The sequence below is a fragment of the Rhizobium fabae genome (assembly GCF_003985135.1).
Lineage (GTDB): Bacteria > Pseudomonadota > Alphaproteobacteria > Rhizobiales > Rhizobiaceae > Rhizobium > Rhizobium pisi.
In genome coordinates, this window is sequence record NZ_ML133652.1 from 57,672 (window position 1) to 281,754 (window position 224,083).

The 224,083-nt window shown below is 61.7% G+C and carries 218 protein-coding genes, 2 tRNA genes and 2 riboswitches (2 of these 222 only partly in view); of the genes, 133 read left to right on the top strand and 87 right to left on the bottom strand.

Annotated features, from left to right (window positions below; genetic code table 11):
• The 3 genes from EFB14_RS17550 to EFB14_RS17560 form a co-directional block, all read left to right on the top strand.
• Positions 1-25, top strand: partial view of a thiamine diphosphokinase gene (locus EFB14_RS17550; RefSeq protein ID WP_183604878.1) — the end only. It extends 632 nt beyond the left edge of the window; the window shows 25 of its 657 coding nt (coding positions 633-657); the start codon falls outside the window, past its left edge; its stop codon occupies positions 23-25.
• A gap of 3 nt (positions 26-28) precedes the next feature.
• On the top strand, positions 29-1,849 hold the full coding sequence (locus EFB14_RS17555) for an ABC-F family ATP-binding cassette domain-containing protein (RefSeq protein WP_126827510.1): 1,821 nt from the start codon (positions 29-31) through the stop codon (positions 1,847-1,849).
• A 114-nt stretch (positions 1,850-1,963) separates the two neighbouring features.
• On the top strand, positions 1,964-2,590 hold the full coding sequence (locus EFB14_RS17560; RefSeq protein ID WP_126827512.1) for a hypothetical protein: 627 nt from the start codon (positions 1,964-1,966) through the stop codon (positions 2,588-2,590).
• Positions 2,591-2,629: 39 nt separating this feature from the next.
• On the opposite strand, the gene EFB14_RS17565 is transcribed toward EFB14_RS17560, so the two are convergent.
• The 3 genes from EFB14_RS17565 to EFB14_RS17575 all read right to left on the bottom strand — a co-directional run bounded on the left by EFB14_RS17565 (position 2,630) and on the right by EFB14_RS17575 (position 5,159).
• Positions 2,630-2,920 (bottom strand): type II toxin-antitoxin system RelE/ParE family toxin, encoded by a 291-nt coding sequence (locus EFB14_RS17565; protein WP_126827514.1) that lies wholly within the window; start codon positions 2,918-2,920, stop codon positions 2,630-2,632.
• A complete protein-coding gene (locus tag EFB14_RS17570) occupies positions 2,917-3,165 on the bottom strand; it encodes a type II toxin-antitoxin system ParD family antitoxin (protein WP_125845971.1) in 249 nt (82 codons plus the stop codon). Before EFB14_RS17570 ends, EFB14_RS17565 begins: the two co-directional genes overlap by 4 nt.
• 101 nt (positions 3,166-3,266) lie before the next feature.
• On the bottom strand, positions 3,267-5,159 hold the full coding sequence (locus EFB14_RS17575; protein ID WP_183604877.1) for an ABC transporter ATP-binding protein/permease: 1,893 nt from the start codon (positions 5,157-5,159) through the stop codon (positions 3,267-3,269).
• A 115-nt stretch (positions 5,160-5,274) separates the two neighbouring features.
• Positions 5,275-5,352, top strand: a riboswitch (SAM riboswitch).
• A 48-nt stretch (positions 5,353-5,400) separates the two neighbouring features.
• On the opposite strand from EFB14_RS17575, the gene metA reads away from it, so the two are divergent.
• From metA to EFB14_RS17605, 6 genes are all read left to right on the top strand, one after another.
• Positions 5,401-6,324, top strand: coding sequence for a homoserine O-acetyltransferase MetA (gene metA / locus EFB14_RS17580; protein ID WP_126827516.1), 924 nt, complete (start codon positions 5,401-5,403; stop codon positions 6,322-6,324).
• Positions 6,325-6,441: 117 nt separating this feature from the next.
• Entirely contained in the window at positions 6,442-7,464 is a 1,023-nt protein-coding gene (locus tag EFB14_RS17585) for an aldose epimerase family protein (protein WP_126827518.1), read from the top strand.
• Positions 7,465-7,613: 149 nt separating this feature from the next.
• Complete coding sequence (locus EFB14_RS17590; protein WP_126827520.1) at positions 7,614-8,387, top strand: GntR family transcriptional regulator; 774 nt, start codon at positions 7,614-7,616, stop codon at positions 8,385-8,387.
• On the top strand, positions 8,384-9,415 hold the full coding sequence (locus EFB14_RS17595) for an SIS domain-containing protein (RefSeq protein ID WP_126827522.1): 1,032 nt from the start codon (positions 8,384-8,386) through the stop codon (positions 9,413-9,415). Before EFB14_RS17590 ends, EFB14_RS17595 begins: the two co-directional genes overlap by 4 nt.
• Positions 9,415-10,566, top strand: coding sequence for an N-acetylglucosamine-6-phosphate deacetylase (gene nagA / locus EFB14_RS17600; RefSeq protein WP_126827524.1), 1,152 nt, complete (start codon positions 9,415-9,417; stop codon positions 10,564-10,566). The genes EFB14_RS17595 and nagA overlap by 1 nt, the downstream gene beginning before the upstream one ends.
• 17 nt (positions 10,567-10,583) lie before the next feature.
• Positions 10,584-11,312, top strand: a complete 729-nt coding sequence (locus EFB14_RS17605) for an SIS domain-containing protein (RefSeq protein ID WP_126827526.1) — start codon at positions 10,584-10,586, stop codon at positions 11,310-11,312.
• A 60-nt stretch (positions 11,313-11,372) separates the two neighbouring features.
• Here the strand turns inward: EFB14_RS17605 and efp are convergent, their stop codons facing one another.
• Entirely contained in the window at positions 11,373-11,942 is a 570-nt protein-coding gene (gene efp, locus EFB14_RS17610; protein WP_008528334.1) for an elongation factor P, read from the bottom strand.
• A 148-nt stretch (positions 11,943-12,090) separates the two neighbouring features.
• On the opposite strand from efp, the gene epmA reads away from it, so the two are divergent.
• The 9 genes from epmA to EFB14_RS17655 all read left to right on the top strand — a co-directional run bounded on the left by epmA (position 12,091) and on the right by EFB14_RS17655 (position 24,902).
• On the top strand, positions 12,091-13,152 hold the full coding sequence (epmA, locus tag EFB14_RS17615; protein WP_126827528.1) for an EF-P lysine aminoacylase EpmA: 1,062 nt from the start codon (positions 12,091-12,093) through the stop codon (positions 13,150-13,152).
• Positions 13,149-14,201, top strand: a complete 1,053-nt coding sequence (locus tag EFB14_RS17620) for a lysine-2,3-aminomutase-like protein (RefSeq protein WP_126827531.1) — start codon at positions 13,149-13,151, stop codon at positions 14,199-14,201. Before epmA ends, EFB14_RS17620 begins: the two co-directional genes overlap by 4 nt.
• A gap of 262 nt (positions 14,202-14,463) precedes the next feature.
• Complete coding sequence (locus tag EFB14_RS17625; protein ID WP_125845986.1) at positions 14,464-14,715, top strand: acyl carrier protein; 252 nt, start codon at positions 14,464-14,466, stop codon at positions 14,713-14,715.
• Positions 14,715-15,896, top strand: a complete 1,182-nt coding sequence (locus tag EFB14_RS17630) for an acyl-CoA dehydrogenase family protein (RefSeq protein ID WP_126827533.1) — start codon at positions 14,715-14,717, stop codon at positions 15,894-15,896. Before EFB14_RS17625 ends, EFB14_RS17630 begins: the two co-directional genes overlap by 1 nt.
• A gap of 5 nt (positions 15,897-15,901) precedes the next feature.
• Positions 15,902-16,810, top strand: coding sequence for an amino acid--[acyl-carrier-protein] ligase (locus EFB14_RS17635; RefSeq protein WP_126827535.1), 909 nt, complete (start codon positions 15,902-15,904; stop codon positions 16,808-16,810).
• Positions 16,801-17,781 (top strand): DUF1839 family protein, encoded by a 981-nt coding sequence (locus tag EFB14_RS17640; protein WP_183604876.1) that lies wholly within the window; start codon positions 16,801-16,803, stop codon positions 17,779-17,781. Before EFB14_RS17635 ends, EFB14_RS17640 begins: the two co-directional genes overlap by 10 nt.
• 16 nt (positions 17,782-17,797) lie before the next feature.
• The gene (locus EFB14_RS17645; protein WP_126827539.1) at positions 17,798-20,278 is read left to right on the top strand and encodes a glycoside hydrolase family 2 protein; all 2,481 of its coding nucleotides are present in this window, start codon (positions 17,798-17,800) and stop codon (positions 20,276-20,278) included.
• Positions 20,279-20,324: 46 nt separating this feature from the next.
• Positions 20,325-21,503 (top strand): glycosyltransferase family 4 protein, encoded by a 1,179-nt coding sequence (locus tag EFB14_RS17650; protein WP_126827541.1) that lies wholly within the window; start codon positions 20,325-20,327, stop codon positions 21,501-21,503.
• 87 nt (positions 21,504-21,590) lie between these two features.
• Positions 21,591-24,902: an oligosaccharide flippase family protein gene (locus EFB14_RS17655; RefSeq protein WP_126827543.1), complete on the top strand. Its 3,312-nt coding sequence runs from the start codon at positions 21,591-21,593 to the stop codon at positions 24,900-24,902.
• A gap of 22 nt (positions 24,903-24,924) precedes the next feature.
• On the opposite strand, the gene EFB14_RS17660 is transcribed toward EFB14_RS17655, so the two are convergent.
• The 3 genes from EFB14_RS17660 to EFB14_RS17670 all read right to left on the bottom strand — a co-directional run bounded on the left by EFB14_RS17660 (position 24,925) and on the right by EFB14_RS17670 (position 27,451).
• Entirely contained in the window at positions 24,925-26,103 is a 1,179-nt protein-coding gene (locus tag EFB14_RS17660) for a glycosyltransferase family 4 protein (protein WP_126827546.1), read from the bottom strand.
• A 145-nt stretch (positions 26,104-26,248) separates the two neighbouring features.
• A complete protein-coding gene (locus EFB14_RS17665; RefSeq protein WP_008528286.1) occupies positions 26,249-26,485 on the bottom strand; it encodes an Lrp/AsnC ligand binding domain-containing protein in 237 nt (78 codons plus the stop codon).
• 69 nt (positions 26,486-26,554) lie between these two features.
• A complete protein-coding gene (locus tag EFB14_RS17670; RefSeq protein WP_183604875.1) occupies positions 26,555-27,451 on the bottom strand; it encodes a LysR family transcriptional regulator in 897 nt (298 codons plus the stop codon).
• 101 nt (positions 27,452-27,552) lie between these two features.
• On the opposite strand from EFB14_RS17670, the gene hglS reads away from it, so the two are divergent.
• The 6 genes from hglS (at position 27,553) to EFB14_RS17700 (ending at position 35,889) form a co-directional block, all read left to right on the top strand.
• Positions 27,553-28,965: a 2-oxoadipate dioxygenase/decarboxylase HglS gene (gene hglS / locus EFB14_RS17675; RefSeq protein ID WP_126827550.1), complete on the top strand. Its 1,413-nt coding sequence runs from the start codon at positions 27,553-27,555 to the stop codon at positions 28,963-28,965.
• Positions 28,966-29,030: 65 nt separating this feature from the next.
• Positions 29,031-30,314: an NAD(P)/FAD-dependent oxidoreductase gene (locus EFB14_RS17680; RefSeq protein ID WP_126827552.1), complete on the top strand. Its 1,284-nt coding sequence runs from the start codon at positions 29,031-29,033 to the stop codon at positions 30,312-30,314.
• A 45-nt stretch (positions 30,315-30,359) separates the two neighbouring features.
• A complete protein-coding gene (gene amaB, locus EFB14_RS17685) occupies positions 30,360-31,898 on the top strand; it encodes an L-piperidine-6-carboxylate dehydrogenase (protein WP_126827554.1) in 1,539 nt (512 codons plus the stop codon).
• Between the two features lie 202 nt (positions 31,899-32,100).
• Entirely contained in the window at positions 32,101-33,126 is a 1,026-nt protein-coding gene (locus tag EFB14_RS17690; protein WP_126827556.1) for an iron ABC transporter substrate-binding protein, read from the top strand.
• 196 nt (positions 33,127-33,322) lie between these two features.
• Positions 33,323-34,855: an ABC transporter permease gene (locus EFB14_RS17695; protein WP_312894101.1), complete on the top strand. Its 1,533-nt coding sequence runs from the start codon at positions 33,323-33,325 to the stop codon at positions 34,853-34,855.
• A complete protein-coding gene (locus tag EFB14_RS17700; protein WP_126827560.1) occupies positions 34,852-35,889 on the top strand; it encodes an ABC transporter ATP-binding protein in 1,038 nt (345 codons plus the stop codon). The genes EFB14_RS17695 and EFB14_RS17700 overlap by 4 nt, the downstream gene beginning before the upstream one ends.
• A gap of 145 nt (positions 35,890-36,034) precedes the next feature.
• Here EFB14_RS17700 and EFB14_RS17705 read toward each other — a convergent pair whose 3' ends face one another.
• On the bottom strand, positions 36,035-37,369 hold the full coding sequence (locus EFB14_RS17705; RefSeq protein ID WP_126827562.1) for a glucoamylase family protein: 1,335 nt from the start codon (positions 37,367-37,369) through the stop codon (positions 36,035-36,037).
• Between the two features lie 269 nt (positions 37,370-37,638).
• Entirely contained in the window at positions 37,639-39,081 is a 1,443-nt protein-coding gene (locus tag EFB14_RS17710) for a M81 family metallopeptidase (RefSeq protein WP_126827566.1), read from the bottom strand.
• A gap of 321 nt (positions 39,082-39,402) precedes the next feature.
• Between EFB14_RS17710 and EFB14_RS17715 the strand changes: the two genes are divergently transcribed.
• A complete protein-coding gene (locus tag EFB14_RS17715; RefSeq protein WP_126827569.1) occupies positions 39,403-41,112 on the top strand; it encodes an ABC transporter ATP-binding protein/permease in 1,710 nt (569 codons plus the stop codon).
• An 81-nt stretch (positions 41,113-41,193) separates the two neighbouring features.
• On the opposite strand, the gene EFB14_RS17720 is transcribed toward EFB14_RS17715, so the two are convergent.
• The 4 genes from EFB14_RS17720 to EFB14_RS17735 form a co-directional block, all read right to left on the bottom strand.
• Entirely contained in the window at positions 41,194-42,513 is a 1,320-nt protein-coding gene (locus tag EFB14_RS17720) for a glucoamylase family protein (RefSeq protein WP_126827572.1), read from the bottom strand.
• Between the two features lie 184 nt (positions 42,514-42,697).
• Complete coding sequence (locus EFB14_RS17725; protein ID WP_126827575.1) at positions 42,698-45,160, bottom strand: phosphoketolase family protein; 2,463 nt, start codon at positions 45,158-45,160, stop codon at positions 42,698-42,700.
• Positions 45,161-45,244: 84 nt separating this feature from the next.
• Positions 45,245-45,916 carry a CBS domain-containing protein gene (locus EFB14_RS17730; RefSeq protein ID WP_126827577.1) on the bottom strand — a complete coding sequence of 224 codons (672 nt, stop codon included), beginning with the start codon at positions 45,914-45,916 and terminating at the stop codon, positions 45,245-45,247.
• A 316-nt stretch (positions 45,917-46,232) separates the two neighbouring features.
• Positions 46,233-46,307: transfer RNA gene (locus tag EFB14_RS17735), tRNA-Gly, on the bottom strand.
• Positions 46,308-46,565: 258 nt separating this feature from the next.
• Between EFB14_RS17735 and EFB14_RS17740 the strand changes: the two genes are divergently transcribed.
• The 4 genes from EFB14_RS17740 (at position 46,566) to EFB14_RS17755 (ending at position 49,272) form a co-directional block, all read left to right on the top strand.
• The gene (locus EFB14_RS17740) at positions 46,566-47,075 is read left to right on the top strand and encodes a prolyl-tRNA synthetase associated domain-containing protein (RefSeq protein WP_126827579.1); all 510 of its coding nucleotides are present in this window, start codon (positions 46,566-46,568) and stop codon (positions 47,073-47,075) included.
• A gap of 161 nt (positions 47,076-47,236) precedes the next feature.
• Positions 47,237-48,211 (top strand): thioredoxin, encoded by a 975-nt coding sequence (gene trxA / locus EFB14_RS17745; RefSeq protein ID WP_126827581.1) that lies wholly within the window; start codon positions 47,237-47,239, stop codon positions 48,209-48,211.
• A gap of 176 nt (positions 48,212-48,387) precedes the next feature.
• On the top strand, positions 48,388-49,074 hold the full coding sequence (locus EFB14_RS17750; protein WP_183604881.1) for an LON peptidase substrate-binding domain-containing protein: 687 nt from the start codon (positions 48,388-48,390) through the stop codon (positions 49,072-49,074).
• A gap of 9 nt (positions 49,075-49,083) precedes the next feature.
• Positions 49,084-49,272 (top strand): Trm112 family protein, encoded by a 189-nt coding sequence (locus tag EFB14_RS17755; RefSeq protein WP_003567459.1) that lies wholly within the window; start codon positions 49,084-49,086, stop codon positions 49,270-49,272.
• Positions 49,273-49,562: 290 nt separating this feature from the next.
• Here EFB14_RS17755 and EFB14_RS17770 read toward each other — a convergent pair whose 3' ends face one another.
• Positions 49,563-50,777 carry a ubiquinone biosynthesis hydroxylase gene (locus tag EFB14_RS17770; protein ID WP_126827585.1) on the bottom strand — a complete coding sequence of 405 codons (1,215 nt, stop codon included), beginning with the start codon at positions 50,775-50,777 and terminating at the stop codon, positions 49,563-49,565.
• A gap of 84 nt (positions 50,778-50,861) precedes the next feature.
• On the opposite strand from EFB14_RS17770, the gene tesB reads away from it, so the two are divergent.
• The 7 genes from tesB to EFB14_RS17805 all read left to right on the top strand — a co-directional run bounded on the left by tesB (position 50,862) and on the right by EFB14_RS17805 (position 59,221).
• The gene (tesB, locus tag EFB14_RS17775) at positions 50,862-51,746 is read left to right on the top strand and encodes an acyl-CoA thioesterase II (RefSeq protein ID WP_126827587.1); all 885 of its coding nucleotides are present in this window, start codon (positions 50,862-50,864) and stop codon (positions 51,744-51,746) included.
• Positions 51,747-51,956: 210 nt separating this feature from the next.
• Positions 51,957-52,307 carry a P-II family nitrogen regulator gene (locus tag EFB14_RS17780; protein ID WP_003543684.1) on the top strand — a complete coding sequence of 117 codons (351 nt, stop codon included), beginning with the start codon at positions 51,957-51,959 and terminating at the stop codon, positions 52,305-52,307.
• Positions 52,308-52,335: 28 nt separating this feature from the next.
• Positions 52,336-53,763: an ammonium transporter gene (locus tag EFB14_RS17785; RefSeq protein WP_126827589.1), complete on the top strand. Its 1,428-nt coding sequence runs from the start codon at positions 52,336-52,338 to the stop codon at positions 53,761-53,763.
• A gap of 250 nt (positions 53,764-54,013) precedes the next feature.
• Complete coding sequence (locus EFB14_RS17790) at positions 54,014-56,683, top strand: FtsK/SpoIIIE family DNA translocase (RefSeq protein ID WP_126827591.1); 2,670 nt, start codon at positions 54,014-54,016, stop codon at positions 56,681-56,683.
• 137 nt (positions 56,684-56,820) lie between these two features.
• Positions 56,821-57,489, top strand: a complete 669-nt coding sequence (locus EFB14_RS17795) for an outer membrane lipoprotein carrier protein LolA (RefSeq protein WP_125846013.1) — start codon at positions 56,821-56,823, stop codon at positions 57,487-57,489.
• Between the two features lie 143 nt (positions 57,490-57,632).
• Entirely contained in the window at positions 57,633-58,436 is an 804-nt protein-coding gene (locus tag EFB14_RS17800; RefSeq protein ID WP_126827593.1) for an exodeoxyribonuclease III, read from the top strand.
• Positions 58,436-59,221: an ATP-grasp domain-containing protein gene (locus EFB14_RS17805; protein WP_126827595.1), complete on the top strand. Its 786-nt coding sequence runs from the start codon at positions 58,436-58,438 to the stop codon at positions 59,219-59,221. Before EFB14_RS17800 ends, EFB14_RS17805 begins: the two co-directional genes overlap by 1 nt.
• An 18-nt stretch (positions 59,222-59,239) precedes the next feature.
• Here EFB14_RS17805 and EFB14_RS17810 read toward each other — a convergent pair whose 3' ends face one another.
• Both EFB14_RS17810 and EFB14_RS17815 read right to left on the bottom strand, forming a co-directional pair.
• Positions 59,240-59,695, bottom strand: coding sequence for a cyclic nucleotide-binding domain-containing protein (locus tag EFB14_RS17810; RefSeq protein WP_126827597.1), 456 nt, complete (start codon positions 59,693-59,695; stop codon positions 59,240-59,242).
• A 136-nt stretch (positions 59,696-59,831) separates the two neighbouring features.
• Positions 59,832-60,515 carry a response regulator transcription factor gene (locus EFB14_RS17815; protein ID WP_126827599.1) on the bottom strand — a complete coding sequence of 228 codons (684 nt, stop codon included), beginning with the start codon at positions 60,513-60,515 and terminating at the stop codon, positions 59,832-59,834.
• A gap of 166 nt (positions 60,516-60,681) precedes the next feature.
• On the opposite strand from EFB14_RS17815, the gene EFB14_RS17820 reads away from it, so the two are divergent.
• Together EFB14_RS17820 and EFB14_RS17825 are read left to right on the top strand one after the other, a co-directional pair.
• Complete coding sequence (locus tag EFB14_RS17820) at positions 60,682-61,203, top strand: L,D-transpeptidase family protein (RefSeq protein WP_126827601.1); 522 nt, start codon at positions 60,682-60,684, stop codon at positions 61,201-61,203.
• 130 nt (positions 61,204-61,333) lie between these two features.
• A complete protein-coding gene (locus EFB14_RS17825) occupies positions 61,334-62,164 on the top strand; it encodes an aldo/keto reductase (protein ID WP_126827603.1) in 831 nt (276 codons plus the stop codon).
• Between the two features lie 83 nt (positions 62,165-62,247).
• Here EFB14_RS17825 and EFB14_RS17830 read toward each other — a convergent pair whose 3' ends face one another.
• The 11 genes from EFB14_RS17830 to ffh all read right to left on the bottom strand — a co-directional run bounded on the left by EFB14_RS17830 (position 62,248) and on the right by ffh (position 70,901).
• On the bottom strand, positions 62,248-62,592 hold the full coding sequence (locus EFB14_RS17830) for a cell surface protein (RefSeq protein WP_126827605.1): 345 nt from the start codon (positions 62,590-62,592) through the stop codon (positions 62,248-62,250).
• A 348-nt stretch (positions 62,593-62,940) separates the two neighbouring features.
• Positions 62,941-64,350: a 3-isopropylmalate dehydratase large subunit gene (gene leuC, locus EFB14_RS17835; RefSeq protein WP_125846019.1), complete on the bottom strand. Its 1,410-nt coding sequence runs from the start codon at positions 64,348-64,350 to the stop codon at positions 62,941-62,943.
• 73 nt (positions 64,351-64,423) lie between these two features.
• The gene (locus EFB14_RS17840; RefSeq protein ID WP_164737542.1) at positions 64,424-64,585 is read right to left on the bottom strand and encodes a hypothetical protein; all 162 of its coding nucleotides are present in this window, start codon (positions 64,583-64,585) and stop codon (positions 64,424-64,426) included.
• Between the two features lie 21 nt (positions 64,586-64,606).
• The gene (locus EFB14_RS17845; protein ID WP_126827607.1) at positions 64,607-65,419 is read right to left on the bottom strand and encodes an amino acid ABC transporter permease; all 813 of its coding nucleotides are present in this window, start codon (positions 65,417-65,419) and stop codon (positions 64,607-64,609) included.
• 16 nt (positions 65,420-65,435) lie between these two features.
• Positions 65,436-66,233 (bottom strand): basic amino acid ABC transporter substrate-binding protein, encoded by a 798-nt coding sequence (locus EFB14_RS17850; protein ID WP_126827609.1) that lies wholly within the window; start codon positions 66,231-66,233, stop codon positions 65,436-65,438.
• Positions 66,234-66,397: 164 nt separating this feature from the next.
• Positions 66,398-66,952, bottom strand: a complete 555-nt coding sequence (gene rplS / locus EFB14_RS17855) for a 50S ribosomal protein L19 (RefSeq protein ID WP_028758031.1) — start codon at positions 66,950-66,952, stop codon at positions 66,398-66,400.
• A gap of 211 nt (positions 66,953-67,163) precedes the next feature.
• Positions 67,164-67,865: a tRNA (guanosine(37)-N1)-methyltransferase TrmD gene (gene trmD, locus EFB14_RS17860; protein WP_126827611.1), complete on the bottom strand. Its 702-nt coding sequence runs from the start codon at positions 67,863-67,865 to the stop codon at positions 67,164-67,166.
• A gap of 4 nt (positions 67,866-67,869) precedes the next feature.
• On the bottom strand, positions 67,870-68,439 hold the full coding sequence (gene rimM / locus EFB14_RS17865) for a ribosome maturation factor RimM (protein ID WP_125846023.1): 570 nt from the start codon (positions 68,437-68,439) through the stop codon (positions 67,870-67,872).
• A 117-nt stretch (positions 68,440-68,556) separates the two neighbouring features.
• Positions 68,557-68,925: a 30S ribosomal protein S16 gene (gene rpsP / locus EFB14_RS17870; RefSeq protein ID WP_125846024.1), complete on the bottom strand. Its 369-nt coding sequence runs from the start codon at positions 68,923-68,925 to the stop codon at positions 68,557-68,559.
• A 49-nt stretch (positions 68,926-68,974) separates the two neighbouring features.
• Positions 68,975-69,295, bottom strand: coding sequence for a chorismate mutase (locus tag EFB14_RS17875; protein ID WP_037101839.1), 321 nt, complete (start codon positions 69,293-69,295; stop codon positions 68,975-68,977).
• A 16-nt stretch (positions 69,296-69,311) separates the two neighbouring features.
• Entirely contained in the window at positions 69,312-70,901 is a 1,590-nt protein-coding gene (gene ffh / locus EFB14_RS17880; RefSeq protein ID WP_125846025.1) for a signal recognition particle protein, read from the bottom strand.
• Positions 70,902-71,303: 402 nt separating this feature from the next.
• Here ffh and EFB14_RS17890 point away from each other — a divergent pair, with 402 nt between their 5' ends.
• The 6 genes from EFB14_RS17890 (at position 71,304) to EFB14_RS17915 (ending at position 76,704) form a co-directional block, all read left to right on the top strand.
• A complete protein-coding gene (locus tag EFB14_RS17890; RefSeq protein WP_183604874.1) occupies positions 71,304-71,528 on the top strand; it encodes a hypothetical protein in 225 nt (74 codons plus the stop codon).
• A gap of 110 nt (positions 71,529-71,638) precedes the next feature.
• A complete protein-coding gene (dapF, locus tag EFB14_RS17895; protein WP_126827613.1) occupies positions 71,639-72,544 on the top strand; it encodes a diaminopimelate epimerase in 906 nt (301 codons plus the stop codon).
• Positions 72,541-73,812: a tRNA (N(6)-L-threonylcarbamoyladenosine(37)-C(2))-methylthiotransferase MtaB gene (gene mtaB, locus EFB14_RS17900; RefSeq protein WP_126827615.1), complete on the top strand. Its 1,272-nt coding sequence runs from the start codon at positions 72,541-72,543 to the stop codon at positions 73,810-73,812. The genes dapF and mtaB overlap by 4 nt, the downstream gene beginning before the upstream one ends.
• Positions 73,813-73,828: 16 nt before the next feature.
• Positions 73,829-75,400 carry a signal recognition particle-docking protein FtsY gene (gene ftsY / locus EFB14_RS17905; protein WP_126827617.1) on the top strand — a complete coding sequence of 524 codons (1,572 nt, stop codon included), beginning with the start codon at positions 73,829-73,831 and terminating at the stop codon, positions 75,398-75,400.
• Positions 75,401-75,475: 75 nt separating this feature from the next.
• Positions 75,476-76,120, top strand: a complete 645-nt coding sequence (locus EFB14_RS17910) for a septation protein A (RefSeq protein ID WP_125846030.1) — start codon at positions 75,476-75,478, stop codon at positions 76,118-76,120.
• The gene (locus EFB14_RS17915) at positions 76,117-76,704 is read left to right on the top strand and encodes a DUF2585 domain-containing protein (RefSeq protein ID WP_126827619.1); all 588 of its coding nucleotides are present in this window, start codon (positions 76,117-76,119) and stop codon (positions 76,702-76,704) included. Before EFB14_RS17910 ends, EFB14_RS17915 begins: the two co-directional genes overlap by 4 nt.
• A gap of 11 nt (positions 76,705-76,715) precedes the next feature.
• On the opposite strand, the gene EFB14_RS17920 is transcribed toward EFB14_RS17915, so the two are convergent.
• The 5 genes from EFB14_RS17920 to ccmA all read right to left on the bottom strand — a co-directional run bounded on the left by EFB14_RS17920 (position 76,716) and on the right by ccmA (position 79,844).
• Complete coding sequence (locus EFB14_RS17920; RefSeq protein ID WP_126827621.1) at positions 76,716-77,324, bottom strand: DsbE family thiol:disulfide interchange protein; 609 nt, start codon at positions 77,322-77,324, stop codon at positions 76,716-76,718.
• The gene (gene ccmD, locus EFB14_RS17925) at positions 77,321-77,488 is read right to left on the bottom strand and encodes a heme exporter protein CcmD (protein WP_126827623.1); all 168 of its coding nucleotides are present in this window, start codon (positions 77,486-77,488) and stop codon (positions 77,321-77,323) included. Before ccmD ends, EFB14_RS17920 begins: the two co-directional genes overlap by 4 nt.
• Before the next feature lie 3 nt (positions 77,489-77,491).
• Positions 77,492-78,253 (bottom strand): heme ABC transporter permease, encoded by a 762-nt coding sequence (locus EFB14_RS17930; protein ID WP_126827625.1) that lies wholly within the window; start codon positions 78,251-78,253, stop codon positions 77,492-77,494.
• A gap of 48 nt (positions 78,254-78,301) precedes the next feature.
• Positions 78,302-78,961: a heme exporter protein CcmB gene (gene ccmB, locus EFB14_RS17935; protein ID WP_126827627.1), complete on the bottom strand. Its 660-nt coding sequence runs from the start codon at positions 78,959-78,961 to the stop codon at positions 78,302-78,304.
• Between the two features lie 238 nt (positions 78,962-79,199).
• Positions 79,200-79,844, bottom strand: a complete 645-nt coding sequence (ccmA, locus tag EFB14_RS17945; protein WP_126827956.1) for a heme ABC exporter ATP-binding protein CcmA — start codon at positions 79,842-79,844, stop codon at positions 79,200-79,202.
• 262 nt (positions 79,845-80,106) lie between these two features.
• On the opposite strand from ccmA, the gene acnA reads away from it, so the two are divergent.
• The 3 genes from acnA (at position 80,107) to EFB14_RS17960 (ending at position 84,556) form a co-directional block, all read left to right on the top strand.
• Positions 80,107-82,797 carry an aconitate hydratase AcnA gene (gene acnA / locus EFB14_RS17950; RefSeq protein WP_126827631.1) on the top strand — a complete coding sequence of 897 codons (2,691 nt, stop codon included), beginning with the start codon at positions 80,107-80,109 and terminating at the stop codon, positions 82,795-82,797.
• 232 nt (positions 82,798-83,029) lie between these two features.
• Entirely contained in the window at positions 83,030-83,770 is a 741-nt protein-coding gene (locus EFB14_RS17955) for a DUF1223 domain-containing protein (protein WP_126827633.1), read from the top strand.
• A gap of 384 nt (positions 83,771-84,154) precedes the next feature.
• Positions 84,155-84,556: a DUF2794 domain-containing protein gene (locus EFB14_RS17960; RefSeq protein WP_126827635.1), complete on the top strand. Its 402-nt coding sequence runs from the start codon at positions 84,155-84,157 to the stop codon at positions 84,554-84,556.
• Positions 84,557-84,562: 6 nt separating this feature from the next.
• Here the strand turns inward: EFB14_RS17960 and EFB14_RS17965 are convergent, their stop codons facing one another.
• The 4 genes from EFB14_RS17965 to EFB14_RS17980 form a co-directional block, all read right to left on the bottom strand.
• Complete coding sequence (locus tag EFB14_RS17965) at positions 84,563-85,120, bottom strand: GNAT family N-acetyltransferase (protein WP_126827958.1); 558 nt, start codon at positions 85,118-85,120, stop codon at positions 84,563-84,565.
• A gap of 111 nt (positions 85,121-85,231) precedes the next feature.
• Positions 85,232-85,960 (bottom strand): Bax inhibitor-1/YccA family protein, encoded by a 729-nt coding sequence (locus tag EFB14_RS17970; protein WP_126827637.1) that lies wholly within the window; start codon positions 85,958-85,960, stop codon positions 85,232-85,234.
• A gap of 181 nt (positions 85,961-86,141) precedes the next feature.
• A complete protein-coding gene (locus EFB14_RS17975) occupies positions 86,142-88,685 on the bottom strand; it encodes an ABC transporter permease (RefSeq protein ID WP_126827640.1) in 2,544 nt (847 codons plus the stop codon).
• Positions 88,682-89,389 carry an ABC transporter ATP-binding protein gene (locus EFB14_RS17980; RefSeq protein WP_125846043.1) on the bottom strand — a complete coding sequence of 236 codons (708 nt, stop codon included), beginning with the start codon at positions 89,387-89,389 and terminating at the stop codon, positions 88,682-88,684. The genes EFB14_RS17975 and EFB14_RS17980 overlap by 4 nt, the downstream gene beginning before the upstream one ends.
• A 72-nt stretch (positions 89,390-89,461) precedes the next feature.
• Between EFB14_RS17980 and EFB14_RS17985 the strand changes: the two genes are divergently transcribed.
• Together EFB14_RS17985 and thpR are read left to right on the top strand one after the other, a co-directional pair.
• Positions 89,462-90,106 carry an arylesterase gene (locus EFB14_RS17985; protein WP_126827642.1) on the top strand — a complete coding sequence of 215 codons (645 nt, stop codon included), beginning with the start codon at positions 89,462-89,464 and terminating at the stop codon, positions 90,104-90,106.
• Positions 90,107-90,174: 68 nt separating this feature from the next.
• Positions 90,175-90,765, top strand: coding sequence for an RNA 2',3'-cyclic phosphodiesterase (gene thpR / locus EFB14_RS17990; protein ID WP_126827644.1), 591 nt, complete (start codon positions 90,175-90,177; stop codon positions 90,763-90,765).
• Here the strand turns inward: thpR and EFB14_RS17995 are convergent.
• Complete coding sequence (locus EFB14_RS17995) at positions 90,675-91,172, bottom strand: low molecular weight protein-tyrosine-phosphatase (protein ID WP_126827646.1); 498 nt, start codon at positions 91,170-91,172, stop codon at positions 90,675-90,677. The two genes, thpR and EFB14_RS17995, sit on opposite strands and share 91 nt — an antisense overlap.
• Positions 91,173-91,207: 35 nt before the next feature.
• On the opposite strand from EFB14_RS17995, the gene EFB14_RS18000 reads away from it, so the two are divergent.
• Both EFB14_RS18000 and EFB14_RS18005 read left to right on the top strand, forming a co-directional pair.
• Positions 91,208-91,513 (top strand): 4a-hydroxytetrahydrobiopterin dehydratase, encoded by a 306-nt coding sequence (locus EFB14_RS18000; RefSeq protein WP_126827648.1) that lies wholly within the window; start codon positions 91,208-91,210, stop codon positions 91,511-91,513.
• A 65-nt stretch (positions 91,514-91,578) separates the two neighbouring features.
• On the top strand, positions 91,579-91,971 hold the full coding sequence (locus tag EFB14_RS18005) for a YkvA family protein (protein WP_126827650.1): 393 nt from the start codon (positions 91,579-91,581) through the stop codon (positions 91,969-91,971).
• A gap of 59 nt (positions 91,972-92,030) precedes the next feature.
• Here the strand turns inward: EFB14_RS18005 and EFB14_RS18010 are convergent, their stop codons facing one another.
• Positions 92,031-92,591 carry a sigma-70 family RNA polymerase sigma factor gene (locus tag EFB14_RS18010; protein ID WP_126827652.1) on the bottom strand — a complete coding sequence of 187 codons (561 nt, stop codon included), beginning with the start codon at positions 92,589-92,591 and terminating at the stop codon, positions 92,031-92,033.
• A gap of 337 nt (positions 92,592-92,928) precedes the next feature.
• Between EFB14_RS18010 and EFB14_RS18015 the strand changes: the two genes are divergently transcribed.
• The 6 genes from EFB14_RS18015 (at position 92,929) to EFB14_RS18040 (ending at position 98,340) form a co-directional block, all read left to right on the top strand.
• Positions 92,929-93,444, top strand: coding sequence for an invasion associated locus B family protein (locus tag EFB14_RS18015; RefSeq protein ID WP_125846052.1), 516 nt, complete (start codon positions 92,929-92,931; stop codon positions 93,442-93,444).
• A 302-nt stretch (positions 93,445-93,746) separates the two neighbouring features.
• Positions 93,747-94,976 carry a dual-specificity RNA methyltransferase RlmN gene (gene rlmN / locus EFB14_RS18020; RefSeq protein ID WP_126827654.1) on the top strand — a complete coding sequence of 410 codons (1,230 nt, stop codon included), beginning with the start codon at positions 93,747-93,749 and terminating at the stop codon, positions 94,974-94,976.
• Positions 94,977-95,069: 93 nt separating this feature from the next.
• A complete protein-coding gene (locus EFB14_RS18025) occupies positions 95,070-96,023 on the top strand; it encodes an ABC transporter substrate-binding protein (RefSeq protein ID WP_126827656.1) in 954 nt (317 codons plus the stop codon).
• A 129-nt stretch (positions 96,024-96,152) separates the two neighbouring features.
• On the top strand, positions 96,153-97,031 hold the full coding sequence (locus EFB14_RS18030) for an ABC transporter permease (protein ID WP_126827659.1): 879 nt from the start codon (positions 96,153-96,155) through the stop codon (positions 97,029-97,031).
• Positions 97,028-97,822, top strand: coding sequence for an ABC transporter ATP-binding protein (locus EFB14_RS18035; protein WP_126827661.1), 795 nt, complete (start codon positions 97,028-97,030; stop codon positions 97,820-97,822). Before EFB14_RS18030 ends, EFB14_RS18035 begins: the two co-directional genes overlap by 4 nt.
• Positions 97,823-98,043: 221 nt before the next feature.
• Positions 98,044-98,340 (top strand): hypothetical protein, encoded by a 297-nt coding sequence (locus tag EFB14_RS18040; protein WP_126827663.1) that lies wholly within the window; start codon positions 98,044-98,046, stop codon positions 98,338-98,340.
• Between the two features lie 38 nt (positions 98,341-98,378).
• Here the strand turns inward: EFB14_RS18040 and EFB14_RS18045 are convergent, their stop codons facing one another.
• Positions 98,379-99,020, bottom strand: coding sequence for a LysE family translocator (locus tag EFB14_RS18045; RefSeq protein WP_126827665.1), 642 nt, complete (start codon positions 99,018-99,020; stop codon positions 98,379-98,381).
• Between the two features lie 84 nt (positions 99,021-99,104).
• Positions 99,105-99,956 carry an SDR family NAD(P)-dependent oxidoreductase gene (locus EFB14_RS18050; protein ID WP_126827667.1) on the bottom strand — a complete coding sequence of 284 codons (852 nt, stop codon included), beginning with the start codon at positions 99,954-99,956 and terminating at the stop codon, positions 99,105-99,107.
• Positions 99,957-100,134: 178 nt separating this feature from the next.
• On the opposite strand from EFB14_RS18050, the gene EFB14_RS18055 reads away from it, so the two are divergent.
• Complete coding sequence (locus EFB14_RS18055) at positions 100,135-101,358, top strand: argininosuccinate synthase (RefSeq protein ID WP_126827669.1); 1,224 nt, start codon at positions 100,135-100,137, stop codon at positions 101,356-101,358.
• 140 nt (positions 101,359-101,498) lie between these two features.
• Here EFB14_RS18055 and EFB14_RS18060 read toward each other — a convergent pair whose 3' ends face one another.
• Positions 101,499-102,905, bottom strand: a complete 1,407-nt coding sequence (locus tag EFB14_RS18060) for an adenylate/guanylate cyclase domain-containing protein (protein ID WP_126827671.1) — start codon at positions 102,903-102,905, stop codon at positions 101,499-101,501.
• A gap of 197 nt (positions 102,906-103,102) precedes the next feature.
• Between EFB14_RS18060 and EFB14_RS18065 the strand changes: the two genes are divergently transcribed.
• Positions 103,103-103,744: a LysE family translocator gene (locus tag EFB14_RS18065; protein WP_126827673.1), complete on the top strand. Its 642-nt coding sequence runs from the start codon at positions 103,103-103,105 to the stop codon at positions 103,742-103,744.
• A gap of 6 nt (positions 103,745-103,750) precedes the next feature.
• On the opposite strand, the gene EFB14_RS18070 is transcribed toward EFB14_RS18065, so the two are convergent.
• Complete coding sequence (locus EFB14_RS18070; protein ID WP_126827675.1) at positions 103,751-104,182, bottom strand: hypothetical protein; 432 nt, start codon at positions 104,180-104,182, stop codon at positions 103,751-103,753.
• Positions 104,183-104,409: 227 nt separating this feature from the next.
• Here EFB14_RS18070 and EFB14_RS18075 point away from each other — a divergent pair, with 227 nt between their 5' ends.
• The 4 genes from EFB14_RS18075 (at position 104,410) to ppa (ending at position 109,870) form a co-directional block, all read left to right on the top strand.
• The gene (locus tag EFB14_RS18075; protein ID WP_126827677.1) at positions 104,410-106,497 is read left to right on the top strand and encodes a M3 family metallopeptidase; all 2,088 of its coding nucleotides are present in this window, start codon (positions 104,410-104,412) and stop codon (positions 106,495-106,497) included.
• A gap of 160 nt (positions 106,498-106,657) precedes the next feature.
• A complete protein-coding gene (typA, locus tag EFB14_RS18080) occupies positions 106,658-108,478 on the top strand; it encodes a translational GTPase TypA (RefSeq protein WP_097617978.1) in 1,821 nt (606 codons plus the stop codon).
• 198 nt (positions 108,479-108,676) lie between these two features.
• Positions 108,677-109,183 carry a GNAT family N-acetyltransferase gene (locus tag EFB14_RS18085; protein ID WP_125846073.1) on the top strand — a complete coding sequence of 169 codons (507 nt, stop codon included), beginning with the start codon at positions 108,677-108,679 and terminating at the stop codon, positions 109,181-109,183.
• A 150-nt stretch (positions 109,184-109,333) separates the two neighbouring features.
• Complete coding sequence (gene ppa, locus EFB14_RS18090) at positions 109,334-109,870, top strand: inorganic diphosphatase (protein WP_125846075.1); 537 nt, start codon at positions 109,334-109,336, stop codon at positions 109,868-109,870.
• Positions 109,871-109,874: 4 nt separating this feature from the next.
• Here ppa and EFB14_RS18095 read toward each other — a convergent pair whose 3' ends face one another.
• Entirely contained in the window at positions 109,875-110,186 is a 312-nt protein-coding gene (locus EFB14_RS18095) for a DUF167 domain-containing protein (protein WP_126827679.1), read from the bottom strand.
• Positions 110,183-110,572 (bottom strand): YggT family protein, encoded by a 390-nt coding sequence (locus EFB14_RS18100; RefSeq protein ID WP_126827681.1) that lies wholly within the window; start codon positions 110,570-110,572, stop codon positions 110,183-110,185. The genes EFB14_RS18095 and EFB14_RS18100 overlap by 4 nt, the downstream gene beginning before the upstream one ends.
• A 64-nt stretch (positions 110,573-110,636) precedes the next feature.
• Here EFB14_RS18100 and EFB14_RS18105 point away from each other — a divergent pair, with 64 nt between their 5' ends.
• Entirely contained in the window at positions 110,637-111,878 is a 1,242-nt protein-coding gene (locus tag EFB14_RS18105) for an MFS transporter (protein ID WP_126827683.1), read from the top strand.
• A 48-nt stretch (positions 111,879-111,926) separates the two neighbouring features.
• Here EFB14_RS18105 and EFB14_RS18110 read toward each other — a convergent pair whose 3' ends face one another.
• The 6 genes from EFB14_RS18110 to hemC form a co-directional block, all read right to left on the bottom strand.
• On the bottom strand, positions 111,927-112,700 hold the full coding sequence (locus EFB14_RS18110) for a glutamine amidotransferase (protein ID WP_126827685.1): 774 nt from the start codon (positions 112,698-112,700) through the stop codon (positions 111,927-111,929).
• Positions 112,669-113,154, bottom strand: a complete 486-nt coding sequence (locus tag EFB14_RS18115; protein ID WP_126827687.1) for a tellurite resistance TerB family protein — start codon at positions 113,152-113,154, stop codon at positions 112,669-112,671. The genes EFB14_RS18110 and EFB14_RS18115 overlap by 32 nt, the downstream gene beginning before the upstream one ends.
• Before the next feature lie 17 nt (positions 113,155-113,171).
• Entirely contained in the window at positions 113,172-114,788 is a 1,617-nt protein-coding gene (locus EFB14_RS18120) for a heme biosynthesis protein HemY (protein WP_126827960.1), read from the bottom strand.
• A 1-nt stretch (position 114,789) separates the two neighbouring features.
• On the bottom strand, positions 114,790-116,073 hold the full coding sequence (locus EFB14_RS18125; RefSeq protein WP_183604873.1) for a COG4223 family protein: 1,284 nt from the start codon (positions 116,071-116,073) through the stop codon (positions 114,790-114,792).
• 68 nt (positions 116,074-116,141) lie between these two features.
• The gene (locus tag EFB14_RS18130; RefSeq protein ID WP_126827691.1) at positions 116,142-116,849 is read right to left on the bottom strand and encodes a uroporphyrinogen-III synthase; all 708 of its coding nucleotides are present in this window, start codon (positions 116,847-116,849) and stop codon (positions 116,142-116,144) included.
• A gap of 7 nt (positions 116,850-116,856) precedes the next feature.
• A complete protein-coding gene (gene hemC, locus EFB14_RS18135; protein ID WP_126827693.1) occupies positions 116,857-117,786 on the bottom strand; it encodes a hydroxymethylbilane synthase in 930 nt (309 codons plus the stop codon).
• A gap of 72 nt (positions 117,787-117,858) precedes the next feature.
• Here hemC and tsaD point away from each other — a divergent pair, with 72 nt between their 5' ends.
• The 5 genes from tsaD to EFB14_RS18160 are packed head-to-tail and all read left to right on the top strand — an operon-like array spanning position 117,859 to position 121,318.
• The gene (gene tsaD, locus EFB14_RS18140) at positions 117,859-118,956 is read left to right on the top strand and encodes a tRNA (adenosine(37)-N6)-threonylcarbamoyltransferase complex transferase subunit TsaD (RefSeq protein ID WP_126827695.1); all 1,098 of its coding nucleotides are present in this window, start codon (positions 117,859-117,861) and stop codon (positions 118,954-118,956) included.
• Positions 118,953-119,936, top strand: a complete 984-nt coding sequence (locus tag EFB14_RS18145) for an NAD(P)H-dependent glycerol-3-phosphate dehydrogenase (protein WP_126827697.1) — start codon at positions 118,953-118,955, stop codon at positions 119,934-119,936. Before tsaD ends, EFB14_RS18145 begins: the two co-directional genes overlap by 4 nt.
• 10 nt (positions 119,937-119,946) lie before the next feature.
• Entirely contained in the window at positions 119,947-120,240 is a 294-nt protein-coding gene (locus tag EFB14_RS18150; RefSeq protein ID WP_125846095.1) for a YciI-like protein, read from the top strand.
• Between the two features lie 2 nt (positions 120,241-120,242).
• Complete coding sequence (locus EFB14_RS18155) at positions 120,243-120,674, top strand: EVE domain-containing protein (RefSeq protein WP_047615609.1); 432 nt, start codon at positions 120,243-120,245, stop codon at positions 120,672-120,674.
• Complete coding sequence (locus tag EFB14_RS18160) at positions 120,671-121,318, top strand: class I SAM-dependent methyltransferase (protein WP_126827699.1); 648 nt, start codon at positions 120,671-120,673, stop codon at positions 121,316-121,318. The genes EFB14_RS18155 and EFB14_RS18160 overlap by 4 nt, the downstream gene beginning before the upstream one ends.
• On the opposite strand, the gene EFB14_RS18165 is transcribed toward EFB14_RS18160, so the two are convergent.
• Positions 121,315-121,803, bottom strand: coding sequence for a hypothetical protein (locus EFB14_RS18165; protein WP_126827701.1), 489 nt, complete (start codon positions 121,801-121,803; stop codon positions 121,315-121,317). The two genes, EFB14_RS18160 and EFB14_RS18165, sit on opposite strands and share 4 nt — an antisense overlap.
• Before the next feature lie 314 nt (positions 121,804-122,117).
• On the opposite strand from EFB14_RS18165, the gene sdhC reads away from it, so the two are divergent.
• The 19 genes from sdhC (at position 122,118) to EFB14_RS18265 (ending at position 140,439) form a co-directional block, all read left to right on the top strand.
• The gene (gene sdhC / locus EFB14_RS18170) at positions 122,118-122,513 is read left to right on the top strand and encodes a succinate dehydrogenase, cytochrome b556 subunit (RefSeq protein WP_126827703.1); all 396 of its coding nucleotides are present in this window, start codon (positions 122,118-122,120) and stop codon (positions 122,511-122,513) included.
• Between the two features lie 10 nt (positions 122,514-122,523).
• The gene (sdhD, locus tag EFB14_RS18175) at positions 122,524-122,904 is read left to right on the top strand and encodes a succinate dehydrogenase, hydrophobic membrane anchor protein (protein WP_126827705.1); all 381 of its coding nucleotides are present in this window, start codon (positions 122,524-122,526) and stop codon (positions 122,902-122,904) included.
• A gap of 7 nt (positions 122,905-122,911) precedes the next feature.
• Positions 122,912-124,753 (top strand): succinate dehydrogenase flavoprotein subunit, encoded by a 1,842-nt coding sequence (gene sdhA, locus EFB14_RS18180; RefSeq protein ID WP_126827707.1) that lies wholly within the window; start codon positions 122,912-122,914, stop codon positions 124,751-124,753.
• A gap of 18 nt (positions 124,754-124,771) precedes the next feature.
• Positions 124,772-125,551 carry a succinate dehydrogenase iron-sulfur subunit gene (locus tag EFB14_RS18185; RefSeq protein WP_125846104.1) on the top strand — a complete coding sequence of 260 codons (780 nt, stop codon included), beginning with the start codon at positions 124,772-124,774 and terminating at the stop codon, positions 125,549-125,551.
• A 360-nt stretch (positions 125,552-125,911) separates the two neighbouring features.
• Entirely contained in the window at positions 125,912-126,427 is a 516-nt protein-coding gene (locus EFB14_RS18195) for a protease inhibitor Inh/omp19 family protein (protein WP_126827709.1), read from the top strand.
• A gap of 63 nt (positions 126,428-126,490) precedes the next feature.
• Entirely contained in the window at positions 126,491-127,654 is a 1,164-nt protein-coding gene (gene zapE / locus EFB14_RS18200; protein ID WP_126827711.1) for a cell division protein ZapE, read from the top strand.
• A gap of 174 nt (positions 127,655-127,828) precedes the next feature.
• Positions 127,829-128,791: a malate dehydrogenase gene (gene mdh / locus EFB14_RS18205; protein WP_125846107.1), complete on the top strand. Its 963-nt coding sequence runs from the start codon at positions 127,829-127,831 to the stop codon at positions 128,789-128,791.
• A gap of 36 nt (positions 128,792-128,827) precedes the next feature.
• Positions 128,828-130,021: an ADP-forming succinate--CoA ligase subunit beta gene (sucC, locus tag EFB14_RS18210; RefSeq protein WP_126827713.1), complete on the top strand. Its 1,194-nt coding sequence runs from the start codon at positions 128,828-128,830 to the stop codon at positions 130,019-130,021.
• Positions 130,022-130,029: 8 nt separating this feature from the next.
• On the top strand, positions 130,030-130,521 hold the full coding sequence (locus tag EFB14_RS18215) for a DUF1579 family protein (RefSeq protein ID WP_126827715.1): 492 nt from the start codon (positions 130,030-130,032) through the stop codon (positions 130,519-130,521).
• Between the two features lie 13 nt (positions 130,522-130,534).
• Entirely contained in the window at positions 130,535-131,437 is a 903-nt protein-coding gene (gene sucD / locus EFB14_RS18220; protein WP_126827717.1) for a succinate--CoA ligase subunit alpha, read from the top strand.
• A 168-nt stretch (positions 131,438-131,605) separates the two neighbouring features.
• Positions 131,606-134,590, top strand: a complete 2,985-nt coding sequence (locus EFB14_RS18225; RefSeq protein WP_126827719.1) for a 2-oxoglutarate dehydrogenase E1 component — start codon at positions 131,606-131,608, stop codon at positions 134,588-134,590.
• An 18-nt stretch (positions 134,591-134,608) separates the two neighbouring features.
• Complete coding sequence (locus tag EFB14_RS18230; protein WP_126827721.1) at positions 134,609-134,917, top strand: YciI family protein; 309 nt, start codon at positions 134,609-134,611, stop codon at positions 134,915-134,917.
• Between the two features lie 39 nt (positions 134,918-134,956).
• Complete coding sequence (odhB, locus tag EFB14_RS18235) at positions 134,957-136,204, top strand: 2-oxoglutarate dehydrogenase complex dihydrolipoyllysine-residue succinyltransferase (RefSeq protein WP_126827723.1); 1,248 nt, start codon at positions 134,957-134,959, stop codon at positions 136,202-136,204.
• Between the two features lie 12 nt (positions 136,205-136,216).
• Complete coding sequence (locus EFB14_RS18240) at positions 136,217-136,966, top strand: DUF4241 domain-containing protein (protein ID WP_126827725.1); 750 nt, start codon at positions 136,217-136,219, stop codon at positions 136,964-136,966.
• Positions 136,963-137,493, top strand: coding sequence for a hypothetical protein (locus EFB14_RS18245; RefSeq protein ID WP_126827727.1), 531 nt, complete (start codon positions 136,963-136,965; stop codon positions 137,491-137,493). The genes EFB14_RS18240 and EFB14_RS18245 overlap by 4 nt, the downstream gene beginning before the upstream one ends.
• On the top strand, positions 137,490-138,242 hold the full coding sequence (locus EFB14_RS18250) for an SDR family oxidoreductase (protein ID WP_126827729.1): 753 nt from the start codon (positions 137,490-137,492) through the stop codon (positions 138,240-138,242). The genes EFB14_RS18245 and EFB14_RS18250 overlap by 4 nt, the downstream gene beginning before the upstream one ends.
• 21 nt (positions 138,243-138,263) lie before the next feature.
• Positions 138,264-138,446 carry a hypothetical protein gene (locus tag EFB14_RS18255; protein ID WP_126827731.1) on the top strand — a complete coding sequence of 61 codons (183 nt, stop codon included), beginning with the start codon at positions 138,264-138,266 and terminating at the stop codon, positions 138,444-138,446.
• Positions 138,431-139,837: a dihydrolipoyl dehydrogenase gene (gene lpdA / locus EFB14_RS18260; RefSeq protein ID WP_126827733.1), complete on the top strand. Its 1,407-nt coding sequence runs from the start codon at positions 138,431-138,433 to the stop codon at positions 139,835-139,837. Before EFB14_RS18255 ends, lpdA begins: the two co-directional genes overlap by 16 nt.
• A gap of 101 nt (positions 139,838-139,938) precedes the next feature.
• Positions 139,939-140,439: a cytochrome b gene (locus EFB14_RS18265; RefSeq protein WP_126827735.1), complete on the top strand. Its 501-nt coding sequence runs from the start codon at positions 139,939-139,941 to the stop codon at positions 140,437-140,439.
• 12 nt (positions 140,440-140,451) lie between these two features.
• Here EFB14_RS18265 and EFB14_RS18270 read toward each other — a convergent pair whose 3' ends face one another.
• Positions 140,452-141,528, bottom strand: coding sequence for a TraB/GumN family protein (locus EFB14_RS18270; protein WP_126827737.1), 1,077 nt, complete (start codon positions 141,526-141,528; stop codon positions 140,452-140,454).
• A gap of 84 nt (positions 141,529-141,612) precedes the next feature.
• On the bottom strand, positions 141,613-142,548 hold the full coding sequence (locus tag EFB14_RS18275) for a tyrosine recombinase XerC (RefSeq protein WP_126827739.1): 936 nt from the start codon (positions 142,546-142,548) through the stop codon (positions 141,613-141,615).
• Positions 142,549-142,686: 138 nt separating this feature from the next.
• On the opposite strand from EFB14_RS18275, the gene EFB14_RS18280 reads away from it, so the two are divergent.
• Together EFB14_RS18280 and EFB14_RS18285 are read left to right on the top strand one after the other, a co-directional pair.
• Positions 142,687-143,640 (top strand): GNAT family N-acetyltransferase, encoded by a 954-nt coding sequence (locus EFB14_RS18280; RefSeq protein WP_126827741.1) that lies wholly within the window; start codon positions 142,687-142,689, stop codon positions 143,638-143,640.
• A 16-nt stretch (positions 143,641-143,656) separates the two neighbouring features.
• On the top strand, positions 143,657-144,091 hold the full coding sequence (locus EFB14_RS18285) for a GNAT family N-acetyltransferase (protein WP_126827743.1): 435 nt from the start codon (positions 143,657-143,659) through the stop codon (positions 144,089-144,091).
• A gap of 35 nt (positions 144,092-144,126) precedes the next feature.
• On the opposite strand, the gene EFB14_RS18290 is transcribed toward EFB14_RS18285, so the two are convergent.
• Positions 144,127-145,752: a GMC family oxidoreductase gene (locus EFB14_RS18290; RefSeq protein ID WP_126827745.1), complete on the bottom strand. Its 1,626-nt coding sequence runs from the start codon at positions 145,750-145,752 to the stop codon at positions 144,127-144,129.
• Positions 145,749-146,681: a dihydrodipicolinate synthase family protein gene (locus EFB14_RS18295; RefSeq protein WP_126827747.1), complete on the bottom strand. Its 933-nt coding sequence runs from the start codon at positions 146,679-146,681 to the stop codon at positions 145,749-145,751. The genes EFB14_RS18290 and EFB14_RS18295 overlap by 4 nt, the downstream gene beginning before the upstream one ends.
• Before the next feature lie 188 nt (positions 146,682-146,869).
• On the opposite strand from EFB14_RS18295, the gene EFB14_RS18300 reads away from it, so the two are divergent.
• From EFB14_RS18300 to EFB14_RS18335, 8 genes are all read left to right on the top strand, one after another.
• Complete coding sequence (locus EFB14_RS18300) at positions 146,870-149,086, top strand: primosomal protein N' (RefSeq protein WP_126827749.1); 2,217 nt, start codon at positions 146,870-146,872, stop codon at positions 149,084-149,086.
• Positions 149,087-149,229: 143 nt separating this feature from the next.
• Positions 149,230-149,619 (top strand): AGROH133_08824 family phage infection protein, encoded by a 390-nt coding sequence (locus EFB14_RS18305; protein WP_126827751.1) that lies wholly within the window; start codon positions 149,230-149,232, stop codon positions 149,617-149,619.
• 255 nt (positions 149,620-149,874) lie between these two features.
• Positions 149,875-150,441 (top strand): F0F1 ATP synthase subunit delta, encoded by a 567-nt coding sequence (locus EFB14_RS18310; RefSeq protein ID WP_183604880.1) that lies wholly within the window; start codon positions 149,875-149,877, stop codon positions 150,439-150,441.
• On the top strand, positions 150,441-151,970 hold the full coding sequence (gene atpA, locus EFB14_RS18315) for a F0F1 ATP synthase subunit alpha (protein WP_126827753.1): 1,530 nt from the start codon (positions 150,441-150,443) through the stop codon (positions 151,968-151,970). Before EFB14_RS18310 ends, atpA begins: the two co-directional genes overlap by 1 nt.
• Positions 151,971-151,998: 28 nt before the next feature.
• Positions 151,999-152,883: a F0F1 ATP synthase subunit gamma gene (locus EFB14_RS18320; RefSeq protein ID WP_126827755.1), complete on the top strand. Its 885-nt coding sequence runs from the start codon at positions 151,999-152,001 to the stop codon at positions 152,881-152,883.
• 22 nt (positions 152,884-152,905) lie between these two features.
• Complete coding sequence (gene atpD, locus EFB14_RS18325) at positions 152,906-154,333, top strand: F0F1 ATP synthase subunit beta (RefSeq protein WP_125846128.1); 1,428 nt, start codon at positions 152,906-152,908, stop codon at positions 154,331-154,333.
• Positions 154,333-154,572, top strand: a complete 240-nt coding sequence (locus tag EFB14_RS18330) for a hypothetical protein (protein ID WP_126827757.1) — start codon at positions 154,333-154,335, stop codon at positions 154,570-154,572. Before atpD ends, EFB14_RS18330 begins: the two co-directional genes overlap by 1 nt.
• Entirely contained in the window at positions 154,572-154,979 is a 408-nt protein-coding gene (locus tag EFB14_RS18335) for a F0F1 ATP synthase subunit epsilon (protein WP_126827759.1), read from the top strand. Before EFB14_RS18330 ends, EFB14_RS18335 begins: the two co-directional genes overlap by 1 nt.
• 151 nt (positions 154,980-155,130) lie before the next feature.
• Here the strand turns inward: EFB14_RS18335 and EFB14_RS18340 are convergent, their stop codons facing one another.
• The 7 genes from EFB14_RS18340 to EFB14_RS18370 form a co-directional block, all read right to left on the bottom strand.
• Entirely contained in the window at positions 155,131-155,868 is a 738-nt protein-coding gene (locus EFB14_RS18340) for a sugar transferase (protein WP_125849585.1), read from the bottom strand.
• 167 nt (positions 155,869-156,035) lie between these two features.
• Positions 156,036-157,259, bottom strand: a complete 1,224-nt coding sequence (locus EFB14_RS18345; RefSeq protein ID WP_126827761.1) for an acyltransferase family protein — start codon at positions 157,257-157,259, stop codon at positions 156,036-156,038.
• Positions 157,260-157,429: 170 nt separating this feature from the next.
• Entirely contained in the window at positions 157,430-158,440 is a 1,011-nt protein-coding gene (locus tag EFB14_RS18350) for an ABC transporter substrate-binding protein (protein WP_126827763.1), read from the bottom strand.
• 10 nt (positions 158,441-158,450) lie between these two features.
• The gene (locus EFB14_RS18355) at positions 158,451-159,209 is read right to left on the bottom strand and encodes an ABC transporter ATP-binding protein (RefSeq protein WP_126827765.1); all 759 of its coding nucleotides are present in this window, start codon (positions 159,207-159,209) and stop codon (positions 158,451-158,453) included.
• Complete coding sequence (locus EFB14_RS18360) at positions 159,206-160,012, bottom strand: ABC transporter permease (protein ID WP_126827767.1); 807 nt, start codon at positions 160,010-160,012, stop codon at positions 159,206-159,208. The genes EFB14_RS18355 and EFB14_RS18360 overlap by 4 nt, the downstream gene beginning before the upstream one ends.
• Positions 160,012-160,632 (bottom strand): YkoF family thiamine/hydroxymethylpyrimidine-binding protein, encoded by a 621-nt coding sequence (locus tag EFB14_RS18365; protein ID WP_126827769.1) that lies wholly within the window; start codon positions 160,630-160,632, stop codon positions 160,012-160,014. Before EFB14_RS18365 ends, EFB14_RS18360 begins: the two co-directional genes overlap by 1 nt.
• A riboswitch (TPP riboswitch) is annotated at positions 160,623-160,736 on the bottom strand. Its footprint overlaps the gene before it by 10 nt.
• A gap of 160 nt (positions 160,737-160,896) precedes the next feature.
• Positions 160,897-161,475 (bottom strand): NADPH-dependent FMN reductase, encoded by a 579-nt coding sequence (locus tag EFB14_RS18370; RefSeq protein ID WP_126827771.1) that lies wholly within the window; start codon positions 161,473-161,475, stop codon positions 160,897-160,899.
• An 83-nt stretch (positions 161,476-161,558) separates the two neighbouring features.
• Here EFB14_RS18370 and soxR point away from each other — a divergent pair, with 83 nt between their 5' ends.
• From soxR to EFB14_RS18415, 9 genes are all read left to right on the top strand, one after another.
• On the top strand, positions 161,559-162,023 hold the full coding sequence (gene soxR / locus EFB14_RS18375) for a redox-sensitive transcriptional activator SoxR (protein ID WP_126827773.1): 465 nt from the start codon (positions 161,559-161,561) through the stop codon (positions 162,021-162,023).
• A gap of 130 nt (positions 162,024-162,153) precedes the next feature.
• A complete protein-coding gene (locus EFB14_RS18380; protein ID WP_126827775.1) occupies positions 162,154-162,924 on the top strand; it encodes an SDR family NAD(P)-dependent oxidoreductase in 771 nt (256 codons plus the stop codon).
• Positions 162,925-163,027: 103 nt separating this feature from the next.
• Positions 163,028-163,369, top strand: coding sequence for an ArsR/SmtB family transcription factor (locus tag EFB14_RS18385; protein WP_126827777.1), 342 nt, complete (start codon positions 163,028-163,030; stop codon positions 163,367-163,369).
• A 70-nt stretch (positions 163,370-163,439) separates the two neighbouring features.
• The gene (locus EFB14_RS18390; RefSeq protein ID WP_125849563.1) at positions 163,440-164,333 is read left to right on the top strand and encodes a LysR family transcriptional regulator; all 894 of its coding nucleotides are present in this window, start codon (positions 163,440-163,442) and stop codon (positions 164,331-164,333) included.
• Between the two features lie 135 nt (positions 164,334-164,468).
• Complete coding sequence (locus EFB14_RS18395; RefSeq protein WP_126827779.1) at positions 164,469-164,948, top strand: formate dehydrogenase subunit gamma; 480 nt, start codon at positions 164,469-164,471, stop codon at positions 164,946-164,948.
• On the top strand, positions 164,945-166,501 hold the full coding sequence (locus EFB14_RS18400; protein ID WP_126827781.1) for a formate dehydrogenase beta subunit: 1,557 nt from the start codon (positions 164,945-164,947) through the stop codon (positions 166,499-166,501). Before EFB14_RS18395 ends, EFB14_RS18400 begins: the two co-directional genes overlap by 4 nt.
• Before the next feature lie 54 nt (positions 166,502-166,555).
• The gene (gene fdhF, locus EFB14_RS18405) at positions 166,556-169,435 is read left to right on the top strand and encodes a formate dehydrogenase subunit alpha (protein ID WP_126827783.1); all 2,880 of its coding nucleotides are present in this window, start codon (positions 166,556-166,558) and stop codon (positions 169,433-169,435) included.
• A gap of 34 nt (positions 169,436-169,469) precedes the next feature.
• Positions 169,470-170,294: a formate dehydrogenase accessory sulfurtransferase FdhD gene (gene fdhD, locus EFB14_RS18410; protein ID WP_126827785.1), complete on the top strand. Its 825-nt coding sequence runs from the start codon at positions 169,470-169,472 to the stop codon at positions 170,292-170,294.
• Positions 170,284-170,529, top strand: coding sequence for a formate dehydrogenase subunit delta (locus EFB14_RS18415; RefSeq protein WP_126827787.1), 246 nt, complete (start codon positions 170,284-170,286; stop codon positions 170,527-170,529). Before fdhD ends, EFB14_RS18415 begins: the two co-directional genes overlap by 11 nt.
• Positions 170,530-170,639: 110 nt before the next feature.
• Here the strand turns inward: EFB14_RS18415 and EFB14_RS18420 are convergent, their stop codons facing one another.
• The 4 genes from EFB14_RS18420 to rocF all read right to left on the bottom strand — a co-directional run bounded on the left by EFB14_RS18420 (position 170,640) and on the right by rocF (position 175,577).
• Positions 170,640-172,391, bottom strand: a complete 1,752-nt coding sequence (locus tag EFB14_RS18420; protein WP_126827790.1) for a methyl-accepting chemotaxis protein — start codon at positions 172,389-172,391, stop codon at positions 170,640-170,642.
• A gap of 303 nt (positions 172,392-172,694) precedes the next feature.
• Positions 172,695-173,171 carry a chemotaxis protein CheW gene (locus EFB14_RS18425; protein WP_125849548.1) on the bottom strand — a complete coding sequence of 159 codons (477 nt, stop codon included), beginning with the start codon at positions 173,169-173,171 and terminating at the stop codon, positions 172,695-172,697.
• Between the two features lie 196 nt (positions 173,172-173,367).
• Positions 173,368-174,567: an ornithine--oxo-acid transaminase gene (rocD, locus tag EFB14_RS18430; RefSeq protein WP_126827792.1), complete on the bottom strand. Its 1,200-nt coding sequence runs from the start codon at positions 174,565-174,567 to the stop codon at positions 173,368-173,370.
• A 74-nt stretch (positions 174,568-174,641) separates the two neighbouring features.
• The gene (gene rocF, locus EFB14_RS18435) at positions 174,642-175,577 is read right to left on the bottom strand and encodes an arginase (protein WP_126827794.1); all 936 of its coding nucleotides are present in this window, start codon (positions 175,575-175,577) and stop codon (positions 174,642-174,644) included.
• Between the two features lie 124 nt (positions 175,578-175,701).
• Here rocF and EFB14_RS18440 point away from each other — a divergent pair, with 124 nt between their 5' ends.
• Positions 175,702-176,139: an Lrp/AsnC family transcriptional regulator gene (locus EFB14_RS18440; RefSeq protein WP_170960055.1), complete on the top strand. Its 438-nt coding sequence runs from the start codon at positions 175,702-175,704 to the stop codon at positions 176,137-176,139.
• 91 nt (positions 176,140-176,230) lie between these two features.
• Here EFB14_RS18440 and EFB14_RS18445 read toward each other — a convergent pair whose 3' ends face one another.
• The 3 genes from EFB14_RS18445 to EFB14_RS18455 all read right to left on the bottom strand — a co-directional run bounded on the left by EFB14_RS18445 (position 176,231) and on the right by EFB14_RS18455 (position 184,752).
• Positions 176,231-182,329 (bottom strand): translocation/assembly module TamB domain-containing protein, encoded by a 6,099-nt coding sequence (locus EFB14_RS18445; RefSeq protein ID WP_126827797.1) that lies wholly within the window; start codon positions 182,327-182,329, stop codon positions 176,231-176,233.
• A 66-nt stretch (positions 182,330-182,395) separates the two neighbouring features.
• On the bottom strand, positions 182,396-184,324 hold the full coding sequence (locus EFB14_RS18450) for an autotransporter assembly complex protein TamA (RefSeq protein WP_183604872.1): 1,929 nt from the start codon (positions 184,322-184,324) through the stop codon (positions 182,396-182,398).
• Positions 184,325-184,494: 170 nt separating this feature from the next.
• Positions 184,495-184,752 carry a YMGG-like glycine zipper-containing protein gene (locus tag EFB14_RS18455; RefSeq protein ID WP_126827799.1) on the bottom strand — a complete coding sequence of 86 codons (258 nt, stop codon included), beginning with the start codon at positions 184,750-184,752 and terminating at the stop codon, positions 184,495-184,497.
• A gap of 324 nt (positions 184,753-185,076) precedes the next feature.
• Here EFB14_RS18455 and hemA point away from each other — a divergent pair, with 324 nt between their 5' ends.
• Positions 185,077-186,291: a 5-aminolevulinate synthase gene (hemA, locus tag EFB14_RS18460; RefSeq protein WP_126827964.1), complete on the top strand. Its 1,215-nt coding sequence runs from the start codon at positions 185,077-185,079 to the stop codon at positions 186,289-186,291.
• Positions 186,292-186,539: 248 nt separating this feature from the next.
• Here hemA and EFB14_RS33440 read toward each other — a convergent pair whose 3' ends face one another.
• Entirely contained in the window at positions 186,540-187,199 is a 660-nt protein-coding gene (locus EFB14_RS33440) for a DUF4145 domain-containing protein (RefSeq protein ID WP_126827801.1), read from the bottom strand.
• A 546-nt stretch (positions 187,200-187,745) separates the two neighbouring features.
• Between EFB14_RS33440 and EFB14_RS18470 the strand changes: the two genes are divergently transcribed.
• From EFB14_RS18470 to EFB14_RS18495, 6 genes are all read left to right on the top strand, one after another.
• Complete coding sequence (locus EFB14_RS18470) at positions 187,746-188,723, top strand: LacI family DNA-binding transcriptional regulator (RefSeq protein ID WP_126827966.1); 978 nt, start codon at positions 187,746-187,748, stop codon at positions 188,721-188,723.
• A gap of 54 nt (positions 188,724-188,777) precedes the next feature.
• Positions 188,778-190,016, top strand: coding sequence for an ABC transporter substrate-binding protein (locus EFB14_RS18475; protein ID WP_126827803.1), 1,239 nt, complete (start codon positions 188,778-188,780; stop codon positions 190,014-190,016).
• 74 nt (positions 190,017-190,090) lie between these two features.
• Positions 190,091-191,008 (top strand): carbohydrate ABC transporter permease, encoded by a 918-nt coding sequence (locus tag EFB14_RS18480; RefSeq protein ID WP_126827804.1) that lies wholly within the window; start codon positions 190,091-190,093, stop codon positions 191,006-191,008.
• Positions 191,005-191,868, top strand: coding sequence for a carbohydrate ABC transporter permease (locus tag EFB14_RS18485; protein WP_126827806.1), 864 nt, complete (start codon positions 191,005-191,007; stop codon positions 191,866-191,868). The genes EFB14_RS18480 and EFB14_RS18485 overlap by 4 nt, the downstream gene beginning before the upstream one ends.
• Before the next feature lie 21 nt (positions 191,869-191,889).
• A complete protein-coding gene (locus tag EFB14_RS18490) occupies positions 191,890-193,812 on the top strand; it encodes a glycoside hydrolase family 127 protein (RefSeq protein WP_126827808.1) in 1,923 nt (640 codons plus the stop codon).
• A 23-nt stretch (positions 193,813-193,835) separates the two neighbouring features.
• Positions 193,836-194,909 (top strand): ABC transporter ATP-binding protein, encoded by a 1,074-nt coding sequence (locus EFB14_RS18495; RefSeq protein WP_183604879.1) that lies wholly within the window; start codon positions 193,836-193,838, stop codon positions 194,907-194,909.
• 20 nt (positions 194,910-194,929) lie between these two features.
• On the opposite strand, the gene dxr is transcribed toward EFB14_RS18495, so the two are convergent.
• Positions 194,930-196,120: a 1-deoxy-D-xylulose-5-phosphate reductoisomerase gene (dxr, locus tag EFB14_RS18500; RefSeq protein ID WP_126827812.1), complete on the bottom strand. Its 1,191-nt coding sequence runs from the start codon at positions 196,118-196,120 to the stop codon at positions 194,930-194,932.
• A 380-nt stretch (positions 196,121-196,500) separates the two neighbouring features.
• Here dxr and EFB14_RS18505 point away from each other — a divergent pair, with 380 nt between their 5' ends.
• A complete protein-coding gene (locus tag EFB14_RS18505; RefSeq protein ID WP_126827814.1) occupies positions 196,501-197,151 on the top strand; it encodes a hypothetical protein in 651 nt (216 codons plus the stop codon).
• 111 nt (positions 197,152-197,262) lie between these two features.
• On the top strand, positions 197,263-197,553 hold the full coding sequence (locus EFB14_RS18510; protein WP_126827816.1) for a BON domain-containing protein: 291 nt from the start codon (positions 197,263-197,265) through the stop codon (positions 197,551-197,553).
• A 45-nt stretch (positions 197,554-197,598) separates the two neighbouring features.
• Here the strand turns inward: EFB14_RS18510 and EFB14_RS32950 are convergent, their stop codons facing one another.
• Complete coding sequence (locus EFB14_RS32950) at positions 197,599-197,751, bottom strand: hypothetical protein (RefSeq protein ID WP_164737547.1); 153 nt, start codon at positions 197,749-197,751, stop codon at positions 197,599-197,601.
• 116 nt (positions 197,752-197,867) lie between these two features.
• Complete coding sequence (locus EFB14_RS18515; protein WP_125849525.1) at positions 197,868-198,137, bottom strand: hypothetical protein; 270 nt, start codon at positions 198,135-198,137, stop codon at positions 197,868-197,870.
• Between the two features lie 146 nt (positions 198,138-198,283).
• Here EFB14_RS18515 and EFB14_RS18520 point away from each other — a divergent pair, with 146 nt between their 5' ends.
• Entirely contained in the window at positions 198,284-198,799 is a 516-nt protein-coding gene (locus EFB14_RS18520) for a DUF2937 family protein (protein ID WP_126827818.1), read from the top strand.
• A 169-nt stretch (positions 198,800-198,968) separates the two neighbouring features.
• Here the strand turns inward: EFB14_RS18520 and EFB14_RS18525 are convergent, their stop codons facing one another.
• From EFB14_RS18525 to EFB14_RS18535, 3 genes are all read right to left on the bottom strand, one after another.
• A complete protein-coding gene (locus EFB14_RS18525) occupies positions 198,969-199,232 on the bottom strand; it encodes a DUF982 domain-containing protein (RefSeq protein WP_126827820.1) in 264 nt (87 codons plus the stop codon).
• A gap of 254 nt (positions 199,233-199,486) precedes the next feature.
• Positions 199,487-199,563: transfer RNA gene (locus EFB14_RS18530), tRNA-Arg, on the bottom strand.
• Between the two features lie 54 nt (positions 199,564-199,617).
• On the bottom strand, positions 199,618-200,781 hold the full coding sequence (locus EFB14_RS18535) for a M20 aminoacylase family protein (protein WP_126827822.1): 1,164 nt from the start codon (positions 200,779-200,781) through the stop codon (positions 199,618-199,620).
• A 156-nt stretch (positions 200,782-200,937) separates the two neighbouring features.
• Between EFB14_RS18535 and EFB14_RS18540 the strand changes: the two genes are divergently transcribed.
• Positions 200,938-202,074: a D-alanyl-D-alanine carboxypeptidase family protein gene (locus tag EFB14_RS18540; RefSeq protein WP_126827825.1), complete on the top strand. Its 1,137-nt coding sequence runs from the start codon at positions 200,938-200,940 to the stop codon at positions 202,072-202,074.
• A gap of 11 nt (positions 202,075-202,085) precedes the next feature.
• Positions 202,086-203,231 carry a CobW family GTP-binding protein gene (locus tag EFB14_RS18545; RefSeq protein ID WP_126827827.1) on the top strand — a complete coding sequence of 382 codons (1,146 nt, stop codon included), beginning with the start codon at positions 202,086-202,088 and terminating at the stop codon, positions 203,229-203,231.
• Here the strand turns inward: EFB14_RS18545 and EFB14_RS18550 are convergent.
• The 5 genes from EFB14_RS18550 to EFB14_RS18570 form a co-directional block, all read right to left on the bottom strand.
• Positions 203,228-203,452, bottom strand: coding sequence for a sulfurtransferase TusA family protein (locus tag EFB14_RS18550; RefSeq protein ID WP_126827829.1), 225 nt, complete (start codon positions 203,450-203,452; stop codon positions 203,228-203,230). The two genes, EFB14_RS18545 and EFB14_RS18550, sit on opposite strands and share 4 nt — an antisense overlap.
• Positions 203,453-203,457: 5 nt before the next feature.
• On the bottom strand, positions 203,458-204,684 hold the full coding sequence (locus EFB14_RS18555; protein ID WP_126827831.1) for a L,D-transpeptidase family protein: 1,227 nt from the start codon (positions 204,682-204,684) through the stop codon (positions 203,458-203,460).
• A 199-nt stretch (positions 204,685-204,883) separates the two neighbouring features.
• Positions 204,884-205,837 carry an acetyl-CoA carboxylase carboxyltransferase subunit alpha gene (locus tag EFB14_RS18560; protein WP_125849509.1) on the bottom strand — a complete coding sequence of 318 codons (954 nt, stop codon included), beginning with the start codon at positions 205,835-205,837 and terminating at the stop codon, positions 204,884-204,886.
• A 63-nt stretch (positions 205,838-205,900) separates the two neighbouring features.
• Positions 205,901-206,854: a site-specific tyrosine recombinase XerD gene (xerD, locus tag EFB14_RS18565; RefSeq protein ID WP_126827833.1), complete on the bottom strand. Its 954-nt coding sequence runs from the start codon at positions 206,852-206,854 to the stop codon at positions 205,901-205,903.
• A gap of 4 nt (positions 206,855-206,858) precedes the next feature.
• On the bottom strand, positions 206,859-207,053 hold the full coding sequence (locus tag EFB14_RS18570) for a hypothetical protein (protein ID WP_125849505.1): 195 nt from the start codon (positions 207,051-207,053) through the stop codon (positions 206,859-206,861).
• A gap of 132 nt (positions 207,054-207,185) precedes the next feature.
• Here EFB14_RS18570 and EFB14_RS18575 point away from each other — a divergent pair, with 132 nt between their 5' ends.
• The 3 genes from EFB14_RS18575 to EFB14_RS18585 are packed head-to-tail and all read left to right on the top strand — an operon-like array spanning position 207,186 to position 210,213.
• Positions 207,186-207,776, top strand: coding sequence for a shikimate kinase (locus EFB14_RS18575; RefSeq protein WP_126827835.1), 591 nt, complete (start codon positions 207,186-207,188; stop codon positions 207,774-207,776).
• Positions 207,773-208,903: a 3-dehydroquinate synthase gene (aroB, locus tag EFB14_RS18580; protein ID WP_126827837.1), complete on the top strand. Its 1,131-nt coding sequence runs from the start codon at positions 207,773-207,775 to the stop codon at positions 208,901-208,903. The genes EFB14_RS18575 and aroB overlap by 4 nt, the downstream gene beginning before the upstream one ends.
• Positions 208,900-210,213: an HlyC/CorC family transporter gene (locus tag EFB14_RS18585; protein ID WP_126827839.1), complete on the top strand. Its 1,314-nt coding sequence runs from the start codon at positions 208,900-208,902 to the stop codon at positions 210,211-210,213. The genes aroB and EFB14_RS18585 overlap by 4 nt, the downstream gene beginning before the upstream one ends.
• A 45-nt stretch (positions 210,214-210,258) precedes the next feature.
• On the opposite strand, the gene EFB14_RS18590 is transcribed toward EFB14_RS18585, so the two are convergent.
• Positions 210,259-210,543, bottom strand: a complete 285-nt coding sequence (locus tag EFB14_RS18590) for a BolA family protein (RefSeq protein ID WP_183604871.1) — start codon at positions 210,541-210,543, stop codon at positions 210,259-210,261.
• Positions 210,544-210,645: 102 nt separating this feature from the next.
• Here EFB14_RS18590 and EFB14_RS18595 point away from each other — a divergent pair, with 102 nt between their 5' ends.
• From EFB14_RS18595 to EFB14_RS18615, 5 genes are all read left to right on the top strand, one after another.
• On the top strand, positions 210,646-211,266 hold the full coding sequence (locus EFB14_RS18595; protein WP_125849497.1) for a J domain-containing protein: 621 nt from the start codon (positions 210,646-210,648) through the stop codon (positions 211,264-211,266).
• Positions 211,267-211,574: 308 nt separating this feature from the next.
• A complete protein-coding gene (cobS, locus tag EFB14_RS18600; RefSeq protein WP_126827841.1) occupies positions 211,575-212,567 on the top strand; it encodes a cobaltochelatase subunit CobS in 993 nt (330 codons plus the stop codon).
• A gap of 12 nt (positions 212,568-212,579) precedes the next feature.
• Entirely contained in the window at positions 212,580-214,481 is a 1,902-nt protein-coding gene (gene cobT, locus EFB14_RS18605) for a cobaltochelatase subunit CobT (protein ID WP_126827843.1), read from the top strand.
• A 24-nt stretch (positions 214,482-214,505) separates the two neighbouring features.
• A complete protein-coding gene (locus EFB14_RS18610) occupies positions 214,506-215,504 on the top strand; it encodes an esterase-like activity of phytase family protein (protein ID WP_126827845.1) in 999 nt (332 codons plus the stop codon).
• A gap of 90 nt (positions 215,505-215,594) precedes the next feature.
• On the top strand, positions 215,595-216,161 hold the full coding sequence (locus EFB14_RS18615) for an ATP-binding protein (RefSeq protein WP_126827847.1): 567 nt from the start codon (positions 215,595-215,597) through the stop codon (positions 216,159-216,161).
• A 17-nt stretch (positions 216,162-216,178) separates the two neighbouring features.
• On the opposite strand, the gene EFB14_RS18620 is transcribed toward EFB14_RS18615, so the two are convergent.
• Positions 216,179-216,814: a VUT family protein gene (locus EFB14_RS18620; RefSeq protein ID WP_125849486.1), complete on the bottom strand. Its 636-nt coding sequence runs from the start codon at positions 216,812-216,814 to the stop codon at positions 216,179-216,181.
• A gap of 112 nt (positions 216,815-216,926) precedes the next feature.
• The gene (gene rpmB, locus EFB14_RS18625; RefSeq protein WP_004679586.1) at positions 216,927-217,226 is read right to left on the bottom strand and encodes a 50S ribosomal protein L28; all 300 of its coding nucleotides are present in this window, start codon (positions 217,224-217,226) and stop codon (positions 216,927-216,929) included.
• A gap of 241 nt (positions 217,227-217,467) precedes the next feature.
• Here rpmB and EFB14_RS18630 point away from each other — a divergent pair, with 241 nt between their 5' ends.
• Positions 217,468-218,247 carry a DUF3108 domain-containing protein gene (locus tag EFB14_RS18630; RefSeq protein WP_126827849.1) on the top strand — a complete coding sequence of 260 codons (780 nt, stop codon included), beginning with the start codon at positions 217,468-217,470 and terminating at the stop codon, positions 218,245-218,247.
• A gap of 33 nt (positions 218,248-218,280) precedes the next feature.
• On the top strand, positions 218,281-219,171 hold the full coding sequence (gene yddG, locus EFB14_RS18635) for an aromatic amino acid exporter YddG (protein ID WP_126827851.1): 891 nt from the start codon (positions 218,281-218,283) through the stop codon (positions 219,169-219,171).
• 4 nt (positions 219,172-219,175) lie between these two features.
• Here the strand turns inward: yddG and EFB14_RS18640 are convergent, their stop codons facing one another.
• Together EFB14_RS18640 and gloB are read right to left on the bottom strand one after the other, a co-directional pair.
• Entirely contained in the window at positions 219,176-219,598 is a 423-nt protein-coding gene (locus EFB14_RS18640; protein WP_126827853.1) for a cupin domain-containing protein, read from the bottom strand.
• Positions 219,598-220,368, bottom strand: coding sequence for a hydroxyacylglutathione hydrolase (gene gloB / locus EFB14_RS18645; RefSeq protein ID WP_126827855.1), 771 nt, complete (start codon positions 220,366-220,368; stop codon positions 219,598-219,600). The genes EFB14_RS18640 and gloB overlap by 1 nt, the downstream gene beginning before the upstream one ends.
• Positions 220,369-220,421: 53 nt before the next feature.
• On the opposite strand from gloB, the gene EFB14_RS18650 reads away from it, so the two are divergent.
• From EFB14_RS18650 to EFB14_RS18660, 3 genes are all read left to right on the top strand, one after another.
• Complete coding sequence (locus EFB14_RS18650; protein ID WP_126827857.1) at positions 220,422-221,198, top strand: class I SAM-dependent methyltransferase; 777 nt, start codon at positions 220,422-220,424, stop codon at positions 221,196-221,198.
• Between the two features lie 92 nt (positions 221,199-221,290).
• Complete coding sequence (gene hisC / locus EFB14_RS18655) at positions 221,291-222,388, top strand: histidinol-phosphate transaminase (RefSeq protein WP_183604870.1); 1,098 nt, start codon at positions 221,291-221,293, stop codon at positions 222,386-222,388.
• Positions 222,385-223,311, top strand: coding sequence for a prephenate/arogenate dehydrogenase family protein (locus EFB14_RS18660; RefSeq protein ID WP_126827861.1), 927 nt, complete (start codon positions 222,385-222,387; stop codon positions 223,309-223,311). Before hisC ends, EFB14_RS18660 begins: the two co-directional genes overlap by 4 nt.
• Before the next feature lie 27 nt (positions 223,312-223,338).
• Here EFB14_RS18660 and EFB14_RS18665 read toward each other — a convergent pair whose 3' ends face one another.
• Positions 223,339-224,083: the 3' portion of a DUF2125 domain-containing protein gene (locus EFB14_RS18665; protein WP_126827863.1), read on the bottom strand. It continues 272 nt past the right edge of the window; only the last 745 of its 1,017 coding nucleotides appear in the window; its start codon lies beyond the right edge, outside the window — the gene reads right to left on this strand; its stop codon occupies positions 223,339-223,341.

A 224,083-nucleotide genomic window follows, 5' to 3' on the forward strand; every position in this document is an offset into this window, starting at 1 on the left:
GCCCTATGATCTTTCCGGAGTCTGATTTTTGGCCCCTCCTATCCTGAAACTGGACGACATCTTCCTGAGCTTCGGCGGTGCGCCGCTGCTGGCGGGCGCTGCGCTGCAGATCGAACCGGGCGACAAGATCTGTCTCGTCGGGCGCAACGGCTCGGGAAAATCGACGCTTCTGAAGATCGCCGCCGGCCTGGTCGAGGCGCAATCCGGTGAGGTCTTCCGCCATCCGTCGTCGACAGTGCGCTATCTCGAGCAGGCGCCGGATTTTGCCGGCTTCAGCACGGTGCAGGCCTATGCCGAGGCTGGGCTCGGGCCGGGCGACGACCCCTACCGCGTCACCTATCTCCTGTCGCATCTCGGACTGACCGGCGAGGAGGATCCGAAGACCCTTTCCGGCGGCGAATCGCGCCGGGCAGCCCTTGCCCGGGTGCTCGCGCCGGAGCCCGACATTCTCCTGCTCGACGAGCCGACGAACCATCTCGACCTGCCGACGATCGAATGGCTGGAAGGCGAGCTGCAGAAGACACGCAGCGCTTTGGTGCTGATCTCGCACGATAGACGTTTTCTCGAAAAGGTCTCGACGGCAACCGTCTGGCTCGACCGTGGCACTTCGCGCCGGCTCGACAGAGGGTTTGCGCACTTCGAGGCATGGCGCGATCAGGTGCTGGAGGCCGAGGAGCTGGAACAGCACAAGCTCGGAAAGGCGATCGAGCGCGAGGAACATTGGCTGCGCTACGGGGTCACGGCGCGGCGCAAGCGCAACATGCGCCGCCTCGGCGAGCTGCAGACGATGCGTTCGCAATATCGTGGCCACAAGGGGCCGCAGGGCACGGTGCAGGCCACGGTTTCTGACGCGCAGGAATCCGGCAAGCTGGTGATCGAAGCCGAGAAGATCACCAAGAGCTTCGGTGATCGTGCGATCGTCACGCCGTTCTCGATCCGTGTGCATCGCGGTGACTGCATTGGTCTGGTCGGGCCGAACGGCGCCGGCAAAACGACGCTGCTGAAGATGCTGACGGGGCAACTTTCTCCCGACAGCGGTACGGTGAAGCTCGGCACCAATCTGGAGATCGCCACCCTCGACCAGAAGCGCGAGGATCTCGATCCCGAGGATACGCTTGCCAACTATCTGACGGATGGGCGCGGTGAAAACCTGCTCGTCAATGGCGAGCAGCGCCACGTCACCGGCTATATGAAGGAATTCCTGTTCCAGCCGGAACAGGCCCGCACGCCGATCAGAAGCCTTTCCGGCGGCGAGCGCGCCCGGCTGATGCTGGCGCGTATCCTCTCGCGCCCAGCGAACCTTCTGATCCTCGATGAGCCCACAAACGATCTCGATATCGAGACGCTGGACCTGCTTCAGGAAATCGTTGCCGGTTTTCCCGGAACCGTCATTCTCGTCAGCCACGACCGCGACTTCCTCGATCGCACCGTGACCTCGACGATCGCGCCCGCCACGCCGGACGCGCCCGATGGCCGCTGGATCGAATATGCCGGCGGCTACTCGGACATGCTGGCGCAACGCAAGGGCGCGCTCGAAGAGCGCAGAAAGGCCGAGAAGGCGGCGGAGAAGCCGAAGACTGGGGAAGCAGCACCTTCCGCGGCAAGCTCGAAAGGCAAGCTGTCCTTCAAGCAGAAATTCGCGCTGGAAAACCTGCCGAAGGAGATGACAAAGGCCGAGGCCGAAATCGCCAAGCGCGAGCAGGCAATGGCCGATCCCAATCTCTTCACGCGTGATCCCGCAGCCTTCAACCGGCTTGCCGCCGAGATGGAGAAACTGCGCGCCGGCCTCACGAAAATGGAAGAGGAGTGGCTGGAGCTCGAAATGCTGCGGGAAGAGCTGGAAGGCTGAGCCTTTCCTTACGGCTCACTTTTCCTTGATTCGTCAGCCTGTCGCCAGGCGGCATAAGGTGCCGCCTGGCAGCCGGGGATACTGCCGATCGCAATGGCGACAAGGAAAAGTCAGATGTCTCGCAAGCCTCATTCCCGTTTTTTCACAGCAGTTGCCGGCGGCCTCGTTGCCCTTGCGATATCGCAGGCCGCACAGGCGGAGGATGCCCAGCGCGTGCGTGTCCGTGGAGCAATCGAAAGCTTGAGCGGCGACAAACTGGTCGTCAAGACACGCGAAAGCAGCGATGCGACGATCACACTGAAAGCGGGCTGGAAGGTCGGTGGCATCCGGAAAGCCTCGGTCGAGGATATCAAGCCCGGCGATTTCGTCGGCGTCGCTTCGCTTCCGAAGGGTGACGGCCCGGACGGGGCGATCGAGGTGCTGATCTTCCCGGCGGCGATGAAAGGGACAGGCGAGGGCAACCGCCCCTGGGATGCGCAGCCGAACAGCCAGATGACCAACGCGACCGTCAGCAACGCCGTCAAATCCGTCGACGGCCACACGATCACGCTGACCTATCAGGGCAAGGAAAAGATCATCACGATATCCGACGGCACGCCAATCGTGACCTTGGCACCTGCGACCAAGGACGATCTGAAGGCCGGCGCGGGCGTTATCGTCACCGGCGCGAAGGCGGCGGACGGCAGCATCTCGGCCACCCAGGTCGCCGTCGGTCTCGAGGGTATCACCCCACCGATGTGATGCGGTCGGCTTTAGAGGAAAATGGCCATAGCCTTGGTTTTACACAAAGAGGCGCTGCCAATCCTCGCGCCCATGCAGCACGCGAACAATCAGGATACCCTCTTCGTGGATGGTGTAGGCAATCATATGAGCACGATGAGGATGAAGCCGCATTGGCGGGTTCAGCTCAAGGCGCTCACGCGCCATGCGTGGATTATGGGCCAGCAATTCAAAGGTGTCGAATAAATCATCGACGTATCGCTCCGACTGCGATGCACCGAACTGATTGGCGCCGAGAACATAGAGCTCGATTATGTCCCGATCCGCTGCGACGGTTATGCGGTATTTCATATACGCTGCGCAGCTAGCCGTTCACGCGCCTCTCGAAGAATATCGTCCTTCGAACGATTGCTGACGCCGCTTTCCAGGCCGTCTGTGATCAAACGCTGTAATTCCGCCAGCTTGCCAGATCGCTCTTGATCACGCCGTATCAAGTCGCGGACATAATCACTCGCATTGCTGTAACGTCCTGTTTTTGTCTGATCTTCCACCCATTCCTTCATCGGATCGGGCAGGGAAACATTCATCGTTGCCATATACGTCACCTCACCCGATGATCATGGCATACTTTGGCAAAGATTGCATCATTTCCGCCACGCAAAGGGAGCGAGACTTCCTCAACTGGACGCGGGCCATTTTACAGCGCCGGAGCGGGCACGGCGGCAGCGCCGGCACTAGCGCTGGCGCCGGTCTGGACGACAGGCGGTTGTTCTTCCGCTTTTGACGGAAGCGCCTGCAGATGCAATACGCGCGGCTGCAACACCTCAAGATAGGCCTCGGAACGGCCGATGTAGATCATGCCGGCTTCGGGGATGGAGGTCAGCAGTTTCGCCATGGTTTCCTGCCATTCCGGCTCCATGCCTTCCAGCACTTCGTCGAAAATGATCCAGCGCGGGCGCGCCAGAAGCAGGCGGGCGAAGCCGATTGCCTTTTGTTGGTCGCTGTCGAGCAGCTTGTCCCAGCGGGCGCGGGTATCGAGCCTTGAGATCAGCGAATGCAAGCCGGCCTTTTCAAGGGCTGCCTCGACGGCGGCCTTCTCGTAGGCATCGGGACTTTCGGGAAAGGCCAGCGCATCGCGCAGCGTGCCGCCGGGAACATAGGCGATTTGTGGAACGAACAGCATGTCGTCGACCGGAGGCAGGCCAATCGTGCCGCTGCCGCACGGCCAGAGACCGGCCATCGCCTGGAAGAGAAGCTTGCGGTTGACGCTGTGGTCGCCGTTGATCATGACCTTTTCGCCGGCCTTGATCACCACATTGGTTTCGTGCAGGCGGAAACCGCCGCATTCCTCGATTTCTTCGCCGATCTTGGCGTTGATCACCAAATCCTTCAGCGTCAGCGTGTCGGGCGCGGTATTTTCGTAGGTGATGCTGTCCTTGAGGTCGAAATCCTCGTCCATGTCGAGCAGCGCCTGGCGGAAATCGGTGACGCGCATCAGCGTGGCGCGCCATTCGGCGATCGGGCCGAAATTGGCGACATACCAGCGCAACGCCGTATTGACCTGGTTGAAGGCGCCAACGGACATCATCAGCTGGCCGAGGGTGAGGCCGCCGGAGAAATAGGCGGGGGCGGCGACGATGATCGGGATGACGATCACCAGCCAGCCGTAGCCGGCCGAGACCCAGGTAAGGTTGGTATTGGCCATGGCGAGGCGCTTGACGACCCTCAGCACCGAGCTGATGTCGGTGTTGATGCGCCTGCGCTCGTTCTCCTCGCCGCGGGCAACCGTGATCGCCGGCATGTTCTCGTTGGCATGCATCAGCGTGAAGCGAAGCTCGGCTTCCTTGGAGAATCGATCGGCATTGAGCTTGACCAGCTTGCGGCCGACAACCTGGCTCAGCACCGAGGCGGAAGCGGCGTAAAAAATCGCCGCCCAGACCATATAGCCAGGAATGGAGAAGCTGTGGCCGCTGATGTGGAAGATGAAGCCGCTCGACAGTTCCCAGAGCACGCCGATGAAGCTCACCAGAAGGATGGTCGACTGCAGCAGGCCGAGAACGAGCCCCGTCGTGCTTTCGGCGAGGTTGCGGGAATCCTCGTGCAGGCGTTGGTCCGGATTGACGCCGATCAGGCCGCTGGAGGCGAGCCGCAGCGCCCGCTTGCGCTTCAGCCACTGGTCGACGAGATCGCGCGACAGGCCTTCGCGCATGTAGAGCGCGGTCATCTGGTTCAGCCAGGCCTGCAACACGTTGAGCAGCAGCAGCGTGCCGGCGATCATCGCGAAGATTTCGAGCTGGTGGAAGAATTCGCCGAGATCGCGACGCTCGAGTGAATCGTAGAAGGGGGCGTTCCACTCGTTGAGGATGACCTGGCCATAGGCCGTCACCAGGATAACGAGGATCAGCACGGTTGCCAGGAACAGCACCTTGCCACGCACTGCCGAATTCCAGAATGCCGAGAACATCACCCCGAGGCGATATGTCAGGCTGAAATCATACCCTACCCTATCCTGCCTCCGGATTCCGGGCCTCCCCTCGATCTTATCTGCCATCATGCTTTTCCAATACGCCCATACTGTTATTATTAACATGGTGGCGTTACCCGTCTATCAACAGATTCTATCAGTCATTAAAGTGTGATGATGCTTGCATGGGTTGCCCCTGCATGCATTCCGCAGTTGATTCGCAGTCCGACAGGGGCTAATTAATGCACTCCGTGGTGATTTGGCCGGCCGGCTTGCAGCCACGTTAAAGAAGTCGCTAAAGGGCCGCGTGCGGACCGGTAGCGATTTTTTTCGCCGCCGGTTTTTTGTTTTTGATCGAGTGACCGCAATGCCTATCAAGATCCCCGATACGCTGCCCGCCTTCGAGACCCTGGTTCAGGAAGGCGTGCGGGTGATGACCGAGACGATGGCGATCCGTCAGGATATTCGCCCGTTGCAGATCGGGCTGCTCAACCTGATGCCGAACAAGATCAAGACCGAAGTGCAGATGGCGCGTCTCGTCGGCGCCTCGCCGCTGCAGGTCGAGCTGTCGCTCATCCGCATCGGCGGCCACAAGGCGAAGAATACGTCCGAAGACCATCTGCTCGCCTTCTACCAGACCTGGGAAGAGGTGAAGCAGCGCAAATTCGACGGCTTCATCATAACCGGGGCACCGATTGAGCTCCTGCCTTATGAGGACGTTACCTATTGGGCGGAGATGCGGGAAATTCTCGAATGGACGGAAACCAACGTCCATTCGACGATGAACGTCTGCTGGGGCGCGATGGCGGCGATCTACCACTTCCACGGCGTTCCGAAATACGAGCTGAAGGAGAAGGCTTTCGGCGTTTATCGCCACCGGAACCTCAAGCCTTCATCGATCTATCTCAACGGCTTTTCCGACAATTTCGAGGTGCCGGTGTCGCGCTGGACCGAGGTGCGCCGCGCCGATATCGAGAAATCCGAAAGCCTGGAGATCCTGATGGAATCCAGCGAGATGGGCGTCTGCCTCGTGCATGAGAAGAAAGGTCGGCGGCTCTACATGTTCAACCATGTGGAATATGACTCGACCTCGCTTTCCGACGAGTATTTCCGCGACGTCAATGCCGGCGTGCCGATCAAGATGCCGCACAATTACTTCCCGCATAACGATCCGGCGCTTGCGCCGCAGAACCGCTGGCGCAGCCATGCGCATCTGCTGTTCGGCAACTGGATCAACGAAATCTACCAGACGACACCTTATGACGTCGAAGAGATCGGCGCGGACCTCTGAGCGGCATTTCTTTCTGATCCGACCGGTTGCGGTTTGGAGCAAATGCGGGCAGGTTCCGGTCGAACCCTATAGCGCCGCGCGTCTTGAACCGGATGCGCCAAGAATGGACGGTCGATCATGTCGGACAAGTTGAAGCGGGAAGTTTTCGGGCAGACGAAGGCGGGCGAGACCGTCTATCGCGTCGAGATCAAGGGCGGTGGGCTGACGGCCAAGATCATCAGCTGGGGCGCTGTTATCCAGGATCTGCGCCTCGAGGGATATGACGCGCCGCTGCAACTCGGCTTCGAGGATTTAGACAGCTATCCCCTTTATTCGGCCTATTTCGGCGCGACGCCTGGCCGCTGCGCCAACCGTGTCGGCGGCGGCAGGTTCACGCTCGACGGCAAGCATTATCAGCTCGAGCCGAACGAGAACGGCGTCACGCACCTGCATGGCGGCAGCGACAATATCGCCAAGCGCAACTGGACGATCGTCGAGCATGATGTCGACCGGCTGGTGATGAAGATCGTCGATCCCGACGGCCGAGCCGGCTATCCCGGCAATTGCACCATTCAGGCGACGTTCTGGGTGCACGGCAACGGCGAATTGTCGATCACCTACGAATCGACCAGCGACCAGCCGACGCTCGCCAATGTCTGCCAGCACGCCTATTTCAATCTCGACGGCCGCGAAGACGCGCTCGGCCACGACATCATGATTGCAGCGGATCATTATCTGCCGACCGACGAGAGGCAGGTGCCGACCGGCGAGATCCGCCCTGTCGGCGGCACGGAATTCGATTTCCGCGAGATGGCGCCGATGAAGCGTTTCGCCGGCAGCGAGCAGGTACTGTACGACCATAATTTCTGCCTGTCCCCGGAACGCACCGCCAAACGGAGCGTCGCGCTCGCCCGCAGCCTCTATTCCGGCGTATCGCTGGAGGTGCGCAGCACGGAGCCGGGCGTGCAGTTCTATGCCGGTTTCAAGCTCAATACAGGGGCTCCCGGTCTCGGTGGGCGCAAATACGGTCCGTTCGCCGGCTTCTGCCTGGAGACGCAGGTCTGGCCGGATGCCATCAATCACGAAGGCTTTCCGAATGCGGTCCTACGTCCCGGCGAGGTGCTGCGCCAGGAGACGGACTATATCTTCACCAAGAGCTGAGCCGCACATTCTTGCGCGACATGCTCCAGGACGCACGGCTGTCAAATTTGGTCGCTATGAATCCTCCCCGGCCCGCCGGGGAGGTTTTTTCTTGTCTGCATTCGATTCCGGCTTGCTGATTGGTTCTAAATAGGTTCTATTGTATATCTATGGATAGAACCAGTCTGATAGCGGAACTGAACAGGCGCGGCCTGCGTGGCGAGGCGCTGGCCGGACCGCTCTACAAGCGGTTGGCGCAGGCGCTGACCAGCCTCATTCAGGAAGGCCTGCTGAAGCCCGGCGCGGCGCTGCCGGGTGAGCGCGACCTTGCGGAGGCTTTGGAGCTCGGCCGCGTCACCGTGCGCACCGCCTATCGCGAACTGATGGCATCGGGCGCACTGGAATCACGACACGGAAGCGGTACTTTCGTATCGAGCAAGGTGGAACGCATGGAGCAGTCGCTCTGGCGGCTTTCCTCCTTCTCCGCCGACATGCGCTCGCGGGGACGCCTGCCGGCCGCGCGGATATTGTCGCGGGAGGTCAACACGCCGTCGCCGGAGGAGTCCTTCCTGCTCGGCCTCGGTGGCGACGAGCCGGTACTGAGGCTCGACCGTCTGCGTCTCGCCGACGGCTTGCCGCTGGCGATCGAGCGTGCCGTGGTGCCGGTCAAGTTCTTGGGCGACGATGCCGGCGGCGAGGGATCGCTCTACGACGCGCTGACGGCCAACGGCCACAGGCCCGTGCGCGCACTGCAACGGCTGACGGCGGTGACGCTCGATGCGTCTTACGCCGCGATGCTGAACGTCAAATCAGGCGCGCCGGCGCTTTTGATCGAACGTGTCTCGCGCCTGGAAGACCAGCGCGTCGTCGAATACACCCGCTCGCATTATCGCGGCGATGCCTATGATTTCGTTGCCGAATTGAGAATCGGAGATGACCTATGAGTGAGAACCAGTCGCTGATGCTGCAGGAAGCCGGCCAATCGCCGGAGGTGGTGGCCACGCTTCTTGAAAAGGAAAAACCGGTCTTTGCCGAGATCGCACGATTGTTTTCGTCCGCCCGCCCGAGCGTGGTGACGACGGCGGCGCGCGGCTCTTCGGATCATGCCGCCACCTTCTTCAAATATCTCTTCGAGATCACCTGCGGCGTTCCGGTCGCATCGGTCGGTCCGTCGATCGCTTCCGTCTACGGTGCCGCGCTTCATCTGAAGGGCGGCGTCCATTTCACCGTCTCGCAGTCGGGTGCGAGCCCGGATATCGTGGCGCTGCAGGAAGCCGCCAAGAAGGGCGGCGCGACGACAATCGCCGTCGTCAACGTCACCGACAGCCCGCTTGCGAAGCAGGCCGATATCGTTCTCGGCCTCAATGCCGGCGCGGAAAAGAGCGTCGCGGCGACGAAATCCTTCATCGCCTCCGTCGCCGCCCTTTCTGGCGTGACGGCTGCGGTCGGCGCCGCGTCCGACCTGCAGGCCGCGCTCGGCAAGCTGCCGGAGGCGCTTTCGGCGACCGCCGGGATCGACACGGCTGCGGCCGAGGAGGTGCTCTTCCATGCAACCTCGCTCTATACGGCCGGTCGCGGCCCGGCGTTTGCAATCGCGCTCGAAGCGGCGCTGAAAGCCAAGGAAACCTCCGGCCTGCATGCCGAGGCCTTCTCGCTGGCCGAACTGATGCATGGTCCGATGCGCCTGGTGCAGCCGGGCTTTCCGATCGTCGCCTTCGCGCCCGACGATGCGGCCTTCGCCAACAATAGCCAGGCGCTGGAGCGCCTGCAGAAACTCGGCGCCACCACCGTCGGCTTCTCGGCGCAGCCTCTGTCGGGTATCAATCTGCGCGTGCCGGCGACGGGCAGCGGCCTCGTCGATCCGCTGGTGTCGCTGCTTGTCTATTACCGGCTGATCGAGTCGGTGACGCGCCGCAAGGGCTTCGATCCCGACAGGCCTGCGAACCTGCTCAAGGTGACGGAGACGGTCTGATGGAGCGCAAGATCTTCGTCGGCGCCCGCATCTTCGACGGCGAGCGCTTCCATGACGACAAGGCACTCATTGTTGCCGACGGCCGTGTCGAAGCGATCGTCGCGAGAAACGGTCTGCCGGATGGCGAGACGGTGACGCTTGAGGGGGGTGTCCTGTCGGCGGGCTTCATCGATGCGCAGGTCAACGGCGGCGGTGGTCGGATGCTGAACGACGAGCCTTCCGTTGCGTCGATGGATATCATCGCCGGCGGACATCGGCCCTATGGCACGACGTCGCTGCTGCCGACGCTGATTACCGATACGTCGGAAGCGTCTGCCGCCGCCATCAAGGCGGCGAAAGAGGCTGTCAAGGCAAACCGCGGCGTCGCCGGCCTGCATCTCGAAGGCCCGCATCTGGCGCCTGCCCGCAAGGGCGCGCATCTGGCCGAACTGATGCGGCCGGTGGAGGATCGCGACGTTAAGGCCTTCATTCGCGCGCGCGAAGCGATCGGAACGCTGCTCGTCACCATCGCTGCCGAGCAGGTAACGGTCGCCCAGGTGCGCGAGCTTGCGGAAGCCGGCGTTACCGTCAGTATCGGCCATTCCGATTGCTCGAGCGAAGCGGCGGAAGAACGTTTCGATGCCGGTGCGCGCGGCGTCACGCATCTCTTCAATGCCATGAGCCAGATGGGGCATCGCGCGCCCGGCCTCGTCGGCGCGGCGATCGATCATCCCGCGACCTGGTGCGGCATCATCGCCGACGGCCATCACGTCGACCCGAAAGCCTTGCGCACGGCGTTGCGTGCCAAACGCGGTGAGGGCAAACTGTTTTTCGTCACCGATGCGATGTCGCTCGTCGGCTCGCGAGAGGATTCGTTCACGCTGAACGGGCGCACCGTCCGGCGCGAAAGAGGCGGTTTCTGCTCGAAGCTCGTGCTTTCCGACGGGACGCTCGCCGGCTCCGACGTCGACATGATTTCGACGATACGTTACGGCGTCACCTATCTGGACCTGACGCTCGCCGAGGCTTTGCGCATGGCGACCCTCTATCCCGCGCGTTTCCTCAGGTTTGCCGATCGCGGCCAGCTCTCGCCGGGAGCGCGCGCCGATCTCGTCCATCTCACCGATGCCCTCACCGTTACCACCACCTGGCTTGCCGGCGAGGCCGCCTGAAATCGAGGAGACGCGGGATGACTGATATCACCGATGCCTATTTCTCCAATCTGATCGGCCGGCTGGAGACACTGAAGCAGGCGCTTGCCGAGCCGATGGCTCAGGCGGCCGCCGTCATCCTCGATGCTGCCCGCGGCGACAAGCGCGTCTATGTTTTCGGCACCGGCCATTCGCATATGCTGGCGGAAGAGGTGCATTATCGTGCCGGCGGGCTCGCCTTCACCGTGCCGGTGCTCGTCGGCTCGGCCATGCTGCATGAGGGGGCGGTCATCAGCTCGGTCTATGAGCGCACGCAGGGCCTAGTGCGGCCGATGCTGGAGCGCTACGGCATGCAGCCGGGCGATGTCATCATCATCGCCTCCAATTCTGGCGTGAATGCCGCGCCGATCGAGGCTGCCGATTATGCGCGCGAAATCGGCGCAAAAGTGATTGCCATCACGTCGATCGCCTATTCCTCAGCGATCGCCAATGGTCGCCGGCGGCTTGCCGACGTGGCCGATGTGGTGCTCGACAACGGGCTGCCGCCGGGCGACGCCGTTCTCGATCTCGAAGGCACGGGGCTTCGGGTCGGACCCGTCTCGACGGCGGTCGGGGTGACGGTCATCAACGCGATCTTCGCCGAAGTCGCTTCGGAACTTTCGAAATCCGGCGATGCGCCTGTTTATCTCAGCGCCAACATGCCGGGGGCTGCCGAGATCAACCAGAAGCTCGTCAAGAGGTACCGGCCGCGCAATCCGCATCTCTGATATCGGCGGATACAAAAAAGGCCGGTCGAAACCGGCCTTCTGCAGAGATGGCAACCAGGATCAGTCCTTGGCGCGTTCGACGTAGGAGTTGTCTTCCGTCGCGATGACGACGCGGGTGCCGGCGTCGATATGCGGCGGAACAGAGGTGCGGATGCCGTTGGAGAGCATGGCCGGCTTGTAGGAAGAGGAAGCCGTCTGGCCCTTGACGACCGGTTCGGTCTCGACGATCTCGAGAGTCACGTGGCGCGGCAGTTCGAGCGCCAGCGGAATGCCTTCATGGATCGACAGAATGCAGGTCATGCCTTCCTGGAGATAGGCCTTCTGATCGCCCATGGTTTCCTGGCTCACGACCACCTGGTCGTAGTTCGCAGGATTCATGAAGTGGAAGCCTTCGCCGTCTTCATAGAGATACTGGAAGTTGACGTCTTCGACGAAGGCGCGCTCGACCTGTTCAGTCGTGCGCCAGCGTTCGGAAACCTTCACGCCGTCGACGATGCGGCGCATGTCGACCTGGGTGACCGGCGTGCCCTTGCCCGGATGAAAGTTCTGGGCGGTGAGAACGACATAAAGCTTGCCGTCCACGTCGAGCACGTTGCCCTTGCGGACCGAAGAGGCGATGACCTTGACCATAAGACTTCCTTGTAACTCGGCTTTCGGCGTCGTAGATGACTGTCGAGACGCCCCGAAGACGCAAATGTTTTTCTTTGGGGGCGCAACTAACCTAAAAACCGGGAAATAGCCACCCCCATACCGGCTTCTCCGGCGAAGAAAGCTTGGAATGAACTCTTCGGCGAAAGCGTCCCCCTGGTGGACACCGTCCGTGCATGCCGATCGCCGCCCCTTCCTGATCGGGCGCAATGCGATCCAGGCGGCGTTGCGCGGGTTTTTCGCGCGGGAGGATTTCATTGAGGTTGATACGGCGGTGCTGCAGGTCTCCCCAGGCAACGAGGCGCATCTGCACGCCTTCGCGACGGAAGCGGTGACGACGGATGGGCAGAAGGCGCCGTTCTATCTGCACACCTCGCCGGAATTCGCCTGCAAGAAGCTGCTTGCGGCGGGCGAGGAACGCATCTCGTGTTTTGCCCATGTCTATCGCAACCGCGAGCGCGGGCCGCTGCACCATCCCGAATTCACCATGCTCGAATGGTATCGGGCAGGTGAAAGCTATGAGAGCCTGATGATGGATTGCGTGCGGATCCTGGCGCTTGCGGCCGAAACGGTGAAGACCGGCAAGCTTGCCTATCGTGGCGCCGAGAGCGATCCCTTTGCCGGGCCGGAGCGGATCGGCGTTGCCGAAGCGTTTCAACGTCATGCCGGCATTGATCTTCTCGCCTCCGTCGCAGCCGACGGTTCGACGGATCGCGATCATCTGGCGGCCGAACTCAGGCGCGTCGGCATGCGCGTTGCCGATGACGACGGCTGGGCCGATCTCTTCAGCCGGGTGCTGGTCGAAAAGGTCGAGCCGCATCTCGGCTTCGGCCGCATCACCATTCTCGACGAATATCCGGTCTCGGAGGCAGCACTGGCGCGGCCCTCGGCACGCGATCCCAGGGTTGCCGAGCGTTTCGAGCTCTATGCCTGCGGCGTCGAGCTTGCGAACGGTTTTGGCGAGCTCACCAATGCTGCCGAGCAGCGTCGCCGGTTCGAGATCGAGATGGCCGAGAAGGCGCGGGTCTACGGCGAGACCTATCCGATCGACGAGGATTTCCTCGCGGCGCTGTCGCTGATGCCCGAGGCAAGCGGCATCGCGCTCGGCTTCGACCGGCTGGTGATGCTGGCGACGGGAGCGTCGCGCATCGACCAGGTGCTCTGGGCGCCGGTTGCGGAGTACGGAAGATGAATGTCGTCAAACCGATCAAGAGCGTCGACGATCTCGTGATGGCGGGGCTTGCCGCGCCTGCCGATCGCGCTGCGCTTGAAGAGGTTGCCGCGCGTTACGCGATCGCGCTGACGCCCGTCGTTACCCGGCTGATCGATCGGGCCGATCCTGACGATCCGATCGCACGGCAGTTTGTGCCTGATGCAGCCGAACTCACGGTCGCCCCCGAAGAACGCGCCGACCCGATCGGCGATCATGCCCACAGCCCCGTCGAAGGCATCGTTCATCGCTATCCCGACCGCGTGCTGCTCAAGGCCGTGCATGTCTGCCCGGTCTATTGCCGCTTCTGCTTCCGCCGCGAAATGGTGGGGCCACAGGGCCTCGGCACGCTCGATGCGGCGGCGATGGAGGCTGCTTTCGACTATATCAGAAGCCACCAGGAAATCTGGGAGGTCATCCTCACCGGCGGCGATCCGCTGGTGCTTTCGCCGCGCCGGCTCCGCGAGATCATGGAGGCGCTCGCAGGAATCGCGCATGTGAAGATCGTGCGGTTCCACACGCGTGTTCCCGTCGTCGATCCCGAGAAGATCGATGCGGCGCTGATGTCAGCTCTCAAGGCGAGCGGCAAGACCGTCTATATCGCGCTGCATGCCAACCATGCCAGGGAATTGACGGCGGAAGCGCGCGCGGCCTGCGCCCGTTTCGTCGATGCCGGCATCGCCATGGTTAGCCAGTCGGTGCTGCTCAAGGGCGTCAACGACGATCCCGAGGTGCTTGCCGAGCTGATGAAGGCTTTCGTCGAGATCCGGGTCAAACCCTATTACCTCCATCATCCCGATCTCGCGCCAGGCACCAGCCATTTCCGGTTAACGATCGAGGAGGGGCAGAGGATCGTCGCGGCGCTGCGCGGGCGGATTTCGGGCCTCTGCCAGCCGACTTATATTCTCGATATCCCGGGCGGCCACGGCAAGGCCGTCGTCAGCGGAAGCACCGTTCGGGCAACAGGCGACGGGTGTTATTCCGTCTCGGATTACCGCGGCGGCGAGCATTCCTATCCGCCCGCCGATTGACCAAAAGCGCTGCTTTCCGTGTCATTTCTGTACTCGTCACGCCGGAAATTGTTTTCGGCGTCGGCGATGAAAATTCATTAAAGAATTGATATAGAATATCTATTTCCGTTTTCGCCGGATGGATCACTAAAATCCTAACTGTGAGCAATAATCATATTTAACCCAATTAATTAGCGGAATGTTCTGTTTTCCGCACTAAAAGAACGCTCATGACAAGGCGATGAACGCCGGTTTGGGATCATGAGAATCTTGGAGTGATGGGATGAATACGACAATCCGCGACCTCGTAGCCAAATTCGGCAAGCTTCCTGTCGCGATCGACCAGGTCGCCGACGATGCCGATCTTTATGCTGCAGGTCTGACGTCCTTTGCCTCGGTGCAATTGATGCTCGGCATCGAAGAGGCCTTCGACATCGAATTTCCCGACAATCTCCTGAACCGCAAATCCTTTGCGAGCATTTCGGCTATCGCCAAGACGGTTGATCTCATCCAGGACGGCCGGAAGGTCGCCTGATGAATTTCCCCGTCAAGATCATGCAGGACGGTCTTGTCGCAAGGGCCGCCCGCGTCGCCCAAGTTGCGGCCAAACATGCCGATGCCGTCGATCTCGAAGGCCGTTTTCCCAGGGAAGCCGTGGATGCGATGAAGGCCGAAAGGCTGCTCGGCATCCAGGTGCCGTGCCATCTCGGCGGTGAATCGGCCTCGATCACCGAAATCGCCGAATTGTGCTCGATGCTCGGCCAGGCATGTGCGGCAAGCGCCATGGTCTTCGCCATGCACCACATCAAGCTGTCGAGCCTCGTTGAACACGGCGCCGACAGCGAATGGCATCGCAGTTTCATGCACGCCATCGCTGCCGACCAGCTGCTGATCGCCTCCGCGACCACCGAGGGCGGCATTGGCGGAAACCTGCGCAACAGCATTTGCGCGGTCGAAGTTGACGGCGATACCTGCCGCCTCGAAAAGGATGCGACCGTCATTTCCTACGGCTCGCATGCCGATGCCATCCTCATCACCTCGCGTGCCCACCCGCAGGCAGCCTCCTCCGATCAGGTGCTGACGGCCTTCCTCAAGGACCAGTACACGCTCGAGAAAACGCATGCCTGGAACACGCTCGGCATGCGCGGCACCTGCTCCGACGGCTTCCTTTTCAAGGGGAAAGCGCCGGCGCGCCAGATCCTGCCGAAACCTTTCGCCGAAATCGCGGCGCAATCTATGCTCGCTTCCTCGCACTTGCTGTGGAGCGGCGTCTGGTATGGCATCGCGGTCGACGCGGTCGTCCGCGCCCAGGCTTTCGTGCGCGCCGCTGCCCGCAAGGCGCCGGATGCCCAGCCTCCGGGCGCACTTCGCCTCGCGGAGGTTTCTAACCTCCTGCAGATGGTGAAGTCGAACGTCGTTGCCGGCCTCAAGGCCTATGAGGGTGCCAAGACGGATGGCGACAAGCTGTCCTCGATGGGCTTTGCGGTGGCGATGAATAACGTCAAGATCGCCTCCTCGGAAACGATCCTGGAGATCGTCAATCACGCCATGCTGATCTGCGGCATCATGGGCTACAAGAACGGTACGCCCTTCAGCCTTGGACGCCATTTGCGCGACGCCCACTCCGCGCAGCTCATGATCTCGAATGACCGCATCCTCGGCAACACGTCGAGCATGCTCCTTGTCCATAAGCAGGACACTAGCCTACTGGGGTGACAGTCATGGATATGCAGACCTCGTTTCTGGACCGGCTTTTCGATGCCGGACTGCTGATCGATACCGGCATCGACGGGCTCTATGGCCGCAGCGGCCAGTTCGAAGATGTGATCGCCGCCTTCGAACGCCTGATCGATAAGTTCGGCGGCGCCGACGGCGCCGAGGCCATGCGTTTTCCTCCCGGCATGAACCGCGCTTTCTTCGAAAAGAGCGGTTACATGAAGAGCTTCCCACAGCTTGCCGGCACGGTGCACAGCTTCTGCGGCAGCGAACTCGATCATGTCAGCCTGCTTGAATGCATGGAAGTCGGCGAGGACTGGACCAAGGGACAGGAAGCGACCGACATCGTGCTGACGCCGGCTGCCTGCTATCCCCTCTATCCGACGGTCGCCAAGCGCGGCAATCTGCCGAAGACGGGCGGTCTCTTCGATCTGCAATCCTACTGCTTCCGCCACGAGCCGTCGAAGGACCCGGCCCGCCAGCAGCTGTTTCGCATGCGCGAATATGTCTGCATGGGCACCGAGCAGCACGTCACCGATTTCCGCCAGCGCTGGATGGATCGTGGCGTCGAGATGATGAAGGCCGTCGGCCTCGAGGTGACGATCGATATCGCCAACGATCCGTTCTTCGGCCGCGCCGGCAAGATGCTTGCCAACAATCAGCGCGACCAGAACCTGAAGTTCGAACTGCTGATCCCGATCACCTCGGTCGCCAATCCGACCGCCTGCATGAGCTTCAACTACCATCAGGATGCCTTCGGCACGAAATGGGGCCTCAATCTCGAAGACGGCAGCGTTGCGCACACCGCCTGCGTCGGCTTCGGCCTGGAGCGCATCGCGCTCGCCCTCTTTCACCATCACGGGCTCGACGTGAAGCAATGGCCAGCCAGCGTACGGAAAACGCTGTGGGGCTGATGAGATCGATGACATCGGTATTCCCGGGGATCAGCCCGGAAACCTACCGACAGCACGCGCTGCATTCCGGCGAACGCGCATGGCCGGAAACCAACTGCTATGTCGATCTCTGGATCGAAGTGCTGGCAACATCGGGTGTCGCACCCGAGGCGATGCTCGGTTTCACCCTGGCGCAGGATTTCGAGGGTGACCAGTTCACCTTTTTCAAGGTGCCGCTCGAAGATCTCGAAGCGCTCTACGGCATCCGCGCGACCGAGCTTGCGATCTACGACCGCGTCGAACGACATGTCGGAGTGCAGATCGCGCGGGGTCGCCTCTGCCTGATCGAGATGGATTCTTTCTACATGCCGGATACGCGGGGCACTGCCTACCGGCAGGAGCACGGCAAGACGACGGTTGCGATCAACCGGCTGGACATTGCGGCAAAGCGCGTCGAATATTTTCACAATGCCGGCTATTTTCATCTCGAAGGCGAGGATTTCGACGGGCTGTTCCAGCTGCATCTGACGAAGAACGACCCACCGTTCCTGCCCTATTCGGAATTTGCGCGGTTCCCTGAAACGTCCGCTGACGAAACGCATCTGCGCGCAACAGCGCGGCGGCTTGCCGGGTTTCATTTCAACAGGCGTCCCCGCGAAAACCCGATCCGCGCCTTCGCCGCCGTCTTTCCGCAACAGGTCGAAGCCGTGGCCGATCGGCCATTCGGCTTCTTCCACAAATATGCGTTCAATACGCTCCGCCAGGTGGGCGCCAATTTCGAGCTGGCGGCCGATCACCTGGCCTGGCTCTCGCCCGGTGAATTCATGGCCGCCGCCGAGCATGCCAGGCGCATATCCGATGCGGCGAAATCCGTGCAGTTCCAGCTTGCCCGCGCCGTCGCGCGCAGGAGGTTCGAGCCGCTGCAGGCAGCACTTGATCCGGCCGCCGATGCATGGGATTCCATGATGGCATCGCTTGCGGAGCGAATCTGAGGCCGGAGACCTGACCATGCGGGCGCGTTTGGCAAGCATCGGAGCCGAGGAAAGCGTGCTTTCCGAAGGCTGGAACCTGATCCTGACGGAGCCGGGCGCTTGCGCGGTGCCGCACGACATTCACCTTTCCGCGCAGTTCATACCCGCGCCCGTTCCCGGCACCGTTGCCGCGGCACTCGAAAAAGCCGGGCTCTTCGACCGGGAAAATCCCGAGCCGCTGAACACGCGCGACGCCTGGTATCTCTGCCGGCTGTTCGATGCCGAGCCAGGTGAAGCCATCCTCCGTTTCGGAGGACTTGCCACACTGTGCCATGTCTTCCTCAACGGTCAGGAAATCCTGTTTTCCGAAAGCATGTTCACGGCCCATGAAATACCGGTGACGCTTTTGGGCGGCGACGAACTCGCGCTCTGTTTCCGGGCGCTCGGTCCCCGCTTGTCCGAGCCTGGTCCGCGCGCACGCTGGCGGCCGCAGATGATCACACCGGCGGGCCTGAAGAATTTCCGCACGACGCTGCTCGGCCACATGCCGGGCTGGTGCCCCGAGATCCATGCCGTCGGACCGTGGCGGCCGATTTCGCTGGTGCGGCGCAATCCCGTCTCGATCGACAATGTCTCCATCCGCACGGTGCTGGATGAGAGCGGCGTTGGTCGCCTCAGCGTCTCCCTGCATAACAATGCCGCGGACCCGGCAATGCTGCTGCACTGCGGCGGCATGGAGCAGCCCTTCGAGAAGATCGGCGACAACCATTACTCGGCTATCCTCAAGCTTTCCGACATCGAGCCCTGGTGGCCGCACACCCACGGCACTCCGCGTCTTTACGATCTGACGCTGGTTTCCGATGGCGTGGAATATCCGCTGGGCAGGACCGGCTTCCGGCGCATCGACGTCGACCGCGGCGCCGATGGCGATGATTTCGCGCTCCTCCTCAACGGTGAGCGCATCTTCTGCCGCGGGGCGGTGTGGACGACGGCCGATATCGCGCGATTGCCGGGCGGGCAGGCGGACTACGAGCCATTCCTGCGGCTTGCCGCTGGCGCCGGTATGAACATGATCCGCATCGGCGGCACGATGGCCTACGAGACGCCCGATTTCTTCGCGCTCTGCGACGAACTCGGCCTGCTCGTTTGGCAGGATTTTATGTTCGCCAATTTCGACTATCCGCGCAACGACAAGGCCTTTCTCGGCCATGTGCATGCCGAGGTCGAGGAATTCCTGCACGGCGTCCAGGCGTCGCCTTCTCTTGCCGTGCTCTGCGGCGGCAGCGAGATCCATCAGCAGGCGGCGATGCTCGGCCTACCCATGGAATTCTGGAGCGGGCCGGTCACCGACGAAATCATCCCGGCGATCGTCGCGCGCATGCGTCCTGACGTGCCCTATGTTCCGAACTCGCCATATGGCGGGGCGATGCCGTTTTCGCCGAATTCCGGCGTTTCCCATTATTACGGCGTCGGCGCCTATATGCGACCGATTGCGGATGCGCGCCGCGCCGATGTACGTTTCGCCTCCGAAAGCCTTGCTTTTGCGCATGTGCCGCAGCAAAGGACGCTGCATCGTCATCTCGACGTGCCCGCCGTCCACAGCCCGCTCTGGAAGGCCCGCGTGCCCCGTGACCGTGGCGCATCGTGGGACTTCGAGGACGTTCGCGATTTCTATCTCAAGCTTCTTTACGATTTCGATCCTGCCCAGATGCGCCGCGAGGATCCGGAACGTTATCTCGATCTTTCCCGCGCCGTCACCGGCGAGGTGATCGAGGAGACCTTCGCCGAATGGCGGCGCAAGGGTTCCCTTTGCAACGGCGCGCTCGTCTGGACCTTGCAGGACCTCATGCCCGGCCCCGGCTGGGGCGTGATCGATTCCACCGGTGAGCCGAAGCCCGTCTGGTATGCGATGCGCCGCGCCTTCCGGCCGGTGCAGGCAGTGTTTACCGACGAGGGAACCAACGGCCTCGACGTGCATGTCGTCAACGAGACGGACGCAGCGCTCGATGTCGAGCTCGAGGTTGCCTGCCTGCGCGATGGAAAGCAGCAGGTCGTCAGCGGCAGCATGGCTTTCAAGCTGGCGGCAAGGAGCGTGGAGCGTTTTGCCTCCACCGCGCTGTTCGGCGCCTTCTTCGATACGACCTATGCCTTTCGTTTCGGTCCGCCGTCGCATGATGCAAGTGTCGCGCGCCTGCGCTCGCTCGGCGACGGCGCCGTTCTCGCCGAAAGCTTCCACTTCCCCTGCGGACGAGGCAAGGCGCTCCATGACGCAAGCATCGAGGCGTCGCTCGGCAGGGACGGCGACGACTGGGTCGTCGATCTCAGGACCGACCGGCTGGCGCAATCGGTGCATATCGACGTCGAAGGTTACCGGGCCGGCGACGACTGGTTCCATCTTGCCCCCGGCGCTTTGCGGCGCGTGAAACTCTCCGCGCTGTCGGGCACGCAGAGCGATGTTCCGCCCGCAGGCGAAATCAGAAGTCTGGGCAGTTCGCATCGCGCCGCGCTCCGAGGTTGACGCCTGGCGCTGGGGATGATGCCGATCCATTGAGAAAGATCGTGATTTGAGAACGACCTACCGCTTTCTGCGTGCCCATTTCCTGCAGCGGCTGATTCCGCGGTCGCGAATTGCCTTCAATCCGCGCAAGCCGGTGGAAATCGTCGGTTATCTCTCAATGGCTGTCGGTATCGGCGAATCGGCGCGGCTCTGCGCCGATTCGCTCTCCGAAGCGGGGCGGGCCATCTCGCTCTCCGATGTCAGCACGAATCCTGACGAGAATTCCTTTGCCGGATGGATGCCGTCGCATCTCTCCGTCGAGCTCCCCGGAAGCCGTATCTGGCATCTCAATCCGCCGATGCTGCCGCGCGCCATCCTGAAAAAGGGCGTTTCGAATTTCACCAGCGCCTTCAACATCGGCTATTTCGCCTGGGAGCTTGAAGTCGTGCCGGCGGAGTGGCGCAATGGATTGCGTTACATGAATGCCGTCTTCGTTCCGTCGGAATTCACCCGGCGGGCGATTGCGCCGCTGACCAAAGCGCCCGTCATCGTGGTTCCGCACCCGGTCACCGAAAAGCCGGCGACGGAAGGCATGCGGGAGAAGTTCGGCATCGCGAAGGATGCCTTTCTCGTCAGCTTCATCTTCAGCGCCGGCTCGTCGATCAACCGGAAGAACCCGCAGGCCGTCATCGAAGCCTTCAGGATCTTCAGCGCCGAATGCCCGAGCGCCTTCCTGCTGATGAAGGCCAGCGGCGATATCAGCAACGATGAAGGCCTGCGCGAACTGGTCGGTTCGGTCGCCGGCGATAGCCGGATCAGTATCGTCACCGACAAGCTGTCTAATTCCGAGATCAATGGCCTCATCCGCTCTTCCGACGCCTATCTCTCGCTGCATCGCTCGGAAGGTTTCGGCTTGACGGTCGCCGAGGCGATCATGCAGCACACGCCTGTCGTTTCCACCGCCTGGTCGGGTACGGCAGATTTCTGCGATCCTGATAACACCTGGCTGGTCGGCTCTTCCCTCATTCCTGTCGTCGATACACATCCCGAATTTGCCGCGCTTGAGGGCGCAGTCTGGGCCGATCCCTCCCCGGAGGAGGCGGCTGCCTATCTCAGGGAGATTTTTCGTGCGCCGGAACTCGCGCGAGAGAAAGCCGAGAAGGCGCGGGAATTCCTGCTGCGCTATCTCGCCGAGAATAGCTACGAGAAGGCGCTTCAGAAGCTGGCGGCGATGCAAGCCAGCTAAGATGAGGTCGTCACTCCGCTTTATTTTAACATTTTCACGTTAGAGATGACGGGTATCCGGCGGTAGCCGGCGCTAGCGGATGGATAGATGTCGAAGGGTATTATCGCAAATTCGGTGATGAATGCGGCGGCGGGCATGCTGCTGCTGCTAACGGGCTTCGTCTCTTCGATCATAACCGCACGGCTGCTCGGGCCCGAGGCCAACGGCATCGTCGCCTTTTCGCTCTGGCTGGTGGTCACGGGCGCCTCGATTGCCGAACTCGGCTCCAGCATAACGCTGTTGAAGACCCTGCCGCAGCTTTCGGCGGAAGGCTACGATGCGCGACGCCGGCGGGGTTTTGCCGCCATTCTCGTCAGCTTCATGATGTTTTCGACCGTCGCGCTGCTGGCGCTCTACGCGCTGTTCTTCCTGACCTCGGAGGAGATGCACTGGGCGGAAACAGCGCCTTCCGTCGCGCTGGTCACGGGCGCTCTGTTCTTCATCCAGGCGATCGGATCCTTCGTCAAATTCTATTTGATCGGTGAAAAGAAGCTCGGCGCCTTCTTCAAGCTGACGGTCGCCGTCTCGGTCATCCAGCTTGCCGGCGTCGCCACCGGCGCCGTCTTTTACGGCGTTGAGGGTGTTCTCGTCGGGTATGCGCTCGGCCAGCTCGTGCTGTTTTTCGCCACGCTGCCGATCCTGCTGGCGCGGCGCGACTGGTGCGGGGTCTCACTGAAATATCTCGCCTCCTCCTCCGTCATCCTGTCGATCCAGTTCATCATCGATTCCATTTTCCTCAACCGCCTCGAGCTGCTTTTCCTACAGCAGTTCTGGTCGGTGGAAATGGTCGGTTACTATGCCGTCGGCCTGTCGATCGCCAATATCGCCCTTCAACTGCCGATCCAGATGACCGGCAGCCTGCTGCCCTATTATTCCGAGCGGCGGCACAGCAGCGACGATTCGACATTGCCGGTCGAGGTCTTCGCCGCCGTCACCCGCAGCATGGCCTATATCGTGCTGCCGATGAGCCTCGGGCTGGCCGCGATCTCAAGCGAACTGGTGCTGGTGGTGTTCGGCGAAGCGTTCCGCCGTAGTGGCACGGTGGTTGCGCTGCTCGCGCTCGTCGCGCCCGCCTATACATTCATGCAGATCCTCAGCCTCTACCTGCTCTCGATGGACAGAGCCCGCTCGCGCCTGAATATCAGTGTGATAGGTGGCCTCCTCATGGTCGTGGGCTGTTTACTCATTGTACCTAGGCTTGCGGCCGAGGGAGCCGCACTCGTGCGCATACTCGTGTTCGTTGCGATGTCGATGATGATGATCAGGCAGACAGGATTCGGATCCCAACTTTCAGGTCTCTACGCAAGCCTGACGAAGGTGACGGTCGCCTCCGTATTGTGTGCCTGCGCGGCGATCTCCGCGCTGGAATTCATCCACGGTCCGATCGGTCTCGTCGCCGCGATCATCGCCGGCACCTTCGCCTATTTCGCTGCGCTGCGCGTGCTGCGCGCCGTGCCGCGCGAGGATGTCGAGGTCATGCACTCCATTCTCGAAAAGATGCCGTCCGCGCTGCGGGGGCCGGTCGGCCACGCGATCAATTTCATTGCGCCGCGGCTTCCCGACGAACCCGACCGCGCCAAGGTCGCACCCGGCGAATTCTCGCTCGAACCGGCCGAGGGTGCGGGACGCAGCGCTGCCCTGCCTGTCGTCTTCGACGGCACGATCGGGCTGTTCATGCCTGAAAATCCTCAAGCGAAGAAGCGTTCGGCCGCCGTTCTCTTCGTCAGCCCCTGGGGTTTTGAGGAAATGTGCAGCCGCAAGTTCTTCCGCATCGCTGCCGAGCACTTCTCGGATATCGGCGTGCCGAGCCTGCGCTTCGATTATCGCGGCACCGGCGATGCGCTCGATTTCGGCCCGCTGCCGGCAAGGCTAGAAACCTGGGAAAATTCGATCCGCGCGGCTGCCGCCGAGCTGAAGTCGCTCTCCGGCTGCGACCGTATCATCCTCATCGCACAGGGCCTCGGCGCGACCCTTGCCCAGCGCATCGGTTCCTCGATCGAAGGCATCGACAGCCTCGTTATGCTGGCGCCGGTGCTGAGCGGCCGGGCCTATCTGCGTGAACTCAATATGTGGTCCAAGATCATCGATGCCGATCTCGGCCTCGGCAAGGAGCATGTGCAGGCCGCAAAGGTGCAGATCGCCGGCCTCGTCATGCCCAAAGAGATCGCCGCCGAGCTCGGCAAGCTCAACATCGCCTCGCCGCAGGGGCTCGCAGCGCCCCGCTATCTGATCCTCGAACGTCCTATCCGGGCCGAGGATACCGGCTTTGCGGATGTGCTGAAGGCGTTCGGCGCTGAGGTCGAGCAGAAGGCCTTCGAAGGTTACGACGAACTCGTCACCAATCCGCTCTTTGCCAAGACGCCGATGGCCGTCGTCGAACTGTTGACGAGGTGGCTGGAGACGGCGACAACGGAGACATCCGCTGCCCGCTTGCCGGCAACGATCGAGAGCTTGCCGCTTGTTGGTGACGGTTTTGCGGAAACGCCGGTGCGTTTCGGAAGCCACGATCATCTGGTCGGCGTCGTCAGCCGGCCGCTGGGCGAGATCAAGGGCAATGCCGTGCTTTTCCTGTCGACGGCTTACGACCGCCATGCCGGCTGGGGACGGACGACGGTGGATATGGCGCGCGAACTCGCGCGCCAGGGCGTCGTTTCGCTGCGCTTCGATTCCGCCAATGTCGGGGACAGCCCGCCGCGGCCGGATGCGCCGGAACAGGTGCTTTATTCCAGCACGCAGACCGCGGATGCGGTCGCCTCGCTCGATCTGCTCGAAAGCGTCGTTGCGGGGCCTATCATGGTGGCCGGTCGATGCAGCGGTGGTTATGTCGCTTTCCGCGCCGGCGTCGCCGACGAGCGGTTGAAAGCCGTCGTCTCGATCAATCCCTTCGTCTACTACTGGGATCCGAAGGTACCGGTGCGCAGGGAGCATGTCGTCTCCGTTCCTCGCAGCCTCGACGATTACGGCCAGCGCCTGGCGCGGCTCGATACGCTGAAGCGGTTGCTGAGCGGCCAGGTGGACGTGGTGTCGGCGCTGCAGAATATCGTCATCGCCGGGGGCCGGCGGCTGTCACCCTGGATCGCGCCGCTGCTCGAGCTGCTTCCGGACCGGCGCCAAATCGCCCGCGAGGTCCGGCATTCCTTTGCCTCGTTCGGCAAGCGCAAGGTGCCGCTGACGCTGATCTACAGCGAGGGCGACGTCGGGCTCGACCATGTCTATTTCCATTTCGGCCCGCGCGGCGCCAAGCTTTCCCGCTATCCGAACGTGCGCCTCCTGATGCTGCCGGATGCGGACCACAACCTGACGCCGCCGCAATCGCGCAAATTCGTGCTCGACGAGATCCTCCGTCTCGCAAGAGCTTGATCGGGATTTCAGGAAGGCAGGATCAGAGGCTTTCGGCGACGGCGATATCAAGCGATCTGTAGAGATCGATATAGCGGCCGGCGACGATATCCCAGGAATAGCCGCGAGCGGCGTCAAGAAGCCCGGCGCGGATGGCATCGGGTTCGCGCGCGAAATCTTCATAGGCGGCTTCGATCGCCGCGGCGGCGGCCCCGGAATTTTCGAAATCGGCGAGCCTGATGACGGGATGGCGGCCGGCAAGCGTCTGAAAGGCATCATTGGCATTCAGCACCGGCAGCAGGCCGGCGCTCATGGCTTCCAGCGCCACCAGGCCGAAACCTTCATATTCCGAGGCGGAGGCGAAGAGAGAGGCCTCGGCGATGATGCGGCGGATGGTGTCGTTGTCGCGCGACACGTGTAGCGTGACGCGGCCGGTCAAATTGCGGCTTTCGATCTCGTCTTCGAGATTCGCCCGGTTCAGGTCGGATTCGGCGCCGACGATGTCGAGATGCCATTCCGGGTGGCGTGTCTTCAGCGCAGCCATCGCATTCAACAGGTGGTCCAGCCGCTTGTTCACCGAGAAACGCCCGATCGTGACGACGCGGCGTTTTGCCCGGCGCGAAGCGGCATCGGCGAACTTGCCGATATCGGCGCCGTTTTCGATCAGGAGGCTGTCAGGCACGATCTCGGAAAACTGCCTGAGGTCGGAGGCGCTGCAGCAGACGACGCGCCGGTAGGCCGTCGCCGAAGCGCGGGTCAGCGTGCGGAACCAGATCTTCTTGATCGCCGCATATTTTCTGGTGTGGAAGAAGCCGCCATGGGTGGTGACGATCATAGGCTTGCCGTGCAGCAGTCGGCTCCAGGCGAGTGCGTCGAAGAAGAAGTCGATGGCATGGACATGGACGAGATCGGCATCGCCGATATGGCGGAAAACCTGCGGCGCCAGCGGATAGCGGCTGCTGCCGGACCAGGGAATGCGCACCACGTCGATGCCATCGATATTTTCGCGAGGCGGCAGCTTGTCCTCAGGTGCGGTGAAGAGCGAATCCAGCGTGACGACGCGCACGCGATAGCCGCGGCGCACAGTCTGGCGGCCGAGATTGGCGACCACGTCTTCCAGGCCGCCGCGATTGGGCAGGAACTGGCGCACGACATGGACGATCAGCGGCGCCGTTTCCGGTCGCGGCTTCTCGCGCACGCTGTCTGCTTCGACGATCGCCATTTTCCACCTATCGCTGCGTATGCCGCCCGTTATTGACGCGGACTCTTATAACAACGACCAGATGTCTCGGGCGTTAAGGCGCGGTTTAAGCGTCCCCCTGCGAGGGTGATTCTTCGCGAAAAGGTTAATCGTGTCTGACGGGAATTCAGAAGGCCTTGAAGGTCAGCGTCGTCAACGAGCGAACGATACCCGGAATATTGGCGATGTTGTCGTTGATGAACTTACCGATATCCTGGCCTTCCTCGATGTAGACCTTCATCAGCAGATCGTAGTCGCCGCTTGTGGAATAGAGCTCCGAGACCAGTTCGGTCTGGTAGATGGCATCGGCGACCTCATAGGTCTTGCCGGGTGCGCATTGGAGCTGGACGAAGATCGGCTTCATGGGGATTTCCTGCAGATGTTGATTGGTGTGCATAATGGTCGAAACCGCCATACCGATGCAAGCCGTTCGTCATGCCGCCGCTTCCGCAACGATCCAGTCGCGAAAGGCGGCAAGTGGCGCATAGTCGGCGCGCTCGGGCGGAAAGGCGAGATAATAGCGTTCCCGGCTTTCCATTTCACGGTCGACGGCGGCGACGAGATCGCCGCGCCTGAGCTCCTCCTGCATCAGGAATGTCGGCAACAGCGCGATGCCGAGGCCGGCAATCGCCGCTTGCGCTGCGGTGGCGAACTGGTCGAAGAGCATGCCGTGCAGGCTTTCGAAGGCGACGCCGTTGCTGGCGAACCATTGTTCCCAGGCGTCGGGCCGCGTCGTCAGATGCAGAAGCGGGACGGTGAGCAGGTCTTCCGGCGCTGAGATCGAGTATCGCTTCAGAAAGTCGGGACTGCACGCCGGTACCGTGCGCTCCGACATGAGAAAGGCGAGTTCCGCGCCCGGCCAGTGCGGATGGCCGAAATGGATGGCGGCGTCGATCGAATCGAGGCGGAAATCGAAGGGCGAGAGCCGGGTCACGAGATTGATGGTGACACCGGGATTGGCGGCGAGGAAGCGACCCAGGCGCGGCGCCAGCCAGCGCGTGCCGAAGGTCGGCAGGATGGCGAGATTGAGCGTGCCGCCATGCGGATTGGCACGCAGGTTCAAGGAGGCGCTCGATATGCGCCGGAGCGCCTCGCGGATCTCGCGGGCATAACTGTCGCCGGCAAGCGTCAGCCGCATGGTCTGGCGCTCCCGCAGGAAGAGTTCGACGCCGAGCTGGTCTTCCAGCGCGCTTACCTGCCGGCTGACGGCGCTCTGTGTCAGATCGAGTTCGCGCGCCGCGGCCGTGACGCTGCCGGTGCGGGCAACCGCCTCAAAGGCGGCGAGATGCGAAGTCGACGGCAGAAAGCGCCTTGACGTGTTCATGATCATTCCATTTCAGAATGAGCTATTTCCAAAATGTCGATATTTCGGGGTTTGCGGTGCTTGTAAAGAGTTTCATCCTGCAAAAACGGAATGAGCCGGAGTTCCCGATGCCGCAAGCCTTCGTTTCAACAGACCGTATTCGCTCGCTTTTCACCGAGGCGATGTCGCAGATGTATCGGACTGAGGTGCCGCAATATGGCACGCTGATCGAACTCGTGGCGGAGGTGAACGCCGCCTGCCTCGAAAAGGATCCCGAGCTGCGCGAACGCCTTGCCAGCGCCGGCGAGCTGGAGCGCATCGATGTCGAGCGCCACGGCGCCATCCGCCTTGGGACGGCAGAGGAACTTTTCACCATTCGCCGGCTCTTTGCCGTCATGGGCATGCAAGCGGTCGGCTATTACGATCTCTCGGTCGCCGGCGTGCCCGTTCATTCCACCTGCTTCCGGCCGATCGGCGAGGCGGCGCTCAACGTCAATCCGTTCCGCGTCTTCACCTCGCTGCTGCGGCTGGAACTGATCGAGGACGAAGGGCTGCGAGGTGAGGCGCAAGCCATTCTGGCCGCACGCCGCATCTATACGCCGCGCGCCGTCGCGCTGATCGAGCGTCATGAGCAGAATGGCGGCCTGACGGAGGCGGAAGCAACGGAATTCGTCGCCGAGGCGCTGGAAACCTTCCGCTGGCACGGCGAGGCCACGGTCAACGCCGAAACCTACAAGCGCCTGCACGACGCGCATCGGCTGATCGCCGACGTCGTCAGCTTCAAGGGGCCGCATATCAATCACCTTACGCCGCGCACGCTCGATATCGACGCAGTCCAGGCCCGCATGCCGGAACGCGGCATCACGCCGAAGGCCGTCATCGAGGGGCCGCCGCGCCGTCATTGCGATATCCTGCTGCGGCAGACGAGCTTCAAGGCGCTGGAGGAAGCGATCGTCTTTTCCGGTGAAGAAGGTGCGGTCAGGGGTAGCCATACCGCCCGCTTCGGCGAGATCGAGCAGCGCGGCGTGGCGCTGACGGCAAAGGGCCGGATGCTCTATGACCGGCTGCTCGCTTCGGTTCGCGGCGAGGTGCAGGTCGGCGCCGGTGGCGCCAAGGCCGGCGCCTACAACCAGGAACTTGTCGAACGCTTCAGGGCGTTGCCGGATAGCTGGGAAGAGCTGCGCAGGCAGGACCTCGCCTTCTTCCGCTATAGCGCGACGCCTGCGGGCATCGCCGCCGCGATCAGCAGCACGCTGCCGCGCGATCCGGAGGCGCTGATCACCCGGGGCTATCTGGCCTTCGCGCCCGTTGTCTACGAAGATTTTCTGCCGGTCAGCGCGGCCGGCATCTTCCAGTCGAACCTAGGCACCGACCAGCAGCAGAATTATGCGACACGCTCGAACCGCGACGCCTTCGAGGCCGCGCTCGGCGCGACCGTTAAGGACGAATTGGCGCTCTATGCCGAACGCCAGGCCGCCTCGCTGGATGCGGCGATGGAAGCACTCGGCCTTGCGGGGCTGCAGCTCAAGACCGTCGCTTGAAATGATGCTTTCGCAAACGAGGTGCATTAGAGTACCTCGCGATTTCGACCCAATCGGATTGAGCCATGCTGAATGATCCGCGCTCCCACGGCCTCTGGGAAAAGACTGCAGCCGAACCACCGGTGACCTCGTCTCTCAAAGGCGCGGTATCGGCCGATGTCGTCATCGTCGGCGGCGGCTACACCGGTCTGTCTTCCGCCCTGCATCTTGCCGAAGCCGGGTCGAAGGTGGCGCTGCTGGAGGCAAGGGAGATCGGTTTCGGCGGCTCGGGGCGCAATGTCGGCTTGATCAACGCCGGCATGTGGGTGATGCCAAACGATCTGCCCGGCGTGCTCGGCGCGGTGCATGGCGAGCGCCTGCTCGATCTGCTCGGCAATGCGCCAAAGCTCGTCATGGAGCTGATCGACAGGCACGGGATTGCCTGCGAACTCGAACGGAACGGCACGCTGCATTGCGCTGTCGGCGCCGACGGGCTGAAGGAGATCGAGCAGCGCGTGGCGCAATGGACCGCGCGCGGTGCGCCGGTCAGGCTGCTCGACGCGGCGGAGACGGCCAAGCGCATCGGCAGCGATGCCTATGCCGGCTCGCTGCTCGACATGCGCGCCGGAACGCTGCAGCCGCTTGCCTATGTGCGTGGCCTTGCCCATGCCGCCGTCAAGGCCGGGGTTGCCATTCATACGTCGAGCCCGGTTGCCGCGACGGAGCGCAAGGGCAGCCGCTGGAGCGTGAAGACGGAAAGCGGCGAAGTCAGCGCGGACTGGATCATCGTTGCGACGGATGCCTACAGCACCGGCCCCTTCGAGCAGGTGCGCAACGAGCAGATCTACCTGCCCTATTTCAATTTCGCCACCGTGCCGCTCGGCCACAATCTCCGCCAGTCGATCCTGCCGGGGCGGGAGGGCGTATGGGATACCAAGGACATCCTCTCCTCCTTCCGCATGGATCAGGCGGGCCGCCTCGTTTTCGGCAGCGTCGGGGCGTTGCGCAATACCGGGCTAGCCGTGCACAAGGGCTGGGCCAAGCGCGCGCTGAAGCGGCTCTTCCCCGTCATCGGCGATGTCGAATTCGAATGCGAATGGTATGGCCAGATCGGCATGACCGACAATGCGTTGCCGCGCTTCCACAAATTCGCGCCGAATGTGATCGGCTTTTCCGGTTATAATGGCCGTGGCATTGCCCCCGGCACGGTGTTCGGCCGGACGCTGGCCGACCATATTCTTGGCCGGCTCGCGGAAGCCGATCTGCCGCTGCCGCTGACGGCGCCCACCGAACCGAGCTTCCGGGCGCTCAAGGAAATATGGTACGAAGCCGGCGCCCAGGTTGCCCATTTCGCCGATGCCCGCTTCTGAGAACCGATAAACGCTTCTGAGAATAATAAGATTGGAACCACGACAATGACCATCGCCGTCCTCGATCTCGCCACCGAAACCGCCAAGCTGCTTGCCGAACTCGGCGTCGATGCCGGTCGCTATCACGGCGGCACGCTTTCTGTCACCTCGCCGGTCACGGGCAAGGAAATCGGCAGGCTCAGGGAACATTCCGTTCCCGAGACGAAGGCGGCGATCGAAGAAGCGCACAAGGCCTTCCTCGAATGGCGTGCCGTTCCCGCGCCGAAGCGTGGCGAACTGGTCCGCCTGCTCGGCGAGGAGCTGCGCGCGGCAAAGACGGCGCTCGGCCGTCTCGTCTCGATCGAAGTCGGCAAGATCACTTCGGAAGGTCTAGGCGAAGTGCAGGAGATGATCGACATCTGCGATTTCGCCGTCGGTCTTTCCCGCCAGCTCTACGGCCTGACGATCGCCACCGAGCGGTCCGAGCATCGGATGATGGAAAGCTGGCATCCGCTTGGCGTCGTCGGCATCATTTCCGCCTTCAATTTCCCGGTCGCCGTCTGGTCGTGGAATGCCGCACTCGCGATGGTCTGCGGCAATTCCACCGTCTGGAAGCCCTCGGAAAAGACGCCGTTGACGGCGCTCGCCGTGCAGGCGCTATTCGAAAAGGCACTGAAGCGTTTCGTCGCCGAGGGCGGCTCGGCGCCAGCCAATCTGTCGACGCTGATCATCGGCGGCCGTGCCGTCGGCGAAGTGCTGGTCGACCATCCGAACATCCCGCTCGTTTCCGCCACCGGTTCGACGGCCATGGGCCGTGCCGTCGGCCCGCGCCTGTCGCAGCGTTTTGCCCGCGCTATTCTCGAACTCGGCGGCAACAATGCGGCGATCGTCTGCCCGAGTGCCGATCTCGACCTGACGCTGCGCGGCGTCGCTTTCTCCGCCATGGGCACGGCCGGCCAGCGCTGCACGACACTGCGCCGTCTCTTCGTGCATGAAAGCGTCTACGACCAGCTGGTGCCGCGCCTGCAGAAGGCTTATGGCTCCGTCACCATCGGCAATCCGCTCGAAAGCGGCACGCTTGTGGGACCACTGATCGACGGCCAGGCTTTCGAGAAGATGCAGGCAGCGCTCGGCGAGGCGAAATCGGCCGGCGGCACGGTGACCGGCGGCGACCGCGTCGGCAACGGTTTGACCGATGCTTTCTACGTTCGCCCGGCGCTTGTCGAAATGCCTGACCAGACCGGCCCGGTCGAGCACGAGACCTTCGCCCCGATCCTCTATGTGATGAAATACAGCGATTTCGACGCGGTGCTGGCATTGCACAATGCCGTGCCGCAGGGACTGTCGTCGTCGATCTTCACCAACGATATGCGCGAGGCCGAGACTTTCGTCTCCGCGCGTGGCTCGGATTGCGGCATCGCCAACGTCAATCTTGGTCCCTCGGGCGCCGAAATCGGCGGCGCTTTCGGCGGCGAAAAGGAAACCGGCGGTGGGCGCGAATCCGGCTCGGATGCCTGGAAGGCCTACATGCGCCGCGCCACCAACACCATCAACTACGGCAGAACCCTGCCGCTCGCCCAGGGCGTCAAGTTCGACGTCGAATAAGCGGTCGCCATGGGAAAGGCGGCGCCTGCGGAGCGCCGCCTTTTTGCTTGGATTGAGATTTATTCCCGCATAATATGAAATATTCAGTCAAGATATTGTGATTGCTTTTCTGCGAACGCGAAACTTGAAATCGTCAGTCAAGAAAAATATACGCCTCCTACCACCCTCGGGAGCCGGGGTGGACATCGCCATGGAGGCCATCATGAATATTGCTCTTAACCGTTTTTCCCGCGCATTTGCGCTTGCCGCTTCGCTTCTCTCCGCCACAGCGCTCGCAGGCAGCGCCAATGCGCAGGGGACCGAAGGCCTGGTCGTCTACAATGCCCAGCACGAAAGCCTGGGCCGCGAATGGATCGACGCCTTCACCAAGGAGACCGGCATCAAGGTCACCATGCGCCAGGGCGGCGACATGCAGTTCGCCAACCAGATCATCCAGGAAGGCGACGCTTCTCCGGCTGACGTCTTCCTGACCGAAAATTCGCCGGCAATGTCCCTGGTCGATGGCGCGGGCCTCTTCGCCCCCGTCGAAAAGGAAACGCTGGATCAGGTTCCGGATCAGTATCGCCCCGCCGACGGCATGTGGACCGGCATTGCCGCCCGCACCACGGTTTTCGCCTATGACAAAACGAAACTCAGCGAAGACAAGCTGCCGAAGTCGCTGCTCGATCTCGCAGATCCGGCCTGGAAGGGCCGCTGGGGTGCGGCACCGGCCGGCGCCGACTTTCAGGCTATCGTTGCCGCCCTGCTGCAGCTCAAGGGCGAAGACGCCACCAAGGCGTGGCTGAAGGGCCTGAAGGACAATGCCACGCCCTACAAGGGCAACAGCGTCGCAATGAAGGCTGTTAACGCCGGCGAAGTCGAAGGCGCTGTTATCTATCACTATTATTGGTTCGGCGATCAGGCTAAGACAGGCGAGAACAGCAAGAATGTCGGCCTGCACTACTTCAAGAACCAGGATCCGGGCGCTTTCGTCAGTGTTTCGGGCGGCGGCGTCCTGAAGTCCACGCAGCATATGAAGGAAGCCCAGGCTTTCCTGAAGTTCATCACCAGCAAGGCAGGCCAGGCCGTGCTCAAGGACGGTACGTCCTATGAATATGCTGTCGGCAAGGATGCGCCCTCCAACGACAAGCTCACTCCGCTTGCCGATCTCAACGCGCCGAAGGTCGAAGCCTCGACCCTCGACAGCAAGAAGGTCGTGGAGCTGATGACGGCCGCAGGCCTGATCTGATTTTCTGCCGCAGCCTTCCTCTGGCCAAAACTATTGCTTTTGGCTCAAGAAAACCTTAGGGCATGACGAAATCCGGCAACCGCTCTTGAAAGCGGTTGCCTTCCTTTTTCAGCGTGTGAAGGCATCGGCCTTGCTGCAGGACAACAGATTGCTCGCATCCGGAAACGCGGCGCCGGTCGCGCCGAAGGCCGCGCGAATGGTTTTGCTGCGCGGGCGCATGCCGCATGCATCCGTGATGCTTCTCGCCACCATCGTCGCGATCTTCAGCCTCGTGCCGCTCGGCTTCATCGGCTGGATAACCTACGATGTCGGCTGGGAAACGGTGAAGGCGCTCGTCTTCCGGCCACGGGTCGGCGAACTCCTCGCCAACACGGTTTTCCTGGAATCGATCACCATTCCGCTGTCTATCGCGCTTGCCGTGACGCTCGCCTGGCTGACGGAGCGGACGGACATTCCTTTCGCGCGGCTCTGGGCCTGGCTTGCGATAGCACCGCTCGCCGTGCCGGCCTTCGTGCACAGCTATGCCTGGGTCAGCCTCATTCCCGGCATGCGCGGCCTGCAGAGCGGCGTCTTCGTCTCGGTGATCGCCTACTACCCGTTTCTCTATCTGCCGGTCGCCGCCGCGCTCCGCCGGCTTGATCCGGCCATCGAGGACGCGGCGGCTTCGCTCGGTCTCAATCCCTGGCGCGTCTTTTTCCGCGCGGTGCTGCCGCAGCTGAGGTTTGCCATCTGCGGCGGCTCGCTGCTGATCGCGCTGCATCTGCTGTCGGAATACGGTCTGTTCGTTATGATCCGCTTCGACACGTTCGCAACGGCGATTGTCGACCAGTTCCAGTCCTCCTACAACAGCCCTGCTTCCAACATGCTCGGCGGTGTGCTCGTCGCCTGCTGCCTTTTTCTGCTGAGCCTTGAAGTGCTGCTGCGCGGCAACGAGCGTTACGCCCGCGTCGGCTCTGGCTCGCCGCGCCCGGCGGACCGCCGGCGGCTCGGCTGGTTCGTCGTGCCGGCCGTTCTGCTGCCCGTCATCCTGGCGGTGCTGGCGCTCGGCGTGCCCCTGGTGACGCTTAGCCGCTGGCTCTATCTCGGCGGCGCCGATATCTGGCGCATCGAGGTTGGCAACGCTTTCCTGCAGACGATCATCCTTGCTGTCGTCGGCGGTACGCTGGCGACGATTGCGGCGGCTCCGATGGCCTGGCTTTCGGTCCGGGCGCCCGGCCGCTTCCAGCGCGTGCTCGAAGCCTGCCACTACTATGTCGGCTCGCTGCCGGGTGTCGTCGTGGCGCTGGCGCTGGTGACGATCACCGTGCGTCTCGTGCTGCCGCTCTATCAGACCTTCGCAACGCTGATCGTCGCCTATGTGATGCTTTTTCTGCCGCGTGCCATGGTGGGGCTGCGCGCCAGCATCGCCCAGGCGCCGGTGGAACTGGAACGCGCCGCGATGGGCCTTGGCCGCACTCCGGGCCAGGCGGTGCGGCAGATCACGATGCGGCTTGCGGCTCCAGGCGCTGCCGCGAGCGTCGCACTCGCCGCGCTCGGTATCACCAATGAGCTCACGGCGACGCTGATGCTGTCGCCCAACGGCGTCGATACGCTGGCGACGAAATTCTGGTCGCTGACCAGCGAGATCGACTATGTCTCGGCCGCCCCCTACGCCTTCATGATGATCGTGTTGTCGCTGCCGCTCACCCTGATGCTCTATACCCAATCGAAACGGACCGCCGGCCAATGACGCTGCTTACGATCGAAAACATCAGCAAGCGTTATGGCCCGGTTCAGGCGCTGAAGGATATCTCGCTCGAAGTGCAGGCGGGCAGCCGCACGGCTGTCGTCGGTCCGTCCGGCTCGGGCAAGACGACGCTACTGCGTATCATTGCCGGCTTCGAGCAGCCCGATGCCGGCAGGGTGACGCTGGATGGCGGCGTGCTTGCCGACGGTCCGGCGGCGGTGCCGGCCCACAAACGTGGCATCGGCATCGTCTCTCAGGATGGCGCGCTGTTTCCGCATCTGAGTGTTGCCGAGAATATCGGTTTCGGTTTCGAGCGCGGTGCGGCGGATCGCGAGAAGCGCATCGTCGAGCTGCTCGATATGGTCGAGCTCGACCGCGGCATGCTGGTGAGGCGCCCGCATCAGCTTTCCGGCGGCCAACAGCAGCGCGTGGCGCTGGCCCGCGCGCTTGGCCGCAAGCCGCGGCTGATGCTGCTCGATGAACCCTTCTCGGCCCTCGATACGGGTCTGCGTGAAAATATGCGCAAGGCGGTTGCGCGCGTGCTGCAGGCAGCCGGCATCACCGCCATCCTCGTCACCCATGATCAGGAAGAGGCGCTGAGCTTTGCCGATCAGGTCGCGGTCCTAAGAGAAGGGCGGCTGATCCAGGCCGGATCGCCACAGTCATTATATCTTCATCCCCGGGATCGCGAGACTGCGCTGTTCCTCGGAGACGCGGTGCTGCTTCCCGCCATCATCCGCAACGGCTTGGCCGATTGCGCCCTCGGCCATGTCGCCGTCGAAGGCAGCCGCCAGGGCAAGGCGGAGATCATGCTGCGGCCCGAGCAGATCCGCGTCGTTGCCGATGAAAGCGATCGCGACTATGGGGGACGTGTCGTCGAGGTGGAATTCGGCGGCGCTGTCTGCACCGTTGCCGTCTCGCTTGATGGTATTGCGCTGCCGCCGATCCGGATCAAGACTTCAAGCGTCGCGCTGCCGGCGCGAGGCGACCTTGTTCGCCTCGATATATCAGGCAAGGCGCATGTTTTCGAGGCTTGAGCATAGAGCCCGCACGTCCTATCGGACACGCGGGCTCTATGCTTTTTAGTTTGCGCATAATCCTTTCCGGAAATCGATTTCCGGGGTGATAGATCGATTCAAAGAGTAACGGCGTCCTACGCGTGTCCGAGAGGACGCACGCGCGCTAGCCGACCTTGCGCACCACTTCTTCCGGCTCGATGCCTTCGAGCCAGCCGCCGGTAAAGCCGGCGCGCTCGAGCCCGAGGCGGATGGTCGGCGATTGCCGCATCAGCTTCCAGATGAAGTCGGAGCGCTCGTTCTCGACGGTCATGACGACAAGGCCCTGGTCGATGCCGACGGTGCGGTCGTCGACCCAGCCCTCCGGCCGCTTCGTCTGGACGGTCGGATTGAAGCCGCCGGGAAAGCCGCCTTCCAGGAGCAGGTTCGGATAGGTGGTCAGAAGCGCCTTGGTGCCGTCGAGAGCCGCCTGCTTGTCATAGGGCAGGCAGGCGAGTGCCGCCCAGGGTGCGATCGTGCCGTCATCGGGCCCAAGGGGTGCGCCACGTGCGGCATAGCCCAGAACTTTCGGTTGGCGGCCGCCGCGCATGCGCCGTGTCGGCGGCGGGCCGTCGCAGGCGGAGAAGCCCCAGATGTTCTTGTTGTAGCCGACGAAGCGGCCGGGATTGCGCTCGGCATAATCACGCTGGACATTGATGACGACCTGCGTGTTGCGGAAGTAGTCCCAGTTCCGCTCGGCCATCGGCTTGTCCTGAATGCCGCGGAAATCGATCCAGGCATGCGAGAAGAGATGGATGAAGAGCGGCCCGGCGTAGAGATAGGATTGCTCGCCATGCAACATCCAGGAGTAGCTCGATGTGAAGGCGTCATAGCACGACTGCGGGATCGGGTGCGTCGGCGAGGCGAGCGCCAGCGCATAGAGGATGATCGCCTCGTCGAAGCCGTGATAACGCCAGCGCAGGAAGCCGGAGGAGGGCTTCCAGCCCATGGCAATGGTGTCGCCCTTGTTCAGCGCCCAGCGCCAGTCGACGCGCTCATAGATGAAGGTCGCGAGTTCACGGATCTCGGTTTCCGTCTCGTCGTCCGCGCGTTTGAAATACTGCGCAGCGGTCAGGATGCCGGCAACGAGCAGCGCCGTGTCGATGGTCGAAAGCTCGCTGTTCCAGGCGCGATGGCCGGTATCCATGTGCAGGAAATGGTAGAAGAAGCCGCGATAGCCTGTCGCGTGGCGTTCCTCGCCCTGGCGCGCCTCGGCAAAGAAGCGCAGCGTATTGACCGTGCGCTCGGCTGCTTCCGCTCGGCTGATCCAGGAGCGCTCGACACCGACGGGATAGGACGAAAGCGCAAAGCCGACGGCCGCGATACTCGCCGGCACGCCACCGATCGAGGTATCCGCCACGAGGCCATTTTCAGGATTGGAATATTTCAGGAAGTACTTGAATGCTGAATGCTGCAGCCTGTCCACGAGCGCGGCATCAATGTCTTCAATCCGTTGCAGCATAGGCTCCTACCCAACTGTTGCATCGCCCCATGCTTCAACATGGTGGACGTCCCCCGGCAAATCAAACCTTTTTGATTCGCAGAGATAAGAGAACACAAATGAGCGGAAGTGGTCGTTAACAATTATGGGTGAAATAGTATCTAGGATAAGTCATATAAGCGGTGCAGCAAAAAGGATGCACCGCGCCTCTTCGGAACAGCTTATTTCCCGCAATACTTGCTTCGCCACGCGTTGCTCGGAGTGGGTTGACGCGCGGGGTTAGCCGGACCTCACGGCCCCACCGAGCGCGCGGAGAGAAAAACCTGCGGCTCGAAGGCGAAATCCTTGTCGAAGGGATAGGTCGGGCGCTGCTTGCGCAGCCGCGGCAGGCGCTCGACGAACTGGTCGACCACGCCGGGCGATAGCGCCATCAGGTTCGGATTGGCGATCGGCGCCAGCTCCGGCGAGAGATAGCCCGATTTGACGACGATGATTCTGGCCCTATGCGGATCGAGGCCGAGCCGGGTGAAATCGGCGATGTTGTGATAGGGCCGGCGCTTCGCGCAGAGTACGAGATCGATGCCGCCAACCGAAACGACTGCCTGGCGGTCGGCGGGATCTGATGTTTCGTGCAGGAATTTCACGGTGAAGCGGGCTGTGACCGGCTTGCTGCCCTTGGTATCAAGCGATGCGCCGACGCTGAGGTTGAGTTCCGCGCCCACACCCACGGCATAACAGGCCTCGGTCGCCGCCTTATCAGTGATGCCGGCGAAGACAACGCCGGTCGCACCCTTGGCGATCAGTTCGGCCAGCACATCGGCCCGGTCCCCGACCCCGCCGCCAGTGGGGTTGTCGCCGGATTCGGCGAGCACCACCGGTGCGGTCGGGCTTGCGATCGCTCTCGCGACGCATTCTTCGATCGAGCCGGTCTCGCAGCCGAAGACGAAGTCTGCGCGCACATCCCAATAGGCCTGGGCAAGACGCCTTGCCTCGCGCTCCAGCACGGCGCGGTCGGTGCCGGTCATGATGGCAGCGGCCGTCGCGCGCGGCTCATCAGCCCAGACGTAGCCGACCATCAGCGACGCATCCCAGACGCCGTCGATCGTATCGATCCCGGGCAGCATGTCATAGAGCCCTTTTGCCGGCTGATCGACGGTGCTGGTGCGCTCGCCGGGTAGTACGACCGGGATCGGCGCCCAGAGGACGACCGGCCTCACGCCCGTCTTCAGGCTCTTCACCAGCATGGAGACGGAACGGCGCATCGTCTCCTCGACATCGATATGCGGCGCCGTGCGGTAGGTCGAATAGATATCGAGCGCATCGATGATGCGCTGCGTGACGTTGCCGTGCAGGTCGTAGCTGGCCGAAACCGTGCAATCCTCGCCGACGAGCGCGCGGGCCGCGCTGATCCAGTCACCTTCGGCATCCTCCATGCCCTCGACATACATGGCGCCGTGCATGGCGAGGTAGAGACCGTCGAGCGGAAGCATCGGCTTCAGCCGCTCGAGGAATTCCCCCTTGAAGGCTTCGTAGGTCGCGCGTGCAACCGGGCCGCCGGCAATGGCGCGGGCATGGATCGTCGGCAGGAATTCGGCGTCGTAATCCTTGAGGAAGGCGAAGTAGGGCGATTCCAGCAGTGCCGCGCCGCGCACCACGCGAAAATCCTTCTCCTCGTTCAGGACGGGATTGTATGTGCTGCATTCGATATGAATGCCACCGACGGCGATGCGCATGAACTGCCTCAAATGATGTTGGGAGCAATCGGGACGTTAGGGGTGGTGCCGTCGGCTCTGCCTTTCGGAGCCAATGCCGTCGACAGGAAATTTCGGTGTCATCTGACACAAAGCGCGCGCCGGCTGCAAGCGGTGCATGCGCATCATCATCGACAAGCTCGCCGTTTTGCGGCAGCCGCGACCGGTTGCCCACGGGGCCGTATTCCGTCCCGGGCCGGTTTCGTGCCTGAAAAGCCGCGCTCATCCGCTCATCTCATGAGTCGCTCTCCCTTGTGAATTTTTCACGCTATAGTTCATTCCAAAGACACGGCGGGGGCGAATATGAGCAACCAGCAAATTCCGCTCAAGGTGACGGCGACACGGTTCGTCCGCGCAATCAGACTCTTCATGACATCCGATGTCGGCGGACGAGCCGCGTTCCTTTTCGTCTCCCTGATCGCTCTTTTTGGCGGCGTCAGTGCTCTGAATGTGGTCAACAGCTTCGTCGGTCGACATTTCATGACTGCCATCGCTGAAAGGCAAACTGCCGAATTCATCCGCCAGGCGATCCTCTACACCGGCGCCTTCGCTGCCTCGACGATCGTCTCGGTGATCGCACGCTTTGCCGAAGAGCGGCTGGCTTTGCTTTGGCGAGAATTTCTTACCCGTCGCGCGATCGGTCTTTATATGGCCGACGGCGCTTTCTACCAGCTCGGCATTCAAGGTAAACTCTCTCACCCCGACCAGCGGATCGCCGAGGATATAAAGGCGTTCGCGACGACGACGCTCTCGTTCCTGCTCATGCTGCTCAGCAGCCTGTTGACGGTCTTCACCTTTTCGAGCGTGTTGTGGCTGATTAGCCCGCTTCTTTTCTTTACGGCCGTCTTCTACGCGGCTTTCGGTTCGTTCATGACGATCTTGTTGGGACGGCCTTTGATCAAATTGAACTATAATCAGCTCGACAATGAAGCGGCCTTCCGCTCGGGACTGATCAGTGTCCGGGAAAACGCGGAATCGATCATGATCGAGGGCGTAGAGCGACGCCATACAAATCGCTTGTCGAAACAGTTCGATGACCTTGCCGCGAATTTCAGGCGGATAATCTCCGTCAACCGCAACGTCGGATTTTTCACCACAGGCTACAACTGGATGGTTCAGATCCTACCTGTTGTCATCATCGCGCCTGCTTTCATGCGGGGTGATATGGAATTCGGCGTGATCACGCAGTCGGCGGCAGCATTTGCGATGCTCGTCGGCGCGTTCTCATTCATTGTCGCCCAATTCAATTCGATCTCGAACTTTGCCGCCGTCCTAGCGCGCATCAGTTCCCTTTTGGAGGCGATCGACGAGGCGCGCGGCGCGACAGATAGCCGTTTTGAACGCGTCGAGGCCGAGGGCGTTTTCGCTTACGAAGGCCTGACGCTGACGTCCTCGATCGGGGACGTATTGATGAAGGACCTGTCGGTGCTTATCCCGGCCGACACGCGGGTGGTCGTAGCCGGACAAGACGATGCCGCCGGCACGGCGTTGTTCCGGGCCACGGCGGGATTGGATACGTCGGGGACCGGACGCATCGTCACCCCACCTCATCAATATGTGCGGTTTCTCGGTCAGCGAACCTATTCGGGTCCGGGAACCCTACGCGAGATCCTGGTGTCACTTCAGCCATCGGCCGAGACGACGGATGCCCAGATCCTCGCTCTGCTGAGGAATGTCGGGCTCACACGCGATCTAACACCTGGCGACCTGGACAGTGAGCAAGACTGGTCCAGCTTGCTGTCGCCGCGCGAACAAGAGCTCGTTGCGCTTGCGAGCGCGCTGGTAGCCGCTCCGTCATACATTGTTCTGGAAAAAGCCGATGCCGTCTTCGGGCACGAGCATCTTGCCGGATTCCTCAGGCTGCTCGCGGAGCGAAGGATCGCCTGCATCAATTTCGCCGAACCGGGTGCGCCGCGTTCGGCCTACGATGCCGTTCTCGAATATGGTCCTGACGGTTCCTGGACGTGGATTGATCAAAAGGCTACAGGTGAAGATCAAGCCCGGCCTCTTTGATGGCTTCTTCGAATGCGACCCATGCCACGTTGGCGAGAGCCCGAATCCGGCCCCGTAGCCGACCGCGCAATCGACGCCACCTCACAACCAGCCTTCTGAAAAACCTGCTCGTCTCAAACCGATCACCACCGGCTCGCACCGACGCATGATGTTCCACAGCAGGCCGGTTCGATAATTTTCGATCATCAGGACGACGGGACCCTGGTCGATGCCGAAATGATAAGGGCTGACCCACCATTCGTCGTCCTTGTCGTTCATCGTATATGTCCGGTTGAACGATGGCCTGAACCCGTAAAGCCGGGTCATGCCAAGTTTCATGCGGGCAAAATTCCTGACGGTCGGGATGACGATTTCCGGCGCAAATGGCAGCGAGGCAACCACTGCCCAGGGAGATACCGTTCCATCATCCGGCCCGTAGGGTGCGCCGCGCGCGATATAGTCGAAGAATTCCCTGTCGATGCCGTCTATGTTTCGCTTGGTCCAACCGGGGCCATCGCTTGCCGTGAAACCCCAGCAATGTTCGCCATAGCCCGCAAAGCCCAGCGGATTACGGGTGGCATATTCCTGCTGAACGAAAGTGGCATGCCGGCTGTTCTGGAAATAATCGCTGCCATGCTCGCGCATGAATTTGTCGCGAATGTCGCGAAAATCGATCCACATATGTGAAAGCTGATGCGTGAAGAGCGGACCGGAATAGAGCAATTCGCGGCCGAAGATATTCCGCCATTCGTAGCTCTCCGTATAGGCCGCGTAGCTTTCCGGCGGCAGGGGGTGGCTCGGTGAACCAAGCCCGAGAATATAAAGAAGCAGACCTTCGTCATAGCCGCGCCACCGATAGGGAATGAAGCCGTTTTCCGGCCGCCAACCGTGGGTGAGCGTCGCACCGTGGTCGCAAGCCCAGTTCCAGTCCGCCCGCTCATACAGCGACGTGGCAAAGGCCCGGATCTTCGCCTCGTCCTCGGTGTCCGCATCGAAATAGGTTGCGACGGTCAGAGCACCGGCGAACAGGAAAGCCGAGTCGATCGTCGACAGTTCGCACTGCCAGACCCTTCGTCCGGTCTCAATGTCCAGGAAATGGTAGAAGAACCCCTTGTAGCCGGAGGCGTCGGGCTCCGGCCCCTGGTGGCAAGACAACAGGAACTCCAGCCGGCGTCGGACGATCTTGGCGGCAAATTCGCGAATGACGATGCCGCGTTCCACCACGACAGGAATGGTGGCAAGCGCCATGCCGACGGCAGCGATGCTCGCCGGTGCGCCTGCCTGGGTCTTGTCGCGGACCAATCCGTTGTCCGGATTCGTGCATTGCAGATAATAGAGCAAGGTCGTGAACTGAAGGCGACCGAGATCCTCCTCCGTCGGCATCCGGTTCAGTTCGGGATCGGTTGATGGCAACTCCGGCATGACTGGCTAAGCACCGAGAAGATGAGATGATTTCGTGGAGTATCCGGGGCCGGCTCTGGTCGGACGCAGCGCGCGCTTGCGAGATGCGCCCAACGCATGAGCAGCACTTATGTCTCCGATGCCGCCGGTCGACCCGGCCATCGGACAGACCTTTCGATTGCAAGGAGCATGAGCCCGTCGCTGCCTAGGCATTGTCCCCCTCTGTGGAGGTCGCCGCCTTCCCCTTCGCCGTGCTTTTGACGCCCCATGTCCAGCCGCTGATCTCAGGCATGTCATCACCATGCGCCTCGATATATTGCCGGTGCTCGATCAGTTTGCCGCGCACCGCCTGCTTGAAGTAGGCCGCGCGCGCGCCAAGCTGCGGCAGCCGATCGATGACGTCTTCGACAAGATGAAAGCGATCGAGCTGGTTCAGAACGACCATGTCGAACGGCGTCGTGGTCGTTCCCTCCTCCTTATATCCTCGAACATGCAGGTTCTTGTGGTTGGTCCGCCGGTAGGTCAGCCGGTGGATCAGCCAGGGATATCCGTGGAAGGCGAAGATGATCGGCTTGTCCTTTGTGAAGAGCGCATCGAAGTCAGGATCCGAAAGCCCGTGGGGATGTTCGCTCGATGGCTGCAGCTTCATCAGGTTGACGACATTGATGACCCGCACCTTCACCTGGGGAAGGTGCTCGCGGATCAGCTCGACCGCGGCGAGCGTCTCGAGGGTCGGCACATCGCCGCAGCAGGCCATGACCACATCTGGATCCGCATCCCGGTCATTGCTGGCCCATTGCCAAATTCCGAGGCCTTCGGCGCAGTGCTTGATGGCTTCATCCATGGTGAGCCATTGCGGAGCGGGCTGCTTGCCCGCCACCACCACGTTCACATAGTTGCGGCTGCGCAGGCAATGATCGGTAACGGACAAAAGCGTATTGGCGTCCGGCGGAAGATAGACCCGGATGACCTCGGCTTTCTTGTTGATCACGTGGTCGATGAAACCAGGATCCTGATGAGAAAAGCCATTGTGATCCTGCCTCCAGACATGTGAACTCAGGAAATAGTTGAGCGACGCGATCGGCCGCCGCCAGGGGATGTGGTTGCACACCTTCAGCCATTTGGCATGCTGGTTGAACATCGAGTCGATGATGTGAATGAAGGCCTCGTAGCAGGAGAAGAAGCCATGACGACCGGTCAACAGATAGCCTTCAAGCCAGCCTTGGCATTGATGCTCGCTTAGGACCTCCATGATGCGACCGTCGGGCGAAAGGTGATCGTCCTCGGGATAGATCTCGGCCATGTAGCACCGATCCGTCACTTCCAGCACGTCCTGCCAACGATTGGAATTGTTCTCGTCGGGGCTGAACAGGCGGAAGTTCTTGCTGTTGAGGTTGAGCTTCATCACATCGCGCAGGAACTTGCCCATGACGCGAGCGGATTCGGTGGCCACCGATCCGGGCTTGGGCACCGAGACGGCATAATCGCGGAAATCCGGCATCTTCAGATCGCGCAGCAACAGGCCGCCGTTTGCATGCGGATTGTCGCTCATCCGGCGATGCCCCGTCGGCGCCAGCGACGCGAGCTCGGCGCGTAGCTTCCCATCATCGTCGAAAAGCTCCTGAGGTCTGTAGGTGTTCATCCAGTGATGAAGGACCTTGATATGCTCCGGCTTGTCCATGTCGCCCATCGGTACCTGGTGCGAGCGCCAATAGTCCTCGCATTTCTTGCCGTCGATCTCGGTCGGGCAGGTCCAGCCCTTCGGCGTGCGGAAGACGATCATCGGCCAGGCCGGGCGGCTGACATTTCCTTTGTTGCGAGCCTCCGTCCATATCCTCTTGATCGTCGCGACGGCGGTGTCCATGGCGGCGGCGAGCTGCTGCTGCACCTGATCGGGCTCGTGTCCTTCGACAAAAAGAGGGGCGTATCCCATTCCCTCAAAGAACTTCACCAATTCCTCTTTGGGAATGCGGGCGAGGAAGCAGGGATTGGCGATCTTGTAGCCGTTGAGATGCAGGATCGGCAGAACGCAGCCGTCACGGGCAGGATTGAGAAACTTGTTTCCATGCCATCCCGTCGCGAGTGGCCCGGTTTCGGCTTCCCCATCACCGACGATGCAGGCGACGATCAGATCGGGATTGTCGAAGGCCGCACCATAGGCGTGGCTAAGGGCATAGCCGAGCTCGCCGCCTTCATGGATACTTCCGGGCGTTTCGGGAGCGACGTGGCTCGGGATGCCGCCGGGAAAGCTGAACTGCTTGAAGAGCCGCTTCATGCCCTCCTCGTCCTGGCCGATATTCGGATAGACTTCGCTGTATGTTCCCTCGAGATAGGCATGGGCAACAAGCGACGGGCCACCGTGGCCGGGGCCGATCACATAGATCATGTTGAGATCGTCCCGCTTGATCACCCGGTTGAGGTGCACATAGAGCATGTTCAGGCCGGGCGAGGTTCCCCAATGGCCGAGCAGCCGCGGCTTGATGTGCTCCCGAGCCAAGGGCTTTTTCAGGAGTGGATTGTCGAGCAGATAGATCTGCCCGACCGACAGATAGTTCGATGCCCGCCAGTAGGCGTCCATCAGGCGAAGTTCCTCGGCGGAAAGCGTCGTCTTGGCATGCGATGTTACCGAGGCTGTTTTGTTCATCACTGCCGTTTCAGCTGAAGCCATCTCAGTCTCTCCATCAAAATGACATTGTTGAATCTCGCCGGTTCGGTTTCGCCAGGGCGGCGCCGTCATGTCGACGCTGCGGCACTATTGAGGAGGAGATTCCGGGAAATGCTCCACCACCCCGCGAACACCGTTGACTCCCTCAGCCAGGACCCGCGCGGCCCGCCGGCAAGCGGATGTATCGACCTTGCCCCAAAAATGCACGATCCCTTCGGTGACCGTGACGGTCACATCCAGTCCTTCCAGACCGGTGTTTTCACCGAGCCGGATCAGAATGCTGCGCCGAATGGCTTCGTCGCCGGTTGCCGTGTCGTCTGGTTTTGCCGAGTAGATGACCTGCAAGAGATCGGCGCGGCTGACGATGCCGATGAGTTTGCCGTCCCGCAGGACGGGAATGCGCTTGATGCCACGGTCCTGCATCAGCGCGGCGACTTGGGAAAGAGGTGCATCCTCGTCGATGACAACAGGATCGGGCGTCATGACATCGCCTACTCTCCACCCGCATCGCTTTACAAAAGCGTTCGCCCTCTCATCAGGCCCAAGCCCCATATCCGCCTTCAGGACAAAGGCCCCGCTCGACAGTTCCGTTCGACGGATTAGATCGCCCTCGCTGATGACGCCCAGCAAGCGACCACCATCGTCGACAACAGGTATGCCGCTTACGTGTTGGTCGGACATCAGCCTAGCTGCATGCCGAACGCCATTGTCAGGTGATAGTGTGACGACCGTCGTCGTCATGACATCTTTGACGAGCATGTCGATCTAACTCCGGCCGCGTCTCCTCAAGGTACCATCGTCCTCAGGTTCGGAGACGTTATTGTTGGCACCTAGTGCCTTCCGACAAAACTCCAAGAGCCTAGTCGGATATCAGCCCGTTTTGCATTGAGCAGGATCAATCGGGCTCGGCAAATTTGCCACGAAGCCTCGAGAACGCGTAGCTTCAAGCAGCGGCTTGTTTGTTTTTGAAGATATCCGTGATGCCGATTCGGCGCAGCTGGTGGCGACGCCAACACACGCCACAAGGACGTTAATGCCCTTAGTGCGTCTAGCGTATTGACTTTCCTGGGAAAACTGGAGCGGGCGAAGGGATTCGAACCCTCGACCCCAACCTTGGCAAGGTTGTGCTCTACCCCTGAGCTACACCCGCTCAATCCGCATCGGTCCGGGGTAGTCGTTGGACCGTGGGCGCCGCCTCGTGGCGACGGGCGCTATATGGCCTAACGGATTTTCAAATGCAACAGGGAAATGACGAAGATGCGAAGAAAAAATTCGGGCGCCTGTTCAGGCGGGGCGGAAAGGCCGCAAATGCAGGGGTAAAGCGTCGGTTGCGAAGATTGCCAAACGATGTGGACGGACTTAATCAGGACGCCTCGACTTTTCCCTATCCCATTCCATGGATTGCCCGATGCCAGAAAACGCGCCCAAGACAAGAGAAGAACTGTTCGCTTTCCTCGACGGGCACGGCATCGCCCACAAGACGGTCGATCATGCGCCTGTTTTCACCGTGGCCGAATCGGTTGCGCTGCGCGACGAGATCCCCGGCGGCCATACCAAGAACCTCTTCATCAAGGACAAGAAGGACCGGTATTTTCTGCTGACCGTGGAGGAAAATGCCGAGGTCGACCTCAAACAGGTGCATAATCTGATCGGCGGGTCCGGCCGCGTCTCCTTCGGCAGGGCGGAAAAGCTGATGGAATATCTCGGCGTCATTCCCGGGGCCGTTACCGCGTTCGGCGCGATCAACGACACCGCCGGGAATGTCACTTTCGTGCTCGATGCCGATCTGATGCGCGAGGAGATCGTCAACTGCCACCCGCTGTCCAACGATGCGACGACGTCGATTGCGAGCAGCGACCTCATCCGCTTCATGGAAGCGACGGGACATAAGCCGCTTGTCTTGAAAGTGACGTCCTGACATACGATTTTAGCGCTCAAGCGCGTCGTGGTCGTTTAGATTGGCCTGTCGCGCTTGAGCCTCTGGTTTTGCGCATGTCTTTATCGCAAAACCGCAAGATAGTTTTGCGCGATATGCTTTAGCAAAAGATGCCGGCAGGATCGGCGCGGCGGGAGACACCTATGAGCGGCAGCAACAATCCCTATAACGGTTCCTTCGGAAATCAGATGTCGGCGACGGCAAGCTTCGGCGCGACACCGGAACCCGCGGCGGCGGCCGGCAACTATATCAAGGACACGACGACCGCGACTTTCGGCAAGGACGTCATCGAGGATTCGCGTAACCAGCCGGTGCTGGTCGATTTCTGGGCGCCCTGGTGCGGTCCGTGCAAGCAGCTGACGCCTGTTCTGGAAAAGGTGGTCAACGAAGCCAAGGGCCGGGTCCGGCTGGTCAAGATGAACATCGACGATCATCCCTCGATCGCCGGCCAGCTCGGGATTCAGTCCATCCCCGCGGTCATCGCCTTCGTCAACGGCCGCCCGGCCGACGGCTTCATGGGCGCGGTGCCTGAAAGCCAGGTCCGCCAGTTCATCGACCGTATCGCCGGTCCCGCCGGCGCCGATGAGGCAGCCGAGATCGAAGCCGTGCTCGCGGAAGCGGCCGAGCTGCTTGCCGCCGGCAATATCAACGAGGCTGCACAGCTTTACGCCGCCGTGATGCAGGCCGCGCCCGAAAACGCCAAGGCGCTTGCCGGAATGGCCGAATGCATGATCGCCGCAAACCAGCATCAACGGGCGCGAGAAACCTTGACTGATCTGCCGGAAGAGGTGGCCAAGGACGCCGGCATCCAGGCTGTGCTGAAGAAGCTCGATCAGATCGAAGAGGCCCGCAAGCTCGGCGATCCCGTCGCTCTCGAAGGTGAGCTGGCGGCAAATCCGGATAATCACGAGGCGCGGCTGAAGCTCGCCAAGATCCTCAATGTCGAAGGCCGGCGCGACGAAGCGGCCGAACACCTGCTTCAGATCATGCGCAAGGATCGCGCCTTTGACGATGACGGCGCCCGCCGCCAGCTGCTGCAGTTCTTCGAGGTCTGGGGTTTCAAGGATCCGGCGACCGTTGCTGCCCGCCGCAAGCTTTCGGCGATGCTGTTCTCGTAGTGGCTAGGCGTCCGACCGGACGCGCTGGGGATGCCCTGTCGCTTTGAAGCCACGCATCATCCTTTCGAAAATCGGTCCCGATTTTCGGGTTATGCGCCAAGTTTCGAGCATCCGCCCTTGCGTTTTCGGACGAGGGCACCACATTCTCGTGAGGAACGGGCATGCCCGTTACAAGAATGCGGGACGGTTTCATGCAAGTCGGGAATGCCAGATACCTGAAGCCGGGCGATCTGCCTGATGCGATCGCCGTCTTCCCCTTGACCGGGGCCCTTCTCCTGCCGGCCGGGCAGCTTCCCCTCAACATTTTCGAGCCTCGTTACCTTGCGATGCTCGATGCAGCCCTTGCCGGAAACCGGCTGATCGGCATGGTGCAGCCGGCGCTCAGCGACCATGAGGACAAGGGCGGCGAGCACAGTCTGGCAGCGGTCGGCTGCCTTGGCCGCATCACATCCTTCGCCGAGACGGGCGACGGGCGTTATATCGTGTCGCTGACCGGTGTCTGCCGCTTCCGGCTGCTGGAGGAGAAAGCGACCGGCGATCCCTTCCGCACCTTCCGCATCGCCCCCTTCATCGCCGACCTATCGGCCGAAAACGAGGAGGAGGCCGTCGACCGCGCCGCGCTTCTGACCGCCTTCAAGGCCTATCTCGATGCCAACAAGCTGGAAGCAGATTGGGAGAGCGTCGAGCGGGCGAGCAATCTGACGCTCGTCAATTCGCTCGCCATGATGTCGCCCTTCGGACCGGCCGAAAAGCAGGCGCTGCTCGAGGCGCCCGACCTGAAGACGCGGGCGGAAACGTTAATCGCCATTACCGAGATCGTGCTGGCGCGCGTCTTCGGTGACTCCGACACAGTTCTGCAGTAGACTTCGGCCATGGACGAAAAACTCAGCCGCGTCGATCCGAAATTGCTCGAACTCCTGGTCTGCCCGCTCTCCAAGGGGCGGCTTTCCTATGATCGCGAGCACAATGAACTCGTTTCGGAAAAGGCGCAGCTTGCCTATCCGATCCGCGACGGCATTCCGATCATGCTGGTGTCCGAGGCCCGTCGGCTCGACGAGTGATGTCTCTTGGAAATCGTCTTTAGAGCCTTTCCGGGTTAGATTGAAGCATTCTGCCGGAGCAGGTTTTCGTCAGGGCAGAGGCGATTGGCGACGGGCATACCCGTTGGTACGTCCGAGCCGATCGCCTTTGATCCTGGCGGAAATATGCCCGGCCCTTCGGGTTGGCTGAAACGGGCCGGCTGATCGACCGGCCGACTTGGCCGTAGATCTGGGCTACGACGCGCGCCGGCCGGTCGATCATTCGACTCCGTTTGAGCCAACAGAATGCTTCAATCTAACCCGGAAAGGCTCTAAATCGTCTGGCCGGCCAGCAGGCGCGGATTGTCCTTTGCCGTCGTTCCCGCAGCCTGGCCGATGAAGAAGGATTTGAGACGCGGCAGGCGGTCGACGATGCCGAGGCCGACGTCGCGGGCGATGCGGATCGGCGTCGCGTCGTTGGAGAAGAGCCGGTTCAGCACGTCTGTTGTCACACCCATGCGGAAGGTGTCGAAGCGCCGCCAGGTCTGGTAGCGCTCGAGAATGTTGATCGAGCCGATGTCGAGGCCGAGGCGGTCGGCCTCCACCACGGTTTCGGCAAGTGCCGCCACATCCTTGAAGCCGAGATTGAGGCCCTGCCCGGAAATCGGGTGAATGCCGTGGGCTGCGTCGCCGGCAAGCGCGAAACGCGGCGCGACGAAGGAGTGGGCGAGCGTCAGGCCGAGAGGAAAGGCGCGCTTGTCGCCGATGACCTTCAGGCTCCCAAGCTTGTGGCCGAAACGGCGTTCCAATTCCTCCTCGAAGATCAAATCGTCGGCGGCAACCAGCCGATCGGCATCATGCGTCAGCTCCGTCCAGACGAGCGAGGAACGGTTGTTTCTGAGCGGCAGGATGGCGAAGGGGCCGGCCGGCAGGAAATGTTCTTCGGCGCAGCCCTCGTGCGGCCGCTCGTGTTCGACGGTCGCAACGATGCCGGACTGGCCATAATCCCAGGTGACGGTCCTGATGCCGGCGAGATCGCGCAGCTTCGAGCGCACGCCATCGCAGGCGACCAGCAGCCGGGCTTCCAGCGCGCTGCCGTCTGAAAGCGTGACCGTGACATGGCTGTCCTGCGTCTTCAGTTCCGTGGCGCCAAGCCCATGGCGGATCTCGATGCCGAGCCGCTCGCAGGTGCGGCGCAGTGCTGCGACCATGGCGACGTTCGGGATCATGTGCGCGAAAGGCCGGCCTTCCGTCACTTCGCCGTCGAAGGTCAAAAAAACCGGGCGTACCGGATCGGAGGTCCTTGAGTCGGTGACGATCATCTTGTTGATCGGCTGGGCTTCAGGCTCGATCTCGTCCCAGATGCCGAAGACCTCGAGCATTTTCGCAGCCGCCGCGATGATGGCGGAGGCGCGCGTATCGCCCTTCCAGACATGCTCGGGGGCCGCCTCGACAACCGCGACATCAAGATGCGGCGCCGCCTGCTTGACCGCGACAGCGGCGGAAAGGCCGACATAACCCCCGCCCACAACCAGCATGTCCAGCATCGCGCCGCTCCCGTACCTTGTACCTCAGATGTGATCTATATAGATCATCGCAACCTTACTTCCTACCACCGGGAGACGCACAAAATGACGCGCGAGACATCAGGGCCTTCGGCGATGGAGACGCTGCTTGCCACACTCGACCTGGAGCCGATCGAGGTCGATATCTTCCGTGGTAGGAGCCCTCAGGCCGGCTGGCAGCGGGTCTTCGGCGGCCAGGTGATCGGCCAGGCACTGATGGCTGCGCAACGCACCATCGAGGGTGACCGTTTTGCGCATTCCCTGCATGCCTATTTCATGCGTCCGGGCGATCCCTCGGTGCCGATCATCTACCAGGCGGAGCGCATCCGCGACGGATCGAGCTTCAACACCCGGCGCGTTGTGGCGATCCAGCATGGCAAGGCAATCTTCGCGCTGTCGGCTTCCTTCCAGGGGGAGGAGCCCGGCTTCGACCACCAGATCGACATGCCCGAGGTATCGGCGCCGGAAACGCTGCTCGGCGAGCAGCAGATCAAGGAGCAATATCTCGCGCATGCGCCCGAAGCGATCCGGAAATACTGGCAGCGCGAGCGGCCAATCGAGATCCGCCCCGTTTCGCTGACGCATTATTTTTCCGATAAGAAGCTCGATCCGAGACAGGACGTCTGGGTGCGCGCCACCGGCCCGGTTCCCGACAACCGGCTCTACCAGGCGGCGGTGCTTGCCTATCTCTCCGACATGACGCTGCTCGACACCGCGCTCTATGCGCATGGCACGTCGATCTTCGACCAGAGCCTGCAGGTGGCGAGCCTCGATCATTCCATGTGGTTTCACAGGCCCTGCAAGCTCGACGACTGGCTGCTCTATACGCAGGACAGCCCCTCGGCTTCGGGCGCCCGTGGATTGACCCGGGGCAGCCTGTTTACGCGATCGGGCGAGCTGGTCGCCTCCGTCGCCCAGGAGGGTTTGATTCGGAAAAAGGCAAATGAATAAATAATGTGCATCTTCATAAATTTGCGCATTATTTGTGCGCTTATCGGCCAGTCATTTGCCTGTTTATTAGCGTCCTTAATTATAATATTTATTTTTCAATAAGTTAGGTCCTACTTCGAATCTGGCACGTCCTTTGAATGTATATCGCCGGTCGCTGTTCAGGAACGTCAGCGGCAAGGAGAGTCGGCTCCGCGCCGAGGATAACGAAGGATGGGAAACCAGATGAAAATTGTGATGGCTATTATCAAGCCGTTCAAGCTCGATGAGGTCCGCGAAGCCCTTACGGCGATCGGCATTCAGGGCCTGACCGTGACCGAAGTGAAGGGCTACGGCCGCCAGAAGGGGCACACTGAAATCTATCGCGGCACCGAATATGCGGTCAGCTTCCTGCCGAAGCTCAAGATCGAAATCGCGGTTGCATCGGAACTCGTCGACAGGGCCGTCGAAGCCATCGCGGCCTCGGCCAAGACCGGCCAGATCGGCGACGGCAAGATTTTCGTCTATTCGATCGACCATGCCGTACGCATCCGTACGGGCGAAACCGATTCAGAAGCGCTGTAAAGAGCGGCAGATCAAGGAGCTTTATTCCATGTCAATTTCGAAGTTTTCCTCTACCATTGCGCTGGCTTGCGCAGCAACGGCTGCGCTTCTGGCGCCCGCCGTCGCTTTCGCGCAGGAAGCCGCGCCAGCCGCTGCCGCCACTGCTGCTCCCGCCTTCACCATGGACAAGGGTGACAATACCTGGATGCTTATCTCCTCGGCGCTCGTCCTTCTGATGACGATCCCGGGCCTTGCGCTTTTCTACGGCGGCCTCGTTCGCGCCAAAAACATGCTCTCGGTGCTGATGCAGGTCTTCATGATCACCGCCGTCGTGGCGCTCATCTGGGTCACCTACGGCTATTCGCTCGCCTTCACCGACGGCGGCTCGCTGAACAGCTTCGTCGGCGGCTTCTCCAAGGCGTTCCTCGCCGGCGTCAACACGTCGTCGCTCGCCGAAACCTTCTCGAAGGGCGTCGCAATTCCGGAATACACCTTCATCGTGTTCCAGATGACCTTCGCCTGCATCACGCCCGGCCTCATCGTCGGCGCCTTCGCCGAGCGCGTAAAGTTCTCGGCCGTCATGCTCTTCGTCGTGCTCTGGGTCACCTTCATCTACTTCCCGATGGCGCACATGGTCTGGTTCTGGGGCGGTCCGAGCTCCTACACCTCGCCGGCCGGCCTGATCTTCTCCTACGGCGCAATCGACTTCGCCGGCGGCACGGTCGTTCACATCAATGCCGGTATCGCAGGCCTCGTCGGCGCCATCATGCTCGGCAAGCGCACGGGCTATAAGAAGGAAATCATGGCTCCGCATTCGATGACGCTGACCATGGTCGGCGCCTCGCTGCTGTGGGTCGGCTGGTTCGGCTTCAATGCCGGCTCCAACCTCGAAGCCAATGCTTACGCCTCGCTTGCCTTTATCAACACCTTCGTTGCGACGGCCGCTGCCGCCGTATCCTGGTGCATCGTTGAAAGCCTCGCCCGCGGCAAGGCTTCCATGCTCGGCGGCGCTTCCGGCGCTGTCGCCGGTCTCGTTGCCATCACTCCGGCGGCAGGTTTTGCCGGCCCGATGGGCTCGATCGTTCTCGGCCTCATCGTCTCGCCGGTCTGCTACTTCTTCGTCGACGTCGTGAAGAACAAGTTCAACTACGACGACAGCCTCGACGTCTTCGGCGTGCATTGCATCGGCGGCATCCTCGGCGCTCTCGGCACGGGTATCCTCGTCAACCCGGCTCTCGGCGGCGCCGGCATCGTCGATTACTCGACGGCCGATTTCGCTGCCTCCTATGCCGGCACGGCAACCCAGGTCCTGGCCCAGGCCAAGGGCGTGCTGACGACGCTCCTGTGGTCGGGCATCGGTTCGGCGATCCTCTACAAGATCGTCGACGTCGTTATCGGCCTGCGCGTGAGCGTGGAAGCCGAGCGCGAAGGTCTCGACCTCTCGACCCACGGCGAAGCCGCCTACCACTCTTCCTGATTAGAGGGTTTGCGGCGCCCGGCATAAGGGCGCCGCTGCACAGCCCGTCGCGGCCTATCTAACAATAAGCCGCATTTGGCCCGGACCATCCAAGGTTCGGGCCTTTTTCATTTCCCCGTCAGGAATGCGCATCCGGGCCTGCATGGTTAACATCGCTTTAACCCGGCTCTGGTTAGGTAGAGCGGACGCATTTTGGCACGGCGAAGCTTTAGCGATTCGCGTGTCCTCAGGCATTGGACGGGTTAGACACATGGCAAGAAGCACGTCGCCGGCAATGGATGGCCGTCCGGATCGGTTCTCCTTCTCGGCATTCATGCTGCGGCAGATCCAGGCGCTCATCGGCTTTGCGATCTTTCTGCTGCTGGCGCTCTGCGTCGCCGCGCTGGCGACATGGAATGTCGCCGATCCCAGCTATTCCTATGCCACCGCCAACCTGCCGACGAATGTCCTCGGTTACAGCGGGGCCGCCTTTGCCGATCTCGTCATGCAGTTCCTGGGGCTTGCCAGCGTCGTTTCGATGCTGCCGATCGTCGCCTGGGCGCTGGCGCTGATCTCCGGCCGCCGCTTCAGCCGTATTCCCGCCCGCATGGGCGCCTGGCTCGCCGGCTCGGTGCTTTCCTCGGCCGTCATCGGCTGCTTTCCGCCGCCGCTCACCTGGCCGATCCCGAACGGCATCGGCGGTGTCGTCGGCGACATGATCCTGCGTTTTCCCGCACTCTTCGTCGGCGCTTATCCCACCGGCACTTTTGCCATGGTGGTCGGCTGCGTCTTTTCCCTGCCGACAGCATGGCTGATGCTGTTTGCATCGGGCATCGTCGGCCATAGCGACGCCGACGAGATCGAAGAGGATTACGTCGATACGACGAGCAAGGCCCGCGTCGTCGGAGACGAGGACGAAGAGGATGAGTCCCGCTGGGTTGCCCTGAGCGGCGCCGTCACGCATGCCTGGTATATGAGCCAGGGCCGCCTGCGCCGGCTCTTCGGCATGGGGCCGCGCAAGCGCCGCCAGGGCGATTTCGAATCACCCTATGATTTCAACGATGACGAGTTCGGCACGCTGAACGAACCGGTTCGCGCCAAGGCGCCGACGGTCCGCGGCGAGCGCATGGAGCCGTCGATGGAGCCGCGGGCGGCTTCGCCGCGGCGCATCGTCGCCGCGCCGTCGCTTTCGGTCGACGACGACAATGATGACGACGATCTGCCCTTCGATACCGATATGCCGCCGCGCCCGGCCGATATCCTGCCCGACGACGATGACGACGAGTGGATGATCCGCGCGCCGGCAAAGGCCGCCGGCAAGCCGGAACCTCGCGTCGTCCCCGCGGTCACGCGTCCGAAGCCCGGCGCCCGTGTCGAGCGCGAGGCGCAAGGCTCGTTCATCCGTCCCGAAGGTTTCCAACTCCCCTCGATGCATCTGCTCGCCGAGCCAAGGAATGTTGTCCGCGATTCCACGCTTTCGGCCGACGCGCTGGAGCAGAATGCCCGCATGCTCGAAGGCGTGCTGGAGGATTTCGGTGTCAAGGGCGAGATCATCCATGTCCGCCCGGGTCCTGTCGTCACACTGTACGAATTGGAGCCGGCGCCCGGCATCAAATCGTCGCGCGTCATCGGCCTGGCCGACGATATTGCCCGCTCGATGAGCGCGATCGCCGCCCGCGTCGCCGTCGTGCCCGGCCGCAACGCGATCGGCATCGAACTGCCCAACCAGACGCGCGAGACCGTCTATCTCCGCGAGCTCATCGCTTCCCGGGATTTCGAGGGCAGCAAGGCGAAGCTCGCCATGGCGCTCGGCAAGACGATCGGCGGCGAAGCCGTCATCGCCGACCTCGCCAAGATGCCGCACCTGCTGGTCGCCGGCACCACCGGCTCGGGCAAATCGGTCGCCATCAACACGATGATCCTGTCGCTGCTCTACCGCATGACGCCGGAGCAGTGCCGCCTGATCATGATCGACCCGAAGATGCTCGAACTTTCGGTTTATGACGGCATTCCGCACCTGCTTTCGCCTGTCGTCACCGATCCGAAGAAGGCCGTCGTCGCGCTGAAATGGACCGTGCGCGAGATGGAAGAGCGCTACAAGAAGATGTCGAAGATCGGCGTGCGCAATATCGACGGCTTCAATACCCGCGTCGAGCAGGCGCTGTCGAAGGGCGAGGCGATCTCGCGCACGGTGCAGACCGGCTTCGACCGCCACACCGGCGAGGCGATGTACGAGACCGAAGAATTCGATCTCAGCCCGATGCCCTATATCGTCGTCATCATCGACGAGATGGCCGACCTGATGATGGTCGCCGGCAAGGATATCGAAGGCGCCGTCCAGCGTCTGGCGCAGATGGCGCGCGCCGCCGGCATCCACGTGATCATGGCGACACAGCGTCCGTCGGTCGACGTCATCACCGGCACGATCAAGGCGAACTTCCCGACCCGCATCTCCTTCCAGGTGACATCGAAGATCGACAGCCGCACGATCCTCGGCGAGCAAGGCGCAGAACAGCTGCTCGGCATGGGCGACATGCTCTATATGGCGGGCGGCGGGCGTATCCAGCGCGTGCACGGGCCGTTCGTCTCGGATGTCGAAGTGGAAGAGATCGTCTCCTACCTGAAGACGCAGGGCTCGCCGCAATATCTCGATGCGATCACCGCCGATGACGACGAGGACGGCGATTACGGCGGTGGCGGCGGCCCGGCCGGTACGTCGAACCTTTCGGACTCGGAAGATCCATATGATCAGGCTGTCGCCATCGTGCTGCGCGACGGCAAGGCCTCGACCTCCTATGTCCAGCGCCGTCTCGGCATCGGTTACAACAGAGCCGCTTCGCTTATCGAGCGCATGGAGAAGGAAGGCATCATCGGGCCTGCCAATCACGCCGGAAAGCGCGAAATTCTTGTTCCGACCGAGGCCGATATCCTCGACCGCTGAGATAACGGCCATATATTTCCAATGCGGCCGTTTTTGCGGAACCTGACGGCATGGAAGCCGTTCGCTCTCGCGAGGCTGATCGCGGCCTTGAAGACGCCGCCTTTCAACGGCATGCAGATCTCATAAAGGAGATTTAGATGAGTAACTCCAGTTCCCTCCTCTCCGGCCTGACGATGACGCGCCGCGAAATTCTGGGCGCCTTTGCCGTTGCTGCGATGGCGACCGCCGTTCCTCTCGGCGCCTTCGCGCAGGCGGCAGCGCCGGCTTCCGGCACCGCGCAGGCGATCGCTGACCATTTCTCCGGCGTGACGACGATGCAGGGGGAATTCGTGCAGTTCGGTCCACGCGGTGAGCAGACCGGCGGCAAGTTCTTCATTCAGCGCCCCGGCAAGCTACGCTTCAACTATGACGATCCGTCGCCGATGCGGGTGATCGCCGACGGCAAGAATGTCGCCATCGGCAACACCAAGCTCAAGACCTGGGATCTCTATCCGCTCTCCAAGACGCCGCTCAGCCTTTTGCTGGCGCAGCATATCGACCTGTCGGCCGGCATGGTGAAGGGCGTGAAGGAAGAATCGGACCTGACGACAATTGCGCTCGGCAACAATACGGTGTTCGGGAACTCGACCATCACCATGATGTTCGACCCCAAGACCTACGACCTGCGCCAGTGGACGATCACCGACAATCAGGGCAAGGACACGTCAGTGATGATCTTCAACGTCAAGACGGGCGTGCAATTCGACGACCGTGTCTTCCGCGTGCCTTACGAGAACATCCCCGGTACGGCGGCGTCGCGCGACTGAGCCTTTTCGGTTGATCGCCGGCCGCTCCCTCAAGTGGGTTCCCTCCCGCTTGCCTTTGTTCTAAAGCCCTTTCATGAAAGCGCGTCGCACCGAACATCGCTGCGCGGTTCGGGCTAGGCATTGGCCGTGAAAGGGCATGGGGAATGGGCTTTTCGATTACCACCTGGAACATCAATTCGGTGCGGCTGCGCATGCCGATCGTCGAGCAGCTCGTTCTCAAGCACAGGCCGGATATTCTCTGCCTGCAGGAAACAAAGGTGCCGAACGAGCTCTTTCCGGCAGCCCCCCTGCGAGCCATGGGCTATGACCACATCATCATCCACGGCCAGAAGGGCTATCACGGCGTGGCGATCGCCTCGCGCATTCCGCTGACGGAGGATCACCGGCAGGATTATTGCGGCGTCGGCGATGCCCGCCACATATCGGCGATCTTCGAGCGCGGCAATCGCCGCATCCGGCTGCACAATTTCTACGTCCCGGCCGGCGGCGACGAGCCGGACCGCACCATCAATCCGAAATTCGGCCACAAGCTCGATTTCATCGAGGAGATGAAGCAGCTGAAAGCCAATGGCGAGGCCAACACTTCCGCCATCCTCGTCGGCGACCTGAACATCGCGCCGCTGGAGCACGATGTTTGGTCGCACAAGCAGCTCCTGAAGATCGTCAGCCACACGCCTGTCGAAACCGACGGGCTGCTCGAGGTGATGAAGCGCGGCGCCTGGCTCGATCTCATGCGCCATCACGTGCCTGAAAACGAGAAGCTCTATACGTGGTGGAGCTACCGCGCCAAGGACTGGGAGGCGGCCGATCGCGGCCGTCGTCTCGACCATATCTGGTCGTCGTCCGATCTCGGGCCGCATCTCAAGCGGATCGAAATCCTCAAGGAGGCGCGCGGCTGGGATCGCCCCTCGGACCACGTGCCGGTGACGGCGCATTTTGATCTCTGATGCAGTGGATTCTCCAGGAGTTCGAAGACACCCATAAGCTGGCCGAGGCACTCGACCGGCTCGGCATCTCGTACACATGGCATAAGGTCGTCCCGTTCGTCGGCGAACTTATCCCCACGCCCGTCGTAGCCGATCCAGGTTCCGTGGTTCTGTTTGGCTCCTACACCCTGTGGAGAAACTCCGAGGCGAATGGTTATTGGCCGGGCACGTTGAAACTGCGCCCCTTCGTCCAGGAAAGGGCTTGGCACCCCTACCTCCTCAACGGAGCCGACGCGCTGTTTCTGACCCTTCAGGAGGTTCCGGAACGTCTGGCTGACGATGGAAGGGATTGGTTCCTGCGCCCTGTCGACGACAGCAAGGAAGAGCCGGGCAACGTCAAATCGACAGGCGAGATCATTGGTATGGCGGAGAAGGTTCTCGCGCTTGACGAAGATGAAATCCCGAACGGATCGCTTCGTCACGACACGCTTCTGATGCTCACCAAGCCTGTTCGCATCCTGCGTGAATGGCGCCTCTGGGCCGTCAACGGGCGGATCGTCACCTACTCGCTCTACAAGGACGGCTCGCGCGTCGTCCACCGCCACGAGATCGACGACGATGCGCTTGAATTCGGGCAGCGCATGGTGGACATCAATCCCGGCTATTCGCCGGCTTATGTGATCGATGTCTGCCGCACCGAAGAGGGGCTGAAGCTGCTCGAGACGAACTGTCTCAATGCCGCCGGATTCTATGCCGCAGATCTCATGAAGCTTGCCGCAGCGATCGACGGGCTAACCCGCGACTGACGCTTTGACCAACAGGGATCAGCTGAAGCGGTGGAACTGGCTTGCGGCCTTTGCCGCGAGTTCGGCGAGATTGTCGCGGATGCGGTTTTCGATCAGCCGGGCCGCGGCCGGATATTCCTCGATCAACCGGTGGAAGAGGGCGCGGGTGATGCGGATGATACTGGTATCCTCGCGCGCGATCGCGGTGAACTTGCGCTCTACCAGGGTGACCAATGCAAGCTCTGAAATCATCGTTCCGGGGCCGGCGACCGCCTCGGCCCTCTGCATGCCGTCGCTGCTCGTCGTCATCAGCTCAAGGCTGCCGCTGATGACGACATAGGCGCTTTCGGCCGGCGAGCCCTGGCGAAACAACATCTGGCCGGCAGCGATCACGCGCCGGTCGGCGCCGAAGGCGATCAGCCGCAGCTGGTCCTCGTTCATGTCCTTGAACAGCGGAAGCTGCGAGAGCAGATTGATATCGTCGGTCAGCGCCATGCGGGCTTTTCGCCTTAGAGCAATTCCAGCAAAGGTGCTTGGCGGTTTTGCCAGGCAAAGCGTGAAACGCTTTTGCCGGGAATTGCGTGAAAACAAAGAGATAGAGCATTACCGCGATTCGGGGAACGGAAATGCCCTAGGGTATGATCTTGTAGCCGCCGTTTTCCGTCACGAGGATTTCGGCATTCGAGGGGTCGCGCTCGATCTTCTGGCGCAGCCGGTAGACATGGGTTTCCAGCGTATGGGTCGTCACGCCGGAATTATAGCCCCAGACCTCTTCGAGAAGCACGTCTCGGGTAACGACCTTCTGCTCGGCGCGGTAGAGGTAGCGGATGATCGCCGCTTCCTTTTCCGTCAGGCGGATCTTCTGGCCATTGTCGGTGGTGAGCAGCTTCTGGCTCGGCTTGAAGATATAGGGGCCGACGGTGAAGGTTGCGTCCTCGCTCTGCTCGTGCTGGCGCAGCTGCACGCGGATGCGCGCAAGCAGCACGGCGAAGCGGAAAGGCTTGGTGACATAGTCGTTGGCGCCGGCTTCGAGGCCGAGGATCGTGTCCGAATCGGTGTCATGGCCGGTCAGCATGATGATCGGCGCCTTGAAGCCGCCCTTGCGCAAGAGCTTCACCGCTTCGCGGCCGTCCATATCGGGCAGGCCGACATCCATGATCAGCAGGTCGATCGGCGTCGAGCGGGCAGTCGCGACGCCCTTGCCCGCATTGGCTTCCTGCAGAACCGTGAATTCCTCATAAAGCGACAATTGTTCCGTCAGCGTCTGCCGAAGGTCATCGTCGTCATCCACCAGAAGAATGGTGCGTGCGGTCATGCCGTTGTGTCCTCAAGTTCGTTCTCTAGTCCTACGCCAAATTCCGGGTTTGGCAAGGATCGGCCGGCGGGGCTGTTGCCGGGCAGGTTTTCATATGATTTCAATCAAAACGTCAGGCAATGCAAGACATGCGAGAAAAATGGAAAAAGCAAGGCGGGAGCCGGGGATGAGGCCGTCCACAGTCGTGGTACGCCCCGCGCCGGGAAACAAGAGCCGCGCGATCGTCCGGCTCGGCGCGATCACCGTGCCAGCCGCGATCGGCCGCTCCGGCCGCACCGTACTGAAACGCGAGGGCGACGGCGCCACGCCAATCACATCGATGAGGCTGATATCAGGCTTCCGTCGCGGCGAGCGGAACGGCCGCCTTGTCACGCCGCTTGCCCTTCGCCGCATTCGTCCTGACATGCTCTGGTGCGATCAGCCTGATAATGCGAGCTACAACCGCCTTGTCAGGGCGCCTTTTAACGCAAGCCATGAGGAGATGCGGCGCAGCGACATGCTCTACGATGTCTGCCTGGTGATGGACTGGAACATTTCCTCGCGGGCGCGCCATCGCGGCTCGGCGATCTTCTTCCATCTCATCCGGCCGGGCTATGAGCCGACGGCCGGCTGCGTGGCGGTGAGCCTGTGCGACATGCGCCGGCTTCTGCCCCATCTTCGAAAGGGAACGATTGTCCGCGTGCTCTGATTGTTTTGTGGATGCGGCCGCCTATATGCTCTCGGTGATCGAACGCTCCGGCTGAAATGCGTTCAGGGACGTCCGCATGCGCGGACGCAATTCATGCCTCGTCCAATTTTCAAATTTCCGGAGATATATTGTGACCGCTCAACCCATCATCACTTTCCATGACGGACATTCCATTCCCCAGGTCGGCCTCGGCGTCTGGCAGACGCCCCAGGAGATTGCCGCTCCAACGGTGCGCACTGCAATTGCCGCCGGCTATCGCCATATCGATACGGCTTCCGGCTACGACAATGAAGAAGGCGTCGGCGAAGGCATCCGCTCATCCGGCCTCGACCGCAAGGACATCTTCGTCACCACCAAGCTCAGGAACACCGATCAGGGCTACGACAATGCGCTGCGTGCCTTTGACGGCAGCCTGAAGAAGCTCGGCTCCGAATATGTCGACCTTTACCTCATTCACTGGCCGTCGCCGCATCGCGGTCTTTATACCGAGACCTGGAAGGCTTTCGCGCGCATCCGGGAAGAGGGCCGCGCCCGTTCGATCGGCGTATCGAATTTCTACCCTGAACATCTGGAACGTATCATCGGCGAAACGGGCGTTGTTCCCGTCATCAACCAGATCGAACTGCACCCCGATTTCCAGCAGAAGGCGGCGCAGGAGGTTCACAAGAAGCTTAACATCGCCACCGAATCCTGGAGCCCGCTCGGCCAGGGCAAATTCATCTCGAACCCTGTCATCGGCGAGATCGCCAGGAAGCATCAGAAGACGCCGGCCCAGGTCATCATCCGCTGGCACATCGACACCGGCCTCGTCGTCATCCCGAAGTCAGTTACGCCGTCACGCATCGAAGAGAATTTCGAGGTGTTCGACTTCAAGCTCGATGCCGATGATATGGCCGCGATCGCAAAGCTCGACAGCGTCGGCGCCCGCATGGGACCGGATCCGATGACGGCGTCTTTCTGACCAGTACCCAACACATCAGCGGCCGCCGCGGAGGAGAGACCAACCGTGGCGGCCGCCGCTTGACCGAGGCATGCAGCCTTCAGTCAATAATTGCAATTGGACGATCCGTTGGTTGGGGCGAAGCCGTAATTGCAGGTATTGCTTGGGTTTTGCGGCCGTCCAATTGAGCCGGTATAATCGTCGAAGGCGCGCGAGGGATACCAATAGCCGTTCGAGCTCTTGATATAGCCGGGCCGGCTGCTGCTAGAGCCGCGATATCCGTTGAGCGACGGTATCTTCTTCTGCGCAACCTGCTGCAGTTGGTCCGAAGCACCAATGATTGGCGGCATTCTTGGATTCATCGGCCCGGCGCCGGCGGCGTCGATCGATGCCAGCAGTGCAAAAATCAGGCCGGCTTGCAGTAAACTCCATACTAACTTCTGCCTCATGGCGCTTCCCCGATGGCGCGGTGTTCGCGAAGCCTGAACGGTATCTGTCGGGTGTCGCGCCTGATTATCGATGAGGCCACAAGACTTTATCGATGTCGATTGCCCGAAAGGATGAAATTGGGAATGCGGGCCATGCACAAACGGGCTTGCCCGCCATGACATAATTAAATCGGAAGCGGAGAAATTAGGGCAGCAATTCAGAGAGCTAAGGAACTCTTGGCGCGTCAGCGACGGCGCGCGCGGTGCAGGTCTGCAACAATCCGGACGTCGGAGCGACCGGAGCTCAAATGCGAAACCGCCCGATGCGCTCGGAGCGCATCGGGCGGTTTTCATTCCGACCGGATCAGATCAGTTCCACTCGCGGATATCGACGAAGTGTCCGGCGATCGCAGCGGCGGCGGCCATGGCCGGCGAGACGAGGTGCGTGCGGCCCTTGAAACCCTGGCGGCCTTCGAAATTGCGGTTCGAGGTCGAGGCGCAGCGCTCGCCCGGCTTCAGGCGGTCGTCGTTCATGGCCAGGCACATGGAGCAGCCCGGCTCGCGCCAGTCGAAGCCGGCGGCCTTGAAGATCTTGTCGAGGCCTTCGGCTTCCGCCTGCTCCTTGACGAGGCCGGAGCCCGGCACTATCATCGCGTCGACGGTTGCGGCAACCGTCTTGCCCTCGACGACCTTGGCGACTTCGCGCAGATCCTCGATGCGGCCGTTGGTGCAGGAGCCGATGAAGACGCGATCGAGCGTGATGTCGGTCATCTTGGTGCCCGGCTTGAGGCCCATATAGTCGAGCGCGCGCCACTTGGAGGTGCGCTTGGTTTCGTCCTGGATATCGTCAGGGTTGGGAACGATGCCCTGGACGGAGATGACGTCTTCGGGCGAGGAGCCCCAGGAGACGATCGGCGGCAGGCTGGCGGCATCGAGCACGACGACGCGGTCATAGTGGGCGCCTTCGTCGGTCTGCAGCGTCTTCCAGTAGGCGATCGCCTGTTCCAGCGCTTCGCCCTTCGGCGCACGCGGCTTGCCCTTGATGTATTCAAAGGTTTTTTCATCTGGCGCGATCAGGCCGGCACGGGCGCCGCCCTCGATCGTCATGTTGCAGATGGTCATGCGGCCTTCCATCGACAGCGCACGGATCGCTTCGCCGGCAAATTCGATGACGTGGCCGGTGCCGCCGGCCGTGCCGATCTCGCCGATGATGGCGAGGATGATGTCCTTGGCGGTGACGTGCGGCGGAAGTACGCCGTCGACACGCACCAGCATGTTCTTCGCCTTCTTCTGGATCAGCGTCTGGGTCGCCAGCACATGCTCGACCTCGGAGGTGCCGATGCCGTGCGCCAGCGCGCCGAAGGCGCCATGCGTCGAGGTGTGGCTGTCGCCGCAGACGATGGTCATGCCGGGCAGGGTGAAGCCCTGTTCCGGACCGACGATGTGAACGATGCCCTGGCGCTTGTCGCTCGCCGAATAATATTCGACGCCGAATTCGGCGGCGTTGGTGGCGAGCGCTTCGACCTGGATGCGGCTTTCCTCGTTCTTGATGCCGAGATGGCGATCGGGCGAGGTCGGAACGTTATGGTCGACGACGGCGAGCGTCTTTTCCGGCGCGCGAACCTTGCGGCCGGTCATGCGCAGGCCTTCGAACGCCTGCGGCGAGGTCACTTCATGGACCAGGTGGCGGTCGATGTAGAGAAGACAGGTGCCGTCTGCCTGTTCGTCGACCAGATGATCGTCCCAGATCTTGTCGTAGAGGGTACGCGGTGCGCTCATGGCGTTAAGTCCGTTTTTTTGAAAGCCTTGGAAAATCGGAAAATGGCGGATCAGGCCGCCGGCCGTCATTCGTTCAACGAAGTCGGCTGTTGAGCGCACCGGACACGCACGCAAAAAACCGCGCCGGCAGGCGATAATGATCCTGCAGCACGAAAATATGCGCGCCAGTGCATCTGAACTTGGATTCCATGGCATGCATATAACGATTTTTCGCGGCGGCTTCAATTTGAATCATCAGAAGCGCTTCGCGACGCCTTCACCGCGACTTCATCCATTTCTCGGTTCGCCGCAGCGCCAGCGAAAGTCCGATCGTCAGGATCAGGTAAATATAGGTGACGATCGAATAGGTCTCGAAGAAGCGAAACGAGCCGGCGGCGTAGACCTTGCCCATCTGGGTGATGTCGGCGACGCCGAGCACGGAGACGAGCGAGCTGTCCTTGACCATGGAGACGAAATCGTTGGAGAGCGGCGGGAAGATCACCCGGATCGCCTGCGGGAAGATGACGGAGCGGAAGCGCCGGTAGCGCGAGAGGCCGAGCGCCTTGGCCGCCTCGATCTGACCGAGATCGACCGATTGGAAACCGGCGCGGAAGATTTCAGCGATGAAGGAGGAATAACCGATCGTCAGCGCGATGATCGCCCGCCACATCAGCGAGAGATCGCGGACCAGAATGGGTTCGGCCACGCCTGCCGTCACCAGCGGCGAGATCAGGAAATTATAGGCTGCGACCAAAGCCGGCGCGCCGACGAAGGCGACATAGAACAAGAGCACGAGCATCGGGATGCCGCGGATCATCTCGATGTAGAAGCGTGCGATCTGGCGCAGCACCGGATTATCAGCCATGCCGAGCAGGCAGATGCCGAGTCCGAGGACGGTGGCGAGCACGAAGGCGACCAGCGTGACGAAGACGGTGATGCCGACGCCGTTGACGACGGTGCGGAAAACCTGGGCATAGATATCGTTGGCGACGATGACGGCGGCAAGGACGATGCCGATCGCGACGAGCGCGACCAGCCACCAGGGATAATCGTCCTTGACGTGTCTGTCGGGAGATGGCCTCAACGCCATTAGCGGCTGCTCGGCGTCATTCGCCCATCTTGTAGTCGAGGAACCATTTCTTGTTCAGCGCATCCAGCGTGCCGTCGGCCTTGAGTGCTGAAATGGCGGCATTAATGGGGGCGACGAGATCGGAGCCTTTCGGGAAGATGAAGCCGAAATCCTCGGTGCCGAGCGGCTCGCCGATCAGCTTCAGCGCGCCGTTCGACGCGTCGACATAGCCCTTGCCGGCGGTGCCGTCGGTCAGCACGACGTCGACGTCGCCGGCTTTGAGCGCCTGGACAGTGGCGCCGAAGGTTTCGAAGAGCTTGATACGCGGATTCTGCTCATTGCCATCGAGCACTTCATAGACGGCAGTGTAGAAGGGTGTGGTACCAGGCTGAGCGCCGACCAGGCCGTCCTTGAATCCGCCGAAGGACTTGGCGTCGGTGAAGCGCTTCTCGTCGCCGCGCACCAGCATGAACTGCTGCGAGCGCATGTAGGGATCGGAGAAGTCCACCTTCTGCTTGCGGTCTTCCTTGATGGTGATGCCGGTCATGCCGATGTTGTACTGGCCGTCGGAAACCGCCTGGATCATCGCGTCCCAGCTGGTGTTCTGGTATTCAACCTTGAAGTTCAGCCGCTTGGCGATCTCGTTCATCGCATCATATTCCCAGCCGATTGCCTTGCCGGATTTCGGATCGACGAACTGCAGCGGCGGATAGGCATTCTCGGTGACGACGACGACGCTCTTGCCGCCGAGATCGGGCAGGCCGGCGGCCGAAGCGGCCAGGGGTCCGAGAGCAAGGGCGGCGAAGCTCGCAAGGACGGTACGACGAAACAACATTGAACGGCTCCGGAGGGTTGAACGGCGAAAATTGTCACGGAAGGCGTGCCGAAGGCAAGGCCGCCGGCTGCGTGCCGACGCAAAAAATAGAAAAGGCGACCCGAAGGCCGCCTTTCCAAGCGAAGAATTTTGCTTCAAGCGAAGAATTTTGCGCGGCGCAGATCTTATTCTGCTGCCGGTTCCGCTGCAGCGGCTGCTGCTTCTGCGGCGGCCTTTTCGGCAGCTGCCTTGGCTTCGGCAGCTTCTGCTGCTGCCTTCTCGGCGGCGAGCGCCTGTGCTGCTGCAACCTTTTCAGCTTCGATGCGTGCCTTTTCCTCAGCGATGGCGGCGCGCTCGGCGTCGTTGAGCTTACGGGCGCGAACGCCGGTGTCTTCAACGATACGGGCAGACTTGCCGCGACGGTCGCGGAGGTAATAGAGCTTGGCGCGACGGACCTTGCCGCGGCGAACGACGTCGACGCTTTCGATCATCGGCGAGTAGACGGGGAATACGCGCTCGACGCCTTCGCCGTAGGAGATCTTGCGGACCGTGAAGTTTTCCTGCAGGCCGCCGCCGGAGCGGGCGATGCAGACGCCTTCATAGGCCTGAACGCGGGTACGGTTGCCTTCCGTGACCTTCACGTTGACGCGGACGGTGTCGCCCGGGGAGAATTCGGGGAGAGTGCGCTTGGCTTCGATCTTGGCGGCCTGTTCGGCCTCAAGCTGCTGAATGATGTTCATCGTCTTAACCTTTGGTTCTTCTGAAACAGCCAGAGCGCTCACACTGTCCTTCGGTCTCAAGCCTCCGGAGTTTGCCCTTGCGGGCGGGAGCGGATTCGCCATTCTTTGTTTACTGGCAGACGGGGATAACCCCATTTCCGCGTGCGCCAATACACCAAAGGCCAGGGCTTGTCATCCCTCGCAAGACATTTTTGTGAAAAGGGCGGTGAAATCAGCCGTTTTTCTCAATTTTGGCGCTTTCGAGCAGATCCGGGCGCCGTTCTCGGGTCAGGCGCACCGCCTCTTCATGCCGCCATTTCTCGATCGCGCCGTGATTGCCTGAGGTGAGGATCGGGGGAATCTCGCGGCCTTCCCACTCCTGCGGGCGGGTATAGTGCGGATGCTCCAGCAATCCGCCTTCGAAGCTTTCGTGCAGGCCGGAAAGATCGTTGCCCATCACACCAGGCAGGATGCGGATGATCGCATCGAGCAGGATCAGCGCCGCCGGTTCGCCGCCTGACAGCACATAGTCGCCGATCGAGACCTCTTCCAGTCCGCGCGCCTCGATCACCCGCTGGTCGACGCCCTCGAAACGGCCGCAGACGATGATGACGCCTTCGCCCGCCGCCAGCGCGCGCACGCGCTCCTGCGTCAGCGGCCGGCCGCGCGGGCTCATCAGCAGCCGTGGGCGGGCATCGTTTTCCGAGGCGCTGTCGATCGCGCGGGCGAGAACGTCTGGTTTCAGCACCATGCCCGCGCCGCCGCCGGCCGGGGTGTCGTCGACGGTGCGGTGCCGGTCGGTGGCGAAATCGCGGATCTGAACCGCATCCAGCGACCATTGCCCGCGCTCCATCGCCTTGCCGGCGAGCGAGAAGCCCAGATGTCCCGGAAACATCTCCGGATAGAGTGTCAGTACGCTCGCCCGGAAAGCCATGGCGTCACTTCTTCTTTTTCGGCTTGTCCGGGGTGAATTTCGGAGCTTCTTCCGGATCATCGACCAGCCCCGCCGCCAGCGGATCGATCAGCAGCGTGCCGGCTTCGAGGTCGATTTCCAACACCGAGGCTTCCGAAAAGGGGATCAGCACCGGGCGCTTGCCCGGGCCTTTGAGCTCCAGGAGATCGCCGGCGCCGAAATCGAAGACACCGGTGACCGTGCCGTAGCTGACGCCCTTGTCGTCGCGCGCTTCCAGCCCTTCGAGATCGGCATAGTAGAACTCGTCGTCCTCCAGCTCCTCGTCGGGCAGGTTGTCGCGCTCGATATAGAGTTCCAGCCCGTTCAGTGCCTCGGCGGCATTGCGGTCGTTGATGCCGCGGAAACGGACGACGACCATATTCTTCATCTCGCGAATTTCGAGGATTTCGAAGCTGCGACCGTCCATGCTGTGGAGATGGCCGTAGTCGCCGAGCGCGGCCGGATCGGCCGTATAGGCCTTGGCGCGCACTTCGCCGCGCAGGCCCTGCGCGCCGCCGATGGTCGCCATCAGAACGGGGTTTTCAAGCTTTGTCATGGGTTCCTTCATGTGAAGCCGGAAAGACAGGCTTCTCATAAACGAAGTGCGGGCGATTGGAAACGAAAACGGGCGGCATGTCGCCATGCCGCCCGGTCCAATAAGGGGATATCCCGATTATTCCGCTGCGTCGGCAGCAGCAGCGGCGTCAGCTGCCTTCTGAGCCTTCTCGGCGGCGCGTTCCTGGGCGCGCTTGCCCGGCTTTGCCTTGATCGGGTTGTTCTTGGTTTCGCGCTTGGCAACGCCGGCTTCGTCGAGGAAGCGCAGAACGCGATCGGTCGGCTGGGCGCCGTTTTCGATCCAATGCTTGATGCGCTCGGCGTTCAGCTGAACGCGCTTCTCGTCGTCCTTGGCAAGCATCGGGTTCCACGAACCGAGGTTTTCGAGGAAGCGGCCGTCACGCGGGCTGCGCGCATCGGCGAGAACGACGTGGTAGTACGGGCGCTTCTTGGAGCCACCGCGGGCGAGACGAATTTTCAGTGCCATGTTCTTTACTCCTTAGGCTTTTCTTGACCGCTTCGTGAGGCGGTAACGGTTATCGGGCAGCGGCGCTCTGTTCAGCGTGATCCGCAGCGATCTGCTCATGATGCCGGATGACTTCCTTGATGACGAAGTTCAGGAACTTCTCGGCGAAATCCGGGTCCAGATGCGCATCTTCGGCAAGCTGACGAAGACGAGCGATCTGGTATTCCTCGCGCGCCGGATCGGCCGGCGGCAACTTGTACTTAGCCTTCAGCACGCCGACCTCTTTGGTGCAGCGGAAGCGTTCGGCCAGAATGTGGACGAGCGCCGCATCGATATTGTCGATCGACTGGCGGTAGCTCGAAAGCTGGGCTTTGACGTCTGGATCAATCATGGGGCAGGCGATCCTTTCACTTCTTCTTGGGCAATCCGGGCAGGCCCGGGAAACCACCACCGAGGCCCGGCAGCTTTGCGCCGCCAAGACCGGGCAATCCGCCCGGCAAGCCTCCGCCTAGACCGGGCATACCCCCACCCGGCTTTCCGAGACCCGCGGCTTCCGCCTGCTTCTGCAGCGCTTCAAGCTGCTTCGGGTCGATATTCGAGAGATCGGGCATGCCGCCACCCATGCCGCCTAGGCCGCCGCCGAGCCCCATCTTGCTGGCAAGGCCGCCCATCATCTGCTTCATCATGCCGCCTTTGCCCTTGCCGCCCATCATCTTCATCATGTCCGCCATCTGGCGGTGCATCTTCAGAAGCTTGTTGATGGCGGCGGCATCGGTGCCGGAGCCGGCGGCGATGCGCTTCTTGCGCGAATGCTTGAGCAGGTCGGGATTGGCGCGCTCGGCCTTGGTCATCGACTGGATGATGGCGATCTGGCGACCGAAAAGCTTGTCGTCGAGGCCGGCTGCGGCCATCTTGTCCTTCATGCCCGACATGCCCGGCATCATGCCCATGATGCCGCCCATGCCGCCCATCTTCTGCATTTGTCGCAGCTGGTCGGCAAGGTCGTCGAGGTCGAACTTGCCCTTGGCCATCTTGGCCGCCATAGCGGCGGCCTTTTCGGCGTCGATGTTCTCAGCCGCGCGCTCGACGAGCGAGACGATGTCGCCCATGCCGAGGATGCGGTCGGCGATGCGGCGGGGATGGAATTCCTCGAGCTCGCTCATCTTCTCGCCGACACCGATCAGCTTGATCGGCTTGCCGGTGACGGCGCGCATCGAAAGGGCAGCACCGCCGCGGCCGTCGCCGTCCATGCGGGTCAGAACGAGACCGGTGATGCCGACGCGTTCGTCGAAGTTGCGGGCGAGGTTGACAGCGTCCTGGCCGGTGAGGCTGTCGGCGACCAGCAGGATTTCATGCGGGTTCGAGCGCTTCTTGATGTCGGCCATCTCGACCATCAAGGGCTCGTCAATATGCGTACGGCCGGCGGTATCGAGGATGACGACGTCATGGCCGCCAAGCTTGGCCGCCTGCACGGCGCGGGCAGCGATATCGGTCGGAGACTGGCCTGCGATGATCGGCAGCGTGTCGATGCTGGCCTGCGCGCCAAGCTGGCGTAGCTGCTCCTGGGCTGCCGGACGACGCGTGTCGAGCGACGCCATCAGCACTTTCTTCTTATCGCGTGTCGACAGGCGGTTGGCGATCTTGGCCGTCGTCGTCGTCTTGCCGGAGCCCTGCAGGCCGACCATCATGACGACGACGGGGGCCGGTGCATGCAGGTCGATGCCGACGCCTTCGCCACCCAGCATCTCGATCAGTTCGTCATGGACGATCTTGACGACCATCTGGCCGGGCTTGATCGACTTCAGGATCTCGGCGCCGACGGCTTTTTCCCGCACGCGGTCGGTGAAGGAGCGCACGACATCGAGCGCGACGTCGGCTTCCAGCAACGCACGGCGAACCTCACGCAGCGCTGCGGAAACATCGGCTTCCGAAAGCGCGCCACGGCCTGTCAGTCCATTCAGAATGGATCCAAGACGGTCCTGGAGGTTTTCAAACATCGGCTCTTCCTTGATACGTTTCGGGCGGGTTCGATATGCCCGGAAACGTCGTGCTTTTCCTTGACGAAAACAAGACGCAAAGCCAAAAAGCACCCGAGGGCGCATCGCGCTGTCGGGTGTTGACCTCCGGGATCTCAAGGTCCCGGTCGGCGGCTCGGAGTCATGCGGCTCGTCGCGGATTGGGCGCGATAAACAGGAAAGCAGTGGGAAAGTCAAGGCGAATGCGCGGAATGACCGCGCGGCGGGCTTTCCAGGAGCCGCGCGACGTGGCGCGAACAGTTAAAAATTCCGACGGCCAGTCCAAATTCGCTATAGAGGCCAGTTGCAAAATATTCCACTTATGATTCTACTTTCTACTTAAGTGCATCCTGTAAAATGATTCGTAAATATCCTTGATGCCGAATGATTCGGCGGAGATATCGAATGATAAAGCCTGATATTGAGAGCTGGGCGCTGGCACGGGCTCATCATATTGTCCTGAATGAAGGCCTGAACCTTGCAAAGGCGGCACAGGACCTGGACCGCAAACGGTCCCGCTCGCTGGTCTACGAGCTAAGAAAAGTCATCACCGCTGCTATCGTCGAAGCCCATGCGGCATCGTTCAATGCCGACGGTACGCAGCGGTAAAAGCCGCACAGCCTCAAGGGTTGGTCTTCGCAACCCACGCCTAGCACTCACCACTGGTAATTCCCACGCATTTCCGCCATATACACCGGAAAAGCAGACGGAATGATATCATGAGCGCAACGGTCGAATTCGCGAGGATGAACGGGCTTGGCAACAAGATCCTGGTCGTCGACATGCGCGGGCGGCCGGACAAGGTGACGCCTACGGCGGCGATCGCGCTCAATGCCGATCCGCAGACCGAGTTCGACCAGATCATGGCGATCCATGATCCGAAGGCCGAAGGCACGGATGCCTTCATCGATATCCTGAATTCCGACGGCTCGAAGGCGCAGGCCTGCGGCAATGGCACGCGCTGCGTCGTGCAGGCGCTTGCCGCCGAGACCGGCAAGAAGGTTTTCACCTTCCAGACGGTCGCGGGCATCCTCAATGCCGTCGAGCACGAAGACGGGACGATCTCCGTTGATATGGGCCGGCCGGTCTTCGATTGGAACAAGATCCCGCTGGCGGAAGAATTCCACGACACCAGCCGCATCGAGCTGCAGATCGGCCCGATCGACGATCCGGTGCTGCATTCGCCTTCCGCCATGTCGATGGGCAATCCGCATGCGATCTTCTGGGTGGACCGGGACGTGATGTCCTACGATCTCGCCCGCTTCGGGCCGCTGCTCGAAAACCATCCGATGTTTCCGGAGCGCGCCAATATCACACTGGCGCAGGTGACGTCGCCGACGTCGGTGACGACGCGGACCTGGGAGCGCGGCGCGGGGCTGACGCTCGCCTGCGGCTCGGCCGCCTGTTCCGCTGCCGTGAGTGCTGCACGCACCGGCCGCACCGGGCGTGAGGTGACGATCAATGTGGCGAGCGCCAGGCCGCCGGCCACGCTTTCCATCGAATGGCGCGAGCGCGACGACCACGTCGTCATGACTGGCCCGGCCGAATGGGAGTGGTCCGGCCGGCTCGATCCTTCGACCGGTCTCTGGTCGCGCGACGGTACCCGAGAGGCGGGGGCGCAGTGAGCGGTATCGAGGTCATTACCTTCGGCTGCCGCCTCAACACATATGAATCCGAAGTGGTGAAGGCGCAGGCCGAGAAGGCGGGGCTCAACAACGCCATCCTGGTCAATACCTGTGCCGTAACAGGCGAGGCCGTGCGCCAGGCCCGCCAGGCGATCCGCCGCGCGCGGCGCGACAATCCGCATGCCCGCATCATCGTCACCGGCTGCGCCGCGCAGACGGAAAAGCAGACCTTCGCTGAAATGGCAGAGGTCGACGCTGTGCTCGGCAACGAGGAGAAGCTGACAAGCGCCTCCTATCGCAGCCTGCCGGATTTCGGCGTTTCGGCCGAAGAGAAGCTGCGCGTCAACGATATCATGAGCGTCAAGGCGACGGCGCCGCAGATGGTCAGGCACATTGACGGCCATGTGCGCGCCTTCATCCAGGTGCAGAACGGCTGCGACCACCGCTGCACCTTCTGCATTATCCCCTATGGCCGCGGCAATTCCCGCTCCGTGCCGATGGGGGCCGTCGTCGACCAGGCCCGCAGGCTTGCCGACAGCGGTTATCGCGAGATCGTGCTGACCGGCGTCGACGCCACCAGCTATGGCGGCGATCTGCCGGGCGGGCCGACGCTCGGCTTTCTGGCGAAGACGCTGCTGAAGCATATCCCCGATATCCGCCGCCTCAGGCTTTCTTCGATCGACAGCATCGAGGCCGACGCCCATCTGATGGATCTGATCGCCGACGAACCCCGCTTCATGCCGCATCTGCATTTGTCGCTGCAGCATGGCGACGATATGATCCTCAAGCGCATGAAGCGCCGGCATTTACGCGCCGATGCGCTGCGCTTCATCGAGGAGGCGCGCCGGCTTCGCCCCGAGATGAGCTTCGGCGCTGATATGATCGCTGGCTTCCCGACTGAAACCGAAGAGATGTTCGATAACGCCGTGCGATTGGCCGAAGAGGCCGATATCGCGCATCTGCACGTCTTTCCCTACAGCCCGCGCCCTGGCACGCCGGCAGCCCGCATGCCGCAGCTCGACCGGTCGCTGGTCAAGGATCGCGCCGCAAGGCTGCGCGCCATTGGACACGGGCTGCATCAGTCCCATCTCGATCGCATGGTCGGAACCCGGCAATGGCTGCTTGTCGAAAACAACGGCCTGGCGCATACGGAAAACTTCACGCTGGTCGCAGCCGCCGGGCTTCGTCCCGGCGAACTTGTGCCGGCCACGATCACCGGCCACAATGGCAAGCATCTCGACATGCAATTGACGGCCGCAGCGGCCTGACTTTCACGGAATCCCCATGGCGCTCAGTTTCATCAAAAAGGTCTTCACCTTCGGCAAGGACAAGCCGGCGGAGACGAGTGCCGTGGAGGTCGAGCTGGAACAGCGGTTGCAGGACGAAGCTCTGCCGATCGCCGCGGATCCCGTTCTGCCTGAAGAAATGGACACGGCCGGCGGCCCGGCTCCGGATGTCGGCGAGGGTGGGGTCGAGGCGCCTATCGCCGATGATGATGCGGAACCCGCAATCCTGCCGGCCGTCGACCAACTGAGCGACATGGGTGTCGTGCCGCTTTCATTGCTGGAAGCTGAGGCGGCAGCGGAGGTGCAGACCGAAATTCAGGCGCCGGTCGAACCCGTTGCGGAAATACCCCCCTCTGTCCCTTCGGAACGTCTCCTCCACAAGGGGGGAGATCATTTGGAGACCGATGCGCCGGAACAGCCGGATGACCTCGAAGACATCATTGAAAAGCTGACGGAAGAGATTCCGACCACGGATAATGTAGCGCTGGAATCGCCCTCCCAGCCAAGCTCCCCGCCTATGGGGGAGATGCCCGGCAGGGCAGAGGGGGGTAATCCAACAGCAGAACCGGAGACCCGCTCTCCCGCCCTCCCCAAAGGTTTCGCCACCGGCCCGAAGATCGCCGAACCGGAGCCCGTCGCCCCGCAGCCGAGGCTTAGCTGGTTCCAGCGTCTGCGTAACGGTCTTGCGCGCACGTCCTCGCAGCTGACCAGCCAGATCACCGCGCTCTTCACCAAGCGCAAGCTCGATGACGAGACGCTGCAGGATCTCGAAGACCTGCTGATCCAGGCCGATCTCGGCGTTGAGACTGCGCTGCGCGTCACCGATACGCTGGCTTCCGAGCGCTACGGCAAGGACGTGACCGGCGAGGATGTCAGCCGGATCATGGCGGCCGAAATCGCCAAGGTTCTGAAACCGGTCGCAAAGCCGCTGCAGCTCGACCTCTCGCACAAGCCGCATGTCATCCTCGTCGTCGGCGTCAACGGCACCGGCAAGACGACGACGATCGGCAAGCTTGCAGCGAAGCTTTCCGGCGCCGGGCTGAAGGTGATGCTGGCCGCCGGCGACACTTTCCGTGCGGCGGCGATCGAGCAGCTGAAGATCTGGGCCGATCGGACGAATTCCGAGTTTATCGGTACCAAGCTCGGCGCCGATGCCGCCGGCCTTGCCTATGACGCCTTCGAACAGGCGAAGGCGAAAAAATGCGACGTGCTGATCGTCGATACCGCCGGCCGCCTGCAGAACAAGGCCGAGCTGATGGCCGAGCTCGAGAAGATCGTACGCGTGCTCGGCAAGCTCGACCCGGATGCGCCGCATACCGTGCTGCAGACGCTCGACGCCACGACGGGACAGAATGCGCTGAGCCAGGTCGAGATCTTCCGCAATATCGCCGGCGTCAACGGACTGATCATGACCAAGCTCGACGGCACGGCGCGCGGCGGCATCCTCGTCGCCATTTCCGCCAAGCACAAGCTGCCGGTCTATTTCATCGGCGTCGGCGAAGGCGTCGACGACCTGGAGCCGTTCGAGGCCGAGGATTTTGCCCATGCCATTGCCGGACTTGGGCAATGATGCCACAGATATGCCGCCGAAAGCCTGCAAGGCACGGCAGAAGCAGGTTTCAGGAATAGCAGGTTTGAAGAACGCATGAGCACCGAAAGCGATATCACCCCGTCGGCGGCCGACCGGCATCATCCGCTGCTGAAGCTGGCACTGGAACTCGGGCCGCTGCTGATCTTCTTCTTCGCCAATCTGCGCGGCCAGTGGCTGGTGGAGCGGTTTCCTGCGCTTTCCGAGCTGGGCGGCCCGCTGTTCGTCGCAACCGGGCTCTTCATGGCGGCAACGGTCACGTCACTGGTCGTTTCGAAGATCGTGCTCGGCCATTTGCCGATCATGCCCTTCGTTTCGGGCATCGTCGTCCTCATCTTCGGCTCGCTGTCGATCTGGCTGCAGAACGAGACCTTCATCAAGATGAAGCCGACCATCGTCAATGCGCTGTTCGGGGTGGCGCTGCTCGGTGGGCTCGCCTTCGGCCGGTCGCTGCTCGGCTATGTCTTCAACGCCGCCTTCCAGCTCGATGCCGAAGGATGGCGCAAGCTCACCATCCGCTGGGGCATCTTCTTTCTTTTCCTCGCCGTGCTCAACGAAGTCGTCTGGCGCAATTTTTCGGACGATACCTGGGTCGCCTTCAAGGTCTGGGGCACGATGCCGATCACCATCATCTTCACGCTGGCGCAGATGCCGCTGGTGCTGAAGCATAGCCTCAACCCGGAAACGGACGGCGAAAAGTGAGCGCTGCGGACGCCGAATATCGCGTGAGACACCAGACCTTCTGGTTCGTCGCCTGCCTTGCGGTTCTGGTCGCCCAGATCGCAGTCGAATATCTGATGGGGCGCGTGCCGATTTGCGCCTGCGGCTATGTCAAGCTGTGGGAGGGCGGGGTCAATACCAGCGGCAACTCGCAGCATCTGTCGGACTGGTACACGCCATCGCACATCATCCACGGCTTCCTGTTCTACGGGCTCGGCCATCTCATTCTGCGCCGCAAGCCCTTAGCGGCACGGCTGCTCCTAGCGCTGTTCATCGAATCCGGCTGGGAGCTGCTGGAGAACTCGCCTCTCATCATCGACCGCTACCGCACGGCGACCATCGCGCTCGACTATTATGGCGATAGCATCCTGAATTCGGCGATGGACACCGTCTTCATGTGCCTCGGCTTCTTCTTCGCCTCCCGCGCGCCGGTGGCGCTGACGGTGGCGATCGCAATCTTCTTCGAGATTTTCACCGGCTACATGATCCGGGACAACCTGACGCTCAACGTGCTGATGCTGATCTGGCCGGTGGAGGCGATCAAGGTCTGGCAGGGTGGGGTCTAACGGATCACCTGTTATGAAGCGGGCTTGCCGAGCGCCTTTTCCATCGCCGGAAACAGCCCTTCTTTCAGGCTGATATCGTCGAAGGGGCCGACGCGCTTGTAGAGGATCGTGCCGTCGGGGGCGACAAGATAGCTTTCCGGAATGCCGTAGACGCCCCAGTCGATTGCCGCCTTGCCGTTCGGGTCGATGCCGATGGCGTGATAGGGATTGCCGAGTTCGCCGAGGAAACGCAGGGCGTTCTCGTTTTTGTCCTTGTAATTGATGGCGACGATGTTCAGTCGTCCGTCCTTCGCCAGTTCCTTCAGAACGGGATGCTCATCCCGGCAGGGAATGCACCAGGAGGCGAAGACGTTGACGAGGGTGAGCTTGCCCTTGACTGCGGCATCGGTCAGTGCCGGCAGGTTCGCGCCGTCGAGCGGCGGAAGGTTCAGCGCCGGCGCCTTGGTGCCGATCAGGGCGGAGGGGATTTCGGCGATGTCCTTGCCGTGGAAATCCTGGTCGTAGAGCATCTTCGCAGCGGTTGCCGCAATGCCCCCGAAGACGATCAGCGGCAGAAGCGCCAGCACGAAGCTGCCGCGCCCGCGCGGCTTTGCGGTCGTGATTTCCGGCGTCTCGCTCATTGCTCGTCCCCAGTGCGTGCCGAGCGGCGGCGGATGCCTGCGGCTTCGAGCGCTGCGAGTTCACGACGGCGCGCCCGGCCGTCGGCCCAGGTCCACAGGATGACTGCAGCAGTCACCAAGGCGGCGAAGCCATAGGATGTGTAGACGTAGAAGGCATGCGTCACGGCCTATTCCTCCCGGCTCGCCATGCGGGCGGCGAGACGGCGCTGGGCGGCGATGCGACGGCGCCAGATCTCGTTCCTCATTGCCATGATGTGCAGCGTGAAGAAGAGCAGCGTGAAGGCGATCGCCATGACGAAGAGCGGGCGCAGGAATTCCGGATCGATCGCCGGGCCGTCGAGGCGCAGCACGCTTGCCGACTGATGCAGCGTGTTCCACCATTCGACCGAAAACTTGATGATCGGAATGTTGACGAAGCCGACGAGGATGAGCACGGCGGTAACGCGCGCCGCCTTCGACGGATCATCGATGGCGCGGCCGAGCGCAATCAGGCCGAGATACATCAGAAAGAGAACGAAGACGGAGGTCAGCCTGGCATCCCAGACCCACCATGTGCCCCACATCGGTTTGCCCCAGAGCGAGCCGGTGACGAGCGCAAGCAGGGTGAAGGCGGCGCCGAGCGGCGCTGCTGCCTTGGCGGAGACATCGGCGAGCGGGTGGCGCCAGACGAGCGTGCCGATCGCCGAAACACTCATGATCGTATAGCACATCATCGCAAGCCAGGCGGATGGCACGTGCACATACATGATGCGCACGGTCTCGCCCTGCTGGTAATCGCCTTCTGTGGAGAAGCTCAAATAGAGGCCGACGACAAAACAGAGGGCGGTAATGCCGGCCAGCCACGGAATGACGCGTGCCGCCAGCGCCAGAAACCGCGTCGGGTTGGCGAGGTCGCTGAATTTGCTGATGGCAAGGCTCGTTTCGCTCATGTCCGCTTCCTTACCTTGATCCGGCTTTTCCCGCAATCGAATGGCCCATCAATCCGCCGTGTTTCGGAGCGCAAGGGCGGCCGCTGTCGGGCCGATGACGGCGAAGAACAGCGTCAGCGCGATCAGGATGAGGAAGGGCGGCAGGAACGGGGCCGGATCTTCGACTGCGGCATAGGTGGCGCTGACGCCGAAGATGAGCACCGGGATGGTCAGCGGTAGCACGAGGATCGAGACCAGCAGGCCGCCGCGGGGCAGCGCCACAGCGACGGCAGCACCCACGGCGCCGATGAAGGTGATGGCGGGCGATCCGACGAGCAGTGTCAGCATGGTGGCAGCAATCGCGGTCTCGTTCATGTTCATGAAGAGGCCGAGCAGCGGCGAGGCGATGACCAGCGGTAGGCTGGTGGCCGTCCAGTGGGCGAAGCATTTGACCAGGACGGTAAGAACGAGCGGCGTTTCCTGCATCAGCATCAGGTCGAGCGATCCGTCGTCGCGCTCGGCCTGGAATAGACGGTCGAGGCCAAGGAGGGCGGCCAGCAGCGCGCCGATCCAGACGATGGCGGGGCCGATGCGCGAGAGCAGCTTGAGATCGGGACCGACGCCGAATGGGATGACGGCGACGATGGTCAGGAAGAAGAGGACGCCGATCAGCGCGCCGCCGCCGGCGCGGATCGAGAGTTTGAGGTCTCGGAAGAAGAGGGCGGTCATATGTGGCTGCTCTCTGCATCGACGGTGGACGGGGCACCCCCCTCTGCCCTGACGGGCATTTCCCCCACAAGGGGGGAGATCGGACAGAAGCGCCCTCTTGCCCTAATCAAACGCCGCAGATAGCCGCAGTCGCTTGGCGCGCGATCAAGATTTCGCGAAGCCGGTGCATCTTGCCGATCTCCCCCCGTGTGGGGGAGATGCCCGGCAGGGCAGAGGGGGGTAGTCACACCGAGAAACATCAACCCCATACCCCATGATCCACGCCGGCAAAGCCCGTCATCTTCAATTCCCGCGCATTCTGCAGCCCCAGCGGCTGGTGCGTCGCCGCCAGCACGATGCCGCCCTTTGTCAGATGCGCTTCGATCAATTGGGCCAGCAGCCGGTCGGCGCTGGCATCGAGTGCGGCGGTCGGTTCGTCGAGGATCCAGACGGGGCGGTGGGCGACTAGCAGTTTGGCGAAGGCTATCCGGCGTTGCTGGCCGGCGGAGAGATAGCCGAAGGGAAGGTGGGTAATTCCCGAGAGGCCGACAGCTTCGGCTGCGTCCTCGACAGAAAGACCGGCAGCGTCCGGGTTGCCGAGGAAGGACTGCCAAAAACCCAGATTCTCTACAACCGTAAGTTCATTCTTCATCGCGTTTCGATGGCCAAGGTAGTGGCTGGCCTCGCCGGGATGCCGGCCTTGCGGGCTCCCTTCGTCGCGGAAAATGACAGTACCTTTTTCCGGCCTCAGGAGGCCCGCGACGACACGCAGCAAAGTGGACTTTCCCGATCCATTTCTTCCCGTGAGGACAAGGGCCTCACCGGCTGCCAAGTGAAAGGAAATGTTAACGAAAATGAGATCCTCACCGCGCCTTGCAGCCAGATTTTCGGCGGTGAGATGCATGCTTCGGCTCTTTCTTCGTTTCGGCTTTCGGAGGGGGCAAAAAATGTCCGATTTTGACCGTGCTCGGGTATGGCAAGTTTTTAGGAAATTATCTATAAGACCTGCAACCACGCCAGCGGTCGGCGTGAATTTCATCCTTGCGCCGAACTTGGAGCGTCTCCTCCACGTGCGGACAGCGGAAATGGCCGTACCCGCATCCTGATGTGCATTAAGTGCATAGGCGTTCGCACGACTGTGTTGGCTATCAGAAACGGGGTCTCTCGTGTCTAAATCTCTTGACAGTTTCAATTGTCGTTCCACGCTTTCCGTGAACGGGAAGGACTATGTCTATTACAGCCTGCCCAAGGCTGAGGCAAACGGTCTGGCCGGCGTGTCGAAGCTTCCCTATTCGATGAAGGTGCTGCTCGAAAACCTGCTGCGCTTCGAAGACGGCCAGTCGGTCACCAGGGAGCACATCCTGGCTGTCGCCGAATGGCTGAACAATAAGGGCGCAGTCGAAAACGAAATCGCCTATCGCCCGGCGCGCGTGCTGATGCAGGACTTCACCGGCGTTCCCGCCGTCGTCGATCTTGCCGCGATGCGCGACGCGATGGTGTCGCTCGGCGGCGATCCCGAGAAGATCAATCCGCTCGTTCCCGTCGATCTCGTCATCGACCATTCCGTCATCGTCGACGAATTCGGAACGCCGCAGGCTTTTGCCAGGAATGTCGAGCTGGAATATCAGCGCAACGGCGAGCGTTACCGCTTCCTGAAGTGGGGCCAGCAGGCCTTCAAGAATTTCCGTGTCGTTCCTCCGGGCACCGGCATCTGTCATCAGGTCAATCTCGAATATCTCGGCCAGACCGTCTGGACCAAGGAAGAGGACGGCGAAACGGTCGCCTATCCGGATACCTGTGTCGGCACCGACAGCCACACGACGATGATCAACGGTCTCGGCGTTCTCGGCTGGGGCGTGGGCGGTATCGAAGCTGAGGCCGCCATGCTCGGTCAGCCGGTCTCGATGCTCCTGCCTGAAGTCATCGGCTTCAAGCTGACCGGCAAGCTGAAGGAAGGCGTCACCGCGACCGACCTCGTTCTGACCGTCGTGCAGATGCTGCGCAAGAAGGGCGTCGTTTCCAAGTTCGTCGAATTCTTCGGTCCCGGCATGGACAATATGCCGCTCGCCGACCGCGCGACGATCGGCAACATGGGCCCGGAATACGGCGCGACTTGCGGCTTCTTCCCGGTCGATGGCGAAACCATCAACTACCTCACCATGTCCGGCCGCACGCATGACCGGATCGCCCTCGTCGAAGCCTATTCGAAGGCACAGGGCATGTGGCGCGAAGGCGACGGTTCCGACCTCGTCTTTACGGACACACTGGAACTCGACCTCGGCGATGTCGTGCCGTCGATGGCTGGCCCGAAGCGCCCGGAAGGCCGCATCGCGCTCGAGAACATCGCGTCCGGTTTCGCCGGCTCGATGGATGCCGACTACAAGAAGCCCGGCCAGCTTGCCAACCGCTATGCGGTCGAAGGCACGGATTTCGATCTCGGCCATGGTGACGTCGCGATTGCCGCCATCACGTCGTGCACCAACACCTCCAATCCGTCAGTGCTAATCGCTGCCGGCCTTCTCGCCCGCAACGCCGTCGCCAAGGGCCTGAAGACCAAGCCGTGGGTCAAGACCTCGCTTGCTCCGGGATCGCAGGTGGTTGGCGAATATCTTGCCAAATCAGGCCTGCAGGCCGACCTCGACAAGCTCGGCTTCAACCTGGTCGGCTTCGGCTGCACCACCTGCATCGGCAATTCCGGCCCGCTGCCGGCGCCGATCTCGAAGACGATCAACGACAAGGGGCTCATCGTATCCGGCGTTCTCTCCGGCAACCGCAACTTCGAAGGACGTATCTCGCCTGACGTTCAGGCAAACTACCTGGCCTCCCCGCCGCTCGTCGTCGCTTATGCGCTGGCCGGCACGGTGCAGAAGGATCTCACCAAGGAGCCGATCGGCGAGGACCAGAGCGGCAACCCGGTCTATCTCAAGGATATCTGGCCGACCTCGAAGGAAGTTCAGGAATTCATCCTGAAATACGTCACCCGCGAGCTTTACGAATCCAAGTATGCCGATGTCTTCAAGGGTGACGAGAACTGGCAGGCCGTGCAGGTTCCGCCGGGCCAGACCTATGCCTGGGACGACAATTCGACCTACGTCCAGAACCCGCCGTACTTCGTCGGCATGGGCAAGAAAGGCACCGGCGTCTCCGATATCAAGGGCGCCCGCGTCCTCGGCCTGTTCGGCGACAAGATCACCACCGACCACATTTCCCCGGCCGGTTCGATCAAGGCTGCTTCGCCGGCCGGCGCCTATCTGATTGGTCACGACGTTGCCGTTGCCGACTTCAACCAGTACGGCACACGCCGCGGCAACCATGAAGTGATGATGCGCGGCACCTTCGCCAACATCCGTATCCGCAACCACATGCTCGGTCCGAACGGCAAGGAAGGCGGATACACCATCCACTACCCGTCGAAGGAAGAGACCTCGATCTACGACGCCGCCATGCAGTACAAGCAGGAAGGCGTGCCGCTCGTCATCTTCGCCGGTGTCGAATACGGCAACGGCTCTTCGCGCGACTGGGCTGCCAAAGGCACGAACCTGCTCGGCGTCAAGGCTGTCATCGCCCAGTCCTTCGAGCGTATCCATCGATCGAACCTGGTCGGCATGGGCATCATCCCCTTCGTCTTCGAAGAGGGCACGACCTGGCAGAGCCTCGGCCTCAAGGGCGATGAACTCGTCACCATCGAGGGCCTGGAAAAGATCAAGCCGCGCGAGAGGAAGATCGCCAAGATCACTTATGGCGACGGCTCCGTGAAGGAAGTTCCACTGCTGTCGCGCGTCGATACGCTCGATGAGGTGGTCTACCTCAACAATGGCGGCATCCTGCAGACGGTTCTGCGCGATCTCGCTGCCTGATTCTTAAGAAACGTGACTGATAATGGCCGCCGGAGAGCAGTTTCCGGCGGCTTTTCTTTGCGGCGACGGTATTCGATCGGGTTCACGATGATTTGTTTTATGTAGGTTCCGGCCGAGCTAAGTCTCACCCGTTCGTGACTTTTCGTTTGGACCCGGAAGGATTATTCGTACGTGCATATCTCAGAGCCTCCGGTTCAAACACGCTGTCGGCGCTGAAAAGAGGTGCAGCTGAATGTCCCCCCGTTTTCTGATTCCGTTGATCGCCGGCATTGTTCTCGCAGGCCCCTTGCAGGCCGAAGACGGCACGCCGAAAGGCGTCGTCGAACTCTTCACGGCGCAAGGCTGCTCTTCCTGTCCTCCCGCTGATGCCGCCTTCCGCAAGCTGGTGAGCCAGGGCGATGTCATCGCGCTCGCCTATCACGTCGATTACTGGAATTATCTCGGCTGGGCCGATACGCTGAGCTCCAAGGAAAATACCGAGCGGCAGTACGGCTATGCCAGGACGATGGGCCGCAGCAATGTTTACACGCCGCAGGCGATCGTCAACGGACGCGGCCATCTGGCAGGCTCCGATCTCAACGGGATCAATAGCAGGATCGACACCTACAGCAGCGAAGGCAATGGGTTGACCATTCCCATCAGCGCATCGATGCGCGGCGACGAGCTTGAGATCAAGATCGGCGCGGGGCAGGGCAAGGCCAATGTCGTGATGGTCTATTTCGACAAGGAAAAGACCATCGACGTCGAAAAGGGCGAGAACAGCGGCAAGAAGCTCTCTTATCTCCACAGCGTCACCAATGTCGAAACCGTCGGCATGTGGGATGGCAAGGCGACCAGCCTGACGCTGCCGGCGAGCGTTTTGCAGCGGCCGCAGCTCGAGGGCTGCGCAATCCTGCTGCAGTCGGCGACCGCGGATGGTGATCCGGCGGCGATCCTCGGCGCAACCGTGGTGATGGCGGGAAAAAATATATGAGATTTCATCCTGTTACGGATGAAGTACCGGGCGGCCCGGCCGAGCGTATTCGGGGCTGGGGTTAAGGTCGATACGCTCCGCCGGGCCCTTTGGCGCGCTGGCGCCAAACCGGGATGCATAATTCTCCTGCAAATGAGGCGCTGTTTTGACTGAAATGCGGCACCACACAGAAAGGTCGACTCTGTCTAGCGCATCGTAGCTTCCGAAAGTCGGCGCCGACTTTCGGAAGACACGATGCGAGGATTGAAAGGGCTACGGTGTTCCTGCGCCTCTGAAGAGACGGCGCTGTGGTGCGGCTGAATGTGACGGGCGGCGCTCTTGCAATTTGCGGCGGCTCGGGCAAACTGTCACTCTCCTGTCACAAGCGGAGGCCCTGGGAGACTGATGACAGATCAGCCGGATTTGCGACACGGCGAAAGCCGCTCCGTCGACAATAGTTCCTCAGTCGTCGTCGATCTCAAGGAATACAGACAAAGCAAGGACTCGGTTCCGGTGACCTTCCACCGGCGCGAGCTGGACGCGATCCTCTGGATCTACGGCCGCATGGTCGGTGAGGGCGAGTGGCGCGACTACGCCATCGATCACCTGAAGGACAAGGCGGTGTTTTCCGTCTTCAAGCGCTCCGGCGAAATGCCGCTCTTTCGCATCGAGAAGAACCCGAAGCTCGCCGCCAAGCAGGGCGCCTATTCCGTCATCAACGTCAACGGCGTGATCCTCAAGCGTGGACACGAGCTGAACCAGGTCCTCAAGGTTTTCGACAAGGTCCTCAAGCTCGTGGACAAATAAGCTGTCTCAACCGGCAAACAGCGTGCCGGGATAGCTGGACGGATCGGGATCCGTCGCCATGCCCTCGCCGAGGGTGCGCTGCATGAGCATCGTGTCGAGCCAGCGGCCCTGCTTGTAGCCGGTGCCTTTCATCAGGCCGACCTCCAAAAAGCCTGCCTTGAGATGAAGCGCGATCGAGGCGGGGCTTGCGCCGCCGACGACGGCCACCATCTGACGAAAACCAAGGGCAGTGCAACGATCGATCAGTTCGGCGAGCAGCACTTTGCCGATGCCGTGTCCGCGCGCTTCAGGCGCCAGATAAATCGAATCCTCGACCATCCAGCGATAGGCAGGACGGGTGCGAAAGGCCGAGGCGTAGGCGTAGCCGAGCAGGGTTCCATCCGCATCGGTTGCGGCAATATAGGGATACTGCTGGCTGACGATCGCCGCAAAGCGCTGCATCATCTCGGCCTCGGAGGGCGGGACGATCTCATAGCTTGCAACGCCGTTCAGGACGGAATCGCGATAGATCTCGGCAATGGCGGGGATATCGGCTTGCGAGGCATCACGCAGAAGGAAGGACATTTCGGCGACTGGGTCCATCGGGAGAGCAAGATCTTCCTAAAATCATTCCCGGGAAATCGGCGCAACAAAAAAGGCGGCCGAAGCCGCCTTTTCGATCTCAGTCTGCCCTGCTTATTTACGGTTGCCCATGAACTGCAGCAGGAACATGAAGAGGTTGATGAAGTCGAGATAGAGCGTCAGAGCACCCATGATCGCCTTGCGGCCGGCGACTTCAGAAGCGTCACCGTCGAAATACAATTCCTTGATTCGCTGCGTATCGTAGGCGGTGAGGCCTGCGAAGATCAGCACGCCGATCACCGAGATCGCGAACTGGAGGGCTGACGAAGCCAGGAAGATGTTGACAAGCGAAGCGATGATCACGCCGAACAGACCCATGATCAGGAACGAGCCCATCGCCGACAGGTCACGCTTCGTGCTGTAACCGTAGAGCGACAGCGCGCCGAAAGAGGCGGCGGTTACGAAGAAGGTCTGGGTGATGCTCGACTGCGTATAGACCAGAAAGATCGACGACAGGGAGAGACCAACCAGCGCGGCGTAAGCCCAGAAAGTGGCCTGTGCGGATGCCACGCTCATGCGATTAATGCGGAAGCTCAGGAAGAAGACGACCGCAAGAGGCGCAAGGATCACGACCCAGCGCAGAGGCGACCGGAACAGCAGCTCGCCAAACTGGGTAAGCTGGTTGTCCTGGACGGCCAAATTGAATCCGATGTACGCGGCCACACCAGTGATCGCCAGACCCAGCGCCATCAGGTTGTAGACCTTGAGCATATATGCGCGCAGGCCTTGATCAATCATCTCGCCGGTCTGTGCGCGGCTTTGATAGTTACGAAGATCAGCCATAGTTTCCTCTTACAAGCTCCGATGGATATACGGTGTCGGGTTTTCGACCCGGGCGCCGCTGCGGAGCTCCAGCATGCCTGTCGACAATATGAGGCTTTCGCCGATTGCAAACAAGAGGCTTGCAAAGGCGCGGTCGGTTAAATCGCCGTAAGGTGAAGGGTTTGGGAGCTTTGCTATCCCCTCAGAGCTCCCGCAGCACGGGTGCCGCCTTATGCCCCAGGATGCGCCAGGTACCGATGAGACCGATGCCCACGGTGAGCACGAGTGCGGTCACGAGCGTCAGTCCCGCCACATCAGGCAGGAAGGCGGATGGCAGGTGCATGATGCGGGCGACGATGAACCAGGCGGCAATGGCGCCGGCGATCAACGCGAAGATCGCGGTCGCGAGCCCGAGGATCAGATATTCGTAGCTGAAGGCGCGGATCAGCATGGCGCGCGTGGCGCCGAGCGTCTTCAGCACCACCGCGTCATGGGTGCGCGCCCGGTTTCCGGCGGCGAGCGCGCCGGCAAGGACGAGGATCGAGGCGACGAGGGCGACGGAGGCTGCGGCGCGGATCGCGGTCGCAAGCTCGCCGACCAACTGGTTGACGATGTCGATCGCGTCCTTGACGCGCACGCTGGTGATCGTCGGATAGGTGTTGGTGACGGATTTCAAGATCGCCGCGTCCTCGGCCGGTGTCGAGGACGGGTCGGTCAGCGTCGCGAGCCAGGCATGCGGGGCGCCGCGAAAGGTGTTCGGCGAGAAGACCATGACGAAATTGATCGACAGCGATTCCCATTCGACGCGGCGGAGATTGGCGATCTTTGCCGTGATGTTGCGGCCGAGCACGTTGACGGTCACGGTATCGCCGATCTTGAGGCCGAGCTCATGCGCCTCCTGCGAGGAAAAGGAGACGAGGGGCTCGCCGCTGTAATCCTTGTCCCACCAATTGCCCTCGGTGAGGGCGGCATTTTCCGGCAGGCTGTCGTCATAGGTGATGCCGCGATCGCCGTTCAGCACCCAGCGACCGGCGGCCGGCACGTTCATCTTGGCGACGTCTTCTCCGTTGAAGGCGACGATCCGGCCGCGCAGCATCGGCACTTCCATGAGCTTGCCCTTCGGCGCCTGCGCCTGGACGAGATCTCGGAAAGCATCGACCTCGGCGCTCTGGATATCGACGAAGAAGAAGTTCGGCGCGCCCTCGTTCATGCGGCCGGTCAACTGCTGGCGCAGGTTGCCGTCGATCAGGGTCAGCGTCACCAGCAATGCCAGGCCGAGGCCGAGCGAGAGCACCACCGACGGCGTGAGCGCGCCGGGGCGGTGGATGTTGCCGATCGCAAGCCGCAATGCCGGCGAGTTGACGCGCGGGGCGCGGCGCGCGAGCCAGGCGATCGCTGCTGCGACGAGGCGCAGGACGACGAAGGCGAAGACGATCGCGCCGACGAAAACGACGGCGATGAAGCGATCATAGGCGGTGAGGATGGCAAGGCCGGCAAGGGCCGCCATGAAGAGGGCAGCCAGCAGGATATAGGGCCAGGAGGGCAGGTGGCGGGCTTCGAAGCCCTGCTCGCGGAAGAGTGCGGTCGCCGGCACTTCGCGGGCATGGCCGAGCGGCAGAATGGCAAAGGCGAGCGTCGTCAGGATGCCGAAGAGCGTCGCGAGCAGCAGGGCGCCGGGATAGAGCGTCGGTGCGGTCGAGACCGGCAGGAATTGCGCCAGGAACTGCGCGGCGAAGATCGGCGACAGGGCGCCGATGACGAGGCCTGCCATAATGCCGCCAAGGGCGATGATGGCGATCTGGAAGAGATAGATCAGAACGACGGTCATCGCCGGCGCGCCGAGACATTTGAAGGTGGCGATGGTGGTGCGCTTGGAATCCAGGAAGGCGCGCACGGCATTGGCCACGCCGACGCCACCGACGATCAGCGCGGTCAGGCCGACCAGCGTCAGGAACTGGGAGAAACGGGTGATGTTTTCGGTCAGCGATGGTGCTGCGCGGTCGCTGGTGCGGATCGCCCAGCCGGCAGAGGGGAATTCCCTGGCGGCGCGGGCCTGGATGCCCGACATCTGAGCCTTGTCTTCGAGCCGGATCTTGTAGGCATGTTCGACAAGGCTTCCCGTTTGGATGAGCCCTGAGGCTTCAAGCGCCCGGCGGCTGACGAGCAGGCGCGGCGCAAAGCCGAAACCTTCCGAGAGCGCATCCGGCTCGGTCTTGACCGTACCTGTTATGCTGAGCTTGACGTTGCCGAGCAGCAGTTCGTCGCCGACCGAAAGGCCGAGGCGATCGAGAAGCAAGGGTGCTGCCACTGCGCCGTAAGTACCGCCTTCGCCTGCGAGCAGTGCTGTGAGGGGATAGTTCGGCTCGGCCTCGAACCGGCCGTAAAGCGGATAGGCGTCGTCGACCGCCTTGACCTCGACCAGCGCCTGGTCAGAACCGTCGGGCTTGCGGGCCATCGAGCGCAGGCCTGTCGAAACCGAAACGGTGCCGAGGCCTTCAAGGAAACCCATTTCCTGAGGCGTGGCCTCGCGGTTGTTGAGCTCGAAGCGGACGTCACCGGCGAGAAGCTCCTGCCCCTGCGAGGCGATCGTGTCGGTGATCGACTGCGAAACGGAATTGACGGCGGCAATGGCGCCGGTGCCGAGCGCGATGCAGGCGAGAAAGATGTAGAAGCCGCGGATACCGCCGCGCAGCTCGCGGAGCGCCAGGCGAAAAGCGAGCGAGACGCGCGGCGCGACGATCCTCATGCGAACGCCGCCGCGTTGTGGCGGGCAGCGCTGTCGCCCTCAATCCTGCCGGAGCGGACGCGGATCTGGCGCGAGCAGCGGTTTGCAAGCGAGATGTCGTGAGTGACAAGAAGCAGGGTCATGCCGCGTTCGGCCTGCTTGGCAAACAGCAGGTCGGCGATCTGGCGGCCGGTCTCGGTATCGAGATTGCCGGTCGGCTCGTCGGCGATCAAGAGGGCGGGCGAAGGGGCGAGCGCTCTCGCGATCGCCACGCGCTGCTGTTCGCCGCCGGAAAGCTGGCCAGGATAGTGGTTCAGCCGTTCGCCGAGGCCGACCGAATTCAGCTCGCGATGGGCGATCTCGAAGGCGTTGCGGACATTGGCGAGTTCCAGCGGCACGGCGACATTCTCGAGCGCCGTCATATTGGCGATCAGATGGAAGGACTGGAAGACGATGCCGATGTTGCGGCCGCGGAAATCGGCGACCTGATCCTCGCTCAGGCTGTGGAGCGGCGTATCGTTGATGTTGATTTCGCCGCTGTCGAGCTTCTCCAGTCCGGCGAGCACCATCAGCAGGGTTGATTTGCCGGAGCCGGAAGGGCCGACGATGCCGACGGATTCACCGGCGGCGATATCGAGATCGATGCCCTTCAGCACATGGACGGAGGCGGCGGCGCTGCCAAGGGTCAGATCGGCGCTCTTCAACTCGATGATGGTTTTTGCCAACAGAAATCGCCCTATATAAGTCCGTAATCGAATGGCCGCATAACGGTACTTCGCCAATCTAGGGAAAGCAGGATGAGATTTAAAGTTGCCGCCCTTCAATTCACCGTCATTGCCGTCTCGCTGATCTTTGCCGCCGGAGTGAATGCGCGGACGATCAATCTCGTCGGATTCGGGGACAGCCTGATGGCGGGCTATCAGCTGCCGCCCGGCGACGGCTTTCCCGAGAAGCTGCAGGCTGCCCTGAAGGCGAAGGGGCTCGACATCGCTATCGCCAATGCCGGTGTTTCGGGCGACACGACGACGGGAGGCCTCGCCCGCATCGACTGGTCGGTTCCCGACGGCACGGACGGCGTGATTCTGGAGCTCGGCGCCAACGACGCGCTGCGCGGCATCCCTCCTGAAGAGAGCGAGAAGAATCTCGACCAGATGATTACTCGGCTAAAGGAGCGAGGGATCGCGGTGCTGCTCGTCGGCATCATAGCGCCGCCGAACATGGGGGCGGAGTATGCCGCGCGCTTCAATCCCATCTATCGGGAACTTTCGGAAAAACACAGGGTTCCGCTCTATCCCTTTTTTCTCGACGGCGTCGCCCTGGATGCGGGGCTGAAACTCGAGGACGGAATGCATCCAAATGCAAGGGGCATCGACGTCATGGTAGGGAAGATGGAAACCGATGTCACAAATTTCGTCGGGACGATTTCTTCTGTGAAGAAATAGGGGCTTGCGCGGTTGTCGATTGCGTGATTCCGTGTGAGCACCTGCAAAAGATTCGGGGAGTGCTCGTGATGCCGAGACTGTTTACCGCCCTCGAAATTCCGCGCAATGCGGCGATGAGCCTTTCATTGCTGCGCGGTGGTCTCCCCGGAGCACGATGGATCGATGTGGAGAATTACCACATCACCCTGCGCTTCATCGGTGACGTTGACGGCCGCACGGCCGATGAAATCGTTGAACGCCTCGACCGGATCGACCGGCCGGAATTCCAGTTCCGGCTCGAAGGTATCGGTTCGTTCGGTTCGAAGAAACCGCATTCTGTCTGGGCCGGCGTTTCGCAATCGCCGGAGATGTACGCCCTGCAGGGCGAAATCGAGCGCATCTGCCAGCGCATCGGTCTGCCGCCGGATCCGCGCAAATTCATGCCGCATGTAACGCTGGCACGGCTCAAATCCTCGCGGCTCGACGATGTCGTGCAATATCTGGCCGGACGCGGCAACTTCCACACCGCGACTTTCACGGCGCCGCGCTTCGTCCTGCTTTCGTCGCGCGAATCGGTCGGCGGTGGGCCCTACCTCACCGAGGAAGTGTTTCCGCTGCACGAGGCGCGCTCGACCAACGTTTCGAGCAGCTTGCTGCAGCCGGCCAAGAGCCTGGTATAGACCAGCTCGAAACCTTCCGGGCCGCCATAATAGGGATCGGGGATATCCTCTCCGGTTCCAAGGGCGGCATCGCCGAAAAGACGGATCTCCGCTTCATCAGGTGCGCTCCCGCCGAGTGCGGCGAGATTTTCGCGATCCATGGCGAGGATCAGATCGAAATCCTTGAAATCCCTCGACTGGATGCGGCGGGCGCGTTGGCCTGATATGTCGATGCCGTGGCTTTTCGCGGTGGCGATCGACCGCTGGTCGGGCGAATCGCCTTCATGCCAGCCGCCGGTGCCGGCGGAATCGATCGTAAAATGGCCGGTCAGGCCCGCTTGGGTGACAAGATGGCTGAAAATTCCTTCTGCGAGCGGAGAACGGCATATATTGCCCATGCAAACGAAGAGGATGCTGATGCGTTTCATCGGTAGATCCGTCGGAAAGATGAGAGGACCATGGCATGAAATGGGAAAAACTGGAACGGGCCGCGGCCGAGGCTGAACTGACCAAGCTTGCGGGCTGGGCGCTCAACGATGCTGCCTCTTCGATATCGAAGACATTCAAGTTCGCAAATTTCGTCGAGGCTTTCGGCTTCATGACGGAGGCCGCCCTTGCGGCCGAAAAACTCAACCACCATCCCGAATGGTTCAATGTCTATTCCAAGGTGGAAGTGACGCTGAACACGCACGATGCCGGCGGACTGACGGAGCTGGATTTCAAGCTTGCCAGGGCGATGGAAAAGGCGGCGGCGCGACGCGCCGCTTGAAAGCGGAGCCGATTGAAAGCCGAAGCGCCATCACCATATGTTCGCATGGACGAAAGGATAGAGGGATGGACGACGTCAAATTCGGGGAAATCCTGTTGCCGGGCGACGAGGACACGCAGAGCTGCCGGGAAAAGACCGTGCGGCAGAAATTCTGGCCGACCTTCCGGCGGGCGGTTCGGCAAATTCCGTTTTCGCGCGACGTCGTCGCCGGTTTCTACTGCGCGCTCGATCCGCAGACGCCGACCAAGGTGCGTGGCGTGCTGCTTGCAGCCCTCGCCTATTTTGTCATGCCGGTCGATATGATCCCTGATTTTTTCGCCGGCATCGGCTTTTCGGATGACATCGCCGTGCTTTCGGCCGCCTTTGCGATGGTGCGCGGCCATATAAGGCCGGGCCACTACGAAGCGGCCGACCGCGTTCTCGCCGACCGGCCGGAAGAGGTGATGAAGACGATCTAAGGCCCGTCGCGTTTTAGATCCTTGGTTTTTGCGCGTGTCGTTTTCCCGGGCGAGGTGCTTTAGGCGTTCTCCTGCTCCAGCACTTTGCGGAGCTTGCCGAAGGCAAGCCGGATGCGCGACTTCACCGTGCCGAGCGGCAGCCCGGTCGCCTCGGCGATCTCCGAATGCGATTGACCGAGGAAGAAGGCAGCGCGGAGCATGTCGCGCTGTTCTTCCGGCAGCTGGCCGACGGCGGCGCGTATCTTGGCGTCACGGTCGTCGTTGGCGATCATTTCATCGGCGCCGATCCCGGCCGGCGGCTGCAGGGCCGGGTCGGTCTCATCGAAGGTGTGGGTGCTGGCGCGGCGCTGCAAGTCGATCCGGCGATTGCGGGCAATGCGGAAAAGCCAGGTCGAAAGCGAAGACCGCGTGGCATCGTAGAGACCGGCTTTGTGCCAAAGTACGATCATGACCTCCTGAACCAGTTCCTCGGCCTCGCCACTCGTCATTTTCTGGCGCATCAGCCAGGCCTTCAGGCGGGGCGCGAAATAATCGAACAGGATGGAAAAGGCTTGCTGGTCGCGATCCTCCGCGACGGCCTTCGCGAGGGCAGCGAAACGCTGTCTTTCCTCGGCATCCATGTCCTCTCACGAGCCCCCTGCGGCGAAAATTTCGTCCCGGATTTCCAAGTCTTAATGAGGTACAACGGAATTGGGAAAGGTCAAACTCTTGCCTGAATCTTTGTGTCTTAAATTCAGCCGAACGGACGGTCGGTGCCATCGGAACAAGGTGTCACGACAGATACCGTCAAAAGGGGCAAAATTGACACTCGAGCTGAAATGACACAGGCAGATACAAATCTGCAGCCATTGTTGACCATTTGGTAACCTGAATTAAGTCAAAATAAAGCAGATCGTGATTATGCGCTGCCCGCTATGATCGCTTCGGGCCTTGAATCGCAAGAACCGGCAGGAATCCATGTTTGTAAAAAGTATCGTATCCGCCCTCGCACTCACCCTTGTTATGGCCGGAGTAGCGGCAGCGCAGCAGCCCGCTGCCGCGCCAACCCGCATCCAGCAGTTCCAGGCATGGGGCGCCTATTCCTACAAGTCGGGCAACAGCACCGTCTGCTACGTCCTGTCCGTCCCGACCGCAAAGCAGCCGGCAAGTGTCGATCACGGTGATAATTTCTTCATCGTCTCGCAGCGCCCCGGCCAGAACATCTCCTACGAACCGCAGGCGATGATGGGCTACACGGTGAAGGAAAATTCGAAGATCAACGTCGTCATCGACAACAAGACCTTCGTGATGTTCACCAAGGACAAGGCCGGCTGGGTCGAGAATGCCGCGCAGGAGCCGGCCCTCGTCGCCGCGATGAAGACCGGGCATTCGATGACGGTGAATGCCGTCTCGCGCAAGGGCACAGGCACCTCCTACAGCTATTCGCTCTCCGGCATATCGGCCGCGCTGAAGCAGATCGAAACCTGCAAGTAAGCAGTTTTCATCCGCAAAGTTTCAAGGGCCGGCCTTGCGCCGGCCTTTGCCATTTAGCTCTTTGTTTTATGCATGCCGTTCTCCCAAAACCACTTCACACTTTTGGGCGACATGCTTGATAGTGACGCGCGGGCAAAATGATGCTAAATGCCGCGCAACCAGCGGACAGAGCGGGATATCAGTCGCCGTTCCGCCATTCATTTTCTGCCAATGTGCCGTCATGCGCCCGCAAGTCTTCCGGCTTATCCCGGCAAGCCCTTGGGCTTGCAGCGGTCACATGTTCGACTTCGGGATGAAAGACTATGTCCGTCATGGATGCGATGACCATTAACAAGCCTCAGGCCGCGCGCGCCTTTGCCGACGCCGAAAAGCCGTCGCTGATCGGCATGTCTCGCGACGAAATGGGAGCAGCCCTTCGTGAAAAGGGCGTCGCCGAGAAGCAGATCAAGATGCGCGTCTCGCAGCTCTGGAACTGGATCTATGTGCGCGGGGTCTCCGATTTCGACCATATGACGAATGTCGCCAAGGAGATGCGCGAGATGCTGAAACAGCATTTCACCATAGCGCGTCCCGAGATCGTCGAGGAGCAGGTCTCCAACGACGGCACGCGCAAGTGGCTGCTGCGCTTTCCCCCGCGGGGCGCAGGGCGCCCGGTCGAGATCGAGGCCGTCTACATTCCGGAAGAAGGCCGCGGCACACTCTGCATTTCCAGCCAGGTCGGCTGCACGCTCACCTGTTCCTTCTGTCACACCGGCACGCAACGTCTGGTGCGCAACCTGACGGCCGAGGAGATTCTTTCACAGCTGCTGCTCGCTCGCGACCGGCTTGGCGACTTCCCGGACCGCGAAGCGCCACAGGGTACGATCATGCCTGCCGAAGGCCGCAAGGTCAGCAACATCGTGATGATGGGCATGGGCGAGCCGCTCTATAATTTCGACAGCGTCAAGCAGGCATTGCTGATCGCCACGGATGGTGATGGCCTGTCGCTCTCCAAGCGCCGCGTGACGCTTTCCACCTCGGGTGTCGTGCCGGAAATCTTCCGTACCGGCGAGGAGATCGGCGTCATGCTGGCGATCTCGCTGCATGCGGTGCGCGACGATCTGCGCGACATTCTGGTGCCGATCAACAAGAAATATCCGCTGAAGGAACTGATCGAGGCCTGCCGGGCCTATCCCGGCCTTTCCAACGCCCGGCGCATCACCTTCGAATATGTGATGCTGAGGGACGTCAATGACAGCCTGGAAGACGCCAAAGGGCTGATCAAGCTGTTGAAGGGCGTGCCGGCGAAGATCAACCTCATTCCGTTCAATCCCTGGCCCGGCACCAACTATCAGTGTTCCGACTGGGAGCAGATCGAGAAATTCGCCGATTTCATCAATTCGGCAGGTTATGCCTCGCCGATCCGCACGCCGCGCGGCCGCGACATTCTTGCCGCCTGCGGCCAGCTGAAATCGGAATCCGAACGCATGCGCAAAACCGAGCGCCTGGCCTTCGAAGCGATGATGATCGCCAATCACGGCGCCGACGACTGATCAGCAAGTTTGATCCTCGCTACAATTCTCCTGCATTGATTTAAGCATGCGCTTTTCCTAATAGTGCCGCCAAAATCATTCAGGAGGACACCCATGCGCCCGATTCTGCTCGCTCTTGCCGCAACTTTGGCCCTTTCCCTGCCCGCTAAGGCCGATAACGTGACCGTTGCCGTGACGGCAATCGTCGAGCACCCGGCGCTGGATGCAGCCCGCAAGGGTGTTCTCGATGTGCTGACGGCGGCTGGCTACAAAGAGGGCGAGAACCTGAAATTCGTGTTCGAGTCGGCGCAGGGCAATCCGGCGACGGCAGCCCAGATCGCCCGCCAGTTCGCTGGCGACGAGCCTAATGTCATCGTGCCGATCTCTACGCCTTCGGCCCAGGCCGTCGTCTCCGCGACGCGCGACATTCCCGTCGTCTTCACGGCGGTGTCCGATCCGCTCGGCGCCCAGCTCGTCAAGAACATGGACAAGCCCGGCGGCAATGTCACCGGCCTTTCCGACATGTCGCCGGTCGCCGAGCACCTGGCGCTGATCAAGGAAATCCTGCCCGATGTGAAAACCATCGGCTATCTCTACAATTCCGGTGAGGCGAATTCCGTTTCGCTGCTCGCCGTGCTGAAGGCCGAAGCCGAGAAGGCTGGCCTGAAAGTCGTCGAGTCGGCCGCCACCAAATCGGCTGAAGTCCAGGGTGCTGCCCGCGCCCTCGTCGGCCGCGCCGATGCGATCTACATTCCGACCGACAACACGATCATCTCCGCGCTCGAAGGCGCTGTCGCGGTTGCCGAAGAAAGCAAGCTGCCACTCTTCACCGCCGATACGGACTCGGTTTCGCGCGGTTCGATCGCTGCCCTCGGCTTCAACTATTACGACGTTGGCAAGCAGACCGGCGAGATCGTCGTGCGCGTGCTGAAGGGCGAAAACCCGGGCGACATCGCGGTCAAGACCGCCGCCGGCAGCGACCTCGTCGTCAACAAGGCGGCAGCCCAGAAGATGGGTGTCACCCTGCCGCAGAGCGTGCTTTCGCGCGCCACCAAAGTCATCGAATAAACAAGGCAGCTCTATCGCTGATCGAGTTTACAGCCGCTCCCGTTCCATGCGGGGGCGGCTGATGGTATTAAAAGCCTGATGTTTCGCGGAAGGTGCGGAGCGGAAACGGATAGAAAAGGGGCGGAAGCCTTGAGCCAAATCGCATTCTGGGGGGCCGTCGAACTTGGACTGGTCTATTCCTTCGTCGCTCTCGGGGTCTATCTCGCCTTTCGAGTTCTCGACTTTCCCGACCTGACGGTCGATGGTTCCTTTCCGCTTGGCGCGGCGGTGACGGCCGTGCTGATTATTGCTGGCGTCAATGCCTGGCTTGCGGCTCTGATCGCCATGGCGGCAGGCGCCGGTGCGGGCATGGTGACGGCGCTGCTCAACGTGCGCTTCAAGATCCTCAACCTGCTTGCCTCGATCCTGACGATGATCGCGCTCTTTTCTGTCAATCTGAGGGTGATGGGCAAACCCAACGTCGCCCTTATCAATGCCGATACGATGATCAGCCCGTTCTTCGGTCACGGACTTCGTGATTTCTACGTGCGACCGCTCTTCGTCGGCGTTCTTGTCATCGTCGCCCTCATCCTGGTCTGGCGCTTCCTGGAAAGCGACGCCGGGCTTGCCATGCGCGCGACCGGCGCCAATGCGCGGATGGCCCGCGCCCAAGGCGTCGATACCAGCCGGCAGATCTATCTCGGCATGGCGATCTCGAATGCGCTGGTGGCCTTCGGCGGCGCATTGTTTGCCCAGACCAACGGTTTTGCCGACGTCACCTCTGGCGTCGGGACGATCGTCGTCGGTCTTGCCGCCGTCATCATCGGCGAGACGTTGCTCGGACGCCGCGGCCTGCTGATCGCGCTCATCGGCTGCGTGCTCGGCTCGATCCTCTATCGCATCGCGATCCAGCTGGCGCTTTCGAGCGACGTCATCGGGTTGCAGGCCTCCGACCTCAATTTCGTCACGGCGGTGCTGGTGACCTTCGCGCTCATTCTTCCCCGTCTTCGCCGAGGTGCCGCATCGTGATCAGCGTCAAGGACATCAAGGTTGTTTTCGGACGCGGCACGCCGCTGCAGAAGCAGGCGTTGAACGGCGTCAGCCTGACCATCGAGCAGGGATCCTTCGTCACCGTCATCGGCTCCAACGGCGCCGGCAAATCGACGCTGCTCGGCGTGCTCGCCGGCGACGTCATTCCAAGTGAAGGACAGGTGCTGATCGGCAAGAACGAGGTGACGCGCAAGTCGACGGCGGCGCGCGCCGGACTCGTGGCTCGCGTCTTCCAGGATCCGTTGACGGGAAGTTGCGGCGCATTGTCGATCGAAGAAAACCTCGCTCTGGCCGCCCGGCGCGGTGAGAGGCGCGGGCTTGCGCCGGCGCTCGGTGGTGTCAGGCGCGATTATTTCCGGGAGCGGATCGCCGAACTCAATCTCGGGCTGGACAACCGGCTGAAGGACCGCATGGATCTTCTCTCGGGCGGGCAGCGGCAGGCCGTTTCGCTCGTCATGGCGACGCTTGCGGGCTCGGAAGTGCTGCTGCTCGACGAACATACGGCGGCGCTCGATCCCGGTATGGCCGAGTTCGTGATGAACCTGACGCAGAAGATCGTCGCCGAGCGCAAGCTGACGACGATGATGGTGACGCACTCCATGCGCCAGGCGCTGGATTACGGCCACCGCACGATCATGCTGCATGGCGGCGAGATCGTTCTCGATGTCGCGGGCGACAACAGGAAGAACCTGCAGGTCGAGGATCTGATCGCGATGTTCCGCAAGATGCGCGGCCAGACGCTCGACGACGATGCTTTGTTGATCGGCTAAACCAACAGCGCGCTGATCGGCCAAGGGCGTCAGTATCTCCGATCCTTTTGGGCGCTAGACAGGCATGTCGATTTACAGTGTCGCTGTTGCGCCTAGCGACGAGCGGAGTAGTATTCAGTCCTGACGACTAGCTTAGGATGTTGTGCTGAAAGCAGATACTTATGATCTGCTCGCGAAGCAACTTCAACAATATAATTGCTTCTTCGAATTTGAGCGGAAATATGGGCAACTCCAAGATTGTACCTCCCGCACCAAATGAAATCAATGATGCGTTTTCATACATAAAACAAAACGCACCGAAATTGATTGATAATTACAAAATCGCTGCCCTGGAGCTTTCTAAGGCGCCGAAAGATTACAGCTTAAGTGACGAAGAAAGAGCAGCTAGCATAATTGTGCCTGATGACTTCATAAATCTGCGAAATTTCGTAAACGATGCGTACAAGGGAAGATCTTCTGTGTATTTGTTGTTCTTATATATGGGAATACGCAAAATTATTATTTCATCCGAGGCGTAGAGATGACCGAGGCAGCGGGCTGATCGGCTGAATTCGGCCTATCGAGCCTGCGTGAGCAGGATTTTGGCTGCGAAGATCGAGAAGACGCCGGCAAAAGTATAGTCCATGCCGCGCAAAACCTTCTTGTTGTTCTGCAGCCATGACGTGAGCCAGTCGGCGGCAAAGATCACGCTGGCATTAACGGGCATGCCGATCAGAATGAAGCAAAGCCCAAGGAAAAGCAGCTTCTGCGTGACGGCGGGATCGCCGGCGCTGACGAATTGCGGCAGAAAGGTCATGAAGAAGATGATGACCTTCGGGTTCAGAAGATTGACCCAGAAGCCGGACGAGATGTTCGCAAGCGCGGTGCCCTTCTGCGCCTCGACCTTGGCGACGGTGAGCTTCGAACCGAAGCGGATCGCATGCACTGCGAGCCAGAACAGATAGGCTGCACCGCCGGTCTTCAGGATCAGGAAGGCGGTCGGCGAAGCGGTGATCAGCGCCGAAATGCCGAAGGCGACCAGCATGGTGTGGACGACGATGCCGAGGCTGGTGCCGACGACGACGAAGAGGGCAGCCTTTTTGCCCTGGGCCAGCGCACGGCTGATCGACAGCGTCATATCAGGGCCCGGGGTGGCCGCGAGCAGAAGCGTGGCGGCGGCAAAGGCAGCAAGGGTCGGCAGGCTGGGCAGGAAATCCATGGCACTCTCTGAAAGCCGGAAAGACCTGATGATCTCTTACCCGGCTTTCGGAAAATTACCAATCAAACCTGCTGATGGCGCCGATCACTTCTGTTCCAGGAAGGCCTTGAACTTGTCGGCATAGTCCTTGTGCCAGCGTGACAGCGGCGGGCGGTTCTCGATGATGTCGCCGGCAGCCCAGGCCATGCGGCGTTCGTCGACCGGGCGGGCAACGTCGTTGTCGGGGCACAGGATATAGAAATCGCCGCGTTCGAGGCTTTCGACCATGAAATCGACCGTCTGCTCCGGCGTCCAGGCGCCGGCCGGTTTTTCCGAGCGGTCGCCCTTGGTGAGGCCGGTGAAGACGAAGCCTGGGATCAGAAGATGCGCGGAGATCTTTGCGCCTTCGGTGTTGCGAAGCTCGTGTTCCAGCGCTTCGGTAAACACCTTCACGCCTGATTTGGAGATGTTATAGGCGGGGTTACCCGGCGGCGTGGTGATGCCCTGCTTGGAGCCGGTGTTGATGACGAGGCCGGGCTCGCCGTGCGACAGCATCTTCGGGCCGAAGGTGCGCGTGCCGTTGATGACACCCATCAGGTTGACGGCGAGGATATTGTCCCAGTTCGCCTGGGGGCTGAAAATCGAGGTTTCCGGGCCGATGCCGGCATTGTTCATCAGCACGTGCACGCGGCCGAAACGCTGAAGCACGGCGCGTTCGAGCGCTTCCAGCGAGTCCCGGCTGGCGACGTCGGTTTCGACCGCCATCACGTTTTCCTCGCCGGCAATGGCCTTGAGTTCGTCGGCGGCGTTCGCCAGCCGATCGCCGCCGAGATCGGCGATGACGACGCTCATGCCGGCCTTGGCAAAGTGTTTTGCTGCGGCAAGGCCGATGCCGGACGCGCCGCCGGTGATGACGGCGACATTGGATTTCTTGAAAATGTCTTGAATATTCGTCACGGCTCAGCCTCTCCTGGAGCGTTGTTCTGGCGTTGCCGAATATGGGCTCCGCTTTCGGACTGTCAAACGGTATCGGCGCCATCAGCCGTCGCACTTGCCCTTGCGTCACGCGCCAATCTCGCTAAAAGTGCCGCGACACCGGGTTTTCACCGGGCTTTATGTAACGGACCTCATCACCATGGCATCATACAAAGACGTGAAGAAAGTCGTGCTCGCCTATTCCGGCGGCCTCGACACCTCGATCATCCTGAAGTGGCTGCAGACGGAACTCGGCGCCGAAGTCGTCACCTTCACCGCCGATCTCGGCCAGGGCGAAGAGCTGGAGCCGGCGCGCAAGAAGGCCGAGATGCTCGGCATCAAGGAGATCTACATCGAGGATGTGCGCGAGGAATTCGTGCGCGATTTCGTCTTCCCGATGTTCCGCGCCAATGCCGTCTATGAAGGTGTCTACCTGCTCGGCACGTCGATCGCCCGTCCGCTGATTTCCAAGCACCTCATTGATATCGCCCGGAAGACCGGTGCTGACGCGATCGCTCACGGCGCGACCGGCAAGGGCAACGACCAGGTCCGTTTCGAACTTTCCGCCTATGCCCTGAACCCCGATATCAAGATCATCGCTCCGTGGCGTGATTGGTCCTTCAAGAGCCGCACGGACCTGCTCGCTTTTGCCGAACAGCATCAGATCCCGGTTGCCAAGGACAAGAAGGGCGAGGCGCCGTTCTCCGTCGACGCCAACCTGCTGCACTCCTCCTCCGAGGGCAAGGTTCTGGAAGATCCGGCGCAGGAAGCTCCCGAGTATGTGCATATGCGCACCATCTCGCCGGAAGCAGCCCCCGACAAGGCGACCACCATCAAGGTCGGCTTCCGCAAGGGCGATGCCGTGTCGATCAACGGTGTCGAAATGTCTCCGGCGACGCTGCTTGCGACGCTCAACAATTACGGCCGCGACAACGGCATCGGCCGTCTTGACCTCGTCGAGAACCGCTTCGTCGGCATGAAGTCGCGCGGCGTCTATGAGACCCCTGGCGGCACGATCCTGCTTTCGGCACATCGCGCCATTGAATCGATCACGCTCGACCGGGGTGCCGCTCATCTCAAGGACGAGATCATGCCGCGTTACGCCGAGCTGATCTATTACGGCTTCTGGTTCTCGCCGGAGCGCGAGATGCTGCAGGCGCTGATCGACAAGAGCCAGGAGCATGTCGAAGGCGAAGTGACGTTGAAGCTCTACAAGGGCAACGTCATGGTCATCGGCCGCGAGAGCGAAAAGTCGCTCTATTCCGACAAGCTCGTCACTTTCGAGGACGACCAGGGCGCCTACGACCAGAAGGACGCGGCCGGCTTTATCAAGCTCAACGCGTTGCGCCTGCGCACGCTCGGCAAGCGGAACCTCGCGAAGTAATCGCGGTTCTCTTTCGAACGGAGATGAGCCCGCCGGCATCGCCACGCGGGCTTTTTCGTGGGCTGAGGTAGAAAGTGCCATGGCATTCAGCGCCAGCGCTGGCTGCCCAAGTGGGCTGGATGCCGAAGAGCGGACTGAGCTTACGACAGGGCGAAGATTCTTACTTCTCTCCCGATGCCTTGAAGCTCCTCCATCCGCGAGGCTGATGAGATGCCGCTGTTGCGCAGGATCTCTGAAACTTGGGCGTCCCCGACAATCGCCTCCGTCGTCATGATGACATTGGGATCGGCAAGACCCTGGACGCGGGAGGCGATGTTGACGGTCTGGCCGAAGTAGTCCTGCCGGTCGTTCAGGTTGACCGCGAGGCATGGCCCCTCATGGATGCCGATCTTCAGGAGAAGATCGTCGCTACCGTGTTCGGCATTCAGTCGGAGCATCGCCTGCCGCATCCGCAGCGCGGCCGCCACCGCGCGGTCCGGGCTCGGAAAGGTTGCCATGACCGCATCGCCTATGGTCTTGACGACCGCTCCGGCCTCTGTCGCGACAATCTCGTGAAGAACCCTGAAATGCGCTCTCACCAGATCGAAAGCGGCAAGATCTCCGACGCGCTCGTAAAGAGCCGTCGAACCCCTCAAGTCAGTGAAGAGGAAAGTCAGGCTTGTGATCTTGAGGCGCTGGTCGACGTCGAGAGTGTCAGTCCGATAGATGTCCCGGAAACTCTGGTTCGTCAGCAGCCGTTTGGCCGTCAGAAAACCTCGCCTGCGGCCCAGCAACTCATGCAGGTCATCTCCTGCCACGCAGACGTTCGGCACCACTCTGCGATCGGAATGGTTTTCGAGGGTGAGCCGCAGTAAGCCGGGACGCAGCGTCAGCGTCTCGTTCAGCGCATGCCCCCGGCTGATGACCATCGAGAGGTTTTGACGCTCGTCGGTCGGTTCACCCTTTACGTCGATGAACTGTGCCGAGTGTGTTACCGCATCGAAGATGATGACGAAATGCGCGGGCAGTTGCAGTGAGACGAAAGCTTTCTCGCCCGGAGCCAGCTCGATCATCTCAAGCATAATGCGTGCGAATTTCGCTTCCAGGTTCTCCGGCAAGTCGACTCCAGAGCTGAAGAAGATTTGGCGGTAATACTCAAGCGGAGGCAGCAGATCGGGCTCATGGGCGGCAATCCTGCGAACACGCGGATTGACCGTGAACGTTACCTCGACCATCTCGTCAAGGGTTGGTTCATATCCAGCAGCGCAGAGTGCGCAATGGTAGGTGTCCTGGACGACCCCTTTGAGGGTTGCGCCGCTGTCAAGGACGCCGCCGCATCCTGGGCAAAGGACATTCCAGGTCATCTCAAACACGCCGATGCGCGCTGCATGGAGAAACGCCGCGATCGTTTTCTCTTCGTCGAGATGGTGCTTATCGGCAAAGGCGAGCGCATTGATGCGATTGAGATCGCGATCCAAGCCATGTATGACCACGTTCTCGATGCACTCCACCGTCCGCGGGTCGGCCGCCTGTCGCAGTGTGGCAAAAAGCACGTCCACTTCGCTCATCAGACAAGTCTCTGTGCGCAGAACCTACGGCGGACGACGCCGATACCGCATCATAACACGGGAGTTTCCCAATAGATATCCGTGGCCCCGATACTGTCCGCTTCCCGATCTGATCCCGCTTTTCATGGCCGTGCAACCACCCTTGACGGAAGCCCGCGATCACTTACTCTGTCATGATCGTCCTCCGGAGCATTCCCATGACGCAGTCACTGGTCTTCGGCGCCTTCCTGGCGGCGCTCTTCTATGTGCTCATTCCGGGACCCGCCTTCCTGCAACTGCTCGGCATCGGCGCCGGGCAAGGCCGCAAAGCCGGCGCCTTCTTCATGATGGGGCATCTCGTCGGGGACATCATCTGGTCGTCACTGGCACTGATCGCGATCGTCGGCGCAAAGACGATCGGGACCTTCGTCTTCGACCTGCTCGGCCTTGCCTGTGGCTTCTATCTCGCCTGGATCGGCTGGAGCGCCGTCAATGCCAAGCCGAAGGCGGAGGGGCAGTCGCTTGTCATGGTCGAGCGGCCGTTTCGCCGTGGGCTGATCTTCGGCGTCACCAATCCGAAGGGTTATCCGGTGGCGCTTGCCACGTTCACAGCATTGGTCGCGGGCTCGGCCGGCGCGCTCGATTTCGAGGCGTTGCCGCTGCTGCTCGGTGTGTCATTCCTGGGTTTCGTGACGGCCGACATTATCCTGATCGGTGTTATCGGCGCGGGCGCGGTGCGCCGCTTCTATCGTGCGCATGAGCGGCTGATCGTGCGCTGCTCCGGCGTTCTCTTCATGGGATTTGCCGCGCAGGCGCTATGGCATGCGACGCCCGGCTTGCTCGGCTGGCGGAAGGCCTAAGCGCGATCAGCCATCCAGGAAATTGACGATCGATTTCAGCGTCTGAACTTCATTCGGATCGCCGATCGACATGGCGACCTGCAGCTGGTTCTTGTAATAGTCGAGGAAATTGAAGCTGGTGCCGTCGGTGACGCTGGAGAGATCGATGACGTTGCCGAGCGGATCGATCGCATGCATCGGCAGCGGCTCGGAGATCGCGGCATAGGTATTCTGATCGATCAGGCCGCTGTCGAAACTCTGGCGCGCGTAATTGCGCAGCTCTCCCGGGCTGACCGCGGTAAAATCCGGGCCTTCGCCAACATCGTCTTCGATCTGGAATGAGGCCGGGGCGGGAGCTCTGGTCTCGATTGCAATATCAGAGGTCTTCGAACTTTTTGCGTTATTAGGATTGTTTTTAAATAGCAAACTCTGAGAAGACCGCACAGAAAAAATTTCCATGCCGCATGTCCCCTTACAAGAAGATTATCGGGAATCTAGCGCTTGCGCCTGATTCGCGTCAATCGTTAACAAATGGTTAATTTGCGTGCGTCAAATTTTGTCCACCAGATTTGGCGGACGTGCATCAGTTTGTTGGACTGGGCAAAAGGCTCACAGCCGCGACATACCAATTTGACCACCGCTCTCCTATATTGACGATCCATTCGCATGCCAAAAAGGATTCTTCGATGCCTTCTCCACATGATTTCAATCCGGCTCTCGTCGACTGGGACGGTCTTCACGGCCTGCCGCGTTTCGATGCTTTGAACGACGGCGACTTTGCCGCCGCCTTCGAGGCGGCGCTGGCCGCACATGAAAGGGAGATCGACGAGATCGCCGGAAATGGCGATGCACCGACATTCGAGAATACGGTCGTGGCGCTGGAAATCGCCGGCGATGCGCTGTCGCGCGTCTCGGCGCTGTTCTGGAGCAGGGCGGGCGCGCATACCAACGACGTCATCCAGGCGCTGGAGCGGGAGATCTCGCCGAAGATGTCGCGCCACTATTCGAAGATCGGCATGAATGCTGCGCTTTTTGCCCGCATCGACATGCTCTGGGAGAAGCGTGAGAGCCTTGGGCTGACACTCGAACAGACGCGCGTGCTGGAACGGCATTGGAAAGGCTTCGTCAAGTCAGGCGCCAAGCTTGAAAAGGCCGAGCAGGAGCAGCTTGCCGCGATCAATGAAAAGCTCGCCGGTCTTGGCACCCAATTCGGCCAGAACGTGCTTGCCGACGAGAAGGCTTGGGCGCTTACGCTCTCCGATGGCGCCGAGCTCGACGGGCTGCCGGAATTCCTGCGCGATGCGATGGCGGCAGCCGCGCGCGAACGCGGCGAGGAGGGCAAATATGCGGTGACGCTGTCACGCTCGATCATCGAGCCGTTCCTGACCTTTTCGGAGCGCCGGGATCTGCGTGAGCAGGCTTTCAAGGCATGGGTCGCGCGCGGCGCGAACGGCGGTGAGACGGATAATCGCGCCGTCATCGGGGAAACGCTGACGTTGCGCCAGCAGGTGGCGACGCTGCTCGGCTACGGCAATTTCGCCGAGCTGAAGCTCGACAACACGATGGCGAAGACGGCCGATGCGGTGAACGGCCTGCTCAGGGCCGTCTGGGCGCGGGCGGTGAAACGCGCCGGCGAGGAAGAGGCCGACATCGCCGCCCTGATTGCCGAGGAAGGCCGGAACCATGAGGTGATGCCCTGGGACTGGCGCCACTACGCCGAGAAGATCCGGGCGCGGAAGTTCGATTTCTCCGAGGCCGAGCTCAAGCCCTATCTGCAGCTCGAGAAGATCATTGACGCCTGCTTCGATGTGGCGGGCCGGCTGTTCGGCATCCGCGCAGTCGAGAAGAAGGGGGTGCCGGCCTATCACCCTGATGTCAGGGTCTTCGAAATCAGGGACCGGGAGGACCGGCTGGTCGCTCTCTTCCTCGGCGATTATTTCGCCCGCGGCTCGAAACGATCAGGGGCGTGGATGAGCTCGCTGCAATCGCAGCACAGGCTGGAGCTGAAGAACGGCCACCACGGCGAATTGCCGATCATCTACAATGTCTGCAATTTCGCCAAGCCGGCTGAAGGCAAGCCGGCGCTGCTGTCGCTCGACGATGCCCGCACGCTGTTCCACGAATTCGGCCATGCTTTGCACGGCATGCTTTCTAATGTCACCTACCCTTCCGTTTCCGGCACCGGCGTCTCACGCGATTTCGTGGAACTGCCCTCGCAGCTCTACGAGCACTGGCTGACGGTTCCCGCCATCCTCAAGGAATATGCCGTTCACTTCGAGACGGGCGAGGCGATGCCACAAGTGTTGCTTGACAAGGTGCTGGCGGCCCGCACCTTCAATGCCGGCTTCAACACCGTCGAGTTCACCTCTTCGGCGCTTGTTGATATGGCGTTTCACACGCGGAAGGCGGTCGAAGACCCGATGGCGGTGCAGGCGGAGGTGCTGGCCGAAATCGGCATGCCGAAGTCGATCGTCATGCGCCATGCGACGCCGCACTTCCAGCATATCTTCTCCGGCGGTTATTCGGCGGGCTACTATTCCTACATGTGGTCGGAGGTGCTCGACGCCGACGCCTTCGCCGCCTTCGAGGAGACGGGAGACGCCTTCAACGGCGAGATGGCGCGCAAGCTCAGGGAAAATATCTATTCCGCAGGCGGTTCGGTCGATCCCGGGGATGCCTACAAGGCCTTCCGCGGCAAGCTGCCGAGCCCGGATGCGATGCTGGTCAAGAAGGGGCTTGCGACCTTCGAGGAATTGACAGGCAGCGACGCTTAAGACAGTTTCGTGACGGACGCACGGGCGGCATGGTGGCAACCATGCCGCAGCTTTCGCGCGCGACCCCCTTTCGCAATCGCGAAAAAACCGGTATGAGCGCGCCAAACATAAATGGCGCGTCCACTTGGCGTAGCGCCCCAGCCTCAGAGATTATGACATTATGGCACTTCGCAACATCGCGATCATCGCGCACGTTGACCATGGCAAAACCACCCTCGTCGACGAGCTCCTGAAACAGTCCGGCTCGTTCCGCGAGAACCAGCGCGTTGCAGAACGCGTGATGGACTCGAACGACCTGGAAAAGGAACGCGGCATCACCATTCTCGCCAAGGCGACTTCGGTGGAATGGAAGGGTGTCCGCATCAACATCGTCGATACCCCCGGCCACGCCGACTTCGGCGGCGAAGTCGAGCGTATTCTCTCGATGGTGGATGGCGCGATCGTTCTCGTCGACTCCTCCGAAGGCCCGATGCCGCAGACGAAGTTCGTTGTTTCGAAGGCATTGAAGGTCGGCCTTCGCCCGATCGTCGCGATCAACAAGATCGACCGTCCCGATGGTCGCCACGAAGAAGTCATCAACGAAGTCTTCGACCTCTTCGCCAATCTCGACGCAACCGACGAGCAGCTCGATTTCCCGATCCTCTACGGTTCCGGCCGCGACGGCTGGATGAACGTCAATCCGGAAGGTCCGAAGGATCAGGGTCTTGCGCCGCTTCTAGACCTGGTGCTCAAGCATGTGCCTGAGCCGACTGTCGAGGAAGGTCCGTTCCGCATGATCGGCACGATCCTCGAAGCCAACCCCTTCCTCGGTCGTATCATCACCGGCCGTATCGCATCGGGCTCGATCAAGCCGAACCAGGCCGTCAAGGTCCTCGGCCAGGACGGCAAGCTGATCGAAACCGGCAGAATTTCCAAGATCCTCGCCTTCCGCGGCATCGAGCGCACGGCGATCGAAGAAGCGCATGCGGGCGACATCGTCGCGATCGCCGGCCTTTCCAAGGGTACGGTTGCCGATACCTTCTGCGATCCGGCCGTCTCGGAAGCTATGAAGGCGCAGCCTATCGATCCGCCGACCGTCACCATGTCCTTCATCGTCAACGACAGCCCGCTGGCGGGCACCGAAGGCGACAAGGTGACGAGCCGCGTCATCCGCGACCGTCTCTTCAAGGAAGCCGAAGGCAACGTCGCCCTGAAGATCGAAGAAGCCGAAGGCAAGGATTCGTTCTACGTGTCCGGCCGCGGCGAACTCCAGCTCGCCGTTCTCATCGAAACCATGCGTCGCGAAGGTTTCGAGCTTGCCGTATCGCGTCCGCGCGTTGTGATGCACAAGGATGAAAGCGGCCAGCTTCTGGAGCCGATCGAGGAAGTCGTCGTCGACGTCGACGAAGAACATTCCGGTGTCGTCGTACAGAAGATGTCCGAGCGCAAGGCCGAAATGGTCGAGCTGCGTCCGTCGGGCGGCAATCGTCTTCGCCTGCGTTTCTACGCGCCGACCCGTGGCCTGATCGGCTACCAGTCGGAGCTACTAACCGATACGCGCGGCACGGCGATCATGAACCGCCTGTTCCACGACTACCAGCCCTACAAGGGCGTAATCGGCGGTCGCGTCAACGGCGTGCTGCTCGCCAACGCTTCCGGCGAAGCCGTCGCCTATGCGATGTTCAACCTGGAAGATCGCGGCCCGATGATCATCGAGCCGGGCGAAAAGGTCTATGCCGGTATGATCATTGGCATCCATTCGCGCGACAACGACCTTGAAGTGAACGTCCTGAAGGGCAAGCAGCTCACCAACATCCGCGCCGCCGGCAAGGACGAAGCGGTGAAGCTGACGCCGCCGATCCGCATGACGCTCGATCGCGCGCTCTCCTGGATCCAGGACGACGAGCTGATGGAAGTGACGCCGAAGAATATTCGTCTGCGCAAGATGTATCTCGACGCCAACGACCGCAAGCGTTTCGAAAAGTCGAAGGCGGCTCTCTGAGAACCTCAAGATATCCGTTTGAAACCCCGGCCTTCGCGCCGGGGTTTTTTATTGTGCGCCGCTTCGATTCCGGCTTGTGACAATCGTTAAAAAAGCGTTAAATTTTGACCGTCGTCCACATGTTAAGTCTGTGGGCAATCGACCAGAATGTGCCATCGCATATGGTTAATTGTCCCTGGCAGGGCCAGAGTAAACGTTATGAAGACGTTGTCGATCGATGTCCGGCGGGCTGAACCGCATGATGCCCGAGCCATTTCGGAAACGCACCGGCTCGCCTGGCAGCATACCTATGCCGGCATCATTCCGCATCGCGCACTGAGGCAGATGATCGAGCGGCGCGGTGAAAACTGGTGGCGCAAGGCAACGCGCGGACCCGCGACGCTTCTGGTTCTCGATGTTGCGGGGACTGTCGCAGGTTACGCGACGCTCGGTCTCAACCGCGCCCGCGCCCTGCCGCAGGAAGGCGAGATCTACGAGCTCTATCTTCGTCCCGAATATCAGGGCATCGGGCTCGGCAAGATGCTGTTCGGTGAGTCGCGCCGGCTCCTGAAGTCGCTCGGCTGCAACGGGCTGGTCGTCTGGTGCCTCGAGGAAAACGAGAACGCCAGCCGGTTCTACCGCAGTCATGGCGGCATCGATTTTTGCGAAGGCATGGAAAATTTCGACCACAAGCAGTTGAAGAAGGTCGGCTTCATCTGGAACTGAACCGCTTGGCCGGCAATCAGTTCATCCCCCGCTAGAAATTTTGCTGTGTTTGCGCGCCGGTGCCATCGGGCATTGGCGACGTGCTATGTTGCGTTGCCGTATGAAACTGATTATCTGGCTGCGAGCAATTCAACTTTGCAGGAGTTTCCTATGCGCATTGACGCCATTTCCATCGGTAAGAACCCCCCTGAAGACGTCAACGTTATCGTCGAGGTTCCGGTCGGCGGTCATCCGATCAAGTACGAGATGGACAAGGAAGCCGGCACGCTGGTCGTCGATCGTTTCCTCTATACGCCGATGACCTATCCGGGCAATTACGGTTTCGTGCCGCATACGCTGTCGGAAGACGGTGACCCGATCGACGTGCTGATCGCCAGCACCCGTCCGCTGGTTCCGGGCTGCGTCATCAATGTGCGCCCGATCGGCGTTCTGAAGATGGAAGACAATTCCGGCAAGGACGAGAAGATCATCGCCGTGCCGTCGCCGAAGCTGACGCTGCGCTATGAGAAGGTGAAGGACTATACCGATCTTCCCGAGATCACGCTGAAGCAGATCGAGCACTTCTTCGAGCACTACAAGGATCTAGAGCCCGGCAAGTGGGTGAAGATCTACGGCTGGGGCGATTCCAAGGAAGCCGGCCAACTCATCCTCGAAGCCGTCGAGCGCGCCAAGAAGACGAAAGCCTGATCATTCAGCGAAGAAACGCCTCGAGCTTTCTTGCCAAATCCTCCGGGTCGCCCTCGATCCGGAGGATTTTTTTGCGCGCCGTCTCGCCGGAAATGAGGCTGACGGAAGATTTGGGAATGCCGAGAGATCTCGAAATCAGCAGGATCAGGGCCTTGTTGGCCTTGCCCTTCTCGGGCACTGATGTGACGCGCGCCTTCAGATGGGGCTCGCCCTCGCCATCCGCTTCGATACCGTCGATCGCATCCCGCCCGCCATTCGGCGTCAGCCGAACGGCAAGGCGCAGGTGATCGCCGAAAAGCTTCCAGGGGCGGTTCAAGCGACCAGCGAGTAGATGAAGGGCTTGATCGGATTGTTGAGGATGGCCTGGATGAAGACGATGATCAGCAGCAGGATAATCGGCGAGATGTCGATGCCGCCCAGATTGGGCAGAAAACGGCGTATCGGCCGCAACGCAGGCTCGGTCGCGTTGTAGAAGAACATGCCCAGCTGGTTCACAAACTGGTTGTGCGAATTGATAACGTTGAATGCGTACAGCCACGAAAAAATCGCGCTGGCAATGATCACGTACCAATAAATGTTCAAAGCCATATCGATGATTAGAAATATGGCTTGAAAAACTCCTGCCATTACCGTCTCCAGTTCGTTGTTGACAGATATGTAGACATTGGCGATTAAACGAGCAAGGGCCGTGTGGAAACGCATGGCAAATCATGTTTAACGGGTGGCTTCGCAGGCAATTCCGCACCCGTCTTCTCGGAAAACAGCTATGTCGTTTTCGCCCACCGGAGACCGATTTGCCGCGTTCCGGCATTCGTCCTACACCCGCTTCTTCTTCGCGCGTTTCCTGCTTTCCTTCTCGCAGCAGATCGTCAGCGTCGCCGTCGGCTGGCAGATGTACGACCAGACGGGCAAGGCGATCTATCTCGGCCTGATCGGCCTGGTGCAGTTCCTGCCGTCGCTGCTGCTCATCCTCGTCACCGGCTCGGTGGCCGACCGGCACAATCGCCGGGCGATCGCAGCGCTTTGCTCGCTGGTGAGCGCGCTCTGCACGCTGGCGCTGCTTGTGATGACGGCGACGGGGACCTTCGCGCCTTGGCCTGTTTTCGCAGTGCTTCTGATCTTCGGCATCGAAAGGGCCTTCATGTCGCCGGCGGTGCAGTCTCTCGCACCCAATCTCGTGCCGGAGCATGCCCTTTCCAATGCCATCGCCTGGAATTCGTCGTCGTGGCAGCTTGCCGCGATCACCGGGCCGGTGCTCGGCGGTCTGCTCTATGGCGTCAGCGCGACGACGGCCTATACGGTGGCGGTGATCTTTTCCGTTCTCGGTGCGGCTCTCCTCTTCATGATTCCGAAGCCGGAACAGAAGACGACGGGTGAGGCCAAGAGCTGGGCGATGATCCTCGGCGGCTTCAGTTTCATCCGCGCGGAAAAGGTGGTGCTCGGCGCGATCTCGCTCGATCTCTTCGCCGTGCTGCTCGGCGGCGCGACGGCGCTGATGCCGATCTTCGCCCGCGATATCCTGACGCTCGGCCCCTGGGGCCTCGGACTGCTGCGCGCCGCACCGGGGCTTGGGGCCATCGTCATGGCAATCTTCCTCGCCGTCTATCCGCTGAAGCATCGCGCCGGCATCTACATGTTCATCGGCGTCGCGCTGTTCGGTGTCGGAACCATCGTCTTCGGCGCTTCGACCAATACGGAGATCTCGATTGCCGCTCTGGCGCTGATGGGGGCGGCCGACATGGTGTCGGTCTACGTGCGCGAGAGCCTGATCGCGCTCTGGACGCCGGACGAGCTGCGTGGCCGCGTCAATGCGGTCAACATGGTCTTCGTCGGCGCTTCGAACGAGCTCGGGGAATTCAGGGCGGGCACAATGGCATCGATCTTCGGCGCGGTGCCGGCGGTGATCATCGGCGGGATCGGAACGCTGGCGGTCGCGGCGATCTGGGCGTCGAGTTTCCCGAAATTGCGTGCAATCGATACGCTCGACGCGCCCAGCGCACAAACGTGACAGCGCGCCTGCCGTTACAAACCGCCGCACGCTTTAGTCCGACATGCTTTATGCGGGAAGGGTGATCGGGGCGGTCGCCTTCGCCGTCTTGCCTTCGAAGACAATATCAAGAAATTCGGTCAGCCAGGCCTTGAGCGGCGCGTCGAACAGCATGCGGCCTTCGAGATGTTCGCGGCCCTGCTGGGCGTTCGGCAGAATGAAGCGGTGCGCGCCGTGCACGACCCAGCGATGCATCATCGCCCTGGTGAGTTCGGCATGGAACTGCAGGCCCCAGGCGTTGCCGTCATACCGGAAGGCCTGGTTCGGATAGGCATCGCCTTCGGCCAGGAGATCGGCGCCGTGCGGTAGCTCGAAACCCTCGCGATGGAAGTGATAGACCATCTTCGGCCAGTGCATCAGCAGACGGCCTCTTTCGGTCGGCCGCAGCGGGTACCAGCCGATCTCCGTCGAGCCGTCGGCATTCGACTGCACCTTGCCGCCGAGATGATGGACCAGCATCTGCGCACCGAGGCAGATGCCAAGATAGGGGCGTTTTTCCCGCAGGGGAATGTTGATCCAGTCGATCTCTCTCTTGATGAAGTCATCGGGATCATTGGCGCTCATCGGCCCGCCGAAAACGACGGCGCCGGCATGATGTTCAAGCGTCGTCGGAAGCGGCTCGCCGAGAACCGGCCGCCGGATATCGAGGCGATAGCCTTTTTCGACGAGCAATTGGCCGACGCGTCCGGGGCTCGACCGCTCTTGGTGCAGGACGATGAGGATCGGGCGCGTGTCGCGGTTCGGATGTTGCTCAGTCGCTGTCATCTTGCACAACCTGGACATCGGTCACCCTGGCGGCGGCCTCCTGCCGCTTCTGGATGCGCTCGCGCGAGGAGACGCCGAGCAGATCGGCGATGCGCCAGATCACGTGGTCTTCCATCTCGCTGCGCTCACCATCGGCATAGACGATGTCCCAGAGGATGCCGATCAGCTCCAACCGCTGTTCGGTATTGAGATGGCGCTTCAGGTCGGAGGTGAAGCGATAATAGTCGACCGCGGAGCTTTCGGCCTCGAGGCCTGCGGCCATCAAGGCGTCGAGCTGCTTGCCGTCGAGCGCATACTGCTCCTTCAAGAGCTTGCGCAGGCGCTTCTTCTCGCTTGATTTGATCTGGCCGTCGGCCTCCATGACCTGCATGCAGAGCGCCGCCACCGTGATGCGCGGATCATCCGGGGCAAAAGCTTTCCGGGATTGATCGGCGGTGAGCTTCTGGAAGAATGCCTGAAAGCGTTCGAACATAAGGTTCTTGTTCCATTTCAGAAAAGGCGGAGCCGCGTCTTGGGTTCCGGTTCCGCCCTGGGATCGCGAACGCCGGGATCGTCAGGCAGTCCGCCGAAGAAAGGCTTTCCTTCGTTCGCTGCGGGCGCCCGATCGCTCACGGGTTCAGGTTTTGATTTTGCCGGCGTTGGAGCCGGTGCCGGCGCCGGGCGCACGGCCTCGGCAATGGTCGCTGCGCGTTCCAGTTCGATGATGCGATGATCGTTGACCGGGCTTTCCGGCTTGACGTCCCGTAGCGGCGGTAGCGTCTTCAGGGCGGTTTCGATCGAAGCCGGATGCGACCCCTCTTCGACCGGACCTTCGATCTGGCCGAAGGGCGCTTTCCACTCGAAGGCGTCGAGGCGGCCGGTTACGGGCGAGACCGGCAGCCATTTGTCCGATACGAAACCATCCGCCACCCAAGCCGGATCGCGCGGCGCTTTCAGCGCCTGCGCGAGCCAATGGCGCACGCGGCCCTGGTCGCCGGTTTCGGCTTCCTCGATATCGGCAAGCAGCAGGAAGGCAGCCTCGCGCGGCTGCATGCGAGCCGCCGCTTCCGCCTTGGCGCGGGCTCTTGCGAATTCCCGCGCGTCGAGCGCTGCCTGCGCAACGACGAGAAGGGATTCGACATTGTTCGGGCGCAGCCCCTCCAGCCGCTCGGCGCGCTTCAGCCGGTCGAGCGTGGAATCGCCGCTGCGGGCCCTGACATAGGCCTGGCCGATCTCAGGATGAGGGGCCGATTTCCACGCCTGTTCGAGAATGGAAGCAGCCTTGCGTACACCGCCTTCGCGGAACAGGGCCTTTGCGGCAACGAGAGCGGCCGGAATGAAATCGGCAGAGAGCTTCAAGGCCTGCTGGGCGTCGTCGCGGGCACCGGTCGGGTTGCTTTCCAGCTTCTCGCCGGCGCGCGCCGTCAGAAGGACGGCGTGCAGGCGGTTGGCTTCGGCCTTTTCGACGACGCGGGCGGCCTTCTGCTGTTCGAGCAGGCGGATCGCATCGTCCCAGCGGCCGGCCTGGCTGCGATATTCGAGCGTCGCCTGCGCTGCCCAGGGCAGATAAAGCGCATTATCGGCAGCCTTCTCGGCATATTGGCGGGCGGCCTCGTTGGCCCCGAGGCGGCGGGCTTCCAGATAGAGGCCGCGGAGACCGAGCTCGCGCGTCTCGGGATCGTTGGCCATGGCCTCGAATTTGGCGCGCGCCTCGTCATGGCGGCCTTCAATCAGGGCGGCCTGGGCTTCGAGCAGGTTGATCAAAGGCTCCTGATCGACGCGGATGAGGCCGCGCGAGCGGGCGGCCATCTTGCGGGCAAGCAGCGCATTGCCGGCGCCGGCGGCGATCAGGCCGGTCGAGAGCGCCTGATAGCCGCGGTCGCGCTTGCGGGCGCGGAAATAGCGCGTCACCGAATGCGGCGAGGTCCAGACCAGGCGGACGAACCACCAGGCGATCATCACGGCGGCGACAAGAGCGATGATCGCGCTGGCGGCGACGATCAGCTTCGTCTGGTAGATCTGGCCTTCCCAGATCAGAGAAAGGTCGCCGGGACGGTCGGCGAGCCAGGAAAAGCCATAGGCGAGAAGCAGCACGAGCAGGGCGAAGACGACAAGTCTGATCATGATCTTACCCTTGCTTGCCGGTGCCGCTGACCGCTTTCGACAGCGCCCCGCCGACCAGTTCCTCGACACGGATGCGCGCTTCCAGCGACTGCTTGAAGGCGGCGGAAGCCTGCTTGCCCGAAGCGGGCAGATTGTTCCATTCGGCCGAAGCGCCGGGCAGATCGCCGTTCTTCACCTTGTCCTCCATGCGGGCGGCGATCGCTTCGACGCTTTCGCCCTCGATATTGCCGACGGGGCGGACCGTCACCAGCGATTTCGCGCTCGCCATCAGGCGGTCCGACCAGCTCTGGTTCGGATCCGGCTGGTTGACGGCTTCGACGATCGCGGTCGCAACATCGGGAATCTGACGCACCAGCTCGGTGCGCGAGGGAATGCCGGTTTCGGCAAAGGTGCGCAGGTCGGCGACGGCTGGATCGTCGGGCGCGACGCCTGCGAAAGTATCGAGTTCGGCAAGGAAGGGGCCGCCGCGATCAATCGCCGCCTTGAGGGCTGCCGCTGCGATCGCCCGGGCGACGGCGACGTCCTCGCGCGGCTCGTTCAGCTTCTTTTCGGCTTCTTCGAGCCGCTTGGCGATGTCGGCGCCGTTGCTCGTCTGCTGCTCGGAAGACTGGGCAAGTGTGGCGCGCAGTTGATCGACTTGACCGCTGAGCTCGGCAATCTTCTGGTTGAGTGCCTCGACATTCGCCGAATCGGCCGGCGCGCCGGCTGCGGGTGCCCCGGCCGCGGTTTCCAGCGCGGCGACACGCTTTTCAAGTGCATCATCGCCCTTACCCGCCGGGTTGGCAGCGAGATTGGCGACGGTCTGTTTCAGGCCATCGATCTCACCGGAAAGATCGGCGATGTCAGGCGAGGCCGTCTGCGGCGCGGAGGAACCCGGGAGATATCCGGCATATTGAATGGCGCCTGCGCCAAGCAGCGCCACGAGGCCGCCGAAGATGCCGGCCGCGATGAGGCCGGAGGTGCCGGCGTTCCGTGCCGCCGGTTGTTCGGGAGGGGGCATGAAGGGCGGTTCCGGAGCTGCCGGCTCTTCCTCCCGCGCATCCGTCCCAGGCTGGTCCTCGTGTTCGGCCCGTTCATCCTCGGTCAGCGACGCAGTTTCAGTTTCGGGCGTCGCGCCGGCATCGGCTGGGCTGTTGACGGCGTCGCCAACGTCATTCTCCACCGGCTTTGCGGTATCGGCTGCAGAGGCGAAATCCTGTGCTTCGAGGTCGATCGTGACCGGCTCGTCGGCGCTCTTGGAATGGCGTGGCGGGTTTCCCGATACCATGAGGTCCTCTTTATCCTGCATTGCAACGAAACTAGACAGTGATGCCAATTAAGGGAAGAGGTTAGATCAAATTTGGGCGGCTAAAGCATTCAAAGCAGCGACAAAAGACTCTTCTCATCCGGCATCGGCGCAATCGCCGCATTTTTTTTCAAAGCCGCCGGAATGGCTTCCGCAACCGCCTCGCTGAGGCAGAGAAGCCGGATTCCGCTCTCCTCCGACAGGGCTGAGCGGAGTTCCGCCACGCCGAAAAAATCGTCGGCCGTCTGCCGGGAATAGAAGAGAACGACCTGCGGAGGGACGCCTGCGAAGATCGCGTCGATCTCGGCCGGGCTCGGAGCGACGGGTTGCATGCGGTAACATTCGGCGATCGAAAAGCGGATACCGCGTTCACGCAAGCCTGCTTCGAAGGTTTCCGCGCGCGGGGTGCCGGCAAGGTAGAGCAAGCCATCCGCTCCCTGCGCGGCGGCGAGATCGGCGAGATCGCGGCCGTTGCCCGAGGACGCGGCGACTGACTGGAAGCCCAGGCTTTGCGCCTCTTTCGCCGTTGCCTCCCCGACCGCGAAAAGCGGGCGGGCAAGATGCGGGCGAAGTTGCTCTCCGAGCGCGGAAACGACCCTGACGGCTTCGGCGCTGGTCATCGCGATCGGGCCGTTGGTGGCTGCGAGCGCGGTTGCGGCGCCGGCGCTGTCGTGCAGCGGCCGACGCAGCGGCAGCAGCAAGGGCTCGTGGCCCATCTCGCGCAAACGTTGTGCGGTTCTCGTCGCCGAATGCGCGGGGCGGGTGACGAGAACACGCATGGCCGCTTCAGTGCCAGTCTTCGAAAAAAGCGCTACCGGCCCTTGCGCGCACGTCCTGGCCGGCACGGGTGCCTAGCGCTGCCGCATCGCGGCGATGGCCGTCGGTCGTCACCGCATGCTGGCTGCGGCCGTCGGGGGTGATGATCAGGCCGGAAAACCGGATCAGATCGCCTTCGCAGACGGCGTAGCCGCCGATCGGCGTGCGGCAGGAGCCGTCGAGAGCGGCGAGGAAGGCGCGTTCGCAGGAGACGGTGTCGAAGGTTGGCGCGTCGTTGATCGGGGCCAAGAGATCGTCAATCCCGGTGTCGCCGATGCGGCTTTCGATGCAGATCGCCCCCTGCGCCGGCGCCGGCGGGAAGGTGTCGGGGTCGAGGATATCGGTCAGCACCTCGACCTTGCCGAGACGTTTCAGGCCGGCAAGCGCGAGCAAGGTCGCATCGACCTGGCCTTCTTCAAGCTTGCGCAGGCGTGTTTCGACCGAGCCGCGGAAGGTGATGACGTTGATATCGGGCCGCATGCGGCGGATCAGCGCCTGACGACGCAGCGATGAAGAGCCGACGGTTGCGCCGTGCGGCAGGTCGATCAGCTTGCGCGCGGTGCGGCCGATGACGGCGTCGCGGATGTCCTCGCGCGGCAGATAGGCGGAGAGATAAAGGCCATCCGGCAGCGTCGTTGGCATGTCCTTGGTGGAGTGTACGGCAAAATCCAGTTCGCCGGCGGCAAGCTTCTGTTCGAGCTCTTCGGTGAAGAGGCCTTTGCCGCCGATCTCGGCGAGCGACCGGTCGGTGATGCGGTCGCCCTTGGTCGTCAGCACGACGATTTCGAACATCTCCTCGGGCAGGTTATGCGCCGCCATCAGCCTGTCGCGGGCCTCATGCGCCTGGGCAAGCGCCAGCGGGCTGCCTCGCGTGCCGATCCGGAAAGGTTTTGTTTGCATCAGCTCTGTTCCGTTGTTACCGGAGTTCTCGTAAACGGGTTTCCGTACCATCGCAATCAACGAACAGGCCTCATGGTTCCCTTTCTGCGCATTCTCGGCATCGAAACAAGCTGCGACGAGACCGCCGCGGCGGTTGTCGAGCGCGATGCGGAAGGGCATTCCAAGGTGCTGTCCGATGTGGTGCTTTCCCAGCTTGACGAGCATAGCGCCTACGGCGGCGTGGTGCCGGAGATCGCCGCGCGCGCCCATGTCGAGGCGCTGGACGAGCTGATCGAGGAGGCCTTGGCGCGCGCCAATGTGTCGCTGGCTGAGGTCGATGCCATTGCCGCCACGTCCGGGCCCGGGCTGATCGGCGGGCTGCTTGTGGGGTTGATGACCGGCAAGGCGATCGCGAGAGCCGCCGGCAAGCCGCTCTATGCCGTCAACCATCTCGAAGGCCATGCGCTGACGGCGCGGCTGACGGACGGGCTTTCTTTTCCCTATCTGATGCTGCTCGTTTCCGGCGGCCATACCCAGCTGATCCTGGTGCGCGGCGTCGGGCAGTACGAGCGCTGGGGGACGACGATCGACGATGCGCTGGGTGAAGCCTTCGACAAAACGGCAAAGCTGCTCGGCCTGCCCTATCCCGGCGGCCCGGCCGTGGAGCGGATGGCGCGGGATGGCAATCCCGATCGGTTCAATTTTCCGCGCCCGCTGGTCGGTGAGGCACGGCTCGACTTCTCCTTCTCCGGCCTGAAGACGGCCGTGCGGCAGGCAGCACAGGAGATCGCTCCGCTCAGCGATCAGGACGTCGCCGATATCTGCGCCTCGTTCCAGAAGGCGATTTCGCGCACGCTGAAGGACCGCATCGGCCGCGGTCTGCAGCGCTTCAAGACGGAATTTCCTGTAACCGGCGAGAAGCCGGCGCTTGTCGTTGCCGGCGGCGTCGCCGCCAATCTCGAACTGCGCGGCACGTTGCAGGCGCTATGCGACAAGAACGGCTTCCGCTTCATTGCGCCGCCACTCAGCCTCTGCACCGATAATGCGGTGATGATCGCCTGGGCGGGACTGGAGCGCATGGCGACGGGCGTTCAGCCTGACACACTCGACGTGCAGCCACGTTCGCGCTGGCCGCTCGATTCCAAGGCGGAGACGCTGATCGGTTTCGGAAAACGAGGGGCCAAGGCATGAGCGAAAACATCGCCGTCGTCGGATCGGGGGCTTTCGGAACGGCGCTCGCCGCCGTCATTGCTCTTGCCGGGCGAAGTGCGGTGACGCTCGTCGGGCGCGATCCGTCGCTTATTGCGGATCTGAAAACCGAGCGGCTGCACGAAGCGGTACTGCCCGGCATCCCGCTGCCCGATACGTTGGAATTTTCGGCCGAGGCGGACGCGATCACCGGCGCCTCCATCGTGCTTTTTGCGATGCCATCGCAGGCGCAGGCCGATGCGGCGCGGCAATATGGCCCCTACCTTGCCAAGGATGCCGTGGTCGTCACCTGTGCGAAAGGCATCGAGCGGGCAACGGGCAATCTCTTGACCGACATGCTGGAACGGGAACTGCCTGACCACCCGGTCGCCGTGCTCTCCGGCCCGGGCTTTGCCGCTGATATCGCCAAGGGGCTGCCGACGGCGATGGCGATCGCGGCGGCTGATATGGAGACTGCGGAGCGGCTCGCTCAGGCAATATCGGGCCGGACCTTCCGGCTCTACGCCTCGGACGATCGCATCGGTGTGCAGCTCGGCGGCGCGCTCAAGAACGTGCTGGCGATCGCCTGCGGCATCGTCGAAGGCCGCGGTATCGGCGATTCCGCGCGCGCGGCGCTGATTGCGCGCGGGCTTGCGGAAATGTCGCGTTTCGTCGTCGCCAAGGGCGGGCAGGCGGATACGGTGCGTGGGCTTTCCGGTCTCGGCGATCTGGTGCTGACGGCAACGAGCCATCAATCGCGAAACCTGCGCTACGGCATTGCGCTCGGTCGCGGCGACAAGACCGATCCCCTGCATGGTGCGCTGGTGGAAGGCGCGTTTGCCGCCTCCGTCGCCTCGCGGCTTGCGGCGAAATTGAAGGTCAGCATGCCGATCACCGACGCCGTTTCCGCCATTATCGACGGCCGTCTCGATATATCAGATGCGATCGAGCAGCTGATGACGCGCCCAATTACTACCGAATAGGAGAACAGACATGCTTTTCGCCCTTCTCTGCAAGGATAAGCCGGGGCATCTGAATGTGCGCATGGAGACGCGGCCGACGCATCTCGACTATCTCAACGGGCTGAATGCCGAGGGCACGCTGAAGATCGCCGGCCCGTTTCTCGATGATGACGGCAAGCCCTGCGGCAGCCTGATCGTCGTCGAAGCGGAATCGAAAGAGGCCGCGCGTGCGCTTGCCGATGCCGATCCCTATGCCAAGGCAGGATTGTTCGAAAGCGTCGACGTCAAGGCCTACAACTGGGTCTTCAACAAGCCGGAGGCGTGAGCATGGCACACTGGCTCTATAAATCCGAACCTGCCTCCTGGTCCTGGGAGCAGCAGAAGGCTGCCGGCGAAAAGGGCACGGAATGGACGGGTGTCCGCAACTATCTCGCGCGCAACAACATGCGGGCGATGCAGATCGGCGACAAGGGCTTTTTCTATCACTCCAATGACGGGCTGGAGATCGTCGGCATCGTCGAAGTCTGCGCGCTCTCGCATCCGGATTCCAGCGCCAAGGGCGATCCGAAATGGGATTGCGTCGATATCCGCGCCGTCATGGATATGCCGAAGCCGGTGACGCTCAAGGATGTCAAGGCGAGCGAGAAGCTTGCCAAGATGGCGCTCGTCACCTCGATGCGGCTTTCGGTGCAGCCGGTGACGGAGGAAGAATATCTCGAAGTCTGCCGCATGGGCGGGCTGGATAATCCGCCACGTTGAAAACCGATCCCGAAGCCTTCATCCGCGCCAATACCGGCCTGATGGCGCCGCCGCATGTGCCGGAGATTTCGCTCCATCTCGCAAGCGAGGCGCATGAACTCTGGCTGAAGACGGAAGAAGAGCTGGAGGCGATCGGCCTGCCGCCGCCGTTTTGGGCTTTCGCCTGGGCGGGTGGGCAGGGGTTGGCGCGCTATCTTCTCGATCATCCGGAAATGGTGCGCGGCACAAGCGTGCTGGATTTTGCCAGCGGCTCCGGCCTTGTCGGCATTGCCGCTGTGATGGCCGGCGCCCGCGAGGTCACGGCGAGCGATATCGATCCCTGGGCGGAAACGGCGATCCGGCTGAATGCTGGCGCCAATCGCATTTCGCTCGGATTTACCGGCGCCGACCTGATCGGACAGGCCGTCGATGCGGATATCGTGCTTGCCGGCGACGTCTTTTACGACCGCGCTTTCGCCGATGCGCTTGTTCCGTGGTTCGCACGGCTGGCGACGGAGGGCAAAACGGTTCTTGTCGGCGATCCCGGGCGAAGCTACCTGCCTCGGGAACGGCTGGAATTCTGCGCGGTTTATGAGGTGCCGGTGACGCGGGCGCTGGAGGACAGCGAAATCAAGAAGACCACCGTTTGGCGCTTCTGTTCTTAAGGCCGGATGACACAGACATTGGCTTCGTAGGTGCAGGGGTCGTCCTGAACGGCGACGTCGATGACCTTCGCCTTCGGCGCCGTCGGTTCGGGCCGCGGGGGATAGAAGCCGTAGCCATTGCCGCCGACATAGGTTCCGCCATCGACCTGATAAACATAGGAAGAGCCGGAATAGGTGCCGCCGCCGTCCCAACTCTGTGCCTGGGGGGCGATGATGAGGAGATTGTTGCGAAATACGCGATTTGTTGCCGCTGACGAAAACTGCGTCAGCATCGGCATCCTGTTCCTGCCTCGGTGGCCATAGAAATTGTCGAAACCTATGCCGCGGTTGCGCCAGCTCACGCGTTCGCCGAGGAGCAACCCGCCGTGGAAGGCGTGGCGATGGTCGGGGAAGCGGTCAAAATGGTGGCGCTCGCCCGCAGTCGCTGGGAGTGCGGAAAGTGCTGCGAGCGCAAGCAGGGTGACTGCGGACAGACTGCGAAACATGGATGCCGGCCTCCGGAATTCCGATCGTTAACAAATCGTTAACGACAGATTGCGCCAAAAGCGGCAGCTTGTCCATTCGCGTGGGAGGAACGGCATAAATATTGAGCGTAAAAGGCCAGTTTGGTTGGACCGCAAACTTCCCGGCAATCCGAATCGATTAAATTAAATGCAGACAGCGATTGTGCTTGTCGTCTGGCTTTCCGGTGAGTAAACGTCGCAATTGATGCAACGCACACAGAGAATTTTGTCATTCGTGTGGTTGACTGAGCATGCTCCGAAATCCGGGAGCGCAGAGAAGCCGCCGCGAGGTTCTGATGGCGAACGTGACAAATAACCGGCCCCTGTCGCCGCATTTGCAGATTTACAAACCTATTCCTACCATGGTCATGTCCATCGTCCACCGCATCACCGGCGGCGCGCTGTACGTGGGCACGTTGCTCGTCGCCTGGTGGCTGATCGCGGCCGCAAGTGGCCAGGGCTCCTATGATTGGGCCAACTGGGTGCTCGGCAGCCTTATCGGCAAGCTCGTGCTCCTCGGTTATACTTGGGCGCTGCTGCACCACATGCTCGGCGGCTTCCGCCACTTCATGTGGGACCTCGGCTATGGCTTCGAGAAGGAATTTTCGACCAAGCTCGCCATTGCCAACATCATCGGATCGCTCTGTCTGACCGTGCTGGTCTGGGTGATCGGCTTCCTCATTCGCTTCTGAAGGTCCTCTCATGGATATGCGCACCCCCCTCGGCAAGGTTCGCGGGCTCGGCTCCGCCAAGGACGGCACGGACCATTTCTGGCGCCAGCGGCTGACGGCTGTCGCCAATGTTCCGCTCATCCTTTTCTTCCTGATGTTCATGATCGCCTATGCCGGCGCGCCCTATGCGGATGTGGTTCGCGCGCTGTCGAACCCCTTCGTCGCTGTTGTCATGGGACTGATGGTGATCTCAGGCGTCATCCACATGAAGCTCGGCATGCAGGTCATCATCGAGGACTACGTGCACGGTGAGTTCGGCAAGGTCGCCCTCCTGATGCTGAACACCTTCTTTGCGATCCTGATCGCCGGCCTCTGTCTCTTCGCCATTCTGAAAATCGCATTCGTAGGATAAGCTCGACATGGCACCGACCTCCCCCGCCCAGAATGGCAAGGCCTACAAATATGTCGATCACTCCTATGACGTGATCGTCGTCGGCGCCGGCGGCGCCGGCCTGCGCGCCACGCTTGGGATGGCCGAGCAGGGTTTCCGCACGGCCTGCATCACCAAGGTATTCCCGACCCGTTCGCACACCGTCGCAGCCCAGGGCGGCATTGCCGCTTCGCTGCGCAACATGACGCCCGACAGCTGGCAGTGGCACCTTTACGACACCGTCAAGGGTTCGGACTGGCTCGGCGACGTCGACGCCATGCAGTATCTCACCATGGAAGCGCCGAAGGCGGTCTATGAGCTCGAGCATTACGGCGTGCCGTTCTCGCGCAACGAGGAAGGCAAGATCTATCAGCGCCCGTTCGGCGGCCACATGCAGAATTACGGCGAAGGCCCTCCGGTGCAGCGTACCTGCGCCGTCGCCGACCGCACCGGCCACGCCATCCTTCATACGCTCTACGGCCAGTCGCTGCGCAACAACGCCGAATTCTTCATCGAATACTTCGCGCTCGACCTGATCATGTCGGAAGACGGCAGCCGCTGCACCGGCGTCGTCGCCTGGTGCCTCGATGACGGCACGATCCATCGCTTTGCCGCCAAGATGGTGGTGCTGGCAACAGGCGGCTACGGTCGCGCCTATTTCTCGGCAACCTCTGCCCATACCTGCACCGGCGACGGCGGCGGCATGGTGGCGCGTGCCGGCCTGCCGCTGCAGGACATGGAATTCGTTCAGTTCCACCCAACCGGCATCTACGGTTCGGGCTGTCTGATCACCGAGGGCGCGCGCGGCGAAGGCGGCTACCTCGTCAATTCCGAGGGCGAGCGCTTCATGGAGCGTTACGCGCCCTCGGCCAAGGATCTTGCGTCGCGCGATGTCGTTTCGCGCTGCATGACGCTTGAGATCCGCGAAGGCCGCGGCGTCGGCAAGAACAAGGACCACATCTTCCTGCATCTCGACCACCTCGATCCGGCCGTTCTTCATGAACGCCTGCCGGGGATTTCCGAGAGCGCCAAGATCTTCGCAGGCGTCGACGTCACCCGCGAGCCGATCCCGGTGCTGCCGACCGTTCACTACAATATGGGCGGCATTCCCACGAACTATTGGGGCGAAGTGCTGAACGCCGACGGCGCCAATCCGGAGCGGATCATCCCCGGCCTGATGGCTGTGGGTGAAGCCGGTTGCGCCTCGGTGCACGGCGCCAACCGCCTCGGCTCCAACTCGCTGATCGACCTCGTGGTCTTCGGCCGCGCCGCGGCGATCCGCGCCGGCGAGGTCATCGACCGCTCCGCGCCGATCCCGCATCTCAACGTCGCAGCCTGCGACAAGATCATGGACCGCTTCGACGGCCTGCGCCATGCCCCTGGCGGGACGCCGACGGCTGCCCTGCGCGAGAAGATGCAGCGCGCCATGCAGGAAGACGCCGCCGTCTTCCGCACGCAGGAATCGCTGGAATCCGGTTGCCACCGCATCTCGGCGATCTGGCAGGAGATGCGTGACATCAAGGTCACCGACCGTTCGATGGTCTGGAACTCGGACCTGGTGGAGACGCTGGAGCTGCAGAACCTGATGGCCAACGCCATCACGACGATCTACGGCGCCGAGGCCCGCAAGGAAAGCCGCGGCTCACATGCCCGCGAAGACTTCACCTCCGGCCCCTTTGGCGGGCGCGACGACGTCAACTGGCGCAAGCACACGCTTGCCTGGGTGAACGAGGCAGGCGACGTGAAACTCGATTACCGGCCGGTCCACACCGACCTGATCGCGGAAGGCATCGATCCGCACAAGATCGAGCCCAAGGCCCGCGTCTACTGATCTCAAGAGGAACCTGATATGGTTGAACTCGCTCTCCCCAAGAATTCTCAGATGCGCGAAGGCAAGGTCTGGCCGAAGCCGGCGGGTGCGACGAACACCCGCGAGTTTCGTGTCTACCGCTGGAGCCCGGACGACGGCCAGAACCCGTCGATCGATACGTTCTACATCGATGTCGACGATTGCGGCCCGATGGTGCTCGACGGTCTGCTCTACATCAAGAACAAGATCGACCCGACGCTGACGCTGCGTCGCTCCTGTCGCGAGGGCATCTGCGGCTCCTGCGCGATGAACATCGACGGCACGAACACGCTTGCCTGCACCAAGGGCCTCGACGATATCAAGGGCACGGTGAAGATCTATCCGCTGCCGCATCTGCCCGTCGTCAAGGATCTGGTTCCTGATCTGACCAACTTTTACGCCCAGCATCGTTCGATCGAGCCCTGGCTGAAGACGGTCTCGCCGGCGCCGGCCAAGGAATGGAAGCAGAGCCATGAGGACCGGCAGAAGCTCGACGGCCTCTATGAATGCATCCTCTGCGCCTGCTGCTCGACCTCCTGTCCGAGCTACTGGTGGAACGGCGACCGCTATCTCGGCCCTGCTGTTCTCCTCCAGGCCTATCGCTGGCTCATCGACTCCAGAGACGAGGCGACCGGCGAGCGTCTCGACAATCTGGAGGATCCGTTCCGCCTCTACCGTTGCCACACGATCATGAACTGCGCGCAGACCTGCCCGAAGGGCCTCAACCCGGCCAAGGCAATCGCCGAAATCAAGAAGATGATGGTCGAGCGCCGGGTCTGATCAACGTGCATGGCGTGGGTGGAATAGACGACTTCGATCCCGAAGCCGTCAGAGATCAGGTCGCCAGTATCTGTGTCGGGCCGGTGCGATCCTTTCGGTAGAGTTCGTTTGAGCGTTATTCCGAGACATTGCCGGAATTCGACCGGAATGCGGACAGGGATGAACGCACCCAACACCTTGCTGACAAATTCTATGTGCAGGAAGTTTTGTAGCGGGACAGTTGAACTGTATCGTTTTTCGGTTAGTTGTTGTCACGGGCAATTTGTGCCGCCCGACTTGATTAACCAAACCGAATTACGATAATCGACCTTGTCTCACGCCCTTTTCTCTGCGGCCAATGCCGAATCCAGGAGTATGATGATGCAGTTGCGATATGCGATGACAGGTCTGGTGGTGGTTCTGTCGCTAGCCGGTTGTCAGCGTACGGCATATGATTACAGCTCCAACTCGAACGCTGCGCCGGCGCCGTTGACGGCCCAGCCGGTTCCCTCGGTGCAGGGAGGGCAGCTTCCCCCGCCGACCGGCAGCTCGCAGTTTCCGGCCGCGCCAGCGTCGGCGTCGCCAATGCCGGGTGCGCAGCCGGGCGCGGTTGCCACGAATGCGCTTGATGTTACCAAGGAATCGATGGTCGGAAGCTGGCGTGTCAACGGCTCTTGCGACATGTTCCTGACGCTCACCAATCTCGGCAGCGGTTCACGCGGCGGCACACGCGGCTGCGTCGGCGAGCTGACGGCGATGGGCTCCTGGGAGGTTGCCGGCAAGCAGGTGCTGCTCAAGGACCGCTCGGGCAACCAGATCGGCAGCGTCTACAAGACGGCCGACAACCGCTTCGAGGGACAGACCAGCACAGGCCAGCAGATCAGCCTCAGCCGGTAAACCAACCGGCGCGGTAAACGATCCGGCGGCTCCCGCTGGTGACTGACAGGCGGATATGCCCTCATGCAGCCAATGCCAGATTATGCGCTCAGCGTCTGCGAACAGCTCAAATCGCTGACGGTTTCCGGTGCGCTGCAGGTCGATTCCGCCCAGATGGACGTGGCGAAAAGCCTGGACCGGGTGCTTGCCGGGCTGAAGCAGCAACGCCCGGCTGCTAAATCGAGCGCGCTCGGCTGGCTATTCGCCTCGAAGAAGAAGGCCGTGGGCGGCATCAAGGGGCTTTACATCCACGGCAGCGTCGGGCGCGGCAAGACCATGCTGATGGACATGTTCTTCTCGATGGCGCCGTCCAGGAAGAAGCGTCGGGCGCATTTCCACGAATTCATGGCTGATGTGCACAACCGCATCGCGGCGCACCGGCTGAAGCTGAAGAACGGCGAGACCAAGCAGGCCGATCCGATGCCGCCGGTCGCCGCAGCGCTCTACGAGGAAGCGGAACTGCTCTGCTTCGACGAGTTCACGGTCACCGACATTGCCGATGCGATGATCCTGTCGCGGCTGTTTTCCGAGCTCTTTGCGCGGGGATGCGTGCTGGTCGCGACTTCGAACGTCGAGCCGGACAATCTCTACAGGGATGGCCTCAACCGCGGCCTCTTCCTCCCCTTCGTCACCCTGCTCAAGCAGCATGTCGATGTCGTAACGCTGGATTCGCCAACCGACTACCGGATGGAAAAGCTGAACAGCCAGCCGGTCTACCTGGTGCCGATCAGCGAACATAACGACATGGCGATGGAGGCCTCCTGGACGCAGGCGCTGCACGGGCGCAAGGCGCAGCCGCTCGAGATTCCGATGAAGGGGCGCTCCATTCATGTGCCGCTCGCCGCCGACCGCATGGCGCGGTTCTCCTTCGCCGACCTTTGCGACAAGCCGCTCGGGGCGAGTGATTTCCTCGCCATCGCCAAACGCTTCGATACGGTCTTCCTCGATCACGTTCCCTTGCTCGGGCCGGAAAAACGGAACCAGATCAAGCGATTCATCATTCTGGTCGATACGCTCTATGATCACGCCGTGCGGCTTTATGTTTCCGCGGCGGCGATGCCGGAGGAACTGCTTCTCCACCGCCGGGGCACCGAGGGCTTCGAATTCGATCGCACGGCGTCGCGCCTGTTTGAAATGCGCAGTGCGGAATATCTTGCGTTGCACCATGAGAAGCACGCCGCAGAGTAACAATCCTATGACAGAATATCTTACGTTTACGTAAGAATTTTAGTATCTAAACGATTGAAAATGCTGCATCAAAAATAATGGATTGCCATTTTTAGGCTTTGGGTCTATGCGATTGCGTCATTGGGCGGTGCCTTGGCGTCGTCCGACGAATTTGATCGCAAAGGAAACGGCGAAATGGCGCGTAACAAGATCGCACTCATTGGTTCTGGCATGATTGGTGGCACGCTGGCGCATCTCGCCGGCCTGAAGGAGCTGGGCGACATCGTCCTCTTCGACATTGCGGACGGCATTCCCCAGGGCAAGGGTCTCGACATCGCACAGTCCTCCCCGGTCGAAGGCTTCGACGCCAATCTGACCGGCGCCAGCGACTATTCCGCGATCGAAGGTGCCGATGTCTGCATCGTCACCGCCGGTGTTCCGCGCAAGCCGGGCATGAGCCGCGACGACCTTCTCGGCATCAACCTCAAGGTCATGGAGCAGGTCGGCGCCGGCATCAAGAAATATGCCCCGAACGCTTTCGTGATCTGCATCACCAATCCGCTCGACGCCATGGTCTGGGCGCTGCAGAAGTTCTCCGGCCTTCCCGCCAACAAGGTCGTCGGCATGGCCGGCGTTCTCGACTCCTCGCGTTTCCGCCTCTTCCTCGCTCGGGAATTCAACGTTTCCGTCCAGGACGTGACCGCTTTCGTTCTCGGCGGCCACGGCGACACGATGGTGCCGCTCGCCCGCTACTCCACCGTCGGCGGCATTCCGCTCACCGATCTCGTCACCATGGGCTGGGTCACCAAGGAGCGCCTCGAAGAGATCATCCAGCGCACCCGTGACGGCGGCGCCGAGATCGTCGGCCTGCTGAAGACCGGCTCGGCCTACTATGCGCCGGCCGCCTCGGCGATCGAAATGGCCGAATCCTACCTCAAGGACAAGAAGCGCGTCCTTCCTTGCGCTGCTCACCTCACCGGCCAGTACGGCGTCAAGGACATGTATGTCGGCGTTCCCACGGTCATCGGTGCCGGCGGCGTCGAGCGCATCATCGAGATCGACCTCAACAAGACCGAGAAGGAAGCCTTCGACAAGTCGGTCGGCGCCGTCGCCGGTCTCTGCGAAGCCTGCATCAACATCGCGCCCGCCCTCAAGTAATTGGTGCGCTGACGTTATCGAAATAGGGACAAACCCATGAACATTCATGAATATCAGGCCAAGGCTCTGCTGAAGGGCTATGGCGCGCCGGTTGCGCAGGGTGTGGCTATCCTCAAGGTCGAGGAAGCCGAAGCTGCCGCCAAGTCGCTTCCCGGCCCGCTTTACGTGGTCAAGAGCCAGATCCACGCTGGCGGCCGCGGCAAGGGCAAGTTCAAGGAACTCGGCCCGGATGCCAAGGGCGGCGTTCGCCTCGCCAAGTCGATCGACGAAGTCGTGGCGCATGCCAAGGAAATGCTTGGCAATACGCTGGTAACCGCGCAGACCGGTGAAGCCGGCAAGCAGGTTAACCGCCTCTACATCGAAGACGGCGCCGATATTGCTCGCGAGCTCTATTGCTCGCTGCTGGTTGACCGCTCGGTCGGCAAGGTGGCCTTTGTCGTTTCGACCGAAGGCGGCATGGATATCGAAGCCGTTGCTCACGACACGCCTGAGAAGATCCACACGATCGCGATCGATCCGGAAGCTGGTGTTACGGCTGCCGACGTTGCTGCGATCTCCAAGGCGCTTCAGCTGGACGGTGCAGCTGCCGAAGACGCCAAGTCGCTCTTCCCAGCGCTCTACAAGGCGTTCGGCGAAAAGGACATGGCCCTGCTTGAGGTCAATCCGCTGATCGTCATGAAGGACGGCCATCTGCGTGTTCTCGACGCCAAGATGTCCTTCGACGGCAACGCACTGTTCCGCCATGACGACGTGAAGACCCTTCGCGACGAGACGGAAGAAGACGCCAAGGAAATCGAGGCCTCCAAGTGGGATCTCGCTTACGTGGCGCTCGACGGCAATATCGGCTGCATGGTCAACGGTGCCGGCCTTGCCATGGCGACGATGGATATCATCAAGCTCTACGGCAAGGAGCCGGCTAACTTCTGTGACGTCGGCGGCGGCGCCGGCAAGGAGAAGGTTGCAGCGGCCTTCAAGATCATCACGGCTGATCCCAAGGTCGAAGGCATTCTCGTCAACATCTTCGGCGGCATCATGAAGTGCGATGTCATTGCCGAGGGCGTCATTGCTGCGGTCAAGGAAGTCGGCCTCAAGGTTCCGCTCGTCGTGCGCCTGGAAGGCACCAATGTCGAGCTCGGCAAGAAGATCCTGAACGAGTCGGGTCTGGCGATCACGGCGGCTGACGATCTCGACGATGCGGCCAAGAAGATCGTCGCGGCGATCAACGGCTGAGGACGGTCATGGCTTTCCAGTCCACGCCATCGGCTGCTCATTTCCGTCTCAACGTCTTTGCCGGCGTCTGGGAAGGGGAAGAGCATATTGCGGCATCGGCGTGGACCAGGGAAGGCAAGGCCAGCGCTGAGCTTTCGGGCGAGACGCTGTTCGGCGGATTTTTCCTCGAGCAGCGCTACCGCCAGATGCGCGACGGCGAAGTTTCCTTCGAAGCCCGCAATGTTTTCGGCTTCGACAGTTCGGACGAGGCTTACAAGCTCTACCAGTTCGATACTGCGGGTTTTGCGCCGCCCTCGCCGGCTTCCGGCCACTGGAACGGCAATGAACTCGTGCTAATGAAGACTTCACCGCGCGGCAGACAGCGCACCGCATTCGCATTCGAAAATGAAGACTGCTACCGGATGGGCGTCAGCTTTTCGCCTGCAGGCAGCGATACTTGGCAGGAGGTCGTCAGCGGCACCTATCGTCGCGCGTCCCTCACGTCTTCCCACCTCTCCTAAACAAAGGCCTCGCATGTCCATTCTCGTCAACAAAGACACCAAGGTTCTCGTTCAGGGCCTGACCGGCAAGACCGGCACTTTCCACACCGAACAGGCGCTCGCTTACTACGGCACCCAGATGGTTGGCGGTATCCACCCGAAGAAAGGCGGCGAAACCTGGACCGGCGCGAAGGGCGAAAGCCTGCCGATCTTCGCAACCGTTGCCGAAGGCAAGGAAAAGACCGGCGCCGACGCGACCGTCATCTATGTCCCGCCGGCCGGTGCCGCCGATGCGATCATCGAGGCGATCGACGCCGAGATCCCGTTCATCACCTGCATCACCGAAGGCATCCCTGTCATGGACATGGTGCGCGTCAAGGCTCGCCTCGACCGCTCCACGTCGCGCCTGCTCGGCCCCAACTGCCCTGGCATCCTGACGCCGGAAGAATGCAAGATCGGCATCATGCCGGGCTCGATCTTCCGCAAGGGTTCGGTCGGCATCGTTTCCCGCTCCGGCACGCTGACCTACGAAGCCGTCTTCCAGACGTCCAACGAAGGTCTCGGCCAGACGACGGCCGTCGGCATCGGCGGCGACCCGGTCAAGGGCACCGAGTTCATCGACGTGCTGGAAATGTTCCTGGCAGACGAAGCCACGACCTCGATCATCATGATCGGCGAAATCGGCGGCTCGGCTGAAGAAGACGCGGCCCAGTTCCTGAAGGACGAAGCCAAGAAGGGCCGCAAGAAGCCGATGGCAGGCTTCATCGCCGGCCGCACGGCGCCGAAGGGCCGCACCATGGGCCATGCCGGCGCAGTGGTATCAGGCGGCAAGGGCGATGCGGAATCGAAGATCGCGGCGATGGAATCGGCAGGCATCAAGGTGTCGCCGTCTCCGGCCCGCCTCGGCAAGACGCTGGTTGAAGTCCTCAAGGGCTGAAGCCACCTACAGACCGGGCGGAGGAACGGCATCTGCGCCTTCCGCCCGGCTCGAATACCAGACCAGCAGATGCGCCGCGGACAGGCGGCGATCGGAATGCGGCAGCCGGCGGTCAAGCCGGCAAATTCATCAAAGTCAGGAGGCGGACGGAAGCGTCCGCATATCACCATGGCACGGCAAGAAGCCAACGAGCAGTTTCAGATCACTTCGTTTCTGGATGGCGCCAACGCCGCCTATATCGAGCAGCTCTATGCGCGCTACGAAGAGGATCCGGCGTCGGTCGACGATCAGTGGCGCACCTTCTTCAAGGCGCTGGAAGAGGACCCTGCCGATGTGAAGAAGGCAGCCAAGGGAGCTTCCTGGCGCAAGAAGAACTGGCCGCTGCAGGCAAGCGGCGATCTGGTGTCGGCCCTCGACGGTGACTGGGGTATCGTTGAGAAGGTCATCGAGACCAAGGTGAAGGCTAAGGCCGCAGCCGAGGGCAAGCCTGCTGACGGCATCGACGTTCTGCAGGCGACACGCGATTCCGTGCGCGCCATCATGATGATCCGCGCCTATCGCATGCGCGGTCACCTGCACGCCAAGCTCGATCCGCTCGGCATCGCCGCTGCTGTCGAAGACTATCGCGAGCTGTCGCCTGAAAATTACGGTTTCACGGCTGCCGATTACGATCGCAAGATCTTCATCGACAACGTGCTCGGCTTGGAATACGCGACCATTCGCGAGATGATCGAGATCCTCGAGCGCACCTATTGCTCGACGCTCGGCGTCGAATTCATGCACATCTCCAATCCGGAGGAAAAGGCCTGGATTCAGGAACGCATTGAAGGTCCGGACAAGGGCGTCGCCTTCTCGGCTGAAGGCAAGAAGGCGATCCTCGCCAAGCTCGTTGAAGCTGAAGGCTACGAACAGTTCCTCGACGTCAAGTTCAAGGGCACCAAGCGCTTCGGCCTTGACGGCGGTGAATCGCTGATCCCGGCGCTCGAGCAGATCCTGAAGCGCGGCGGTCATCTCGGTCTCAAGGAGGCCGTATTCGGCATGGCCCATCGGGGCCGTCTGAACGTGCTCTCCCAGGTCATGGGCAAGCCGCACCGCGCCATCTTCCACGAGTTCAAGGGCGGCTCATACGCACCCGACGAAGTCGAAGGTTCCGGCGACGTGAAGTACCATCTCGGTGCATCCTCCGACCGCGAATTCGACGGCAACAAGGTGCACGTCTCGCTGACCGCGAATCCGTCGCATCTCGAAATCGTCGATCCCGTCGTCATGGGCAAGGTTCGCGCCAAGCAGGATATGAGTGCTACCGTGTGGGATGGCGACATCATTCCGCTGTCGGAGCGCGCCAAGGTTCTGCCGCTCCTGATCCACGGCGACGCGGCCTTTGCCGGCCAGGGCGTCATTGCCGAAATCCTCGGTCTCTCCGGTCTGCGCGGCCACCGCGTTGCCGGCACGATGCATGTCATCATCAACAACCAGATCGGCTTCACCACGAACCCGGCTTTCTCGCGCTCGTCTCCCTATCCGTCCGACGTCGCCAAGATGATCGAAGCGCCGATCCTGCACGTCAACGGCGACGATCCGGAAGCGGTCGTTTATGCAGCCAAGATCGCGACCGAATTCCGCATGAAGTTCCACAAGCCTGTGGTGCTCGACATGTTCTGCTACCGCCGCTACGGCCACAATGAAGGCGATGAGCCGTCCTTCACGCAGCCGAAGATGTACAAGGTCATCCGCGGCCACAAGACGGTGCTGCAGCTCTATGGGGAACGTCTCGTCCGCGAAGGTCTCCTCACCGATGGCGAAGTCGAGAAGATGAAGGCCGACTGGCGCGCGCATCTCGAGCAGGAGTTCGAGGCCGGCCAGCACTACAAGCCTAATAAGGCCGACTGGCTTGATGGCGAGTGGTCGGGCCTGCGCACGGCCGACAATGCCGACGAACAGCGCCGCGGCAAGACCGCCGTGCCGATGAAGACATTGAAGGAGATCGGCCGCAAGCTCTCCGAGATCCCGGCCGGCTTCAATGCGCACCGCACGATCCAGCGCTTCATGGAAAACCGCGCCAACATGATCGCCACCGGCGAGGGCCTCGACTGGGCGATGGCCGAAGCGCTGGCTTTTGGTTCGCTCTGCATCGAAGGCCACAAGATCCGCCTGTCCGGCCAGGATTGCGAACGCGGCACCTTCTCGCAGCGCCACTCGGTTCTCTACGATCAGGAGACCGAGGAACGTTACATTCCGCTCGCCAACCTGTCGCCGACGCAGGCCCGTTACGAAGTCATCAACTCGATGCTTTCGGAAGAGGCCGTGCTCGGTTTCGAATATGGCTATTCGCTCGCCCGCCCGAATGCACTGACGCTCTGGGAAGCGCAGTTCGGCGATTTCGCCAACGGCGCGCAGGTGGTCTTCGACCAGTTCATCTCGTCGGGCGAACGCAAGTGGCTGCGCATGTCGGGCCTCGTCTGCCTGCTGCCGCACGGCTATGAGGGCCAGGGTCCGGAGCACTCCTCGGCTCGTCTGGAGCGTTTCCTGCAGCTCTGCGCGGAAGACAACATGCAGGTCGCCAACGTCACGACGCCGGCAAACTACTTCCACATCCTGCGCCGGCAGCTGAAGCGTGACTTCCGCAAGCCGCTGATCCTGATGACGCCGAAGTCGTTGCTGCGCCATAAGCGGGCGGTCTCCACGCTTGCCGAGCTGGCCGGCGAATCCTCCTTCCATCGCCTGCTCTGGGACGATGCCGAAGTGATCAAGGACGGCCCGATCAAGCTGCAGAAGGACAACAAGATCCGCCGCGTCGTCATGTGCTCCGGCAAGGTCTACTTCGATCTTCTCGAGGAACGTGAAAAGCGCGGCATCGACGACATCTATCTCCTTCGCCTCGAACAGCTCTATCCGTTCCCGGCAAAGGCGCTCATCAACGAGCTGTCACGCTTCCGCAACGCCGAAATGGTCTGGTGCCAGGAAGAGCCGAAGAACATGGGCGCCTGGTCGTTCATCGACTCGTTCCTCGAGTGGGTGCTCGCGCATATCGATGCGAAATACCAGCGCGTCCGTTATACCGGCCGGCCGGCCGCCGCCTCGCCGGCGACGGGTCTGATGTCCAAACACCTATCGCAGCTTTCGGCATTCCTCGAGGATGCATTGGGCAGCTAAAAACAAGGGGAGGGCGCGATGGCTTATTTCTTTCTGAGACTGCTGCCGCCGCGCCCAACCTTCCCGCATGACGGGACCGGAGAGGAAATGGCGGCGATGAAACGCCATGCCGAATACTGGCAGCGGAACGCCTTTGCGGGATCGGCGATAACAGTCGGTCCCGTCTTTGAGGGTGAAGGCGCCTGGGGCATGGCGGTCGTCGAAGTCGAAGATCAGGCGGCGGCGCAGGCTCTTGCCGATAGCGATCCGATCATCACGTCCGGTCTCGGTTTCCGTTTCGATATTCTGCCGATGCCTTCGATCATCTCGCGGCCGCCCGCCGTTTGAAACGCATAAACGAACACACACGAAATCAGGATCTGAACAATGGCCACAGAAATCCGCGTTCCAACTCTCGGTGAATCCGTCAGCGAGGCAACCGTCGGCACCTGGTTCAAGAAGGTCGGCGACGCCATCAAGGCTGACGAGCCGATTCTCGAGCTTGAAACCGACAAGGTGACCATCGAAGTTCCCGCACCCGCTTCCGGCACGCTTTCGGAAATCGTCGCCGCTGCCGGCGAAACCGTCGGCCTCGGCGCGCTGCTCGGGCAGATCGCCGTAGGCGCTGCCGCTGCTGCCGCGCCGGCTGCCACTGCACCGGCCGCAGCCCCCGCTGCTCCAGCGCCGGCCGCCCCGGTCGCTGTTGCCGCATCCTCGTCGAGCGCTTCCGTCTCCACCATGCCGTCCGCTCCGGCAGCTGCGAAGATGCTGGCCGAAAACAATCTGTCCGCCGATCAGATCGACGGCAGCGGCAAGCGCGGCCAGGTGCTGAAGGGCGATGTCATCGCTGCCGTCGCCAAGGGTATTTCCGCTCCGGCGGCAACACCGGCAGCGACGCCGGTTGCCGCGCGCGGCCCCTCGACGGTTGAGGACGCCTCGCGCGAAGAGCGCGTGAAGATGACGCGCCTGCGTCAGACGATTGCCAAGCGCCTCAAGGACGCGCAGAACACCGCCGCCATGCTGACCACCTACAACGAGGTGGACATGAAGGCGGTCATGGACCTGCGCAACAAGTACAAGGACGTTTTCGAGAAGAAGCACGGCGTCAAGCTCGGCTTCATGGGCTTCTTCACCAAGGCGGTGACGCATGCGCTGAAGGAGCTTCCGGCTGTTAATGCCGAGATCGACGGCACCGACATCATCTACAAGAATTACTGCCATATCGGCGTCGCCGTCGGCACCGACAAGGGCCTCGTGGTTCCGATCGTGCGCGATGCCGACCAGATGTCGATCGCCGAAATCGAAAAGGAAATCGGTCGCCTCGGCAAGGCAGCCCGCGACGGCCAGCTTTCGATGGCCGACATGCAGGGCGGCACCTTCACCATCTCGAACGGCGGCGTCTACGGCTCGCTGATGTCCTCGCCGATCCTCAACGCACCGCAGTCCGGCATTCTCGGCATGCACAAGATCCAGGAGCGTCCGGTGGCGATCGGCGGCCAGGTGGTCATCCGTCCGATGATGTATCTGGCGCTTTCCTACGATCACCGCATCGTCGACGGTAAGGAAGCAGTGACCTTCCTCGTTCGCGTCAAGGAGAGCCTCGAAGATCCCGAACGTCTGGTTCTCGATCTCTAAGGGAGCTTTGCCATGCGGAACCGGATCATGCGAGCGGCGCGCCTTCTTCTTTGCGCTGCCAGCGTGCATGCTCCGGTTTCCGCATCGGCAGCCGGCTGGGATATCGGCAAGGCGAGCAGCAATTTCGAGCTGGCGGCTCTGAGCGACTCGGAACTGTCCGGACGGTCGATCGAGGTGATTCATATGGGCAATGTCGAGTTGACCTCGGGGCGCATCGTCGCTGCCGATCTGCTCGCCCAGCCGGATCGTCCCGCATTCGCCAGAACGGTTGTGCCGGGACAATATCCGGTGACGCTCTACCGGGTCCGCGGACGCATCGCGGCCGCCAGCATGCGGTTTGCCGAAGGCAAGCCGGATCATTGGGAGCTTGCGGTCTTGCCCGGGCAGGACACGGCAACGCTGAAGGATGGCGAGATCTTCGGCTATCCCGTCGATGCCGGCCTCGGCTGCTACATGGATGCAGATACGCTCGATCTGATGGGGGAGCGGGAGGCGCAGGTTCAGGCGCAAAAACCTGATGCCGACGTCAACTATTATGACGACGTGCTGGCCTCGGACCTCAATGCCAACAAGGGCGCCTATGCGCTGCACCGGCCGGTCGCGGACAAGAAGGGCAATGTCGCCGTATTCCGGAGCGGCTGGGGCGACGGTTTCTATCCCGTCTTCTGGGGGCTCGACAAGGACGGCCACCCGCTGGTGTTGCTGACCGATTTCAGCGTGATCGAGAATGCCGACGGGCGGCGAGAGCCGAAAGTACAATGAACGGAAGGATTGGTATCACGACGGGAGGCAAGGGTGTGGCCGCGCTGGCAGCCGCAGCGTTTTTCGCCGTTCCCGCTACCGTGTTCGCTGCAGCATGCAAGCAGGAACGGGCCGTCTACGTTGATCGTGATGGCGCCTATGAACTGCGCTTTGCGCCGCTGAATTCTGCCTCGGCTGCCGCCAGCAACCAGTTCAAGATCAGTGCGCTCAAGACATCCGTCATCATGGAAGGCTATGTCATGCCATCGGAAGATCCGGTGCGCGCCATCGGCATTCTGATGTTCAATTGCCCCGAGGGCGACGCGACCGGCGCCGATCTCGACGCCTGCACGGTCTGGCAGGGCGCTGTCTACGGTATGGATGCCAAGGGCGAGATGGACAATCTGCAGCCGGAAGGCGCTGAAGCGGCCGAAAAGCTCGTGCTTCCCGGCCTCGGTCCCGCCATCCGCGAATCGAGCGCCTGGGGCGAAGGCAAGGCTTCCGTGGCGCCCTGGGACGTTCTGACCTTCAAGGAGTGCGCGACATGAGTGATGCACCTGTTGTTCTCGTGACCGGCGGAAGCCGTGGCATCGGCGCGGCCGTCTCGCGGCTTGCCGCACGCCAGGGCTGGCGTGTTGCCGTGAACTACGCCGCTAACCGTCAGGCGGCGGAGGCGGTCGTTGCGGCAATCACCGAGGCCGGTGGCGAGGCCATTGCCATCGAGGGGGACGTCGGCAAGGCTGCCGACATCGCCTCGATGTTTGCCGCCGTCGATCGTCATTTCGGCCGGCTGGACGGGCTCGTCAACAATGCCGGCGTCGTCGATTATCCGCAGCGTGTCGACGAGATGTCGGCGGAGCGGGTCGAACGAATGCTGCGCATCAATGTAACCGGCTCCATCCTTTGTGCGGGAGAAGCCGTGCGCCGCATGTCGAGCCGTCATGGCGGCGGGGGTGGCGCGATCGTCAATGTCTCGTCGATGGCGGCGGTTCTCGGTTCGGCGACGCAATACGTCGATTATGCCGCCTCGAAGGCGGCCATCGATACGTTCACGATCGGGCTTGCGCGTGAAGTCGCGGCAGAGGGCGTCCGGGTGAATGCCGTCAGGCCGGGCATCATCGAAACCGATCTGCATGCCTCGGGCGGGCTGCCGGACCGGGTGCGCGAAATGGCGTCATCAATCCCGATGCAGCGCGCGGGGACAGCCGAAGAAGTGGCGGAAGCGATCCTCTATCTCCTCTCTCCTTCGGCTTCCTATGTAACGGGCGCGATCCTCAACGTGAGCGGCGGCCGCTAGCGGGATAGGGCGAAAAACAGCATGCCATATATCTTCGAATTTCTCGGCCTGATGGCCGTCTGCTCGATTGGCATCGGCATGGCGATGGCGCTGGTCGCCTGGTTTGCCGGCAAATGGTTCAACCGCATTACCGGAGCGGCGCTCGTCGCGCGCGGCCGACTAAACGAAAAATCCAAAGGGAAAAAGCAATGTCCTACGATGTGATCATTATCGGAACCGGCCCGGGCGGCTATGTCTGCGCGGTCAAGGCGGCTCAGCTCGGCCTCAAGGTTGCCGTTGTCGAAAAGCGCGCGACCTATGGCGGTACCTGCTTGAACGTCGGCTGCATTCCGTCGAAGGCGCTGCTGCATGCTTCCGAAATGTTCCATCAGGCCGGCCACGGATTGAGCACGCTTGGCATCGACGTGTCGGCGCCGACGCTCAACCTCGGCAATATGATGGCGCACAAGGATGCGACGGTGAAGTCGAATGTCGACGGCGTCGCCTTCCTTTTCAAGAAGAACAAGATCGATGCCTTCCAAGGCACCGGCAAGGTCGTCTCGGCCGGCAAGGTTTCCGTCACGGCTGAAGACGGCACAGTGCAGCAGATCGAGGGCAAGAACATCGTCATCGCCACCGGTTCCGATGTTGCCGGCATTCCGGGCGTCCAGGTCGAGATCGATGAAAAGACCATCATTTCGTCCACCGGCGGCATTGCGCTGGAGAAGGTGCCGGAGACGCTGATCGTCGTCGGCGGCGGCGTCATCGGCCTCGAACTCGGCTCGGTCTGGTCGCGCCTCGGTGCCAAGGTCACGGTCGTCGAATATCTCGACACCATCCTCGGCGGCATGGACGGCGAAGTCTCCAAGCAGTTCCAGCGCATGCTCGCCAAGCAGGGCATCGATTTCAATCTCAGCGCCAAGGTCACCGGCGTCGAGAAGGGCGGCAAGGGCGCCAAGGTCACTTTCGAGCCGGTCAAGGGCGGCGACAAGGTGACGCTTGAGGCCGAAGTCGTGCTGATCGCCACCGGCCGCAAGCCTTATACGGCAGGCCTCGGCCTCGAAGAGGCAGGTGTGGCGCTCGACAATCGCGGCCGCGTCGAGATCGACGGCCACTTCAAGACGAATGTGGCCGGCATCTATGCGATCGGTGACGTGGTGAAGGGCCCGATGCTGGCGCATAAGGCGGAAGACGAGGGCGTGGCGCTTGCCGAAATCCTCGCCGGCCAGCATGGCCATGTCAATTACGAGGTCATTCCGAGCGTTGTCTATACCCAGCCGGAGATCGCCTCCGTCGGCAAGACCGAAGAAGAGCTGAAGGCGGCAGGCATCGCCTACAAGGTCGGCAAGTTCCCGTTCACGGCAAACGGCCGCGCCCGCGCGATGCTGGCGACTGATGGTTTCGTCAAGATCCTCGCCGACAAGGAAACCGACCGCGTGCTCGGCGGCCATATCGTCGGCTTCGGCGCCGGCGAAATGATCCACGAGATCGCCGTGCTGATGGAATTCGGCGGATCGTCGGAAGATCTCGGCCGGACCTGCCATGCGCATCCGACGATGTCCGAAGCGGTCAAGGAGGCTGCGCTCGCGACCTTCTTTAAGCCGATCCATATGTAATCTTACATCTTCGTAAGGAAGCATGCAGCCGCTTGCCGAGAGGTGAGCGGCTGTTTTAGTTGTCTGCACCGCAGAGTTAGGGCATCTCACGGAGATCAGGAATGCAGCAACCGTCCGTCATGACTTACAGTGTCAGCCAGCGTTTCCTTCACTGGGCGGTGGCGCTGCTGATCTTCTTCAATCTGTTGTTTCCTGATGGAATGAATATCTGGCACCGACTCATTCGCAGAGGTGAGGTGCCGACGCCCGAGCAGATTTCGTCGGCGAATATTCATGCCTATGTCGGCATCGCCATCCTGGTGCTCGCTATCCTCAGGCTCTGTCTGCGCTTTATCCAGGGTGTACCGTCGGAGGTCTCAGAGGAGCCGGCGATCTTCCGTCTTGCGGCGAAGCTTGCCCATGTCGGGCTTTATATCCTGATCTTCGCAATGCCGCTTTCGGGTTTAGCCGCCTACTACTTCGGCATTCATTCCGCCGGTTCGCTCCACGCGGATATCCTGAAGATCATTCTCTGGGCGCTGATCGCGGCCCATGTCGCCGGCGCGCTCGCCCATCAATTCTATTGGAAAAGCAACGCGCTGCGCCGCATGACGCTTGGCTGATCGCCCGTCAGCTCAGTTGACCGCGGTGACGGTAAAGCCCTGCTTGCGCAGCAGTTCGATGACACCTTGCTCGCCGGGCAGGTGCAGGGCGCCTACGGCCATGAAGACGTTGCCGCTGTCGAGGATGGGGGCGGCGCGCTCGGCCATAACCTTGTTGCGGTCGAGGATGACGCGCTGTTCGAAGGCGGCGTAGTCGCTGCTGTCGTCCTTGTCCTGCGGCGTCACGGTCTTCAGCATCGGCATGGTCATACCGATATCGCCGGAGAGATAGAGATCCGTCATCGTTTCGACGACGTCGTTCATCTTGTCGCCGAGCTCCAGCGTCTCGATCAGTGACTTCACATGGAATTCAACCGGCAGGTCGGCCATGGCCTGGATCTGCTCGGCAAGGGTTTCCAGCCCCTTGACCTGCTTTCCCTGGGCAACGGCATCGGTGGCGATTTTCTGGTCGAGGAATTGCACGCCTTTGGCCTTGCGGGCGATTTCGCAGGCCGGGAGAGCGACAGCGCTGGATATCATCCAGGGCCGCATGCGGGAGACGGCGGTGAGCGGGATACCGCGCTGCTTGAGGCCGGCTTCGAGGCGCTTGTAATCCTCCGGCGAGAGCAGCTTGTCGATCGTCGTGCCGTCGGTGAACATCGTCAGCTCCGGCCTTGCGAGCAGGGCGGCGGTCGCTTTGCGTTCGTCGAGGATTTCGTCGGATTCAATGATGATCGTATCGGCGGCGTCGTGGGCAGCCTGGGCACGCGGCGGCAGGGCCAGCACGCGCGGATCGGTGACATGCATGCTGCCGAGCAGCCACGAGGGTTGAATTCCCGGCTTCTCGATTTTCCAGAAGATGCCCTTGCCGTTCGGCGTCGCGTCGGCTTCCTTCAGCGCTTCGGCGTAGCGGGTGGGATCGTTCTGCTGCAGCTCGACCATCAGGTTGCGGCCGGTACAGCTCTCATCGGCGGCCGTCGCCGGCCGCGCAGCCAGAAGCACGGCAAGCAGGGCCGCGAGAAGCAGCATGTGAAGGGCTGCCATCAGCCAGAGCAGCAGATTGCCCGGCGCTGCAAGGTGAAACGTCCGGCGGCCGATTGATGTCGTCATGATGGTATTCCCCACATGCCTTTGCGCATCATGCTCTACGCCCGGCTTGCGCATATTCCTTTAAGAGAATGCGTTAACAGAAAGTTACGCGCGCGGATGGGCACGATCATACACCTCAAGCAGCCGCGACGCATCGACCCCGGTGTAGACCTGCGTCGTGGAAAGGCTGGCATGGCCGAGCAATTCCTGAATGGTGCGCAGATCGCCGCCGCCGGCAAGCAGGTGCGTGGCGAAGGAGTGGCGCAACGCATGGGGCGTTGCTGTTTCCGGCAGGCCGAAAGCGCTGCGCATCTTCTGCATGGCCCGCTGGATGATTGCCGGCTGCAGCTTGCCGCCGCGGGCGCCGCGAAACAGCGGTTCGCCGCTTTCGAGATGGTACGGGCACAGCGCGCGATATTTCTCGACGGCGTCGAAAACCACCGATAGCAACGGCACCAGCCGGGTCTTGTTGCCCTTGCCGGTGATGCGCAGCGTCGTTGCGCCCTTGTGGAGATCTGTGGGTACGAGATCCAACGCCTCGGAGATACGCAGGCCGCAGCCATAGAGCAGCGTCATCACGGCCGCATCGCGCGCGGCGATCCAGGGTTCGTCGTGGAGCTGGGCTTCGTCGCTGACGACGGCGATCGCCTGTGTGTCCGAAAGCGGCTTGGGCAGCGATTTCGGCTGCTTCGGCGAGCGTATCGCGCCGGCACCGGCGGCATTGACCAGCCCTTTCTTTTCGAGGTGGCGCAGCAGCGAACGAAGACCGGCGAGATTACGGCCGAGCGAACGGGCACCGGAGCCCTGTTTGCGCCGGGCTGCGAGGAAGGCGCGGAAATCGGCCGGGCGCAATTCCCTTATATCGCCGAGTGTCACCGGGCCGGCGAGATGACCGGTCAGGAAGGTCAGGAACTGGCGGGTGTCGCGCTCGTAAGCGTCGAGCGTGTGCTCTGAAAGACGACGCTCGCGGGCGAGGTTTTCGAGCCATGCGGCCCGTTCCGCCATCAGGCTCGGGTCGGCGATGATCAATAGTTCATTCACGTCACTGGCCTTGAATTTGCCTTCAAGTCCGCCAATTTGAAGCAGGAACGGTTATGGAATTGCTAATGCCGGCCAGGCCTTGTCATCCTTAGATCATATTGTACTGCGATAGCTTATTCCCCATAGACAGGATCTTTCATGGCACGGCGCGGCTCCATGACGGCTTTCGGACAACTCGCGGAAGCGATCGCTCTCGTCTCACAGGGAAAGCCCGGTCATATCGTCGATACGCTGATTGCCGAACGTGGCCAGAGGATTGTGAAAAATCCGCTCTGGCCTGTCATGCGGCCGTTCCTCTACACCCTTCTGCGCTATAACAAGGCGATCGAATTCGCCAATGCCGTCGCCAAAATGCCGGGCTTCCAGTCGTTCGAATATCTGAGCGATGTGCTGAAACTTGACATCAGCATTGTCAATGGCGAGCGCATTCCTGCTTCCGGCGGGTTCATCCTCGTCAGCAACCATCCGACCGGTATTGCCGATGGCGTCGCGGTGTTCGATCTCCTGAAGGTGCGCCGGCCGGATATGATGTTCTTCGCCAATCGCGATGCGATTCGCGTCAATCCGCGCTTTGCCGAGATGATCATTCCTGTTGAGTGGCGGGAGGAGTACAAGAGCAAGCTCAAGGCGCGCGAGACGCTTCAACTGACAAACCATGCGGTGAAGGAAGGCAAGGCGACGGTGCTCTTCCCCTCGGGCCGCATCGCCTATTGGGCCAACGGCCGGCTGAATGAACGCCCCTGGAAGACCTCGGCCGTCGGGCTGGCGCGCAAATATAATCTGCCGATCCTGCCCGTCCACATGACCGCGCGCAATTCCGGCCTGTTCTACTGGCTGGCGAAATGGTCGACGGAACTTCGCGACATGACGGTTTTTCACGAGCTGCTGAATAAACGGGGGGACCGCTTCGATTTCGTGATCGGCAATCTCATTCCCGCCGAACAGCTGGACGGTGACCTCAACGAGGTGACGAAGGCTCTGGAGAAACATACGGTGCATGACATGGCTGGGGATGGAGATGCCGTCTTCCAGCCGGTGAACAAAGCGGCCGCACCGGCGCTGCACCGGAAGATTCCTGTTCCCGCCGTCTAGACAGGTCGGCATCGCCATGACGATCGACATCCGCTTAATCCGCGATCGAATGCCGCAGGAGATCGCAGCCCTCGAGAGCGAGGCCCGGCGGGAAGGCTATCACCATCTCACTCGCCTCATCCAGGAATGGTCGGCCGGCGAGACCAGGTTCGAACACGACGGCGAAAGGCTGCTTGGCGCATATATCGGCGAGGTGCTCGCCGGCATAGGAGGCGTGACCGTGGAACACGAAGTGGCGGGAGCGTTGCGGATGCGGCGTTTCTACGTTCATCCCGCAATGCGTCGACACCGCGTCGGCCGGATGCTCGCGCTGGCTCTGCTCGACCATGCACGATCCTTCTGCAGCATCGTCACCGTTCACGCGGGAAACGACGACGCGGCAAAATTCTGGGAGTCGCTCGGGTTTCAGCCCTACGGGCGGGACGGCCATACGCATGTTCTCGCGCTCTAGGAGGTAGGGCCTCGACGGACGCGTAGCCTACGGCATCATCGGTGGTCCTCCGCGATCATGCTTGCCGCTTTGGAGCCTATCGCCATGGCCGGGGCGTTGGTATTGCCCGACGGGATGAAGGGGATGATGGAGCAATCGATCACCCGCAATCCGTCCACGCCGCGTACACGCAGCCTGCCGTCGACGACCGACATCGGATCGTTGTCCGGTCCCATCCTCAGGCTGCCGGAAGGATGATAGTTCGTCTTGACCGTCTGTCCGGCGAATTTCGCCAGTGACTGCTCATCCTGCAGCGATCGTCCCGGAAGGATCTCGTCAGCGATCTTGCCTTTGAAGGGTTCGGTTTCCAGAAGCCGGCGGGCCGTCTTCAGCGAGGCGAGCGTCAGGCGGAGATCGTCGGGATCGCCGAAGAAATTGCAATCGACCAAGGGCTGATCATCAGGGTTCGCCGAGCGCAGCTTGACGCTGCCGCGCGCCTTCGGCCTCAGCAGGCAGGAGGTGAAGGTGACGCCGTAGGTCGGCTTTGCCGAGGAGACGTCGCGGTCGAGATAGACGATCGGCGCGCAATAGAGCTGGATCGTCGGACGGTCGCTACCATCGGGATCGTAGAACAGGCAAGACTCGATGCCCGTCGTGGTGACCGGGCCGGAATTGAACAGCAGATATTGCAGGCCGTTGCGGATCATCGGCCAGCCGCGGTCCTGGCCGAAATACCCGGATTTCGATTTCGTCGAGGCGATGACCGGCACCTCGTGATGATCCTGCAGATTGGCGCCCACACCTGGAAGATCAGCGACAACGGCAATGCCATGCTCGCGAAGATGGTCGGCTGGGCCGATGCCGGAGAGCATCATCAGCTTGGCGCTGTTGTAGGTGCCGGCGGCCACGAGCACCTCGCGGTTGGCCAGTGCCTTGTGGCTCTCGCCGTTGCTGATGTAGACGACGCCGACGGCGCGGCCGTCTTCCACGAGAACACGATCGACCCTCGCCTGCGTGGCGATTTCCAGCCTGCTGTCGCCGGCAAGAGGATCGAGAAACGCCTTCTTGGCATCCGATCGCTCGATCCGTCGACCCCATTGCGCGAAAGTATGCTGCATGATGCCGACGCCGTTCTGTCGCGCGCCGTTGAAATCCGGATTATAGGGATGGCCGAGCCCCTGCGCCGCCAGGATGAAATCCTCCGTCGTATCGGAGATGTGGCGCGGTTCTGAAACCCTCAGATTGCCCGAAATTCCGTGATACCGGTCGTTGAAGCGGCTATTGGCCTCGATGCCCTTGAAGTGCGACAGCATGTCCTCATAGGACCACTCGCTACCGTTGCCGAGATGGGCGGCCCAGCCGTCGTAATCCTCTTTCTGGCCGCGCATATAGACCATGGCATTGACGGCGCTGCCGCCGCCAAGGGCTTTTGCCACGGGCACGATCGGTCCCCGTCCACCGAGCTGGGGTTGTGGCACCGTATGATGCATTTCGAGGAAATCGTCGCGGGCAAGATATTTCATATAGCCGGCGGGAAAGGACATCAGCCTCGTCGTATCGCGCGGCCCGCGCTCGACGATGAGCACCGAAAAACCGAAGTCGCGCACCAGACGCATGGCGGCAACGCACGCGGCGGACCCGCCGCCGGCGATGATGAAATCATAGCTTTTGCCGGCCGTCATGCACCGATCTCCTTGAGGCGGATGGCCTGGCGCGCCAGCAGCCGCTCGACATCGACGATGTCGGGCGCCGAAAGCCGGGCGCCCGGCTTGCGCAGGGTGGCGGACTTGATGACGCCGCGTTTGGCAAGGACGTATTTGCGGCAGGCAAGCCCGATGCCCTGCTGCTGTTCGTATCGAGCGAGCGGCAGATAGGCGTCGAAGATCTCATGGGCGCGATCGGGATTTCCGGCGGTATAGGCCTCGACGACGCCGACCATCATCTCCGGATAGCAGAAGCCGGTCATGGCGCCATCGGCGCCGCGCCCCAGCTCTTCCGGCAGGAAAAGCCCGCCATTGCCGCAAAGGATCGAGATGCGCCGCATGGCGCCGCTGTCGCTGGCGGCGCGAAGCGCTGATATCTTTGCAAGACCCGGCCAATCCTCATGCTTGAGCATGACGCAATTGGGCACTTCCCTGACGATACGCTCGATGACCTTGGGCGCAATCGTCACATTGGTGGTGAGCGGATAATCCTGCAGCACGAAGGGCGTGTCATCCAGGGCTTCGCCGACCGACTGGTAGAAGGCGAAGGCCTGGTCGTCGGTCTTGACGGTCCAGGGCGGCGCGACCATGACGCCGGCCGCGCCAGCCCCCATGACGGCTTCGGCCAGTTCGCGCATCGGTGCAAGTCCCGGCGCCGACACGCCGACAATGACGGGAAGACGGCCGTCGAGGCGCTTCAGCACGCGCTCGACCACGATCCGCGATTCCTCCGCCGTCAGCTTCGGGGCTTCGCCGAGCTGGCCAAGTACCGTCAGGCCGGTGACGCCGGCGCTTTCGTAGAAATCAACCATGCTGTCGATGCTGGTGAGATCGAGCGCGCCGTCATCGGCAAAGGGTGTCACGGCAATCACATAGACGCCCTTGGCATCTTCGGTCAGTCTGGCCATTCGTTCCTCTCCCATTCCGTCGCCAAATAAAATCGTCCGGCAATCTATGCGGCTGATCGCTTACGCAGCAACCTCTTCGTAAAGGTGCGGGCAATCCTGGCAAGCCTTCGCAGTTCACATTCTCGCCAGATGCGCCGCTTCGTCTTTGCGGTTCCAATTGCAATGATTTGCGGGCATGGTCTCGCCCGATGAGCACAGATTCGTCCGATCTCTTTGGCGCGCTTTTCGAGGCACCGCCCGCGAACCGAACGGTTCCGGTGCTGGTGCCGATGCCGGCGCCGAAACCCTATTCCTATTCGGTGCCGGATGGCATGGCGGTCGAGCCCGGCTCGGTCGTGCAGGTGCCGCTCGGTCCGCGGCAGGTGATCGGCGTCGTCTGGGATGGCGGCGAGGATGGCGTCGATCCGAAGAAGCTCCGGCCGATCAGCCACGCCTTCGACTGCCCGCCGCTCTCCAGGGAAATGCGGGATTTCATCGACTGGGTGGCGACCTATACGCTCTCCCCGCCCGGCCTCGTCGCGCGCATGGCGCTCCGAGCGCCGAATGCCTTTGAACCGGAGCCGATGGTGGAGGGGCTGAAGCTCGTCGGCGGCGAGCCGGAGCGGATGACGCCGGCGCGGGCCCGGGTGCTCGATACGGCCTCCGATGGTTTTTCGTGGACGCGCAGCGGCCTGGCGCATGCGGCGGGTGTTTCGACAAGCGTCGTCGACGGGCTGATCACGCTCGGCATTTTCGAGACGGTGTTCCTGCCGCCGCCGCCTGTTGTGGCGCTGCCGGATCCGGATTTTGCCGCCGCACGCCTGGAAGGGCCGCAGAAAGAGGCGGCCGAGGAGATCGTCTCCGAAATCCGCAAGGGCGAATTTTCGGTTTCGCTGATCGATGGGGTAACGGGGTCGGGCAAGACCGAGGTCTATTTCGAAGCGATCGCGGAAACGCTGAAACGCGGCAAGCAGGTGCTGATCCTGTTGCCGGAGATTGCGCTGACGGCAAGTTTCCTAGAGCGCTTCCAGGATCGCTTCGGGGCGAAGCCGGCCGAATGGCATTCCGATCTCGCCTCACGCATGCGGGAGAAAGTATGGCGCCAGGCGGTGACCGGCGAGGTCAGGGTCGTGGCCGGCGCGCGCTCGGCACTCTTCCTGCCCTTCGAGGATCTTGGCCTCATCATCGTCGATGAGGAGCACGATCCCGCCTACAAGCAGGAGGACCGCGTCTTCTACAATGCCCGCGACATGGCCGTGGTGCGCGGCCGCATCGGCGATTTTCCCGTCATCCTGGTGTCGGCGACCCCCTCGGTCGAAAGCCAGGTCAACGGACAGAGCGGGCGCTACAGCACCGTTCACCTGCCGACGCGCTTCGGCGATGCGGCGCTGCCGGACCTGCATCTCGTCGATATGCGCAGGCACGCGCCGGAGCGGGGCGGCTTCCTGTCGCCGGTTCTGATTCGGGCGATCGGCAAGACGGTGGAGAGGCGCGAACAGGCGCTGCTCTTTCTCAACCGCCGCGGTTATGCGCCGCTGACGCTCTGCCGGGTCTGCGGCCATCGCTTCCAATGCCCACAATGCTCGAGTTGGCTGGTGGAGCATCGTTTCCGCAAACAGCTGCAATGCCACCAGTGCGGCCACGCCGAGCGCACCCCCGAGGCGTGCCCGGAATGCGGCACGCTCGACCATCTCGTTGCCTGTGGGCCGGGCGTGGAGCGCATCGCCGAAGAGGTGGAGCGACATTTCCCCGAAGCGCGGACGATCGTTCTCTCCTCGGATATCATGGGCGGGGTGAAGCGGCTGCGGCTGGAGCTGGAAGCGATCGCCAAGGGCGAGGCCGATATCGTCATCGGCACTCAGCTCGTCGCCAAGGGACATAATTTTCCGCTGATGACGCTGGTCGGCATCGTCGATGCCGATCTCGGCCTTGCCAATGGCGATCCGCGTGCGGCCGAACGCACTTTCCAGCTGCTGTCGCAGGTGACGGGCCGGGCTGGCCGCACCGGCCTCAAGAGCCATGGGCTGCTGCAGACCTATCAGCCGCAACATCCTGTCATGCAGGCGATCGTATCAGGTGATTCCGGCGCCTTCTACGAGCGCGAGATCACCGAGCGTGAACGTGCAGCACTGCCGCCCTTCGGCAGGCTCGCCTCGATCATCGTCTCGGCAGAAACCCGCCACGACGCCGAAAACCATGCGCGCGGCATGCGCAACGCAGCGCCCCAGGTGTCCGGCATTTCGGTGCTCGGCCCGGCGGAGGCGCCGCTTGCGCTGGTGCGCGGCCGCCACCGCTTCCGCCTTCTGGTGCACGGGCGGCGGAATTCGGACATGCAGGGTTTTCTGCGCGCGATGCTGTCGCAATCGCCCAGGGAACGCGGGTCAGTCCAGGTACAGCTCGATATCGATCCGCAGAGTTTTCTGTAGATTATTGCTTCTATCATTCGCCGCGCATTTCCGATCTCTCTGTACACGTCGAAAGCGCCGGCCGTTTTTCTGACGTCGGCCATTTCCTCCTTTTCCGGCCCATGCCATAAAACAGCGATTCACGAGTGATTTGGGGCTGATGCATGGAGTTCTATTTTCCGACCGAGCTTGGCGAGCAGCTTGCATTCTGCTCCGCAGCCTTCACTGCACTGGCGGGCTTTGTCATGATGTTCGCGCCGGGCCATGCCCTGCGTCTTCTCGGACTCGAGGCGCGGGAGGGACGGCCGGAGGGCTTCGGCGAAGCGCGCTCGATGGGCGGTTTCTATCTCGGCTTCGGGCTGTCGGCGATCATGCTCGCCCAGGACTGGATCTATATGGCGCTCGGCGCCTCCTTTGTGATGGCCGCCTTTGCTCGCGTGATCTCGATCCTGTCCGATAAGGGGAGCAATGTCGTCAACTATTTACTACTGGTTGTACAGATTGCCCTGGCCGCGTTGCCGCTGCTTTATGCTTTCGGCTACATCTCGGCGTGAGTTTTGCTGCCGGCGGGCGGCTTCTCATGCATGGCTGCCGGTCATTCTGCAATTTTGCGGACAGAAATTCATGTGAAAGGCTTATTCGGGCATTACGCGTGTTGCGAGTCCGAACTTCCTATGTTAGACGGACCCCGAATTTCGGAAGAAGCAAGAGGCTTCTCTTGTGATTTCTGGGGGAAATCAAAACGAATTCAAGATCATAGGTTCGGCGCCCGCCGAGAGCCGGATTTTGGGTTGAAATCAGGGAAATTTGTGCCAGTGGCAGACACGTCCCAGCTTACTTCTGGTGTTGCAGAGCGCTATGCCTCGTCGCTTTTCGAGCTGGCGCTCGAGCAGGGCGCCGTTGACAGCGTAACTGCAGATCTTGACCGTTTCCAGGCGATGCTGGATGAGAGCGCCGATCTGAAGCGTTTCGTCGCAAGCCCGGTTTTCTCCGCTGAAGACCAGTTGAAGGCGATCGTCGCCATCAGCGAGAAGGCCGGTATCAGCGGTTTCTTCGCCAATTTCTTGAAGGTCGTGGCGCGCAACCGCCGCCTGTTTGCCCTGCCAGGCATGATCAGGGCCTTCCGCATCATCGCCGCGAACCATCGCGGTGAAATCTCCGCCGAGGTCACCTCGGCGCATGCGCTTTCAGAAGCGCAGGAAACCGAATTGAAGGTGGCACTCAAGAGCGTTACCGGCAAAGACGTGACGATTGCCGTCACGGTTGATCCGTCAATTCTTGGTGGTCTGATCGTGAAGGTCGGGTCCCGTCAGATTGATACGTCTCTTCGTACCAAACTCTCTACCCTTAAGCTCGCATTGAAAGAGGTTGGCTGATGGATATCCGCGCCGCGGAAATTTCCGCAATTCTCAAAGACCAGATCAAAAATTTCGGCAAAGAGGCAGAAGTCTCGGAAGTCGGCCAGGTTCTCTCCGTCGGTGACGGTATCGCTCGCGTTTACGGTCTGGACAATGTTCAGGCCGGTGAAATGGTCGAGTTCCCCGGCGGCATCCGCGGCATGGCGCTGAACCTTGAATCCGACAATGTCGGTGTCGTTATTTTCGGCTCCGACCGCGACATCAAGGAAGGCGACACCGTCAAGCGGACCGGCGCCATCGTTGACGTTCCGGTTGGTCCGGAACTGCTCGGCCGCGTCGTCGATGCGCTCGGCAATCCGATCGACGGCAAGGGCCCGATCAATGCGACGCGCCGTTCGCGCGTCGACATCAAGGCTCCGGGCATCATTCCGCGCAAGTCGGTTCATGAGCCGATGTCGACCGGCCTCAAGGCCATCGACGCGCTGATCCCGGTCGGCCGCGGCCAGCGCGAGCTCGTCATCGGCGACCGCCAGACCGGCAAGACCGCGATCCTTCTCGATGCCTTCCTCAACCAGAAGGCCATTCACGACAACGGTCCGGAAGGCGAAAAGCTTTACTGCGTCTACGTCGCCATCGGCCAGAAGCGTTCGACCGTCGCCCAGTTCGTCAAGGTGCTCGAAGAGCGTGGCGCTCTGAAATATTCGATCATCGTCGCCGCCACCGCTTCCGATCCGGCGCCGATGCAGTACCTGGCTCCGTTTGCCGGCTGCGCCATGGGCGAATATTTCCGCGACAACGGCATGCATGCGCTGATCGGTTACGACGACCTGTCCAAGCAGGCTGTTTCCTACCGCCAGATGTCGCTGTTGCTGCGCCGCCCGCCGGGCCGCGAAGCCTATCCGGGCGACGTTTTCTATCTGCACTCGCGTCTCCTCGAGCGCGCTGCGAAGATGAACGACGACCAGGGCGCCGGTTCGCTAACCGCTCTGCCGGTTATCGAAACGCAGGGCAATGACGTGTCGGCCTTCATTCCGACCAACGTCATCTCGATCACCGACGGCCAGATCTTCCTCGAAACCGACCTGTTCTACCAGGGTATCCGCCCGGCCGTGAACGTCGGTCTGTCGGTTTCCCGCGTCGGTTCCGCGGCACAGATCAAGGCCATGAAGCAGGTTGCCGGCTCGATCAAGGGCGAACTCGCCCAGTATCGCGAAATGGCCGCCTTCGCCCAGTTTGGTTCGGACCTTGACGCTGCGACGCAGCGCCTCCTGAACCGCGGCGCACGCCTGACCGAACTCCTGAAGCAGCCGCAGTTCTCGCCGCTGAAGACGGAAGAGCAGGTCGCCGTGATCTTTGCAGGCGTCAACGGCTATCTCGACAAGCTGCCGGTCGCTTCGGTTGGCAAGTTCGAGCAGGGCCTCCTCTCGTATCTGCGTTCGGAAGGCTCCGCCATCCTCGACGCGATCCGCACGGAAAAGGCAATCAGCGACGGTACCAAGGGCAAGCTCACCGCTGCTCTCGATAGCTTCGCAAAGTCTTTCTCGTAATCAGGCCCTAAGTTAGGACGGATAACGGATGCCTTCACTTAAGGATCTGAAAAACCGGATCGCCTCCGTCAAGGCGACGCAGAAGATCACCAAGGCGATGAAAATGGTCGCCGCGGCGAAGCTTCGGCGTGCGCAGGAGGCGGCCGAGGCCGCCCGGCCCTATTCGCAGCGCATGGGTGCGGTTCTGGCGAATATCGCCAAGGCCGTCACCGATGCGGATGGCGCCCCGGTTCTCATGACCGGTACGGGCAAGGATCAGGTGCATCTGCTCGTCGTCTGCACGGCCGAACGCGGCCTGTGCGGCGGCTTCAACTCGCAGATCGCCCGTTTTGCCCGTGACCATGTCCGCAAGCTGGTCGCCGAAGGCAAGACGGTGAAAATCTTCACCGTCGGCAAGAAGGGCTACGACATCTTGCGCCGCGAATACGCGTCGTTGATCGTCGAGCGCAAGGAGCTGCGCGAAGTCAAGAAGATCGGCTTCGAAAATGCAGACCAGATCGGCAAGCGCATCATCGACATGTTCGAAGCCGACGAGTTCGACGTCTGCACGCTGTTCTACTCCGAATTCAAGTCGGTGATCAGCCAGGTCCCGACCGCACAGCAGCTGATCCCGGCAAAGGCTCCGGAAGCCGTGGCTGAGGATGCGGAACATGCCGGCGCCGTCTACGAATACGAGCCGGATCCGGCGTCGATCCTCGACGATCTGATCCCGCGCAATATCTCCGTCCAGATCTTCCGCGCTCTCCTTGAGAATGTCGCGGGTGAGATGGGCGCCAAGATGAGTGCGATGGACAATGCGACGCGCAATGCTGGTGAGATGATCAACAAGCTGACGCTGAGCTACAACCGTCAGCGTCAGGCTCAGATCACCAAGGAACTGATTGAAATCATTTCGGGCGCGGAAGCGCTCTGAGTTAGGAAAAGAGGGTAAGAAAATGGCTGAGGCAGCTACCCGCTCTGTCGGCAAAGTCACCCAGGTTATCGGCGCCGTCGTCGACGTTGCTTTCGAAGGCGAACTGCCGGCGATTTTGAACGCGCTCGAAACCGACAACAACGGCAACCGTCTGGTTCTCGAAGTCGCCCAGCATCTGGGTGAAAACGAAGTTCGCACGATCGCCATGGACTCGAGCGAAGGTCTCGTTCGCGGCCAGGTGGTTACCGATACCGGCGCTCCGATCATGGTTCCCGTCGGCAACGAAACGCTCGGCCGTATCATGAACGTCATCGGCGAGCCCGTCGACGAAGCCGGTCCGCTGGTCACCGCTCACAAGCGCGCCATTCACCAGGATGCGCCGTCTTACGTTGAGCAGTCGACGGAAGCGCAGATCCTCGTTACCGGCATCAAGGTCGTCGATCTTCTCGCTCCTTACGCACGCGGCGGCAAGATCGGCCTCTTCGGCGGCGCCGGCGTCGGCAAGACGGTTCTGATCATGGAACTGATCAACAACGTCGCTAAGGCGCATGGTGGTTATTCGGTTTTCGCAGGCGTCGGTGAACGTACCCGCGAAGGCAACGACCTTTACCACGAAATGATCGAATCGAACGTCAACAAGCACGGCGGCGGCGAAGGCTCCAAGGCTGCGCTCGTTTACGGCCAGATGAACGAACCGCCGGGCGCCCGCGCCCGCGTCGCTCTGACGGGTCTGACTGTCGCCGAACACTTCCGCGACCAGGGCCAGGACGTTCTGTTCTTCGTCGACAACATCTTCCGCTTCACGCAGGCCGGTTCCGAAGTGTCCGCTCTGCTCGGCCGTATTCCGTCGGCGGTCGGCTATCAGCCGACGCTCGCAACCGACATGGGCCAGATGCAGGAGCGCATCACCACGACGACCACAGGCTCGATCACCTCTGTCCAGGCCATTTACGTTCCGGCCGACGACTTGACCGACCCGGCGCCGGCAACCTCGTTCGCTCACCTTGACGCAACGACGGTTCTGTCGCGTTCGATCGCCGAAAAGGGCATCTATCCGGCCGTCGATCCGCTCGACTCCACCTCGCGTATGCTCGACCCGATGGTTGTCGGCGAAGAGCATTACGAAGTCGCCCGTAAGGTTCAGTCGACGCTGCAGCGCTACAAGGCTCTGCAGGACATCATCGCGATCCTTGGCATGGACGAACTGTCCGAAGAGGACAAGATTGCCGTCGCCCGCGCCCGCAAGATCGAGCGTTTCCTGTCGCAGCCGTTCTTCGTCGCCGAAGTCTTCACCGGTTCGCCGGGCAAGCTGGTTGCGCTCGAAGACACGATCAAGGGCTTCAAGGGCCTCGTCAACGGCGAATACGACCACCTGCCGGAAGCTGCCTTCTACATGGTCGGTTCGATCGATGAAGCTGTCGAGAAGGCCAAGAAGCTCGCTGCTGCTTGATGAGTGACGCTCAGGACGAGATATTCTGCTGCGACTCCCTCAAGGGAGCCGTGGCAGAGCTTCCTGAACCGGCGGTGCCGACCATGTATCGTGCCGACAACGGCGTGCTGATGATGGTCGTCGGGCTGGTTCAGACCGAGGAAGGTCTCGGATATCTCGACCAAGCGATAATCCACTGCCCGTTCTGCGGGATCAAACTGCAAGATGCAAAAGCCGTAGCCGAGAAGGTAAGTCACTGATGGCTGACAATTTCAACTTTGAGCTCGTTTCGCCGGAGCGTCTGCTGCTGTCGGAAATGGTGACCGAGGTCGTCATTCCCGCCACCGAAGGCGAGATGACTGTTATGGCGCACCATGCCCCGACGATGACGACCATCAAGCCCGGCATCGTAAGCGTTCGTTCCTCTTCCGGCTCGAAGCAGGATTACGTCGTGTTCGGCGGCTTTGCCGATATTCTGCCGAGCGGCTGCACGCTGTTGGCCGAATCCGCCGTACCGGTCGAAGAGCTTAACAAGGACGAACTTACTCGCCGCATCGAAGCTGCGAGGAAGGAACTCGAGGATGCCGTGCATCACGAGCACAAGTCCAGGCTCGAGCACTTCATCTTGGAGCTCACCCATCTGCGCGGCGTTGTCGCGCAGGACTGATGGGCGCTGACAGCGTTGATGAAAAGCGGCCTTGACGGCCGCTTTTTTGTTTCCGGCTTCATGCGTTCCGGAGAATGATGCCTCTATACGGCTTGAAATGAAAAACGGCCCGTCATGGCCGTTTGCCGTGGCGCCGCGACGGCGGATAGCCTCAGAAGCCGGTGCCGCCGCGCAGCTCGATGACCAGCGTGTTGAGCAGGATCTTCATGTCGAGTAGCAGGCTGAAATTCCGGACATAGTAGATGTCGGAGGCAATGCGGGCGCGGGCGTCCAGCGGCCGTGCGGTCGGGCCGCGCCAGCCGCGTGTCTGGGCAAGACCGGTGATGCCGGGGCGCATGATGTGGCGGTGATGGTAGCTCGGAACGAGCTCCTCATAGAGCCTGCCGCCCGCCCGCATGTTGATGGCATGGCAACGCGGACCGACCAGCGACATGTCGCCCCTGAGAACATTCAGCAACTGCGGCAACTCATCGATATTGGTCTTGCGGAGCACGGCGCCGATGCCCGTCACCCGGATGTCGCCCTTGATCGTCTGTTGGATGCCCGAGGGATCGCACGCTTCCGCGCGCATCGAGCGGAACTTGAAGACGGTAATCTTCCGGCCGTTCAGCCCCCAGCGGATCTGGCGGAAGAACACAGGGCCGCCGTCATCCAGTTTGATGAATAGCGCGATCGCCAGAAAAACCGGTGCCAGAACGACGAGGGCGCTGGCCGAGCCGACGATGTCGATCAACCGCTTCACGACCAATCGCACGGCCATCTTTCTTTCCACGCCGGGAAAACTATCCGGCTGGCGAATGTTGGAGTTCGCTACAATCAGTGCCTTGTTTTTGTTTTGACGCTGAGACGCATCGAAGCGCGAATTCCTCTTCGAAGTAAAAGCATTCATTACGCAAGGCCCACAAGTTTATGCCTGACATTGAACCGCATCGAGACAAATACATGCTCGAATATGATTTGTCATGGGTATACATAATAAATTGGTAATCATAAAGACGCCAAAAATGGGAGTATTTTCAGTTAACCTTAATGCCTCTAGTTGAGGTGTCGAGGAATTTATACTTTGAAAGGAGTAGCCCGATTGGGCAGGCGGTGGCTCGTCAGACGGTTTCCGAAACCGATCACCGGTTTTTCCAGCAGGTAGTAGCTGAGGCTTGCGACGAAAAGGATGAGTGCGACCGCCAGTCCGCAAGACTGGAGCCAGCCGGTCATGACATTTTCCGAGGAGATGCCGAACGAGCCGGGATCGAGCTTCTGGATCAATATCAGGATGATCTCCTGCCAGATGTAGATGCCGAAGGAGATCTTTGCGATGTAGCGGATCGGCGCGTTGTCCAGCAGCCGGCCCAGGCGTCGCGAATGGCTGAGCGCAACGAGCGCCGTTGCGACCGCCAGCGGAAAGGCCGGAAAACCATAGGGAACATCGAGCCAGCCATAGGCTTCGGGAGTGCCGCCGGACGATATGACGAGGCGGTAGGCGGCGGCGGCGAGGGCCAGAAGTGCCGCGGCATCGAACCAGGCGGAGCGCCTTGCGCGCAGCATGACCTCGATGCCGGCGGCGAGCACGCCGATTGCGAAGACGGCGAAGAAGCCGATCGGATTAAATCTGGGCATCCATTCCTTCGCCCCGCCCTGCAGGCCGTACTCCCAGCCGCGCGCGATGTCGTCGAGCGCAAAGAAGGCCACGATCAGCACATGGGCGAAGAGTACGCCACCGATGACACATAGCCAGGCAAAACGGGCAAGCAACGGATGCCGTCTGAGCGCCGTCAAACGAAACAGCAGGAGAAAGCAGGCTGGCAGGAGCACATAGCTGGTGACTTCGAAGGGAATGGACCAGAGCGGCCCCCCGACTTCGACGGGAAAAAGCGTGCGCCAATGCCACTGGCTCATGAACAGCAGCCCGGAGAGGTAGCGGAGCACGAGCTCCGGCGTCAGCGGCAAGCCAAGCAGCGTCAGGCTGAGGACGAAGCCGACGGTGGCGGCGCACCAGAAACCCGGAGCGATGCGCGCGGCCCGGCGGATCGTGTAATGCCGGAGGCTCGGCATGTCTTTACCCGTGTCGAGCGCGCGCCAGAAGGGATGGGCAAGAAGGAAGCCGCTCAATACGAAGAAGATGGCAACGCCGAAATTACCGAAGCGCACGACGTGCGCGGTTGGCGCCAGTTCGTCTGGGATCCTGCGCATATCCAACCGGAGCACGAGATGGTGGGCTAGCACCAGAAGACAGGCCGTCGCGCGCAGGAAGTCCGCTCCGGCCAGTCTCTCCTCTTGTCGCATCGTGCCTCCCCGCCCTGCCCGACTGATTTTGCAGCGGAAAGCCGTAGCGGGCAAGGCTAAAGCGCGTCGCGATCTTTCAGATTCGCTTGCCGCGCCTCAGCTTTTTGGTTTTCCGCATGTCGCGATCGCAAAACCGCTGCGCAGCTTTGCGCGATATGCGCAGGGCAGACTCAGCCGAGGAGTTCGTTGGTAAAATAGGTGGAAAAGTCGGGTTTCTCCTTGAGCGTGGCGCCGTTCGCATCGACCAGAATGCCGTTCTCGACCATGAAGCTGCCGAGGGCATTGGCCTTCGCCGGGTCAAGCGTGCCGATCACACCGGTCTCCGACCTCAGATAGTGGCCGTCGATCAATGCTTTCTGCGAGGCCTTCACCAGTTCAGTGTTCATCAGCGCGCCGTTGCTCCCTGATATCAGCAGGTCGCAGGCTTCTTCGGCATGGTCGACAGAGTATGCATAACCCTGGCGCGTCGCCTGGATGAAGGCGCGGGCGTTCTCCCGATTTGCCGAGAGATAGGCGTCGCTGGAGACGATGACGGTCGTCTGCTCGTCGGGAACGCCGTAGTCGGAATAGTGGAAGCGGGCAATCTTCCTATTTTCCAGTTCGGCGGCAATGCCTTCCCAGGTGTAGATCTCCAGCGTGAAATCGACCGAGCCGTTGTCCAGCGCCTCGTAGGCGGAAGTGCCGAGGGTTACCGTATGAAACTCGCCCTTGCCGCCGTCGTTGCGGATCATCGAGGAGATCAGTGCGCTCTCCCAGGTGCCGCCAAAGCCGCCATAGGTCTTGCCGTCGAGGTCTTTTGCGCTCTTGATGTCATCGCGGCCGCCCTTGAAGATCAGCCGTGCGGTTTCGGTCTGGACGATGCCGTAGACCATCTTCACGTCGCCGCCAGCGGCGCACTGCATGAGGGCCTCGATCTCGCTGGAGATGCCGAAATCGGCGACGCCGTTCGATACCAGAGTGCCGGCGCTGGTGTCGGCAAAGGGCAGAATCTGCACATCGAGGCCGGCGGCGGCATAGAAGCCCTTCGCTTGGGCCACATAGATGCCGATATGATTGGTGTTCGGCGTCCAGTCGAGCGCGATGCGAACCTTCGCGGGCGCCGATTGGGCGAAAGCGGGGCGGCCGGCGAGGCTTGCCGCGATGGCGGCGAACATCGTCTGACGGCGGGTGAGAAGCAGCATGGTGACCTCCTCAGGTCTCTTGCGGGTGAAGCAGGGTTTGCAGGATTTCAGTTTCGATCGCCTGGGCCGCCGGCGAGCCGAGATCGGCTATGCTTCTCGGGCGGGGCAGGGGAACGCGGAATTCGCGGATGACGCGCGCCGGACGGGCCGAGAGCACGTAGATCCGATCGGAAAGGAACACGGCCTCGCGCACATCGTGGGTGATCAACAGCGCCGTCCAGCGGTGTTCGGTCCACATGCCCTGCAGCCATTCCTGGATCTGCGTGCGCGTCAGCGCGTCGAGCGCGCCGAAGGGCTCGTCGAGCAGCAGCATGTCCTGGCTCTGGATGACGGTGCGCAGCAGTGCCGCGCGCTGGCGCATGCCGCCTGACAGTTCGGAGGGATAGTGGCGTTCGAAGCCGGCAAGGCCGAATCGCTCGAAGAGGGGTGCCACAGTGGCACGGGCCGCCCGGCGGCTTATGCCCTTTACCTCCAGGCCGAGTGCTGCATTGTCGATGATCCGGCGCCAGGGCATCAGCGCATCGCGCTGCGGCATGAAGGCGAAGGAATGCGGCGTCTGTTCCAGCGGCGCGCCGTTGAAAAGCATGCTGCCGGAATCGGGGCGAAGCGCCTGTGTCAGCAATCTCAGCACCGTCGATTTTCCCGAGCCGGATGGACCGACGATCGAAACGAACTCGCCGCTCGCAACACTCAGCGAGATATCGCCGAGAACCTTCAAGCCGTCGAAGGATTTAGAGATGTTGCGCAGTTCCACCATTGCATCGGTCATCGGCGCCCCTCCTTGGATGACTGCCAGGGCATGACGAGGCGCTGGATGGTGAGCGTCAGCCCGAAGAGGCAGAGTGTCAACAAGGCGCTGACGACGACGGCGGCAAGCACGAGATCGGGGCGGAAGTTGTTCTTCGCGTTGAGGATATAGATGCCGAGGCCGCTTGCGGCGCCGGCATATTCGGCAAAGATCGCGCCGACGACGGCATAGGTGATCGAAATCCTGAGACCGGCGAAGAAATAGGGCAGCGAGGAGGGAAGCCGGGCCAGGCGGAAAATGCGCCAGCGGCTCGCCTTCATCGAATTCAGCAGTTCGGCAATGTCGCGGTCGGTCGATTCATAGCCCTGCAGTAGGGCGACGAGCAGCGGAAAGAAGGTGACGAGCGCCACCAGCAGGATCTTCGGCAGCAGGCCAAAGCCGAACCAGAGGACGACGAGCGGAGCGATCGCGACCAGCGGCAGGGTCTGGCTGGCAATGAAGATCGGCAGCAATGCCCGGCGCATGAAGGGCACGAAATCCATGAGGATCGACGAGACGAAGGCAAAGGCAAGTGACAGGGCGAAGCCGCCGAGCGTGGCTCCGAGCGTCGGCCAGGTGTTTGATATCAGCGCGTCGCGATTGAGCCAGCCCTGGACGAGGATGCGCGAGGGCGCCGGCAGGATGGCGGGCTTGATGCCGGAAAGACCGACATAAAGCTCCCATGCCGCCAGAAAGGCGCCACCGGCCAGCAAGGCGGGCGCCCCCCGGCATAGGGCGGCGCGGAGCGCCGAAAGGCGCGAATCCGAAGGGGGCGGCGATCTCATCAGCGTTTGGTTTCAGGCTTCGTCGGGCTGTTGGCGGAAATCGTGATATCGAGGGTCACATGCCCCTCGGCGTCGCCGAAGCGGTAGAAGGCTTCGCGAATGGTCGCGAAGACGGCGCCGGCATCGCCACCCAGCCTGGTGCAGAAATTCTTGGAACGGTCGAAGACGCCGGAACGTTTCAAGAAGTCGATGCAGCCGTAAATCTCCTCCATATGGGTGCCGGTTCCCATGACGTAGAGCGAGAATTGCGCAGCGGTCGGCTGTCCTGTATCGGCGGTGGCTTCAACGGCGGCCAGTGCCGCCGATATGCGATCGGCAAGCGATTCCGTCCGGCCGGCGGAAGGATTGATGCCGCAGATGGCGTCGTCGGGCTCGCCCGGGCAGCCGCGCGAGACGGCGGCGGACAGCACACAATGCTTGCCGGTTCGGGCGGCGGTGACGAAAAGATCGCGCATGGCGGCAAAGAGGAGATCGGGCGGGCCGACCAGCAGGGTGGAGATGTCGTCGGTCTCTATGCGCAGCCTGTCGCGATAGGGATCGAGGGCCTTGACCGCATCAAGGATGATGCCAACGAAATCGCCGGACATCGGATAGAGTGACACTTGTGCGCCGGAGAACATTTGGACCTCGCTCCGCTGGCATTACCCAGATCAGCTTTGAAGGGTCCGGAAGCTCGCGCCTCGCATCTCAGCCCCGGCGACACGGAGCTCCCCTGTTAATGGGCGCGGAAATTATCACCGGGGTTTTCGTCCTGCAACCGCTAAATTGGTAACCCCCACGCTGTCGGGATATGCCTGAGGGACGGGAAAACACCCGGGCGGACGGCCTGCCCGGGTGTTCCCAAGGTTCCGTACCTGCCGGGAACGGAACCGGAGCCTTCAGCCTCAGGCGGCGATATCGGCATAGGGACGCTCGCTGCGCGCGGTGACGAGCGCCCGCGTCCACCATTCCAGCCGCGCTATCATCCGATCGAGCGCCCGCAGCGCGTCGCTCGGATTGTCGAGCCGTCCGGCGGCGTCGAGGCGGTCCCAAGGTGCTGCAAAGCTCACTGAATCGCGGATGGTGACGGCGTGGAGTTCGGCAAAGACGAGCCGCAGCTGTTCGATCGCACGCAGCCCGCCTGATATGCCGCCATAGGAAACGAAGGCGACGGGCTTACCCTGCCAGGGCTCGAAGAAGAGATCGATGATCGACTTCAGCGCGGCGGTGAAGCTGTGGTTGTATTCCGGCGTGACGATGATGAAGGCGTCGGCCAAGCCGAGCCGGCCGGCGAGCCTGTCGATTTCAGGATGCGCCATTTCTCGGCCGGCAGGCAGAGCGAATTCCAGTGGGTCGATAACGTCGACGGCATCAAATTGCGGGAAGCGGACGAGCTCGTGCACCAGCCATTTGACCACCCGGTCGCAGATGCGCCCCTCTCTTATGCTTCCGTAGATGACTGCCAGCCTGGTGGGTGTTTTCATGCGTCGCTCCTTGTTGCGATTGTGCTTTACGAGTGCAGGAGCCAGGGTTATAAAACCTCAACTAATATTGAGGTCAAGGGGCGATGGATACAATTTCTGCAGCGCCACTCGGCAAGCTGCTGACGGTCGGCGAAGTGGCGGAGCGCAGCGGCCTTGCCGTCTCGGCGCTGCATTTTTACGAAACCAAGGGGCTGATCTCGAGTATCCGCTCCCGCGGCAACCAGCGGCGCTATGGACGCGACGTGCTGCGCCGGCTCGGCATCATCAAGGTGGCGCAGCGTGTTGGCATTCCGCTTTCGGAGATCCAGGCGGCGTTCGAGTCCCTGCCGCAGGGGCGCACGCCCACTGTCACCGATTGGCAGACGCTGTCGGCGCGCTGGAAGGATGATCTCGACGCGCGAATCAGGCGGCTGAGCCTGTTGCGCGACCGCCTGACTGGCTGCATCGGCTGCGGCTGTCTGTCGATCGAAAGCTGCCCGTTGCGCAATCCTTGCGACCGGCTTGGTAAGGAGGGGCCGGGTGCGCGGCTTCTGGAAACCGAAATCTAGCCTTCTCGGGGAGAGACTTGGCTGTCTCTCCCGGGAAAGATCGATGCGCGCCTTTCTTTCGGGCAGCGCGCTCATATGTTAAGGGGCGAATGACGCAACCGGCGGCACTGTCCGCGAGGAGGACGGCTTCGTGTTTCATCCCAGACTGTTCGAAAATCGCAATGTCGTCGTGACCGGCGCCGGCCGCGGTATCGGCCTCGAAGTCGCCCGGCAATTCCTGGACTGCGGTGCGAAGGTGATCGTCCATACCGGGCGCAAACCCGGACGGGATCTGCCGGACTTCCTGCTGACGGCTGAATCCGAAAGGCGGGCGCTGCTGCTGCATGCCGATTTTTCCGCCCCGGGCGGGGCGGCCGGATTTGCGGAAGATGCTCTCGCCTTCTTCGACAAGGTGCATGTGCTCGTCAACAATGCCGGCACCATGCTCGGCCGTTTTCCTGCCGATGCGCTGACCGATACGGATTATGAGGCGGTCGTGCGGCTCAATCAGACGTCGGTGGTGGCGCTGACGCGGGCACTGCTGCCGGCATTGAAGGCGGCTGAAGGGGCTGCCATCGTCAACACGGTTTCGATTTCAGCGCTGACCGGCGGCAGTCCTGGTTCTTCGATCTATTCGGCCTCGAAAGCCTTCGTCTCGACCTATTCCAAGGCGCTTGCCCGCGAGCTTGCGCCGGACGGAATTCGTGTCAACTGCGTTTCGCCGGGAACGATCGAAACCGACTTCCATGAGCGTTATTCCTCCCGCGAAAAGCTGGAGCAGACCAGAAAATCCATCCCGCTGCAGCGGCTCGGCACGGCGGAAGATTGTGCGCCGGCTTATCTGTTCCTGGCCGCTCCGTCGCTTTCGGGATACATTACCGGCCAGGTGATCGAGATCAATGGCGGCCAGCTTATCTGCTGATTTGTTTGGACCTTTTTTGGCATTTCATCACTTTTGACCAATTCGCTTCTGCGAATATGCTATCGTGCTGATCTACCTCATTGCCTTCCTTCCGAGATATCGAATGCCGTTGCCTAAACCGGAGCCGGGGATGACCGGCCAGGAATTGCATAAGCTCGCTGGAAAAGCCCACGAAGCGAGCCATCTTCTGAAAGCGCTGGCGCACCAGACCCGACTTCTGATCCTCTGCATATTGGCGGGTGAGGAGCGGACGGTGAGCGAAATCGAGAACATTCTCGGCATACAGCAGGCGATGGTCTCGCAGCAGCTTGCGCGTTTGAGGCTCGAGGGGCTGGTCAATACACGCCGCGAGGGCAGGCTGGTCTATTACAGCGTCGGCAATGTCGGCGTGCTTGCTTTCCTCGAATTGCTGTTCGATCTTTTTCCGGCTGCGGAAAACAGTTAGCATCCGCCCTTGCGGAGCACGGCTGCTATGTCGAAGATAAGTCCGGACGCGAAATGTCGCGGGAGCCCGGATGATCGACAAGCTGGAATTCTTCATCGCCCTTGCCAATGAAAAGCATTTCGGCCGCGCCGCGGAGGAGTGCGGGATCTCGCAGCCGACGCTTTCGGCTGCCATCCGCCAGCTCGAGGATCAGCTCGGCGTCATGCTGGTGCAGCGCGGTTCCAGGTTCCAGGGGCTGACGCCGGAGGGGCAGCGCGTGCTCGAATGGGCCCGGCGCATCGTCGGCGACGCCCGCACCATGCGCGAGGAGATGCGCGCGGCACGCCGCGGCCTGTCCGGCCACATCCGCCTCGCCGCCATTCCGACGGCGCTTGCCATGTTGTCGCGCATCACCACACCCTTTCAGGAACGGCATCCCGGCGTCACCTTCTCGATCGTCTCGCGAAATTCGCTGCAGGTGCTGAGCATGCTCGAGAATCTCGAAATCGATGCCGGCATCACCTATCTCGAAAACGAGCCGCTCGGCCGCGTCACGACCGTTCCCCTTTATGCGGAGCGCTATAATCTGATCACGGCCGCAGGCAGCCCGCTGTCCGATCGCGACAATGTGACCTGGCGGGAGGTCGGCGATCTTCGGCTTTGTCTATTGACTGCCGACATGCAGAATCGCCGCATCATCAACCGGCACCTGACGGAAGCCGGCGCCACCGTGCATCCGACGCTCGAATCCAACTCGATGATCGTGCTGTTTTCGCATGTCAGGACCGGGCGCTGGGCGAGCATCATGCCGCGCAACGTCGCCAAGTCCTTTGGATTTCCCGTGGAAATCCGCATGATTCCGATCGTCGAGCCGGAGGCGCATCATCTGGTTGGCCTTGTCGCGTCCTATCGCGAACCCTTCACGCCGCTGGTGTCGGCCCTGCTGCATGAAGCGAGAGTGCTCGTGCAGGACGAGGAACTTTGATAGAAAAAAACTATCGACCGACAGAACAGCTTTATTGATCGTCAACGGCTTGCCTGCGATGGTTCCTCAAGGAATAGCACTCGGCTGGGGAGGTCCGCCATTCCGCAACGAGCAAGCCGTCGGGAGGGCTGCCTTATGACCATTCATATCGCCGAAGGCGATATTGCCGCGCGTACGCGTGCCATCGTGGCCGATCTGCGCTTTCTCGAAGGACCGCTGCTTCCCATTTTGCACGGGGTCCAGGCAGAATTCGGTTATGTCCCGCAGGAAGCTCTGCCTGTGATCGCAGAGGAATTGAACCTCTCTCGCGCCGAAGTGCATGGCGTGATGACCTTCTATCACGACTACCGCGACCATCCCGCCGGGCGGCATGTGCTGAAGCTCTGTCGCGCCGAGGCCTGTCAGTCGATGGGCGGCGACGCGGTTGCCGAGCGTGTCAAGAAGTTGCTCGGTATCGATTTTCATCAGACGACGCTCGATGGCAGCGTGACGCTGGAGCCGGTCTATTGTCTCGGGCTTTGTGCCTGCGCCCCGTCGGCGATGCTTGACGGTGAGGTCTATGGCCGGGTTGACGATCAGACGGCGGCGGAACTCGTCGCGGAGGCACGCCGATGACGATCAAGATTTATGTTCCGCGCGATGCCGCAGCGCTGGCGCTCGGAGCCGAAAAGGTGGCAAAGGCGATTGCCCAGGAGATCGCCGCCCGCGGCTTCGATGCCGAGATCGTGCGCAACGGCTCGCGCGGAATGTTCTGGCTGGAGCCGCTTGTTGAAGTCGAGGTCGCCGGCAAACGTATCGGCTACGGACCGGTGAAGGCCAAGGACGTGCCCGTTCTGTTCGACGCCGGGATGATGAGCGGCGGCGACCATCCGCTCTGTCTCGGGGAGGTTGAAGACCTCCCGTTCCTGAAAGAACAGACCCGGCTGACCTTTGCCCGCTGCGGCATCACCGATCCGCTTTCGCTCGCGGACTACGAGGCGCATGGCGGCCTTGCCGGTCTTCGCCGGGCCGTTTCGATCACATCGGCTGAAATCGTCAAGGAAGTCACCGATTCGGGCCTGCGCGGACGCGGCGGTGCGGGTTTCCCCACAGGCATCAAGTGGAAGACGGTTCTCGATGCCGCCGGCGACCGCAAATATATCGTCTGCAATGCCGACGAGGGCGACAGCGGCACCTTTGCCGACAGGATGATCATGGAGGGCGATCCCTTCGTGCTGATCGAGGGCATGGCGATTGCAGGGCTCGCGACCGGGGCGACCAAGGGTTTCGTCTATACGCGTTCGGAATATCCGCATGCGATCGCGGCGATGACGGCGGCCATCGGCATCGCCCGGCAGGCTGGTATTCTCGGGCTATCGGTGCTCGGCTCGGGCCGCGCCTTCGATATGGAGGTACGCACCGGCGCCGGCGCCTATGTCTGCGGTGAGGAGACCGCGCTGCTGAACAGCCTCGAAGGCCAGCGCGGTGTCGTGCGCGCCAAGCCGCCATTGCCGGCGCACAAGGGGCTGTTTAACTGTCCGACCGTCATTAACAACGTGATCTCGCTCGCCTCCGTCCCCGTCATCATGGAAAAGGGCGCCGCCTTCTACCGTGATTTCGGCATGGGCCGCTCGCGCGGAACGATCCCGCTGCAGATTGCCGGCAATGTCCGATATGGTGGGCTCTATGAGACTGCCTTCGGTCTTTCGCTCGGTGATATCGTCGACCGGATCGGCGGCGGCACCGCGACGGGCCGGCCGGTCAAGGCCGTGCAGGTCGGCGGTCCGCTCGGCGCCTATTTCCCGCGGGCGCTGTTCGATACGCCTTTCGATTACGAAGCTTTTGCCGCTAAGGACGGGCTTATCGGTCATGCCGGCATCGTCGTTTTCGACGAGACGGCCGACATGCTGAAGCAGGCGCGTTTCGCCATGGAATTCTGCGCCGTCGAAAGCTGCGGCAAGTGCACGCCCTGCCGCATCGGCTCGACGCGCGGCGTGGAGACGGCCGACAAGATCGCCCAAGGCATCGAACCGGAGAAGAACCGGGCGCTGCTTGCCGATCTTTGCAACACAATGAAGTTCGGCTCGCTCTGTGCGCTGGGCGGCTTCACGCCCTATCCCGTCATGAGCGCCATGACGCATTTCCCGGAGGATTTTTCTCCGGCGCCGATCGTGGAGGCGGCGGAGTGATGACATCCCTCCGGTCCGACTTGCTCAATTCCATTTCCATAAAGGAGGCCGTCCATGTCTCTCATCCATGAAATCGACTACGGGACTCCCGCTTCGAAATCCGAGGCCATGGTGAGGCTCACCATCGATGGACGGCAGATCAGCGTGCCTGAGGGAACCTCGATCATGCGTGCCTCGATGGAGGCCGGCATCGAGGTGCCGAAGCTTTGCGCCACCGACATGATGGATGCTTTCGGCTCCTGCAGGCTCTGTCTCGTCGAGATCGAGGGTCGCGCAGGTACGCCTGCCTCCTGCACGACGCCGGTGGCGGCAAACATGGTGGTGCACACGCAGACGGGGCGGCTCAAGGATATCCGCCGCGGCGTGATGGAGCTTTACATCTCCGACCATCCGCTCGACTGTCTCACCTGCGCTGCCAACGGCGATTGCGAATTGCAGGACATGGCGGGCGCCGTCGGCCTGCGCGACGTCCGCTACGGCTACGATGGCGACAATCACGTCAAGGCCCGCAATAACGGCGATCTCAATCTGAAATGGATGCCGAAAGACGAGTCCAATCCTTATTTCACTTTTGACTCCTCCAAATGCATCGTCTGTTCGCGCTGCGTGCGCGCCTGTGAGGAAGTGCAGGGCACCTTCGCGCTGACGATCGAGGGGCGTGGTTTCGGCTCGCGCGTTTCAGCTGGAATGCATGAGCAATTCATCGATTCCGAATGCGTCTCTTGCGGGGCCTGCGTCCAGGCCTGCCCGACGGCGACGCTGACGGAGAAGTCGGTCATCCAGATCGGCCAGCCGGAACATTCGGCTGTCACCACCTGCGCCTATTGCGGCGTCGGCTGCTCCTTCAAGGCGGAGATGCGTGGCGAGGAACTGGTGCGCATGGTGCCCTGGAAGGACGGCGAGGCCAATCGCGGGCATTCCTGCGTCAAGGGTCGTTTCGCTTACGGCTATTCCACCCATAAGGACCGCATCCTCAACCCGATGATCCGCGAGAAAGTCAGCGATCCGTGGCGGGAGGTGAGCTGGGACGAGGCCTTCGCGCATGTGGCGTCGGAGTTCCGCCGGATCCAGTACCAATACGGCCGCGAGGCGATCGGCGGCATCACCTCCTCACGCTGCACCAATGAGGAAACCTATCTGGTGCAGAAGCTGATCCGCGCCGGCTTCGGCAACAACAACGTCGATACGTGCGCCCGCGTCTGCCACTCACCGACCGGCTATGGTCTCGGCCAGACATTCGGAACTTCGGCAGGGACGCAGAATTTCGACAGCATCGAGCATTCGGATGTCGTCGTCATCATCGGCGCCAATCCGACCGACGGGCATCCGGTGTTCGCCTCGCGGCTCAAGAAGCGGCTGCGCCAGGGCGCCAAGCTCATCGTCATCGATCCGCGCCGCACTGATATCGTCCGGTCGCCGCATGTCGAGGCCTCCTATCACCTGCCGCTGAAGCCCGGCACCAATGTTGCGGTCATGACCGCGCTGGCGCATGTGATCGTCACCGAAGGGCTCTATGACGAGAAATTCATCCGCGAGCGTTGCGACTGGTCGGAGTTCGAGGACTGGGCGGCCTTCGTTGCCGAACCGCGCCACAGCCCCGAAGAGACGGAAATCTTCACCGGCGTGCCGGCAGCCGATCTCCGCGGCGCGGCAAGGCTCTATGCCACGGGCGGCAACGGTGCGCTCTATTACGGCCTCGGCGTCACGGAACACAGCCAGGGCTCGACGACGGTCATCGCGATCGCCAACCTCGCAATGGTGACCGGCAATATCGGCCGTCCCGGTGTGGGCGTAAACCCGCTGCGCGGCCAGAACAATGTGCAGGGTTCCTGCGACATGGGTTCGTTCCCGCACGAGCTGCCTGGTTACCGGCACATTTCCGACGATGCGACGCGGGATATCTTCGAAAAGCTCTGGGGTGTGAAGCTCAACAACGAACCGGGCCTGCGCATCCCGAATATGCTGGATGCCGCCGTCGACGGCTCCTTCAAGGGTATCTACATCCAGGGCGAGGACATCCTCCAATCCGATCCCGATACGAAACACGTCGCGGCCGGGCTTGCGGCCATGGAATGCGTCGTCGTGCAGGACCTTTTCCTCAACGAGACCGCCAATTACGCCCATGTCTTCCTGCCGGGCTCGACCTTCCTCGAGAAGGACGGCACCTTCACCAACGCCGAGCGCCGCATCAACCGCGTGCGCAAGGTGATGTCGCCGCGCAACGGCTATGGCGACTGGGAAGTGACGCAGAAGCTTGCGCAGGCGATGGGGCTCGACTGGAGCTATGCCCATCCGTCCGAGGTGATGGACGAGATCGCTGCGACGACGCCGAGTTTCGCGATGGTCTCCTACGACTATCTCGACAAGATCGGCTCGGTGCAGTGGCCCTGCAACGAGAAGCACCCGCTTGGCTCGCCGATCATGCATGTGGACGGCTTCGTGCGCGGGAAGGGCAAGTTCATCCGCACCGAATATGTGGCGACCGACGAGCGCACCGGCCCGCGCTTCCCGCTGCTGCTCACCACCGGCCGCATCCTCAGCCAGTATAATGTCGGAGCGCAGACCCGGCGGACCGAGAATGTCACCTGGCATGCGGAAGACCGGCTGGAAATTCATTCGCACGATGCCGAGCAGCGCGGCATTCGCGACGGCGACTGGGTGAAGCTCGTCAGCCGCTCCGGCGATACCACGCTCAGGGCTCTGATCACCGATCGCGTTGCGCCAGGTGTCGTCTACACGACCTTCCATCATCCCGGCACGCAGGCGAACGTCATCACCACCGACTACTCCGACTGGGCGACGAACTGCCCCGAGTATAAGGTGACGGCGGTGCAGGTCTCGCCCTCCAACGGGCCGAGCGACTGGCAGCGCGAATATGACGAGCAGGCGCGGCAGTCGCGCCGCATCAACGGCAAGCTCGAAGCAGCGGAGTGACAATGCAGGGGCTTGGCAAGGGAGAGCATGGACCATGACCTTCACCATCACTGCCCGTGCTCCTGAAACCGCCCGCCGCAACGGCATCCTGCAGTCCGGCTCACGCATCGTGCCGGAAGAGGTGCCGATCGCCTTTTCCTATGGCGGCAGTACGCATGCGGTGATGATGGCGACGCCTGATGATCTCGAGGATTTTGCCCTCGGTTTCAGTCTGACCGAAGGCATCATCACCGGACGGGCGGAGGTTTCGGGTATCGAGATCGTCGAGGGCGAACAGGGCATCGATGTGCAGGTGAGCCTTGCCGACGAGATCGCCGATCGGCTGCGGGCACGCCGCCGCAGCATGGCCGGGCCGGTCGGCTGCGGGCTCTGCGGCATCGAATCGATCGAGCAGGCGGTGCGGCCGGTGCCTGACGTCTCGGCATCGCTGCTGGCGTTATCGCATGCGGATATCGTGCGGGCCGTTGCGCTTCTGAACGAGGCGCAGCCGCTGCACCGGGAGACGCGAGCGGTGCATGGTGCCGGCTTCTATCTTCCCACCAGAGGACTGGTTGCCGTGCGCGAAGATGTCGGCCGGCACAATGCGCTGGACAAGCTCTGCGGCGCGGTGGTCAGCGCCGGCGAAAGAGGCGGTGACGGCGCCGTCGTCGTCACCAGCCGGCTTTCCGTCGAAATGGTGCAGAAGGCGGCAATCCTCGGCAGCCCCGTGCTGATCGCCATTTCAGCGCCGACCGCTCTCGCCATCCGCACGGCCGAAGAGGCCGGCATGACGCTCGTCGCGCTGGTGCGCGGCGAGGACTTCGAGATTTTCACCCACCCGCACCGCATCTCGCCCGGAAGCATCGCCGATGTCGCATGATACCAAGACCAAGCTCGTCTATATGGCGAACCAGATCGCCACTTTCTTCAAGAGCCAGCCGGCCAGCGAGGCCGCGGAAGGAGTTGCCAGCCATATCAACAAATTCTGGGAGCCGCGCATGCGGCGGCAATTGTTCGAAATTCTGGAGAAAGACGAAAACGGCCTGGATGCGCTCGTGCTTCAGGCCGCTCCCCTGATCCGCAAACCGGAGGCGGAGGCAAGCCAGGTGCGGTAACCAACCATAAAGGCGTCTTGTTGGGGGACCGTCAGCGGCAGGCCGCTTATGTATGTCCCAACCTTCGCGCTGTTCTGGTGCGCTTCATTTCCGTCCGGCGAAGACGGAAATCAGAGTTCTTCCCAGCTCTCGGCAGTGGCCGCAGCAGCACCGCGCGCGCCTGCGACACGCGGAACGAGATGCAGCGCAGGTGAGCCCGCCTGCTGCCTGACGGCTGCGTTTGTCGCGCCTGGCACACGGAACCTTGCCAACAGGACGCGGAGCGTTTCGGCTTCCCTGGCAAGGCTGTGGCTGGCGGCCGTGCTCTCCTCGACCATCGCGGCATTTTGCTGGGTTGCCTGATCAAGCGTGTTGACCGCCTGATTGATTTCCTTGAGCCCGGTTGCCTGTTCCCTCGACGCCTCGACGATCGCCTCGACATTGACGTTGATATCGCCGACCTGCGCGACGATCTCCTCAAGCGCCTTGCCGGTTTCGCCGACGAGGCCGACACCGTTCTTGACGAGCTGGCTCGACGTGGTGATGAGCGCCTTGATCTCCTTGGCGGCCTTGGCGGAGCGTTGGGCGAGTTCGCGAACCTCCTGGGCGACAACCGCAAATCCCTTGCCGGCCTCACCGGCGCGCGCCGCCTCGACTTCGGCATTGAGCGCCAGGAGGTTGGTCTGGAAGGCGATGTCGTCGATGACGCCGATGATGTTGTTGATTTCGCGCGAGGACTGTTCGATCTGATCCATGGCAGTGACCGCATTGCGGACCACGGTGCCGGAATGCTCGGCGCCCTGCTTGGTCTTGGCGACAAGGCGACCCGCTTCGCCGGCCCGGCGGCTGGAATCGTTGACCGTCGTGGTGATCTGTTCCAGCGCGGCCGCCGTCTCTTCAATCGAGGCAGCCTGCTGTTCCGTCCGCTTGGAGAAGGAATCTGCCGATGCGCCGATCTCGCTCGAGCCGGTGGCGATCGCACCGGCATTCTCGCCGATCGTCTTCATCGTCTCGGCAAGACCCTTGATGGTGGTGTTGAAATCGTGGCGCAGCTGCTCCATCGACGGGACGAAAGGCGTATCCACCGTCCTTGTCAGATCGCCTTCGGAAAGAAGGCGGAGCGAAGTGCCAAGCAGGGAAATGGCGCTCATACGCTCCGTGACGTCGGTTGCGAATTTCACGACCTTGTAGACTTTGCCGTCGGCGTCGACGATCGGGTTATAAGCGGCCTGGATCCAGATTTGCCGGCCGCCCTTGCCGAACCGGACAAATTCGTTGGCGATGAATTCACCGCGCGCCAGTCGCTTCCAAAAATTGGCATAGTCTTCGGTCTTGGCGTAGGCAGGATCGCAGAACATGCTGTGGTGTCTGCCGGTGACCTCGCCGAGCGAATATCCCATGGCGCCGCAGAAATTCTCGTTTGCGGTCAGGATCTCGCCGGTCGGTGTAAATTCGATGACCGCCTGCGAGCGCGAGATCGCCTCCAGCTTGCCGGAGTCTTCGATCGCCTTCTTCTTTACCGCGGTGATGTCGGCCGCAAATTTGACGACCTTGAACGGTTTTCCGCCCTTCAAGACAGGATTGTAGGACGCCTGGATCCATATTTCCTTGTTGCCCTTGGCAAAGCGCTTGTAGGCACCGGCATCATATTCGCCACGTCCGAGCCGCGCCCAGAATTCGCGATACTCCTGGGTCGCCGTATAGGCCGGCTCGCAAAACATGCTGTGATGTTTGCCGAGAATCTCGCTCAGGCTGTAACCGAGCGCTTTGCAGAAATTCTCGTTCGCCGTCAGGATATTTCCCTTGAGGTCGAATTCGATGATTGCTTGCGATCGGGAGATGGCATCAAGAATGTATTTCGAATCGGAGGATAGACTAAACATTCCTGTCCCTCTGAAATGCACAGCGTCGGCTGCTTCGGTGCGGTCTAGAAGCTGTTCGGGTGGGGAACGCCGGCGCGCGGATACAACCGCTAATCGTTTGTCATATCCCGCCTACCGGAAGGCGTATCACCCTCATGCTTCGCAATCATGATGATAGGCTGTGGTTAATTTTCGATATAAAAGACATCGCTTATATTCGCGTTAGATTGAAAAAAGTGACGGTTAACCGATAAGGGCGTGTATTGCCGCAATAAAAAACCGCCCGAAGCGGGCGGTTTCTTGAAATTCGAGGTATTGGCCGGATCAGGCCGCCAGTTCATCCGTCTCGTTTTCCTTGAACATCTTGGCAAGGTTCAGGAAGCAGATCATGCCATTTTCCGAAGCGATGACGCCTTCGCAATAGGCGCGATCGAAGGAGGCGGTCACTTCGGGCACCGGCTGGACCTGGCTGGACGAGATGGTGAGAATGTCCGAGACGCGGTCGACGAGCATGCCGATGACCATGCTGTGAACTTCGGCGACGACAATGGCGCTGCGCTCGTTGGCGACGGTGCTCTTCATGCCGAGCTTGTAGGCGAGGTCGATGATCGGGATCACCGAGCCGCGCAGGTTCATGACGCCGATGACATCGGCCGGCGCATGGGGGATCGGCGTCGAGGGCGCCCAGCCGCGGATTTCGCGGATGGTCGTGGTCTTGACGCAGAATTCCTGATCATGCAGGCGGAAGGCAATGATCTCGAGCGTATCGCCGCTGAAGCTAGTGGAATTGATCGTGGCCATTAGAATTCTTCCCAACTGTCGAAAGCCAGGGCAGAAGCGGGTGCGCCACCATGGCGCCGACGAGCTTTGCCTTCACACCACGCGATGGCTTGCGCTTGGCGAAGCATCGTTACGGTTGACGACGACATTAACGAAAGAGTGTTGCCCAAATCTAAATCGGGAACGGGATTGCGAAGGTTTTCAGCCTCAATTTATTTCAGCTGATCGTCTTCTCGATCTCGGAGACCGCCCAATCGACCTGCTGCCTTGTGATGACCAATGGCGGGGCAAGGCGAATCGTGTGGTCGTGGGTATCCTTGGCGAGCAGGCCGCGCTCCTTCAGCGCATGGCAATATTGCCGCGCGCCGCCGGCTTCGGGCTCCAACTCGATCGCCATCATCAGGCCGCGGCCGCGCACGTCCCGGACGATATTCGAGCGGATCGACCTCAGGCCTTCGAGGAAATAGTCGCCCATAACGGCGGCGTTTTCAATCATGCCCTCTTCCACGAGCACCTTGAGCGCCGCGCGCGCCACCGCGCAGGCGAGCGGATTGCCGCCGAAGGTCGAGCCGTGCTGGCCGGGCTTCAGCACGCCCAGGACCTCGGAATTCGAAAGAACGGCGGATACGGGATAGAAGCCACCGGACAGCGCCTTGCCGATCAGCGTCACATCGGCCTCGATGCCTTCATGCTCTTCCGCCAGCAGCTTGCCGGTGCGGCCGAGGCCGGTCTGGATTTCGTCGAGGATAAGGGTGACGTTGTTTGCCGTGCAGAGCTCGCGGATGCGGGTGAAATAACCGGCCGGCGGGATGATGACGCCGGCTTCCCCCTGGATCGGCTCGATAAGAGCGGCCACCGTATTGCCGTTGATCGCAGCCTCGAAGGCCTCGGCATCACCGAAGGGAACGGTGCGGAAGCCCGGCGTATAGGGCCCGAAGCCGGTGCGGGCATCGGGATCCGTGGAGAAACTGATGATGCTCAGCGTCCGGCCATGGAAATTATCGGCGCAGACGATGATCTCGGCCTTGCCTTCCGGCACGCCCTTGACCTCATATCCCCATTTGCGCACCGCCTTGATGGCGGTTTCCACGGCTTCGGCGCCGGAGTTCATCGGCAGGATCTTGTGCGAACCGGTGAGAGCCGCGAGTTCCTCGTAGAGATAGGCGAGCTGGTCGTTGCGGAAGGCGCGGGAGGTGAGTGTCAATCTCCCGGCCTGCTCGACCATGGCGGCGAGGATCTTCGGATGGCAATGGCCCTGGTTGACGGCTGAATAGGCCGAGAGGCAATCGAGATAGCGATTGCCGTCCGTATCCCAGACATAAACACCTTCGCCGCGCGTCAGCACCACGTCGAGCGGCTTGTAATTGTGGGCGCCGAGCCGCTGTTCCGTGGCGATCAGTTTTTCCGAAGTGTTCATGGCCGTTCTCCCTTTAGTCTATTTCAACGCATGTCGTTATCGCAAAACCGCTGCACACTTTTGCGCGACATGCTTTATGCGGCGCGTGTCGGACGATCGAAGATGCGGCGGCCGAAGAGGCTTGCCGTCAGCTCCACCAGGATGCGGGCGCTCTTGCCTCGATCGTCGAGAAACGGATTGAGCTCGACGAGATCGAGTGACGAGACGAGGCCGCTGTCCGAAAGCATTTCCATAACGAGATGCGCCTCGCGGAAGGTCGCGCCGCCAGGCACCGTCGTGCCGACGCCGGGGGCGATCTCGGGGTCGAGAAAGTCGAGGTCGAGGCTGACATGCAGTAGGCCATTTGCCTTGGCGACGACATCGAGAATATGGCGCATGATCGCGCCGATGCCCTGCTCGTCGATCGCGCGCATGTCGAAGACGTTGACGCCGTGTTCGTGGATTTCCTCGCGCTCGCGCGCATCGACCGAGCGGATGCCGACCTGGAAGACGTTCTTCGGGTCGACGAACGGCCGGTCCTTCGGCAGGATCTCGGCGAACTCGGCCTCACCGCAGAAGAAGGCGACGGGCATGCCGTGAATATTGCCGGAGGGCGACGTGGCAGGAGAGTTGAAATCGGCATGGGCGTCGAGCCAGAGCACGAAAAGCGGGCGGCCCTTGCCGGCGGCATAGCGGGCCATGCCGGAGACGGTGCCCATGGAAAGGCTGTGGTCGCCGCCGAGAATCAGCGGGAAACGGCCGGAATCGGCCACGTCGTAGACACTGCTTTCGAGCGCGCGTGTGAAGGCGCCGACGATCCTCAGATTGTGGGCTTTCGGATGATTCGGCAGATCCATCGCCGGCACAATCCTGAGATCGCCGATATCGGCGACGTCATGGCCAAGCTCGATCAGCGTCTGGTCGACGCCGGCAATGCGGAGCGCCGCAGGACCCATCGCTGCGCCTCTGCGGCCGGAGCCTTCTTCCAACGGGGCGCCGATGAGGGTGACGGATCGTGATTGGGCATTCATGTCGAGGGCTCCGTGTTGAGGCCTGTTTCGGCCGGATAATGGGATAAAGGGCTGGCGGCAAAAAGATGGAAAAGTGCCAGAAATGGACTATGATCGCGCAGATTGATAAAGCACTTTTGACAAAGTGATCAGCGTGGACGATCTCGACACCGAACTTCTGAGCGCCCTTCGCCACAATGCCCGGATTTCCGTCTCCTCGCTTGCGGCGATGACGGGCGCGTCGCGGGCGACGGTCGCCGCCCGTATCGACCGGCTGGTCGCCAGCGGCACCATCGTCGGCTTCACCATCCGCACCAGTCACGAGACGCGCTCTGCCGGCGTGCGTGCCATCGTCATGATCGAGGTGCTCGGCAAGCTCGCCGACAGAGTGGCCGATCAGCTAAGGGGTCTGCCGCAAGTGCGGGCGCTTCACAGCACCAACGGCAAATGGGATTTCGTCGCCGAACTCGAGGATCGCGATCTTGCCTCTTTCGACGAGACGCTGCGCCGCATCCGGTTGATCAACGGCATCAACTCGACCGAGACTAACATTCTCCTCAAGACGAGCAAGACAGGTTTCTAGAGCAATTCCCGGCAAAGCGCGAAGCGGTTTTCCGAGGCAGAGCGCGAAGCGGTCTTGCCGAGAATTGTTTAAAAACAGAAGTCAGGCCGGTTCAATATTCGCGTTCGTAGACGATACCTGCTTCACCTTCGCCGTTGCCGCCGGCCCCTCCCCGCAGTTTGACGCCGCGGCCAACATCGAGATTGATGATGGCCTTGGCGCCGGCCGAGCCGCCCTGTTGCAGTTCGAAATAGGTGCGGTCGTTGAGATAGCGGCCGACGCTGACGCTCGTCTGGCCCTTGGAATCGGTGCTGACGTCGAAATCGTCGACGCCGAGCTGATTACGCAGGCCTTCGAAAAGCGAGGTGGAACGGTTTCCGGCCAGCTGGCTGACAGCGTCCGCGAGCTGGGCGATCTGCACCGGCGAGAGCTTCGACATCGACTGGCCGAAGATCAGCTGTGCCAGCACCTCGTCCTGTGGCAGCTGGGGAGAGGAGGAAAAGGTGATCGAGGGGTCGGTGGCGAGGCCCGCGACATCGACGGTCAGCGTCGTTGTGCCGGAAGCCGACGTCGCTTCCATATCGAGTGCCGGCGTCAGGTCGCCGGCAAAGGTGATCCTGCTTTTGTTGGAGAAATCCAGCCGGCGATTGAGAATGGTCAGCCGGCCGCGGCGCATGGTGAAACCGCCGGTCACAACAGGTACTGCCGCCGTTCCGCGGATCGTCACTTGGCCGCCGAGTTCGGCATCGATGCCGCGGCCGCGCACGAAGATATGCGAGGGCGCATCGATTTCGAGATCCAGAGCGAGGACCGAGGATTTCTCCCCCGGTTTCCGCTCGCGGTCGTCCCGCAACTGCGCAAGCACCGCCCTGGGCGCATTGACATGGCGGATGTCGATTTCGCGCAGCGAGGTCGGCAGCTTTTCCGGGACCGTGATCGAGGTCTTTTCCAGCTGAAGCTTGCCGTTCAGGGTCGCATTCATGATTGGTCCGCGCAGGCCGAGCGTCCCGCTGACGGTCGAGACGACGAGGGTTCCATCGACATAGACAGCCTTGTCGAGCTTGATCGAAATGTCGGCGGGGAAGCCGCTAGCCGGCTGGATGCCGATGGTACCGCTCGCCGAAATCGTGCCGCCGCCAAGGTTGCCGCTGAGGCGCGAGATTACGGCCTGGCTGCCGTTGAAGCTCATGGTCGCCGCGAGATTGTTGATGGCAAGATTGCGCCGGACGTCGACGAGTTTTGCGCCACTGGTTGCGACGGTGCCATTGATGACGGGTGCCGCGGCTGTTCCACCGATCCGCAGATCGACGGTGGCGACACCATCGGCAACGAGGCCCTGCTCAGCAAGCGGTGCGCCGAGCACGGCGAAGGGAAGATTGCCGTTGAAGTGCATGTCGAGGGCGCGGTTGCCTGATATGACCACACTGCCGCCGCCCTTCAGCGACATGCCGGCGTCACCGGTCAGGCTGGTGTCTACCGTCAGCCTGTTTTCGGCAAGCTTGCCGGAAGCGCCGATGGTGAACGGTGAAAGGCCGGCGCCCTTCGTCTGGCTCGTGGCTGCGTTCTTCCAGTCGACCTTGAAATCGACCGAGGGCGCCGACGGCGTGCCGGTGGCCTTTACGGTCGCCGAAACCGCGCCCTCGGCGGCAAGACCGGGCACAAACCCGTTGGCGATGCCTGCCGGAAGGCCGTTGGCATTGGCTGTCACATCGACCGACCGGATCGATGTGCCCGCGAGGGCGAGATTGCCGGAGGCTTTCAGCGCAATGCCACCGCTGCCGCTGAGGTCGGCATCGAAATTGAGCCTGTCATCGGCATATTTTCCTGTCGCCGCCAGCGTGAGGTGCGAGATGCCGGCAGCCTTGGTATGGCTGGTCGCGGCGTCCTTCCAGCCGAGCTTGAAATCGACGATCGGATTGGCCGGCGTTCCCGAGGTCACGGCGTTTGCCGAAAGCGTGCCTTCCGCACCGAGACCGGGAACGAAGGCATTTGCGATATTTGCCGGCAGCGCCGGGATATCGGCATTGATCGAAAGGTCACGTATGGCCGTTCCCGCGATCGTCACGCCGCCCGTCGCTTTGGCCAGCACGCCATCCTTGTCGGCGAGGTTGGCGTCGAAATCGACCCTGTCATTGGCGAACTTGCCGGATGCCGTGGCGCTGAGGCCAGAGAGGCCGCTGCTTCTGGTCTGGGCGGTTGCGGCGTTCTTCCAGTCGAGCTTGAAATCGACGGCCGGTTTCGGAAGCGCTCCGGAGGCGGATGCCGTTCCCGACACTGCGCCCTCTGCGGCGAGGCCCGGCACAAAACCATTGGCAAGGCCCGCGGGCAGATTGGCAAGCTCGGCTTTGACGTCGAGATTACGGACTGACGTGCCCTCTATCGCGACATTGCCGGCGGCTTTCAGCGAGAGGCCGCCCTCACCGCCGAGATTGGCATCGAAATCGAGACGGTTGTCAGCGAAGCGCCCCGATGCGGCAAGCGCGAGGCCCGAGAGATGGGCGCTTCGGGTGTGGCTGGTTGCGACATCCGTCCAGTCGAGCTTGAAGTCGGCCTTCGGCGCGGCGGGTGTTCCGGCGGCCGACAGCGTGCCTGAGATCGTGCCGCCGGCGGCGAGGTCCGGAACGAAGGCGTTTGCGAGGCTCGCCGGAACATTGGCGATCTCCGCACCGACCTTGACGTTATCGATCGCCGTGCCGGCGAGGGCGACATTGCCCATGGCCTTCAACGACAGGCCTTTGTCGCCGCTGGCTGCGGCGTTGAAATCAAGTTTGTTTTCGGAAAATTTTCCCGACGCGGTGAGGCTGAGGGCGGCAAGGCCGGCGCGCTTCGTGTGGCTTGTCGCCGCCCCTTTCCAATCGAGATTGAAATTCGCGGACGGGGCGGAAAGCGAACCGGTGGCGGAGAGCTTTCCGGAGATCGCGCCTTCGGCGGCGAGATCGGCGACGAAGCTGTTTGCAATGCTTGCCGGGATATTGGCCAACGTGGCGTCGACCTTGACGTTGCCGATCGTCGTGCCCGTGATGGCGGCGTTGCCGTTTGCCTTCAGCGAGAGCTTGCCCGCGCCTGTGATCGCTGTTTCGAAATCGAGCTTGCTGTCGGCAAATTTTCCGGAAGCCTTCACGGCGAGATCGGCAAGGCCGGCGCGCTTCGTGTGGCTCGTCGCGGCACTTTTCCAATCGAGATCGAAATCGGCGGTGGGAGCGTCAAGCGAGCCCGAGGCCGTCACTCTTCCCGTTATCGTGCCTTCGGCAGCGAGATCTGGGACGAAACCATTGGCGATGCGGGCCGGCAGGTTGAGGATATCGGCTTTGACATCGAGGATCGGGGCTGCCGGGTCGGCGAGCGCCACGTTTCCGGCGGCCCGGAGCGACAGGCCGTCATTGCCGCTCACCATCGTATCGAAATCGAGTTTCTTGTCGGCGAATTTACCGCCTGCGATGATGCCGAGCGGCGCGAGACCCGCTCCCTTGGTCTGGCCCGTCGTCGCATCTTTCCAATCGAGCTTGAAGTCGGCCACGGGCGCGGCGGGCGTGCCCGTTACCGCAATCGTTCCCGAAATCGTGCCGCCTGCCGTAAGGTTCGGCACGAAACCGTTGGCGAGTGCTGGCGGCAGTTCCTTGATCTCGGCATCGAGCTTCAGCGTGTCGCCGGCCGAGCCGGTGACACTCACCGAGCCAGCGCCGGTTTTCAGCGTCAATCCATTCAGATTGGCGCTCCCGCCGCCGATCGTGATCAGCGTCGGTGCGGCAAGTTCGATCGGGATATTGCGGGGGCTTGCCGAGAAACGATCGAGGTTCAAGTCGACCGTGCCGCCCGCCGCCTCGACATTGCCGGCCGCCAGCACGGGGTTGCCGTCATAGGCGGCATCGAGATCGAAGCGGGTGTTGTTCTGCTCCTTGGCAACCCTGAGCGAAAGGCCGGCAAGCTTGTTCGTTCCGACGCTCACTTCCGCGGTCTTGACCGTGCCGTTCGCGGCAAGGGCATAGAGATCGCTGACCGTGACATCGATATCCGGCTTGACGATCGCAAGCGTATCACGGCGGATCGAGCCACCTTTTGCAAGCAGCTTGAGCGCAATTTTGCCGCCGTCGCTGCTGATGCCGAGCGAACCCTTGAGATCGCCTTCCGCTTTCTGTCCGCCGAGTGCCGCGAGCAGGCCGACATTGGGGAAATCGAAGGTCAATGCGCCGGTCGGTTGGAGCGAGGCCGAGAATTCGAGATTGCCGGTCAGCCGGTTGCCGCCGATGTCGGCGCTCAGCGCGGGAATGCTCATCTTGCCGTTTTCGGAGCGGATGTCGCCGTTGATGCCGATCGGTTGGCCGTCGATCGTGCCGGTGGCGGCGATCTTGCCCTGCGGCGCCTTGGGATCGGCGAGGCCCGACAGGTCGACATTGAGATTGGCGAGCACGCGGTCAGCCATCTCAAGGCTGGCTGCCTTGAGATTGGCCGTCACGGAAATTGCCGGGAGTTCTCCCCCGATCCTTAATGCGTAACCTACCCCGCCGCTGGTACCTGTCACGAGCTTGCCGATATCGGGCAGCCGGCCGGAGAGATCGGCATTCAACGCCGAGCCGTCGAGCGCGACATTGCCGGCGGCTTCGAGCGTGCCTGATTTCACGACGATATTGGAAAACGCGAACTTCGACGGGATGGTGCCGGCGACCTGGCTTTCGAGCGAGATCGGCCCGTCGAACTTGCCCGCCAAAGCGGCCGGCAGGGCTGCCGGCTCGATGGCGAGCTTGACGTTGCCGGTCAGCGCCGCATCCACCAGGCGATAGGAGCCGTTGAGACCACCGCTGATATTGGCGCTTTCGACGGTGGTACCGTTGAAGCCGATGCCGTCCTGCGAGATCTGCAGGGGCGCGGCGATGGTGACCGGCCCCTGGACCGCGCGGTTGAGGTTCGGGTCGGCAAAAGTCATATCGCCGGCCACGAGGCGCAGCTGGACACTGCCGGAACGGGCGGCGAGATTGAAGGCGTCGCTTTTTGCCGTCAGCTTGACGTTGCGGATATCGGCCTCCGGAAGGGTCGCAGTGTCGAGCGAGCCGCTGACGTTCAGCCGGGCCGCCCGCGCATCGCCCGTCAGGGCCAGGTTGAGCCCCGAGATCAGGAACCGTGCTTCGCCTTCGGGGAGGGGCCAGCGGAAATCGACAGGGCCTGACGTGCCGAGCAGATTGGCGTTCAGGCTGTTGTTGCCGGCCGGGTCGAGCGTGCCCGATGCGGCGATCACGACGCTGCCGGTGGCGAGATTGCCGGTCTGGATATCAATCTTGCCGCGGTTGTCGAAGGTGGCGGCGAGATCGATATTGGTCTGGCCGGCAAAAAGCGGCCGGAATGCCGATGGAAGCAGCGAGCTCAGGTCGCCGCCGCCCTTGAGGTCGAGATGGTGCAACCCGTCCGCGGTGATGGCATGTCGGGCTTCGATTGCGGCACGCTGCTGTCCGTCGAGGGCGGCCTGCAATTTGCCCTTCCAATCGGATATCGGCCCCTCTCCGTCGAGATCGATGTTGACGGCGGGACTATCGGGCAGGCCGAGAAAGCCTGCCAGCAGTCCGCCCTTCGGCTCGGAAAGCTCAGCCTTCAGCCGCAGCCGGTTTTCGGCCGGAGCAAAGGCGATGTCGGCGGCAAGCCGCGCATCCGGTACCTCGTGACGGCTGACATTGACGACGGCTTCGCCGCCGTCGCCATTCGCCGAAAGGCTCCCCTCGGCGGCGAGCGCAAAAGCGCGGCCGGCAAAAGGTTCTGCAAGCTTGATATCGGGCAGCGCGACGCGGTCGATGTCGACCTTGAGGGGAAGACTGAACCCGCCGGATTTTTCGGCTCCAGGCCGCGAGGGCAGCGTGCGCACCGGCTTGCGCAGCACGTTGATTGCATCGATCTCGAAGCGTTTGGCGTGGAAAGTTCCCGTCAGCAGCGCGAGCGGATTCCAATCGACCGCGATTCCATGGATTTCGGCAAAGACGCCCCTGGTATCGGAGATGGTGATCTCGGCGGCACGAAGCCCGCCCGTCAAAAGGCCTTCCGGTTCGCGAACCTCGATCGTCATGTCGCGGTTGGAAAGCGTGGACGCGATCTTCTCGGTGACGATGCGGGCGCCGAAGGCAGTAAAGCCGAAGATCGCAAGCGCTGCGACAGCGAGAATCAAAGTAACGCCCAGGGCATAGCCGGTGAGCCGCAGGATCCAGGTGACGATTTTTGCCAGCGTTTGCATCGGCGCGGACACTACTCCGTTTTCATGACGGCCCACAGATCGGAAAACAAAGCGGAATCGGCCACCCTAGAAGGACTGGCCTATGCCGGCGTAAATTCCGTAATCTGTGCCATTCTCGTACTTGTTCAGCGGCACGGCAAAATCAAGCCGCAGCGGGCCGAAAGGCGTCGCATATCGTATTCCCGCGCCGGCGCCGGCGCGGATATCGGAAAAACCAGGGAAGGTGCTGTCCGATACCGTGCCGACATCGATGAAGGGCACGATGCCGATCGTGTCGGTGATCTTGATGCGGGCCTCCAGCGAACCGGTCACATAGGAGCGGCCGCCGGTGGCATCGCCATTGTCGTTATAGGGCGAGATTTCCTGATAGCTGTATCCGCGCACGGAGCCGCCGCCGCCGGCAAAGAAGCGCTGGGTGGCGGGAATGTTCTCGATGCCGTCTCCGCCGACCAGGACACCGGCGGCGACCTTGCCGGCAAGCACCAAGCCATCCTCGGCGCCGAGCGGCAGATAGCCGGAGATCGAGCCTTCGAACGCCGCATAGGGCGTGGCGTTGAAGATCTCGTAGCCGGGCTTTGCCGAGAGTGTGGCGCGATAGCCCTGTGTCGGGTTGAACTTGTCGTCGCGCGCGTCGCGGTCATATTGGATCGGCAGGGTGACGGTGAGATAGTCGTTCTCGCCGAAGGCGTCGTCGTCGCGCTCCCAGCTGACTTCGCCGCTCGCAGAGATCGTGTCCTGGTCGGTCAGTTCGTAGGAAAGGCCGAGCGAGGCGGTGACGAGCGTCGCGTTATAGGCATCCGGATTGACCGTCTTGGCGACGATGCCGGCCTTCAGCGTGGCGGCGGGGAAGAAGGCGCCGGGCTTGGTGAAGAGGATACCGGCTGAATAGTCGAGGTTGCCGATGTCGGTCGTTTCGCCAAGCCGCGAAACCGATCCCTCGATCCTCAGCGTCTCGGCTTCGCCAAACAGATTGCGGTGGCCCCAATAGCCCTGGATGCCGAAGCCGTCGGTGGTGGAATATTGCGCGCCGACGCCGAAGTAGCGTCTCTTGCCTTCGGAAACCTCGATCGTCATCGGCAAGGTACCATCCGGCGCCAGCGCATCGCCCTGGTGAATGGTGACACTCGAAAAGACGCCGAGGGCGCGAAGCCGCTCGCCGGCTTTCTTCAGTGCTTCCGGAGAATAGGCCTCGCCCTTGTTCAGTCGCGAATAACGCTGGATAAAACCGGATTTGACGGTCTTTTCGCCGGTGACGCCGATATCGCCGATCGGGGCGACAGGGCCACCTTCGGCAGCAAGCACGATGTCGACGGTGTCGCTCTTGTGATCGGCGACGACCTTGCGCTCCGTCAGTTTGGCGAAGGGCCGGCCTTCGCTCTTCAATTGTTCGACTATTTTGTCGCCGGCCTTGATGATGGCGAGCGAACCGGCCTCGGCGCCCGGGGCGAGATCGTAATCGGCGGGATTGCGGTTTGCGGCGTCCCCGCCGAACTGCACCTCGTTGACCTTGAAGACGGGACCGGGCGCGACGGTCACGGTGACAGGAATCGGCCCGGACCGGTCGAATGTCGGATTGGGCGGCAGGTCGTCGATATCCCTGCCGTCGATGGTGATCGTGACCACGCCGCCATAGCGGGCCTTTTCGTACAAGGCGGCGATCAGCCGTTCGCGATCGTCGCGCGCCTTGACGACGATGCCGAGATCACCGGAAACCGGTTGCGCCTGGTCGCTGACCAGACGGGAACTGTTTTCCAGCGCTTCTTTCAGGTCGGGATCGGCGGTATCTGCTTTGAGATCGACTTGATAGCGCACAGGATCGGGCACCTGTTCGCCTTCGTCTTTATCTTTGCCGAAGATGGTGATGCCGAAAAGCTTGAAGGCGTAAGCATCGCCGATCAGGACCGGTGAGAATGCAGCCGCCGCTGCGACCACCATCATGGTGCCTGTTCGCCGATACGCAGTACCTGTTTTCGGGCTTGTCCCTCTGATCCGCATCCGCCGCTTTTGGTTTACGCCTACAATGAAGCTTCGTTGCCCAGCCGTGAACAGCTTAGCGGTAAAAACGCGTGGGGTGTACCATTTTAAATTGCCAACGCGCTAATTTAGCACAAAAAATCCCGGACAGGTGTCCGGGATTTCTCGATTTTGTCGGGTTGCAACCACCCTCAGCGCGGGCAGGTGTCGATGTAACGGCGGCCGTAGCGGTCGCGATAGTAGCACTGGCCGGGCTGTTCGGCGACGCTGCCGATGAGGGCGCCGGATACGCCGCCGATAGCAGCGCCGACCGCAGCGCCACGAACGTTGCCGGTCACGACGCCGCCGATCACGGCACCGGATGCAGCGCCGATGCCTGCGCCCTGCTGGGTCGGCGTGCAGCTTGCGATCGACAGGCCGATCAATGCGAGTATGACAGCTTTCTTCATCTTTTCTCTCCGAGGTTGTTGCCCAACGGGCAAAGGCCGTCCCTTGTATTTTTTGTCACGCTAGACCGAAAACTATGTCGAAAGAAAGGGTTGTCCATCCGTTATGCTGATTTTTTGCGATACTGATGTCGTCGCTTTCCGCATGCTTGGCAAATTCCGCCGCATTCTGCCGGATCAGTTTCATTGATCGCGGCGCGCATATTTTTTATCTGGAATCATTCAAAAATCTGGGCCTTTTGCCGCAGTTGATGTTAAAGCAAAGGGTAAGGATTGACGCGCGGACGTTCGGTCAGCAAGAACGGCCGCGTGATACTGGAGCATATGATGGATTTCGAAGCGTTTTTCAAAAACGAGCTGGACGGGCTTCATGCTGAGGGCCGTTACCGCGTTTTTGCCGATCTCGAACGTCACCGCGGCAACTTTCCGCGCGCGACGCGCCATACGGCCGATGGCGAAAAGGAAGTCACGGTCTGGTGCTCCAACGACTATCTCGGCATGGGTCAGCATCCGAAAGTGATCGAGGCGATGAAGAACGCCATCGACCACTGTGGCGCGGGTGCGGGAGGCACCCGGAATATTTCTGGCACCAACCACCATCATGTCATGCTCGAGCGTGAGCTTGCCGATCTGCACGGCAAGGAATCAGCGCTGATCTTCACATCGGGCTATGTGTCCAACTGGGCGGCACTCGGCACGCTTGGCGCGAAAATTCCCGGCCTCATCATCTTCTCCGACGCGCTGAACCATGCCTCGATGATCGAAGGCATCCGTTACGCCAAATGCGACAAGGTGATCTGGAAGCACAATGACGTCGCCGATCTCGAAGCCAAGCTGGCGGCCGCCGATCCGAAGGCGCCGAAGCTGATCGCCTTCGAGAGCGTCTATTCGATGGATGGCGATATCGCCCCGATCAAGGCGATCTGCGATCTCGCCGACAAATATGGGGCGATGACCTATCTCGACGAAGTACACGGCGTCGGCATGTACGGCCCGCGCGGCGGCGGCATTGCCGAGCGTGAGGGGCTGATGGACCGGCTGACGATCATCGAGGGCACGCTCGGCAAGGCCTTCGGGGTGATGGGCGGCTATATCGCGGCTTCATCGGCACTGTGCGATTTCATCCGCTCGTTCGCCTCCGGCTTCATCTTTACCACGGCGCTGCCGCCGGCGCTGGCCGCTGGTGCGGTCGCTTCGATCCAGCATCTGAAGGTCAGCCAGTTCGAGCGCGCGCGCCACCAGGACCGCGTGCGCAAGCTCCGGGCGCTGCTCGACCAACGCGGCATCCCGCATATGGCCAATCCGAGCCATATAGTGCCGGTGCTGGTCGGCGATGCGGCCAAGTGCAAGTGGATCTCCGACCTGCTGCTCGACAATTGCGGCGTCTACGTCCAGCCGATCAACTACCCCACCGTGCCGAAGAAGACTGAGCGCCTGCGCATCACGCCGACGCCGCTGCATTCCGATGCGGATATCGCCCATCTGGTCGAGGCCCTGCATTCGCTCTGGTCGCGCTGCGCGCTGGCAAGACACGTCGCCTGATATTTTCATGATCGCTTGGGTTCAAGCCGCGAATCAGGACCTCCGCAAAAGGTCCTGACAGTCATTGTTTGCTTCTGCAAACATCTCCGCTCGTATGATAAATCATCGTCTCGCCCAAAAAATTGATCAGCCAGCGTGCTTAGCTCAAGGCTGCATTCCCACCGTTGCCGCGTCCTTCGGTAAAAGGTTTGCGTGCCTTGGATGGCTATGACTGCAATGGTCCCTCGAATTGGGCTCTCGGGCGCTCGCTATGAGTGATCAAGGAGGAAACGTTCCACATATTCGATCATTTCTCGGACGTCATCAGCAGTGAATTTTTCTGGATGGCCGTGTGCCGCACTGTTCCGCACGTCTGCGATTGCTGTGACCCGCTTTTGGACTAGCAGGCTGTACTCGCCAGCTTTGGCTAGATCGGCATTCATTTTGTCGAGCTTTCCGGTGGAAAGGCCTTGGGCGGTACACATGTCGCGAAGTTTGGTTTCAAGCACAACGCCAGCGACGACAGCGGCCGGTGTAGCGTAAGATGCTGCAAGGAGCTGTCGCGCTTGATCCAACTCATCGCTGAATAGTTCCGCCTGAACGAGCGAACGAACCTTATCAAGATAACCGCCGTCGTAGTCCTCTTGGGCGGCCATCAGGATGGACTTTAACTGCTGAAGCTCCTGCCAGCTATCCCTATGGCTCTCCGGCTTTTCAGCCTCAACAAACGCTTGATAATGTTCTGAGTCCTTAGCACACGCGGATGCAAGGAGGTTTTTCACCTTTACTTTCCAGCCGATGAATTGATTTTTGTCCACGCTGTCATATTCACTGGAGTATTCCGAGCGATGATGTGTTTTGGTGGCCTCGATTGTCTTCGCTTGGATGATTAAGTCAGCAAAGCGTGCCGATAATTTCTGTGTGGGCATGTGCTCCGTTCCGCAGATCTTGTGGAAGCGCTTTCGTCAAGGAATCAGCGACGTTCTGAAGGTCACATACGTCTATTAAGAATTCAACCTCCAGTCGTGAGGCGAATGCGATGAGGCGTCGCGTACGGAAGAACCTCGCCGCGGTAAAAAATGAAAGGAAAGGACGCGTCTAAGAGCCGTCAGGCGTTAGCTCGCGTGGTCTTAGATTTTAAGGCCGAAGCAATCGAAGATTCAGCAAAGTCGGCGAGGCCTGCATGAAAGATAACTTTCGCTTGTCGATGTCGCCTGTCGCAAAGTTGGCAACTCTATGTCACGCCAATCATCCGCAAAATCGATAACGTACTGCAATCCGCTCCGATCAGATTGCATCGGTCTTCCCACTCTTCCTTGCTGTAGCCTGAGCCTTTTGATCCTCTCATGGAATTGCATGAGAAAACCTTTTCTCACTTGACACAAGAGTTGGTAAAAGCTTTTCTCAGGCCACTTCAGAAGGAGGAAGTTCTGAACATCTCGGGAGGAAAAAGAGGCAGGATCACCATCCATGAGGTGGCGTCGGCTGCCGGGGTGAGCATTTCGACGGCGTCGAAAGCTCTCAACGACACGGGCCGGATGGGAGCGGAAACGCGCGAGCGCGTGAAGCGGATCGCCGGCGAAATCGGGTATCGGCCGAATGCGCTGGCAAGAGGTCTTCTCAGCAAGCGCAGCTTCACCATCGGGCTGCTGACGAACGACACCTATGGCCGTTTCACGCTGCCTGTGATGGCGGGTATTTCGGACGCTCTCGTCGATCATGGGGTTTCGGTGTTCCTGTGCGCCATCGAAGACGATCCTGATCTCGCGCAGATCCATGTCGACGCGATGCTGGACAAGCAGGTCGATGGCATCATCGCGACGGGCAAACGCCTGGACAGGCGTCTACCCGTCGATCTGTCGAATTTGCATGTGCCCGTCGTTTACGCCTTCACGGAGGGAACGCAGAACAGCGTTACTTTCCGGTCTGACGACGAACAGGGTGCGAGACTGGCCGTCGAATGGCTCGTGAAGATCGGACGGCGGCGGATTGCGCATATCACCGGACCGGAAGACTTCTTTTCGGTGAGGGAGCGAGCCGGCGCCTATCATCAGGTGGCGGGTCACCGTGAGCCGGTGCTCTACGGCGTCTGGTCGGAGAGCTGGGGCCATGAAGCGATCGAAGAGCTTTGGAAGAGGCCCGGAGAAAAGCCGGACGCGCTTTTCTGCGGCAACGACCAGATCGCCCGCGGCGCGGTGGATGCGTTGCGCGAGCGCGGCATCAAGGTGCCGCAGGACGTCTCGGTGATCGGCTTCGACAATTGGGAGATTGTCGCGGCCCAGACGCGGCCGCCGCTGACGACGGTGGATATGGAACTGAAGGAGCTCGGGCGGCAAGCCGGACTGACGGTGCTTGCGCTCGCGGAAGGCCGGCCCGTCGAGCCGGGGGTGAGGAAATTGCCCTGCCGGCTGATCGTCCGGCAGTCATGCGGGGGTAAGCCCCCAAGGGAATGAGCATAAGGGAATGAGCAAAGGCGCAGGGAGATGCGCCATATCGGGAGGAGTGTCATGATCAAGCGTCTATTGGTGGCGACCAGCATCGCTACCTTGTGCCTGTTTTCGGCCGCGTCGGCCGCCGAGAATGTCGCAATGTGGGTTCGCACGGGGATCGGCGACTCCTTCAAGAAGGTGGTCGAGGCCTATAATTCCGGTCACGACAACAAGGTCGTGGTGACGGAGGTGCCGTACTCAGAGCTCGTGCAGAAATATGCGACGGCAATCGCCGGCGGACAGGCGCCGGACGCCCTGTCGATGGACCTGATCTACAACCCCGCCTTTGCCGCGGCCGGCCAGCTGGAAGACCTGACGGACTGGGCGAAGTCGCTGCCCTATTTCAACTCGCTTTCGCCGTCGCATGTTCGTCTCGGCACGTATCAGGACCGGATTTATGGACTGCCGCTCTCTGTGGAAACATCGGTCTTCGCCTGGAACAAGGATCTCTACAAGAAAGCCGGTCTCGATCCCGAGAAGGCGCCGGCGAGCTGGGATGAAATTACCGCCAATGCGCAGAAGATCCGGGCGCTGAGCGATGACACCTACGGCTTTTATTTCTCCGGCGGCGGCTGCGGCGGCTGCATGATCTTCACCTTCACGCCGCTCGTCTGGGGTGCGGGCGCCGATATCCTGTCGGCCGACAGCAAGACGGCGACGCTCGATACGCCCCAGATGCGCAAGGCCGTCGATATCTACCGCAACATGGTCAAGAAGGACCTCGTGCCGTCCGGCGCCGCCAGCGACAATGGTGCGAACTTCCTGAGCTTCACCAATGGCAAGATCGGCCAGCAAAGCCTTGGCGCCTTCGCCATCGGAACGTTGGTGACCCAGCATCCTGATATCAACTTCGGCGTGACGCTCATTCCCGGCGTCGACGGCAAGCCTTCGTCCTTTGCAGGCGGCGACAATTTCGTCATCACCAAGGGCTCGAAGAAGATCGACGCGGTGAAGGAGTTCCTCGAATATATCTATTCGATGGATGGCCAGAAGATCATGGCAAAATATGGCAGCCTGCCGACACGCGGCGATATCGCCGACAAGGTGCTGGAAGGCCTCGATCCGCGTATGCAGATCGGCCTCAAGGCGATCAGCGTTGCCAAGACGCCTTATACGCTACAGTTCAACGACTTGATCAACAGCGCCAACGGGCCGTGGGCAAGCTTCACCAACGCCGCGATCTTCGGCGATGATGTCGACGGTGCGTTTTCGAGCGCCCAGTCGGAAATGCAATCGATCATCGATAGCGGCCAATAACTCTCCCAAGGCCGCGGCCGGGGAGCGGTGGCAGCTTCCCGGCCAATTTCAAGTGACAGATGCGGAGCGTTTCGATGACCGGTTCCGGTTCGACGACCCTATTGCCTCGACGCAAGCGACGACGCAGATCGAATTGGCGCGGCCTTCTCTACATCGCGCCTGCTATGGCGCTGGTGATCGTCTTCTTCGTCATGCCGGTTCTGTTCACGGGATGGATGAGCCTTCACAACTGGCCGCTGATGGGGGCATCGCGTTGGATCGGTTTCAACAATTATTTTCGCATGTTCAACGACACCCGCTTCATGGCGGCGCTGAATTTCACGGCCTATTATACCGTGATCGTCACGATCGCGATCTTCGCCGTCGCCTTTCCGCTGGCGATCTTCGTCGAAAAGGAACGGCAGTTCGTCAGCGCCTACCGCACGATCATCTTCCTGCCCGTCGTCGTCGGCCTTGCCACAGCCTCGCTGCTCTGGGTCTGGCTCGCCAATGTCGATAGCGGCTTCATAGGCCCGGCCCTGAAGGCGCTCGGTCTTGTTGAAAAGAGCCCCAATCTGCTTGCGACCTTCGACACCGCTTTTCTGACGATCGTGGTGATGGTCGTCTGGAAGATTGCCGGCTTCACGATGATCATTCTCCTGACCGGGCTTCAGGCCATTCCGTCTGAATTGACGGAGGCAGCTCGCATCGACGGTGCCGGCCGCTGGCAGCGTTTCCGGCACCTGACGCTGCCGCTGATGCGCAAGACGATCGCGCTGGCGCTGATCGTCTCCGTCACCGGTTCGATCCTCGCCTTCGACCAGTTCTACATCATGACGTCAGGTGGCCCGCAGAACAAAATGATCTCGGTGGTCTACTACATCTTCAACCAGTCCTTCGTGTCCTTCAATCTCGGTTATGGCGCGGCGCTCTCGATTGCGCTTCTCGCCATCCTCGTCGCCATCAGCATCGTGCAGCTCTGGCTGCTTCGCGTCGGGGAGGAGCGTCCATGACCACCTCAAGGGAGCGGCGCGCGCGCAAGGCGATCCGCGTGAAGTCGGCCTATCATCTCACCGGCATCGCCATTTCGATCTTCTTCCTCGCCCCCTTCGCGATCACGCTGCTCGCCTCCTTCCGGCAGGGCACTGAAGCCAGCCTGCCGCCCCTGCCGCCATGGCCGACATCGGGCGTCAGCTTCGATGCCTATGCGCTGCTCGATACGTTCGGCGCAGGCATCTGGCGGCACATGATCAATTCGCTGTTCGTTTCCGCCGCTACGGTCGTGCTCACTGTCGTCGTCAGCCTGCTCGCCGGCTACGGTTTCTCGCGTTACCGGTTCCCGATGAAGAATGCGCTCTTCGTGCTGATCATCGCCACGCTGATGATCCCGTTCCAGTCGATCCTGACACCGCTCTTCATCATCCTTGCAAAGCTCGGCCTCAACAATTCGCTGCTCGGGCTGACGCTCGTCTATGTAACGCTGCAATTGCCCTTCTCGGTCTTCATGATGCGCAACGCCTTCGACGCCGTGCCGAAGGAAATCGAGGAGGCCGCACGCATCGACGGCGCGCGCGATCTGAGGCTCCTGGCGCGGGTTCTCCTGCCGCTGGTGCTTCCCGGCGTGGCGACGGTCGCAATCTTTGCCTTTCTCAATGCCTGGAACGAGTTCCTGGCCGCACTCGTGCTGCTCTCCAGCAATGAGAAATACACCCTGCCCGTGCTGATGACGGCGGTTCGCGCCGGACGGCTCGGCGCCATCAACTGGGGAGCGGTGCAGGCCGGCGTCGTCGTCATGACGATCCCCTGCCTGATCGTCTTCCTGCTCCTGCAACGCTATTACATGCGCGGGCTGATGGCCGGCGCGGTGAAATGATCTGAGAGAAAGCGAAGCCCCATGACCAAGCCAAGCAATGACCGCCAATTCCGCCCCGTCGCCGTTCCCGATGTGGAACTCGGCGGATTTTGGGGCAAATGGCAGGATGCCGTCTGCAATTCCACCGCCGAGACCCTGCTCGACCGCTGCGTCGAAGCCGGCATGCTGAAGGCGATCGACGTCAGCCAGCCGAGCCCCGGCGTCGTCATTCCCGTTCAGCCTTGGGGCGGGACGACGCAGATGTTCTGGGATTCCGATCTCGGCAAATCGATCGAGACGATCGCCTATTCGCTCTATCGCCGGCCCAATCCGAAGCTGGAGGCGCGCGCCGACGAGATCATCGACAGGTATGAGAGAATGCAGGACAAGGACGGCTATCTGAACGCCTGGTTCCAGCGCGTGGAGCCGAGCCGCCGCTGGACCAACCTGCGCGACCATCACGAGCTCTACTGCGCCGGCCATTTGATGGAGGCCGCCGTCGCCTACTACCAGGCGACCGGCAAGCGCAAGCTGCTCGACATCATGTGCCGCTATGCCGATTACATGATCAGGATTTTCGGCCATGGCGAAGGCCAGATCCCGGGCTATTGCGGCCATGAGGAAGTTGAACTCGCGCTGGTCAAGCTCGCCCGCGTCACCGGCGAGAAGAAATATCTCGAACTGTCGAAATTCTTCATCGATGAACGCGGCACCGAGCCGCATTTCTTCACGGCGGAGGCCGCGCGCGATGGCCGCGCGCTTTCCGAGTACCATCAGAAGACCTACGAATATTCGCAGGCGCACCAGCCTGTGCGCGAGCAGACAAAGGTCGTCGGTCATGCGGTGCGCGCCATGTATCTCTATTCCGGCATGGCCGATATCGCCACCGAATATAAGGACGACAGCCTAACGGCGGCGCTGGAAACGCTCTGGGACGATCTGACGACCAAGCAGATGTACATAACCGGCGGCATCGGTCCGGCGGCCTCCAATGAGGGCTTCACCGATTATTATGACCTGCCCAACGCCACAGCCTATGCGGAAACCTGCGCTTCCGTCGGCCTGGTTTTCTGGGCAAGCCGCATGCTCGGGCGCGGGCCGGACCGGCGCTATGCCGATATCATGGAGCAGGCGCTCTACAACGGCGCGCTGCCGGGCCTTTCCACCGACGGCAAGACCTTCTTCTACGACAATCCGCTCGAAAGCGCCGGCAAGCACCACAGGTGGAAATGGCACCATTGCCCCTGCTGCCCGCCCAACATTGCCCGCCTGGTGACGTCGATCGGCTCATACATGTACGCCGTTGCCGACGATGAGATCGCCGTGCATCTCTATGGCGAAAGCACCGCCCGGCTGAAGCTTGCCAACGGCGCTGAGGTGGAGCTGGAGCAGACCACCAACTATCCTTGGGATGGTGCCATCGCATTCACGACCAAACTGGAAAAGCCGGCGAAATTCGCACTGTCGCTGCGCATTCCGGACTGGGCGGAGGGCGTAACCCTCAGCGTCAACGGGGAAATGCTCGATCTCAGCGCTCATGTCCGTGACGGATATGCGAGGATCGATCGTGCGTGGGCGGACGGCGACCGTGTCGCCCTCTATTTGCCGCTGGCGCTTCGCCCGCAATATGCCAATCCGAAAGTGCGCCAGGATGCCGGCCGCGTCGCGTTGATGCGCGGCCCGCTCGTCTATTGTCTGGAAACGACGGACAATGGCGAAGACCTCAATGCCATCATTTTGCCCCGCGAGCTGCCGACGGCCGAAACCACCGTGCTGAAGGACCTCAACGATGCCGTCGCACTCGATCTCAAGGTCGAGCGCGAGGAAACGTCGAACTGGGGCACATCGCTCTACCGCAAGGCACCGGCCGAAAGGCAGGTCGCCACGGCGCGTTTCGTACCCTATCATCTTTGGGACAACCGCGCGCCCGGAGAGATGCTCGTCTGGGTCCAGTCGGACAGATAGGCCGTTTGGGGATGACGAACGATATGGTCAACAAGAGCGTCGTGCTCCAGGACGTGCGAAAAAGCTATGGCAGTCTGCCGGTGGTCCACGGGATCGACCTGACGATTGCGGAAGGTGAATTCGTCGTCTTCGTCGGCCCGTCCGGCTGCGGAAAGTCGACGCTGCTTCGCATGATCGCTGGCCTCGAGGACGTGACCGACGGAGAGATCGAGATCAAGGGACGCCTCGTCACCGATCTCGATCCGTCCGAGCGTGGCATCGCCATGGTCTTCCAGTCCTACGCGCTCTACCCGCATATGAGCGTGCGTGACAACCTGGCCTTCGGATTGAAGATGGCGCGTACGAGTGCGGCTGACATCGAGGCGCGGGTCAAGGCCGCTTCGGCGATCCTGAAGATCGATCATCTTCTCGACCGGCGGCCGGGCCAGCTCTCGGGCGGTCAGCGTCAGCGTGTGGCAATCGGCCGGGCGATCGTGCGCAAGCCTGACGTGTTCCTGTTCGACGAGCCGCTGTCCAATCTCGATGCGGAACTGCGTGTTTCCATGCGCATCGAGATCGCCCGCCTTCACCGCGAACTCGGCAACACGATGATCTATGTCACCCACGACCAGACGGAGGCGATGACGCTCGCCGACAAGATTGTCGTGCTGCGCGACGGACGTGTCGAGCAGGCAGGAACGCCGCGGGAAATCTACGAGGATCCCGCCAATACTTTCGTGGCGGGCTTCATCGGCTCGCCCCGGATGAACCTGCTCAACGCCTGCTGGGGCGAGAGAGGCCTGGTCGAGGTCGCCGGCGCCCGGATCGCAAGCGGCCTGTCGCCGGCAGACAGGCCGGCCGGAGCGGCGGTGACGCTTGGGTTGCGGCCGGAGCATCTGAAGGTGGCAGCCGGCCAGTCGGGCGGCCTGACGGCGACCGTAGATTTCTCCGAGTATCTCGGGGGAACGCAATATCTCTATTGCCAGCTTGCCGACGGTCAGTCGCTCACGGTCGAGCATCGTTCGCCGGTCAGCATCACGGCAGGCGAAGAGGTCAGCCTGTTGTTCGATCCATCGGATTGCAGATTGTTCGATGAAGGCGGCAAGCGGTTGCGGTAATCGCCGCACGCCATGGACCTTCAGCCGGCGGCATCCAGCCTCATCAGCTCGGCAGCCCTTTGCCGGGCCTGCCTGTCGGCGGCGAAGACATCGTCCATGCCTTCAGCCGGCGGCAGGCCGGCCAGATCGTCCATGACCCTTTCGGTGATGTCGGCCATGGCGAGGAAGGATAGCCGCCTCTCGATGAAGGCTTCGAGCGCCACTTCCTTGGCGCCGTTCAGAACCGCGCCCTGAACGCCGCCGCGCGTCATTGCAAGCCGTGCGAGCCGCAATGCCGGAAACCGCCGCTCGTCCGGCGCCTCGAAATCCAGCCGCGCGAGCTTGGCGAAATCCAGTCGTTCGACCGGCAGGTTCGGCCGGCGCGGAAAGGAGAGCGCATAACCGATGGCGGTGCGCATATCGGGCGCGCCGAGCTGCGCCAGCACCGAACCGTCTGTATAGCCGACCATGGAATGGATGATCGACTGCGGATGGAAGATGACCTCGATCTGTTCGGGTTTCAGCCCGAAGAGGTGCCGCGCTTCGATCATCTCGAGCGCCTTGTTGAACATCGAGGCGCTGTCGATCGAGATCTTCAATCCCATCGACCAGTTCGGATGGGCGCGCGCGGTTTCCACCGTCACGCCAGCCATTTCCTCCAGAGAGGCGGTGCGGAAGGGACCGCCTGATGCCGTCAGAATGACACGCTCGATGGCGTGACGCTGGTTTTCCTCCAGCACCTGGAAAATCGCGTTGTGCTCGCTGTCGACGGGAAGCAGCTTGCCGCCGCCTTTGTGGATCGCTTTGATGAAGAGATCGCCTGCCGAGACCAAGCATTCCTTGTTGGCAAGGGCGATATCGGCGCCGCGGCGGGCGGCGGCAAGCGTCGGCGCAAGACCGGCGGTGCCGACGATTGCCGCCATCACCCAGTCGGCTTCGCGCTCAGCCGCTTCCATGAGGCCGGACTTTCCCGATGCGACGGCGATGCCGCTGCCGGAAAGTTCGCTCTTCAGCGCTTCGTAATGCCGGTCGCTCGCCGTCACCGCCATCCCAGCGCCAAAGGATTTGGCCTGACGGGCGAGCAGCTCGACGTTGCCGTTGCCTGTCAGTACGGAGATTTCGAAGCTCTCCCGTCCGCCCAGATGTTCGACGACATTGAGTGTATTGCGGCCGATCGAGCCGGTCGAACCGAAGATGCTGAGGCGCCGCGGCGCGGTGTTGCCGGTCATCATATGGAATTTCGCGAAATATTTCTCTCGTCGGCTCAGGCTCTACAAGGGTTTGGAGGGGGCGGCAAGTGTGCGGTGCAGCAGATTTCAACCCCTAAGGGGTTTACAGAGCGCGGGCTGGATGTGATCCTAATGACATTCCTGAAGGATTCGAGATCCTGTCGCGGCCATTCGCGGCCGTAGGGATATTCGCCGGCGCTGCGGCGTCCGTTGAAGAACAGGCACGTCAGTGCCGCAGGCCTTCGGCCAAACATTACATCGAGGATGAAACCGGGATCGACGGCTTGGCCGCTATCCCGCCCGTCTGCGCTGCGAGCGCTTTCCCATTGGCCGTCGCGCCGGTTTCGGCCGCTGCTCGTGTCAGGTCAGAACGATCGGATCTCATGACGATATTCAAAACAGCATGCATTGTACTTGCCATCCTGCCTTCGGTTGCGGCAGCCGCAAAGGCGGACGACCTGTTGATCTGGTCGCCGGCCAAGCTTTCCGAGCGATCCTACAAGGCGACGATGGGATTTCGCCTGCCGGCGGAATGGGAAACGAGCGCCGGCGCCGATATCGGCCTTGCCTCGACCAAAGGCGGCGCGCTGCTGCCCGATTCCGGACAGATGATGCTCTGGGGCAGGATCAGCAAGACGACCGTCACCCCGGCTGGCCAATCACAGCTGGGGGCGAGGGTCAGCGTCGATACGCTGCGCGGCAGCAGTGCGCTGACGCTCAGCCGCTCGCGCAGCTGGATCCTGTCGGACTCGCTCGACATGCAATCGAGCCGGTCCATCAGTGTCCAATATGACGCGGTGGAGGCGCGGCAGGCTTCGGTGACCGCGTCGCAGGCGCTGAAACTCATCCATCCCTGGACGGGAACTTCGCTTTCGGCGGGGACAGGCATCAGCAATGCCGGCGGCGACTTCTCGAGCACGGTGGCGGTCAGCCAGGCCATCCTGCCGAACCTCAATCTCGATGCGTCGGTGAACAATCCGTTTTCGGGAGGCGAGGCCGGCAGCGTCAATCTCCGCTATCGCGTGCAGTGGTAGCGGCGCTGAAACCAAATCCCTGCTGGCGGCGTTCCCTTCCCGAGCACATCGCGGTCTTTCAGATCGCTGCACAGTTTTGCACGACTTGCAGGTTTCACGGAGGAATGGACCATGGTTTTCAAAGAGCAGACATTTCATGGGCTCGAGCCTGAAATAGACGCGGAAATCGCCAATCGCGCATCGGTCGAGGCTGCCGTTGCCAATGCGCTGGCGATTGCCGGCGGGATCGATGCGTCGGATGTCGAGGTGACGATGGACGAGGGCCGGATCGTGCTGACCGGCACCGTCGGCACGGTCGGCGAAATCGAACGGGCAACCGTGGTCGCCAGGGCCGTCGAAGGCGTGCAATCGGTGCAGAACCGGATTCTGCTTGGCGGACCCGGGGTTGGCGACATGCATTGACCGCTGGAGCGCGGGTCCGGAAAATGCGAACGGAATGCGCGCTCATCAACCGGCGAAGCGCTCGACCAGGAAGGACGAGCCCGCCAGGCGATCCGTCTTCCCCGTGGCAACCGGCCCCTGCGGGTGATACGCGATGACAAGCAGCAGGGCGCTGACGGCAACATAGGCGATCGCCAAAAGAGTCATCTTGGTGCGCATGATGAATACTCCTGTTTCGCGATAAACGCGGCTGATACTGCGAAGTTCCTCATGGCGAAATCAGACGGAAAGCCCGGCCGGGAAGAACCGGTCGAGCCTTTCATACATGGGCTGCCTTATCGGCAGATCCGGGTTTCCTTGATGATCGTATGGCCGTGTCGGTAGATCCTTTCCGTCTTGGTGAAGCAATCCTCGGAGACGCGGCGGGTCATCATATGATGACGGTAATAAGGGCGGTGGCGATAATAGGGACGTTCCGAATCGCCGTAGTCGCCGTAGTAGGGACGCGCGTTATCCGTGGTGATGGTCAGGCTTGCCGCCTGGGACGGCATTGCGGAAAAGACGGACGCGGCTGCGAGCGTGCAGGCAAGGATGATCTGTTTCATGACGAACCTCTCTTTCCGAGTTGATCATAGTTTTAACCCGCCGGAAGCGTTGTCGGTTCAATCACATAGCGTTACCGATTGTATCGAAGGGGAAACCTTTGCCACGCCGGCTCGTTAGCGCAGATGGACAGCCGGAGGCATCGATCATGGGACCGATTGCAAGAATAGTCGCCATCGTCGCCGGGCTTGCCGGCGGCACGGTCTTTTCGCAGGCGCCGGAATTTGCGCAGCAATACCGCCAGCGGATCGGCGGCGCGATCGACGAGCTGCGGGTCATCGTCGAGGATTTCAGCGAGCAGGCCGCCGCGCACCATCTCGACCGCCATCAGGCGCTGAACGCCTATGCGCTATCATCCGACGATTTCCTGCGCGACCGTGGCGTCTCTATGCGGAGTACGATTAAGCGCTATGAAACGCTGCTGTCGCAGCAACTGAACCTCGGCACCGCTGCACCCGTCGCCAAACCCTTCGTGCTGCTGCGGGACGCGGATCAGGGCGTTCTCGCCAACACCTGGCGTGATTTTGTGCCCGGCGTTCCGGTAAGCTTTGCGGGTCTTGTCTGGGGAGCGATTGGTTTTATCGGTGGCTGGGTTATCGCGGCGCTGCTGGGATTGGGGGTGCGGCGGACCGTGAGGACACAGAGGGTCCACCGTCAGCCGTGAGCCAAGCTGCGAACGCAGGCCTGGCCGGGCGGGGGCGCATAAATGATTGCGGGTATTCGATGGAGAATGCAAACCCGGTGGCGGCCGAGCGTCTAACTCTCGGATCTGAGGGGACGCCAGCGGCCCGTACCTGAAGGTAACGAGTGCTGCCGCAGATGAGCAAAAGCCGTCAGTGGAGAACAGTGATAGCCGTAACGCCAGCCTCGTCTGCAGCGCGAATAATCGCTGCTCTGAGTTGCTCTGGGTCGGTGTTGCCCTTCACTACATCAAGACAGATTTCGATCGCTGCAAGAAACTCCTCTCCGTCATCGGAGGGGAACTCCTTTATGAGCATGTTGGCAGCCCCAATGGCCGTCCTGACGGAAAATAGCCTGTCTGGATCCTTAAACAGAAGGATCACAGGAGCAAATTCGATCGAGGTGTCCCATTCCATTACACAATACTCCAGATGGGATAGTGTAATCTTAACGGTGCAAGAGACGTGCCAATGCACGCGATGGTTCGCATTTGCCGCAATGCTTGGCGGTTTGGCTTATCTCTCTATCTGTGAAGCGCCAGCGACCTGAAGCAGTCCGTCGGCATCCTGGCTGACGCTACCCCGTTGAAACGTTTGGAAATCAAGGGAAGCATCGGCAACATATTTGCGACATGGAACGCGAATTTAAATCAACTAACTTATTGAAAAAATGGTGATCCCGACGCGATTCGAACGCGTGACCCCCAGATTAGGAATCTGGTGCTCTATCCTGCTGAGCTACGGGACCACTTGCATGCCATGCATACAAAAGGCTTGGCGCGAAGCCAAGCCTTAATTGTTGTCAGAGGCCGAGGCGCTGTTCGGCGAGGCGGACCCAGTAGGAGATGCCGTGGGCGATGGCGTCGTCGTTGAAGTCGTAGGCCGGGTTGTGGAGGCCGGCGCTGTCGCCGTTGCCGATGAAGATGAAGGCGCCGGGGCGGGCGTTCAGCATATAGGAGAAATCCTCGCCGCCCATCATCGGATCGATCTCGGGATTGACGTTGCCTTCGCCGGCAATGGCGCTGGCAACGGCGACCGCATGCTCGGTCTCATCGGGGTGATTGACGGTGACGGGATAATTGCGGTGGAAGCTGATCTCGGCCTCGGCGCCGTGGGCGGCGACCAGTCCTTCGACGATCTGCCGGAACCGGGTTTCGGCCATCGTGCGTATCTCGGGGTCGAGGGTGCGGACCGTGCCGGCGAAGGTCGCATCGTTCGGAATGACGTTATGGGCGAAACCGGCATTGAACTTGGTCACGGAGACAACGACCGAGCGCAGAGGATCGGTTGTGCGCGAAGCGATCATCTGCAGGTTCGCAACGATCTGCGCGCCGATGGCGATCGGGTCGATCGTCCGGTGCGGCTGGGCGGCGTGGCCGCCGCGGCCCTTGATGGTGACGGTGAATTCGTCGGTCGCCGCCATGATCGCACCCTTGCGGATGGCGAACTGTCCCACAGGCAGGCCCGGCAGGTTGTGCATGCCGTAGACCTCTTCGATGCCGAAGCGCTCCATCATGCCGTCCATGACCATCAGGTTACCGCCGCCGCCGCCTTCTTCGGCGGGCTGGAAGATGACGGCGACATTGCCGTTGAAATTGCGGGTTTCGGCGAGGTATTTCGCAGCACCGAGCAGCATGGCGGTGTGGCCGTCATGGCCGCAGGCATGCATCTTGCCGGGCGTCTTCGACGCCCAGGGTTTGCCGGTGATCTCCGTCAGCGGCAGGGCGTCCATGTCGGCGCGCAGGCCGATCGTGCGGCCGCCTTCGCCCTTGCCCTTGATCAGGCCGACGACGCCGGTGCGGCCGATGCCGGTGACGATGTCGTCGACGCCGAATTCCTTGAGTTTTTCAGCGACGAAAGCGGCCGTGTTTTCCACAGCGAAGAGGAGTTCGGGCCGCGCGTGAATATGGCGGCGCCATTCGGCGACTTCGTCCTGCAGTTCGGCGGCTCTGTTCAAAATCGGCATATTGGCGTTCCTGTTATGAAATCCCGGCAATCGTTCATCGCTTCACAAGGGTGTGAAGCTGTGCAAATTACTTCGTCAATGACCTTTGCCATGTCATAGCCATATAGGCTAGATAGATGAAGCTTTCGAGATTTCCTGATATCTGAAGGATGAGCCGTGTCGACGAGCCACTTTGGTTTATTTGCCGCCTCCTTGCGGCAGCTTAGCTTCATAGTTGCCGCGACTGCCGGTTTTCTTGCCTCCGTCCCGCTCGCCCAGGCCAATCCGCATATTCTCGTCGACGTGCAGAGCGGCCGGGTGCTGGAGCATGAAGAGGCCTTCCGCAAATGGTATCCGGCCTCGCTCACCAAGCTGATGACCGTCTATACGGTGTTCGATGCGATCCGCGCCGGTCAGATCAGCCTCGACACGCCCATCGTCATGAGCAAGCGCGCCGCCGCGCAGCCGCCCGCCAAGATGTATTTCAAGCCGGGCCAGAAGCTGACGCTCGACAGCGCGCTGAAGATCCTGATGGTAAAATCGGCCAACGACATTGCGGTCGCCGTCGCCGAAGCCGTCGGGGGCACGCAGGAAGCCTTCGTGACGCGGATGAACGGCGAGGCGCTGAAGCTCGGCATGACGGATTCGCATTTCATCAATCCGAACGGCCTGCCCGGCAAGGGACAGTATACCACGGCACGCGACCTTGCGGTGCTGACGGTGGCGCTGCGCCGCGATTTTCCGCAATATGCCGGCTATTTCTCGCTGGAGGGCTTCACGACTGGCCAGCAGAACGTGCCGAGCCTCAATATGCTGATCGGCCGGTTCGCCGGTGCCGACGGCATGAAGACCGGTTTCATCTGCGCCTCGGGTTTCAACCAGATCGGCTCGGCAACGCGCAACGGGCGAACGCTCGTCTCCGTCGTGCTCGGCACGGATAGCCTTGCGGCGCGCGCCGATGCGACGGCGAACCTTTTGCAGAAAGGCTTCACCGCCCAACTTCCCGCCAGCGATACGCTGGGTTCGCTGAAACCTTACGGGCAGGGTCGAGACCAGGTCGCCGACATTACCGCCGATATCTGCAGCGCCAAGGGCGCCAAGATACGCAGCGAAACGCGCGACGAGGTCGGCCGCATGAAGGTGCAGTCGCCCTACATCCAGGAAATGGACCACGAGCCGCAATTCGTCTTTGCCGGCCTCATTCCGGGCCAGGATCAACAGCCGGCTCCGCAGCCGGAAAAAGTGGCGGGCGGCGATGCGGCGGGAACGATCGCCAACGTGCCGGTGCCGCTGCCGCGCCCGACAACTTTCTAAGGTAAATCGACATGAGCGCGCTCAACGACAGGATTCCGGTCACCATCCTGACCGGCTTTCTCGGCGCCGGAAAATCGACGCTGCTCAACCGTATCCTTAGAGATGCCGTCATGAAGGATGCGGCCGTCATCATCAACGAGTTCGGCGATGTCGGCATCGACCATCTCCTGGTCGAAAGCTCCGGCGATTCGATCATCGAGCTGTCGGATGGATGCCTCTGCTGCACCGTGCGCGGCGAACTTGTGGATACGTTGGCGAACCTGATGGATGCCGTGCAGACGGGCCGCGTCAAGCCGGTGAAGCGCGTCGTCATCGAGACGACGGGCCTTGCCGATCCCGCGCCCGTGATGCAGGCGATCATGGGAAATCCTGTTATCGCCCAGAATTTCGAGCTCGACGGTGTCGTGACCGTCGTCGATGCGGTGAACGGGCTGCAAACGCTCGACAATCACGAGGAAGCGCGCAAGCAGGCGGCGGTCGCCGACCGGCTGATCATCTCCAAAAAGTCGATGACCGAGCAAGCGGATGCCTTAGAAAAGCGCCTCAGGGCGCTCAATCCGCGCGCCGCGATGATGGATGCCGACAGCGCCGAGGCGGGGAGTGCCGCGGTGCTGGTGAACGGGCTCTACGATCCCACGACGAAGATCGCCGATGTCGGCCGCTGGCTCCAGGACGAGGATGCACACGAGGCGCATCATCACCACGATCACAATCACAATCATGATCACCATGGCCATCATCACGGTCACGCGGATCAGGACCCGCACGACGTCAACCGTCACGATGCCTCGATCCGGTCCTTCTCCATCGTCGAGGAGAAGCCAATTGATCCGATGGCGCTCGACATGTTCATCGATCTCCTGCGTTCGGCCCATGGCGAGAAGCTGCTGAGGATGAAGGCGATCGTTTCCGTCTCCGACCGGCTGGATCGGCCGCTGGTGCTGCACGGCGTCCAGAGCATCTTCCATCCGCCGGTGCGGCTTCCCGCCTGGCCGGGGGAAGACCGGCGCACGCGCATGGTGCTGATCACCCGGGATCTGCCCGAGGCTTTCGTCAAGGATCTCTTCGACGCCTTTCTCGGCAAACCGCGCATCGACATGCCGGACCGTGCGGCACTGTCCGACAATCCGCTCGCCATTCCCGGACTACGAATTTAGCCTTTGCGGATCAGGAAGCGGTGGCCGGTTTCGGTCTTTTCGGTTTCGATCAATTCGTGGCCGTCCTCATTGCAGAAGTGCGGCATGTCGATCACGGCAAGCGGGTCTGTCGTGTCGACCTGAATGAGCGCACCGCTCGGCATGGCGGCGAGCTTTTTGCGTGTCTTGATCACGGGGAACGGGCATTTCAGGCCGCGAAGATCGTAAAGAACGGGGTTCAAGCCGTTCAGTTCCTCGCCCAGAATTTCCAGAACGGCTTCTTTGCCGCCACTTCCGCCGTCTCCTGCGGTTCGGGCGCGGTAAAGGCCAGCGGGTTCTGCATCGGCACCGGTACGACCGCAGGTACTGCTTCGGCGACCGCCGTTGGCTGCAATGGGGCAGGTGTCGCAGGCGTGGCGCCGGCTGCGGTCTTGGCGGTGAGGCTCTGGGCGGTGCGCTTGGCCATCATGTCTTCGAGTTCTGCGACCTTGACCATGCGTCCCGCTTCGAGCGATGTGCCGGTCGGTGCAAAAGCGAGCTCGCGGCCTTTGCGCAGCTTGGCGACCACGGCCTTGCGCTCGGCTTCTGTGGGATCATACCAGGCCATGCCGTCAAATTTGCTCATCGCCTTGGCATAGTCGGCGTCATAGGTCTTGCCGTAGGAGGCAAGGGCAGCCGTCAGCGCCGGCGGTGTCGACATGGCGGGGCATTTGCCGCCAGCATTAAAGGCGCCGCCATCGGTCGCCTGCTGGTTGAAGACATATTTTTTCTCGCAGACGTTCACCTCGGGCGGGCGCTTCGTCACTTCGAAATTGTCGTAGCCGACCTTCAGCATCTTCCAGAAGTCGTAGTTCTGGTCGAGGCGATGCTTGACCATGTTTTCCGCCGTCATGCGGAAGGGGAAGGCCTGCAACTGCACCGTCGACTGGCCGCCCTTGAAGGCGTCGCGGGCGAAGGCATAGATCTCGAGCACCTGCTGGTCGGTCATCGAATAGCAGCCCGACGACGAGCAGGCGCCATGGATCATCAGATCGGAGCCGGTGCGCCCGTTCACAGCGTCGTAGCGGTTCGGGAAGCCGGTGTTGATCGCCAGATAATATTTCGAGTTGGGGTTCAAGTTGGCGCGCGTCAGTTCGTAGAAGCCTTCCGGCGCCTGCCGGTCGCCGGTCTTGACCTTCGGACCGAGACGGCCGGACCAGGCGCAGATCTTGTAGTCGGCAATCTTGTCGAAACGGTTGTCGGTCTTCGCCTTCCAGATCTCGAGCGCGCCTTCTTCCTTGAAGATGCGGATCATGATCGGCGAATTGCGGTCCATGCCCTTGGCGCTTATGTCGGCGAGGATATGGGCGGGAAGCGGCTGCTCGACCTTGTTCTTGACCGTGGAAAGATCGACCTGCGCGGTTTCCAACGCATCATTGCAGCCGGCCAGAGCCAGCGCCATGAGGGAAACATAGGCAAAATGACGTATGCGCATCCAAACTAGCCCGTAAAGATTATGCTACCCCGGTCCGCCTATCGAGTCAGGGCACGAAGCGGAATCATAAGCGGCTTATACTTCACAAATCCTTACCAGCCTATGACGTGTCAGGAACGCCCCCGCAAGCGCAAATGTCAGAGATAACATCAATGTGGCCAAGGTTTGGCCTTAATCCCCAAGGGCGCCGGTTCTTAACCTAGAGATTGCGGCCCATGTTGAGGAATTTCTGGCGCCGCTCGTTGCGCAACTGCTCGCCCGAGCGCGATGCCATTTCGCCCAGCGCATTGGCGATCACATCGCCGGTTGCCGCTATCACGCTGTCGGGATCGCGATGCGCGCCGCCGAGCGGCTCGGAAATGATGCCGTCGATGACGCCGAGCGATTTCAGGTCCTCGGCAGTGATCTTCATGTTGGTCGCCGCTTCCCGGGCGCGGGTGGAATCGCGCCAGAGGATGGAGGCTGCCCCTTCCGGCGAGATGACGCTGTAGATCGAATGCTCGAGCATATAGACCCGGTTGCCGGTAGCGATCGCAATCGCGCCGCCCGAGCCGCCTTCGCCGATGACGACGGAAACGAGGGGAACCTTGACCCCGAGACACATTTCCGTCGAACGGGCGATCGCCTCGGCCTGGCCGCGCTCTTCGGCGCCGACGCCGGGATAGGCGCCTGCTGTATCCACCAGCGAAATGACGGGCAGGCCGAAACGATCGGCCATTTCAAGGATGCGGATCGCCTTGCGATAACCTTCCGGCCGCGGGCTGCCGAAATTGTGCTTCAGTCTGCTTTTGGTGTCGTTGCCCTTTTCCTGGCCGATGACGGCGACGGGCTGGCCGCGGAAGCGGGCAAGACCCGCCTGGATCGCGGCGTCCTCGGAAAACTTGCGGTCGCCGGCGAGCGGCGTGAATTCCTGAAACAGCGTCTTGGCGTAGTCGACGAAATGCGGGCGCTGCGGATGGCGGGCGACCTGCGTCTTCTGCCAGGGGTTCAGCTTGGAATAGATTTCAACGATCGCCTCACGGACGCGAACCTCCAGCCTGCCGATCTCATCGGTGGTGTCGATACTCTCGTCTTCCGTTGCGAGCTTCTTCAGCTCGATGATCTTGCCTTCGAGGTCGGAGATCGGCTTTTCGAAGTCGAGATAGTTGTGCATGAGGTGCGTTTCCGTTCCTTGTGCCTCGGGGCGTTTTCCTGGCTCCGCCCCTTGTCGCCGGTCCTATTCGTGCTTTTTCGCCTGTTTGGCAAGGGGGTGATGCGTCTGGACAAGCTGCTGCAGCCTCTCTTCGAGGACATGGGTGTAGATCTGCGTGGTCGAAATGTCCGAATGGCCGAGGAGTTCCTGCACGACGCGCAGATCCGCGCCATTGGCAAGCAGGTGGCTCGCAAAGGCGTGGCGCATGACGTGCGGCGAAATTAGCGACGGCGTCAGCCCGGCGCGGATCGCCAGGTTCTTCAGGTCGCGGGCGAAAACTTGGCGCGGCAGGTAGCCTTCCCTGGAGGCGGCGGGAAACAGCCAAGGGCTTTCCTGCGGCTCCTTGGCGGCAGCATTTTCCGCCGCCAGTAGGCGCCCGTAGGATTTGAGCGCTGTTATCGCCGAATGCGAGAGCGGCACCAGCCGCTCCTTGTTGCCCTTGCCGCGGATCATCAGGAAGCGGCCTTCCTGGTCGAGCACGCGGGCGGGAAGCGAAACGAGCTCGCTGACGCGCATACCGGTGGCATAGAGCAGTTCCAGAAGCGCCAGCATGCGCAGGCGCTGCAACTGGCCGGGCGCCGGATCGTCGGCCTCGGCCTGCGCCTGGGAAAGCAGCTGGCTCACCTGCTCGACGCCCATCGTCTTCGGCAGGGGGCGTCCCTTCTTCGGCGCGTCGAGGATACCCGTGGGGTCGTCGGTGCGAATGCCTTCGGCGTAGAGGAACTTGTAGAACTGGCGCATGGCCGCAAGCCGGCGCGCCTGCGAGGAGGGCTTGAAGCCCTGGCCGGCGAGCGAGGAGAGATAGGCGGCAAGATCGGCGGAGGCGGCTTCGATGAGCCGTATGCCGCGGCCGTTCAGGAAGGAGAGGACGTCTTCGAGGTCGCGCTCGTAGGATTGCAGCGTGTTGGCGGCAGCACCCCGTTCGGCGCTCATCATTTCCAGGAAGGATTCCACATGGACGCGGCCGAGATCCCTCATGTCCTTACTTCCTGGTCGCGTCGATCGTGCCCGTCGCAGGCGGGTTGACCCGCTCGGACGGAATGCGGATCGTTACGTCGCGCTGCTGCGGCTCCACGAAGGTCACAAGCGCCCACATCGCTCCGTAGACCGTCCCGGCGAGGATCGCGCAGAAGAACAGGAAACGGAACAGGGTCGGCATATCCGGCAACTCCTTCATGCTCTGCTTCTGTTATAAGAAGCATATTCGCAAGTGCAAGAAGCGGTATTCAAGCCACGATTCCCTTGTCCGCGACTTGACGCTCCACCTGCATTTGTCGATACGGTTTGCAAACAAAGTGTGAATGGACCGATGAGTGACCCACTGCTGACCGTTGCTGACAGCCTGAAAGACAGAGCTCGCGCCGCGCTCGGTTCACGCAATCTGATCCTCGTCGGCCTGATGGGTGCTGGAAAATCCTCCGTCGGGCGCATCCTCGCCAGCCAGCTCGGCATTCCCTTCATCGACAGCGATCACGAAATCGAGCGCGTTTCGCGCATGACGATCGCCGAACTTTTTGCAGCCTATGGCGAAGAAGAATTCCGGGCGCTGGAAACGCGGGTCATGAAGCGGCTCCTGAAAAACGGGCCGCGCGTGGTCTCCACCGGCGGCGGCGCCTTCGTCAACGAACGGACGCGCAGGCATATCAAGAAGGGCGGCCTTTCCGTCTGGCTGAAGGCGGATCTCGATGTGCTCTGGGAGCGGGTTAACAAGCGTGACACGCGGCCGCTGCTCAAGACCGAAAATCCGAAGCAGACGCTCGAAAACCTGATGAACGCGCGTTATCCGATCTATGCGCAGGCTGATGTCACAGTGCTCTCGCGCGACGTGCGCAAGGAAGTCATGGCCGACGAGGTGCTGAAGGCCGTGGTCGAAGCTCAAAAAGAAAGTGCAGCGTCATGAATGCGATAACCTCCACCCCTGCCGTCCAGACGGTGCATGTGCCGCTCGGCGAGCGCGCCTATGATATCCTGATCGGGCCGGGGCTGATCGCACGGGCCGGCGCCGAGATTTCTTCCCGCCTCAAGGGCCGCAAGGCGGCCGTTGTCACCGACGAGCATGTGGCGCCGCTCTATCTCGAAGCGCTCGTGGCAAGCCTCGATGCGGCGGGTATCGTCGCGGCCAAGGTCGTCCTGCCGGCCGGCGAGAAGACGAAGAGCTTCGAACATCTGATCACGGTCTGCGACAAGGTGCTCGAGGCCCGTGTCGAACGCAACGACTGCGTCATCGCGCTCGGCGGCGGCGTCATCGGCGACCTCTCGGGATTTGCGGCCGGCATCGTGCGCCGCGGCGTGCGCTTCGTGCAGGTGCCGACTTCGCTGCTGGCGCAGGTCGATTCCTCCGTCGGCGGCAAGACCGGCATCAATTCCCGCCACGGCAAAAATCTGATCGGCGTTTTCCATCAGCCGGATCTGGTTCTGGCCGATACGGATGTGCTGAACACGCTGAGCGAGCGTGAATTCCGCGCCGGTTACGCCGAGGTCGCAAAATACGGGCTGATCGACAAGCCTGACTTTTTCGCCTGGCTGGAAGCCAACTGGAAGGCGGTTTTTGCAGGCGGCTCAGCGCGCATCGAGGCGATTGCCACCAGTTGCCAGGCCAAGGCCGACGTCGTCGTCGCCGACGAGCGGGAAAACGGGCAGCGGGCGCTGCTCAATCTCGGCCACACTTTCGGCCATGCGCTGGAAGCGGCAACGGGTTATGACAGCCGTCGCCTCGTGCATGGCGAGGGCGTTTCGATCGGCATGGTGCTGGCCCATGAATTCTCCGCGCGGATGAACCTTGCAAGCCCCGACGATGCGCGCCGTGTCGAGCGACACCTGAAGGAGGTTGGCCTGCCGACCCGCATGTCCGAGATTCCTGGCGAACTGCCGCCGGCTGAAACGCTGATGGACGCGATTGCCCAGGACAAGAAGGTCAAGAGCGGCAAGCTCACCTTCATCCTGACACGCGGCATCGGCCAGTCCTTCGTCGCCGACGACGTTCCCGCCTCCGAAGTGATCAGCTTTCTCAGGGAAAAACACCCTTGACCGCGGTCGAAGGCGCTCTTGCATTTCTCGTGGCGTATTGGCCGGAAATCCTTTCGATTGCGGCGCTCGTGCTCATGTCCGCCTTCTTTTCCGGCTCGGAGACTGCGCTGACGGCCGTTTCGCGCAGCCGCATCCATACGCTGGAGGCAAACGGCGACGAGCGCGCCGGCCTCGTTAGGCAACTGATCGAGCGGCGCGACCGGCTGATCGGCGCGCTGCTCATCGGCAACAATCTCGCCAACATCCTGTCCTCCTCGATTGCCACCAGCCTTTTTCTCGGACTGTTCGGCAATTCCGGCGTGGCGCTGGCGACGCTGGCGATGACCGTCATCCTGGTCATCTTTGCGGAGGTGCTGCCGAAGAGCTGGGCGATTTCGACGCCTGACCGCTTCGCGCTTGCCGTGGCATTTCCAGCCAAGCTCTTTGTTGCCGTCGTCGGCCCGGTTTCCTCCTTCGTCAACGCCATCGTGCGGTGGATTCTTTCGCTGTTCGGCATCAATCTCTCGCGAGAGGTCTCGATGTTGACGGCGCATGAGGAACTGCGCGGCGCCGTCGATCTCCTGCACCGTGAGGGATCGGTCGTAAAGGCCGACCGGGATCGCCTTGGCGGCGTGCTCGACCTCAGCGAGCTCGAACTCTCCGACATCATGGTCCATCGCACCGCGATGCGGGCGATCAATGCCGACGATTCGCCGGAAGCGGTGGTGCGCGCCATTCTTGAAAGCCCTTATACGCGCATGCCGCTATGGCGCGGCACGATCGACAACATCATCGGCGTCGTTCACGCCAAGGATCTCTTGCGGGCACTTGCCGAGCCCAACATGGAGCCGCAAAACCTCGATATCGTGAAGATCGCGCAGAAGCCGTGGTTCGTGCCTGACAGCACCAACCTCGAAGACCAGCTTAACGCTTTCTTGCGCCGCAAGCAGCATTTCGCCGTCGTCGTCGACGAATATGGCGAGGTGCAGGGCATCGTCACGCTGGAGGATATTCTCGAGGAAATCGTCGGCGACATTTCCGACGAACACGATATCGAGATGCAGGGCGTGCGCCAGGAGGCGGACGGTTCCGTGGTCGTCGACGGCGGCGTGCCGATCCGCGACCTGAACCGCGCGCTCGACTGGAACCTGCCGGACGAGGAGGCAACGACGATCGCCGGCCTGGTCATTCACGAATCCATGACCATCCCGGAAGAGCGCCAGGCTTTCACGTTCCACGGCAAGCGTTTCATCGTCATGAAGCGGGAGAAGAACCGCATCACCAAGCTGCGCATCCGTCCCGCGCAGGAAGAGGACACGAAACCCGGCTGATCCCGCTTGGATTGCCGGCGGCTGATATCCATATAGGCTGTGCCGCTACCAGCGGGTCGGTTCACCGGGTGCTGCCGGTTCGACGGCGAGCGCGTGCAATCCGGCATCGAGTTCCGGTTTCAACAGGTCGGTGATCGCCCGGTGGCGCGCCAGCCGCGACATGCCGGCGAATTGTGCCGAAACGATCCTCACCCGCATGTGGGTTTCGCCGGTGCCTGTGATGCCGGGCTGATGGCCGGCATGCAGATGGCTCTCGTCGATGACGCTCACGCGTTCGGGCGCGAAGGCTTCGACAAGTTTTTCTTCGATGCGGGTTCGCAGGGTCATCATCCGGTCTTGCTGCTTCGCGAAAAGGGTTCCCACCAAGCCAGCAACATTCCCATTTGTCAATTCTTGTTGTCGCCTCGCGGCAGCCCCATAATTAGCGCCGTCATGAGACTTGATTCCAAATATTTCGACCGCATCCGAACACGTCGCAAACGCGAGCAGGAGGCAGAGCAGGCGCCGCCTACCTGTCAGTGGGACGGCTGCGACAAAAAGGGCTCGCACCGCGCTCCCGTGGGACGCAATGCGGAAGGCCAGTTCTTTTTGTTCTGCTTCGAGCACGTCAAGGAATACAACAAGGGCTACAATTATTTCTCCGGCCTCTCGGACGGCGAGATCGCGCGCTATCAGAAAGAGGCGATCACCGGCCACCGGCCGACATGGACCGTCGGCGTCAACAAGGCGGCGAAAGACAGCCCGTTGCATTCGGAGGTCCGCTCCGGCGCCTACACCCGCGTTCGCGATCCATTCGGCTTCGTCAAGGAAGGCGGCGGTAAGGGCAGCGGGCCGCGTTTTCCCCAGGCGCGCAAGTTGAAATCGCTGGAAAGCAAAGCTTTCGACACGATGGGCCTTCACGCCAACGCGACGTCGGCTGAAATCAAGAGCCGCTACAAGGAACTGGTCAAGAAGCACCATCCGGATGCCAATGGCGGCGATCGTGGCTCGGAGGAGCGTTTCCGCGCCGTCATCCAGGCCTATCAATTGTTGAAGCAGAACGGTTTTTGTTAATTCCCGTCCTTGCTCTTGGGCTTCAATCGGGTATGGTCCAAATCGGCTGAGGCCGCAGGCAAACGCGGCATATATTTGCGCGTTTTCCTGACATCGCCTCCGCCGACCTTCCGGACGCGGCGTTTCTTGTCCGGGACTCTTTCAAGAATGCTCGCAAGCGGTCATTATCCCGCCGAGGTTTCGTTTCAGTCCCGGAGAAGTATCGCCGACGTTCCGACCTGGACGGGCGCGGACAAAATCGCGGCGTCACGGTTGCGACATGGCCTGAGACAGTATGGCCGGGTGGCTTCACCCGCCTTGGAGACATGATGAGCAAGATCGACCTCGATATATCAGAACTGCCCGACACCACCGTTTCGGTCCGCGAGACCTTCGGTATCGATTCCGACATCCGCGTTCCCGCCTACAGCAAGGGCGACGCCTATGTGCCTGATCTCGACCCCGATTACCTGTTCGACCGTGACACGACGCTCGCCATTCTCGCAGGCTTCGCGCATAACCGCCGCGTGATGATCTCCGGCTATCACGGCACGGGCAAGTCCTCGCATATCGAGCAGGTGGCGGCGCGGCTCAACTGGCCCTGCGTGCGCATCAACCTCGACAGCCATGTCAGCCGTATCGATCTCGTCGGCAAGGATGCGATCGTCGTCAAGGACGGGCTGCAGGTGACCGAATTCAAGGACGGCATTCTGCCCTGGGCCTATCAGCACAATGTCGCGCTCGTCTTCGACGAATACGATGCCGGCCGCCCCGACGTGATGTTCGTCATCCAGCGCGTGCTGGAATCCTCCGGTCGCCTGACCTTGCTCGATCAGAGCCGCGTCATTCGGCCGCATCCGGCTTTCCGCCTGTTTGCAACCGCCAATACGATCGGCCTCGGCGACACGACCGGCCTCTATCACGGCACGCAGCAGATCAACCAGGCGCAGATGGACCGCTGGTCGATCGTGACGACGCTGAACTACCTGCCGCATGATCACGAAGTGAATATCGTCGCCGCCAAGGTGAAGAGCTTCGGCAAGGACAAGAACGGCCGCGAGACCGTATCGAAGATGGTTCGCGTTGCCGACCTGACGCGCGCTGCCTTCATGAACGGCGATCTCTCCACCGTCATGAGCCCGCGCACGGTCATCACTTGGGCTGAAAACGCCGAGATCTTCGGTGATCTCGCCTTCGCCTTCCGCGTCACCTTCCTCAACAAGTGCGACGAACTGGAACGTCCGCTGGTTGCCGAGCACTATCAGCGCGCCTTCGGCGTCGAGCTGAAGGAAAGTGCCGCCAACATCGTTCTCGGAGCCTGAGACCGACCGATCATGGCAGCTCGCGGTGACAATTCGAAAGTAAAGCCCGGCGCTCCTGTCGACGTCGAGCCATTGCGCCGGGCGATATCAGGTTGCGTGCGCTCGATCGCCGGCGACGCCGATATCGAAGTGACCTTCGCCAATGAACGGCCGGGTATGACCGGCGAGCGCATTCGGCTGCCGGAGCTTTCCAAGCGGCCGACGGCGCACGAGCTGGCGGTGACCCGCGGGCTCGGCGATTCCATGGCGCTGCGTCTTGCCTGCCATGACGAGAAGCTGCATGCGACGATGGCGCCGCAGGGCTCGGACGCCCGGGTGATCTTCGATGCCGTCGAGCAGGCGCGCGTCGAGTCGATCGGTGCGCTGCGCATGGAGGGCATGGCTGCGAATCTGCGCTCCATGACGGAGGAGAAATATTCCAAGGCCAATTTCACCGGCATAGAGCGTCAGGAAGACGCGCCGATCGGTGAAGCAGTCGCGATGATGGTGCGCGAGAAGCTGACCGGTCACCGCCCGCCGGCCTCTGCTGGCAAGGTGCTCGATCTCTGGCGCGGCTTCATTGAGGACAAGGCGGGGTCGGAACTCGACAACCTCTCGAACGCGATCAACGACCAGCAGGCCTTCGCCAAGGTGATCCGCAACATGCTATCGGCCATGGAAATGGCCGAGGAATATGGTGACGACGACAGCAAGGCCGATGATAACGACCAGTCGGACCAGGAAGACCAGCCGAGCGGCGACGAGCAGGACCAGGACGAAGTCGACGAGGATGCCGGCACCGATGCCGCGCCTGTCGAGGACAGCGAGGTCGCCGACGAGCAGATGGAGGACGGCGAGACCGAAGGCGCCGAAATCTCCGACGACGATATGATGGAAGAGGGCGAGGACGATTCGGAAACACCAGGCGAGACCCGCCGCCCGAACACGCCTTTCGCCGATTTCAACGAGAAGGTCGATTATCACGTCTTTACCGAAGAGTTCGACGAGATCATCACCGCCGAGGAACTCTGCGATGCCACCGAGCTGGAGCGCCTGCGCGCCTTCCTCGACAAGCAGCTGGCGCATCTGCAAGGCGCGGTCGGGCGGCTCGCCAACCGGCTGCAGCGCCGCCTGATGGCGCAACAGAATCGCGCCTGGGATTTTGATCTGGAAGAGGGCTATCTCGATTCGGCCCGGCTGCAGCGCATCATCATCGATCCGATGCAGGCGCTCTCCTTCAAGATGGAGCGCGACACGCAGTTCCGCGACACTGTTGTCACGCTGCTCATCGACAATTCCGGCTCGATGCGCGGCCGGCCGATCACGGTTGCCGCCACCTGCGCCGACATTCTCGCCCGCACGCTGGAGCGCTGCGGCGTCAAGGTCGAAATCCTCGGCTTCACGACGAAGGCCTGGAAGGGCGGGCAGGCGCGCGAAAGCTGGCTTGCCGGTGGCAAGCCGCAGACGCCGGGCCGCCTCAACGACCTGCGCCACATCATCTACAAATCCGCCGATGCGCCGTGGCGCCGGGCACGCTCCAATCTCGGGCTGATGATGCGCGAGGGCCTGCTCAAGGAAAATATCGATGGCGAGGCGCTAATCTGGGCACACAATCGCCTGCTCGCACGCCGCGAGCAGCGCCGTATCCTGATGATGATCTCGGACGGCGCGCCGGTCGACGATTCGACGCTGTCGGTCAATCCGGGCAATTATCTGGAGCGGCACCTTCGCGCCGTCATCGAGCAGATCGAGACGCGCTCGCCGGTGGAACTGCTGGCGATCGGCATCGGTCATGACGTGACGCGCTACTATCGCCGCGCCGTGACGATCGTCGATGCGGACGAGCTTGCCGGCGCGATGACGGAGCAGCTTGCCTCGCTCTTCGAGGATCAATCCGCCCAGCCGCGCGGCGGCCGGCTACGCCGTGCCGGCTGACGCCGTTCCAGGGAACCGCCCGGCATGACGCTCAAGCGCCTTTGCCGCGCGACGGCGACCGCCCTCTGCATTGCAGCCGGCGCTTCGCCGGCATGGGCGGGCGCCGAGGTGCCGGTCATTAGCCGGCAAATTTCGGATTTCAGGATCGGCTCGTCGGAGACGAAATTCGGCTCGCTGGAATTTCTCGGTGGGCTGGAAATGGTTTCCAGTAGGGCGCTGTTCGGCTCGCTCTCCTCCATTCGCTTCCGGGCGGACCAAAAGCATTTCGTCGTCGTACTTGACACTGGCCAGTGGTTGACCGGCAGCATCGAACGCGATGCCAAGGGCAGGCTTTCGGGTCTTTCGGATGTCGAGATCACGCCGATGAAGAACCGCTCGGGCCGCAGCTTCGAGGGCAAGGGGCATATGGATGCCGAGGGCCTGGCGTTGGATGGTGATCGGGTGCTGGTCTCCTTCGAGCAGGATCATCGTGTCGATGTCTATCCCGATCCCGGTTTTGCCGAGTCGGGTGCGATCGCCTCTCTGCCGATCCTCATTCCGCGCAAGATGCTGAGCGACAATCGCGGCATCGAGACCATTACCGTGGCGCCCGCATCCAGCCAGTTGCAAGGGGGCGTGGTCGTCGTCTCCGAGCGCGGTCTCGACAGCGAGGGCAATCGGATGGCGGCCATTCTCAGCGGGCCGCTGAAAGGGCGTTTCTCGGTCGAGCGCGATGGTGCCTTCGATGTCACTGACGGCGCCTTCCTGCCGGGTGGCGACCTGCTGCTGCTGGAGCGCCGCTTCAACATGGCCGAAGGCATCGGCATGCGCCTTCGGCGTATCAAGGGCGCCGACATTCGACCGGGCGCCGTCGTTGACGGCGAACTTCTGCTTGAAGGCAATTTCAACTCGCAGATCGACAACATGGAAGGCCTCGACGCCTTCCAGGCGGCCGACGGCACGACCCATATCATTCTGGTGTCGGACGACAATCATTCGATCCTGCAGCGCAATCTGATGCTGGAATTCCGCCTCTCCGATTAGGCTTCAGACGGCTGTCATATGCCTTGGCTATCGGAATGAGCCGCAATCGGCCGATCTGCGGCATCAGGAAGCAACATTCGGAGGGAAGTCATGGTGCATGTCCATGTCATGGGCGCGTCCGGTTCCGGCACGACATCGCTCGGCCGTGCGCTCGCCGAAAAGCTCGATATCGCCCATCTCGACACCGACGACTTTTTCTGGCTGCCGACCGATCCGCCGTTCACGAGGCCGAGGGATGCCGACGAGCGCATCCGGCTGCTGCTCGACGAGGCGGCGCGCCATGACGGCTGGGTCCTTTCCGGCTCGGCGCTGAAATGGGGGAGGCCGATCGAACCGCTCTATGATCTGATCGTGTTTCTCAGGATCGAGCCGGAGCTTAGAATGGCGCGGATCCGTGCGCGGGAGGTCGCCCGATACGGAAACAGGATCGGTCCTGGTGGCGATATGGAAGTCAAAAGCGGGGAATTCATGGAATGGGCGGCCAGCTACGACACGGCCGGTCCCGAACGCCGCAGTCTTGCTGCGCACGAGCAATGGCTGGAAACGCAGACAGCGCCGGTGTTACGGCTTGATTCATCGAGGGAGATCGATGGTCTTGTCGCAGAAGTTCTCCTGCATCCGGCCATCGCCGCCGGTGCGGTCCGGCGGCGGCGTTAATTCAAGGCGCGCTGGCTTCAGCCGGCGCGCGCCGGCTGCATCGGCCGCAGCACGTTCATCAGCGCGCCATAGGGCAGCAGCATGACGAGGCCGACGATCATTTTCACTGCGAAATCGCCGAGCGCCCAGGAAATCCAGCGCGGGGCTTCGGCGGCCAACACGCCGAGGATCGGAGCCGATTCGAGCGCGAAAGGCTCGTTCGGGCCGAGGAAGACGAAAAATGCGGCAAAGGAAAGCGAGAAGAACATCACCGTATCGAGCGCTGAGCCGATCAGCGAGCCGACGAGCGGCGCGCGCCACCAGGCCTGGCGGCGAAGGCGGTTGAAGACGGCGATATCGAGCAGCTGTCCGGCGAGGTAGGCCGAGCCGGAGGCGATCGCTATGCGCGGCACCGAGGTGAAGAAGGAGAGGCTAACGCCGACGACGAAACCGGCAAAGACGACCTTGCGGGCGGCCTGTGGACCGAACTGGCGGTTGGTCAGATCGGTGATCAGGAAGGCGACCGGATAGGAGAAGGCGCCCCAGGTCAGGATATCGGCAAGGTTGATGCCGGCGACTTCGGCGTTCAGCGGAAACTGGACGAGGAAGTTGGACGCGACGACGACGAGCGTCATCAGGGCGACATAGGCAAGGGTATAGCGTGTCTTCAGCATTTTTTTATCCTGGGTGATGCCACCAGTTGAAGAGACAGGCCGGCAAAGCAAAAGGCTTGTCCGGTATTATCCGTTCAAGCCTTTTGAAGCCGTATGAAAGAAGGGCAGAAGCTTACGCTGCAACAGCGGCTTCGGCGGTCTTCTTGACGATCTGACGGCGCAGCAGGCGCGCGCGCATCGACAGCTCGTTTTCGCTGGCCTTCAGCAGGAAGGCATCGAGACCGCCACGGTGCTCGACGGAGCGAAGAGCGGCAGCCGAAACGCGAAGACGGTAACGCTGGTTGAGAGCGTCTGAGATCAGCGTGACCTGGCACAGGTTCGGCAGGAACCGGCGCTTGGTCTTGTTGTTGGCATGGCTGACATTGTTACCAGTCAGGACGGCCTTGCCGGTCAATTCGCACACGCGGGACATGGAACACCTATTCTTGTTTTTCTCGGGCCATCGAATTGCCATTCCCGGCAAAACCAGGCGCGCAATCCAACAGGCATGATTGGAAAGTTGCGGTTCTATAGTCAGACAGGCCGCGCCCGTCAAGCCAAACCTTGGCCTTTCCCGCAATTCTGTCAAAAAGCTGCTGTTTTCTTCCCTTCACGGCGGGAGTATAGAGCGCTCAGCAAGGGCTGCCTGCGCCCGGCAAAACAAGGCTTCACTCATGGCTCATTCGGGCAGACGGATTTTCATTTCGGCCATCACAGCGCTTCTTGCCATACCGGCATCGGCGGCCGAAATCCAGCATCGGACGGAATATCGGGTGGCACTCGCCGGCCTGCCGATCGCGCGTGCCGCGTTCCTGACGCAGATCGAGGACGATCACAGCTACAAGATCGCCGGCGACATCAATTCCGCCGGCCTTGCCGATCTCGTCACGACAATCCAGGCAAAGACCAGCGTTACAGGCGTCGTGCGGAATGACAGGCTGCAGGCGCTGAAATATTCGCTTTATTACAAGAGCGGCAAGAAGGCCCGCGTCTACGAGGTCAGCTACCGCAACGGCGACATTATCTCGGCAACGACGACACCGCCGCCGAAGCGCCCGAAGAACTGGATCGACGTCACGCCGCGCGACATGCGCTCGGTGCTCGATCCGATTTCCGGCCTGGTCTTCACTGGGGATACCAAGGTCTGCTCGCAGACGCTGCCGATCTTTGACGGCGAGACGCGCATGGATCTGGTGCTTTCGCCGAAGGGCGACGAGGATTTTTCGACCGACGGCTTCAAGGGCAAGGCGGTGGTCTGCAGCGTGCGCTTCGTGCCGCGGTCCGGCTACAAGAAGGGCCGCAAGGACATCGACTATCTCAGCAAGAGCAACCGTATGGAAATCTGGTTTGCCAAGTCGGACGCGGCAAATGTATATGCTCCTGTCTATGTGCGTATTCCGACCGAATATGGAATGGTGACGATCACTGCCGTCAAATACGGCAGTGTCGGCTGACGGAGCTTTCGCCTCCGTGAATTGGGGGGACAGATGAAGCTTCGCGCGACGGCGATCGGTTTTACGGCCATTCTGATGTGGTCGTTCCTGGCACTCCTGACGGCCGCTTCCGGCAAGGTGCCGCCATTCCAGCTTTCGGCCATCTGCTTTGCGATCGGCAGCATTCCGGGCCTCGCCGTGCTTGTCCTCAACCCTGCGCGGCTGGCACTGCTGAAGCAGCCTGCCCGGGTTTGGGTCACTGGCATTGCCGGTCTCTTCGGCTATCACTTCCTCTATTTCACCGCGCTTCGCAACGCGCCGGCGGTGGAGGCCGGGCTGATCTCCTATCTCTGGCCGCTGCTGATCGTGGTCGGCTCGGCGCTGCTGCCGGGAGAGCGGCTGCGCTGGTATCACGTGACCGGCGCGCTTGCCGGACTTTGCGGCACCTTCCTGATCGTCGGCCGCAACGGCATCGATTTCGACGGAGCCTATGCGATCGGTTATGGCGCCGCCTTCCTCTGTGCCTTCACATGGTCGGGCTATTCGCTGGTGACGCGGCGTTTCGACGCCGTCTCCACTGATGTCGTCACCGGCTTCTGCCTTGCGACCTCCATCCTGTCCTTCTTCAGCCATCTCGGCCTGGAGGCGACCGTCTGGCCGGAAACCAGCTTCGAATGGGGCGCTGTCATCGGGCTCGGCCTCTTTCCTGTCGGGGCGGCCTTCTATGCCTGGGATTACGGCGTCAAGAACGGCGATATCCAGATCCTCGGCGCGGCAAGTTATGCCGCGCCGCTGCTTTCGACGCTGATCCTGACGCTGTGCGGGTTTGCCGAGCCGAGCTGGCGAATTGCCCTTGCCTGCCTGTTCGTTACCGGCGGAGCGGTGCTGGCCGCCCAGGAAATGTTCCGCCGCAAAATTCCGGCGCAGTCTGCGGCAGCAGAGTAGGCCTTCAGCCGCCGGGCTTCCAATCCGGCGGGGCCATCTCGAAGCTCGAAAATTCGAAGCCGGGCGAAACGGTGCAGCCGACCAGGGTGAAATCCCCGAGGGTTTCTGCCGATTGCCACCAATTGGCGGGAATGACCGCCTGCGGCCGCTCGCCGGCAGCAAGGTTCGTTCCGAGCGTCAGGGTCTCACTCGCTCTTCCGTCTTCCGAACGGTGCAGCGCCAGCGGCGCGCCGGCGTAATGATGCCAGACCTCGGCCGCGTCATGGACGCGGTGCCAGTGCGAGCGTTGCCCCCTGGTCAGGAGATAATAGATCGCCGTCGAGTGGCCGCGTTCTCCGCCTGCCGTGTCGCGGAAGGTCTGGATGTACCAGCCGCCTTCCGGATGCGGCTGCATGCCGAGTTCGCGGATGATCTCCTCCGGCGACATCAGAAATTGTCCTTGCGCTTGCGGATCTCGGCAAAGACCTCCTCGTTCGTCTTGCCTTCCATGACCAGATTGCGGCGGATCACCGGATCGGCGGCGCGTAGGAACGGATTGGTTTCCTTTTCCAAGCCCAGTGTCGTCGGAATGGTGAATTTGCCTTCGGCGCGCAGGGCTTCGATCTCGGCGGCGCGGCTCTTCAGGCGCTCATTGTCGGGATCGACCGTCAGCGCGAAACGGGCGTTGGACAGCGTATATTCGTGGCCGAAATAGACGGCCGTCTCATCCGGCAGCACGGCGAGCTTCTGTAGCGAATGCCACATATCGGCGGCGGGGCGCTCGAACAGGCGGCCGCAGCCGAGCGCAAACAGGGTGTCGGCGGCAAAGAGCAGCTTGTCGTCGACGAAGTGATAGCAGATGTGGCCGGCGGTGTGGCCTGGTGTTTCGATGACGTTGACCGTGTGATCGCCGAACAGGAAGCTGTCGCCGCCGGCCATCGCCCGGTCAAGGCCGGGAATGGCGACCGCCTCGTTGATCGGACCGATGATTTCGCAGCCGAACCGCTCCTTCAGCGCCAGATTGGCGGCGACATGATCGGTGTGGTGATGGGTGGTGAAGATATGGGTGATCTTCCAGCCGCGGCGCGTCGCCGCTTCCAGAATCGGCGCTTCCTCCGGCGCGTCGATTGCCGCGGTAAAGCCTGTCTCCACGTCGTGCACCAGAACGCCGAAATTGTCGGTGCGGCAGAGAAAAACGTCTAATTCCAAAGGTTTCATCTTCAAATAATCCCTTGTCCCACGACTCTCGCGGGAATGTAGAGAGTCCGGCCTTGAAGTCCAACCGCCCACTGATAACATTTATCGCAATGCACGCCGATATTGTCGACCTACGTCAGTTCTATCACTCCGAGCTCGGGCGCCTTGCCGAGCAGTCGATCGCTATGGCGCTGTCGTCGCTCTGGGTGCGGCTGCCGCAGGAGCGTCTGGTCGGCCTCGGCTATGCCGTGCCTTTCCTCGACCGCTTCCAGGCCGATACCGAGCGGACCTTCGCCTTCATGCCGGCCGGGCAGGGCGCGGTGAACTGGCCGATGGGCTCGCTTTCGTCAACGACGCTGGTGTTCGATGAGGAACTGCCGCTGCCGGACTCCTCGATCGACCGGGTGCTGATGGTGCATTCACTGGAATTTGCCGAGAGCCCGCGCGAGACGCTCAAGGAACTCTGGCGGGTGCTGGCGCCAGGCGGACGGCTTGTTATCGTCGTGCCGAACCGGCGTGGGGTCTGGGCACGCATGGAGCATACGCCGTTCGGCTCCGGCCGGCCCTATTCGCGTGGCCAGCTGACGCATCTGCTGCGCGAGACGAATTTCACGCCGGGGGCGACGGCCGAGGCGCTGTTCTTCCCGCCTTCCAAGCTGAGAGCCATCCTGCGTCTTCGCCGCGCCTTCGAGCGGATCGGCCGGACGCTGTGGCCCGCATTCTCGGGCGTCATCATCGTCGAGGCGCAGAAGCGGCTCTATCAGGGGCTGCCGGTCGCCGCGCGCGCCTCCCGCCGTGTCTTCGTGCCGGTTCTCGCACCCCACGGCGTGCCGACGACGCGCAGCCGGTGAGCGCGGTCCCGGCTCTCGACAAGAACCGCATTCCGCTTTAATGGCACTTGGTCATTTTCCGGAAAATCCAAGGTCGACCCATGAGCGTTGAGATGAGCAAGCCCGTTCCGCGTCCCGGTATTCTCGATATCGCAGCCTATGTGCCGGGCAAGGAACATGCGCCGGGCGTTGCCCGCGTCTACAAGCTTTCGTCCAACGAAACGCCGCTCGGCGCGAGCCCGAAAGCGGTCGAAGCCTTCAAGGCGGCTGCCGACAATCTCGGGCGTTATCCCGACGGGCAGGCGATCGAACTGCGCGAGGCGATCGCCGCCGTGCACGGCCTCAATCCGGCAAACATCCTCTGCGGCAATGGTTCCGACGAACTGCTCGGCCTGCTTTGCCATGTCTATCTCGGCGCCGGCGACGAGGGCATCATCACCGAGCACGGTTTCCTCGTCTACAAGATCCAGATCCTGGGCGCGGGCGCGACCCCCGTCGTCGTTAGGGAAAAGAACCACACCGTCGATGTCGACGCGATTCTTGCCGCGGTGACCGAAAAGACAAAGATCGTCTTCATCGCCAATCCCGGCAATCCCACTGGCACCTATGTCCCCGTCAGCGAAATCCGCCGCCTGCAGGCCGGGCTGCCGAAACATGTCGTGCTTGTGCTCGATGCGGCCTACGCCGAATATGTGCGCCGCAACGATTACGAAGCCGGGATCGAGGTCGTGTCCTCCAACGCCAATGTGGTGATGACCCGCACCTTTTCGAAGGCCTACGGTCTTGCGGCGCTGCGTGTCGGCTGGATGTACGCGCCCGTCGACATTGTCGATGCGGTGAACCGCGTGCGCGCGCCGTTCAACCTGAATGCGGCGGCGATCGCCGCCGGCGCCGCGGCGATCCGCGACCAGGCCTTCGTCCAGCAGGCCGTCTCTTTCAACCAGATGTGGGTGGAGACGCTGACAGAGGCCCTCGAAGCGATCGGGCTGAAAGTGACGCCCTCCGTCGCCAATTTCGTCCTCATCCATTTCCCCGATATCGACGGCAAGCGAGCACCGGATGCCGACAAGTTCCTGATGAGCCGCGGTTACATCCTGCGCGCCATGCGCGGCTACGGTTTCGCCAACGCGCTGCGCTTGAGCGTCGGCCCTGAAGAGGCCAATCGCGGCGTCATCGCCGCGCTCGGCGAATTCATGGGGCGTCGGGCATGAGCGTGCAGTTCGATCGCATCGCGCTGATCGGCATCGGCCTGATCGGCTCTTCGCTGGCCTACGACATTCGGCGGCTCGGTCTTGCGAAAGAGATCGTCGTCGCGACACGCAGCGCCGATACGCTGAAGCGGGCCGAAGAGCTCGGCCTCGGTGACCGCTACACGACGTCTTCGGCGGAGGCGGCCAGGGATGCCGATCTTATCATCGTTTCTGTGCCGGTCGGTGCATCGGAAGGCGTTGCCAGGGAGATCGCGGGAAGCCTGAAGCCGGGGGCTATTGTCACCGATGTCGGCTCCACCAAGGCCTCGGTGATCGCGCAGATGCAGCCGCATATGCCTGACAATGTGCATTTCATCCCCGGCCATCCGCTGGCCGGCACGGAAAAATCCGGCCCGGATGCCGGCTTTCCCGGTCTCTTCGAAGGCCGCTGGTGTATCTTCACGCCGGTTGCGGGCACTGACGAAACGGCGCTGAAGCGGCTGCGCGGCTTCTGGGAGGCGCTCGGCTCGAAGGTCGACGAGATGGATGCCGAGCATCATGACAAGGTGCTCGCGATCGTCTCGCACCTGCCCCATATCATCGCCTATAACATCGTCGGCACCGCCGACGATCTGGAAACGGTGACGGAGTCCGAGGTCATCAAATATTCGGCCTCCGGCTTTCGCGATTTCACCCGTCTCGCCGCTTCCGACCCGACGATGTGGCGCGACGTCTGCCTGCACAACCGCGATGCGATCCTCGAAATGCTGGCGCGCTTCTCCGAAGATCTCGCCTATCTGCAGCGGGCGATCCGCTGGGGCGAAGGCGATAAGATTTTCGAACTCTTCACCCGCACCCGCGCCATCCGCCGCTCGATCGTTCAGGCCGGCCAGGATGTCGACGCCCCCGATTTCGGCCGCCCTCACGCGCTTGAGAAGAAGTAGCCGCCAAAGCCTGAGAGGCGGGACCGGTTAGATCGGCGGAATCCGGCCGAGTGGGATAAAGCCGCTAACGGTGGCGTGGCCGCGATCGACGACGAGATCGACCGACACCTTGTTGCCGCCTCCGGCGAGCGACTTCAACAGCTTCGTCGCCGTGTTGACGGTCGAGGCGATATTCGGAAAGGCCTGTTTCAGGCTGTCGCCCCAGGGGCCGAGCTGTTCGATCTCCAGCTTGAATTTTCCGGAGAGAAAACCCTGCTCGTCGAAGGAGAAGGGACCTGTCAGCGTCATCACCTTGCCGTCGCCGATATCGGCGACGACGCGGCGCAACTCGCCGGCGGCGCCGTTGAGGCCGTTCCGGTCGCTGCCGTCGATCAAGCCGGCCTTGCCGGCGAGGGTGAGATCGATGCTGGCGGAGAGTTTCGGGAAGATTTGCGGCCAGTCCTTGATCGCCGTATTGGCATCCTGCACGGAGATCGCGCCGTCGAGATCTGCTCCATTCTGGCGGAGATGAATTTCGGTGTGGGCGGCATCGAAGCTGATGGTCTGTCCGGTGAAGGAGGAGACCGCCGTGGCTTTCAGGCCCTCGATGACGGTCGAGCTGCGGTCGATGCCTTGCAGCCTGGTCGCGAGGCTCGATTGCAGGTTCGCCCATTGGGCCGAGATCGAGAGACCGTTGCTGGTGCGGATTTCCGCCGGCGAATCGAGCTCCCAGACGATATGGCCGGGGGCATAGACCTGCGCCGCCGAGCGTAGCGCACCGAAGGTGGCCGAG

What these genes read in the sequence shown, in the direction of transcription:
- EFB14_RS17560 (WP_126827512.1), top strand. Translation starts at nt 1,964, where the DNA reads ATGTCTCGCAAGCCTCATTCCCGTTTTTTCACAGCAGTTGCCGGCGGC.
- EFB14_RS17565 (WP_126827514.1), bottom strand. Translation starts at nt 2,920, where the DNA reads ATGAAATACCGCATAACCGTCGCAGCGGATCGGGACATAATCGAGCTC.
- EFB14_RS17570 (WP_125845971.1), bottom strand. Translation starts at nt 3,165, where the DNA reads ATGGCAACGATGAATGTTTCCCTGCCCGATCCGATGAAGGAATGGGTG.
- EFB14_RS17575 (WP_183604877.1), bottom strand. Translation starts at nt 5,159, where the DNA reads ATGTTAATAATAACAGTATGGGCGTATTGGAAAAGCATGATGGCAGAT.
- metA (WP_126827516.1), top strand. Translation starts at nt 5,401, where the DNA reads ATGCCTATCAAGATCCCCGATACGCTGCCCGCCTTCGAGACCCTGGTT.
- EFB14_RS17585 (WP_126827518.1), top strand. Translation starts at nt 6,442, where the DNA reads ATGTCGGACAAGTTGAAGCGGGAAGTTTTCGGGCAGACGAAGGCGGGC.
- EFB14_RS17590 (WP_126827520.1), top strand. Translation starts at nt 7,614, where the DNA reads ATGGATAGAACCAGTCTGATAGCGGAACTGAACAGGCGCGGCCTGCGT.
- EFB14_RS17595 (WP_126827522.1), top strand. Translation starts at nt 8,384, where the DNA reads ATGAGTGAGAACCAGTCGCTGATGCTGCAGGAAGCCGGCCAATCGCCG.
- nagA (WP_126827524.1), top strand. Translation starts at nt 9,415, where the DNA reads ATGGAGCGCAAGATCTTCGTCGGCGCCCGCATCTTCGACGGCGAGCGC.
- EFB14_RS17605 (WP_126827526.1), top strand. Translation starts at nt 10,584, where the DNA reads ATGACTGATATCACCGATGCCTATTTCTCCAATCTGATCGGCCGGCTG.
- efp (WP_008528334.1), bottom strand. Translation starts at nt 11,942, where the DNA reads ATGGTCAAGGTCATCGCCTCTTCGGTCCGCAAGGGCAACGTGCTCGAC.
- epmA (WP_126827528.1), top strand. Translation starts at nt 12,091, where the DNA reads ATGAACTCTTCGGCGAAAGCGTCCCCCTGGTGGACACCGTCCGTGCAT.
- EFB14_RS17620 (WP_126827531.1), top strand. Translation starts at nt 13,149, where the DNA reads ATGAATGTCGTCAAACCGATCAAGAGCGTCGACGATCTCGTGATGGCG.
- EFB14_RS17625 (WP_125845986.1), top strand. Translation starts at nt 14,464, where the DNA reads ATGAATACGACAATCCGCGACCTCGTAGCCAAATTCGGCAAGCTTCCT.
- EFB14_RS17630 (WP_126827533.1), top strand. Translation starts at nt 14,715, where the DNA reads ATGAATTTCCCCGTCAAGATCATGCAGGACGGTCTTGTCGCAAGGGCC.
- EFB14_RS17635 (WP_126827535.1), top strand. Translation starts at nt 15,902, where the DNA reads ATGGATATGCAGACCTCGTTTCTGGACCGGCTTTTCGATGCCGGACTG.
- EFB14_RS17645 (WP_126827539.1), top strand. Translation starts at nt 17,798, where the DNA reads ATGCGGGCGCGTTTGGCAAGCATCGGAGCCGAGGAAAGCGTGCTTTCC.
- EFB14_RS17655 (WP_126827543.1), top strand. Translation starts at nt 21,591, where the DNA reads ATGTCGAAGGGTATTATCGCAAATTCGGTGATGAATGCGGCGGCGGGC.
- EFB14_RS17660 (WP_126827546.1), bottom strand. Translation starts at nt 26,103, where the DNA reads ATGGCGATCGTCGAAGCAGACAGCGTGCGCGAGAAGCCGCGACCGGAA.
- EFB14_RS17665 (WP_008528286.1), bottom strand. Translation starts at nt 26,485, where the DNA reads ATGAAGCCGATCTTCGTCCAGCTCCAATGCGCACCCGGCAAGACCTAT.
- EFB14_RS17670 (WP_183604875.1), bottom strand. Translation starts at nt 27,451, where the DNA reads ATGATCATGAACACGTCAAGGCGCTTTCTGCCGTCGACTTCGCATCTC.
- hglS (WP_126827550.1), top strand. Translation starts at nt 27,553, where the DNA reads ATGCCGCAAGCCTTCGTTTCAACAGACCGTATTCGCTCGCTTTTCACC.
- EFB14_RS17680 (WP_126827552.1), top strand. Translation starts at nt 29,031, where the DNA reads ATGCTGAATGATCCGCGCTCCCACGGCCTCTGGGAAAAGACTGCAGCC.
- amaB (WP_126827554.1), top strand. Translation starts at nt 30,360, where the DNA reads ATGACCATCGCCGTCCTCGATCTCGCCACCGAAACCGCCAAGCTGCTT.
- EFB14_RS17690 (WP_126827556.1), top strand. Translation starts at nt 32,101, where the DNA reads ATGAATATTGCTCTTAACCGTTTTTCCCGCGCATTTGCGCTTGCCGCT.
- EFB14_RS17695 (WP_312894101.1), top strand. Translation starts at nt 33,323, where the DNA reads ATGGTTTTGCTGCGCGGGCGCATGCCGCATGCATCCGTGATGCTTCTC.
- EFB14_RS17700 (WP_126827560.1), top strand. Translation starts at nt 34,852, where the DNA reads ATGACGCTGCTTACGATCGAAAACATCAGCAAGCGTTATGGCCCGGTT.
- EFB14_RS17705 (WP_126827562.1), bottom strand. Translation starts at nt 37,369, where the DNA reads ATGCTGCAACGGATTGAAGACATTGATGCCGCGCTCGTGGACAGGCTG.
- EFB14_RS17710 (WP_126827566.1), bottom strand. Translation starts at nt 39,081, where the DNA reads ATGCGCATCGCCGTCGGTGGCATTCATATCGAATGCAGCACATACAAT.
- EFB14_RS17715 (WP_126827569.1), top strand. Translation starts at nt 39,403, where the DNA reads ATGAGCAACCAGCAAATTCCGCTCAAGGTGACGGCGACACGGTTCGTC.
- EFB14_RS17720 (WP_126827572.1), bottom strand. Translation starts at nt 42,513, where the DNA reads ATGCCGGAGTTGCCATCAACCGATCCCGAACTGAACCGGATGCCGACG.
- EFB14_RS17725 (WP_126827575.1), bottom strand. Translation starts at nt 45,160, where the DNA reads ATGGCTTCAGCTGAAACGGCAGTGATGAACAAAACAGCCTCGGTAACA.
- EFB14_RS17730 (WP_126827577.1), bottom strand. Translation starts at nt 45,916, where the DNA reads ATGCTCGTCAAAGATGTCATGACGACGACGGTCGTCACACTATCACCT.
- EFB14_RS17740 (WP_126827579.1), top strand. Translation starts at nt 46,566, where the DNA reads ATGCCAGAAAACGCGCCCAAGACAAGAGAAGAACTGTTCGCTTTCCTC.
- trxA (WP_126827581.1), top strand. Translation starts at nt 47,237, where the DNA reads ATGAGCGGCAGCAACAATCCCTATAACGGTTCCTTCGGAAATCAGATG.
- EFB14_RS17750 (WP_183604881.1), top strand. Translation starts at nt 48,388, where the DNA reads ATGCGGGACGGTTTCATGCAAGTCGGGAATGCCAGATACCTGAAGCCG.
- EFB14_RS17755 (WP_003567459.1), top strand. Translation starts at nt 49,084, where the DNA reads ATGGACGAAAAACTCAGCCGCGTCGATCCGAAATTGCTCGAACTCCTG.
- EFB14_RS17770 (WP_126827585.1), bottom strand. Translation starts at nt 50,777, where the DNA reads ATGCTGGACATGCTGGTTGTGGGCGGGGGTTATGTCGGCCTTTCCGCC.
- tesB (WP_126827587.1), top strand. Translation starts at nt 50,862, where the DNA reads ATGACGCGCGAGACATCAGGGCCTTCGGCGATGGAGACGCTGCTTGCC.
- EFB14_RS17780 (WP_003543684.1), top strand. Translation starts at nt 51,957, where the DNA reads ATGGGAAACCAGATGAAAATTGTGATGGCTATTATCAAGCCGTTCAAG.
- EFB14_RS17785 (WP_126827589.1), top strand. Translation starts at nt 52,336, where the DNA reads ATGTCAATTTCGAAGTTTTCCTCTACCATTGCGCTGGCTTGCGCAGCA.
- EFB14_RS17790 (WP_126827591.1), top strand. Translation starts at nt 54,014, where the DNA reads ATGGCAAGAAGCACGTCGCCGGCAATGGATGGCCGTCCGGATCGGTTC.
- EFB14_RS17795 (WP_125846013.1), top strand. Translation starts at nt 56,821, where the DNA reads ATGAGTAACTCCAGTTCCCTCCTCTCCGGCCTGACGATGACGCGCCGC.
- EFB14_RS17800 (WP_126827593.1), top strand. Translation starts at nt 57,633, where the DNA reads ATGGGCTTTTCGATTACCACCTGGAACATCAATTCGGTGCGGCTGCGC.
- EFB14_RS17805 (WP_126827595.1), top strand. Translation starts at nt 58,436, where the DNA reads ATGCAGTGGATTCTCCAGGAGTTCGAAGACACCCATAAGCTGGCCGAG.
- EFB14_RS17810 (WP_126827597.1), bottom strand. Translation starts at nt 59,695, where the DNA reads ATGGCGCTGACCGACGATATCAATCTGCTCTCGCAGCTTCCGCTGTTC.
- EFB14_RS17815 (WP_126827599.1), bottom strand. Translation starts at nt 60,515, where the DNA reads ATGACCGCACGCACCATTCTTCTGGTGGATGACGACGATGACCTTCGG.
- EFB14_RS17820 (WP_126827601.1), top strand. Translation starts at nt 60,682, where the DNA reads ATGAGGCCGTCCACAGTCGTGGTACGCCCCGCGCCGGGAAACAAGAGC.
- EFB14_RS17830 (WP_126827605.1), bottom strand. Translation starts at nt 62,592, where the DNA reads ATGAGGCAGAAGTTAGTATGGAGTTTACTGCAAGCCGGCCTGATTTTT.
- leuC (WP_125846019.1), bottom strand. Translation starts at nt 64,350, where the DNA reads ATGAGCGCACCGCGTACCCTCTACGACAAGATCTGGGACGATCATCTG.
- EFB14_RS17840 (WP_164737542.1), bottom strand. Translation starts at nt 64,585, where the DNA reads ATGATTCAAATTGAAGCCGCCGCGAAAAATCGTTATATGCATGCCATG.
- EFB14_RS17845 (WP_126827607.1), bottom strand. Translation starts at nt 65,419, where the DNA reads ATGGCGTTGAGGCCATCTCCCGACAGACACGTCAAGGACGATTATCCC.
- EFB14_RS17850 (WP_126827609.1), bottom strand. Translation starts at nt 66,233, where the DNA reads ATGTTGTTTCGTCGTACCGTCCTTGCGAGCTTCGCCGCCCTTGCTCTC.
- rplS (WP_028758031.1), bottom strand. Translation starts at nt 66,952, where the DNA reads ATGAACATCATTCAGCAGCTTGAGGCCGAACAGGCCGCCAAGATCGAA.
- trmD (WP_126827611.1), bottom strand. Translation starts at nt 67,865, where the DNA reads ATGGCTTTCCGGGCGAGCGTACTGACACTCTATCCGGAGATGTTTCCG.
- rimM (WP_125846023.1), bottom strand. Translation starts at nt 68,439, where the DNA reads ATGACAAAGCTTGAAAACCCCGTTCTGATGGCGACCATCGGCGGCGCG.
- rpsP (WP_125846024.1), bottom strand. Translation starts at nt 68,925, where the DNA reads ATGGCACTGAAAATTCGTCTCGCCCGCGGTGGCTCCAAGAAGCGCCCG.
- EFB14_RS17875 (WP_037101839.1), bottom strand. Translation starts at nt 69,295, where the DNA reads ATGATTGATCCAGACGTCAAAGCCCAGCTTTCGAGCTACCGCCAGTCG.
- ffh (WP_125846025.1), bottom strand. Translation starts at nt 70,901, where the DNA reads ATGTTTGAAAACCTCCAGGACCGTCTTGGATCCATTCTGAATGGACTG.
- EFB14_RS17890 (WP_183604874.1), top strand. Translation starts at nt 71,304, where the DNA reads ATGATTCGGCGGAGATATCGAATGATAAAGCCTGATATTGAGAGCTGG.
- dapF (WP_126827613.1), top strand. Translation starts at nt 71,639, where the DNA reads ATGAGCGCAACGGTCGAATTCGCGAGGATGAACGGGCTTGGCAACAAG.
- ftsY (WP_126827617.1), top strand. Translation starts at nt 73,829, where the DNA reads ATGGCGCTCAGTTTCATCAAAAAGGTCTTCACCTTCGGCAAGGACAAG.
- EFB14_RS17910 (WP_125846030.1), top strand. Translation starts at nt 75,476, where the DNA reads ATGAGCACCGAAAGCGATATCACCCCGTCGGCGGCCGACCGGCATCAT.
- EFB14_RS17920 (WP_126827621.1), bottom strand. Translation starts at nt 77,324, where the DNA reads ATGAGCGAGACGCCGGAAATCACGACCGCAAAGCCGCGCGGGCGCGGC.
- EFB14_RS17930 (WP_126827625.1), bottom strand. Translation starts at nt 78,253, where the DNA reads ATGAGCGAAACGAGCCTTGCCATCAGCAAATTCAGCGACCTCGCCAAC.
- ccmB (WP_126827627.1), bottom strand. Translation starts at nt 78,961, where the DNA reads ATGACCGCCCTCTTCTTCCGAGACCTCAAACTCTCGATCCGCGCCGGC.
- ccmA (WP_126827956.1), bottom strand. Translation starts at nt 79,844, where the DNA reads ATGCATCTCACCGCCGAAAATCTGGCTGCAAGGCGCGGTGAGGATCTC.
- EFB14_RS17955 (WP_126827633.1), top strand. Translation starts at nt 83,030, where the DNA reads ATGTCCCCCCGTTTTCTGATTCCGTTGATCGCCGGCATTGTTCTCGCA.
- EFB14_RS17960 (WP_126827635.1), top strand. Translation starts at nt 84,155, where the DNA reads ATGACAGATCAGCCGGATTTGCGACACGGCGAAAGCCGCTCCGTCGAC.
- EFB14_RS17965 (WP_126827958.1), bottom strand. Translation starts at nt 85,120, where the DNA reads ATGTCCTTCCTTCTGCGTGATGCCTCGCAAGCCGATATCCCCGCCATT.
- EFB14_RS17970 (WP_126827637.1), bottom strand. Translation starts at nt 85,960, where the DNA reads ATGGCTGATCTTCGTAACTATCAAAGCCGCGCACAGACCGGCGAGATG.
- EFB14_RS17975 (WP_126827640.1), bottom strand. Translation starts at nt 88,685, where the DNA reads ATGAGGATCGTCGCGCCGCGCGTCTCGCTCGCTTTTCGCCTGGCGCTC.
- EFB14_RS17985 (WP_126827642.1), top strand. Translation starts at nt 89,462, where the DNA reads ATGAGATTTAAAGTTGCCGCCCTTCAATTCACCGTCATTGCCGTCTCG.
- thpR (WP_126827644.1), top strand. Translation starts at nt 90,175, where the DNA reads ATGCCGAGACTGTTTACCGCCCTCGAAATTCCGCGCAATGCGGCGATG.
- EFB14_RS17995 (WP_126827646.1), bottom strand. Translation starts at nt 91,172, where the DNA reads ATGAAACGCATCAGCATCCTCTTCGTTTGCATGGGCAATATATGCCGT.
- EFB14_RS18000 (WP_126827648.1), top strand. Translation starts at nt 91,208, where the DNA reads ATGAAATGGGAAAAACTGGAACGGGCCGCGGCCGAGGCTGAACTGACC.
- EFB14_RS18005 (WP_126827650.1), top strand. Translation starts at nt 91,579, where the DNA reads ATGGACGACGTCAAATTCGGGGAAATCCTGTTGCCGGGCGACGAGGAC.
- EFB14_RS18010 (WP_126827652.1), bottom strand. Translation starts at nt 92,591, where the DNA reads ATGGATGCCGAGGAAAGACAGCGTTTCGCTGCCCTCGCGAAGGCCGTC.
- EFB14_RS18015 (WP_125846052.1), top strand. Translation starts at nt 92,929, where the DNA reads ATGTTTGTAAAAAGTATCGTATCCGCCCTCGCACTCACCCTTGTTATG.
- rlmN (WP_126827654.1), top strand. Translation starts at nt 93,747, where the DNA reads ATGTCCGTCATGGATGCGATGACCATTAACAAGCCTCAGGCCGCGCGC.
- EFB14_RS18025 (WP_126827656.1), top strand. Translation starts at nt 95,070, where the DNA reads ATGCGCCCGATTCTGCTCGCTCTTGCCGCAACTTTGGCCCTTTCCCTG.
- EFB14_RS18040 (WP_126827663.1), top strand. Translation starts at nt 98,044, where the DNA reads ATGGGCAACTCCAAGATTGTACCTCCCGCACCAAATGAAATCAATGAT.
- EFB14_RS18045 (WP_126827665.1), bottom strand. Translation starts at nt 99,020, where the DNA reads ATGGATTTCCTGCCCAGCCTGCCGACCCTTGCTGCCTTTGCCGCCGCC.
- EFB14_RS18055 (WP_126827669.1), top strand. Translation starts at nt 100,135, where the DNA reads ATGGCATCATACAAAGACGTGAAGAAAGTCGTGCTCGCCTATTCCGGC.
- EFB14_RS18060 (WP_126827671.1), bottom strand. Translation starts at nt 102,905, where the DNA reads ATGAGCGAAGTGGACGTGCTTTTTGCCACACTGCGACAGGCGGCCGAC.
- EFB14_RS18065 (WP_126827673.1), top strand. Translation starts at nt 103,103, where the DNA reads ATGACGCAGTCACTGGTCTTCGGCGCCTTCCTGGCGGCGCTCTTCTAT.
- EFB14_RS18070 (WP_126827675.1), bottom strand. Translation starts at nt 104,182, where the DNA reads ATGGAAATTTTTTCTGTGCGGTCTTCTCAGAGTTTGCTATTTAAAAAC.
- EFB14_RS18075 (WP_126827677.1), top strand. Translation starts at nt 104,410, where the DNA reads ATGCCTTCTCCACATGATTTCAATCCGGCTCTCGTCGACTGGGACGGT.
- typA (WP_097617978.1), top strand. Translation starts at nt 106,658, where the DNA reads ATGGCACTTCGCAACATCGCGATCATCGCGCACGTTGACCATGGCAAA.
- EFB14_RS18085 (WP_125846073.1), top strand. Translation starts at nt 108,677, where the DNA reads ATGAAGACGTTGTCGATCGATGTCCGGCGGGCTGAACCGCATGATGCC.
- ppa (WP_125846075.1), top strand. Translation starts at nt 109,334, where the DNA reads ATGCGCATTGACGCCATTTCCATCGGTAAGAACCCCCCTGAAGACGTC.
- EFB14_RS18100 (WP_126827681.1), bottom strand. Translation starts at nt 110,572, where the DNA reads ATGCGTTTCCACACGGCCCTTGCTCGTTTAATCGCCAATGTCTACATA.
- EFB14_RS18105 (WP_126827683.1), top strand. Translation starts at nt 110,637, where the DNA reads ATGTCGTTTTCGCCCACCGGAGACCGATTTGCCGCGTTCCGGCATTCG.
- EFB14_RS18110 (WP_126827685.1), bottom strand. Translation starts at nt 112,700, where the DNA reads ATGTCCAGGTTGTGCAAGATGACAGCGACTGAGCAACATCCGAACCGC.
- EFB14_RS18115 (WP_126827687.1), bottom strand. Translation starts at nt 113,154, where the DNA reads ATGTTCGAACGCTTTCAGGCATTCTTCCAGAAGCTCACCGCCGATCAA.
- EFB14_RS18125 (WP_183604873.1), bottom strand. Translation starts at nt 116,073, where the DNA reads ATGCAGGATAAAGAGGACCTCATGGTATCGGGAAACCCGCCACGCCAT.
- EFB14_RS18130 (WP_126827691.1), bottom strand. Translation starts at nt 116,849, where the DNA reads ATGCGTGTTCTCGTCACCCGCCCCGCGCATTCGGCGACGAGAACCGCA.
- hemC (WP_126827693.1), bottom strand. Translation starts at nt 117,786, where the DNA reads ATGCAAACAAAACCTTTCCGGATCGGCACGCGAGGCAGCCCGCTGGCG.
- tsaD (WP_126827695.1), top strand. Translation starts at nt 117,859, where the DNA reads ATGGTTCCCTTTCTGCGCATTCTCGGCATCGAAACAAGCTGCGACGAG.
- EFB14_RS18145 (WP_126827697.1), top strand. Translation starts at nt 118,953, where the DNA reads ATGAGCGAAAACATCGCCGTCGTCGGATCGGGGGCTTTCGGAACGGCG.
- EFB14_RS18150 (WP_125846095.1), top strand. Translation starts at nt 119,947, where the DNA reads ATGCTTTTCGCCCTTCTCTGCAAGGATAAGCCGGGGCATCTGAATGTG.
- EFB14_RS18155 (WP_047615609.1), top strand. Translation starts at nt 120,243, where the DNA reads ATGGCACACTGGCTCTATAAATCCGAACCTGCCTCCTGGTCCTGGGAG.
- EFB14_RS18165 (WP_126827701.1), bottom strand. Translation starts at nt 121,803, where the DNA reads ATGTTTCGCAGTCTGTCCGCAGTCACCCTGCTTGCGCTCGCAGCACTT.
- sdhC (WP_126827703.1), top strand. Translation starts at nt 122,118, where the DNA reads ATGGCGAACGTGACAAATAACCGGCCCCTGTCGCCGCATTTGCAGATT.
- sdhD (WP_126827705.1), top strand. Translation starts at nt 122,524, where the DNA reads ATGGATATGCGCACCCCCCTCGGCAAGGTTCGCGGGCTCGGCTCCGCC.
- sdhA (WP_126827707.1), top strand. Translation starts at nt 122,912, where the DNA reads ATGGCACCGACCTCCCCCGCCCAGAATGGCAAGGCCTACAAATATGTC.
- EFB14_RS18185 (WP_125846104.1), top strand. Translation starts at nt 124,772, where the DNA reads ATGGTTGAACTCGCTCTCCCCAAGAATTCTCAGATGCGCGAAGGCAAG.
- EFB14_RS18195 (WP_126827709.1), top strand. Translation starts at nt 125,912, where the DNA reads ATGCAGTTGCGATATGCGATGACAGGTCTGGTGGTGGTTCTGTCGCTA.
- zapE (WP_126827711.1), top strand. Translation starts at nt 126,491, where the DNA reads ATGCAGCCAATGCCAGATTATGCGCTCAGCGTCTGCGAACAGCTCAAA.
- mdh (WP_125846107.1), top strand. Translation starts at nt 127,829, where the DNA reads ATGGCGCGTAACAAGATCGCACTCATTGGTTCTGGCATGATTGGTGGC.
- sucC (WP_126827713.1), top strand. Translation starts at nt 128,828, where the DNA reads ATGAACATTCATGAATATCAGGCCAAGGCTCTGCTGAAGGGCTATGGC.
- EFB14_RS18215 (WP_126827715.1), top strand. Translation starts at nt 130,030, where the DNA reads ATGGCTTTCCAGTCCACGCCATCGGCTGCTCATTTCCGTCTCAACGTC.
- sucD (WP_126827717.1), top strand. Translation starts at nt 130,535, where the DNA reads ATGTCCATTCTCGTCAACAAAGACACCAAGGTTCTCGTTCAGGGCCTG.
- EFB14_RS18225 (WP_126827719.1), top strand. Translation starts at nt 131,606, where the DNA reads ATGGCACGGCAAGAAGCCAACGAGCAGTTTCAGATCACTTCGTTTCTG.
- EFB14_RS18230 (WP_126827721.1), top strand. Translation starts at nt 134,609, where the DNA reads ATGGCTTATTTCTTTCTGAGACTGCTGCCGCCGCGCCCAACCTTCCCG.
- odhB (WP_126827723.1), top strand. Translation starts at nt 134,957, where the DNA reads ATGGCCACAGAAATCCGCGTTCCAACTCTCGGTGAATCCGTCAGCGAG.
- EFB14_RS18240 (WP_126827725.1), top strand. Translation starts at nt 136,217, where the DNA reads ATGCGGAACCGGATCATGCGAGCGGCGCGCCTTCTTCTTTGCGCTGCC.
- EFB14_RS18245 (WP_126827727.1), top strand. Translation starts at nt 136,963, where the DNA reads ATGAACGGAAGGATTGGTATCACGACGGGAGGCAAGGGTGTGGCCGCG.
- EFB14_RS18250 (WP_126827729.1), top strand. Translation starts at nt 137,490, where the DNA reads ATGAGTGATGCACCTGTTGTTCTCGTGACCGGCGGAAGCCGTGGCATC.
- EFB14_RS18255 (WP_126827731.1), top strand. Translation starts at nt 138,264, where the DNA reads ATGCCATATATCTTCGAATTTCTCGGCCTGATGGCCGTCTGCTCGATT.
- lpdA (WP_126827733.1), top strand. Translation starts at nt 138,431, where the DNA reads ATGTCCTACGATGTGATCATTATCGGAACCGGCCCGGGCGGCTATGTC.
- EFB14_RS18265 (WP_126827735.1), top strand. Translation starts at nt 139,939, where the DNA reads ATGCAGCAACCGTCCGTCATGACTTACAGTGTCAGCCAGCGTTTCCTT.
- EFB14_RS18270 (WP_126827737.1), bottom strand. Translation starts at nt 141,528, where the DNA reads ATGACGACATCAATCGGCCGCCGGACGTTTCACCTTGCAGCGCCGGGC.
- EFB14_RS18280 (WP_126827741.1), top strand. Translation starts at nt 142,687, where the DNA reads ATGGCACGGCGCGGCTCCATGACGGCTTTCGGACAACTCGCGGAAGCG.
- EFB14_RS18285 (WP_126827743.1), top strand. Translation starts at nt 143,657, where the DNA reads ATGACGATCGACATCCGCTTAATCCGCGATCGAATGCCGCAGGAGATC.
- EFB14_RS18290 (WP_126827745.1), bottom strand. Translation starts at nt 145,752, where the DNA reads ATGACGGCCGGCAAAAGCTATGATTTCATCATCGCCGGCGGCGGGTCC.
- EFB14_RS18295 (WP_126827747.1), bottom strand. Translation starts at nt 146,681, where the DNA reads ATGGCCAGACTGACCGAAGATGCCAAGGGCGTCTATGTGATTGCCGTG.
- EFB14_RS18300 (WP_126827749.1), top strand. Translation starts at nt 146,870, where the DNA reads ATGAGCACAGATTCGTCCGATCTCTTTGGCGCGCTTTTCGAGGCACCG.
- EFB14_RS18305 (WP_126827751.1), top strand. Translation starts at nt 149,230, where the DNA reads ATGGAGTTCTATTTTCCGACCGAGCTTGGCGAGCAGCTTGCATTCTGC.
- atpA (WP_126827753.1), top strand. Translation starts at nt 150,441, where the DNA reads ATGGATATCCGCGCCGCGGAAATTTCCGCAATTCTCAAAGACCAGATC.
- EFB14_RS18320 (WP_126827755.1), top strand. Translation starts at nt 151,999, where the DNA reads ATGCCTTCACTTAAGGATCTGAAAAACCGGATCGCCTCCGTCAAGGCG.
- atpD (WP_125846128.1), top strand. Translation starts at nt 152,906, where the DNA reads ATGGCTGAGGCAGCTACCCGCTCTGTCGGCAAAGTCACCCAGGTTATC.
- EFB14_RS18330 (WP_126827757.1), top strand. Translation starts at nt 154,333, where the DNA reads ATGAGTGACGCTCAGGACGAGATATTCTGCTGCGACTCCCTCAAGGGA.
- EFB14_RS18335 (WP_126827759.1), top strand. Translation starts at nt 154,572, where the DNA reads ATGGCTGACAATTTCAACTTTGAGCTCGTTTCGCCGGAGCGTCTGCTG.
- EFB14_RS18340 (WP_125849585.1), bottom strand. Translation starts at nt 155,868, where the DNA reads ATGAATGCTTTTACTTCGAAGAGGAATTCGCGCTTCGATGCGTCTCAG.
- EFB14_RS18345 (WP_126827761.1), bottom strand. Translation starts at nt 157,259, where the DNA reads ATGCGACAAGAGGAGAGACTGGCCGGAGCGGACTTCCTGCGCGCGACG.
- EFB14_RS18350 (WP_126827763.1), bottom strand. Translation starts at nt 158,440, where the DNA reads ATGCTGCTTCTCACCCGCCGTCAGACGATGTTCGCCGCCATCGCGGCA.
- EFB14_RS18355 (WP_126827765.1), bottom strand. Translation starts at nt 159,209, where the DNA reads ATGACCGATGCAATGGTGGAACTGCGCAACATCTCTAAATCCTTCGAC.
- EFB14_RS18360 (WP_126827767.1), bottom strand. Translation starts at nt 160,012, where the DNA reads ATGAGATCGCCGCCCCCTTCGGATTCGCGCCTTTCGGCGCTCCGCGCC.
- EFB14_RS18365 (WP_126827769.1), bottom strand. Translation starts at nt 160,632, where the DNA reads ATGTTCTCCGGCGCACAAGTGTCACTCTATCCGATGTCCGGCGATTTC.
- EFB14_RS18370 (WP_126827771.1), bottom strand. Translation starts at nt 161,475, where the DNA reads ATGAAAACACCCACCAGGCTGGCAGTCATCTACGGAAGCATAAGAGAG.
- soxR (WP_126827773.1), top strand. Translation starts at nt 161,559, where the DNA reads ATGGATACAATTTCTGCAGCGCCACTCGGCAAGCTGCTGACGGTCGGC.
- EFB14_RS18385 (WP_126827777.1), top strand. Translation starts at nt 163,028, where the DNA reads ATGCCGTTGCCTAAACCGGAGCCGGGGATGACCGGCCAGGAATTGCAT.
- EFB14_RS18390 (WP_125849563.1), top strand. Translation starts at nt 163,440, where the DNA reads ATGATCGACAAGCTGGAATTCTTCATCGCCCTTGCCAATGAAAAGCAT.
- EFB14_RS18395 (WP_126827779.1), top strand. Translation starts at nt 164,469, where the DNA reads ATGACCATTCATATCGCCGAAGGCGATATTGCCGCGCGTACGCGTGCC.
- EFB14_RS18400 (WP_126827781.1), top strand. Translation starts at nt 164,945, where the DNA reads ATGACGATCAAGATTTATGTTCCGCGCGATGCCGCAGCGCTGGCGCTC.
- fdhF (WP_126827783.1), top strand. Translation starts at nt 166,556, where the DNA reads ATGTCTCTCATCCATGAAATCGACTACGGGACTCCCGCTTCGAAATCC.
- fdhD (WP_126827785.1), top strand. Translation starts at nt 169,470, where the DNA reads ATGACCTTCACCATCACTGCCCGTGCTCCTGAAACCGCCCGCCGCAAC.
- EFB14_RS18415 (WP_126827787.1), top strand. Translation starts at nt 170,284, where the DNA reads ATGTCGCATGATACCAAGACCAAGCTCGTCTATATGGCGAACCAGATC.
- EFB14_RS18420 (WP_126827790.1), bottom strand. Translation starts at nt 172,391, where the DNA reads ATGTTTAGTCTATCCTCCGATTCGAAATACATTCTTGATGCCATCTCC.
- EFB14_RS18425 (WP_125849548.1), bottom strand. Translation starts at nt 173,171, where the DNA reads ATGGCCACGATCAATTCCACTAGCTTCAGCGGCGATACGCTCGAGATC.
- rocD (WP_126827792.1), bottom strand. Translation starts at nt 174,567, where the DNA reads ATGAACACTTCGGAAAAACTGATCGCCACGGAACAGCGGCTCGGCGCC.
- rocF (WP_126827794.1), bottom strand. Translation starts at nt 175,577, where the DNA reads ATGAATGCCCAATCACGATCCGTCACCCTCATCGGCGCCCCGTTGGAA.
- EFB14_RS18445 (WP_126827797.1), bottom strand. Translation starts at nt 182,329, where the DNA reads ATGCAAACGCTGGCAAAAATCGTCACCTGGATCCTGCGGCTCACCGGC.
- EFB14_RS18450 (WP_183604872.1), bottom strand. Translation starts at nt 184,324, where the DNA reads ATGCGGATCAGAGGGACAAGCCCGAAAACAGGTACTGCGTATCGGCGA.
- EFB14_RS18455 (WP_126827799.1), bottom strand. Translation starts at nt 184,752, where the DNA reads ATGAAGAAAGCTGTCATACTCGCATTGATCGGCCTGTCGATCGCAAGC.
- hemA (WP_126827964.1), top strand. Translation starts at nt 185,077, where the DNA reads ATGGATTTCGAAGCGTTTTTCAAAAACGAGCTGGACGGGCTTCATGCT.
- EFB14_RS33440 (WP_126827801.1), bottom strand. Translation starts at nt 187,199, where the DNA reads ATGCCCACACAGAAATTATCGGCACGCTTTGCTGACTTAATCATCCAA.
- EFB14_RS18475 (WP_126827803.1), top strand. Translation starts at nt 188,778, where the DNA reads ATGATCAAGCGTCTATTGGTGGCGACCAGCATCGCTACCTTGTGCCTG.
- EFB14_RS18480 (WP_126827804.1), top strand. Translation starts at nt 190,091, where the DNA reads ATGACCGGTTCCGGTTCGACGACCCTATTGCCTCGACGCAAGCGACGA.
- EFB14_RS18485 (WP_126827806.1), top strand. Translation starts at nt 191,005, where the DNA reads ATGACCACCTCAAGGGAGCGGCGCGCGCGCAAGGCGATCCGCGTGAAG.
- EFB14_RS18490 (WP_126827808.1), top strand. Translation starts at nt 191,890, where the DNA reads ATGACCAAGCCAAGCAATGACCGCCAATTCCGCCCCGTCGCCGTTCCC.
- EFB14_RS18495 (WP_183604879.1), top strand. Translation starts at nt 193,836, where the DNA reads ATGGTCAACAAGAGCGTCGTGCTCCAGGACGTGCGAAAAAGCTATGGC.
- dxr (WP_126827812.1), bottom strand. Translation starts at nt 196,120, where the DNA reads ATGATGACCGGCAACACCGCGCCGCGGCGCCTCAGCATCTTCGGTTCG.
- EFB14_RS18505 (WP_126827814.1), top strand. Translation starts at nt 196,501, where the DNA reads ATGACGATATTCAAAACAGCATGCATTGTACTTGCCATCCTGCCTTCG.
- EFB14_RS18510 (WP_126827816.1), top strand. Translation starts at nt 197,263, where the DNA reads ATGGTTTTCAAAGAGCAGACATTTCATGGGCTCGAGCCTGAAATAGAC.
- EFB14_RS32950 (WP_164737547.1), bottom strand. Translation starts at nt 197,751, where the DNA reads ATGCGCACCAAGATGACTCTTTTGGCGATCGCCTATGTTGCCGTCAGC.
- EFB14_RS18515 (WP_125849525.1), bottom strand. Translation starts at nt 198,137, where the DNA reads ATGAAACAGATCATCCTTGCCTGCACGCTCGCAGCCGCGTCCGTCTTT.
- EFB14_RS18520 (WP_126827818.1), top strand. Translation starts at nt 198,284, where the DNA reads ATGGGACCGATTGCAAGAATAGTCGCCATCGTCGCCGGGCTTGCCGGC.
- EFB14_RS18525 (WP_126827820.1), bottom strand. Translation starts at nt 199,232, where the DNA reads ATGGAATGGGACACCTCGATCGAATTTGCTCCTGTGATCCTTCTGTTT.
- EFB14_RS18535 (WP_126827822.1), bottom strand. Translation starts at nt 200,781, where the DNA reads ATGCCGATTTTGAACAGAGCCGCCGAACTGCAGGACGAAGTCGCCGAA.
- EFB14_RS18545 (WP_126827827.1), top strand. Translation starts at nt 202,086, where the DNA reads ATGAGCGCGCTCAACGACAGGATTCCGGTCACCATCCTGACCGGCTTT.
- EFB14_RS18555 (WP_126827831.1), bottom strand. Translation starts at nt 204,684, where the DNA reads ATGCGCATACGTCATTTTGCCTATGTTTCCCTCATGGCGCTGGCTCTG.
- EFB14_RS18560 (WP_125849509.1), bottom strand. Translation starts at nt 205,837, where the DNA reads ATGCACAACTATCTCGACTTCGAAAAGCCGATCTCCGACCTCGAAGGC.
- xerD (WP_126827833.1), bottom strand. Translation starts at nt 206,854, where the DNA reads ATGAGGGATCTCGGCCGCGTCCATGTGGAATCCTTCCTGGAAATGATG.
- EFB14_RS18570 (WP_125849505.1), bottom strand. Translation starts at nt 207,053, where the DNA reads ATGAAGGAGTTGCCGGATATGCCGACCCTGTTCCGTTTCCTGTTCTTC.
- EFB14_RS18575 (WP_126827835.1), top strand. Translation starts at nt 207,186, where the DNA reads ATGAGTGACCCACTGCTGACCGTTGCTGACAGCCTGAAAGACAGAGCT.
- aroB (WP_126827837.1), top strand. Translation starts at nt 207,773, where the DNA reads ATGAATGCGATAACCTCCACCCCTGCCGTCCAGACGGTGCATGTGCCG.
- EFB14_RS18590 (WP_183604871.1), bottom strand. Translation starts at nt 210,543, where the DNA reads ATGATGACCCTGCGAACCCGCATCGAAGAAAAACTTGTCGAAGCCTTC.
- EFB14_RS18595 (WP_125849497.1), top strand. Translation starts at nt 210,646, where the DNA reads ATGAGACTTGATTCCAAATATTTCGACCGCATCCGAACACGTCGCAAA.
- cobS (WP_126827841.1), top strand. Translation starts at nt 211,575, where the DNA reads ATGAGCAAGATCGACCTCGATATATCAGAACTGCCCGACACCACCGTT.
- cobT (WP_126827843.1), top strand. Translation starts at nt 212,580, where the DNA reads ATGGCAGCTCGCGGTGACAATTCGAAAGTAAAGCCCGGCGCTCCTGTC.
- EFB14_RS18610 (WP_126827845.1), top strand. Translation starts at nt 214,506, where the DNA reads ATGACGCTCAAGCGCCTTTGCCGCGCGACGGCGACCGCCCTCTGCATT.
- EFB14_RS18615 (WP_126827847.1), top strand. Translation starts at nt 215,595, where the DNA reads ATGGTGCATGTCCATGTCATGGGCGCGTCCGGTTCCGGCACGACATCG.
- EFB14_RS18620 (WP_125849486.1), bottom strand. Translation starts at nt 216,814, where the DNA reads ATGCTGAAGACACGCTATACCCTTGCCTATGTCGCCCTGATGACGCTC.
- rpmB (WP_004679586.1), bottom strand. Translation starts at nt 217,226, where the DNA reads ATGTCCCGCGTGTGCGAATTGACCGGCAAGGCCGTCCTGACTGGTAAC.
- EFB14_RS18630 (WP_126827849.1), top strand. Translation starts at nt 217,468, where the DNA reads ATGGCTCATTCGGGCAGACGGATTTTCATTTCGGCCATCACAGCGCTT.
- yddG (WP_126827851.1), top strand. Translation starts at nt 218,281, where the DNA reads ATGAAGCTTCGCGCGACGGCGATCGGTTTTACGGCCATTCTGATGTGG.
- EFB14_RS18640 (WP_126827853.1), bottom strand. Translation starts at nt 219,598, where the DNA reads ATGTCGCCGGAGGAGATCATCCGCGAACTCGGCATGCAGCCGCATCCG.
- gloB (WP_126827855.1), bottom strand. Translation starts at nt 220,368, where the DNA reads ATGAAACCTTTGGAATTAGACGTTTTTCTCTGCCGCACCGACAATTTC.
- hisC (WP_183604870.1), top strand. Translation starts at nt 221,291, where the DNA reads ATGAGCAAGCCCGTTCCGCGTCCCGGTATTCTCGATATCGCAGCCTAT.
- EFB14_RS18660 (WP_126827861.1), top strand. Translation starts at nt 222,385, where the DNA reads ATGAGCGTGCAGTTCGATCGCATCGCGCTGATCGGCATCGGCCTGATC.